Source organism: Devosia sp. BK (assembly GCF_032907385.1).
Classification (GTDB): domain Bacteria; phylum Pseudomonadota; class Alphaproteobacteria; order Rhizobiales; family Devosiaceae; genus Devosia.
In genome coordinates this window covers 1,084,832-1,311,136 of the sequence record NZ_JAIMBX010000001.1, presented here as the reverse complement: position 1 = coordinate 1,311,136, position 226,305 = coordinate 1,084,832, and the positions used below count along the sequence as shown (strand labels likewise).

221 protein-coding genes, 8 tRNA genes and 2 pseudogenes (2 of these 231 only partly in view) are annotated in these 226,305 nt (G+C 60.5%); 148 read left to right on the top strand and 83 right to left on the bottom strand.

Features of this window, described 5'->3' with window-relative positions; genetic code table 11:
- Positions 1–260: the 3' portion of a 50S ribosomal protein L17 gene (rplQ, locus tag DevBK_RS06420; RefSeq protein ID WP_061906817.1), read on the top strand. Its footprint begins 163 nt before the window's first position; 260 of the gene's 423 nt are visible here — the last part of the coding sequence; its start codon lies beyond the left edge, outside the window; its stop codon occupies positions 258–260.
- 173 nt (positions 261–433) lie between these two features.
- Here rplQ and DevBK_RS06415 read toward each other — a convergent pair whose 3' ends face one another.
- Positions 434–826: a YciI family protein gene (locus tag DevBK_RS06415; protein WP_317184858.1), complete on the bottom strand. Its 393-nt coding sequence runs from the start codon at positions 824–826 to the stop codon at positions 434–436.
- Positions 827–1,057: 231 nt separating this feature from the next.
- Here DevBK_RS06415 and DevBK_RS06410 point away from each other — a divergent pair, with 231 nt between their 5' ends.
- The gene (locus DevBK_RS06410; RefSeq protein ID WP_317184857.1) at positions 1,058–2,116 is read left to right on the top strand and encodes an NAD-dependent epimerase/dehydratase family protein; all 1,059 of its coding nucleotides are present in this window, start codon (positions 1,058–1,060) and stop codon (positions 2,114–2,116) included.
- Positions 2,117–2,314: 198 nt separating this feature from the next.
- Here DevBK_RS06410 and DevBK_RS06405 read toward each other — a convergent pair whose 3' ends face one another.
- Positions 2,315–3,499 carry a hypothetical protein gene (locus DevBK_RS06405; protein WP_317184856.1) on the bottom strand — a complete coding sequence of 395 codons (1,185 nt, stop codon included), beginning with the start codon at positions 3,497–3,499 and terminating at the stop codon, positions 2,315–2,317.
- A 243-nt stretch (positions 3,500–3,742) separates the two neighbouring features.
- Between DevBK_RS06405 and DevBK_RS06400 the strand changes: the two genes are divergently transcribed.
- Positions 3,743–5,242, top strand: a complete 1,500-nt coding sequence (locus DevBK_RS06400; protein ID WP_317184855.1) for a Do family serine endopeptidase — start codon at positions 3,743–3,745, stop codon at positions 5,240–5,242.
- 233 nt (positions 5,243–5,475) lie between these two features.
- On the opposite strand, the gene DevBK_RS06395 is transcribed toward DevBK_RS06400, so the two are convergent.
- Entirely contained in the window at positions 5,476–6,048 is a 573-nt protein-coding gene (locus tag DevBK_RS06395; RefSeq protein ID WP_317184854.1) for a hypothetical protein, read from the bottom strand.
- Positions 6,049–6,232: 184 nt separating this feature from the next.
- On the opposite strand from DevBK_RS06395, the gene DevBK_RS06390 reads away from it, so the two are divergent.
- The 5 genes from DevBK_RS06390 to DevBK_RS06370 are packed head-to-tail and all read left to right on the top strand — an operon-like array spanning position 6,233 to position 10,421.
- A complete protein-coding gene (locus tag DevBK_RS06390) occupies positions 6,233–7,561 on the top strand; it encodes a replication-associated recombination protein A (protein ID WP_317184853.1) in 1,329 nt (442 codons plus the stop codon).
- Between the two features lie 49 nt (positions 7,562–7,610).
- On the top strand, positions 7,611–7,994 hold the full coding sequence (gene crcB / locus DevBK_RS06385; RefSeq protein WP_062631254.1) for a fluoride efflux transporter CrcB: 384 nt from the start codon (positions 7,611–7,613) through the stop codon (positions 7,992–7,994).
- Positions 7,991–8,980 (top strand): RluA family pseudouridine synthase, encoded by a 990-nt coding sequence (locus DevBK_RS06380; protein ID WP_317184852.1) that lies wholly within the window; start codon positions 7,991–7,993, stop codon positions 8,978–8,980. Before crcB ends, DevBK_RS06380 begins: the two co-directional genes overlap by 4 nt.
- Positions 8,977–9,639, top strand: a complete 663-nt coding sequence (locus tag DevBK_RS06375; protein ID WP_317184851.1) for an HAD-IA family hydrolase — start codon at positions 8,977–8,979, stop codon at positions 9,637–9,639. Before DevBK_RS06380 ends, DevBK_RS06375 begins: the two co-directional genes overlap by 4 nt.
- Before the next feature lie 2 nt (positions 9,640–9,641).
- On the top strand, positions 9,642–10,421 hold the full coding sequence (locus DevBK_RS06370; RefSeq protein ID WP_317184850.1) for an ATP12 family chaperone protein: 780 nt from the start codon (positions 9,642–9,644) through the stop codon (positions 10,419–10,421).
- Here DevBK_RS06370 and folK read toward each other — a convergent pair.
- The 6 genes from folK to DevBK_RS06340 all read right to left on the bottom strand — a co-directional run bounded on the left by folK (position 10,410) and on the right by DevBK_RS06340 (position 14,934).
- The gene (gene folK, locus DevBK_RS06365) at positions 10,410–10,844 is read right to left on the bottom strand and encodes a 2-amino-4-hydroxy-6-hydroxymethyldihydropteridine diphosphokinase (RefSeq protein ID WP_317184849.1); all 435 of its coding nucleotides are present in this window, start codon (positions 10,842–10,844) and stop codon (positions 10,410–10,412) included. The two genes, DevBK_RS06370 and folK, sit on opposite strands and share 12 nt — an antisense overlap.
- A complete protein-coding gene (folB, locus tag DevBK_RS06360; RefSeq protein WP_317184848.1) occupies positions 10,844–11,224 on the bottom strand; it encodes a dihydroneopterin aldolase in 381 nt (126 codons plus the stop codon). The genes folK and folB overlap by 1 nt, the downstream gene beginning before the upstream one ends.
- Positions 11,225–11,236: 12 nt before the next feature.
- Positions 11,237–12,079 (bottom strand): dihydropteroate synthase, encoded by an 843-nt coding sequence (folP, locus tag DevBK_RS06355; protein ID WP_062631259.1) that lies wholly within the window; start codon positions 12,077–12,079, stop codon positions 11,237–11,239.
- A gap of 155 nt (positions 12,080–12,234) precedes the next feature.
- Entirely contained in the window at positions 12,235–13,047 is an 813-nt protein-coding gene (gene cysW / locus DevBK_RS06350; RefSeq protein ID WP_317184847.1) for a sulfate ABC transporter permease subunit CysW, read from the bottom strand.
- Positions 13,047–13,883, bottom strand: a complete 837-nt coding sequence (cysT, locus tag DevBK_RS06345) for a sulfate ABC transporter permease subunit CysT (protein WP_061906803.1) — start codon at positions 13,881–13,883, stop codon at positions 13,047–13,049. Before cysT ends, cysW begins: the two co-directional genes overlap by 1 nt.
- 67 nt (positions 13,884–13,950) lie before the next feature.
- Positions 13,951–14,934 carry a sulfate ABC transporter substrate-binding protein gene (locus tag DevBK_RS06340; protein ID WP_317184846.1) on the bottom strand — a complete coding sequence of 328 codons (984 nt, stop codon included), beginning with the start codon at positions 14,932–14,934 and terminating at the stop codon, positions 13,951–13,953.
- Positions 14,935–15,161: 227 nt separating this feature from the next.
- Here DevBK_RS06340 and DevBK_RS06335 point away from each other — a divergent pair, with 227 nt between their 5' ends.
- Positions 15,162–16,076 carry an esterase gene (locus tag DevBK_RS06335; protein ID WP_317184845.1) on the top strand — a complete coding sequence of 305 codons (915 nt, stop codon included), beginning with the start codon at positions 15,162–15,164 and terminating at the stop codon, positions 16,074–16,076.
- Between the two features lie 39 nt (positions 16,077–16,115).
- On the opposite strand, the gene rimO is transcribed toward DevBK_RS06335, so the two are convergent.
- Positions 16,116–17,441 (bottom strand): 30S ribosomal protein S12 methylthiotransferase RimO, encoded by a 1,326-nt coding sequence (gene rimO / locus DevBK_RS06330; protein WP_061906800.1) that lies wholly within the window; start codon positions 17,439–17,441, stop codon positions 16,116–16,118.
- 238 nt (positions 17,442–17,679) lie between these two features.
- Here rimO and DevBK_RS06325 point away from each other — a divergent pair, with 238 nt between their 5' ends.
- A complete protein-coding gene (locus DevBK_RS06325; RefSeq protein WP_061906799.1) occupies positions 17,680–18,057 on the top strand; it encodes a DoxX family protein in 378 nt (125 codons plus the stop codon).
- Between the two features lie 62 nt (positions 18,058–18,119).
- On the opposite strand, the gene DevBK_RS06320 is transcribed toward DevBK_RS06325, so the two are convergent.
- Both DevBK_RS06320 and lipB read right to left on the bottom strand, forming a co-directional pair.
- The gene (locus DevBK_RS06320; RefSeq protein WP_317184844.1) at positions 18,120–18,644 is read right to left on the bottom strand and encodes a DUF4282 domain-containing protein; all 525 of its coding nucleotides are present in this window, start codon (positions 18,642–18,644) and stop codon (positions 18,120–18,122) included.
- A gap of 79 nt (positions 18,645–18,723) precedes the next feature.
- Positions 18,724–19,467, bottom strand: coding sequence for a lipoyl(octanoyl) transferase LipB (lipB, locus tag DevBK_RS06315; protein WP_317184843.1), 744 nt, complete (start codon positions 19,465–19,467; stop codon positions 18,724–18,726).
- Between the two features lie 76 nt (positions 19,468–19,543).
- Between lipB and DevBK_RS06310 the strand changes: the two genes are divergently transcribed.
- A complete protein-coding gene (locus DevBK_RS06310) occupies positions 19,544–19,777 on the top strand; it encodes a FliM/FliN family flagellar motor switch protein (protein ID WP_061906796.1) in 234 nt (77 codons plus the stop codon).
- Positions 19,778–19,898: 121 nt separating this feature from the next.
- Positions 19,899–19,983 (top strand) — tRNA-Leu (locus DevBK_RS06305).
- A gap of 58 nt (positions 19,984–20,041) precedes the next feature.
- Here the strand turns inward: DevBK_RS06305 and DevBK_RS06300 are convergent.
- Positions 20,042–20,569 carry a hypothetical protein gene (locus DevBK_RS06300; RefSeq protein ID WP_317184842.1) on the bottom strand — a complete coding sequence of 176 codons (528 nt, stop codon included), beginning with the start codon at positions 20,567–20,569 and terminating at the stop codon, positions 20,042–20,044.
- A gap of 4 nt (positions 20,570–20,573) precedes the next feature.
- A complete protein-coding gene (locus tag DevBK_RS06295; protein WP_317184841.1) occupies positions 20,574–20,933 on the bottom strand; it encodes a hypothetical protein in 360 nt (119 codons plus the stop codon).
- A gap of 132 nt (positions 20,934–21,065) precedes the next feature.
- On the opposite strand from DevBK_RS06295, the gene mgtE reads away from it, so the two are divergent.
- The 4 genes from mgtE to DevBK_RS06275 all read left to right on the top strand — a co-directional run bounded on the left by mgtE (position 21,066) and on the right by DevBK_RS06275 (position 24,949).
- A complete protein-coding gene (gene mgtE / locus DevBK_RS06290; protein WP_062631268.1) occupies positions 21,066–22,481 on the top strand; it encodes a magnesium transporter in 1,416 nt (471 codons plus the stop codon).
- Between the two features lie 359 nt (positions 22,482–22,840).
- On the top strand, positions 22,841–23,518 hold the full coding sequence (locus DevBK_RS06285) for a glutathione S-transferase family protein (protein ID WP_317184840.1): 678 nt from the start codon (positions 22,841–22,843) through the stop codon (positions 23,516–23,518).
- Positions 23,515–23,940: a DUF1489 domain-containing protein gene (locus DevBK_RS06280; protein WP_317184839.1), complete on the top strand. Its 426-nt coding sequence runs from the start codon at positions 23,515–23,517 to the stop codon at positions 23,938–23,940. Before DevBK_RS06285 ends, DevBK_RS06280 begins: the two co-directional genes overlap by 4 nt.
- Positions 23,941–24,043: 103 nt before the next feature.
- On the top strand, positions 24,044–24,949 hold the full coding sequence (locus DevBK_RS06275) for a division plane positioning ATPase MipZ (RefSeq protein WP_061906791.1): 906 nt from the start codon (positions 24,044–24,046) through the stop codon (positions 24,947–24,949).
- Between the two features lie 16 nt (positions 24,950–24,965).
- On the opposite strand, the gene DevBK_RS06270 is transcribed toward DevBK_RS06275, so the two are convergent.
- On the bottom strand, positions 24,966–25,385 hold the full coding sequence (locus DevBK_RS06270) for a helix-turn-helix domain-containing protein (protein ID WP_317184838.1): 420 nt from the start codon (positions 25,383–25,385) through the stop codon (positions 24,966–24,968).
- Positions 25,386–25,453: 68 nt separating this feature from the next.
- On the bottom strand, positions 25,454–26,026 hold the full coding sequence (locus DevBK_RS06265) for a DJ-1/PfpI family protein (RefSeq protein WP_317184837.1): 573 nt from the start codon (positions 26,024–26,026) through the stop codon (positions 25,454–25,456).
- Between the two features lie 151 nt (positions 26,027–26,177).
- Between DevBK_RS06265 and DevBK_RS06260 the strand changes: the two genes are divergently transcribed.
- Complete coding sequence (locus tag DevBK_RS06260; protein WP_317184836.1) at positions 26,178–27,365, top strand: D-alanyl-D-alanine carboxypeptidase family protein; 1,188 nt, start codon at positions 26,178–26,180, stop codon at positions 27,363–27,365.
- On the opposite strand, the gene DevBK_RS06255 is transcribed toward DevBK_RS06260, so the two are convergent.
- A complete protein-coding gene (locus DevBK_RS06255) occupies positions 27,362–27,571 on the bottom strand; it encodes a sulfurtransferase TusA family protein (RefSeq protein ID WP_317184835.1) in 210 nt (69 codons plus the stop codon). The genes DevBK_RS06260 and DevBK_RS06255 overlap by 4 nt on opposite strands.
- A 7-nt stretch (positions 27,572–27,578) precedes the next feature.
- Positions 27,579–28,070, bottom strand: a complete 492-nt coding sequence (locus DevBK_RS06250; protein ID WP_062631273.1) for a CAP domain-containing protein — start codon at positions 28,068–28,070, stop codon at positions 27,579–27,581.
- A gap of 189 nt (positions 28,071–28,259) precedes the next feature.
- On the opposite strand from DevBK_RS06250, the gene DevBK_RS06245 reads away from it, so the two are divergent.
- The gene (locus DevBK_RS06245; RefSeq protein WP_317184834.1) at positions 28,260–29,168 is read left to right on the top strand and encodes an SMP-30/gluconolactonase/LRE family protein; all 909 of its coding nucleotides are present in this window, start codon (positions 28,260–28,262) and stop codon (positions 29,166–29,168) included.
- A gap of 60 nt (positions 29,169–29,228) precedes the next feature.
- Here the strand turns inward: DevBK_RS06245 and DevBK_RS06240 are convergent, their stop codons facing one another.
- Positions 29,229–29,717, bottom strand: coding sequence for a hypothetical protein (locus DevBK_RS06240; protein ID WP_317184833.1), 489 nt, complete (start codon positions 29,715–29,717; stop codon positions 29,229–29,231).
- Between the two features lie 180 nt (positions 29,718–29,897).
- Between DevBK_RS06240 and DevBK_RS06235 the strand changes: the two genes are divergently transcribed.
- The 4 genes from DevBK_RS06235 (at position 29,898) to DevBK_RS06220 (ending at position 32,100) form a co-directional block, all read left to right on the top strand.
- The gene (locus DevBK_RS06235) at positions 29,898–30,296 is read left to right on the top strand and encodes an NADH:ubiquinone oxidoreductase subunit NDUFA12 (protein WP_061906783.1); all 399 of its coding nucleotides are present in this window, start codon (positions 29,898–29,900) and stop codon (positions 30,294–30,296) included.
- A gap of 7 nt (positions 30,297–30,303) precedes the next feature.
- The gene (locus DevBK_RS06230; RefSeq protein WP_061906782.1) at positions 30,304–30,720 is read left to right on the top strand and encodes a DUF2155 domain-containing protein; all 417 of its coding nucleotides are present in this window, start codon (positions 30,304–30,306) and stop codon (positions 30,718–30,720) included.
- Positions 30,721–30,794: 74 nt separating this feature from the next.
- Entirely contained in the window at positions 30,795–31,580 is a 786-nt protein-coding gene (locus DevBK_RS06225; protein ID WP_317184832.1) for an SDR family NAD(P)-dependent oxidoreductase, read from the top strand.
- A gap of 22 nt (positions 31,581–31,602) precedes the next feature.
- Positions 31,603–32,100 (top strand): GyrI-like domain-containing protein, encoded by a 498-nt coding sequence (locus tag DevBK_RS06220; protein ID WP_062631278.1) that lies wholly within the window; start codon positions 31,603–31,605, stop codon positions 32,098–32,100.
- Positions 32,101–32,103: 3 nt separating this feature from the next.
- Here DevBK_RS06220 and DevBK_RS06215 read toward each other — a convergent pair whose 3' ends face one another.
- The 7 genes from DevBK_RS06215 to DevBK_RS06185 form a co-directional block, all read right to left on the bottom strand.
- Positions 32,104–32,877 (bottom strand): APH(3') family aminoglycoside O-phosphotransferase, encoded by a 774-nt coding sequence (locus DevBK_RS06215; protein ID WP_317184831.1) that lies wholly within the window; start codon positions 32,875–32,877, stop codon positions 32,104–32,106.
- Entirely contained in the window at positions 32,864–33,499 is a 636-nt protein-coding gene (aat, locus tag DevBK_RS06210) for a leucyl/phenylalanyl-tRNA--protein transferase (protein WP_317184830.1), read from the bottom strand. The genes DevBK_RS06215 and aat overlap by 14 nt, the downstream gene beginning before the upstream one ends.
- Positions 33,483–33,914, bottom strand: a complete 432-nt coding sequence (locus tag DevBK_RS06205; protein WP_061906778.1) for a hypothetical protein — start codon at positions 33,912–33,914, stop codon at positions 33,483–33,485. Before DevBK_RS06205 ends, aat begins: the two co-directional genes overlap by 17 nt.
- Positions 33,915–33,920: 6 nt before the next feature.
- The gene (accC, locus tag DevBK_RS06200; protein ID WP_317184829.1) at positions 33,921–35,267 is read right to left on the bottom strand and encodes an acetyl-CoA carboxylase biotin carboxylase subunit; all 1,347 of its coding nucleotides are present in this window, start codon (positions 35,265–35,267) and stop codon (positions 33,921–33,923) included.
- Positions 35,268–35,279: 12 nt separating this feature from the next.
- Positions 35,280–35,780 (bottom strand): acetyl-CoA carboxylase biotin carboxyl carrier protein, encoded by a 501-nt coding sequence (gene accB, locus DevBK_RS06195; RefSeq protein ID WP_317184828.1) that lies wholly within the window; start codon positions 35,778–35,780, stop codon positions 35,280–35,282.
- A gap of 32 nt (positions 35,781–35,812) precedes the next feature.
- Positions 35,813–36,250, bottom strand: a complete 438-nt coding sequence (gene aroQ, locus DevBK_RS06190; protein ID WP_317184827.1) for a type II 3-dehydroquinate dehydratase — start codon at positions 36,248–36,250, stop codon at positions 35,813–35,815.
- Between the two features lie 124 nt (positions 36,251–36,374).
- Positions 36,375–37,238, bottom strand: coding sequence for a DsbA family protein (locus tag DevBK_RS06185; protein ID WP_317184826.1), 864 nt, complete (start codon positions 37,236–37,238; stop codon positions 36,375–36,377).
- A 154-nt stretch (positions 37,239–37,392) separates the two neighbouring features.
- Here DevBK_RS06185 and DevBK_RS06180 point away from each other — a divergent pair, with 154 nt between their 5' ends.
- On the top strand, positions 37,393–38,547 hold the full coding sequence (locus DevBK_RS06180) for a pyridoxal phosphate-dependent aminotransferase (protein ID WP_317184825.1): 1,155 nt from the start codon (positions 37,393–37,395) through the stop codon (positions 38,545–38,547).
- A 41-nt stretch (positions 38,548–38,588) separates the two neighbouring features.
- A pseudogene (locus DevBK_RS06175) lies at positions 38,589–39,051 on the top strand (GNAT family N-acetyltransferase).
- On the opposite strand, the gene DevBK_RS06170 reads toward DevBK_RS06175, so the two are convergent.
- From DevBK_RS06170 to DevBK_RS06160, 3 genes are all read right to left on the bottom strand, one after another.
- Entirely contained in the window at positions 39,048–39,419 is a 372-nt protein-coding gene (locus tag DevBK_RS06170) for a VOC family protein (RefSeq protein ID WP_317184824.1), read from the bottom strand. The pseudogene DevBK_RS06175 and the gene DevBK_RS06170 overlap by 4 nt on opposite strands.
- Positions 39,420–39,489: 70 nt before the next feature.
- Positions 39,490–40,182, bottom strand: a complete 693-nt coding sequence (locus DevBK_RS06165; protein WP_317184823.1) for a YafY family protein — start codon at positions 40,180–40,182, stop codon at positions 39,490–39,492.
- Between the two features lie 40 nt (positions 40,183–40,222).
- Entirely contained in the window at positions 40,223–42,928 is a 2,706-nt protein-coding gene (locus DevBK_RS06160) for a ribonuclease E/G (RefSeq protein WP_317184822.1), read from the bottom strand.
- Here DevBK_RS06160 and DevBK_RS06155 point away from each other — a divergent pair.
- The 3 genes from DevBK_RS06155 to DevBK_RS06145 all read left to right on the top strand — a co-directional run bounded on the left by DevBK_RS06155 (position 42,897) and on the right by DevBK_RS06145 (position 47,340).
- Positions 42,897–43,358 (top strand): hypothetical protein, encoded by a 462-nt coding sequence (locus DevBK_RS06155; protein ID WP_317184821.1) that lies wholly within the window; start codon positions 42,897–42,899, stop codon positions 43,356–43,358. The two genes, DevBK_RS06160 and DevBK_RS06155, sit on opposite strands and share 32 nt — an antisense overlap.
- A gap of 140 nt (positions 43,359–43,498) precedes the next feature.
- Positions 43,499–44,770: an N-acetylmuramoyl-L-alanine amidase gene (locus DevBK_RS06150; protein ID WP_317184820.1), complete on the top strand. Its 1,272-nt coding sequence runs from the start codon at positions 43,499–43,501 to the stop codon at positions 44,768–44,770.
- 98 nt (positions 44,771–44,868) lie between these two features.
- Positions 44,869–47,340 carry a penicillin-binding protein 1A gene (locus tag DevBK_RS06145; protein WP_082461257.1) on the top strand — a complete coding sequence of 824 codons (2,472 nt, stop codon included), beginning with the start codon at positions 44,869–44,871 and terminating at the stop codon, positions 47,338–47,340.
- A 41-nt stretch (positions 47,341–47,381) separates the two neighbouring features.
- Here the strand turns inward: DevBK_RS06145 and DevBK_RS06140 are convergent, their stop codons facing one another.
- On the bottom strand, positions 47,382–47,582 hold the full coding sequence (locus tag DevBK_RS06140; RefSeq protein WP_156352177.1) for a hypothetical protein: 201 nt from the start codon (positions 47,580–47,582) through the stop codon (positions 47,382–47,384).
- A gap of 136 nt (positions 47,583–47,718) precedes the next feature.
- Between DevBK_RS06140 and DevBK_RS06135 the strand changes: the two genes are divergently transcribed.
- The gene (locus DevBK_RS06135) at positions 47,719–47,991 is read left to right on the top strand and encodes a hypothetical protein (protein WP_061906769.1); all 273 of its coding nucleotides are present in this window, start codon (positions 47,719–47,721) and stop codon (positions 47,989–47,991) included.
- 31 nt (positions 47,992–48,022) lie between these two features.
- On the opposite strand, the gene DevBK_RS06130 is transcribed toward DevBK_RS06135, so the two are convergent.
- Positions 48,023–48,106, bottom strand: a tRNA-Leu gene (locus DevBK_RS06130).
- 316 nt (positions 48,107–48,422) lie between these two features.
- Here DevBK_RS06130 and DevBK_RS06125 point away from each other — a divergent pair.
- Complete coding sequence (locus DevBK_RS06125) at positions 48,423–49,781, top strand: MATE family efflux transporter (protein ID WP_317184819.1); 1,359 nt, start codon at positions 48,423–48,425, stop codon at positions 49,779–49,781.
- 168 nt (positions 49,782–49,949) lie between these two features.
- On the opposite strand, the gene DevBK_RS06120 is transcribed toward DevBK_RS06125, so the two are convergent.
- Positions 49,950–50,222: a hypothetical protein gene (locus DevBK_RS06120; RefSeq protein WP_061906767.1), complete on the bottom strand. Its 273-nt coding sequence runs from the start codon at positions 50,220–50,222 to the stop codon at positions 49,950–49,952.
- Positions 50,223–50,306: 84 nt separating this feature from the next.
- Positions 50,307–51,875, bottom strand: a complete 1,569-nt coding sequence (locus DevBK_RS06115) for a serine hydrolase (RefSeq protein ID WP_317184818.1) — start codon at positions 51,873–51,875, stop codon at positions 50,307–50,309.
- A gap of 386 nt (positions 51,876–52,261) precedes the next feature.
- Here DevBK_RS06115 and clpS point away from each other — a divergent pair, with 386 nt between their 5' ends.
- Both clpS and clpA read left to right on the top strand, forming a co-directional pair.
- Positions 52,262–52,627, top strand: a complete 366-nt coding sequence (clpS, locus tag DevBK_RS06110) for an ATP-dependent Clp protease adapter ClpS (protein ID WP_061906765.1) — start codon at positions 52,262–52,264, stop codon at positions 52,625–52,627.
- Positions 52,628–52,636: 9 nt separating this feature from the next.
- Complete coding sequence (gene clpA, locus DevBK_RS06105) at positions 52,637–54,976, top strand: ATP-dependent Clp protease ATP-binding subunit ClpA (RefSeq protein WP_082461258.1); 2,340 nt, start codon at positions 52,637–52,639, stop codon at positions 54,974–54,976.
- Positions 54,977–55,198: 222 nt separating this feature from the next.
- On the opposite strand, the gene DevBK_RS06100 is transcribed toward clpA, so the two are convergent.
- The 8 genes from DevBK_RS06100 to DevBK_RS06065 form a co-directional block, all read right to left on the bottom strand.
- Entirely contained in the window at positions 55,199–56,020 is an 822-nt protein-coding gene (locus DevBK_RS06100; protein WP_317184817.1) for a DUF1295 domain-containing protein, read from the bottom strand.
- A 171-nt stretch (positions 56,021–56,191) separates the two neighbouring features.
- Positions 56,192–57,394 carry a gephyrin-like molybdotransferase Glp gene (gene glp, locus DevBK_RS06095; protein ID WP_317184816.1) on the bottom strand — a complete coding sequence of 401 codons (1,203 nt, stop codon included), beginning with the start codon at positions 57,392–57,394 and terminating at the stop codon, positions 56,192–56,194.
- Positions 57,391–57,873, bottom strand: coding sequence for a cyclic pyranopterin monophosphate synthase MoaC (gene moaC / locus DevBK_RS06090; RefSeq protein WP_317184815.1), 483 nt, complete (start codon positions 57,871–57,873; stop codon positions 57,391–57,393). Before moaC ends, glp begins: the two co-directional genes overlap by 4 nt.
- A complete protein-coding gene (trpC, locus tag DevBK_RS06085) occupies positions 57,873–58,685 on the bottom strand; it encodes an indole-3-glycerol phosphate synthase TrpC (protein ID WP_317184814.1) in 813 nt (270 codons plus the stop codon). The genes moaC and trpC overlap by 1 nt, the downstream gene beginning before the upstream one ends.
- Positions 58,682–59,704 (bottom strand): anthranilate phosphoribosyltransferase, encoded by a 1,023-nt coding sequence (trpD, locus tag DevBK_RS06080; protein WP_317184813.1) that lies wholly within the window; start codon positions 59,702–59,704, stop codon positions 58,682–58,684. The genes trpC and trpD overlap by 4 nt, the downstream gene beginning before the upstream one ends.
- Complete coding sequence (locus DevBK_RS06075; protein WP_061906759.1) at positions 59,701–60,300, bottom strand: anthranilate synthase component II; 600 nt, start codon at positions 60,298–60,300, stop codon at positions 59,701–59,703. The genes trpD and DevBK_RS06075 overlap by 4 nt, the downstream gene beginning before the upstream one ends.
- Before the next feature lie 78 nt (positions 60,301–60,378).
- The gene (gene trpE / locus DevBK_RS06070; protein WP_317184812.1) at positions 60,379–61,887 is read right to left on the bottom strand and encodes an anthranilate synthase component I; all 1,509 of its coding nucleotides are present in this window, start codon (positions 61,885–61,887) and stop codon (positions 60,379–60,381) included.
- A 41-nt stretch (positions 61,888–61,928) separates the two neighbouring features.
- Positions 61,929–63,800, bottom strand: a complete 1,872-nt coding sequence (locus DevBK_RS06065) for a SurA N-terminal domain-containing protein (RefSeq protein WP_317184811.1) — start codon at positions 63,798–63,800, stop codon at positions 61,929–61,931.
- Between the two features lie 122 nt (positions 63,801–63,922).
- On the opposite strand from DevBK_RS06065, the gene tpiA reads away from it, so the two are divergent.
- The 6 genes from tpiA (at position 63,923) to DevBK_RS06035 (ending at position 68,187) form a co-directional block, all read left to right on the top strand.
- The gene (gene tpiA / locus DevBK_RS06060) at positions 63,923–64,678 is read left to right on the top strand and encodes a triose-phosphate isomerase (RefSeq protein ID WP_317184810.1); all 756 of its coding nucleotides are present in this window, start codon (positions 63,923–63,925) and stop codon (positions 64,676–64,678) included.
- 110 nt (positions 64,679–64,788) lie between these two features.
- On the top strand, positions 64,789–65,409 hold the full coding sequence (secG, locus tag DevBK_RS06055) for a preprotein translocase subunit SecG (protein WP_317184809.1): 621 nt from the start codon (positions 64,789–64,791) through the stop codon (positions 65,407–65,409).
- Between the two features lie 113 nt (positions 65,410–65,522).
- Complete coding sequence (locus tag DevBK_RS06050) at positions 65,523–67,151, top strand: CTP synthase (RefSeq protein WP_317184808.1); 1,629 nt, start codon at positions 65,523–65,525, stop codon at positions 67,149–67,151.
- A gap of 26 nt (positions 67,152–67,177) precedes the next feature.
- The gene (locus tag DevBK_RS06045) at positions 67,178–67,489 is read left to right on the top strand and encodes a gamma-glutamylcyclotransferase family protein (protein WP_317184807.1); all 312 of its coding nucleotides are present in this window, start codon (positions 67,178–67,180) and stop codon (positions 67,487–67,489) included.
- Between the two features lie 25 nt (positions 67,490–67,514).
- Positions 67,515–67,994: a GNAT family N-acetyltransferase gene (locus DevBK_RS06040; protein WP_317184806.1), complete on the top strand. Its 480-nt coding sequence runs from the start codon at positions 67,515–67,517 to the stop codon at positions 67,992–67,994.
- Positions 67,995–68,010: 16 nt separating this feature from the next.
- The gene (locus DevBK_RS06035; RefSeq protein ID WP_317184805.1) at positions 68,011–68,187 is read left to right on the top strand and encodes a DUF4169 family protein; all 177 of its coding nucleotides are present in this window, start codon (positions 68,011–68,013) and stop codon (positions 68,185–68,187) included.
- 15 nt (positions 68,188–68,202) lie between these two features.
- Here the strand turns inward: DevBK_RS06035 and DevBK_RS06030 are convergent, their stop codons facing one another.
- Both DevBK_RS06030 and DevBK_RS06025 read right to left on the bottom strand, forming a co-directional pair.
- Positions 68,203–68,874 (bottom strand): hypothetical protein, encoded by a 672-nt coding sequence (locus tag DevBK_RS06030; protein ID WP_317184804.1) that lies wholly within the window; start codon positions 68,872–68,874, stop codon positions 68,203–68,205.
- A gap of 68 nt (positions 68,875–68,942) precedes the next feature.
- Positions 68,943–69,971, bottom strand: coding sequence for a serine hydrolase (locus tag DevBK_RS06025; protein ID WP_317184803.1), 1,029 nt, complete (start codon positions 69,969–69,971; stop codon positions 68,943–68,945).
- Positions 69,972–70,182: 211 nt separating this feature from the next.
- Here DevBK_RS06025 and DevBK_RS06020 point away from each other — a divergent pair, with 211 nt between their 5' ends.
- Positions 70,183–71,460 carry an MFS transporter gene (locus tag DevBK_RS06020; RefSeq protein WP_410494042.1) on the top strand — a complete coding sequence of 426 codons (1,278 nt, stop codon included), beginning with the start codon at positions 70,183–70,185 and terminating at the stop codon, positions 71,458–71,460.
- Positions 71,461–71,612: 152 nt separating this feature from the next.
- Here DevBK_RS06020 and ftrA read toward each other — a convergent pair whose 3' ends face one another.
- On the bottom strand, positions 71,613–72,581 hold the full coding sequence (ftrA, locus tag DevBK_RS06015) for a transcriptional regulator FtrA (RefSeq protein ID WP_317184802.1): 969 nt from the start codon (positions 72,579–72,581) through the stop codon (positions 71,613–71,615).
- Between the two features lie 79 nt (positions 72,582–72,660).
- On the opposite strand from ftrA, the gene DevBK_RS06010 reads away from it, so the two are divergent.
- Positions 72,661–73,068 (top strand): rhodanese-like domain-containing protein, encoded by a 408-nt coding sequence (locus tag DevBK_RS06010; RefSeq protein ID WP_317184801.1) that lies wholly within the window; start codon positions 72,661–72,663, stop codon positions 73,066–73,068.
- Positions 73,069–73,245: 177 nt separating this feature from the next.
- Here the strand turns inward: DevBK_RS06010 and DevBK_RS06005 are convergent, their stop codons facing one another.
- On the bottom strand, positions 73,246–73,677 hold the full coding sequence (locus DevBK_RS06005) for a VOC family protein (RefSeq protein WP_244484090.1): 432 nt from the start codon (positions 73,675–73,677) through the stop codon (positions 73,246–73,248).
- Between the two features lie 92 nt (positions 73,678–73,769).
- Here DevBK_RS06005 and DevBK_RS06000 point away from each other — a divergent pair, with 92 nt between their 5' ends.
- Both DevBK_RS06000 and eno read left to right on the top strand, forming a co-directional pair.
- Positions 73,770–74,723 carry an NAD-dependent epimerase/dehydratase family protein gene (locus DevBK_RS06000; RefSeq protein WP_317184800.1) on the top strand — a complete coding sequence of 318 codons (954 nt, stop codon included), beginning with the start codon at positions 73,770–73,772 and terminating at the stop codon, positions 74,721–74,723.
- A 93-nt stretch (positions 74,724–74,816) separates the two neighbouring features.
- Positions 74,817–76,094 (top strand): phosphopyruvate hydratase, encoded by a 1,278-nt coding sequence (eno, locus tag DevBK_RS05995; protein WP_062631304.1) that lies wholly within the window; start codon positions 74,817–74,819, stop codon positions 76,092–76,094.
- Between the two features lie 276 nt (positions 76,095–76,370).
- Here eno and DevBK_RS05990 read toward each other — a convergent pair whose 3' ends face one another.
- Together DevBK_RS05990 and DevBK_RS05985 are read right to left on the bottom strand one after the other, a co-directional pair.
- Positions 76,371–76,553: a CsbD family protein gene (locus DevBK_RS05990; protein ID WP_061906747.1), complete on the bottom strand. Its 183-nt coding sequence runs from the start codon at positions 76,551–76,553 to the stop codon at positions 76,371–76,373.
- A gap of 90 nt (positions 76,554–76,643) precedes the next feature.
- The gene (locus DevBK_RS05985) at positions 76,644–78,119 is read right to left on the bottom strand and encodes an AMP nucleosidase (protein WP_317184799.1); all 1,476 of its coding nucleotides are present in this window, start codon (positions 78,117–78,119) and stop codon (positions 76,644–76,646) included.
- A 438-nt stretch (positions 78,120–78,557) separates the two neighbouring features.
- Between DevBK_RS05985 and greA the strand changes: the two genes are divergently transcribed.
- The 11 genes from greA (at position 78,558) to DevBK_RS05930 (ending at position 89,083) form a co-directional block, all read left to right on the top strand.
- Entirely contained in the window at positions 78,558–79,043 is a 486-nt protein-coding gene (gene greA / locus DevBK_RS05980; RefSeq protein WP_062631306.1) for a transcription elongation factor GreA, read from the top strand.
- A 288-nt stretch (positions 79,044–79,331) separates the two neighbouring features.
- The gene (folD, locus tag DevBK_RS05975; protein WP_317184798.1) at positions 79,332–80,234 is read left to right on the top strand and encodes a bifunctional methylenetetrahydrofolate dehydrogenase/methenyltetrahydrofolate cyclohydrolase FolD; all 903 of its coding nucleotides are present in this window, start codon (positions 79,332–79,334) and stop codon (positions 80,232–80,234) included.
- Positions 80,231–80,803, top strand: a complete 573-nt coding sequence (locus DevBK_RS05970) for a DUF1643 domain-containing protein (RefSeq protein ID WP_062631308.1) — start codon at positions 80,231–80,233, stop codon at positions 80,801–80,803. Before folD ends, DevBK_RS05970 begins: the two co-directional genes overlap by 4 nt.
- Before the next feature lie 200 nt (positions 80,804–81,003).
- Positions 81,004–81,564 (top strand): GrpB family protein, encoded by a 561-nt coding sequence (locus DevBK_RS05965; RefSeq protein ID WP_317184797.1) that lies wholly within the window; start codon positions 81,004–81,006, stop codon positions 81,562–81,564.
- A gap of 184 nt (positions 81,565–81,748) precedes the next feature.
- Positions 81,749–82,792, top strand: coding sequence for a septal ring lytic transglycosylase RlpA family protein (locus DevBK_RS05960; RefSeq protein ID WP_317184796.1), 1,044 nt, complete (start codon positions 81,749–81,751; stop codon positions 82,790–82,792).
- A 58-nt stretch (positions 82,793–82,850) separates the two neighbouring features.
- Complete coding sequence (locus DevBK_RS05955) at positions 82,851–83,993, top strand: D-alanyl-D-alanine carboxypeptidase family protein (RefSeq protein WP_244484092.1); 1,143 nt, start codon at positions 82,851–82,853, stop codon at positions 83,991–83,993.
- Positions 83,994–84,209: 216 nt separating this feature from the next.
- Positions 84,210–84,896, top strand: coding sequence for a dTMP kinase (gene tmk / locus DevBK_RS05950; RefSeq protein ID WP_317184795.1), 687 nt, complete (start codon positions 84,210–84,212; stop codon positions 84,894–84,896).
- A complete protein-coding gene (locus DevBK_RS05945; protein ID WP_317184794.1) occupies positions 84,893–85,915 on the top strand; it encodes an AAA family ATPase in 1,023 nt (340 codons plus the stop codon). The genes tmk and DevBK_RS05945 overlap by 4 nt, the downstream gene beginning before the upstream one ends.
- Positions 85,915–87,465, top strand: a complete 1,551-nt coding sequence (metG, locus tag DevBK_RS05940) for a methionine--tRNA ligase (protein ID WP_317184793.1) — start codon at positions 85,915–85,917, stop codon at positions 87,463–87,465. The genes DevBK_RS05945 and metG overlap by 1 nt, the downstream gene beginning before the upstream one ends.
- A gap of 2 nt (positions 87,466–87,467) precedes the next feature.
- Complete coding sequence (locus DevBK_RS05935; protein WP_317184792.1) at positions 87,468–88,247, top strand: TatD family hydrolase; 780 nt, start codon at positions 87,468–87,470, stop codon at positions 88,245–88,247.
- Positions 88,247–89,083 carry an MBL fold metallo-hydrolase gene (locus DevBK_RS05930; RefSeq protein WP_317184791.1) on the top strand — a complete coding sequence of 279 codons (837 nt, stop codon included), beginning with the start codon at positions 88,247–88,249 and terminating at the stop codon, positions 89,081–89,083. Before DevBK_RS05935 ends, DevBK_RS05930 begins: the two co-directional genes overlap by 1 nt.
- 209 nt (positions 89,084–89,292) lie before the next feature.
- Here DevBK_RS05930 and parE read toward each other — a convergent pair whose 3' ends face one another.
- Complete coding sequence (gene parE, locus DevBK_RS05925; protein WP_317184790.1) at positions 89,293–91,320, bottom strand: DNA topoisomerase IV subunit B; 2,028 nt, start codon at positions 91,318–91,320, stop codon at positions 89,293–89,295.
- Between the two features lie 206 nt (positions 91,321–91,526).
- Between parE and DevBK_RS05920 the strand changes: the two genes are divergently transcribed.
- Entirely contained in the window at positions 91,527–91,835 is a 309-nt protein-coding gene (locus DevBK_RS05920) for a hypothetical protein (RefSeq protein WP_317184789.1), read from the top strand.
- Positions 91,836–92,447: 612 nt separating this feature from the next.
- On the top strand, positions 92,448–93,962 hold the full coding sequence (locus DevBK_RS05915; RefSeq protein ID WP_317184788.1) for an ABC-F family ATP-binding cassette domain-containing protein: 1,515 nt from the start codon (positions 92,448–92,450) through the stop codon (positions 93,960–93,962).
- A 56-nt stretch (positions 93,963–94,018) separates the two neighbouring features.
- Here the strand turns inward: DevBK_RS05915 and DevBK_RS05910 are convergent, their stop codons facing one another.
- The 4 genes from DevBK_RS05910 to DevBK_RS05895 form a co-directional block, all read right to left on the bottom strand.
- On the bottom strand, positions 94,019–95,206 hold the full coding sequence (locus DevBK_RS05910) for a GGDEF domain-containing protein (RefSeq protein WP_317184787.1): 1,188 nt from the start codon (positions 95,204–95,206) through the stop codon (positions 94,019–94,021).
- A 145-nt stretch (positions 95,207–95,351) separates the two neighbouring features.
- Complete coding sequence (gene tig, locus DevBK_RS05905; RefSeq protein WP_317184786.1) at positions 95,352–96,731, bottom strand: trigger factor; 1,380 nt, start codon at positions 96,729–96,731, stop codon at positions 95,352–95,354.
- Between the two features lie 46 nt (positions 96,732–96,777).
- Positions 96,778–96,862: transfer RNA gene (locus tag DevBK_RS05900), tRNA-Leu, on the bottom strand.
- Positions 96,863–97,063: 201 nt separating this feature from the next.
- Positions 97,064–98,773: a methyl-accepting chemotaxis protein gene (locus tag DevBK_RS05895; protein ID WP_317184785.1), complete on the bottom strand. Its 1,710-nt coding sequence runs from the start codon at positions 98,771–98,773 to the stop codon at positions 97,064–97,066.
- A gap of 363 nt (positions 98,774–99,136) precedes the next feature.
- On the opposite strand from DevBK_RS05895, the gene DevBK_RS05890 reads away from it, so the two are divergent.
- The 6 genes from DevBK_RS05890 (at position 99,137) to DevBK_RS05865 (ending at position 106,710) form a co-directional block, all read left to right on the top strand.
- A complete protein-coding gene (locus tag DevBK_RS05890; RefSeq protein ID WP_046136017.1) occupies positions 99,137–99,475 on the top strand; it encodes a P-II family nitrogen regulator in 339 nt (112 codons plus the stop codon).
- A 58-nt stretch (positions 99,476–99,533) separates the two neighbouring features.
- Positions 99,534–100,943 (top strand): type I glutamate--ammonia ligase, encoded by a 1,410-nt coding sequence (glnA, locus tag DevBK_RS05885; RefSeq protein ID WP_317184784.1) that lies wholly within the window; start codon positions 99,534–99,536, stop codon positions 100,941–100,943.
- A gap of 98 nt (positions 100,944–101,041) precedes the next feature.
- Positions 101,042–101,380 (top strand): DUF2322 family protein, encoded by a 339-nt coding sequence (locus DevBK_RS05880; RefSeq protein ID WP_317184783.1) that lies wholly within the window; start codon positions 101,042–101,044, stop codon positions 101,378–101,380.
- A gap of 67 nt (positions 101,381–101,447) precedes the next feature.
- Positions 101,448–101,753, top strand: coding sequence for a hypothetical protein (locus DevBK_RS05875; protein WP_317184782.1), 306 nt, complete (start codon positions 101,448–101,450; stop codon positions 101,751–101,753).
- Positions 101,754–102,008: 255 nt separating this feature from the next.
- Positions 102,009–105,053: a GAF domain-containing protein gene (locus DevBK_RS05870; protein WP_317184781.1), complete on the top strand. Its 3,045-nt coding sequence runs from the start codon at positions 102,009–102,011 to the stop codon at positions 105,051–105,053.
- 187 nt (positions 105,054–105,240) lie between these two features.
- Complete coding sequence (locus DevBK_RS05865; protein ID WP_317184780.1) at positions 105,241–106,710, top strand: NAD(P)H-hydrate dehydratase; 1,470 nt, start codon at positions 105,241–105,243, stop codon at positions 106,708–106,710.
- On the opposite strand, the gene DevBK_RS05860 is transcribed toward DevBK_RS05865, so the two are convergent.
- Positions 106,707–107,963 carry a cytochrome P450 gene (locus DevBK_RS05860; RefSeq protein ID WP_317184779.1) on the bottom strand — a complete coding sequence of 419 codons (1,257 nt, stop codon included), beginning with the start codon at positions 107,961–107,963 and terminating at the stop codon, positions 106,707–106,709. The genes DevBK_RS05865 and DevBK_RS05860 overlap by 4 nt on opposite strands.
- A gap of 148 nt (positions 107,964–108,111) precedes the next feature.
- Between DevBK_RS05860 and DevBK_RS05855 the strand changes: the two genes are divergently transcribed.
- The 5 genes from DevBK_RS05855 (at position 108,112) to DevBK_RS05835 (ending at position 112,527) form a co-directional block, all read left to right on the top strand.
- On the top strand, positions 108,112–108,510 hold the full coding sequence (locus DevBK_RS05855; RefSeq protein WP_317184778.1) for a YciI family protein: 399 nt from the start codon (positions 108,112–108,114) through the stop codon (positions 108,508–108,510).
- A 91-nt stretch (positions 108,511–108,601) separates the two neighbouring features.
- Positions 108,602–108,829 carry a hypothetical protein gene (locus tag DevBK_RS05850; protein ID WP_062631327.1) on the top strand — a complete coding sequence of 76 codons (228 nt, stop codon included), beginning with the start codon at positions 108,602–108,604 and terminating at the stop codon, positions 108,827–108,829.
- A 302-nt stretch (positions 108,830–109,131) separates the two neighbouring features.
- Positions 109,132–109,761, top strand: coding sequence for an ATP-dependent Clp protease proteolytic subunit (locus DevBK_RS05845; RefSeq protein WP_061907244.1), 630 nt, complete (start codon positions 109,132–109,134; stop codon positions 109,759–109,761).
- Between the two features lie 173 nt (positions 109,762–109,934).
- Complete coding sequence (gene clpX / locus DevBK_RS05840) at positions 109,935–111,212, top strand: ATP-dependent Clp protease ATP-binding subunit ClpX (RefSeq protein ID WP_061906722.1); 1,278 nt, start codon at positions 109,935–109,937, stop codon at positions 111,210–111,212.
- A 151-nt stretch (positions 111,213–111,363) separates the two neighbouring features.
- A complete protein-coding gene (locus DevBK_RS05835; RefSeq protein WP_162243197.1) occupies positions 111,364–112,527 on the top strand; it encodes a sensor domain-containing diguanylate cyclase in 1,164 nt (387 codons plus the stop codon).
- Between the two features lie 2 nt (positions 112,528–112,529).
- Here the strand turns inward: DevBK_RS05835 and rocF are convergent, their stop codons facing one another.
- Complete coding sequence (rocF, locus tag DevBK_RS05830; RefSeq protein WP_317184777.1) at positions 112,530–113,498, bottom strand: arginase; 969 nt, start codon at positions 113,496–113,498, stop codon at positions 112,530–112,532.
- A gap of 316 nt (positions 113,499–113,814) precedes the next feature.
- On the opposite strand from rocF, the gene lon reads away from it, so the two are divergent.
- Positions 113,815–116,238 carry an endopeptidase La gene (gene lon / locus DevBK_RS05825; protein ID WP_061906719.1) on the top strand — a complete coding sequence of 808 codons (2,424 nt, stop codon included), beginning with the start codon at positions 113,815–113,817 and terminating at the stop codon, positions 116,236–116,238.
- A gap of 200 nt (positions 116,239–116,438) precedes the next feature.
- On the opposite strand, the gene DevBK_RS05820 is transcribed toward lon, so the two are convergent.
- Positions 116,439–117,083 (bottom strand): TetR/AcrR family transcriptional regulator C-terminal domain-containing protein, encoded by a 645-nt coding sequence (locus tag DevBK_RS05820; RefSeq protein ID WP_061906718.1) that lies wholly within the window; start codon positions 117,081–117,083, stop codon positions 116,439–116,441.
- 85 nt (positions 117,084–117,168) lie between these two features.
- On the opposite strand from DevBK_RS05820, the gene tet(30) reads away from it, so the two are divergent.
- The 29 genes from tet(30) to DevBK_RS05675 all read left to right on the top strand — a co-directional run bounded on the left by tet(30) (position 117,169) and on the right by DevBK_RS05675 (position 144,490).
- Positions 117,169–118,353, top strand: a complete 1,185-nt coding sequence (gene tet(30) / locus DevBK_RS05815) for a tetracycline efflux MFS transporter Tet(30) (protein ID WP_317184776.1) — start codon at positions 117,169–117,171, stop codon at positions 118,351–118,353.
- A gap of 143 nt (positions 118,354–118,496) precedes the next feature.
- Complete coding sequence (gene tet, locus DevBK_RS05810) at positions 118,497–119,696, top strand: Tet(A)/Tet(B)/Tet(C) family tetracycline efflux MFS transporter (RefSeq protein ID WP_317184775.1); 1,200 nt, start codon at positions 118,497–118,499, stop codon at positions 119,694–119,696.
- A gap of 188 nt (positions 119,697–119,884) precedes the next feature.
- The gene (locus tag DevBK_RS05805; protein WP_035079006.1) at positions 119,885–120,157 is read left to right on the top strand and encodes an HU family DNA-binding protein; all 273 of its coding nucleotides are present in this window, start codon (positions 119,885–119,887) and stop codon (positions 120,155–120,157) included.
- A 126-nt stretch (positions 120,158–120,283) separates the two neighbouring features.
- A tRNA-Val gene (locus DevBK_RS05800) sits at positions 120,284–120,359 on the top strand.
- Between the two features lie 71 nt (positions 120,360–120,430).
- Complete coding sequence (locus DevBK_RS05795; RefSeq protein ID WP_317184774.1) at positions 120,431–120,940, top strand: hypothetical protein; 510 nt, start codon at positions 120,431–120,433, stop codon at positions 120,938–120,940.
- Between the two features lie 286 nt (positions 120,941–121,226).
- A tRNA-Asp gene (locus DevBK_RS05790) sits at positions 121,227–121,303 on the top strand.
- A gap of 170 nt (positions 121,304–121,473) precedes the next feature.
- Complete coding sequence (gene msrA, locus DevBK_RS05785; protein ID WP_317184773.1) at positions 121,474–122,205, top strand: peptide-methionine (S)-S-oxide reductase MsrA; 732 nt, start codon at positions 121,474–121,476, stop codon at positions 122,203–122,205.
- Positions 122,206–122,425: 220 nt separating this feature from the next.
- Positions 122,426–122,965, top strand: a complete 540-nt coding sequence (locus DevBK_RS05780; RefSeq protein WP_162236111.1) for an outer membrane protein — start codon at positions 122,426–122,428, stop codon at positions 122,963–122,965.
- 340 nt (positions 122,966–123,305) lie between these two features.
- The gene (locus tag DevBK_RS05775) at positions 123,306–123,896 is read left to right on the top strand and encodes a hypothetical protein (RefSeq protein ID WP_317184772.1); all 591 of its coding nucleotides are present in this window, start codon (positions 123,306–123,308) and stop codon (positions 123,894–123,896) included.
- Positions 123,897–124,143: 247 nt separating this feature from the next.
- Positions 124,144–124,734, top strand: coding sequence for a hypothetical protein (locus DevBK_RS05770; RefSeq protein ID WP_317184771.1), 591 nt, complete (start codon positions 124,144–124,146; stop codon positions 124,732–124,734).
- A gap of 244 nt (positions 124,735–124,978) precedes the next feature.
- Complete coding sequence (locus tag DevBK_RS05765; protein ID WP_317184770.1) at positions 124,979–125,569, top strand: hypothetical protein; 591 nt, start codon at positions 124,979–124,981, stop codon at positions 125,567–125,569.
- A gap of 325 nt (positions 125,570–125,894) precedes the next feature.
- The gene (locus DevBK_RS05760; protein WP_061907385.1) at positions 125,895–126,260 is read left to right on the top strand and encodes an NADH-quinone oxidoreductase subunit A; all 366 of its coding nucleotides are present in this window, start codon (positions 125,895–125,897) and stop codon (positions 126,258–126,260) included.
- On the top strand, positions 126,251–126,832 hold the full coding sequence (locus DevBK_RS05755) for an NADH-quinone oxidoreductase subunit B family protein (protein WP_317184769.1): 582 nt from the start codon (positions 126,251–126,253) through the stop codon (positions 126,830–126,832). The genes DevBK_RS05760 and DevBK_RS05755 overlap by 10 nt, the downstream gene beginning before the upstream one ends.
- 9 nt (positions 126,833–126,841) lie before the next feature.
- Positions 126,842–127,480, top strand: a complete 639-nt coding sequence (locus tag DevBK_RS05750) for an NADH-quinone oxidoreductase subunit C (RefSeq protein ID WP_317184768.1) — start codon at positions 126,842–126,844, stop codon at positions 127,478–127,480.
- On the top strand, positions 127,480–128,670 hold the full coding sequence (locus tag DevBK_RS05745) for an NADH-quinone oxidoreductase subunit D (protein ID WP_061907388.1): 1,191 nt from the start codon (positions 127,480–127,482) through the stop codon (positions 128,668–128,670). The genes DevBK_RS05750 and DevBK_RS05745 overlap by 1 nt, the downstream gene beginning before the upstream one ends.
- A complete protein-coding gene (nuoE, locus tag DevBK_RS05740) occupies positions 128,670–130,016 on the top strand; it encodes an NADH-quinone oxidoreductase subunit NuoE (RefSeq protein ID WP_317184767.1) in 1,347 nt (448 codons plus the stop codon). The genes DevBK_RS05745 and nuoE overlap by 1 nt, the downstream gene beginning before the upstream one ends.
- The gene (nuoF, locus tag DevBK_RS05735) at positions 130,016–131,323 is read left to right on the top strand and encodes an NADH-quinone oxidoreductase subunit NuoF (RefSeq protein ID WP_061907390.1); all 1,308 of its coding nucleotides are present in this window, start codon (positions 130,016–130,018) and stop codon (positions 131,321–131,323) included. Before nuoE ends, nuoF begins: the two co-directional genes overlap by 1 nt.
- Positions 131,324–131,327: 4 nt before the next feature.
- Positions 131,328–133,430, top strand: a complete 2,103-nt coding sequence (gene nuoG / locus DevBK_RS05730; RefSeq protein WP_317184766.1) for an NADH-quinone oxidoreductase subunit NuoG — start codon at positions 131,328–131,330, stop codon at positions 133,428–133,430.
- Between the two features lie 9 nt (positions 133,431–133,439).
- Positions 133,440–134,537, top strand: coding sequence for an NADH-quinone oxidoreductase subunit NuoH (nuoH, locus tag DevBK_RS05725; protein ID WP_061907392.1), 1,098 nt, complete (start codon positions 133,440–133,442; stop codon positions 134,535–134,537).
- Positions 134,537–135,025, top strand: a complete 489-nt coding sequence (nuoI, locus tag DevBK_RS05720) for an NADH-quinone oxidoreductase subunit NuoI (protein ID WP_317184765.1) — start codon at positions 134,537–134,539, stop codon at positions 135,023–135,025. Before nuoH ends, nuoI begins: the two co-directional genes overlap by 1 nt.
- 11 nt (positions 135,026–135,036) lie before the next feature.
- Positions 135,037–135,645: an NADH-quinone oxidoreductase subunit J gene (locus DevBK_RS05715; protein ID WP_062630165.1), complete on the top strand. Its 609-nt coding sequence runs from the start codon at positions 135,037–135,039 to the stop codon at positions 135,643–135,645.
- Positions 135,646–135,661: 16 nt separating this feature from the next.
- Positions 135,662–135,970 carry an NADH-quinone oxidoreductase subunit NuoK gene (gene nuoK, locus DevBK_RS05710; protein WP_061907447.1) on the top strand — a complete coding sequence of 103 codons (309 nt, stop codon included), beginning with the start codon at positions 135,662–135,664 and terminating at the stop codon, positions 135,968–135,970.
- Between the two features lie 11 nt (positions 135,971–135,981).
- Positions 135,982–138,108 (top strand): NADH-quinone oxidoreductase subunit L, encoded by a 2,127-nt coding sequence (gene nuoL, locus DevBK_RS05705; RefSeq protein WP_317184764.1) that lies wholly within the window; start codon positions 135,982–135,984, stop codon positions 138,106–138,108.
- Positions 138,108–139,691: an NADH-quinone oxidoreductase subunit M gene (locus tag DevBK_RS05700; RefSeq protein ID WP_317184763.1), complete on the top strand. Its 1,584-nt coding sequence runs from the start codon at positions 138,108–138,110 to the stop codon at positions 139,689–139,691. Before nuoL ends, DevBK_RS05700 begins: the two co-directional genes overlap by 1 nt.
- A 9-nt stretch (positions 139,692–139,700) precedes the next feature.
- Positions 139,701–141,146, top strand: coding sequence for an NADH-quinone oxidoreductase subunit NuoN (nuoN, locus tag DevBK_RS05695; protein ID WP_082461132.1), 1,446 nt, complete (start codon positions 139,701–139,703; stop codon positions 141,144–141,146).
- Positions 141,147–141,977 (top strand): biotin--[acetyl-CoA-carboxylase] ligase, encoded by an 831-nt coding sequence (locus DevBK_RS05690; RefSeq protein WP_317184762.1) that lies wholly within the window; start codon positions 141,147–141,149, stop codon positions 141,975–141,977.
- Between the two features lie 71 nt (positions 141,978–142,048).
- The gene (locus DevBK_RS05685) at positions 142,049–143,722 is read left to right on the top strand and encodes a ribonuclease J (protein WP_061907398.1); all 1,674 of its coding nucleotides are present in this window, start codon (positions 142,049–142,051) and stop codon (positions 143,720–143,722) included.
- A gap of 4 nt (positions 143,723–143,726) precedes the next feature.
- Entirely contained in the window at positions 143,727–143,978 is a 252-nt protein-coding gene (locus DevBK_RS05680; protein WP_061907399.1) for a DUF1467 family protein, read from the top strand.
- A 35-nt stretch (positions 143,979–144,013) separates the two neighbouring features.
- Positions 144,014–144,490 (top strand): hypothetical protein, encoded by a 477-nt coding sequence (locus DevBK_RS05675; protein WP_061907400.1) that lies wholly within the window; start codon positions 144,014–144,016, stop codon positions 144,488–144,490.
- Positions 144,491–144,508: 18 nt separating this feature from the next.
- Here DevBK_RS05675 and DevBK_RS05670 read toward each other — a convergent pair whose 3' ends face one another.
- Positions 144,509–144,832 (bottom strand): MmcQ/YjbR family DNA-binding protein, encoded by a 324-nt coding sequence (locus DevBK_RS05670; protein ID WP_317184761.1) that lies wholly within the window; start codon positions 144,830–144,832, stop codon positions 144,509–144,511.
- A 396-nt stretch (positions 144,833–145,228) separates the two neighbouring features.
- On the opposite strand from DevBK_RS05670, the gene proS reads away from it, so the two are divergent.
- The 3 genes from proS (at position 145,229) to DevBK_RS05655 (ending at position 148,630) form a co-directional block, all read left to right on the top strand.
- Entirely contained in the window at positions 145,229–146,578 is a 1,350-nt protein-coding gene (proS, locus tag DevBK_RS05665; RefSeq protein ID WP_317184760.1) for a proline--tRNA ligase, read from the top strand.
- Positions 146,579–146,640: 62 nt separating this feature from the next.
- Complete coding sequence (locus DevBK_RS05660; protein WP_317185597.1) at positions 146,641–147,951, top strand: ABC transporter permease; 1,311 nt, start codon at positions 146,641–146,643, stop codon at positions 147,949–147,951.
- Positions 147,944–148,630, top strand: a complete 687-nt coding sequence (locus tag DevBK_RS05655; protein WP_317184759.1) for an ABC transporter ATP-binding protein — start codon at positions 147,944–147,946, stop codon at positions 148,628–148,630. The genes DevBK_RS05660 and DevBK_RS05655 overlap by 8 nt, the downstream gene beginning before the upstream one ends.
- Positions 148,631–148,660: 30 nt before the next feature.
- On the opposite strand, the gene DevBK_RS05650 is transcribed toward DevBK_RS05655, so the two are convergent.
- Positions 148,661–149,641, bottom strand: a complete 981-nt coding sequence (locus tag DevBK_RS05650) for a hypothetical protein (RefSeq protein ID WP_317184758.1) — start codon at positions 149,639–149,641, stop codon at positions 148,661–148,663.
- Between the two features lie 159 nt (positions 149,642–149,800).
- Here DevBK_RS05650 and DevBK_RS05645 point away from each other — a divergent pair, with 159 nt between their 5' ends.
- The 3 genes from DevBK_RS05645 to DevBK_RS05635 all read left to right on the top strand — a co-directional run bounded on the left by DevBK_RS05645 (position 149,801) and on the right by DevBK_RS05635 (position 152,543).
- A complete protein-coding gene (locus tag DevBK_RS05645) occupies positions 149,801–150,376 on the top strand; it encodes a nitroreductase (RefSeq protein WP_061907405.1) in 576 nt (191 codons plus the stop codon).
- Between the two features lie 78 nt (positions 150,377–150,454).
- Positions 150,455–151,258, top strand: coding sequence for a transglycosylase SLT domain-containing protein (locus DevBK_RS05640; protein WP_317184757.1), 804 nt, complete (start codon positions 150,455–150,457; stop codon positions 151,256–151,258).
- Positions 151,259–151,337: 79 nt separating this feature from the next.
- Positions 151,338–152,543: a DUF2336 domain-containing protein gene (locus DevBK_RS05635; RefSeq protein WP_317184756.1), complete on the top strand. Its 1,206-nt coding sequence runs from the start codon at positions 151,338–151,340 to the stop codon at positions 152,541–152,543.
- A 1-nt stretch (position 152,544) separates the two neighbouring features.
- Here DevBK_RS05635 and DevBK_RS05630 read toward each other — a convergent pair whose 3' ends face one another.
- From DevBK_RS05630 to DevBK_RS05620, 3 genes are all read right to left on the bottom strand, one after another.
- Positions 152,545–153,321 carry an NAD kinase gene (locus DevBK_RS05630; protein ID WP_317184755.1) on the bottom strand — a complete coding sequence of 259 codons (777 nt, stop codon included), beginning with the start codon at positions 153,319–153,321 and terminating at the stop codon, positions 152,545–152,547.
- 64 nt (positions 153,322–153,385) lie between these two features.
- Positions 153,386–153,461 (bottom strand) — tRNA-Thr (locus DevBK_RS05625).
- 57 nt (positions 153,462–153,518) lie between these two features.
- Entirely contained in the window at positions 153,519–153,677 is a 159-nt protein-coding gene (locus DevBK_RS05620) for a hypothetical protein (protein WP_156463967.1), read from the bottom strand.
- Between the two features lie 288 nt (positions 153,678–153,965).
- Between DevBK_RS05620 and cysD the strand changes: the two are divergent.
- Positions 153,966–154,880, top strand: a pseudogene (gene cysD, locus DevBK_RS05615) (sulfate adenylyltransferase subunit CysD); the annotation flags it as partial.
- Between the two features lie 13 nt (positions 154,881–154,893).
- On the top strand, positions 154,894–156,768 hold the full coding sequence (gene cysN, locus DevBK_RS05610; protein WP_317184754.1) for a sulfate adenylyltransferase subunit CysN: 1,875 nt from the start codon (positions 154,894–154,896) through the stop codon (positions 156,766–156,768).
- Here the strand turns inward: cysN and DevBK_RS05605 are convergent.
- The gene (locus DevBK_RS05605) at positions 156,765–158,006 is read right to left on the bottom strand and encodes an ROK family transcriptional regulator (protein ID WP_317184753.1); all 1,242 of its coding nucleotides are present in this window, start codon (positions 158,004–158,006) and stop codon (positions 156,765–156,767) included. The two genes, cysN and DevBK_RS05605, sit on opposite strands and share 4 nt — an antisense overlap.
- 212 nt (positions 158,007–158,218) lie before the next feature.
- Here DevBK_RS05605 and xylF point away from each other — a divergent pair, with 212 nt between their 5' ends.
- The 11 genes from xylF to DevBK_RS05550 all read left to right on the top strand — a co-directional run bounded on the left by xylF (position 158,219) and on the right by DevBK_RS05550 (position 170,802).
- Complete coding sequence (gene xylF / locus DevBK_RS05600; protein ID WP_317184752.1) at positions 158,219–159,256, top strand: D-xylose ABC transporter substrate-binding protein; 1,038 nt, start codon at positions 158,219–158,221, stop codon at positions 159,254–159,256.
- A gap of 87 nt (positions 159,257–159,343) precedes the next feature.
- Positions 159,344–160,663 carry a sugar ABC transporter permease gene (locus DevBK_RS05595; RefSeq protein WP_317184751.1) on the top strand — a complete coding sequence of 440 codons (1,320 nt, stop codon included), beginning with the start codon at positions 159,344–159,346 and terminating at the stop codon, positions 160,661–160,663.
- An 11-nt stretch (positions 160,664–160,674) separates the two neighbouring features.
- Complete coding sequence (locus tag DevBK_RS05590) at positions 160,675–161,457, top strand: ATP-binding cassette domain-containing protein (RefSeq protein ID WP_317184750.1); 783 nt, start codon at positions 160,675–160,677, stop codon at positions 161,455–161,457.
- Positions 161,458–161,501: 44 nt separating this feature from the next.
- A complete protein-coding gene (locus DevBK_RS05585) occupies positions 161,502–162,179 on the top strand; it encodes a DUF1345 domain-containing protein (protein WP_317184749.1) in 678 nt (225 codons plus the stop codon).
- A 99-nt stretch (positions 162,180–162,278) separates the two neighbouring features.
- Positions 162,279–162,352, top strand: a tRNA-Cys gene (locus DevBK_RS05580).
- A gap of 140 nt (positions 162,353–162,492) precedes the next feature.
- Positions 162,493–163,116, top strand: coding sequence for a protein-L-isoaspartate O-methyltransferase (locus DevBK_RS05575; protein WP_317184748.1), 624 nt, complete (start codon positions 162,493–162,495; stop codon positions 163,114–163,116).
- Between the two features lie 133 nt (positions 163,117–163,249).
- Positions 163,250–164,602 (top strand): TolC family outer membrane protein, encoded by a 1,353-nt coding sequence (locus DevBK_RS05570; RefSeq protein ID WP_317184747.1) that lies wholly within the window; start codon positions 163,250–163,252, stop codon positions 164,600–164,602.
- Positions 164,603–164,785: 183 nt separating this feature from the next.
- On the top strand, positions 164,786–165,637 hold the full coding sequence (locus DevBK_RS05565; RefSeq protein ID WP_317184746.1) for a DUF2497 domain-containing protein: 852 nt from the start codon (positions 164,786–164,788) through the stop codon (positions 165,635–165,637).
- Positions 165,638–165,768: 131 nt separating this feature from the next.
- Positions 165,769–168,522 (top strand): valine--tRNA ligase, encoded by a 2,754-nt coding sequence (locus DevBK_RS05560; RefSeq protein WP_317184745.1) that lies wholly within the window; start codon positions 165,769–165,771, stop codon positions 168,520–168,522.
- Positions 168,523–168,529: 7 nt separating this feature from the next.
- A complete protein-coding gene (locus tag DevBK_RS05555) occupies positions 168,530–169,537 on the top strand; it encodes a CorA family divalent cation transporter (RefSeq protein WP_317184744.1) in 1,008 nt (335 codons plus the stop codon).
- A 455-nt stretch (positions 169,538–169,992) separates the two neighbouring features.
- Positions 169,993–170,802 carry a tetratricopeptide repeat protein gene (locus tag DevBK_RS05550; RefSeq protein ID WP_317184743.1) on the top strand — a complete coding sequence of 270 codons (810 nt, stop codon included), beginning with the start codon at positions 169,993–169,995 and terminating at the stop codon, positions 170,800–170,802.
- 36 nt (positions 170,803–170,838) lie between these two features.
- On the opposite strand, the gene DevBK_RS05545 is transcribed toward DevBK_RS05550, so the two are convergent.
- The 3 genes from DevBK_RS05545 to DevBK_RS05535 all read right to left on the bottom strand — a co-directional run bounded on the left by DevBK_RS05545 (position 170,839) and on the right by DevBK_RS05535 (position 176,027).
- Positions 170,839–172,983, bottom strand: a complete 2,145-nt coding sequence (locus tag DevBK_RS05545; protein WP_317184742.1) for an SPOR domain-containing protein — start codon at positions 172,981–172,983, stop codon at positions 170,839–170,841.
- Between the two features lie 74 nt (positions 172,984–173,057).
- Complete coding sequence (gene argS / locus DevBK_RS05540) at positions 173,058–174,803, bottom strand: arginine--tRNA ligase (RefSeq protein WP_317184741.1); 1,746 nt, start codon at positions 174,801–174,803, stop codon at positions 173,058–173,060.
- 30 nt (positions 174,804–174,833) lie between these two features.
- The gene (locus tag DevBK_RS05535; protein WP_317184740.1) at positions 174,834–176,027 is read right to left on the bottom strand and encodes a deoxyguanosinetriphosphate triphosphohydrolase; all 1,194 of its coding nucleotides are present in this window, start codon (positions 176,025–176,027) and stop codon (positions 174,834–174,836) included.
- A gap of 85 nt (positions 176,028–176,112) precedes the next feature.
- Here DevBK_RS05535 and DevBK_RS05530 point away from each other — a divergent pair, with 85 nt between their 5' ends.
- The 11 genes from DevBK_RS05530 (at position 176,113) to DevBK_RS05480 (ending at position 185,634) form a co-directional block, all read left to right on the top strand.
- The gene (locus DevBK_RS05530) at positions 176,113–176,466 is read left to right on the top strand and encodes an iron-sulfur cluster assembly accessory protein (protein ID WP_317184739.1); all 354 of its coding nucleotides are present in this window, start codon (positions 176,113–176,115) and stop codon (positions 176,464–176,466) included.
- A gap of 66 nt (positions 176,467–176,532) precedes the next feature.
- Entirely contained in the window at positions 176,533–177,627 is a 1,095-nt protein-coding gene (locus tag DevBK_RS05525) for a serine hydrolase domain-containing protein (protein WP_317184738.1), read from the top strand.
- A gap of 24 nt (positions 177,628–177,651) precedes the next feature.
- On the top strand, positions 177,652–178,431 hold the full coding sequence (xth, locus tag DevBK_RS05520) for an exodeoxyribonuclease III (protein WP_317184737.1): 780 nt from the start codon (positions 177,652–177,654) through the stop codon (positions 178,429–178,431).
- An 80-nt stretch (positions 178,432–178,511) separates the two neighbouring features.
- Positions 178,512–179,291: a ScpA family protein gene (locus DevBK_RS05515; protein WP_317184736.1), complete on the top strand. Its 780-nt coding sequence runs from the start codon at positions 178,512–178,514 to the stop codon at positions 179,289–179,291.
- Positions 179,291–179,938, top strand: a complete 648-nt coding sequence (scpB, locus tag DevBK_RS05510; protein ID WP_317184735.1) for an SMC-Scp complex subunit ScpB — start codon at positions 179,291–179,293, stop codon at positions 179,936–179,938. The genes DevBK_RS05515 and scpB overlap by 1 nt, the downstream gene beginning before the upstream one ends.
- 117 nt (positions 179,939–180,055) lie before the next feature.
- On the top strand, positions 180,056–180,268 hold the full coding sequence (locus DevBK_RS05505; protein ID WP_061907428.1) for a twin-arginine translocase TatA/TatE family subunit: 213 nt from the start codon (positions 180,056–180,058) through the stop codon (positions 180,266–180,268).
- 49 nt (positions 180,269–180,317) lie between these two features.
- Positions 180,318–181,100 (top strand): Sec-independent protein translocase protein TatB, encoded by a 783-nt coding sequence (gene tatB, locus DevBK_RS05500; RefSeq protein WP_317184734.1) that lies wholly within the window; start codon positions 180,318–180,320, stop codon positions 181,098–181,100.
- Between the two features lie 4 nt (positions 181,101–181,104).
- Entirely contained in the window at positions 181,105–181,947 is an 843-nt protein-coding gene (tatC, locus tag DevBK_RS05495) for a twin-arginine translocase subunit TatC (protein ID WP_317184733.1), read from the top strand.
- 117 nt (positions 181,948–182,064) lie between these two features.
- The gene (gene serS, locus DevBK_RS05490; protein ID WP_317184732.1) at positions 182,065–183,393 is read left to right on the top strand and encodes a serine--tRNA ligase; all 1,329 of its coding nucleotides are present in this window, start codon (positions 182,065–182,067) and stop codon (positions 183,391–183,393) included.
- Positions 183,394–183,397: 4 nt separating this feature from the next.
- Positions 183,398–184,174: a 5'/3'-nucleotidase SurE gene (gene surE / locus DevBK_RS05485; protein ID WP_317184731.1), complete on the top strand. Its 777-nt coding sequence runs from the start codon at positions 183,398–183,400 to the stop codon at positions 184,172–184,174.
- A 284-nt stretch (positions 184,175–184,458) separates the two neighbouring features.
- The gene (locus tag DevBK_RS05480) at positions 184,459–185,634 is read left to right on the top strand and encodes a M23 family metallopeptidase (RefSeq protein WP_062630202.1); all 1,176 of its coding nucleotides are present in this window, start codon (positions 184,459–184,461) and stop codon (positions 185,632–185,634) included.
- A gap of 58 nt (positions 185,635–185,692) precedes the next feature.
- Here the strand turns inward: DevBK_RS05480 and DevBK_RS05475 are convergent, their stop codons facing one another.
- A complete protein-coding gene (locus tag DevBK_RS05475) occupies positions 185,693–186,559 on the bottom strand; it encodes an ATP-binding protein (RefSeq protein WP_317184730.1) in 867 nt (288 codons plus the stop codon).
- Between the two features lie 194 nt (positions 186,560–186,753).
- Between DevBK_RS05475 and yajC the strand changes: the two genes are divergently transcribed.
- The 4 genes from yajC to DevBK_RS05455 all read left to right on the top strand — a co-directional run bounded on the left by yajC (position 186,754) and on the right by DevBK_RS05455 (position 191,016).
- Positions 186,754–187,104, top strand: a complete 351-nt coding sequence (yajC, locus tag DevBK_RS05470; protein ID WP_061907435.1) for a preprotein translocase subunit YajC — start codon at positions 186,754–186,756, stop codon at positions 187,102–187,104.
- 117 nt (positions 187,105–187,221) lie between these two features.
- Entirely contained in the window at positions 187,222–189,780 is a 2,559-nt protein-coding gene (secD, locus tag DevBK_RS05465; RefSeq protein WP_317184729.1) for a protein translocase subunit SecD, read from the top strand.
- A complete protein-coding gene (locus DevBK_RS05460) occupies positions 189,764–190,171 on the top strand; it encodes an Mth938-like domain-containing protein (protein WP_061907437.1) in 408 nt (135 codons plus the stop codon). Before secD ends, DevBK_RS05460 begins: the two co-directional genes overlap by 17 nt.
- Positions 190,171–191,016: a phytoene/squalene synthase family protein gene (locus tag DevBK_RS05455; RefSeq protein ID WP_317184728.1), complete on the top strand. Its 846-nt coding sequence runs from the start codon at positions 190,171–190,173 to the stop codon at positions 191,014–191,016. Before DevBK_RS05460 ends, DevBK_RS05455 begins: the two co-directional genes overlap by 1 nt.
- 15 nt (positions 191,017–191,031) lie before the next feature.
- Here DevBK_RS05455 and trmFO read toward each other — a convergent pair whose 3' ends face one another.
- From trmFO to DevBK_RS05420, 7 genes are all read right to left on the bottom strand, one after another.
- On the bottom strand, positions 191,032–192,414 hold the full coding sequence (trmFO, locus tag DevBK_RS05450) for a methylenetetrahydrofolate--tRNA-(uracil(54)-C(5))-methyltransferase (FADH(2)-oxidizing) TrmFO (RefSeq protein ID WP_317184727.1): 1,383 nt from the start codon (positions 192,412–192,414) through the stop codon (positions 191,032–191,034).
- 43 nt (positions 192,415–192,457) lie between these two features.
- Positions 192,458–193,018, bottom strand: a complete 561-nt coding sequence (locus tag DevBK_RS05445; protein ID WP_061907440.1) for a type 1 glutamine amidotransferase domain-containing protein — start codon at positions 193,016–193,018, stop codon at positions 192,458–192,460.
- Positions 193,019–193,169: 151 nt separating this feature from the next.
- On the bottom strand, positions 193,170–193,319 hold the full coding sequence (locus DevBK_RS05440; protein WP_082461137.1) for a DUF1127 domain-containing protein: 150 nt from the start codon (positions 193,317–193,319) through the stop codon (positions 193,170–193,172).
- Positions 193,320–193,515: 196 nt separating this feature from the next.
- On the bottom strand, positions 193,516–193,668 hold the full coding sequence (locus DevBK_RS05435) for a hypothetical protein (protein ID WP_156352093.1): 153 nt from the start codon (positions 193,666–193,668) through the stop codon (positions 193,516–193,518).
- Between the two features lie 271 nt (positions 193,669–193,939).
- Positions 193,940–196,834, bottom strand: a complete 2,895-nt coding sequence (gene uvrA / locus DevBK_RS05430; protein ID WP_317184726.1) for an excinuclease ABC subunit UvrA — start codon at positions 196,832–196,834, stop codon at positions 193,940–193,942.
- 210 nt (positions 196,835–197,044) lie between these two features.
- The gene (locus DevBK_RS05425; RefSeq protein WP_317184725.1) at positions 197,045–197,689 is read right to left on the bottom strand and encodes a LysE family translocator; all 645 of its coding nucleotides are present in this window, start codon (positions 197,687–197,689) and stop codon (positions 197,045–197,047) included.
- Positions 197,690–197,752: 63 nt separating this feature from the next.
- Positions 197,753–199,000 carry a hypothetical protein gene (locus tag DevBK_RS05420; protein WP_317184724.1) on the bottom strand — a complete coding sequence of 416 codons (1,248 nt, stop codon included), beginning with the start codon at positions 198,998–199,000 and terminating at the stop codon, positions 197,753–197,755.
- A 296-nt stretch (positions 199,001–199,296) separates the two neighbouring features.
- Between DevBK_RS05420 and ssb the strand changes: the two genes are divergently transcribed.
- A complete protein-coding gene (ssb, locus tag DevBK_RS05415; RefSeq protein WP_061907444.1) occupies positions 199,297–199,818 on the top strand; it encodes a single-stranded DNA-binding protein in 522 nt (173 codons plus the stop codon).
- 43 nt (positions 199,819–199,861) lie between these two features.
- On the opposite strand, the gene DevBK_RS05410 is transcribed toward ssb, so the two are convergent.
- Together DevBK_RS05410 and dtd are read right to left on the bottom strand one after the other, a co-directional pair.
- Positions 199,862–200,266 carry a YbaN family protein gene (locus tag DevBK_RS05410; protein WP_317184723.1) on the bottom strand — a complete coding sequence of 135 codons (405 nt, stop codon included), beginning with the start codon at positions 200,264–200,266 and terminating at the stop codon, positions 199,862–199,864.
- Positions 200,263–200,706, bottom strand: coding sequence for a D-aminoacyl-tRNA deacylase (dtd, locus tag DevBK_RS05405; RefSeq protein WP_317184722.1), 444 nt, complete (start codon positions 200,704–200,706; stop codon positions 200,263–200,265). Before dtd ends, DevBK_RS05410 begins: the two co-directional genes overlap by 4 nt.
- Before the next feature lie 390 nt (positions 200,707–201,096).
- Here dtd and DevBK_RS05400 point away from each other — a divergent pair, with 390 nt between their 5' ends.
- Positions 201,097–202,017, top strand: coding sequence for an IS110 family transposase (locus tag DevBK_RS05400; protein ID WP_317184721.1), 921 nt, complete (start codon positions 201,097–201,099; stop codon positions 202,015–202,017).
- Positions 202,018–202,284: 267 nt separating this feature from the next.
- Here the strand turns inward: DevBK_RS05400 and DevBK_RS05395 are convergent, their stop codons facing one another.
- From DevBK_RS05395 to DevBK_RS05385, 3 genes are all read right to left on the bottom strand, one after another.
- Positions 202,285–202,812: a hypothetical protein gene (locus DevBK_RS05395; protein WP_317184720.1), complete on the bottom strand. Its 528-nt coding sequence runs from the start codon at positions 202,810–202,812 to the stop codon at positions 202,285–202,287.
- Between the two features lie 120 nt (positions 202,813–202,932).
- Positions 202,933–205,326: an efflux RND transporter permease subunit gene (locus DevBK_RS05390; RefSeq protein WP_317184719.1), complete on the bottom strand. Its 2,394-nt coding sequence runs from the start codon at positions 205,324–205,326 to the stop codon at positions 202,933–202,935.
- A 120-nt stretch (positions 205,327–205,446) separates the two neighbouring features.
- Positions 205,447–206,328 carry an SDR family oxidoreductase gene (locus DevBK_RS05385; RefSeq protein ID WP_061907376.1) on the bottom strand — a complete coding sequence of 294 codons (882 nt, stop codon included), beginning with the start codon at positions 206,326–206,328 and terminating at the stop codon, positions 205,447–205,449.
- Positions 206,329–206,476: 148 nt separating this feature from the next.
- On the opposite strand from DevBK_RS05385, the gene DevBK_RS05380 reads away from it, so the two are divergent.
- Positions 206,477–206,878: a winged helix-turn-helix transcriptional regulator gene (locus DevBK_RS05380; RefSeq protein ID WP_061907375.1), complete on the top strand. Its 402-nt coding sequence runs from the start codon at positions 206,477–206,479 to the stop codon at positions 206,876–206,878.
- Here the strand turns inward: DevBK_RS05380 and DevBK_RS05375 are convergent.
- Positions 206,875–207,168 (bottom strand): hypothetical protein, encoded by a 294-nt coding sequence (locus DevBK_RS05375; RefSeq protein WP_061907374.1) that lies wholly within the window; start codon positions 207,166–207,168, stop codon positions 206,875–206,877. The genes DevBK_RS05380 and DevBK_RS05375 overlap by 4 nt on opposite strands.
- A 108-nt stretch (positions 207,169–207,276) precedes the next feature.
- Between DevBK_RS05375 and DevBK_RS05370 the strand changes: the two genes are divergently transcribed.
- The 10 genes from DevBK_RS05370 to DevBK_RS05325 all read left to right on the top strand — a co-directional run bounded on the left by DevBK_RS05370 (position 207,277) and on the right by DevBK_RS05325 (position 216,733).
- Entirely contained in the window at positions 207,277–207,636 is a 360-nt protein-coding gene (locus tag DevBK_RS05370; protein ID WP_061907373.1) for a bleomycin resistance protein, read from the top strand.
- Between the two features lie 151 nt (positions 207,637–207,787).
- Positions 207,788–210,463 (top strand): DNA gyrase subunit A, encoded by a 2,676-nt coding sequence (gene gyrA / locus DevBK_RS05365; RefSeq protein WP_410494063.1) that lies wholly within the window; start codon positions 207,788–207,790, stop codon positions 210,461–210,463.
- Between the two features lie 109 nt (positions 210,464–210,572).
- On the top strand, positions 210,573–211,787 hold the full coding sequence (locus tag DevBK_RS05360) for an MFS transporter (protein WP_317184717.1): 1,215 nt from the start codon (positions 210,573–210,575) through the stop codon (positions 211,785–211,787).
- Positions 211,788–211,877: 90 nt separating this feature from the next.
- Positions 211,878–212,498, top strand: coding sequence for a LysE family translocator (locus DevBK_RS05355; protein ID WP_317184716.1), 621 nt, complete (start codon positions 211,878–211,880; stop codon positions 212,496–212,498).
- A 106-nt stretch (positions 212,499–212,604) separates the two neighbouring features.
- On the top strand, positions 212,605–213,099 hold the full coding sequence (gene coaD / locus DevBK_RS05350; protein WP_317184715.1) for a pantetheine-phosphate adenylyltransferase: 495 nt from the start codon (positions 212,605–212,607) through the stop codon (positions 213,097–213,099).
- Positions 213,099–213,683, top strand: a complete 585-nt coding sequence (locus DevBK_RS05345; protein ID WP_410494062.1) for a peptidylprolyl isomerase — start codon at positions 213,099–213,101, stop codon at positions 213,681–213,683. Before coaD ends, DevBK_RS05345 begins: the two co-directional genes overlap by 1 nt.
- 221 nt (positions 213,684–213,904) lie before the next feature.
- Positions 213,905–214,420: a peptidylprolyl isomerase gene (locus DevBK_RS05340; protein WP_317184714.1), complete on the top strand. Its 516-nt coding sequence runs from the start codon at positions 213,905–213,907 to the stop codon at positions 214,418–214,420.
- A 71-nt stretch (positions 214,421–214,491) separates the two neighbouring features.
- Positions 214,492–214,941 carry a DMT family transporter gene (locus DevBK_RS05335; protein ID WP_317184713.1) on the top strand — a complete coding sequence of 150 codons (450 nt, stop codon included), beginning with the start codon at positions 214,492–214,494 and terminating at the stop codon, positions 214,939–214,941.
- 83 nt (positions 214,942–215,024) lie between these two features.
- Positions 215,025–216,110, top strand: coding sequence for a tRNA preQ1(34) S-adenosylmethionine ribosyltransferase-isomerase QueA (queA, locus tag DevBK_RS05330; protein ID WP_317184712.1), 1,086 nt, complete (start codon positions 215,025–215,027; stop codon positions 216,108–216,110).
- Positions 216,107–216,733, top strand: a complete 627-nt coding sequence (locus DevBK_RS05325) for an exopolysaccharide biosynthesis protein (protein ID WP_317184711.1) — start codon at positions 216,107–216,109, stop codon at positions 216,731–216,733. Before queA ends, DevBK_RS05325 begins: the two co-directional genes overlap by 4 nt.
- A 1-nt stretch (position 216,734) precedes the next feature.
- Here DevBK_RS05325 and DevBK_RS05320 read toward each other — a convergent pair whose 3' ends face one another.
- Complete coding sequence (locus DevBK_RS05320) at positions 216,735–217,175, bottom strand: hypothetical protein (RefSeq protein WP_317184710.1); 441 nt, start codon at positions 217,173–217,175, stop codon at positions 216,735–216,737.
- A 129-nt stretch (positions 217,176–217,304) separates the two neighbouring features.
- Between DevBK_RS05320 and DevBK_RS05315 the strand changes: the two genes are divergently transcribed.
- The 4 genes from DevBK_RS05315 to map all read left to right on the top strand — a co-directional run bounded on the left by DevBK_RS05315 (position 217,305) and on the right by map (position 221,725).
- Entirely contained in the window at positions 217,305–218,093 is a 789-nt protein-coding gene (locus DevBK_RS05315; protein ID WP_317184709.1) for a mechanosensitive ion channel family protein, read from the top strand.
- 68 nt (positions 218,094–218,161) lie between these two features.
- A complete protein-coding gene (gene tgt / locus DevBK_RS05310; protein ID WP_317184708.1) occupies positions 218,162–219,301 on the top strand; it encodes a tRNA guanosine(34) transglycosylase Tgt in 1,140 nt (379 codons plus the stop codon).
- A 24-nt stretch (positions 219,302–219,325) separates the two neighbouring features.
- Positions 219,326–220,966: a glucose-6-phosphate isomerase gene (pgi, locus tag DevBK_RS05305; protein WP_317184707.1), complete on the top strand. Its 1,641-nt coding sequence runs from the start codon at positions 219,326–219,328 to the stop codon at positions 220,964–220,966.
- A 3-nt stretch (positions 220,967–220,969) separates the two neighbouring features.
- A complete protein-coding gene (gene map, locus DevBK_RS05300) occupies positions 220,970–221,725 on the top strand; it encodes a type I methionyl aminopeptidase (protein WP_317184706.1) in 756 nt (251 codons plus the stop codon).
- A 151-nt stretch (positions 221,726–221,876) separates the two neighbouring features.
- Here map and DevBK_RS05295 read toward each other — a convergent pair whose 3' ends face one another.
- Positions 221,877–222,404 carry a hypothetical protein gene (locus tag DevBK_RS05295; RefSeq protein ID WP_156352094.1) on the bottom strand — a complete coding sequence of 176 codons (528 nt, stop codon included), beginning with the start codon at positions 222,402–222,404 and terminating at the stop codon, positions 221,877–221,879.
- A 28-nt stretch (positions 222,405–222,432) separates the two neighbouring features.
- Positions 222,433–222,612, bottom strand: coding sequence for a hypothetical protein (locus tag DevBK_RS05290; RefSeq protein ID WP_317184705.1), 180 nt, complete (start codon positions 222,610–222,612; stop codon positions 222,433–222,435).
- A gap of 146 nt (positions 222,613–222,758) precedes the next feature.
- Between DevBK_RS05290 and DevBK_RS05285 the strand changes: the two genes are divergently transcribed.
- Positions 222,759–224,483, top strand: a complete 1,725-nt coding sequence (locus tag DevBK_RS05285) for an ABC transporter ATP-binding protein (protein WP_317184704.1) — start codon at positions 222,759–222,761, stop codon at positions 224,481–224,483.
- A 16-nt stretch (positions 224,484–224,499) separates the two neighbouring features.
- Here the strand turns inward: DevBK_RS05285 and DevBK_RS05280 are convergent.
- A tRNA-Lys gene (locus tag DevBK_RS05280) sits at positions 224,500–224,574 on the bottom strand.
- Between the two features lie 105 nt (positions 224,575–224,679).
- Positions 224,680–225,471, bottom strand: coding sequence for a hypothetical protein (locus DevBK_RS05275; protein ID WP_317184703.1), 792 nt, complete (start codon positions 225,469–225,471; stop codon positions 224,680–224,682).
- A 103-nt stretch (positions 225,472–225,574) separates the two neighbouring features.
- Here DevBK_RS05275 and glmU point away from each other — a divergent pair, with 103 nt between their 5' ends.
- A protein-coding gene (gene glmU, locus DevBK_RS05270; protein WP_317184702.1) for a bifunctional UDP-N-acetylglucosamine diphosphorylase/glucosamine-1-phosphate N-acetyltransferase GlmU crosses the window boundary here: on the top strand, positions 225,575–226,305 show its 5' portion. It continues 619 nt past the right edge of the window; 731 of the gene's 1,350 nt are visible here — the first part of the coding sequence; the start codon lies at positions 225,575–225,577; its stop codon lies off the right edge, out of view.

Sequence of the window (226,305 nt, the reverse complement as noted above, 5' to 3'; positions counted from 1 at the left end):
GCAAGCGCGGCGACCTGCACGCTCGCCGTCAGGCGATCGCGCAGATCCGCGACGAAGCCATGGTTGCCAAGCTCTTCGCCGTGCTCGGCCCGCGCTATGCTGAACGTCAGGGCGGCTATATCCGCATCCTGAAGGCCGGCTTCCGCTATGGCGATAACGCCCCGATGGCCGTCATCGAATTCGTCGATCGCGACGTCGATGCCAAGGGCCAGGATTCGGGTCCGGTCCAGTACGACGAAAACGAAGCCGAAGCCGCATAAGCCTCGCTTCTTCGAAATTCAAAGGGCGGCCCCAGTGGCCGCCCTTTTTTCTTTCACCTCTCCCTTCGGGGGAGAGGTCGACGCAAAGCGTCGGGTGAGGGGGCCTTCAGAGTGTCGGTAGACCTCGTGGCGAGTTGCCTCGCAAACTTCGAACCATAAGGTCGTGCCTTCCCTCACGCCTGTTCCTTCGCCTCAGCCTCCGCCCTTGCCTTCAACCTCTCCGGCGGCGCGCCCAAAAACTGCCGCACCTCGACCGGTGCCCGGCAGGCCACCGTGGCCTTTCGTCCCCATTCGACAGCTTCCTCAACGCTGGCACAGTCCAGCACCCAAAAGCCGCCGACATGCTCCTTGGCTTCGACGAACGGCCCATCGGTGACCATGATCCCACCATTGCTGGCCGCACGAATCGTCCGCGCCCTTGTCGCCGGCTCGAGCCCGCCGACAAAGACGCGCACACCTTGAGCGATCATCTCTTCATTGAGATCGGAAATTTCCTGGCGCAGCGACGCGTCTTCCTTGGTTGGGTCGTAGTCGTCAGGCAGATGGATAGCGACGAGAAACTGCATTCTTGCCTCCTTTTGGCAGCGGCAGGTGTCTCCTGCCATGCATGCTAGACGATCGGCCGAAATGCTTTCAGACTAATGTCCCGCAGATTTCTCCACCATGGCCCCAAAACGACACGTGTATGACGGCTAAGCTATTGCCACGCAAAAATTTCATGCCCGCCAACTGATTTTGCCGCTTCCGGCTCCGAGCCGTCGCGTGTAGGGCAGGGGAGAGAAAATTGGGGGCAAATCATGGACCGCATCCTCGTCACCGGCGCCTCCGGTTTTGTGGCCAAGCACCTCATCGGGGAGCTTTTGCGGGCCGGATATCGCGTGCGCGGCACCGTCCGCAGCCGCACCAAGCTCCTCAGCATCAATGCCGCCCTCGACACCCTCGCGCCCGGCCTCTCCGATCGCCTCGAAATCGTCGAGGCCGATCTCCTCGACGATGCCGGTTGGGCCCGCGCCATGGAAGACGTTCAGGCCGTTATGCACGTGGCCACTGTTATAACCGCCGCCGAGCCCAAGGACCCGTCGACGGTCATCCGCCCCGCCGTCGAAGGCACCGAACGCGTCCTCCGCTTTGCGGCCCAGGAACACGTGCGACGCGTCATCATGACCTCCTCGATCGCAACCGTCGGCTATGGCCACGACCATCATTCCGGCCAACGCACCTATTCCGAGGCCGATTTCACCGACCTGACCAGGCTCCGCCGGCCTTGGGCCTATTGCATCGGCAAGACCCGCGCCGAGCAGGCTGCCTGGGCGTTCGCGAGCGGCAAGGGACTGGAATTGACCACCATCCACCCCGGCGCCATCCTCGGCCCTGCCACGGACAAGGAAACCAGCATCTCCCTCGGCCTCGTCAGCGGCCTCCTCGATGGCTCGACGCCCGCCATGCCGCGCATCGGCTTTGCCATCAGCGACGTCCGCGACGTCGCCGCGATGCACCTCGCCGCGCTTCGCTGCCGCGAATCCATCGGCCAGCGCTATCTCTGCACCGGCCCCTATCGAAGTTTTGAGCAAGTCGCCGCCATCCTCCGCGCCGCCTATCCCGATTATCCGGTGACCCTCAAAACCGTCCCCGATTGGATCATGCGGCTCCTCGCCAATTTCGGCGGCCCCGTCCGACAGATCATCAACGACATCGGCAACGAAAAACATTTCGATGGCAGCAAAGGCCAACGCCTCCTCGGCCACTCCTACCACACACCCGAAGACGCTATTCTCTCCGCCGCCGAGAGCCTCATTCGCCTCGGGCTGATCCAGCCCAAGAATGCGCGGAATCAATCCGCGAAGGTTACTGGCTAACCCACTGCGGAGACTCGGCGTTTCCTGATTCCAACCCCAGCTCGATTGTCACCCCAGCGAAGGCCGGGGCCCATCCCCAAATCTCAAGATGGATCCCGGCCTTCGCCGGGATGACAGCCGGTGGGTGATCAATCCCCCAGAAAGACAAAACCCGCCCGAGCAATGCCCGGGCGGGTCCGCATCTCACACCAAGCAAACTTACTCAGCCGGCGCCATATCCTTGCCCGTATACACGTCCTCGACCCAATACTGGTCGCGACGGTCAAAGCCGTTGAACGGGGTCAGCGAAGCCTGGGTATAAGCACCCATCAGGCCGAATTCGATCCAGTCGTCTTCATCGATATCGGCCGGCAGGGTGAACACCTGCGGCAGCACGTCATAGCTGTCGCAAGTCGGGCCCCAGATGGTGAATTCGGAAAATTCCTGATCGTTGTCGTGCACACGCGGCCCGCGCCACACGCGGAGCGGCGGGGTGAAGTGCATGAACTTCACTTCCATCAGCGAACCGTAGGCGCCATCGTTCACATAGACCGATTGTCCGCCGCGCTGATGCTTTACGCGCAACAGCAGTGACGTCGAGGAGGTCACGAGCGCACGGCCCGGCTCGATGATCAGTTCGGGCTTGTTCTTGTCGCCAAAATGGTCGGAAACGGCCTGCGAGATGGTCTCGAAATAATAGTCCATCGGCGGCGCTTCGCTGGTCGGGTAGGGGGCGGGATAGCCACCACCGATATTGAGGCGCTTGAGATCGATGCCGGCCTCTTCGACGATACGCGCTGCAGCCGCGATATGCCGCTCATAGGCATAGGCGTCTTCGCACTGCGAACCGACGTGGAAGCAAAGGCTGGGGGTGTAGCCCATCTTCTCGACGGCCTGCACGATTTCGGCCGCACCCTGTTCCATGACGCCGAACTTGATTCCGAAGTCGTAGCTCTTCAGTGCCTTGCCGGCCTTGAAGCGCGTAGTGACTTCCACGTCGCGCGATGGGGAAACGACAGCGGCAAGCTGGTCGAGCTGCTGCGGGTGGTCGATAGTGAAGGAGCGAACACCGAACTCTTCATAAGCGCGCTCGATTTCGCGCTTGTTCTTGATTGGGTTGTTGTAGTGCATCACAGCGCCCGGCGCATGGTCCCGCACCAGTTCCATTTCGGTGTTCGAGGCAACGTCAAACGCCTTGAGGCCTTCGCGGTGCAATTGCGCAATGATGTGCGGCGAAGGGTTGCACTTGACGGCATAGGTAAGAAGCCCGTCAAAACCCTTCCTGAAGACCTTAACAGCCCTATGGAATTCCTTTTCCGAGAAAAGGAAAGAAGGAAAGTCCGGCGCCTCGGCCGCGATCAGGGCGGACGTATTGGCGTAAACGGTCTTCGGCTCGTCAGTCATTGGACAACAGGCCTTTCGGGGCTGGAGAGGTCAGGGAAATTCGCGGTGCCTAAGTGTTTCCGTTTCGTAAACATCGCGAAATCGAGCGCTGCATATAGGGCCGTGTGACCCCTCGCGCAAACGTTTATTTGCCTTGCGAAACAACAATGTTGCCGCGTCATTTTGATGACAGAATCCGGGCGCTTTCGTCGCTCTGCAAGCGGAAGGCCAGCGGGCCAGAAATCCGCAGCTGAAGGTTTACCCATGTCTTTGCGATCGCTCGTCTTTTCGGGTCTCGCCGTGGCGGTCATCGCCATCGGCGGCACACTTGCCTTCTCCCCTTGGAACGCTCCGGGGCAGGCGCAGGTTCAACAGCTTCAGGCACAAGCCGCCACGCCGCCCCCCGCGACCGACGCCATCCCCGACACCGCGCCTCGCGCCGTGCCCACCAGCCAGCCTCAGGTGCAGCTCAGCTTCGCGCCCATCGTTCAGGCTGTTTCCCCCTCGGTCGTCAATGTTTACGCGACGCGCATCGAAGCCCAATCCGCGTCGCCCTTCGCCAATGACCCGTTCTTTTCCCGCTTCTTCGGCGATCAGTTCCAGTCCCGCCCGCGTGAATCCCGCGCTCTCGGCTCTGGCGTCATCGTCGATGGCGGCGGGGTGATCCTCACCAATTCCCATGTCATCAACGGCGCCACCGACGTCCGCATCTCCCTCAGCGATGGCCGCGAATTCGCAGTCGATGTGGTCGTCGAAGATCAGCAGACCGATCTCGCCGTCCTCCGCGTCCGCGATCCACGCGGCGTCACGTTCCCGGCCATCACCTTTGCCGATAGCGACAAGCTCCTTGTCGGCGATCTGGTTCTTGCCATCGGCAATCCCTTCGGCGTCGGCCAGACCGTGACCTCGGGCATCGTCTCGGCGCTCGCGCGTACCGGTGTCGAAAGTTCGAACTACGAGTTCTTCATCCAGACCGACGCAGCCATCAATCCGGGCAATTCCGGCGGCGCTCTCGTCGATATGCAGGGGCACTTGGTCGGCATCAACACGGCCATCTATTCCCAGTCCGGCGGCTCGGTGGGTATTGGCTTTGCCATCCCCGCCAATATGGCCAAGCTCGTCGCCGATGCCGGTGTCACCGGCGGCGCCATCGTCCGCCCCTGGTTCGGCGCCAAGATGCAGGCCGTCGATTCCGATATCGCCACCAGTCTCGGCATGGACGCGCCACACGGCGCCCTCATCACCGAAGTCGCCCCCGATGGCCCCGCCGCCCGCGCCGGCTTCAAGTCGGGCGACGTGATCCTCTCCGTCGATGGCCAGAAGGTCGATGACCCCAGCGCCTTCAACTTCCGCCTCGCCACCAAGCCGATCGGCCAGACGACCAAGCTCGAGCGCCTCCGCGGCACGGCCACCGACAGCGTCGATTTCCCCGTCGAAGCCGCCCCAGCGCCCGCAGACAACGCGACCGCCACCATCTCGGCCACCTCGCGCTTCTCGGGCGTGACCGTCCGCCAGCTCGACCCAGCCTTGGCCGAGTCCAAAAACCTCCCCTATGACGCCAAAGGCGTCATCGTCACCGCCGTCGCCTCCGGCTCACCCGCCGAAGCCATGGGCCTCAAGGTCGACGACATCATCCTCCAGCTCAACGACACCGTCATCACCGACGCCCAGTCGTTCAGCACCCTAGCCTCGCAGCGCGTGAGGACCTGGCAGATTATCCTCCAACGCGACGGAAGAGTGAGCAGGGCTATTGTCAGTGGATAGGTCAATATTAGGCTGAGCTAGCCCCCTCAGCCACGCCTATCGTCATTGCCCGGCTCGTCCGGGCAATCCATCTCTCCTCCGCATGGACCACCCGGACAAGCCGGGTGGTGACGACATTGAAAGCTATTCAACCGCCCTCGGGCATGCACCGCCACTTTCCCAAACTCGATCCCCACCTCCCCCTAGATGGGGGATGCCGGGAGGGGGTGGAGCCACACCCACCAGCCCTCCCCTCACTCCACCACAATCTCCGGCAGTTCCATCCCCGCCAATTCCTCAATCGCCCCCATGCGCCAATCCTTCAGCGCCATCAGCAAATCCGCCGCCCCGTCATCATATCCCCGCCGACTAATCCCAAACATCGCCACGCCATCGCCCACCGGCACATAGCGATAGGCATTCCATTCGACGATCAGCGTCCCGCCCTCGTCGCTGCTCAGCAAGAAGTCGAGCAAAACCTCGCCCGTCGCTTCATTCTTCATGACCTGGAAATTGACCACCGGATCAGTGCCCTTCCGCTCCCCGAGCGATTCAACGATCGACTGCGCCGCAGCATCCGGCGTCGACCCCTCGGTCAGCACATCCAACATGAACATTTCATCATAGCGTTCGACCGTCTGGCCCGCGGGCACATATTCCTGCTTGTAGAAGGTCTCGGTCGGGTGGCTCGTCCACCCCAGTTCAAAGCTCGTGCCATCATAGACCACCGGCCCCGGAACGCCGACCGCATCCTCCTGCGCCCACGCGGGCATGTAGCCTGCACCCACAATCACCATCAGAGCCAGCAATCCGCGAACCATGCTCATTTCCTCCTCATGAGCCTGAACTGTCGCTGAAATCAAACACCGGCACAACACCGCATCTCCCTCGCTCCCAGCGCCAGAAAGTCATGCCGCACAAGGAGCTGGCCAGCATTTGTGAATCATTTTGTCAGTCTGCGCCGCCCCTCGGACTGGTGCGCAGCACGAGACAATCTGCTAGATAAATTCCATGTCCGACCTCTTCGCCGCCGACCCCACCGAAACCGATAAGGCCCGTCCGCTCGCCGACCAGTTGCGCCCGCGCGCGCTTGATGAAGTTATCGGCCAAACGCACCTACTCGGGCCCGACGGCACGCTGACGCGCATGCTCGCTTCCGGCCGCCTCGGCTCCCTGATCCTCTGGGGCCCGCCCGGCACGGGCAAGACGACGGTTGCGCGTCTCCTCGCCGATCAGATCGGTTTCCGCTTCGAGCAAATCTCCGCCATCTTCTCCGGCGTCGCCGATCTCAAGAAGGTTTTCGAGAAGGCCCGCTTCGAGCGCCTCTCAGGCCATCGCACGCTGCTGTTCGTCGACGAGATTCATCGCTTCAATCGCGCCCAGCAGGATAGCTTCCTGCCGGTCATGGAAGACGGCACCGTCGTCCTTGTCGGCGCGACGACCGAGAACCCATCCTTCGAGCTTAACGCCGCGCTTTTGTCCCGCAGCCAGGTCCTCCGTTTCGAGTCGCTGGCTGCGTCCGATCTCGAGCTGCTCCTCCAGCGCGCCGAAACGCTCCTCGGCTCCACCCTGCCGCTGACCGACGAAGCGCGTCACACCCTCCTCGGTCTCGCCGATGGCGATGGTCGTGCCCTTCTGGGTCTCGTCGAAGAGATCTTGGCGTCATCTCGCGCCAATGAGACGCTCGATGTTAACGGAATGCTAACAGTAGTGCAGCGTCGCGCACCCATTTACGACAAAGCGCAGGACGGCCACTACAACCTCATTTCCGCGCTCCACAAGACCATTCGCGGCTCCGATCCCGATGCCGCGCTCTATTATTTCGCCCGCATGGTTGTTGCGGGCGAGGATCCGCTTTTCTTAGCTAGACGCTTGATTCGTATGGCTTCTGAGGACATCGGCAATGCCGATCCCCAGGCGCTGCCACTGGCCGTTGCCGCCCGCGATTCCTACCAGATGCTCGGGTCCCCCGAAGGCGAACTGGCGCTCGCGCAAGTCGTCGTCTATCTCGCCCTCGCGCCCAAATCCAACGCCGTCTATACCGCCTTCAAGGCAGCGATTTCCCTCGCAAAATCAAGCGGTTCGCCTATGCCGCCAATGGTCATTCTCAACGCCCCAACCAAGCTGATGAAGGGCGAAGGCTATGGCGAGGGCTACCAATACGATCACGACGTTCCCGACGCCTTTTCAGGCCAGGAATATTTCCCCGAAGCCCTTGGCCGACAACAGTTTTATCAGCCAGTCGAGCGCGGCTTCGAGCGCGATCTCAAAAAACGCATGGACTATTTCTCGCGCCTCCGCGCCGAAAAGTCCCGCAATCGCAACGCGCTAGACGAGTAATCCCCGTGCTCCAGTTCCAGTGCTACTCTTGCGCCAGATCGGACCAGCCATGAATGGCTTCCTCCTCGTCGGCGCTGGGGGCGCCATTGGCGCCATGGCCCGCTACGGCCTCGCCGGCTTCATTGGCCGCCTCTGGCCAATGGGCTTTCCGCTGGCGACGCTGCTGATCAACATCATCGGCTCGATCGCCATGGGCGTCTTCGTCGGCCTCATGGCCCGCTTCCTGCCGCCCAATCAGGAAGAAGCCAGGCTTTTCGTCGCCGTCGGCATTCTCGGTGGTTTCACCACCTTTTCTTCCTTTTCCCTCGACACCATAACCCTCTTCGAACGCGGCGCATGGCTGCAAGCTGGGCTCTATGTCGCCTTGTCGGTTGTAGTTTGCCTCGTGGGCCTATATCTCGGCCTTCTGATAACGAGAGGCGGCCCCGCATGAGTGGCGTTCAACATCGGGAAGTCACGGCAGACGAAGACGGCATGCGTCTCGACCGCTGGTTTGCCCGGCATTTCCCCCAGGTTGGTTTTGGCCGCCTGCAAAAGCTGATCCGCAATGGTGAGGTCAAGGTCGATAAGGCCAAGGCCGAGACGAGCACGCGTCTTGCCGAAGGCCAGGTCGTCCGCATCCCGCCGGTCGATGATCCCGGCACGGTTCGTCCGGTCAAGGTCAATCAGGAAGATGCGAGATATCTCAAGGACATAATCCTCTATGAGGATGATGATCTCTACGTCTTCAACAAGCCCCACGGCCTTGCCGTCCAGGGCGGCAGCGGCACCACGCGCCACCTCGACGGCCTCCTTAAAAGCCTGCCCAACAAGCTCGGCGAACCACCGCGCCTCGTTCATCGCCTCGACCGCGACACCTCCGGCTGCCTCGTCGTCGCCAAGACCGCCGCTGCGGCCACGCATTTCGGCAAGGTCTTCATGTCGCGTTCGGCCCGCAAGATTTATTGGGCCCTCGTCGCCGGCAACCCGACGCCGCGTCAGGGCGAAATTTCCTGCTTCATCGCCAAGCGCGTCACCGAAGACGGCGAACAGATGGTCGTGGTCAAGAATGGCACGCCCGGCGCCGTTCACTCCTCGAGCTATTATTCGACCACCGACACCGCCAGCCGCCGCTTTGCCTGGGTCACGCTCAAGCCCGTCACCGGCCGCACCCACCAGCTTCGCGTCCACATGGCCCAGCTCGGCACGCCGATTATCGGCGATCCGCGCTATTTCAACATCGAAAACTGGATGCCGGCGCCCGGCCTCGGCGAGGGTCTGCACCTTCACGCCCGCCGTATCGCTCTCCCGCTCCGCAATGGCAAAAGGCTCGATATTTCAGCGCCTTTGCCGCCACATATGCGCGAAAGCTGGGATGCCCTTGGCTTCGATGCCGAACGCTTCGACGTGCAGGACACCGATCCAGAGGACAATGCATGAAGCTGATTATGTTCGACATGGACGGGACGCTGATCGACACCGAAGCCCTGATCGTCGAACATATGGCGACCACCTTCGAGACAGCCGGGCTTCCCCCGCCAAGCCCGGCCCAGTCCCGCCGCGTCATCGGCCTATCGCTGCCGGTCGCCATTGCGCGTCTCCTCGGCACCGATGTGACGCCTCAAGCAGAGCAGATGGCCGAGGACTATCGCAAGCACTACCGCGCCTCGCTCGTCCAGGCCGAGGGCCGCGAAGGCCTCTTCCCCGGCGCCCGCGAAGCTCTTGATCTCCTTAGGGATTGGCCCGAGACTCTCCTCGGCATTGCCACCGGCAAGGGCCTCAATGGCGTTCACCGGCTGACCCAACTCCACGGCATCGCCGATCATTTCGTGACCTTGCAGACGCCCGATCACAACCCATCCAAGCCACATCCCGGAATGATGCTGCGCGCCATGGCCGAAACGGGCGCCGACAAAGCCGACACGGTCATCATCGGCGACACGACCTACGACATCGAAATGGGGAAAGCCGCGGGCACCAAGGCCATCGGTGTCACCTGGGGACACCACGACAACGATGAGTTGCTAGCCGCCGGCGCAGATATTCTCGTCGATAGCTACGCCGATCTGCCCGCGGCGATCAAACACGTATTGGACTGAACATGCGCGACCAGCTCGAAGATGCCCTGAAAAATCAGGAGTTTGGCTATGGCCAGGCGCAGCATATGAACCAGATCGAGCTGCCCAAGCGCTTCTATAAGGACGTCGATGTCGCCCGCACCGATGCCGGCTTCGTCGTCACGCTCGACGGCAAGCCGACCCGCACGCCTGGCCGCAAGCTCCCAGTCGTCGTCCCCGCCCAATCCATCGCGCAAGCCATGGCCACCGAATGGGCCGCGCAGGACAAATATGTCGACCCCACCACCATGCCCATGGTGCGCCTCATCAATTCCGCCGTCGAAAGCGGCGAGGAACAAGCGCCGGCCTTCCGCGCCGAGATCGGCAAGTTCGCCGGCAACGACCTGCTGCTCTACCGCGCCGGCGCGCCGGAAGAGCTGGTGGCCGATCAGGAACTCCATTGGGATGGCGCCTTGGTCAAGCTCGCGCGCCACTTCGATGTCGCCTTCCAGCCGACCATAGGCATCATCCACCAGCCGCAGCCCGCTTCGACGCTTCAGCGGCTCGATGCCGCTCTCGAAGGGCAGGGACTGCTCTCGCTGACGGCGCTGGTCTCCATCACCGGCATCACCGGCTCAGGCCTCCTCGCCATCGCGCTGCTGCATCAACTTCTGACGGCAGATCAGGTCTGGACCGCCGCCCATGTCGATGAAGACCACCAGATCCGCCTCTGGGGCGAAGACGACGAAGCCATGGTCCGCCGCGCCAAGCGCCGCGTGGAGTTCGATACCGCCGTCGCCGTCGTAGAGGCTTTACGCGCTTAGGCCGACGATCCAATCGGCGGTATCCGGCGCGATCTCGCGCAAGGGCACCAACACGAAATCGCGCGCGTGTGCATGCGGATGGGGCAGGGTGAGCCGCCCCGTCTGCATCTCGATCCGCTCATAGGCGATGATGTCAATATCGATCACGCGCGGCCCCCAGACCTCGTGGCGTACCCGACCCATCTCCCGCTCCGTATCGAGCGCGATATGCAGCAGATCGATGGGCTCAAGATCAGTCTCGATCTCCGCCGCCATATTGGCGAAATCCGGCTGATCGGTCTTGCCCCAAGGCTTGGTCGCGATCACCGAGGACTGTCTTGCCACCCGGATATGCGGATGCGCATCGAGCCGCCGGATCGCCTCTTCAAGTTGCGCCTGCGGATCGCCGATATTCGCCCCAAGGCTAAGCCAGGCCAGAGCCATCAGTTCGGCCTCACGCGGTGTAATTCGATCGCCGCCTCGCCGCGCACCATGGCAATCGGCGCTTCGGGCTTGCGAATGCGAATGATGATCCAGTCGATATCGGAAAACCGCTCGAACAGCGCCGAAACCACATTCTGCCCCAGCGCCTCGATCAGCTTGGTCCGCTTCTCGAACGTCGCTTTCACCAGATCATAGATATCGGCATAGGAGACGGTATGCCCGATCGCATCACTCTCGCCCGGCGCTGTCAAATCGACACCGCATTCAAGATCGATGATGAACCGCTGCCCCAACTTTTCTTCCTCGGCAAAGAGCCCGTGATAGCCATAAAAGCCAAGGTCGCGAAGAACGATACGGTCGCCGGTGAATGGATGAGTCATCAAAAGTCCTGTTCAGGGGCCATAAAGCGTCGCCTGCGCCACGCGAAGCGCATCCCGATTAGCGCCGACATCATGCACGCGAAAGATGTGGCCGCCGCGCTCATAGCCTTGCACCGTCGTCGCCACAGTACCCGCCAGCCGCTGGTTGGGAAGGTTGTCGAGCAAACGCCCGATCATCGATTTCCGAGATGTACCCACCAAAATGCCATGCTCTGGAAAAGCCTCGGCAAGCTTGGGAAGCTCTCGCAAAATCTGGTAGTTCTGCGACAGGGTCTTGGTAAAGCCAAAGCCGGGATCGAGGATCACTTGGGCGTCTTTGATGCCCTTGGCCTGCGCTGCGGCGAGCGTTTTCCTGAAATAGTCGAGCATTGCAGGCATTGGGTCGGTCTGCGCGTCCCAGAGCTTGTCCCAGTGCATGGCGACCACCGGCACGCCATAAAGCGCCGCGATCTCCGCCATTTCAGCCGGCCCCTGGAGGCCAAGCACGTCATTGATGATATCGGCACCGGCCTGGATGGCCTGATCGGCAACAAGCGGCTTGTTGGTATCGATCGAAATCGGCGTGGTGATCCCGGCGCTGCGGATGGAGTCGATCACCGGGATCACCCGGTCGAGTTCTTCCTGCACCGCGACGGTTTCAGAGCCGGGCCGGGTGCTTTCGCCGCCGACATCCAGAATATGCGCGCCTTGCTCAACCATGGCTCGCGCGTGCGCGACCGCGAGGTCAAGATTGTCGTGCAGCCCGCCGTCAGAAAAGCTGTCTGGCGTCACGTTGAGAATGCCCATGACCAGCGGCGTGGCGCCGAGGAGCAGTGGGTCGCGATTGCGCAGGTCGATGGTCTGAACGGTGTGCATGAAATGTTCCTGCCCAACGCTCTAGGGGCGGAAGAGCGCCAGCTCAAGCGACTTTTTCTCTTGCTGGATGGCGCCGCCTGCACATCCGCGTGCATCATTAACACAGATTATCTGCGGCTACATCGGGGCGAACATGCAAGCGGAGAAAAATCCAACTATCCCCGGACGTTGGCCTCTAGGGAAGATTTGATCAGCAGTGTCACCACGGCAATCAGCGCCAGCGTTGACGCCGCCGCAAACGACCCGGCAATGTTGAAGTCGTTGAACAGCAGATTGATTTGCAGCGGCAAGGTATTCGTCTGCCCGCGGATCGATCCGGACACAACCGACACAGCCCCGAATTCGCCCATCACGCGCGCATTGGTCAGCACCGCTCCATAGACCAGCCCCCAGCGGATATTGGGCAGGGTGACATGCCAGAACATCTGCCAGCCATTGGCCCCGAGCGACAGCGCGGCCTCCTCATCTTCGGTGCCCTGCTGCCGCATCAGCGGGATCAGCTCACGCGCAACGTAAGGCGCGGTGACGAAAAGGCTGACCAGCACGATGGCAAGCGGCTTAAACATGATCTGCAGGCCGAGCGGCTGGAGGATCGGTCCCAGCAGCCCCTGATTGCCATAGAGGAAGAGATACACCACGCCCGCAACGATCGGGCTGATAGCCGCCGGCAATTCGATAACGGCCACAAGCAGTTGTTGCCCGCGAAACGTGAAGCGCGTCACGAGCCAAGCCAGCGCAGCGCCAACAAACATGTTGATCGGAACGACAATGATGGCGGTGACCACCGTCAGGAAGATCGCGTGCAGCGTTCCCGGCTCGAAGATCGCCGCAAAGTAAGCACCGAGCCCCTCGCGCAGCGCGAAGCTGAAAATCAGCGCCAGGGGCGCCAGCAAAGCGATGCCGGCGAAGACAAAAGCCAGCAGGATCAGCAAAATGCTGCCTGCAGACCGTGGCGGGGCGCCGACCATCAGCTCTTCCTCCCGACATAGCGCACCTGCCAGGCGGCCAACATATTGGTGGCGATGAGCGTCGCCAGCGCGACGACAAGCAGCACGAATGCCAGTGCCGCCGCTGCCTCGTAGTTATATTCGTCGAGCCGGATGAAGATCAGCAGTGACACAATTTCAGTCAGGCCCGGCAGGTTGCCGGCAATGAACACCACGGCGCCGAACTCGCCCAGCGAGCGCGCAAACGACAGCACGCAGCCACCGATGAAAGCAGGCAAAATCGTCGGCCAGATGATGCGGCTGAAAACCTGCCAGCGCGATGCGCCCAAAGTCGTCGCGACACTTTCGAAATCGGCATCGACCTCTTCAAGCACCGGCTGCACCGCGCGCACGACGAAGGGGATCGAGGTAAAAGTCATCGCGAGGATAATGCCAAGCTGGGTGTAATTGACCTTGATGCCATTGGGCTCAAGCAACTGGCCATACCAGCCGGTGTCGGCGAAAAGCGTGACCAGCACGAGCCCCGCCACCGCCGTCGGCAGGGCAAAGGGCAGATCGATAAGAGCATCAAGAATGCGCCGGCCGGGAAAGCGATAGCGGGTGAGTACCCAGGCCAACAACAGCCCGACCACACCATTGATCACAGTCGCAATCAGCGCTGAGCTAAAGGTTATCCGATAGGCTGCCAGCGCCCGATTGGAGCTGACGATCCGCCAGAATTCGGGCAGCCCCATGCCCGCAACCTTGAGCAGCATGGCGAGGATCGGCAGCGCAATGATGAGGGTGATATAGAAAAGCGAAATACCCATGGTCAGCCCGAAACCGGGCAGCAGATGTTTGCTGCGTTGCTTGGCCATGTGCCCCTCTAAAAACGGAATAAGGCGCGGCCGGAGCCGCGCCGAAAGTCATGACGTAACGCTGGTGTTACTTATTGACGAAGACCTTGTCGAGGAGGCCGCCATCGGCGAAATGCTCGCTCGCCACCTTATCCCAACCGCCGAACGCGTCTTCGACAGTCACGAGCCGAACTTCAGGGAAAGTCGAGGCATGGGCTGCGGCCACAGTCTCGTCCTGCGGCCGATGAAAATTGGCCGCCGCGACTTCCTGGCCTTCAGGCGTGAAGAGGAAATCGAGATAGGCCTTGGCCAGATCACGGCTGCCGCGGGCATCGACGACCTTATCGACGATTGCGACGGGAAATTCCGAGAGGAAGCTGACCGAGGGCACCACGGCTTCATACTTGTCGGCGCCAAGCTGCTTCACCACACCAAGCGTTTCGGCTTCGAAGGTCACGAGCACATCGCCAAGCTGACGTTCGGTGAAAGCGGTGGTCGCCGCGCGGCCGCCTGTTTCAAAGACGGGGACATTGGCGAAAAGCTTGGTGAGAAATTCCTCGATCTTGGCTTCGTCGCCCGCATATTCCTCGGTCGCCCAAGCGCGGGCGGCAAGATAGGTGTAGCGGCCGTTACCCGAGGTTTTAGGGTTCGGGAAAATCACCTGCACGCCTTCGGCGGCGAGATCGCCCCAATCCTTGATGCCCTTGGGGTTTCCGGCCCGCACGAGGAAAGAGGGGAAGGAATAGAAGGGGGCAGCATTGTTGGGGAATTCGCTCGCCCAATCGTCGCTCACATAACCGCCTTCAACCAGCTTTTGAATGTCTGTCACCTGATTGAAGGTGGCGACATCAGCCTGCAGCCCTTCGAGAATAGCGCGGGCTTGGGCCGATGAACCAGCATGCGACTGGTTGACGGTAACGGTTGCACCGGTCGCGGCATAAGCAGCGTTCTCGGCTTCGAACAGTTCGCGCGCAATGTCGTAGGAGGCATTGAGAATATCGGTAGGCTGCGCCAGTACGGGCGAGCTGGCGAGCACTAGGGCCGCAACGGCAGAAGCGAGAAGCTTGTTCATTTGAGACGCTGTTCCATCAAGCAGATCAATTGACCCGTTAGATGCGGTGGCCGCTCATGCGTCGTAAAGCGCTAAATACCTGTATCGGATGAGTAATTTACCCCACCCTCCACCAGCGGAAAGCCGTTCTTTTCACGCCGCAGTGAACGCGAAATTGTTTCGATCGCCTTGAGGTTGTCCTTTGCGGCTTGAGAAGCCAAAGTAGGCCAAAAGTGGAGGAAATATCCTTGAAGCGATTGCACACGACCCTCGGCGCGCTTGAGCGCAGCCAGTTGGGGCTGATCCTGCCCCACGAGCATGTCTTCGTCGATCTTCGCACCCCGGACCAGCCGGGATATGCCGAGGCCGAAGCCGCAGACGTCATTGCCCTGATGGCGCCCCAGATCGAAGCGGCCAAGGCGCGCGGCGTCACCGCGATCGTCGAATGCACCACCGGCGGGGTAGGGCGACGCGCCGATATCGATCTGGCCGTCTCAAAAGCCACCGGCATGCCCATCGTCGTGCCCACCGGCAATTATCGTGAGCCGTGGATTCCTGCGTGGGTCGCTGCGGCCAGTCAGGATGAACTGGAAGCCTGGATGTATGCCGAACTGACAGACGGCATCGAGGACACTGGCGTCATCGCCGCCTGGATCAAGATCAGTGCTGGCGACGACGGCATCACGCCGCTCGAAGAGCGCATCCTCCGCGCCGCCGCTCGTGCCGCGAAACGAACGGGCGCCATCATCGGCTCGCACACGATCAAAGGTCGGGTAGTGATGGATCAGCTCGACATCATCGAAGCAGAAGGTGGCTCGCTCGAGCGCTTCATCTCCATCCACACCCAGGCCGAGCCCGATTTCGAGCTCCATAAGGCCGTGGCGGCCCGAGGCGCCTGGATCGAATATGACAATATTGGCCACGGTAATGATGACGAAATCCTGCCGCTAATCCTGAAGGCGCTGGAGGCTGGCCTCGGCCCGCAACTGCTCCTCAGCCACGACCTCGGCTGGTACGATCCCGCTCAGCCCGGCGGTGGCGTCCCGCGGCCCTATACGCATCTATCCGAATGGCTGCTGCCCGCGCTGCGCGATGCAGGTATCGACGAAGCGACGATCACTCAGCTCACCCACGACAACCCGTTCAACGCTTACGCGCGCTGAAACCCACAAACAAAAATCCCCGCCGAAGCGGGGATTTTCTTATTTTTCTACCGGTTCGGCGAAAAGATCGTATTCGTCATTATCGGTCACCGTGACCGAAACGATATCCCCGATCTTGATGCCGTCAGCCTTGCTGACGATCACTTGGCCGTCGATCTCCGGTGCATCCCACTTGGAACGAGCGATCACGCGGTTCTCTTCCGGGCGCACATCGTCGACGATCACGTCGATGGTCCGGCCGACCTTTTGGCTCAGGCGGTGGAAAGACACGTCCTGCGCCACTTCCATGAGCTGGGCAAAGCGCTCTTCCTTGACTTCGTCCGGCACGATGCCGTCGAGTTCGTTGGCCGGAGCGCCGGTAACGGGCTCATACTTGAAGCAGCCCGCGCGATCGATCTCGGCCTCTTCCAGCCAATCGAGCAGGAATTCGAAATCAGCATCTGTTTCGCCGGGATAGCCGACGATGAAATTGGAGCGGATGGCCAGGTCAGGGCAGATATCGCGCCACTTCTTGATCCGGTCGAGCGTCTTTTCCTGGTTCGCCGGGCGCCGCATGGATTTGAGCACATTCGGCGACGCATGCTGGAACGGAATATCGAGATAGGGCAGCACCAGACCCTCCGCCATCAGTTCGATGACCTGATCGACGTGGGGGTAGGGGTATACATAGTGAAGGCGCGTCCAGGCGCCCAACTGCCCGAGTTCCTTGGCGAGATCGTAGAACTTCGCCTTGACGTCGCGGCCGCGATATTTGGATTCGGCATATTTGATATCGACGCCGTAGGCGCTGGTATCCTGCGAGATCACCAGCAGTTCCTTGACGCCGGAACGGATCAGGCCCTCGGCCTCGCCCAGAATGCCGGCAGCCGGGCGCGAAACCAGATCGCCGCGGATCTGCGGAATGATGCAGAACGAGCAGCGATTGTTGCAGCCTTCGGAAATTTTTAAATAGGCATAGTGCCGCGGCGTCAGCTTCAGCCCGCTTTCCGGCACGAGATCGACGAACCGGTTCGGAACGGGCGGCAGGTGGTCGTGCACCGCCGAAACGACGCTCTCATATTGATGCGGTCCGGTAATCGCCAAGACGCTCGGATGCGTTTCGCGGATCAGGCCCTCTTCAACGCCAAGACAACCCGTAACGATCACGCGACCGTTTTCGTTGAGCGCTTCGCCGATCGCCTCGAGGCTTTCCTGCTTGGCGCTGTCGAGGAACCCGCAAGTGTTGACGAGCACGATGTCGGCGCCGGCATAGTCGCGGCTAAACGAATAGCCTTGCGCGCGCAGCGTCGTCATGATGCGCTCGCTATCCACGAGCGCCTTGGGGCAGCCGAGGCTGACTAAACCGATTTTGGGCGCCTGATTCATGCGCGTGCAGCAATCCGGTAAATGAAAGGATGGCGCGTAATACCGAAACTTGGACGGTTACGCAATGTTACTGCCCCCCAATATGGGGTCATCAGCCTTTCTCGCAGCGGTGGACACAGCATCTTGAAACTGTGGAGTGAACAGTGCGTTCGCGTCTGTTCGCCTTTCTGCAACCCTTAACGTGCGTTAGGCATCTCGTTCTCGCGCCAGCCCTGGCGCAGCTATCGGGAGTTTTTTAATGTTCGATCGTCTCTCCGCCTATGCGCCGCAGGCCCTCGCCGTGCTGCGCATCATTACGGCGCTGCTTTTCCTGGCTCACGGCACGCAGAAGCTCATCGGCTTTCCCGCCACCGACATGTCTCCGCCCGCATTCTCGATCTTCTGGTTCGCAGGCGTCATCGAGATCGTCACCGGCATTTTGATCGCCATTGGCTTCTTCACCCGCCCGGCCGCTTTCCTCGCCTCCGGCACGATGGCCGTCGCCTATTTCATGGTTCACGCACCGTCGAATTTCTTCCCCGCAAACAATGGCGGCGACGCTGCGATCCTGTTCTGCTTCGTCTTCCTCTATCTGGTCTTCGCCGGCCCAGGCGCCTGGAGCGTCAACAAGAAGTAATTGGTTCGATCCAATGAAGAAGGCTGCCGGGAGCGATCCACGGCGGCCTTTTTGTTTGGTCTTCAGGTAATCGGCGATTGCGGTGGTGTGCGCTTGGCGGTTCGCCTGGGCTTGAAGGGCTCGCCTGCAGTGGTCGACGGCTCGCGCCTGATCTCATCGACCACGCTTGGCGGCGCGTCCGTCGCCGGCGTGATGTAGTCGTCCGCATCGTTATAATCGGTTTCTTCACCGTGTTCGGCCAGGTCGCGAATGGCGTCGCGCACCTCATCAAGCAGCGATGCCGAATAACGCGGGCGCGTCACCGTGCCGCCAGTCGCCTCATGGCTCTTGAACCCAACCAGCAGCGCCTCGCAGCCGATCCGCAGCCCAACGAATGCTGCAAGGCCAAACACCACGATTTCGAGAATGCCCCAGAGGCCATTCCCAAAACCGGTGCCGAAGCGGAAGAAGAAGTGGTTGATGGCCCAAAGGAGGATCGAGGCCAGCCCGAGCGCATAGAGGATCGGCACAAGCTTGGGTGAAAGGATCGCGTCAAGCCGGAACAGCGTCTGGCGGGTAAAGAGGCGTTTCAGGTCGTCCGTGGTCATGCCGGGCTCCTCGATTCGGGATTTCTCCCAAGGTTAGTGCGTCTTGAAAGAAAATGGATCACCCGATTTTGGGCGGTGTTCAGGCCGAAAGGGCAGGGGCCAACACAGGCGCCCCATGCACGGTTCGCCCAAAGATGGTCTCGAACTTTGCGCGCAAAACCGAATCGACCTCGGCCAGCGACGCCAATTGCCCCAGATCTTCAAAGCTTGTCACGCCCTGGTCAGTGATTCCGCACGGCACGATGCCGCTATAGTGGCCAAGGTCCGGCGAGACGTTGAGCGAAATGCCGTGAAAGGTCACCCATTTACGAACCCGCACACCGATCGCCGCAATCTTATCTTCCCGGCCCAAACCGCGATCGGGCCTTTGCACCCACACCCCGATTCGACCCTCGCGCCGCTCGCCGTGAATGTTGTGCGCCTCGAGTGTATCGATCACCCACTGTTCCAGCCCCTTGACGAGGCAGCGCACATCGCGCCCGCGCCGCGTCAGATCGAGCATTACATAGGCCACGCGCTGTCCCGGTCCGTGGTAGGTATATTGCCCGCCGCGCCCGGCCGCAAAAACGGGGAATCGCGCATCGATTAGGTCCTCGGCCTGAGCCGATGTTCCGCCCGTGTAAAGCGGTGGATGTTCCAACAGCCAGATCGCCTCAGGCGCTTCGCCAGCAGCGATCGCCGCTGCCCGCGCTTCCATGGCCGCGAGGGTTTCTTCGTAGTCCATCAAGCCATCGAATTGCGTCCATTCGACCGCCTGATCGTCTTCCCGATGCAATTTCGAACGAATTTGGCACGCCTCATCGGCGCTCGTTAAGACTTCCATAACCAAGCCTGAGCAATCCTTAACGCATCAAGTCCGCCGGCATCCTGCGCAGCGGTCCTTCTTCAGAATGTTATCTATGAACACCCTGGACAATATTGAAGTCGATATCACCGTTGAGCTCGGCGCAACGCTTATGCCGATCCATCATTTGCTGCGCATGGGCCGCGGCGCGGTGATCGAGCTCGAACAGTCCGAAAACGACCCGCTCTCCATCTATGCCAACCATACGCTCATCGCCCGCGGTGAAGTCAATGTCGAGGACGGGCAGCTTCGCGTGCTCGTCACGGAGAAGGTCTACAAGCAGGGCTGATTGCCGATCTTCCACAGGCTTGAAAGAAATCTCCATTTAGGTGCTTGAGGTTCGCCAAGTCCTTTGCTACATCCCCACTCGCTCAAGGCGCTTCGGCACCGAGAGCTTCTACCACAGATGTGCGGTCGTGGCGGAATTGGTAGACGCGCAGCGTTGAGGTCGCTGTGCCGCAAGGCGTGGAAGTTCGAGTCTTCTCGACCGCACCATTCACCCCTCGGGGATGAAACAAAAAGCTGCCTGCGGGCGGCTTTTTTGTTTTTGGGTCTAGGTATCGTTGCCGATACGGATCTTTGGCGTCTTGAAGCCCATTGCGATCCAGGCGCCAAGCAGCTTTCTATAGAATCGCAGGGTTTGCGCCGTTCCCGCCGGGACATCGTCTGCCAAAGCAATGCCGTCGGTTTTGTCACTCGTCATTGTCCGCAGTTCAGGCTTGGGACGCGTTTCCGCAGGCCACAGGCTCGAATAAAGACTCAGCCAATGGCCGCTCTGAAATTCTAGAAAGATTGGGCTATTGCAACAGCGGCTGATCACGCGTCGCGTGGGCGCATCAGGCCCAAGCCGGAAAACCTCCAGCAAGTCCTGACCGCGGAGAAACGCGACCTTATCCTTGCGATAGAGCACGAACTGCGTTCCGCCATTGTCCTCGAGCATCGGTCGCGCCAGCGGCAGGGGCTGCAGCCGTCCCGCAGCCTCCCGGCAACTGTTGCAGTGGCATTCCGTCGAGATGAAGGGCGCGCCATCAAGTTCGAGGGCGACTTGTTCGCAACTGCACGTCACAACACTCTTGGCCAAACTTCTATCCCTTCAGATTATCTTTGGCATTTTCGTCTGCCCGGAACCGCCAGGCATCTTCCAGCCGCAGCCCCAATTCTTCATCCTCAATGGCGTCGAGCCGAATGAGGACGGTATCGTAGCCGACATAGTGATCGGTCTCGAAATAGATGTCAGGCGAGATTTCCATCAGCAGCACCTTCTGGTCGAGCGGACACTGCATAACCAGTGTCGTCGCGTCGAGTAGACGCACGAATGTTCGGTCCGAAACTTTCAGGGCAGGGGTGCCATAGCTGGTCGTCCGCTCGAACCCCTGCAGCCCGCGGGCCTTCGCCACGGTCTCGATTCGGTCGAAGTGTGGGTCGAGATCTATGCCGTCTGACATGCCTGCCTCCTCACATGCATGGGTCGGATGCGAAATTGTCACCAAACTTTGCGGCCCTAGTCTGGCGCCTTCTCGTTCGATTGGCTACTGCTTGCCTTGCCCTGAAACACCCATCCGACGAAGGGGCTCCCAATGAGCAGCGACTTCGAGACAGACCTCGGCCCCACGCCCGAGATGGACACCAGCGCGTTTCGCGACGCTGAAGATCGCATCACGCCGCATTGGCTTGAGCGTCTCCGCGCGTTTCTCGCTGCCAAGCGATCTGAAGACGTCGCCCTCGTCATGGCGCCGCTGCACACATCCGACGTCGGCGACGTCCTCGAAGCGCTCGATCACGATGAGCGCGTGGCGCTCGTCCAGCTGCTCGGCGATCAGTTCGACTATTCCGCGCTCACCGAAGTCGACGAGAGCATCCGCCTCGAAGTCATGGAGGCGATCCCCAACTCTGAAATCGCGAGGGGTGTCGCCAATCTCGACAGCGACGACGCGGTGGCGATTCTGGAGGACCTCGACGAGGCCGATCAGAACGAAATTCTCTCGGCCCTGCCGACGTTCGAGCGCCTGAGCCTCAAGCGCAGCCTCGATTTTCCCGAAGACTCCGCCGGCCGGCGGATGCAGACCGAGTTCATCGCCATCCCGCCCTTCTGGACGGTCGGTCAGATGATCGACTATCTCCGCGCCGATCGCGATCTGCCGGACGAATTCTACCAGATCTATGTGGTGGATGCGGCCTATAAGGTCCTCGGCACCCTGCCGCTCGATCGAGTCCTGCGCTCGAAACGCGCGACGCAGATCGAATCGATCATGAACACAACCCTGGTCCTCGTCGATGCCGCCGATGATCAGGAAGAAGCGGCGCGCACCTTCGAACGTTATGACTTGGTCGAAGTCGGCGTGGTCGACGAAAACCGCCGTCTCGTCGGCGTTCTCACCATCGACGACATGGTCGACGTCATCACCGAGGAGGCCGACGAAGACATCAAGCTTCTGGCCGGTGTCGGCGACGAAGACCTTTCCGATACGACGGTGGACACCGTCCGCAGCCGTGCCCCCTGGCTCGCAATCAATCTCGTCACCGCCGTTCTCGTCTCGCTGGTCATCGGCCTTTTTAACGGCACGATCGAGCACATGGTGGAATTGGCCATCCTCATGCCCATCGTCGCCTCCATGGGCGGCAATGCCGGCGCACAAACCATGACGGTCACCGTGCGCGCCCTCGCCATGCGCGAACTGGCAGGCGGCCGTCTGCGCCGACTCATCCGCCGCGAAATGGTCGTCGGATTTTTCAACGGCGTCATTTTCGCGATCATGATCGGGATCGTCACTTGGATCCGCTTTGGCAACGAGCAACTGGGTGCCGTCATCGCCGCCGCCATGGTCATCAACATGATCGTCGCGGGTACGGCAGGCATTTTAATTCCGCTGGCGCTCGAACGTCTCAAGGCCGATCCCGCTATCGCCTCCGCCGTTTTCGTCACGACAATCACCGATGTCGTTGGTTTTTTCGCCTTTTTGGGAATTGCCGGGCTCTGGTTTGGCCTCTTCTGAGCGTCTTACCGACCTGCGGACTGTTGCAGATAGATCACTTGCAAAGGTTTATGCTCACGGTTAACGCTCTATGACTGGTCGTTTGGTCGAGATCAAATGGCTGGATTTGGAGGTCTGACAAGGAGCGGCGCATGCGCAGTCAACCGAAGACCCTGGCTTGGAATTCCGTAAGCTGGGCTCTGGTATGCCTCCTGTCTATGGGGCTCATTATCTCTGTGGTGGCCGGCGTCTGACGTGGAGGAGGAACGCGTCCCCGATCTCGGATCGGTGACAGGTTCCAGCGCTGGAAATCACCACTGAAAAGCTTTAGGGAAGGGCGCCTTGCCAGAGGCGCCCTTTCTCTTTCCCAGAGGTCCGTCATGAAGCTGCTCGTCGGAAATCGCAATTACTCCACCTGGTCGCTCCGGCCATGGCTCGTGCTGCGCCATTTCGATTTGCCCTTCGAGGACGAGGTCCTGATGCTCTCGGGCCCCCGCTGGCGCGAAACGTTGGCCGAGCGCTCGCCGACCGGCAAGGTACCAGTGCTGATCGACGGCGATCTGGCCGTGCCGGAAACTCTCGCCATCATCGAATATCTGGCGGACGCTTTCCCCGAAAAGGCGATCTGGCCTGCCGATCGGCGCGACCGGGCTCTCGCCCGCGCCGCCGCGTCAGAAATGCATGCGGGATTCTCACAACTCCGCACCTATGCGCCGATGAACCTCCGCGCCTCGCACCCAGGCAAAGTCGATCTCGATTCGGTGCGCAAGGATCTCCATCGCGTCGAACAACTGTGGGGCGATCTCCTCGGCCGCTCCGGCGGCCCCTTCCTTTTCGGCGAGTTCACGGCGGCAGACGCCATGTTTGCGCCGCTCGCAACGCGCCTCCGCACTTACGATCTGCCGGCGTCCGACACAGCCGCAAAATATGTCGAAGCCATCTATGCCCTCCCGGCCTTCCAGGAATGGCGCGCACTGGCGCTCAAGGAGCCGTGGATTGTCGACGATGATGAGATCGACGTGATCCAGGGCCGCGTCGCGCCCGGAACGCTTGCATGATCCATATGGTCAAGCTCTGCGTGGGCATTTCCAGCTTCGAGGAGCTGGAAAGCTACCGCGACGAACGCGCCCATTGGTGGGGCGCCGATTACGGCGAGGATGTCCACGTCCACCGCACCCGCATGATGCCCAAGCGCGCCGCAGAATTGGAAGGCAAGGGCTCGATCTATTGGGTCATTGCCGGCGCCATCGTCTGTCGTCAGGTCATCGAGCGCCTCGCGCCCTATACCGATCCCGAGGGGAAGGACTACTGCGACATTATCATGTCGCCCAACCTCATCCGAACCATTCCCTACCCGAAGCGGCCGTTCCAAGGCTGGCGCTATCTCGAATCCAAGGATGCGCCACCCGACATGGCCGGCAATGACGATGAGAACTCGTCCGAGATTGCTGCAGAATTGGCACGCCTCGGGCTTTTGTGAACAGCTCCGGCCGCGCGTTAATCGTTTAAATATTGTTAATCTTACGCCCTCTTGTGCATAAGGCCCGAAGCGGTGAGACTCCGCGCAGTGATTTGGGGGCAAGATGGTTCGGCAAGCGGCGCATGTCATCGTCGTTGGCAATGAAAAGGGCGGGTCGGGTAAGTCCACCACTGCCTTTCATCTCGCCATCTATCTACTCTACCAGGGCTACAAAGTCGCCTCGATCGACGTCGATAGCCGCCAGCAGACGCTGACCCATTACGTCCGCAATCGCCGCGATTGGGCCCGCCAGCGCGGCCTCAGCCTGCCGCACACCACGCACTTCCATCTGCCTCTGGCCCGCGGCGATTCCCTCAAGGAAAACAACCGCGTCGAATTCGACCTCTTCCGTCAGGCTATTGCCGAGGTTGAGCAATCGACCGAATTCATCGTCATCGATACGCCGGGCTTTGATACCAATCTGACGCGTCTCGCGCATTCGCTAGCCGATACGCTGATCACCCCGGTCAACGATAGCCTGATCGATCTCAACGTCATGGCCCATGTTGACCCGGTCACTGGTGAGCCGCGCGAGTTGAGCCATTATGCCCGTCTCGTCCAGCGCGCCCGCTCCGAACGCCTCGCCATCGACGGACGCACCATCGATTGGGTCCTGGTCCGCAATCGCATTTCCATGCTGTCTTCGCGCAACATGCGCCAAGTTCAGACCATGCTTGATCGCATCGCCATGCGCTTGGGCTGCCGCGTGTCCGACGGCATCGCCGAGCGCGTAATCTTCCGCTCGCTCTTTCCGACTGGCATGACCGTGTTTGATCCGTTGGATGAGGAACTGCTGGGCGGCGTGCCATCCATGTCGCACACCAGCGCGCGTCAGGAATATCGCCAGCTCGTCACCGCGCTAAACCTGCCCTTCAGTCGCCGTGCCGAAGCGCGCCGCGAAGTGCTCGAAGCGGCTCCGCGCGAAGGCGAAGCCAACCGCTTCGCCCATATGGCGCCAAGCGATCCCTAAAAACAGTGAAGGGGGCTTACTGCCCCCGGGAGTAGGCGATCTTGCGCGGCTCGCTAGCAGCGACTGTCATCTGGCGCTGGTCATAGATATCCCGCGCCTCGACGATTGAGACATGATGCTCTGCCGACCAGTCCCACAGGGCATTGATCGGCCCCTGCAGCGTCTTGCCCATTTCCGTGAGCGTATATTCCACGCGTGGCGGCACCTCGGGATAGATCATGCGGCTCACAAGCCCATCGCGCTCAAGGTTTCGCAGGGTCAGCGTCAGCATGCGCTGCGAAACGCCATTGATCATGCGCTTGAGCTCATTGAACCGCAGGGTGCCGTTCCGGCTCAGCATACCAACGACCATGACGCTCCATTTGTCGCCGATCCGGCTCAGAACATCGGACATGGCCGAGCAATTGGCATGCTTGGATGTGTCTGTCAGGGACATGGTGCGCCTCGCGTCAATCTGGATACTCAGGCACAAATATAGTCACAGTTACTAGTTGTGACTAGCCCTCAAACCTTTGCGTGATGCTCGGCGCCGTACAGCCCGAGATAAAAGTCGAGATCATTGTTGCGAAGGCCAAGGCTCTCAAACACCGCTCCCATGAAACTGACGGGTGCCGTCCCGGGGGCCGTCACAATTTTCCCCGCGAGAACCGCTTGTGGCTGATCGCGATATCGAGCCACGCCCTTGTATCCCGTGTCGGGCAGGCTCTCCGGTCCATTGGCGGTGTGATCGATATCGTCCAGAAGGCCAGCTCGCGCCAAGGCGATGACACCATCGCAGATCCCGCCTACTGTTTTCCCCGCCGCCGCCGCGCTTTTCAGCACCACATTCACATCGGGCGCCGCCGGCGTGCTCCAGATCGACCCGCCATTGACCAGCACGGCATCCACCGTCGAAACGTCGATATCAGCCACTGCAAGCTGCGGCATAACGCGGAGCCCGCCCGACGACACGACTTCTTCGCCATCTGGTGAAGCAAAGAGTGTCTGGATGCCATAGTAGCTGCGCGCTGCAGCATTGAGCAGGGCGGTTTCCCAGTCGGCATAGTTGGGGGTCAGAATGGTCACGATAGTCGTCATGGCGAAAATCCTCAAAACTGTTGCCCAAAAGCTTTGCCCGGCGCGCGACAGATGGCGTCAGTAGCCAGTTCACATGGACGTCAAACTTTGCCCCATTTCTTGAGGCCAAGAGGCGTCGCTGATAAAGACGACCCAATTCCTGAAGATTGCCATGAGATTCCCCGTGCTGTTGTTGCGCCGTTTTGCCATTGCCCTCGCCCTGAGCTTGCTGAGCCTAGTGCCCGCATTGGCAAATCCGATGCTCCTTGTCGATCGTGACAATCTGAACGTGCTCTATGCCGAGCAAGCGGGTCAGCCATGGCATCCCGCTTCCCTCACCAAGCTGATGACAGCCTATGTGGCTTTCGAGGAGATCGCCAAGGGCACCGTCACGCTCGATACGCCGGTGACACTGTCAAAATACGCCCTGACCATGGCCCCGAGCCGTTCGGGTCTCAAGGTCGGCACCTCGGTGTCGCTCGAAGACGCGCTTTATATACTGATCGTCAAGTCGGCCAACGACATGGCTGTGGCCATCGCCGAAACTATCGGCGGAAACGAAGCCAATTTCGTCGCCAAGATGAACGACGTCGCGCGCCGCATGGGCCTGACAGCCACTCATTATGAAAACCCGCACGGTCTTCATGACCCGCTCCAGGTCACCAGCGCCCGCGATTTGGCGGTGCTCGCGCTCTACATCGAGCAGAGCTTTCCCCAATACATGCCCATGTTCCACACCAGCGTCGTGCGGATCGGCAATCTCAAGCTCGAATCCCAGAACAATCTGCTGACCACCTTCTCTGGCGCCATCGGCATGAAGACCGGCTTTGTCTGCGCATCCGGCCTCAACCTCGTGGCCGATGTCGATCGCAATGGTCGCCGCCTGCTCGCCGTCGTTCTCGGCGGCTCGTCGGGTCGCGATCGCAATGAGCGCGCCGCCGAACTCCTGCTCAAGGGCCTGTCCGGCTCTGCCACGCCAACCGGCCAGACCATTCTCAATGTGAGCAATGCCGTTGGCGCCGCGCCCGTCGATATGCGTGCCAATATTTGCGGCAAGGATGCTGCCACCTATGTCAAAGCGCAGGAAGCCGCATTCCCCATGGGCATGAAGGGCCAGCCGAGCTATCTCACCGACCAGATTGCCGCCGTCGAACACGTCGCGACCGATCTTGGCCGTATGCGCACCGACATTGCCCTGCCGCGCCCGCGTCCTGCGCACGTTCCGGCGTTCCCGAGCGCAGCTCTGGTCTCAGACACCACGACGTCAGCGTCGGCGCTCGACGCTAACCTGCGCCCAGGCCTCGAACTCGCCGGCAGCCCAGGCGTGCCCTATCCGCGCCCACGCCCCGCTTCGCGCTAGGCTTTAGTAATCTCGAACCGCAGCACGTCGCGATCCCTGTGCAATAGGCATGTATGGCCGCGCTGGCGGCAATAGAGCGGAATATCGATCTCCGCCATCGGGTCGGTCGCAAGTACCGTCAGAGCCGCGCCGCTCGCCAGGCTCTCGATACGCTTTTCGAGTTTCAAGACGGGCAGGGGGCATCTCAGCCCCCTGGCATCGATCAAGGCGTCTTCAGTTCGCAATCAGCAGAACCCAATGCACGCCATAACTTGAGGCGGCGCTGTAGGCGACGCCAATGCCCGCCTTGCTACCGCGCGCTGCAAGACCAGCGGCATCGGCGGGGCTATTGCGCCAGCCCGAGAACGTATTGGCAAAGGTCGAATAGCCGGCGCTGAGCTTCATCACCGACATGCCCTGCGGCGTGGCCGGAGCCGTATTGGTCTGAGCATATTGATTGGCAAGCGCCTGGGCGGTGCCATCGAGGCTGGCATCGGCCACGAGCGCCGGGGCTCCAACAGTCGCGCGATAGGAATTGATCAAGGCGATAGCCTGGGCCTTGTCGAGCCGCGCGCCGGGCTGGTCCATGCTGGCCGTCAGGCCTGCCGAGAGGCCAGCAGGCGAGCTGGCGCCGCCGCCCATGCCCATCATCGAACAACCGGCAATGGCCATCGTCGCGGCAACGGCGGATCCAAGGGCGAGGAGGCGGATAGGGGTGATCTTCATGAGTATCCTTTGAAAGGCTAGGGCGCCGTTTGCGGCCAAAGTCTCACGGCAAGCCTGATGCGAGGTTAACCGAAGGCTGCCGGGATTGCCGCAATTGAGCCTCCCCACTAAGGTCGCCTTGCCCTCATGGGGCAAGTTTGCGGCAGGGTCGGGGCAATGCCCTTCCTCCGCCGAAGGAGGAGGAAATAGGTGTCCGCACCAGTTCATGACATTATCGATCCGCGCTTCAGCGATCTCATCATCGGCAGCGCCCAGCTCGAGCGCCTCTATTCCGGCTGCCGTTGGGCCGAAGGCCCCGTTTGGTTCAGGGATGGCGACTATCTCATCTGGAGCGACATCCCCAATCGGCGAATGATGCGCTACCTGCCTGATGGCACTGTCGGGGTGTACCGCGCAGATTCCAATTATTCCAACGGCAATACTCGTGACCGCCAGGGCCGCCTTGTCTCCTGCGAGCATGGCCTCCGCCGCGTCACCTGCACCGAATACGATGGCACCATCACCGTCCTTGCCGATCGCTTCGAGGGCAAGCGCCTCAATTCTCCCAACGATGTCGTCGTCCATTCCGATGGCAGCGTCTGGTTCACCGACCCGACCTACGGCATTCTCACCGATTACGAAGGGTTTCGCGCCGAACCCGAACAGGCAACCCACAATGTATACCGCCTGGACCCATCAACCGGCGAGCTGACCGCAGTCGCGACCGACTTCCTGCAGCCCAACGGCCTCGCCTTTTCCCCCGACGAAAAGCGCCTCTACGTCGCCGATTCTGGTTCGAGCCATAAGCCCGGCGCCCCGCGCCATATCCGCGCCTTCGATGTCACAAACGGCACGCTCAGCAACGGACGCGAATTCTGCAATCTCGAATTCGGCGTCCCCGACGGCATGCGCGTGGATACCCAGGGCAATGTCTGGACCAGCGGTGGTCCTGCCGTCCATTGCTATGCACCCGATGGAACTCTACTCGGGCGCCTCAATATTCCAGAGGGCGTCGCCAATCTCACCTTTGGTGGACCAAGGGGCAATCGCCTCTTCATCACCGCCACGACGTCGCTCTACGCCATCTATCTCGGCATCAGCGGCATTCAACCCCACTGAAAAAGCTCGGGGAGCGGTGTTGCCACCACTCCCCGCTCATCCTGTCCCGGATAAGAATTCTTAGTGCAAGCCGTTCACCGGCGCCTCGCTCTCGTCAGCATCGTCGTCAAGGATTTCATCCTCTTCGTCGTCGTCGAGAGCTGCAGCTTCCAGATCCTCTTCCGATTCTCCAGACAGTTCGGTCAAAGCGTCAACATCGTCCGGCGAAAGCACGTGGGAGTGATCGGCGGGATCATCGAGCAGCACATTGTCCATGCTGGCATTGTCTTCAGCGGTTTCATTGTCGGCGCTCAATTCCTCGATGGCGCGATCGATTTCATCGAGCATCGCCGCCGGGTCCTGATCGCCCCAATCGCCGCTTTCCCGGATCGTCGCGTCGTCACGCAGATCGCGCAGGCGGGCCAATCGGTCCTCGACCGACAGATCGCCGCCATAAAGCAGGTCTTCGATTTCGCTCTGGCTATAGGGCTGCGCGATATTGGTCTGGTCGGGAATATCGTAATTGGTGTCGTTCGGGCTCAGAATGCCGCTATTGTGGTTCGGTGCCATTGCTCGTCTCCCGTGAAAGGTTCGATGCGATGCTAACGCCACCGAGCGCACCCGGTTCGACGGGCCCTGCAATTCGTGATCACCAGAGATGCCGGCAATTTGCGTCGCTTGGGTCTAGGCTCTCCGGTGCGAGCATGATAAACCGCTCGACAAATCGTTCCTGTTGAGCGGAATCGTCTCGTGGCCAAGTCTGATACCAAGAAGTTCCTCACTGAAATCTTCGCCTGGTGGAGCGGCCAGACGTGGGGAACCCGACTCTGGATCAAGCGCTTTGGCAATTTCGTCGGCACCGACGAATTCGGCAACCGCTATTATCAGGACAAGAAGGCAAACCGCCGCTACGTCACCTATGCCGGTTATGCCGATGCCTCCGCCATCCCGCCCGGCTGGCACGGCTGGATGCATCACCGCACCGACGTCGTGCCCGCAAGCGCCGACTACAAGCCGCGTGAATGGGAAAAGCCACATCAGGCCAATCTCACCGGCACGGCCGAAGCCTACCGCCCAGATGGTAGCTTGCTTAACAAGGGCGAACGACCGCGCGTCACTGGCGATTATCAAGCCTGGTCGCCCGAATAAGGCGCCCATGCGCCTGTCCCATCTTTTTCGTAGTCTGATTGCCGTGGCTCTTGCCGCGGCAATTGGTGTTACACCGGTTGTCGCCCAGCCGCTGGCCAATCCAGTCGCGACCTTGGCCGGTCTCGATAAAATCACTGGCCGCATTACGCGCTTCGACGTCTATATCGGCGAAACGGTGCTTTTCGGTGCGCTCGAAATCACTCCGCGCGCCTGCTATGACCGCCCGGCCAATGACACGCTGCAGCGCACCTCCGCTTTCCTCGAGGTCGACCAGCGCTCGCTCGACGGCACGGCCAAACGCATCTTTACCGGCTGGATGTTTGCCGATAGCCCCGCGCTCAATGCCGTGGACCATCCCGTCTACGACGTCTGGCTCATCGAGTGCAAAACCGGCACCAACGTCCCGCCGCCCGACCAGCGATAATTTTATTTCGCTAGCGTGTTTAAGCACGGCGATGCCATTCGTCGTCGTGCTGAAGCATGCTGCGGAGGGAAACGATGCTGCTCAGGGGAAAGACCGCCATTGTCTATGGCGGCAGCGGCGCGGTGGGTGGAGCCGTCGCCAAGGCATTTGTGCGCGAGGGCGCCACAGTCCATCTGGTCGCCCGCAATCGAGATCGGCTTGAAACAGCAGCCGAAGCACTGCGCGCCAGCGGCGGCCAAGTCTATATCGACACGGCCGATGCCTTCGATCGTTCTTCGGTAGAGGCCCAACTCAAAAATGCCGAGGCCATCAGCGGCCCGATCAATATCGTCTTCAGCGCCATCGATTGGGGCGACGCTCAAGGCACCAATCTGACCGACATCGATTTTGACCGCTTCATCATGCCGGTCGAGCGTGGCCTAAAATCCTGGCTCAATATCGGCGCCGTCGTGGCGCGTCACATGAGCGAAAATGGCGGTGGCGTCATTCTCGGGATCACCGCCAATGCAGGACGCGAGGCTTATAACCAGATGGGCGGCTTTGGCATAGCCTGCGCCGCGGTCGAACATTATCTCCGCCATCTTGCCGTCGAGAATGGTCCCAAGGGCGTGCGCTGTTGTTGGGTGCGGTCGCCCGGCTCGCCCGATACGCCCGGCATTCGCGAAGCCTGGACCATCCACGCCAATGAGCGCGGCATGACCTTCGACGAAATCCACGCCGAATTTGCGAAAGACACGCCGCTGCGCCGAATGGCGTCCCTTGCCCAAGTCGCCGATGCAGCCGTGCTGCTCGCCAGCGATCTGGCTTCCAGCATGATCGCCACGATGGCCAATGCCACGGGCGGCGGCCAGGTCGATTGATCACACCAGAGGAGGACGAACTATGCTGACCCTGCCCAAAAATGAAGTGCGCAAGCCGCAGGCCTATATCTATGTGCCGTTCACCGTAACCATGAGCCAGATGCAGAAACCGGCCCAAGAAGGCTTTCCGCAGCTCTTCAACTATATCGGTAAGCATGGCCTGACCCCGGTCAGCCCTGCTTTCTACAATTATCGCCGCATCGATATGGCGTCGACGCTCGATGTGGAAGCGGGCATTGCCGTCGAATCGGCTGGCCCTGACGAGGGCAATGTGCGCAACGGCACACTGCCCGGCGGCAATTTCCTCGGTCTGAGCTGGGTCGGCCATCCGGACAAGCTCGAAACGGTCACCGGCATGCTCATCGGCTGGGCGCGCCTCACCCAGCAGGATTTCGATATGGAAGAACGTCCCGACGGTGACCACTTCGCCTGCCGGCTCGAAATCTACGAGAGCGACCCGGAAGAAGTGCCTGACATGGAAGAATGGGTGACCAACCTGTCCTTCAAACTGAAGGACTGATCCTCAAAAAAGCTCGTCGAGCGCGCAGTAAAACCTGTAGCGCTCGGCGTCGAATTGCACCCCATAGGCGTCGAGAAAGGCATGGACCATATCCATGCCGCCATTGAATTCGAGGCTCCAGCAGGCCAGCGCCAGATCCTGCCAACGATCCGCCACCCCGAGCCGCGCACAATCGACGATGCCGCTGAACCGTCCTTCATGGGCGAGGAAATTCGGCAAGGACGCATCACCATGCGTCACGACCCGGTCGGTCTCCGCTGGCCGGTTCGCCTGCAGCCAGTCATAGACCTGCCGCGCCGTCCAACTTTCATGCCGATCATCGAAATCAGTCTCGTCCACCCGCCCCGCCAGCATGTTGGCCTCGCCATCACGGAGCCGCTGATCGATCGAATGTTCGAAGAGGCATTGCGCTGGATCAAGCGCATGCAGCCGCTTCAATCCGTCTGCAAGCACTTGAATCAAAACCTGAGGTTGATCCACCAGGTGCGTTAAATCCCTGCCTTTTACCTCGGTCATTAAGAGCCAGTTGAAGGCGTCCGCCGTTACCTCGTCGACGATGCGCGGCGCCGGAAAACCCATCTCAGCCAGATAGTCGAGCCGCAGCAGTTCCTGGCTGAGTTCGCTGAGTTCATGCGCCGGCTCCGCCTTGAGGAAAAGCGCCGTCTCGCCCATCGGAATTCGCCACACCGACGCGCCGGATTTGCCGATCGTCACCGTTTGCCAGTCTCGCCCAGCCAGCGAGTTAAATTGCAGCGGCAGCCTCTCACGCGGATCCATCAAGCGCTCCCCAGTTGCCTTCGGATGAGAGCGCCAGCGCTAGCCGGTCCTCATACTCCGCCCGCGAAATCTCGATTCCCCCCAGCGAGGCCAAATGCGGCGTGATGAACTGCGTATCGAGCAGTTCGAAGCCGCCCGCGTTCAGCCGCTCGACAAGATGCGTCATCGCCATCTTGCTCGCATCGGTCCGGCGGTGGAACATTGATTCGCCAAAGAATGCCGCGCCGATCGCGAGCCCATAAAGGCCGCCGACCAGTTCCTCGCCGTCCCAGACCTCGACCGTATGCGCCACTCCGCGCCGAAACAGTTCGCCATAAACCGCGCGGATTGTCCCGTTGATCCAGGTTGTCGAGCGATCCTCCCCCTCCGTCGCGCAGCCCTCGATAATGCCTTCCCAGTCGGTATCGACGCGAATATCCCACCTCGATTGCCGCATGGCCTTCCGCAGGCTCTTGGAGGCATGAAAGCCATCGAGCGGCATGATCCCGCGCCATTCCGGACTAACCCAGAAGACATCCTCGTCGGCCGCATCTTCCGACATCGGAAATATGCCGGCGCTGTAGGCGCGGACGATCAGCTCCGGCGTCACCTCGATATCGAATGGGTCAACCTTGCGCGCCAAATTCGCCTCCCCACACCAAGTGGTCGTCTTCTGGCTTCGCGCCCAATAGCCGCCACTGCTCGCCGGAATGATCCGCGCGAGGCCAAACCGTGAGCTTGAAAGCACCTATCTCGATCTCGATGACGCCATGGGTCATGACGACACTATCGACAACCATCCCCTCGACCGGCGCCAGAGCGCCCGGTACCAAGGCGCCTTCGAAGTCAGCAATCACTTGCCCGGCCTGCTCGACTTGCCAGCAACATTGTACATGCAGCGCATGCGAGCCGACAAAGATTGTCGCACCCTTGCGCGGCCCATAACCGATGATTTTGGAGTGCAGCGGCCCGAAATCGAACATGGCCATATCGGCGGCAAAAGCCACGCGATTGAAAGTGAGGCCCGCAAGCGCCTCGATGGCGGGTGCGGGCCCCATGTGTCGTCAGACCTTGTTTTCGGCCAGGAATTTCTCGAGCCAGTGGATGTCATAGTTGCCGGCGATGATGTCCGGTTGCTTGATCAGCCTCTGGAAGAGGGGCAGGGTGGTCTTGACCCCATCCACCACGAATTCGTCGATCGCCCGGCTCAGCCGCTTGAGGCATTCCTCGCGCGTCCGGCCATAAACGATCAGTTTGCCGATCAGCGAGTCGTAATAGGGCGGGATCTTGTAGCCCTGATAGACAGCCGAATCGACGCGTACACCGACGCCACCCGCTGGGTGATAGAAGGTGATCGTGCCCGGTGATGGCGCAAAGGTCTGCGGATCTTCCGCATTGATGCGCACTTCGATGGCATGGCCATAAAAGCTCACCTGATCCTGCGTCATCGACAGCGCTTCGCCCGATGCGACACGGATCTGCTCATAGACGATGTCGATGCCGGTGATGCGCTCCGTTACGGGATGCTCCACCTGCAGGCGCGTGTTCATTTCGATAAAATAGAACTCGCCGTTTTCGTAGAGGAACTCGATCGTGCCGGCGCCAGAATATTTGAGCTTCCGCATGGCAGCCGCACAGACTTCGCCGATCTGGTCGCGCTCTGCCGCAGCGATCGTCGGGCCGCCGGCTTCTTCCCAGACTTTCTGGTGACGACGCTGCAGCGAGCAGTCGCGCACACCAAGATGCACGGCGTTGCCCTGGCCGTCGCCAAGCACCTGTACTTCGATATGGCGCGGCTTGCCGAGATATTTTTCCATATAAACGGAATCGTTGCCGAAAGCCGCCTTGGCTTCCGAACGCGCGGTCGACCAGGCGACAAGCACATCCGCCTCGGTCTGCGCCACCTTCATGCCGCGACCACCGCCACCGGCAGTTGCCTTGATCAAGACGGGATAGCCGATTTCCTTGGCCGTGGAGAGCGCGTCGGCTTCGGTTTCAACTGCACCAGCCGAACCGGGAACCACGGGAATGCCAAGCTCCACAGCGGTTTTCTTCGCCGTGATCTTGTCGCCCATGATTTCGATATGGTGCGCCGATGGACCGATGAAGGTCACATTGTGCTCGCCGAGAATCTTGGCGAAGCGGGCGTTTTCCGAAAGAAAACCATAGCCGGGATGGACGGCATCCGCGCCCGTGATCTCGCATGCGGCGAGGATCGACGGGATATTGAGATAGCTGTCCTTGGCTGCGTTCGGGCCAATGCAGACGCTCTCGTCGGCGAGGCGCACATGCATGGCATTGGCGTCTGCCGTCGAGTGCACCGCAACGGTCTGGATGCCCAGTTCCTTGCAGGCACGCAGGATGCGCAGGGCGATTTCGCCGCGATTGGCGATCAGGACTTTCTGAAACATCGAAAGGCCTCCTTACTCGATGACGACGAGCGGCTCGCCATATTCAACCGGCTGGGCATCGTCCACGAGAATGCGGATGACAGTGCCCGAGCGATGCGCCGGAATCTGGTTCATGGTCTTCATCGCTTCGATGATGAGAACCGTCTGGCCTTCAGATACCTTGGTGCCGACATCGACGAACATCGGCTTGCCCGGCTCTGGCGAACGGTAGGCAGTGCCAACCATGGGCGACGTCAGCGTGCCCGGGTTGGACGTCAGGTCTTCCTTGGTCGCTGCGGCGGCCGGAACAGCCGAAGCGCCGGCAGCGGCCTGGGCGGCGGGAGCAGGCGCAGCCGGCGGCGCGAAATATTGCGGGGCAGGCGCATAGGCCGGAGCTTCGACCGGGTAAGAGCGTGTCACGCGGACCCTGAAACCCTCTTCGTGCTCGATTTCGATCTCGGCAAGGTTTTCCTTGTTGAGAAGTTCGGCGATGGCGCGGATCAGGTCCTGATCCACCTGCGATGACTTGGTCATTCTTGTCGGTCTCCCGGCTTCGCGGCGAAGCGTTATTTCAGTTTCTGAGCCATGGCTTCCAGGGCCAATCTATACCCTAGCGTGCCAAAGCCGCAAATGACGCCAAAGGCGACTGCCGACACATAAGAATGGTGTCGGAAGGCCTCGCGCTGATGAATATTGCTGATGTGAACTTCCGCAACCGGCAGCGCCACGGCCTTGAGGGCATCGTAGATTGCCACCGAAGTATGCGAATAGGCGCCGGGATTGATCAGGATGCCATCGGCCGTGCCGAGCGCTTCCTGGATCCAGGTGAGCAGTTCGCCTTCGTGATTGGATTGGCGGAAGTCGATGGCAAGGTCGAAATCGTTTCCGGCGGCCCGGCAAAGGGCCTCGACATCTGCCAGGGTCTGCGCGCCGTAAATTGCCGGTTCGCGCTTGCCGAGCATGTTGAGGTTCGGGCCGTTGAGGACGAGAACGTGCTTTGCCATGATCTCTAGCGTTGTGCACCGGCTGTTTCCGGTGGTGCAAGGCCGGTTACACGAAATGCACCGAAAAGGCGAGCCTTCCCGGTGCGTTGAGGCCAACTATCCAAAGAGTCGGGCGATATAAGGGCTAACTACAAGCCGTCTCGCCGCAAGCGCGCATATTGGCGATGCGGGTGCGCAGATCATCCACCCCGATCGCGCCAGGAATGATCTCATTGCCGATGATATAGGTCGGCGTCCCCGTAATCCCGAGCGATTGCGCGATCTGGTAAGACGTCTGGATGGTCTTGGCCACCCGATCCTCGCCCATCTGCAGTTCAAGATTGACCGGGCTCAGGCCCAGGTCAGCCGCTGCCGCGAGGGCCACTGACTTGTCCACCTTGCCCCGGCTCGAAAACAGCGCCTCGTGGAACGTCCAATAATCGACATCCGACTCGCCGACGAGCACGCCGATCCGCGCCGCATCGATCGACTCGTTGGAGAGGATCGGGAATTCCTTGAGAATGACCTTTAGGCCAGAATCTTCCGCCAGCAGCGTCGCGAGATCGGGCAGGGCAGCACGGCAATAGCCGCAATTGTAGTCGAAGAATTCAACCAGCGTCACGTCGCCATTGGGATTGCCCAGGACGACCTGACCGGCGCCATTGAAGATCGCATCATGCATCTCAGCGATCGCCGTGCGCGCCTTGGTTTCGCCCTCGGCCTTGAGCGTGTCGTCCAGCGCCACCGAAAGCCGCTGCAACAGCTTGGGGTCGCTCATCAAATAGCTCTCGATCATCGGGTTCAGCACGGCCGGATCGATCGCCGCCGTTTCCTGCGCGGGCGCCGTCACCTCTGGTGCTGCCGCCTGACGCTCGTCGAGAACCTTTTCAACGATGGCGCGAACCGCGACGGTATCTGTGGCCGGCGCCGGACGGTTGAGCTGCGAATAGCCCAGCGCACCTGCAAGAATGCCGGCCACAGCCGCCAAGACGATAGACAGACGGTTCATCTGATCCCCAACGCTTTGAATTCACTTGCGGCCTTCTAGCAGACCACGCGCCACACTGGCACGGAACAATTGCTGCCGTCTGAAGCGCGGTTTCAATTGTTGTTGAGTTGCACCACGCTTGTCGCTAGTCCCGTGTCAAACAAGGACACTGCCGATGACCGCCCACAGCACCGACGGCCTGATGCCATTTCTCGCCATGGACATCCTCAACCGCGCCAAGGTGCTGGAAGGGCAGGGCCGAACGATCTGCCATCTTGAACTGGGCGAGCCCGGCCAACCCCCCGCGCCAAAAGTCCTCGAAGCCGTCGCCCGCGCGCTCCCCAATCCGCAGGGTTATACCAGCGCCAAGGGCTTGCCCGCGTTACGCGAAGAACTCGCACACTATTATGAGCGCCAGCACAACGTCGCCGTCAGCCCGGATTTGATTCTGGCGACAATGGGTTCGTCGGCAGGCTTCATCCTCGCCTTTCACACCGCCTTCCGCCCCGGCGCCCGCATCGCCATCACGCGTCCAGGCTATCCCGCCTATATCAACACAATCATCGGCCTCGGCTTCCAGGTCGCCGAAATCCCGGTATCAGCTGCCAATAACTGGCACCTCACCGGCGCCCAGATCGAAGCCGCCTACAATAAGATGCCCTTCGACGGCCTACTCTTTGCCAGTCCGGCCAATCCCACAGGCTCCGCCGTCGATCGCGCCGGTCTCGCGGACATCATCGACACCTGCAAGCGGCTGGGCATCACCTTCATCTCCGACGAAATCTACCACGGCCTCGATTATCGCGGCCCCTCGATCTCGGCGCTCGAACTGACGCGCGATGCCATCGTCATCAACAGCTTCTCGAAATACTATTGCATGACCGGCTGGCGCATCGGCTGGATGGTGCTCCCAGAAAGCCTCGTCCGCCGCGCCGAAGTTTTGCAGCAAAACCTCTTCATCTCCGCGCCAACACTCAGCCAGATCGCCGCCACTGCCGCGCTCGGCGAACGCGACTATTCCGAAGAGCAAAAGGCCATCTACGCCGAAAACCGCCGCATCCTCACCAAGGGCCTTCAAGACCTCGGCTTCGACCTCCCCGCCGCCGCTGATGGCGCCTTCTATGCCTATGCGGGAATATCGAAGTTTTCCAACGACTCACTGGCCTTTTGTGAATCACTTCTCGAACAAGCCGGCATCGCCTCCACTCCCGGCGTCGACTTCGACCGCACCAGCGGCCAAGGCTACATCCGCTTCAGCTACGCCGGCACCAGCCAAACCATCGAACTTGCCCTAGAGCGCTTGGACAAATTCTTGAAGGCCGGCGCGTGACCATCCCGACCTTGCAAACTGAGCGTTTGATCCTCCGGCCGATGCGGCAGGATGACCTTCGGCCCTATTGCGAACTGATGTCCTCCCCGCGCGCAACTTACATGGGCGGACCGCACGATGAGGTCGCTGCCTGGCACATGTTCTGCCAGGATATCGCACTCTGGACCATCTATGGCCATGGCTGCCTCATGATCGACCTCAAGTTCGACGGCCTCTGCATCGGCCAGGTCGGCATCAATCACGGCCCGCTGTTCCCGGAAAAGGAATTGGGCTGGTTTCTCTATGATGGCTTTGAAGGCCACGGCTATGCCACAGAGGCCGCCATGGCGATGCGCGATTGGGCTTTTTGAAATCTTGGGTCTCGGCACGCTGGTCAGTTATGTCGACCAGAATAATCTCGCCTCCGCCAAAGTTGCCCGACGTCTTGGCGGGATCGAGGACCCCGCTGCCCAGCGGCAGGACCCAATCGATCTAGTCTTCCGCTATACCAAAACCGACGTTTAGCGTGGCCGCGCCGCTGGCGTAAACACACGCAACCGATGCCCGTCAGGATCGGCTACGACGAACGTATAGCCAAAATCCATCCGCGTCGGCCGCTGCAAGACCGAGGCCTTGCCGGACCAATCGGCAAATGTCGTATCGACTGCAGCGTCATTCTCTTCGCTGAATGTCACTTCGACCCCGCCCGCCGCACGCGGCGCCGGCTCGATTTCGCTCGCGATCCAAAGCCCGAGCTTGATCCCGTTAGGAAGCACATAAAGCAGAAAAGTCGAGGATGCCTCGACCGGCTCGATCCCGAGGAGAGGTGTATAAAAGGCGCGGCTGCCAGCGATATCGGCGACGGCCAGAAGAATGTAATTAAGAATACGCATCGGTAAGCTCCTTTTCGATGAGCTCACTCTAGCGCTGGGGACTGTCAGTTTCCGGCAGTGCCTCGCTCGCTCACCGTGGCGGAATCCCCTCGCGTTCCCGCCACGCCTTCAGCATCACGGCGCGCCGTCTGGGATAACGCACTTCAGTTGGCGTCAGCGCCGTGATCCGGTCGATGCGGAAACTACGAAAGTCCTCGCGCAATTCGCACCAGCCAACGACTACCCGCACCGCCTCGAAAAAGCCGATCATGAACGGCCAGATCGTCCGCTCCGATACAGCGCCATCCGCCCCGCGATAGCCGATCACAAGCTTCCGCTCGTTGCGAATGGCGAGCCGGATCACGCCGGCATCGATCTGATCCTCGGCCGTCTTTGCCGTCTGGGCGACCAGAAGATTTGTCGCCTCGGCGCTCTCGCGCAGTTCACTTGGCAATACGGCCAAAATCTTGCTCAGCGCCTGTTCGGCTGATCGACTCAGCCGCTCATCCGCCGATCGCCTCGCCACCCAGCGCGAGCCAAGCACGATCGCCTCGATCTCATCGGCCGAAAACATCAGCGGCGGTAGCGTAAAACCCGGCCGCAGAACATAGCCCAGCCCCGGCTCGCCCTGAATGTCAGCGCCCTGCGCCTGCAGCGTCGCGATATCCCGGTACAGCGTGCGAATGGAAATACCGAGTTCGCGCGCGAGGTCTGGGCCGGTCACGGGCACGCGCTTGTTGCGCAGCAATTGCAGGAGATCGAGCAGGCGTTCGGATCGCGACATGATGGAAAAAGGGCGGCCCGAAAGCCGCCCTCCTCAAATTCTAGCCGAGACCCAGCCGGCGCTGCCACCAGCCGACTTTTTTCTTCTTGTCCGGCTCGCCTTCACTTGCGGCCTCCGCCGCTTCCGGCGTATTGGCGCTCGATGAAACCACGACGCCTTCGGGCGGCAGTTCCTTCTTCTGGCGCTTCGGCCGGGTTTCAGTGGCTTCAGCAACCGTCTCGGTCACCGGTGCTTCGGCCTCAGCCACACCAGCGGCTGGCGCCTCGACTGCAGCAGGCGCCTCAGCGGCAACCGCTTCTTCTGCCACCGGCTCAGCCTTCTTGCGGGTCCGCGGCTTGCGCTTCGGCTTTTCCGCGGCTTCCTCGGCAACAGAGGCGGGTACTTCTGCAACCACTTCTACCGGTGCTTCGGCATCCGTCGCCTTGGCCTTGCGGGTGCGCGGTTTGCGCTTCGGCTTTTCGGCCGGTGCCTCTTCCGCGGCTGGAGCCACGGCTTCCACTGCAGCGATAGCCTCTTCTGCACTGGCTTCTGCCGGTATGTCCTGCGCCAGCACCGTTTCGGCGATTTCGGCCTGCTCGGCTTCGCTCGTCAGCACGGAAGCCAGAACTTCCCCGCTATCGGCGCCATCGGTCGTGCCTTCGCCATCGCGACGGTTGCGACGGCCACCACGGCGGCCGCGGCGACGGCGACGACGCGGTTCTCCATCAGCGTCGAGTGCATTGGCGTCATCGCCACCTTCGCCTTCGCCGGCGTCTTCTTCCGAAGTTTCGGCATCGGCTTCAACGGCTTCGACTTCGCGGGCCTGCTGCGGCGGGCGTTCTTCGCCACGCTCGCCATTGCCACCACGACGGCGGCGACGACGGCGGCGACGGCCGTTGCCTTCACCCTCGCCATTGTCCTGGCGGGCTTCGACGGCTTCTTCTTCGTCCTCGGTCTCTTCTTCCTCGACCTCGACGTCGTCGTCCGCCTCGTCGATGACAGCGCTATCGACACGCACATGGCTTGCAACGCGTTGATCGACATAAGAGGAAACGCGAGTTTCGCCCTTTTCGATCGAGAACTGGTGGCCGGTCAGCTTGCTGTCGGCCGTGATGGTGATCGACAGCGAATTGCGGGCTTCGAGCGCCGTCAGCGTGTCGCGCTTGAAGTTGAGGATATAGAGCGCCACGTCGGTCGGCACACGCACATTGATCGACTGGCCCTGCTTGCGCAGTACGTGGTCCTCGATGTGACGCATGATCATCAGCGCCAGGCTTTCCGTCGAGCGCACCAGACCGGTACCGTCGCAGATCGGGCACTTGTGCGTCGAGCTTTCGACGACGCCGAACCGGATGCGCTGACGGCTCATTTCCATCAGGCCGAAGTGCGAAATCCGGCCCACCTGAATGCGCGCGCGGTCGTCCTTCAATGCGTCCTTGAGCTTGCGCTCGACCGCACGGTTCGAGCGGTTCTCCATCATGTCGATGAAGTCGATGACGATCAGGCCGGCAAGGTCACGCAGGCGCAACTGGCGCGCCACTTCGTCCGCCGCTTCCAGATTGGTCTGGAGCGCGGTGTCCTCGATATTGTGCTCCTTGGTGGAGCGGCCCGAATTGACGTCGATCGAGACCAGCGCTTCGGTCGGGTTGATGACGATGTAGCCGCCCGAGGGCAGGGTGACCGTCGGCGAGAACATCGAATCGAGCTGCGCTTCGATGCCATATTTCGAGAACAGCGGCTGATCATCCTTGTAGAGCACGACATTCTTGGCGTGGCTCGGCATGATCATGCGCATGAAGTCTTTGGCTTCGCGGAAGGCGTCATCGCCAGCCACGAACACTTCGTCGATGTCCTTGTTATAGAGATCGCGAATGGTCCGCTTGATCAGCGAGCCTTCCTCGTAAACGAGGCAAGGCGCCTGGCTCTGCAGCGTCAGCGTGCGCACGCTTTCCCAGAGGCGCATCAGATATTCGAAATCCCGCTTCACTTCGGCCTTGGTGCGCGTCGCGCCTGCGGTGCGCAGGATGACGCCCATGCCCTGTGGCACTTCCAGGTCCGAGGTGATTTCCTTGAGGCGCTTGCGATCGGCCGCATTGGTGATCTTGCGCGAGATGCCACCACCGCGCGCAGTGTTCGGCATCAAAACGGAATAGCGACCGGCGAGCGAAAGGTAGGTCGTCAGAGCTGCGCCCTTATTGCCGCGCTCTTCCTTGACCACCTGCACCAGCATCACCTGGCGGCGCTTGATCACTTCCTGGATTTTATACTGGTGGCGGCGCTGCTGGCTGCGCTGACGACGCTCCGGCACTTCTTCGAGCGCATCTGCGCCACCAATCGATTCCACTGGCTCGCTATTGGCCGGTGCCTGTTCGATATGGCTTTCTTCTTCGCCGTCGTGGTGCTCGGCCTCAGCTTCGGCTTCCGGTGCAGCTTCTGCAACGGGCGCGGCCTCTTCAGCTTCCTCGTGGCTTTCGTCGTCGTGCTCTTCTTCAGCGAGCAGCGCTTCGCGATCGGCGACCGGGATCTGATAATAGTCCGGGTGGATTTCGCTGAAGGCGAGGAACCCGTGGCGATTGCCGCCATATTCGACAAAGGCCGCCTGCAGGGACGGTTCGACGCGCGTCACCTTGGCGAGGTAGATATTGCCCCGCAATTGGCGGCGGGTCGCCGATTCAAAGTCGAACTCTTCCAGCCGATTACCGGCTGTGACGACAATCCGTGTTTCTTCCGGGTGGATGGCATCCACCAGCATTCTCTTGGTTGCCATAAAAAACTCCGCGCACCCGCGCGCCAAAAGCAGGCAGCCGGCGAACCAGATAACCAGGCTCGGCGCGTTGCGGGGCGAATGTGTTGAAAACAATCGGGCGCGAACCTCTCACGTTCTGCGCACCGGCAAATTCGGTCATGGCCGGGAGAAAGGGCGAAGCAAAACGGCAATCGTCTTTTTCGATCGCGTCGCGCTTTGTCCGCCTGCGGGCCATATGACCTCTTCCTATTGGGCAGTGAACCTGAAAACGGTCCGCCACCGTCCGATCCCGAAGGAATCGAAATTCGTCATCGAAGGCGCTGAAAATCGCCGCTTTCAAACCGGTCATGTGCTTGTGTGGCACAAAGAGCCGGACGGGTTCCGCAGCGGCGCGACAAGACCTCCAAGGGTCGGTCGCTGGCGCTCGCGAAATACCTGCGCCTTCATCTAAGCGTGTAGGGGGCTTGCGCCAGATTAGCAACAGGAAACTCTAAAAGTGAGGATTATCGGGACTTTTGCGAGCACCAGTTCTTTGCCTCTACTGCCAAATCATCGCATAAGCCGAACTTGCCGTAGAATCGCCCGAAGCGCATGAGACACGGCTTATCGCTACGTGTGAGGCTCAGTCTGGTTTTGATTTTAAGCGTCATTCGTTCGCTGCTTTTCGGCTTTCTTGCTGTCCTCGGCGCCGCTTTGCCGGCTCTCGCCCAGGATGCTGCCGCCCCCATCGGCCTCCCCAATGTCATCGATGCCCGCATCACCGTGGGCGAAGACCGCGCGCGCCTTGTCATCGATCTTGCCGCCAAGACCGAATTCTCCTTCGTATCCCTCACCGAGCCCAACCGCCTCGCGATCGACGTGCGCGCCGGGACCTTCTCCGTCCCAGAGCCAACCGGTGAGCCCACCGATACGACGATCATCTCCTCCTATGCGGTCGAACAGGCCGCCCCCGACCGCGTCCGCACCACGCTCTTTCTCGCTGGCCCCGCCCAGGTGCAGCAGGCCTATGTTCTTGATCCCTTCGAAGACCAGCCCGCGCGCCTCGTCGTCGATATCATCCCCGCCGATGACGCAACCTTCGCCGCCAATGTCGAAAAAGACCGCGCCGCCTCGGCTGCCGTCGAGACCGCAGCGCAATCGACCCCCGCCGGTGGCTCCGAACTCCCCGTAGCGACAAAGCCCCTCGTCGTCATCGACCCCGGCCACGGCGGCATCGATAGCGGCGCGGAAGCCGCCAATGGCATCAAGGAAAAGGATATCGTTCTCGCCTTTTCCAAAAAGCTCCAGCAATTGCTGATCGCCTCCGGTCGCTTCGATGTCGCCCTGACGCGCGAGGACGATACCTATCTCCGCCTCGAAGAACGCGTCGAACTTGCGCGCACCAATAAGGCCGATATCTTTATCTCCATCCATGCCGACAGTTTCCAGCAGCCCGAAATCCGCGGCGCCAGCGTCTATACGCGCGACGAGAACGCGACCGACGTGCTCGATAAGGTTCTGGCCGACAACGAGAACAAGTCCGACGTCATCGCCGGCTTCGCCATGCCGCAAATGGCCCCCGAGGTCGTCGATATTCTCCTTGACCTCATGCGGCGCGAAATGCGCGTCCAGTCTTATGTGGCCGCTCAGGCCATCGTGCATCAGCTCGAGCCCAGCGTCGCCCTCCGCCGCTTTCCGGTGCGTCAGGCCGATTTCTTCGTTCTCCAGGCACCCGACGTTCCCTCGGTCCTTATCGAACTCGGTTTTCTCTCCAATCTCGATGACATCACCAATTTGACCCAGTCCGATTGGCAGGACCGCACGGCCGAGGCGATTGCCCGCGGCATCTCAACTTATTTTGACAGCGTCGGGCCGGAGCAATGAGCGACGGGATTCTTCGGCGCTACAGCTTCTGCTATTGTTTTTTGCCGATGTGAATCGGGGCAGGGCGCCCCGTATTCGCGTCGTGAGGTATTTGATGCATGTTTAGACTACTCGGCTGGCTCTTCGGCTTCGGCATGTTCCTGGCGCTCGGCGGCGTTGCCGCAGCCGCGGTCTATCTCGCCACCGTCTCCGCGCAGCTTCCTGATTATACCGTCCTCAAGGATTATCAGCCGCCGGTCACGACGCGCGTTCACGCCGCCGATGGCACCCTGCTTGCCGAATATGCCCGCGAACGCCGTCTGTTCCAGCCGATCGAGACTGTCCCGCCGCTGCTCGTCCACGCCTTCCTCTCGGCCGAAGACAAGGACTTCTATTCCCACAACGGTATCGCCATCGACGGCATCGTCCGCGCCATCCGAGACAACATCCTTGCGCGCGCCGAAGGCAACAACTCCATTCAGGGCGGCGGTTCGAGCATCACCCAGCAGGTGGCCAAGAACTTCCTGCTCACCTCCGAGCAGACCTGGGATCGAAAGATCCAGGAAGCCATCCTCGCCATTCGCATCGAGTCGACCTTCTCCAAGGACAAGATCCTCGAGCTCTACCTCAACGAAATCTTCCTCGGCCTCAATTCCTATGGCGTTGCCGCCGCCGCGCTCAACTATTTCGACAAGGCGCTCTATCAGCTCAATCTCAGCGAAGCCGCCTATATCGCCGCGCTCCCCAAGGGCCCGAACAATTACCATCCGTTCCGCCGCCCGCAGGCCGCCATCGAGCGCCGCAACTGGGTCATCGATCGTATGGTCGAAAATGGCTATGCGACGCCCGAAGAAGCCGAAGCTGCCAAGGCTGAACCCCTTAATGTCATTCCCCGCGCCGCTGGCAGCCAAGTCTACGCCGCTGAATATTTCACCGAAGACGTGCGCCGCGAACTCGCTAAGCTTTATGGCGAAGACCAGCTCTATGGCGGCGGCCTCTCTGTCCGCACCACGCTCGAACCGCGCCTCCAGGAATATGCCCGCCGGGCTTTGATGGATGGGCTGATCCAATATGACCACACCCGCGGTTTCCGTGGTCCTGTCGCCAGCATCGAGCTCGGCGAAGATTGGGGCCTCGATGTCGCTAAGGTGAAGCCGCTCAGCGACGTGCCCGAATGGCAGCTCGCCGTCGTCCTCGAAGTCGGCGGCAATCAGGCCCGCATCGGCCTCCGCCCCGAAAACGATGTCGACGGCGCAGTCACTCCGGCTCGTGTCGAAGGTACATTGGCCGGCCCCGATATCCGCTGGGTCTCCAAACCCGTGCAGGACATCCTCAAGGTCGGCGACGTCATCTATGTCTCGCAAGTCGCGGGCAAAGAGGGCGCCTATACACTCGAGCAGGTCCCCGAAGTTGAAGGCTCGCTCGTTGCCATGGACCCGCGCACCGGTCGCGTCCTTGCCATGGTCGGCGGCTTTTCCTTTGCCGAATCCCAGTTCAACCGCGCCACCCAGGCGCTCCGTCAGCCCGGCTCGTCGTTCAAGCCCATCGTCTACGCCGCCGCGCTCGACAATGGCTATACGCCCGCCTCTGTTATCCTCGACGCGCCCGTCGAAATCCGCAATGGCGACGGCTCCATCTGGCGCCCCGAAAACTATGCCCAGGAATTTTACGGTCCCCAGACCCTCCGCCGCGGTATCGAGCGCAGCCGAAACGTCATGACCGTGCGCCTCGCGCGCGACATCGGCATGCCGCTGATTGCCGATTACGCCCGCATGTTCGGCATCTATGACGATATGCAGCCCGTGCTTGCCATGTCGCTCGGCGCCGGCGAAACCACCAATATGCGCATGACTTCGGCCTATGCGACCATCGCCAATGGCGGCCGCAAGATCGTCCCGACGCTCATCGACCGCATCCAGGATCGCTACGGGCACACCGTCTACCGCCACGACGAACGCGTCTGCGAGGGCTGCACCGCCACCGATTGGCACAATCAGGGCGAGCCGCGCATCCTCGACAATCGCGATCAGGTCCTAGATCCGATGACGGCCTACCAGATCACCTCGATGATGGAAGGCGTCGTCCAGCGCGGCACCGGCACCGCCGCCCGCGCCCTCAATCGTCCCGTCGCCGGCAAGACTGGCACGACCAACGACTACAAGGACGCCTGGTTCGTCGGCTTCACCCCCGAACTCGCCGTCGGCATCTATATCGGCTACGACCAGCCACGCTCGATGGGCAATTCCTCGACCGGTGGCGGCATGGCCGTGCCGATCTTCACCAATTTCATGGCCAAGGCCATGCAGGGTAAGCCGCCCACGCCATTCAACGTCCCGGCTGGCATGACCACGGCATGGATCAATCCGAGCACCGGCGTACAAGCTTACGAGGGCCAATCTGCCATCGAAGAAGCCTTCAAGCCCGGCACTGGCCCCAATCTGATGACCTCTGTTATCGGCGTCGATGTGCAGGGCTATGATGCCGCCGCCCGCCAAATGCAGATGCAGCAGCAATATGGCGGCGGCTACACCACCCAGCCGAGCGGCAATGGCCAATATCTCGATCCGAGCCTAAGCGCGCCGGGATACTGACCACGCCTCGACCTCATTCCCGCGAAGGCGTGAATGCCAACCTAAAGCGCTGGCTCGTGGTCCGGAAACGGCGCTCGTTCCGGCGGTAAATCAGGGCCCGGCTCCGGATTGTCGAAAGGCTCATCGGGGTCCGGCGCGGGAATATCGCTATCGGGATCTGGCAGTTCTGTCGGGTTGGAAATGGGCGGTACCGGCCCGGGATCGGGCAGGGTAGGGCTTGGCTCGAGCGGCGGAAAAGACATCGCATCCTCCATTGACGAAGATGCAACCGCCCTGGACAGCCAAGAGTTCGCCCGCTCCCGCCTTATTGACCCAAGGCAAGGCCCAGAGAATACCTCCCGCCTTGCAACGGTCCCGATCTCTGCCCATTGTTATCGCATGACCATCAAGCACACCGTCGCCGCTGTCCTGTTGTTGAGCGCCTTTGCATCGCCCGCCTTCGCCGCATGCCCGGCGCCGACGGCGACTGAAGACACGCCTGAACATCTCGCGCAGCAGCGTGAGCGCCTTGTGTGCCTGCAGAATGAAATCGCCCGCACCTCTGAAGATCGCCAACGCGATTTCGAGATCGAGGCCATCGGGCGCAGCGTGGATCAGATCCAACTTCAGCGCAAATTCGACGCGCTCAACTTCGAGCCACCAGAGCTCTAAGCAGTCAGCACATCATCGATTTCGGAAAAAGTGGTGCCCCCCGCCGGACTCGAACCGGCACGCCTCGCGGCGGAGGATTTTGAGTCCTCTGCGTCTACCATTCCGCCAGAGGGGCACGGGATGGGTTCCTAGCCCAGCCCATCGAATCTGGCAACAGGCCGCAGGCGATATTCCGCATCGGAAAACCGATCAGTTCCCCGATTGACCGTCCTGGCCGATGCGCCTAGAAATCGCACGTGTCATCGCCAAGCCTCCAGTGCCCGTCCAGCCTGCACCCAGTTTTTTGGGTGTGAATTGGTCCCTCCGGCTTTCTGATTCAGTCAGTCCGCCGTCCGAAGGGGCCTTTGCTGTGATGCTCGCCTTTGCCGATCGGCCTTACCGGTTCGGCAAAATGCGATAGAGCTAACCACCAGTTCCTCTGGAGTGCATTCATGAACCCCGATTCCACGCGCCCCTTGTGGCAGCGTTTCGCCATCTTCCTCTTGCCGCTCATGGCCTCGAATATTCTTCAGGCTCTGTCCGGCACCTTTAATTCCATTTTCATCGGTCAGATGATCGGCGTCGATGCGTTAGCGTCCCTCGCCACCTTCTTCCCGATTCTGTTCTTTCTCATCAGCTTCATCATCGGCCTCTCCGCCGGCTCGACCATTTTGATCGGCCAGGCCTGGGGCGCGCGCAATCTCGAACGGGTCAAGCAAGTCACCGGTACGACCCTGACGACGGCGTTCGTCCTTGGTCTCATCGTCGCCATCATAGGCAGCGTCTTTATCGAGAGCATCATGTCGGTCCTCGGCGCGCCCGACAACATCAGGGAAACCTCCATCGGCTACGGCCGCATCATGTTCCTCGGCATGCCCGGCTTCTTCGTGTTCCTCATCATCACCTCGATCCTGCGTGGGGTGGGGGATACGATCACCCCACTTTTCTCGCTGGTCCTCTCGATGATCGTCGGCGTCATCCTCACTCCCGCGCTCATCGAGGGCTGGTGGGGCCTGCCGCAGCTCGGCGTCAATTCTGCCGCCTGGGCCTTCATCGCCGGCTTCGTCGTCGTGCTGACATTCCTCTTTTTCTATATGCGCGCCCGCAAGCTTCCCCTCGCGCCGGATGCCCAATTGCTCCTCGCGCTCAAGCCCGATTTCCAACTCTTGGGCCTTATCCTGAAGCTCGGCGTCCCTGCCGGCCTGCAGATGGTCGTCGCCTCGGTGTCAGGCATCGTCGTTGTGGGCCTCGTCAATCGCTTTGGCTCCAATGCCACGGCGGCCTATGGCGCACTCAACCAGGTGCTGAACTATGTCCAGTTCCCGGCGATGTCGATCGGCATCGCCACCTCGATCTTCGGTGCTCAAGCCATCGGCGCCAAGCGCAACGATCAGCTCGAAGCCATCACCCGCACGGCGTTACTGATGAACCTCATCATCACCGGCGGCCTCGTCCTCATCGCCTATCTCTTCAGTGAGCAACTGGTCGCGCTGTTCATCACCGATCCAAGCGTCATCGAACTGACCGAACATCTTCTCCGCATCGTCCTTTGGGCCATCATCCCCTTCGGCTTCGGCGTGGTGTTCTCCGGCATGATGCGCGCCAGCGGCATGGTCTATGCCCCCATGCTCCTCTCGCTCAGCGGTATCCTCTTCATCGAGCTTCCCGGCGCTATCTGGCTCAGCCAGACCAGCCTCGGCCTCTCCGGCATCTGGGTCGCCTACGCCACGAGCTTCACCGGCATGATGGTCCTCCAGGCCGCCTGGTACCATTTCGTGTGGAAGAAAAAGAAGATCGTGGCCCTGGTCTGAAGGGAGGAAACCCCCTCCCGGCCGCCTCATCAAGGGGGGATCGAGTTTGGGGCTAGATCACGTCACGACCACCGGCCAGACACCTCCCCATTGATGGGGGAGGCTGGGAGGGGGTGAAGAGAGCCACCAGCCCATCACAAACAAAAAGGGCGCCCAAGGCGCCCTTTCTCATTTCTCGCCGAACTTCATCGACACCGCCCGTTTGCCCCCTGGGGCAAACACGTCGATATCGATGCTGACCGGCTCCTGCACCATCCGGCGCGTCCGCGCCGATAGGGCCAGCACGACATTCATCAGTTCGCCCACCGAGCGCCGCTGCTTGGGCAGCAGCCGCTCCGTCATCCCCGATAGCGCCTTGTTCCGGGCTGTCATGTCCGGAGAGGCGAGGGGCGAGCGGCCAATAAAATTGGCAAGCTCGATCAAGGCATTGCGTTCGCTCATTGGGCTACTCCAAACACAGGCACCAAACTGCTTACACAAGGTGCGGCAGGCGACAGGCCCGCCACATCGAGATTTCGAGGGGCCTTAGCCCTGCATCGCCAGGCACGCCATGTCGGCGTCCTTGAGGCGGTTGCACATGGTCGTCGCGTCGTCGCGATCGCCGAAACCGACGAAGCGGGCGCGATAGAAAATCTGGCCGTTCTTTTCAAAACGCTCGACATAGGAGCGGAAGTCACCAAGACCGCCGACCTTCGTCGCTGCAGTCGAGAGCATGGCGCGGGCGCTGTCTTCCGATGGGCCGGCGCCGATCTGGACGATCCAGGCACCGGCTTCAAGGCCCGCTGTCTGCACGCTGCCGCTCGTCAGGAGATCGACTGGCTGTTCGGCCGGCGCAGACCCGCCGACATTGGCTGGCGGCTCGAGCGGAGCCGAAGCGCGGGTCGAGCCCAGAGCGGATGGCGGCGCACCGAGATTATACGTGTCGCTCAACCACGCGCCGATAATGTCCTGGCTCGGATAGGCCGGTGTCGGCGCCTGCGTCGGTGCAGCGAGCACGGCCGCGGCCTGCACGGCAGCCTGCTGGCTCACGTCGGCCGGCACAGGCGCGGGCATCGGCACGGCGCTGGCAACGACAACCTGCGGCTGGCCGCCCTGCTGGGCACGCGCCAGTTCTGCAAGGCGGAAGCCGGGCAGGGGCATGGGCATCACGTAAACCGGCTGGGCGGGCTGAGCCACGGCAACCTGCACATTGGAATTGCCCTGACGGCCGGGCTGCGGAACCATGGCCTGCGCCAGATAGTCGCCACGACGACCCTTGGGCAGGTAGGACGCGACGAGCTGGCGGACCTTTTCGTCGCGCGAACCGGCCGAATTAAAGCCGAAGGCGACGACGACGATGTGACGATTGTCCTTGCGGGCCGCGGTCAGAAGGTTCGAGCCAGCCGCATTGATATAGCCGGTCTTGATACCGTCGACCGCGCCCATGTACCCGAGCACCCGATTATGGTTGCCATAGGTCTTGCCGTTGTAGCTGAAGGACTTGGTCTGGAAGAATTCGTAATATTGCGGAAAATGCTGATAGATCGCGATGCCGAGGATGGCCTGGTCGCGCACCGTGGTCACCTGGCCGCCATCGGGCAGGCCCGAGGCATTGCGATAGGTCGTGCTGCGCATGCCCATAGCGCGGGCCGTGGCGGTCATGCGTTCGGCAAATTTGGATTCGCTGCCCGAAATATGTTCGGCGATCACGCGAGCCATGTCATTGGCCGAGAGCGTCACCAGCGACTTGATCGCGTCCTGCACGGCAATGGTGGAACCGGCGCGAAGGCCAAGCTTGGTCGGCACGGCCGAAGCGGCGAACTTCGACACCGTCATCTTGGTGGAAAGGCTGAGATTGCCCGCCTGCAATTCCTGGAAGAGAATGTAGAGCGTCATCACCTTGGTGACGGAGGCGGGATAGCGCCGGCTGTCACCCTGCTCTTCGTAAAGCACTTCGCCCGATTTCGCGTCGACCACGATGCCGGCATATTTGCGCAGGTTTTCGATAGCGTGCGCCGGAGCCGCCAGCTGCAAGCTGAGGCCCAGAACAAGGGCGAATGCGGCGAAGGCGCGACAAAGGGAAACGCGCCAAGGGGTCATGGCCTGAGAGGTCAACCCTGAACTCCAACTTTACTCACCGGGCACAACACGCCCGTACGCAACTGAAACATGGTTTGCAGATCAGCGGCCCCCACCCCGATCGTGCTTCTCATGGGACCATAGGGCCCCGACGTTACGAATCCGTAAAATGCCAACGATTTCCGTTTCAGAGTCTCAATCCCGCCACGCGCCGTTTCCGTTTGCAGCCATTGCGGAAGGGTTTGTCGGAGTTAGGATAATGGCGCTCAACTTTTCGGGAACGTGAGCCCCTTAACAGCGGCGAGATTTTGCTTACATAATGGGTCGACCAGCTGCTTCGCTTTCCTCTGCGGTTACCCCAATCCAATATGACCACTACCACCACTCATCACCTGTCGAACCGTCCCGCCAAAGGCTTCAAGATGCCCCTCGGAAAGCTTGTGGCCGGCCCCAAGGATGATGATGGAGGTCGCAAGGGGGACGGCGATGGTGGCTTCGAGACTGGGACGGTTACCAAAACCCGCCCCAAGACCAAGCGGCCGAACCTCTATCGGGTTCTGCTGCTCAACGACGATTACACGCCGATGGAATTCGTCGTTCTGGTCTTGCAGGACGTCTTCAACAAATCACGTGAAGACGCCATGCAGATCATGCTGCACGTTCACCAGAAGGGGGTCGGTGAGTGCGGCGTATATCCTTACGAGGTCGCCGAGACCAAGGTGACCCGCGTTATGGATACGGCACGCAAGAACCAGCATCCGCTGCAATGCGTGATGGAAAAGCAATAGGAACATCAGATGCCCTCATTCTCCCGCGGACTCGAAAAGGCTCTGCATCAGGCGATGAACCTGGCGCGCGAGCGGAACCATGAGTTCGCCACGCTTGAGCACCTCTTGCTGGCCCTGACCGACGACCGGGAAACGATCGCCGTGCTCAATGGCTGCGATGTCGATGTCGACGCGCTCAAGAGCGATTTGGAAGATTTCATCAACGAGGAATTGGACAGCCTCGTCGTGCAGAATGGCCAGGATGCCCGCCCCACGGCGGCTTTCCAGCGTGTCATTCAGCGCGCCGTTATTCACGTCCAGTCATCCGGCCGCGAAGAAGTGACCGGCGCCAACGTGCTCGTCGCCATCTTCGCCGAACGCGAAAGCCACGCCGCTTATTTCCTCGAACAGCAGGATATGAGCCGCCTCGATGCCGTCAATTTCATCTCCCACGGCATCACCAAGTCCGGTCCCGCCGAGGATCGCAAGGTCCGCGGCTCCGAAGAAGGTGAAGGCAATACCGAAGGCGGCGCCGAGGCCAAGAAGACATCCGCTCTCGCCGATTTCTGCGTCAACCTCAACGAGAAGGCCCGCCAGGGCAAGATCGACCCGCTGATCGGTCGCGACAGCGAGCTGCGTCGCACCATTCAGGTCCTCTGCCGCCGCTCCAAGAACAACCCACTTTATGTGGGCGACGCTGGCGTCGGTAAGACCGCCATTGCCGAAGGCCTTGCCCGCAAGATCATCGAAGGCGATGTGCCCGAAGTGCTCAAGGAAGCGGTCATCTATTCGCTCGATATGGGTTCGCTGCTTGCCGGCACCCGTTATCGCGGCGATTTCGAAGAACGCCTGAAATCGGTGATGAAGGAACTCGAGAAGATGCCGCATGCGGTGCTCTTCATCGACGAAATCCACACCATGATCGGCGCTGGCGCTACGTCCGGCGGCGCGCTCGATGCCTCGAACCTCCTGAAGCCCGCTTTGGCTTCCGGCGCGATCCGCTGCATCGGCTCGACCACCTATAAGGAATATCGTCAGTTCTTTGAAAAGGACCGTGCTCTCGTCCGTCGCTTCCAGAAGATCGACGTCAACGAACCGACCGTTCCCGATGCCATCGAGATCGTCAAAGGCCTGCGCCCTTATTTCGAAGAGTTCCACAAGATCAAGTACACGGACGATGCCCTCAAGGCCGCCGTGGAGTTGAGCGCGCGCTACATCAATGATCGCAAACTGCCCGACAAGGCCATCGACGTGATCGACGAAACCGGCGCCAGTCAAATGCTGGTCCCGGAAGATCAGCGCAAGAAGGTCATCGACGTCGAGGACATCGAAGCCACCATCGCCACGATCGCACGCATCCCGCCAAAATCGGTCTCGAAATCCGATGCCGAACTGCTCTCGGGTCTCGAACAGAGCCTCAAGACGGTCGTCTTCGGTCAGGATGCCGCCATCACGGCCCTGTCTTCCGCGATCAAGCTGGCGCGTGCCGGCCTCCGCGAACCGGAAAAGCCCATCGGCTCCTACCTCTTCACCGGCCCGACCGGCGTGGGTAAGACCGAAGTTGCCAAGCAGTTGGCCGATACCCTCGGCGTCGAACTGCTGCGCTTCGACATGTCCGAATATATGGAGCGTCACACCGTCAGCCGTCTGATCGGTGCTCCTCCAGGCTATGTCGGCTTCGACCAGGGCGGTCTCCTGACCGATGGCGTCGACCAGAACCCGCATTGCGTGGTGCTGCTCGACGAAATCGAAAAGGCCCACCCGGATCTCTACAACATCCTGTTGCAGGTGATGGACCACGGCAAGCTCACCGATCACACCGGCAAGTCGGTCGACTTCCGCAACGTGATCCTGATCATGACGTCCAATGTCGGCGCCGCCGATCTCGCCCGTTCGCCCATCGGCTTCGGCCGCAAGCGCGAGCAGGGGGACGACGAGGATGCGATCAACCGCACCTTCTCGCCCGAGTTCCGCAACCGTCTCGACGCCATCATCTCCTTCGCGCCGCTCCCGCGCGAAGTGGTCCGTCGCGTGGTCGAAAAGTTCGTGCTGCAGCTCGAAGGCCAATTGGCCGAACGCGGCGTCACGATCAACCTGACTCCGGAAGCTGCCGATTGGCTGGCCGAACACGGCTATGACGAACGCATGGGTGCGCGCCCCCTCGGTCGCGTCATCCAGGAACACGTCAAGAAGCCCCTGGCTGACCAGGTGCTCTTCGGCGAACTGGTCAATGGCGGCAACGTCACTGTCGCCGTCGTCGGCGAAGGCTCTGAAGCCAAGCTCGAACTCGTCGCGGTCCCCCCGCGCCCAGCCAAGCCCAAGGCTCTGCCCAAGCCCAAAAAGCCGAAGGCCACGGCCGAAAAGAACTAAGCAAAAAAGGCCGGGAGCAATCCCGGACTTTCTCTTTCTTCACCTCTCCCTTGGGGGGAGAGGTCGGCGCAAAGCGCCGGGTGAGGGGGCCTTACTTTGCTCATCGTCCTACCATCATGCGAAGCCTCTATTCTTCTCCCTCTGGGAGAAGAGCCTGCCCCGGGCTTGACCCGGGGTGGCGCGCAGCGCCGGATGAGGGGGATGCTCCGACGATCACCACACTCACCCCAAATAAATCTTCCAATCCCTCAACGAATAAACCGGCACCACGGGAAAGAGGATCGGCACTTCCCGCACATGCTCCTGAAACGCCGCATCCGCGCCATACCGCTCCGTCTGCTTCAATTCCAGCCGCCGCGCCGACCCCAGCATGATCAACTGGATGCAAACGAACCCCACAATCGCGAGCCCCCAATCAAGCCAACTCGCATAAGCCGAAATCCCCGACACAAAAATCCCGAGCCAGAAAACCATTTCGCCAAAATAATTCGGCGACCGCACCACGCGATAAAGCCCGACATCACAGAATCGGCTTGGATGCTCCGCCTTGAACCGCGACTTCTGCCAGTCCGCCAAACTTTCAATGGCGAGCCCGACCACCGCCACAGCCAGCCCCCAACCAAGCGAGGGCAGGGCCACACCTTCGCCAGCCCGCGAGAGACTGATCAGCGCCGGCGCATACATCGCGACATAAAGCGCCGCCACGCTCACCCAGATGACGATTTTGAGCCAACCGACGATATGCCGGCTGCGCTCCTTCGACGCCTCCAACTCCCGCGCAAAACTCGGCTGCCGCTCCCGCGCGATCAGATGGCTGCTGAGCCGCAGGCCATATGCCAGCAACAGGATCGACTGCGCCCCAAGCCAGAAATCCAGTGTGGCGAGATAAGCCAGCGGAAACAGCAGCGCCTGCGCGGCAATCGAAAACCCATACCCAAGGCTGACGAAATAATCCGTCCGCCGAAACCCCAGCGCCGAAACCGTTAGCGTCAGCGCCAAAGCCAAGATGAGTGCATGAAAAGGATAAGCAGCAAAGGCGCCCATGATCGCAACCTCCAGTCGTAGACGACTGTTACGCTATGCAATCACCGCTGGATTGCTCGAACGCAAGATTCAGCGCATCGCAGCTCTCTATTCTTCTCCCCCTCGGGGAGAAGGTGGCGCGTAGCGCCGGATGAGGGGGATGCCGCCTACCGCTCAAGAACCCCGTAGCCCTTAAACCGCGCCAATCGGCAGCGCCGATACCACTGTGCCCGCCATCTGCCCCGGATCAAACTCCGGCTGCACAATCAGCGCATTGGCCGCCGCCAACGAAGACGTATGCCCGCTATCCGTCTCATTGATTGGCAACAGCCCCGTCACGCCATCCCGTGTCGTCACACGCGCGCGCATAAAATGGCGCCGCGCCGTGTTCTTCGGCGTAGTCCTTAAGAGCGGCAGGTGCAGCGCCTCGACCTCCGGCAATCCCAGCCAATGCCGCAGCGCTGGCTTGATGAAAATCTCGGCCGTCACCATCGCCGAAACAGGATTGCCCGGCAGTCCAAACACCAGTGTTTTGCCGCGCGTCCCAAACATCAGCGGCTTCCCCGGCCGCATGTTGATGCGCCAGAAATCGAGCGTCACCCCATGGTCAACCAGTGCCGCCTGCACCAGATCATGCTCGCCGACGCTCGCCCCACCAGTCGTCACCACCACATCCGGCTCACTGGCAAAAATCCTATCCAGCACCGCATCGAGATTTTCGCGGCTGTCTCGTGCAATCCCGAAATCCGTCACCGTCTCGGCAAAGGGCGACAACGATGCCGCCAGCCCCACACTGTTGGACGCCACAATCTGGTCCGGCCCCAAGACAGTCCCCGGTAACACCAGCTCATCGCCCGTGGCCAACAGCGCAATCTTCGGCCGCCGTGCAACACTGACAGTCCCGGCATTGGCAGCCGCAGCCACAGCCACCTGAAACGCCCCAAGCCGCGTTCCACGCTCCAAAATCGTCCGCCCAACGGCAAAATCATAACCGCGCGGCCTTACACTATGGCCCAGCCGGGCAGGGGCTGTGAACCGAACAAGATCCCCGTTCCGCTCCGCCTCTTCCTGCATAATGACTGTATCGGCACCCTCCGGCACCGGTGCGCCGGTAAAAATCCGCACCGCCTCGCCAGCACCAACACTACCCGCAAAACCGGCCCCGGCCTGCGACATGCCAATCACCTTCAGCCACACGCCCTCAGCGACATCCGCCGCCCGCATGGCATAGCCATCCATGGCGCTGGCATTGAACGGCGGCTGGTCATGGGTCGCAATCACAGGCGCCGCGAGCACACGGCCCGCCGCATCGCCCAGGGCTATAGTCTCTTCAACCACATCCGGCACCCGCGCCAGAATGCGATTCAACGCGTCATCAACCGGAAGCAAGCTCATGAATCTCTTCGATAATCGCCCGACTTGCCGCCGGATTTTTCCACAAGGCAAATGTCTGAAATCACCATGGCCCGGTCGAGCGCCTTGGCCATGTCGTAAAGCGTCAATGCTGTCGTGGTCGCCGCCGTCAGCGCTTCCATCTCGACGCCCGTCTGTCCCGTCGTCTCGGCAACCGTCCGAATGAGAATTGTCGTCTCGGTCTCACCCTCAATCTCAACGCTCACCTTGGTCAGCGGGATCGGATGGCAAAGCGGAATGATATCCGAAGTCTTCTTGGCGCCCATGATCCCGGCAACGCGCGCCACGGCCAGCGCATCGCCCTTCTTGAGCCCACCACCCAAAATAGTCGCAATCGTTTCGGCCTCGCCGCTCAGCCGCGCCTGCGCCACCGCCCGTCGCCGTGTGATCGCCTTCTCGCCGATATCGACGATATGCGCCTCGCCCTTAGCATCGAGATGGGTCAGACGCCGCTCGGCCATCAGCGCACCGTTTCCGGCACACCCTGCAATAGAGCCCGCGTCGCCGCGACCACATCGTCCTGACGCATCAGGCTTTCGCCGACAAGGAAATGGCCAATCCCGGCCCGCTCGTCCAGCATGCGCACATGCTCATGATTGACGATGCCGCTCTCACTGACGAGCGTCACATTGCCTGGCACGCCGGCCGCTAGCGTCACCGACGTTTCGAGTGTCGTCTCAAACGTCCGCAAGTTCCGGTTATTGATGCCGATGAACTTCGCATCGAGCGCCAGCGCCCGATCAAGCTCCAGCTGGTCATGTACTTCCACCAGTGCATCCATGCCCCATTCCGCCGCCGAATCGAGCAGATACCGCGCCACGTCATCATCGACGGCCGCAAGAATGATGAGAATGCAATCTGCCCCCCAGGAGCGCGCTTCCGCCACCTGATAGGTCTCAAACAAAAAGTCTTTTCGCAGCACCGGCAGCCGCGTCGCCGCACGCGCTTCGATCAGATAGCTCGGCGAACCCTGAAAGCTCGGCCTATCCGTCAACACCGAGAGGCACGCCGCCCCAGCCGTCTCATAATCCCGCGCAATCTGCGCCGGATTGAAGTCTGCGCGGATTAGCCCCTTGGACGGGCTCGCCTTTTTCACCTCGGCAATCAGGCCATATTGCCCCTGCGCCCGCTTATCCCTAAGCGCGCGCAAAAACCCGCGCGGCGCCGGCTGGTCATGGGCCTGCGCCACAACCTCGGCCCATGGCCGCATCGACTTCGCCGCCGCGATTTCCTCGCGCTTATAGGCTTCGATCTGCTTGAGAATATCGGTCATGCAACCTGTCCGTTGGAAACGGCCACCAGCTTGGCCAAGGTCTGTTTTGCGGCGCCAGAATCAATCGCCTCGCGGGCAATGGCAACGCCTTGCTTGAGATCATCCGCCTTGTCGGCAACGATCAACGCCGCCGCGGCATTGAGCAGCACGATATCGCGATAAGCGCCCGACGCGCCATCAAAGAGCGCGTGGATCGCCGCAGCGTTTTCGTCCGGCGTGCCACCCAAAATATCCTTGAGCTCATAGCGCCGAAGCCCCGCCTGTTCCGGCGTGATCTCGAAGCTGCGCAGGTCGCCATTGGCAATCTGTGCTACAAAGCTCGGCCCCGTCACCGTGAGCTCATCAAGCCCATCGCTGCCATGCATAACCCAGGCCTTGATCGCCCGGTTGGCCAAAAGCGCAGCCGCCACCGGCTCTACCCATTGCTCGGAATAAACCCCGAGCACATAGCGTCGAACGCTCGCCGGGTTGGATTGCGGCCCCAAAAGATTGAACATCGTCCGCACGCCAAGCTCGGCGCGGGCAGGGCCCACATGCTTCATCGCCGGATGATGCGATGGCGCAAACATGAAACCAATGTTGGCCTGCCGCACGCATTCGCCGATCTGCGCCGGCGTCAGATCCAACTTCACCCCCAGCGCCTCAAGCGCCTGCGATGACCCTGACTTGGACGATAGCGCCCGATTGCCGTGCTTGGCCACCGGCACACCAGCCGCCGCGACCACAAAGGATGCCGCCGTCGAAATATTGAGCGTCCCGATGCCATCGCCACCGGTCCCGACGATATCGATCGCCTCTTCAGGTGCATCGACCGGAACCATCTTCTCGCGCATGATCGAAACCGCTGCGGCAATCTCGCCCACGCTTTCGCCCTTGATGCGCATGCCCATCAGGAACGCGCCGGTCTGCGCCGGCGTCGCCTGACCATCCATGATCAGCCGCATCACCGCGCGCATCTCTTCGCCCGTCAGGTCGCGCCCTTCGGAAATCTTGTGGAGGGCCTGCTTGATATCCATCACGCCGCCCTCTGGCCGTTAAAGTCGCGGGCGATTTTTAGAAAATTCTGCAGCAGCGCATGGCCATTTTCCGATGCGATGCTCTCGGGATGAAACTGGACCCCATGCAGCGGCAGCGTCTTGTGCTGCATCCCCATGATCAGCCCATCATCCGTCGTCGCCGTCACTTCCAGCACATCCGGCAGCGTTTCCGCTTTTACGATCAGCGAATGATAGCGCGTTGCCTCAAAGCCCGCATTCAACCCGCGAAAGATACCCTTGCCTGTGTGGTTGATCTTGCTGGTCTTGCCATGCACCAGATGCGGCGCGCGAATGACATCGCCGCCCAGCGCCTGACCCATGGCCTGATGCCCAAGGCACACGCCCAGCATCGGAATCTGCCCCTTGAACCGGTCGATCACGGCAAGGCAAATGCCCGCCTCGGTCGGCGTGCACGGCCCCGGCGAAAGCACGATCGCCTCCGGCGCCATTGCGGCGATTTCTTCAAGGGTGATCTTGTCATTGCGGCGCACGGTCATTGTGGCGCCGAGCTCGCCCAGGAAGTGGACGAGATTATAGGTAAAGCTGTCGTAGTTATCGATGACGAGGGTTTTGGTCATTTGGGCCTGTCCTCAAGAGTGGTTCTGGTGAAATCGTTCAGAACCAGCCCCGCCATCGCAGAAACTTCACACGCACGTTCACTGTCCCACTCCCGCTTCGCCGGCATAGCGTAGCGCTTCTTCTGCCGCGCTGAAAAGGGCACGCGCCTTGTTCTCGCATTCGAGCTGTTCCAACTCACGCACGCTGTCGGCAACGATCCCGGCTCCCGACTGCACATAGAGCTTGCCGTCTTTCACAATGCCGGTGCGCAAGACGATGCAGGTATCCATGGTGCCATCGGCCCCAAAATACCCCACGCAACCGCCATAAATCCCGCGCCGCGATTTTTCGAGTTCGTCGATGATTTCCATCGCGCGCACCTTTGGCGCACCCGAAACCGTCCCCGCCGGGAACCCGGCAGAAAGCGCATCCACAAAATCATACTGCGGATCGAGCTTGCCCACTACGTTCGAGACGATGTGCATAACGTGGCTATAATATTCGAGGAAGAACTTGTCGGTGACCTTCACCGAACCCGTCTCCGCGACGCGGCCCACATCATTGCGCCCAAGATCGAGCAGCATCAGGTGCTCGGCCAATTCCTTGGGATCGCTCAGCAGCTCCGCCGCCAGTTCCTGATCCCGCGTCGGCGTCGCCCCGCGCTTCCGTGTCCCGGCGATCGGCCGAATGGTCACTTCGCCATTCTGCACCCGCACCAGAATTTCCGGGCTCGACCCCGCCACGGCAAAGTCGCCGAAGTCGAGGAAATACATATAGGGGCTGGGATTGGTCCTGCGCAGCGCCCGATAGAGCGCCGTCGGCGGTAGCGTAAAATCAGCAGAAAACCGCTGGCTCAGCACGACCTGGAAAATATCGCCGGCCGAGATGTAGTCCTTGGCTTGGCGGACCATCTCAAAATACTCGTCGCGCGAGGTGTTGCTGGTGACTTCAATCGCTGCAAGATCGGGCAGGGCGGGGGTCGCGGGCAGCGCCCGGCCAAGCCGGCCAATGGCGTCGTCAATCCGCGCCTCAGCCGCCTCCAGCGCCTGCCGCGCCGAAACCCCGGCTTTCACATAGACCGGCGCCGTCAGATAAAGCTCATCCTTGACCGTGTCGAAAATCGCTAACAGCGACGGCCGCATCAGCACCGCTTCCGGCGTCTTGAGGTCGTCGGGATTAGCGTTCGGCAACACCTCCATGTACCGAACCATCTCATAGCCGAGATAGCCATAAATCCCCGCCGATTGCGGCGGCAGCCCTTCAGGCACAACGATCTGGCTTTCCGCCACCAGCCCGCGCAGCGCATCGAGCGGTTTTTCCGTCATCACCTCAAAAGCACCGGGGTCAAGCTGCGCCTGCCGATTGACCCGCGCCGTGCCGTCTTCCACGCGGACGATGAGGTCCGGCAGCAGCCCGATGATCGAATAGCGCCCGCGCGTCGTCCCGTCCTGCACGCTTTCGAGCAGGAACGAGTGCGTCCGCTCCTGCGCCAGTTTCAGATAGGTCCCGATGGGCGTTTCGAGATCGGCCACGATGCGACGCCAGACGATCTGCGATTTGCCGGCTTCATATTGCTCTGCAAAACGCGTGGAAAAATCGTCGCCCATCGTGGTCCGATCCGTTGGTGTGGTGGTCTCCGGCCGTTGGACTACTGGCCGAAGTTGAGAGTGATCAGCTGCTGCAGCGCCTGCTGGTTGATCTTCAGGCCCGCATCGTCGCGCAGCGCTGCGACGAAATCGCCATAGACCCCGTTCTGCGCTTCCGTCTGCAGGTTGTCGGCCGCAGCGGTTTCAAGCGGTTCGGTCGGCGTCGTGTTGTCGACCACCTCGAAGATCATGAAATCGCCGGAGCTCGAAACCACCGAACCCTTATAGTCCGGCCCACCATTGAATGCGGCTTGCGCTACGACATTGTCGATCGAGCCGTCATCCGAGCCAAAGCGCGAGAAGGGCGGCGAAATCTGCGGGAAGAGGTTGAGACCAGTCGCAACATCGGCAAGCGTCGCGCCGCCGCGCAATTGCGCCACGATTTCTTCGCTCTTGGCCAGCAGCGCATTATTGATGCGCTCGGTGGTCAGCGCCGTCGTCACGGCGTCGCGCACTTCGTCCAGTGTCTGGTCGCGTGCAGCCTGCACTTCGACGAGATCGAAAAACACATGGGCATTGCCGGTGATCGGGATCGATGGCGTCAACTGGCCAGCGGTCGCTTTGAAGATCGCCTGGCTCACCTTGGTCCGGTCTTCCGGCGATACATTGGTCAAAACGTCGAGCTGGTTGCCGCCGCTCGTCACGTCAGCTTCGTAGAGCGGCAGCTTGAACCGTTCGGCGATTTCGCTCAGCGGCCGGAAGGCGGCGCGCAGTTCTTCGACTTGGTCGAGCACGTCGTTGACCTCGGTGCGGGCTTCCGCCGTTGCTAGAGTATTGACGATATCGGCGCGCGCTTCTTCGAGCGTTGGCTGGCGTTCCGCCTCGATCGCCGAAACGTGGATGGCGCGCTTGCCCGCCACACCATCGATAACGGTCACGCCACCCTGCTGCAGCCCAAAGGCCGCATTGGCAAGCGCCGTATCCATCACCTGGGCCTTGGTCAGCGTGCCAAGGCTGGTTGGCGTCACGCCGGCTTCGGTTGTGAGCGTCGCAAAATCCTTGCCCGCCGCGAGCCCGGCTTCAAAGGCGGTCGCCTGATCGGCGGTCAATACGGCCTGCTCGATCGTCCGCTTTTCCGGCGTCGTCAGGCTGGCCTTGATCCGCTCATATTCCGCGGCCACGGCATCGTCGGCGATGGTTTTCGTCGCCGCAAGCGAGGCGATCGAGAGATCGATCATCTGCACCTTGCGCGTTTCGACAGTGCGGAATTCGCTCTGGTGCTCGGTGAGATAGGCGGCCAGTTCCTCTTCGGTCGGCGCTGCCGGCGTTTCGATATTGGCTTCGTTGAGCGTCACATAGTCGATCGTGCGCTGCGTACCGGCATAGTCGTTGATCAGAGTTGCCGCGACATCGGGAAGCGTCTTTGCCGGGAACAGCGTCGAAACGAGCTGTTCGCGCTTGGCTTCGTCGCCCCGCGTCTGGAAATATTCCGATTCCGTCCAGCCGCTGGCCTGCAGCACCTGGTTGAACACGGCTGGATCAAAGTTCCCCAGCGTTCCCTGGAAGGACGGATCCTGGCGCAACATCTGCCCCAGCTTGTCGTCGGAAACACCGAGACCCATCTTATTTGCAAGGCCGGTGAGAGCCTCGCCTTGCGCTAGGTTAAGAATAACGAAGCTCGGCAGCCCCATGGCTTCGGCTTCCGCGCCGGTCGGCACGCGGCCAAGCTGCTGAGCCAAACGGTTCGCCTGGCTCTGGTAGGCGCGGAGAAATTCGCGGGAGGTGATCTCCTGATCCCCAACATGCGCAACGGTATTGCTGCCGAGATCGGTGATGACATTATTGATGCCGAACCCTGCCACGCCGACGAGCAGAAACGCTCCCATGATCTTTCCCGGCCAGGATTTTGCAAAGCCACGCAAACCATCGAGCATTTCGAACGTTCCAGTTTGGGGTCTGAGGCTTTACCGCATGGGTTGCCTGAGACTAGTAAGACATTCCGACTGCCGGGGTTAGGGCAAAGCCCACCTTGGCGCAAGAGGCAGGAGTAGCAAGATTGACGACCATCTCACCGCTAATCGCCGGGAACTGGAAGATGAACGGGCTGTCACAGTCGCTCGATGAGCTGACTGAACTGGCCCAATTGCTCACAACGGGGGAGGCCCCGCGCGCCGTCGTCGTCGTTTGCCCACCCGCAACCATCCTTGCCGCCGTTGCGGCACAGGGCGCTTCGAGCGGCATTATGGCCGGTGGCCAGGATTGTCACGTGGAAGCCTCCGGCGCCCACACGGGCGACATTTCCGCCTATATGCTGGCCGATGCCGGAGCGCAGTTCGTCATCGTTGGCCATTCCGAGCGCCGCGCCAGTCACGCTGAAAACGACGACATCGTCCGCGCCAAGGCGGAAGCTGCGATCGGCGCCGGCCTCAAGCCGATCATCTGCGTCGGTGAGACCGAATCCGAACGCGATGGTGGCTCAGCCGAATCCATCGTCAATCAACAGCTTTCGCGATCGATCCCCGACGCCGCGGAACATCATGAGATCGTCGTTGCCTATGAGCCAGTCTGGGCCATCGGCACTGGCCGTACCCCGACGCTCGAAGAAATCGCCCAGATGCACGCCAATATCCGCGCTCGTCTTGTTGAACGCTTCGGCGAAGAGCGCGGCAACACGCTTCGCATTCTCTATGGCGGCTCGATGAAGCCGCTCAATGCGCGCGAAATCCTCAATGTCGACAACGTCAATGGCGGGCTCATCGGCGGCGCCAGCCTCTTGGCAAAAGACTTTTACACCATTATCTCGTCGGTCTGACCGAACGGCTTAGGTCGTTGCCATGAAAAACATGGCAACGCTCTGGCCTTTGCCGTTTTAGGCGTGTATGACGCCGCATCTTTTATGACTGACGCGAAGACCAAGACCTCATGGCGAACGTCCTTATTGTTGTCTATCTGCTGATCGTTTTGGCCCTTATCGGTGTCATCCTGATCCAGCGCTCCGAAGGTGGTGCGCTCGGTATTGGTGGTGGCGGCGGTGGCGGCCTGATGACGGCGCGTGGCTCGGCCAATCTCTTGACCCGCACCACGGCAATCCTGGCAACGCTTTTCTTCGCCACGGCCATTGGCCTGACCATTCTCAGCGAACTCGATCGCGGCACGTCGAGCATTCTCGATCGGGCGACGACCACCCAAGATGGCACTCAGCCCTCCAACGTTCTCGATGCGCTGAACGCCCTCCAGGGCGACACGACATCGGATCTTCCGGTTCCGGCCGACGCTTCGGCACCTGCGACCTCGACTCCGGCGCCGTCCACCACGACGACGACTCCCGCAGCTCCTGCCGCTACCACGGCACCAGCGGCGACCACTCCGGAATCGACCAGCGATCTGCCTGTTCCGTCCGCTCCGGCAACGACCGAGACGACCGCCCCGGCCGCTTCTTCGGAAACGGCTCCGGCCGCTGCACCAGACGCAGCGCCCGCAGCTTCTCCGGAAGCCGCTCCGGCGACAGAAAATCAACAGCCGGCTCCAACGACCGGCAACTAAGACGCCGCAAGGCAAAGCCGAAAAAGGGGATGGAAACATCCCCTTCTTCTTTTTGTGTGGACCGTTTTGTTCGGCTCCACGAATCGCTCCTTATAGGCTTATGGTGATTGCCCATGGCACGGTACGTATTCATCACCGGAGGCGTGGTTTCCTCCCTTGGCAAAGGTTTGGCTTCAGCGGCGCTCGGCGCAGTGCTGCAGGCGCGCGGCTATAAGGTCCGCCTGAGAAAGCTCGATCCCTATCTCAATGTGGACCCCGGCACGATGTCGCCCACTCAGCACGGCGAGGTCTTCGTGACCGACGACGGCGCCGAGACCGACCTCGACCTTGGCCACTACGAGCGCTTCACGGGCCGCGCGGCCAATAAGCGCGACAATATCACCTCGGGCCGCATCTATTCGGATCTGCTTTCGAAAGAGCGCAAGGGCGAATTCCTCGGCGCTACCGTGCAGGTCATCCCGCACGTTACCGACTCGATCAAAAATTTCGTCCTCGATGGCAATGAGGACTACGATTTCGTCCTCGTCGAAATCGGCGGCACCGTCGGCGATATCGAAGGCCTCCCATTCTTCGAAGCCATCCGCCAGCTCGGCAACGACCTGCCGCGCAACCACACCTGCTACCTTCACCTCACCCTGATGCCCTACATTCCCTCGGCCGGTGAGCTGAAGACCAAGCCGACCCAGCACTCCGTCAAGGAGCTCCGCTCCATCGGCATCGCCCCAGACGTCCTGCTCGTCCGCTGCGATCGTCCGATTCCCGAAGGAGAAAAGAAAAAGCTCTCGCTCTTCTGCAACGTGCGCGAATCCGCCGTCATCCAGGGCCTCGACGTCGCTTCGATCTACGATGTGCCCGTCGCCTATCACCATGAAGGCCTCGACCGCGAAATCCTCGCCGCCCTCGGCATCACCGACGCGCCGGAGCCTGATATGTCGGCATGGGACGAAGTCTCCCGTCGCTATCACAACCCCGAAGGCGAAGTGAACATCGCCATCGTCGGCAAATATACCGGCCTCAAGGACGCCTATAAGTCGCTCTCGGAAGCCCTGACCCATGGCGGCATTGCCAACAAGGTCAAGGTCAACCTCCAATGGATCGATTCTGAAGTCTTCGAGCGCGACGACCCGGCGCCATACCTCGAACACGTCCACGGCATTCTCGTGCCCGGCGGCTTCGGCGAGCGCGGCTCTGCCGGCAAGATCGAGGCGGCCCGCTTCGCCCGCGTCAAGGACGTGCCCTATTTCGGCATTTGCTTCGGCATGCAGATGGCCTGCATCGAGGCCGCCCGCAACACCGCCGGCATCAAGAACGCTTCCTCCACCGAGTTCGGCGCCACGAAGGAGCCGATCGTCGGCATGATGACCGAATGGGTCAAGGGCAACGACACCGAAACCCGCGACAGCTCCGGCAATCTCGGCGGCACCCTGCGCCTCGGCGCCTATCCCGCCCAGCTCACCCGCGGCTCCCGCGTCGCTGACATCTACGGCTCCACCCGGATCTCCGAGCGCCATCGTCACCGCTACGAGGTGAACATGGACTACCGGAAACTCCTCGAAAAGAACGGCCTCCTGTTCTCCGGCGTCTCGCCCGATGGCAAGCTACCCGAAATCGTCGAACGCACCGATCACCCATGGTTCATCGGCGTGCAGTTCCACCCCGAACTGAAATCCAAACCCTTCGAACCGCATCCGCTGTTCACGAGCTTCATCTCGGCAGCGATGGAACAGAGTCGCTTGGTCTGATGACCGGGCAGGGGCCAGAGCACCGCTTGGCCACCTACGGCACCTTGAGCCCGGGCGAATCCAACTTCGCCCAGCTCGCCGACCTTCAAGGCACCTGGACCCGCGGCACCGTCCGCGGCCACCGCCTCCCCTCAGGCACCGGTCCTGCCGAAGGCTACCCCGTCTTCCGCGCCGATCCTTCCGGCCCCGAAGTCCCGGTCCACCTCCTCTATAGCCCCGATCTCCCCACCCACTGGTCCCGCCTCGACGCCTTCGAAGGCGAAGGCTATCGTCGCGCTGTCATTGAGGTCCAAACGCCAGACGGCCTCGTCCTCGCCAACATCTACCTCGCCGCTTGAGCGGTTAAAGCGTGGGGCCGCGCGGATGATTTTAACTACATCGCGACCAGATCTAACTCTCCGGCAGCTGACGCCTGTCGACGCAGCAATGCTGTACGATCTTATCCATTCGAACCACACGCATCTCACCGCCCATGGCGACTACAGTGCCCAAGTGGCTTCGAGCATAGAAGCAATCGCGGCGGAACTATCCACTGGTGATCAGAGCACTCGCTTCGGCATATTTCACGACGCCGCGCTGATCGGCCGCGTCGACCTCGTCGCAGTCGAACTGCCGCGATACTGCCTCGGCTATTGGCTTTCGGCGTCACACACTGGCCAAGGCTTCGCGACTGCTGCCGTCCAAGCGGCGATAGAATACGCCTTCAACCAATCCGCCGCGAAGGATATATTTGCTGGCGTTACCCACGGCAACGACCGCAGCGTCGCCCTCCTGCGCCGCCTCGGGTTCGACGCCATTAAGCAGTTCGAAACCTACACACGGTTTCATCTTGCCAAGCAGTGAATGGAGATTTGTCGCCATGGCCGAAATCATCAATCTCCGCAGTGCCCGCAAGGCGAAGGCCCGCACCGAAAAAGAAGCGGCGGCCGAAGCCAACCGCATCAAATTCGGCCGCACCAAAGCCGAAAAGCAAAAGTTAGCCGCCGAAAAGTCCTTGGCTGATAAAAAACTCGATAGCCACAAGCGCGACGACTGATTTCCTTCGCCCCGCTCACACCGGCAGCAAGCTCCCTGTCGTTATCACCCGCAAATCCACCGCCGGCATAAATTCCTCCTCTGCCGTCACTTCGCGCCCAAACCCTAGTCGCGTCGCGATCTCGCGCCAGCTCCGATTGTCCATCGCCTTGCTGTCCCCATAGGTCTGTCCCGGGGCGGGGACGCCGTTGGCATAGCCATAAGCATAATCTGCGACGATCTCGCCGCCGACCGTCACCCCGATATCCGCGCCGATAAAAAGCGGTGTCTTAAAATCGCCGCCGATCAGCAGCGCTGAATCCTCCCGCGCTGCAAACACCCAATCCTCGACGATCAGGTCGCCCGTCACGATGATGATGCTCGCCCAGTCATTGATCAGCGTCTTGCAGCGCAGATCGCCAAAGACGATCAGCGTCGCATTGCCATCGGCATCCTCGCCGCCCTGCGTCGATACCAGCCCCTCGACCACGAGATCGCCATCCACCGCCGTGATCAGGCTTTCGGGTCGAAACTCGCCATCGATCCGCAAATCACCAGCGTGAAATCCCGCGGCGATATCATCGAGCGGCATGCCAGCAGGCGTCAGTTCAAACCGGCCGACATAGTCGCCGAGCCCTGCCGGCAAAGTCGCGATCCCCCGCTTTATCCGCTCCAGCCACTCTCCCGCCGAGACTGCTACCAATGCCATGATGACGCTCCTCCGAAACTGGCGAACCGTCCCCAGTAAAAGCGACTTTTTAGCGACTGATCAGAGGCTTAGGCCTGTGGCTGCGAGGCCTCCACTTCATCCTCGTCCCGCACCGCCCCAATAATCTCCGCCAAGAGCGTATGCAGCGCATCTCGGTGCCCGTTCCCGGCGGATGGCGAATTTTCGTCCGAGGTCATCACCACGGTGAGGTCCAGGCTCGGCACGATATAGAGCATCTGCCCACCATAGCCCCAAGCATAGCGCACATCCTCGCCGCCGATCTCGCGCAGAAACCATCCATAGCCATAGCCGTCCCCGGTAAACCGCGAATTTGTCCGCTCCGTCCAAGATTGCTCCACCCACTCGGCGCTCAAAACCCGGCTGCCGTCGGGTGCCAGCCCACCCGTCCGATAGACCTCGCCAAAGGCGAGCAGGCTCCGCGGGCTCATCGCCATCTGATTGCCGCCGAGATAAATCCCCTGCGGATCCCGCTCCCAGCCGCCAATCCCAAAATCATCCACCGCGCCAAACCACTCGCGCGCCAGCGCCAAGCTCGATTCGCCGCTTGCCTTGGTCAGGATGGCGGAAAGCAGATGCGTCGATCCCGTCGAATAGAGCATTCGCCCGCCCGGATCGGTCTCGAAGGGCTGGTCCAGCGCCTCGCGCACCCAGTTCCGGCTCGCCACCCAGCGCCCGTAATTCGGCCCCGACGTCGGCGCCAAGCCCGCCTGCATCGACAGCAAATTACCCACCGTCACGTCATTGAGCCGCGGATCGGCATCCTCGGGAAAATCATCGCTGAGAAAATCCGATATTTTCTGATCGACGCCGTCGATCAAACCCTTGTCGATCGCGATTCCCACAAGCGCCGACACCACGGTTTTCGACGCCGATTTGATATTGGTCGGCTCGTCCACCGTATGCCCGGCATAGCCGCGCTCGGCGATGATCTTGCCATCCACCGCCACCATCACCGTTTCCAACGGCTCCAGCGTTTCGGCATTCTCAAGGATGGGAGCGAGGTCCACCTCCTGCGGTAAGGCAGAGAGTGGCAGAAGGAAAACGGCGGCGAGAAGGGCAGGGCGAATAAGCGTCATGCAGCACTGATCACCGCCACATGAGGCAAAATTTGGGGAAGGCGCCGGGAATTACCCCACGTCCCCGTGATGGAGCAGGCAAAATCCCTTGCGCCCAACCGTACCCTACGGTACTCCGCCGTCAACGAGCGAAGGCGCGGCCGTTGCGGGATGGAGGCGCGCTGGCTTAAAACCAGATCAAAGAACACTCCGGATTGCCATGACCATAGATATGCAAACATCCCCGGCCGCCCAGCCGCGGAACTCCGCCCGCCGCGTCCTCGCCGCGAGCATGATCGGCACCACGATCGAATTTTTCGACTTTTATATCTATGCGACTGCCGCGGTGATCGTGTTCCCGCAGCTCTTCTTCCCCTCGGGCGACGCCAATTCGGCGCTCCTCTCCTCGCTCGCGACCTTCGCCATCGCCTTCCTCGCCCGACCGATCGGTGCCGCTTTCTTCGGCCATTTCGGGGATAAGGTCGGCCGCAAGGCAACGCTCGTCGCCGCGCTCCTGACCATGGGTATTTCGACGGTCCTGATCGGCGTTCTGCCCACTTATGGCCAGATCGGCATTTTGGCGCCGCTGCTGCTCGCGCTTTGCCGCTTGGGGCAGGGGCTTGGTCTCGGCGGCGAATGGGGCGGCGCAGTTCTCCTTGCCACTGAAAACGCCCCCGAAGGCAAGCGTGCCTGGTATGGCATGTTCCCGCAATTGGGCGCGCCGGTGGGCTTCTTCTTCGCCACCACCATTTTCCTCGTCCTCGCCCACTTCCTTGGCGATGATGCCTTCATGGCCTGGGGCTGGCGCGTGCCGTTCCTCGCCAGCGCCGTGCTGGTCATTTTCGGCCTCTTCATTCGCCTGAAAATCACCGAGACGCCCGAATTCGCCAAAGCCGTCGAAAAGTCCGAGCGCGTCGAAGTTCCGTTCTTCGATGTCATCAGCTCGCATAAGGTCAGCCTCGCCCTCGGCACCATGGCGGCCCTCGCCACCTTCGTGCTGTTTTATATCATGACGGTGTTTTCGCTGAGCTACGGCACAGGCACGCTCAAATATAGCCGCGAAGAATTCCTCATCCTGCAGATGGTGGGCGTGCTCTTTTTTGGCGCGTTCATCCCTCTGTCCGCGGTGCTTGCCGATCGCTTCGGCATGCGCCCGGTCATGATCGGCGTTTCCATCGGCATCGCCGTATTCGGCCTCATCCTCGCCCCGCTCCTCGGCTCGGGCAATGTCTATGGCGTCCTCGGCTTCCTCTGCATCGGCTTTGCGCTGATGGGCATGACCTACGGCCCCCTCGGCACTGCGCTCGCCGCGCCATTCCCCACCGCCGTCCGCTATACCGGCGCTTCGCTCACCTTCAACCTCGGCGGCATTTTCGGCGCCAGCTTTGCGCCCTACATCGCCTCCTACCTCGCCACCACCTACGGCCTCCACACCGTCGGCTACTACATGATCCTCGCCGCCGTGATCACCCTCGTCGCCTTCGGCTTCATCCGCCAGACCTCGGAGTAAGCGGTACTCGGGGCTCTCCCACCCACAGGATGTCACCCCGGCGCAGGCCGGGGCCCATCTCCCGCAGTGCGAGAGCCCCGACAGTTTGATTGCTTGAAATATCTCAAGATGGCCCCAGGCCTGCGCCGGGGTGACATCGAAACAGATCGCACTTAACCCGCCACCTCCAAAAATCGCGCCCGATACTCACTCGGACTAACCCCCACCTTCCGCCTGAAATGATGCCGCAATGCGTGGGCGCTCCCAAAGCCCACCGCCAGCGCCACATCCTCCATTTTCGGCTCGCCCCGCGTCAGCAGGCGCTTCGCCTCGCTCACCCGTTCGTCGGCAATCCAATCCCCCGGCGATTGCCCCGTCGCCTCGCCAAACCGACGCAAAAATGTCCTGACGCTCATCCCCATGGCATCCGCCATCCTCGCTACGGTCCAGTCGGCCGCAAGGCTCTTCCGGACCTCCTCCAGCAGCGGCCCTATCTCCGTCCCCTCGCGGACGCCAACCGGCCGCTCCAAAAATTGCGCCTGTCCACCCGCCCGATGCGCCGGCATCACCAGTCGGCGCGCCACCGAATTGGCGGCCGCCGCCCCAAAATCCTGCCGCACCATTTCAATCAGCAGATCGATCCCCGCTGCGCTCCCAGCCGAGGTGTGGATGCGATCATGGATGCGATACAGTGAGGCATCGTCGACGCTAACCGCCGGATGCCGCTCCCTGAGCTTGTCGGCATAGCGCCAATGCGTCGTCGCAGTGCCGCCATCCAGCGACCCCGTCGCCGCCAGCACAAAGGCCCCGGAACAAATCGACGCCAGCCGCGCTCCGCGCCCATGCGCTGCTCGCAATTGCGCGACCAGCGCCTCCGGCACCGGCGCATCCGCACTCCGCCACCCCGGCACGACGATCACGTCAGCCTCGGCCAAAATCTCCGGCCCATGGTCGGCAACGACGGTCATCCCGCCATGCGCCCGCATCGGTCCTACATCGACCGCCGCCGACGCAAACCGATACCATCCTGTCCCCATTTCCGGCCGGGACAGCCCGAAAACCTCGGCGACAATGCCGAATTCAAAAGTGCAAAGCCCATCGTAAAGGAGGGCAACAACGAGAGGGCCGGTCAAGTTTGGCATGATATCGACGCATATTGTCATTCGCGCCAATATTCAGCCGGGCAGGGCGCTCCTATCAAGAGGGCATAGGAGAAAAACCATGCCCACTTCCGTCGCCGCCATCCCCGCCGCGCCCAGCATCCTCGCTCGCGAACACTTTGCTGCCCAGTTTGCCTTCGAAACCGATTGCTGGGACGTCCATGACGCCCTAACCAACGGTCCCGACTTCGTCCTCCTCGACGTCCGCAGCCCCACGATGTTCGCCGCCGGCCACATCCCCGGAGCCATCAATCTGCCCCACGGCAAGATCACCCGCACAAAGATGGAAGCCTATCCCGCCGAAACCCTCTTCATCACCTACTGCGCCGGCCCCCACTGCAACGGCGCCGCCCGCGGCGCCCTCCGCCTCGCGAACCTCGACCGCCCCGTAAAAATCATGGCCGGCGGCATCACCGGCTGGCTCGACGAGGGTTTTGAGCTTGAACAGGGCGAGGCGCTGGGCAGTTGAACACCCCCAGTAGCCCTCATGGTGAGGTGCGAAGCGTAGCGCAGCCTCGAACCACGAGGGCGTGGCACAATGCCTCCACTCTCTCGCCCTCGTGGTTCGAGGCTTTGCTCCGCAAAGCACCTCACCATGAGGTCTTCACGCCGACGTCGCATCGATGTTGAAGCCGTAACCCTCGCCTTACCAATCCACCTGGCAAACCACCCCATCCGCCCCAAACTGCATGCTCTCCGGCGTATATTCAAAAATCTCGAGTTTCACCCCGCTCGGATCCGCCAGCCAGCTCTGCCAGGTGTGATCCACCCCAAGCTTCTTGTCCGTAATCGCCACCCCATGCGCCTTGGCATTGGCGATGAAGCCGTCGAGATCGTCCGTTTCGAAGCAGATGTGGTTGATCTGGTTGCTCTCCTCGAACCGCGACTCGCCTTTGAGGAAAACCTCGACAAATGTCCGATTGCCGAAATCGAGATAGAACCCGATCCGCTCCTCGCCCCGTTTGAAATCGAACTTCGGCGCAATGCCGATCACGTCGCGATAAAACGTCTCGACGGCGTCGAGGTCGCGCGCAAAAATGCAGGTATGCGCCATTTGCTTGACGAGTGGTTTGGTCAATTCTCTCTCCCGGAATCGGTGGGCTGTATAGCCCTTCCATACATGCTAGGACGAAGCCGCGGTTCAAACCAGCCGCGGGAGGATTTTCAATCATGGCACGCGTCGTCGTCATCGGGGCCACTGGCCATATCGGAACCTATCTCGTCCCGCGCCTCGTGCGTTTGGGCCATGAAGTCGTCGCCGTCACGCGCGGCACCTCAAAGCCCTATCTGCCCGACGCTGCCTGGTCCCAGGTCGAAAGCATCACGCTCGATCGCGACGCCCTCGAGCGCCAGGGCAGTTTTGGCTCGACCATCGCCAATCTTCAGGGCGATGTGGTCATCGACAATATCTGCTTTACCCTCGATAGCTCCCGCCAGCTCGTCGAGGCCCTCAAGGGCACGGTCCAGCATTTCCTCCACATCGGCACCATCTGGACCCATGGCCTGTCCGAGGTCGTCCCAACCCCCGAGGACGTCACCAAGCGTCCCTTCGGCGATTACGGCATCCAAAAAGCTGCCATCGAAGCCTATCTGCTCGACCTCGCCCGGCGCGAAAATTTCCCCGCCACCATCATCCATCCCGGCCATATCGTGGGGCAGGGCTGGGCGCCGCTCAATCCCGCCGGCAATGGCGATATCGCCGTTTTCGAGACCATCGCGCGCGGCGACACGCTCGAACTGCCGAACTTCGGCATGGAAACCGTCCATCACATTCACGCCGACGACATCGCCGCGCTGCTGATCCTCGCCATGACCAATTGGGGCGCCTCAGTCGGCGAAGCCTTCCACGCCGTTTCCCCCGGCGCCGTCACCCTCCGCCACTACGCGAGCGCCATCTACCGCTATTTCGGCCACGAACCGAACCTCGCCTTCGTTCCTTGGGACGATTGGAAATCCCGCCAGTCCGAACAAAACGCCGCCGCCACCTGGGAACACATCGCCCGCAGCCCCAATTGCTCGATCGAAAAGGGCAAGCACCTCCTCGGCTACGCCCCGCGCTCCTCCCTCGCCGGCGTCGAAGATGCGCTTGGCTGGCTGGTCGCCAATGGCAAGATCAAAGCCTAACCCGCCAGTATTTTTGCGCGCCCCTCTTTTCTCTGTCACAAGGCGCGTCTAGACAGGCTCCATACCGAGAAAACTGCCCCGAAGGGAATTTCCATGTCATCCATCATCCATGTCCAGGGTCGCCAGGTTTACGATAGCCGCGGCAATCCCACCGTTGAAGTCGATGTGGTTCTGGATGACGGCAGCTTCGGCCGCGCCGCCGTGCCATCGGGCGCTTCGACCGGCGCGCACGAAGCCGTTGAGCTCCGCGATGGCGGCAAGCTCTACAATGGTAAGGGCGTCACCCAGGCCGTAGAAAACGTCAACGACATCATCTTCAGCGAAATCCAGGGCATGGATGCGCTCGATCAGCTGGCCATCGACCAGGCCATGATCGATCTCGACGGTACAGCCAACAAGGGCAAGCTCGGCGCCAACGCCATTCTCGGCGTCTCGCTCGCCGTCGCCAAGGCCGCTGCTGAATCGAGCGAACTGCCGCTGTACCGTTACATCGGCGGCCCGAACGCCCATGTTCTCCCCGTGCCCATGATGAACATCATCAATGGTGGCGAGCATGCCGACAACCCGATCGACATGCAGGAATTCATGATCCTGCCCGCCGGCGCGACCTCGATCGCCGACGCCGTCCGCATCGGTTCGGAAATCTTCCACACGCTGAAGAAGAACCTCTCCGCCGACGGCCACAACACCAATGTCGGCGACGAAGGTGGCTTCGCGCCAAACCTCGGCTCGGCCGATGAAGCCCTCGGCTTCATCATGCGCTCGATCGAGAAGGCCGGGTACAAGCCCGGCGAGGACGTCTTCCTCGGCCTCGATTGCGCCGCCACCGAATACTACAAGAACGGCAAGTACGAGATGAAGGGCGAAGGCAAGTCGCTTTCCTCCGAAGAAAACGTCGCTTTCCTCGCCGATCTCGCTGCTCGCTATCCGATCATCACCATCGAAGACGGCATGGCCGAAGACGATTGGGATGGCTGGAAGGCCCTGACCGATGCCATCGGCAAGAAGGTTCAGCTCGTCGGCGACGATCTCTTCGTCACCAACACCCAGCGCCTCGTGTCGGGCATCAAGATGGGCGTCGCCAATTCGATCCTCGTCAAGGTCAACCAGATCGGCTCGCTGTCCGAAACCCTCGACGCCGTCGAAACCGCCCACCGCGCCAGCTACACCTCGGTCATGTCGCACCGCTCGGGCGAAACCGAAGACTCGACCATCGCCGACCTCGCCGTCGCGCTCAACTGCGGACAGATCAAGACCGGCTCCCTCAGCCGCTCCGATCGCATGGCCAAGTACAACCAACTCATCCGCATCGAAGAACAGCTCGGCACCTCCGCCAAATACGCCGGCTACTCCGTCGTCAAAGGCCGCTGATCAGCCCTCACCTACTGGAAGGCCAGGTGGAAACACCGGGCCTTTTTGCATTCGAACCTCCCCACCCACTGTGCTTCCCTCGGGCTTGACCCGAGGGCCAGTTCGAGAGCCGTAAGCATCTGGTCCTTGACGAGCGACCCTCGGGTCACGCCCGAGGGAACCCCGGCGAGTTGGCTGGAGACCTGGGTGCGCAGGAGGAGGCTAGGAGGGGGTAATCCCCAAACCCAAAAAGGGCCGCGTTACCGCGACCCCTTTTTCAAAAAAGTCCTGTGGACCTTAGTGCTTCAGCGCATCGCGCGCCTTATCCTTGAACTCGCCGGACTTCTGCTGAACCTTGCCAGCAGCCTTGTCGGCCTTGCCTTCGGCTTCAAGGCGCTCGTTACCAGTGACGCGGCCTGCCGCTTCCTTCACTGCGCCCTTGATCTGATTGCCAACGCCTTTAGCTTCGTCCTTGTGCATCTTTCGCTCCTATCGAAAGTGTTATGCATCATCAACGGACTAACCCACGCTATGTTCCGGATCCGAACAAAAACGTGATCGAGACGATCTCTACTGAAACGCCGTCTCCGCGAAGCTTCTCAGCTTCCGCGAATGCAACCGCTCCGCTGGCTGATCCCGCAGGATCTCCATAGCCCTGAGCCCGATCTGCAGATGCTTGTTCACCTGCGTCCGATAAAAGTCCGAGGCCATGCCAGGCAACTTCAATTCGCCATGGAGTGGCTTGTCGGAGACGCAAAGTAGCGTCCCATAGGGCACCCTGAACCGGAACCCGTTCGCCGCGATCGTCGCGCTTTCCATATCGAGCGCCACCGCCCGTGACTGGCTCAATTGCCGCACGATCTCGGCCTGATCCCGCAATTCCCAATTGCGATTGTCGAAGGTCGCGACGGTCCCCGTCCGCATGATCTTCTTGGTCTCGATCCCCTCGGTTTGGGTAATCTCCTCCACCGCCTGCTCGAGTGCCACCTGCACTTCCGCCAGCGCCGGCACCGGCACGGTTAGCGGCAGATCCGCGTCGAGCACATGGTCTTCGCGCACATAGGCATGGGCCAGAACATAGTCGCCAAGCTCCTGGCTATTCCGCAGCCCCGCGCAGTGCCCGAGCATGATCCACGCATGCGGCCGCAACACCGCGATATGGTCAGTGATCGTCTTGGCGTTGCTCGGCCCGACACCGATATTGACCATGGTAATCCCACGCCCACGATCGCCCACAAGATGATAGGCCGGCATTTGCGGCATGCGCGGCGGCGCATTGCCCGTCACCTCGCCACCGGTCAGCATATTGTCGGTCGACACATTCCCCGGCTCGATGAACCGTTGATAGTGCTCATGGCCTTCCGCCATCCACGCCTTCGCCACCCGGCAGAATTCGTCGATGTAGAACTGGTAATTGGTGAAAATCACGAAGTTCTGGAAATGCTCGGCCGCCGTGCCGGTATAATGCGCCAGCCGAAACAGCGAATAGTCGACGCGCGGCGCCGTAAAGGCCGAGAGCGGGTAAGGCCCGCCCCGCGGCGGCACATAAGTGCCATTGGCGATTTCATCGTCCGTATTGGTCAGGTCAGGCGCGTCGAACACATCGCGCAGGGGAATCCCCAACGCATTGAGCGCTGCGCCATCCACATGTTCATGCGGCGGCAGCGCAAAATGCAGCGGGATCGGCGTCTCGCTCTCGCCCACGTCGATAGTGCCGCCATGATTGCGGAGAAGCACCGTGAACTGCTCTTGGAAATAGGTCCGGAACAAGTCCGGCGCCGTCACCGTCGTGCGATAGATGCCCGGCGTATGGAGATATCCATAGGGCAGGGTGCTTTCGTGCTTGGAATAACTCGTCGAGCGCACTTCCACCTGCGGATAACAGGCGCGCACCCGCCCCGCCGGTACCTCGCCCTTGGCCAGCCCATTGAGATGGTCGCGGATGAAATCGCAGTTACGATGATAGATTTCGGCAATGCGCGCCCATGCCGCTTCCGGATCGGTGAAACTTTGCGTCTCAAGTCGGGGCGGGGTGAGTGTCGTCATTGCACATCCTCATCTCGGCGCTTCGGAATCGCGCCTGTTTGACCGGTCAATATAAGCACCGCATGACACCTTCTCAACGGAACCGCCGGGAGTAAACCAGTCTTTCACACTTCGGTGAGCTGCACTTTTCTTGCCGCATTTGGCCACCATCTTTGCAGTCAGTTCACTGGCAAGGCAAACGACCCATGCACCAGTGAGCAGGATATGGTCAGCCGCTTGTCCCCCAAGCCCTCAACAGCGCGGCGGACTATGTCCCCCAAGGCCGTCCGGCACTCGTGCCGGGCGGTCTTTTCATTTGCAGACGAGCCGTTTAGACCACCACTCGATTATGGCACCCGCGCGCGCCGCGCTTCGCAGTAGCCCTCATGGTGATGTGCGCAGCGAAGCGAAACCTCGAACCACGAGGGCGTGCCCCAACAAACCAACCCGGAGTTCGCCGTGAGCGTCGCCTTCACCAAGGAAGAAAGTGCCGAAACCGCCGCCGAATCCGTCCTCCCGGATCGCCCGATTCCATCCGGCCTCAATCTCGTGACCGACACCGGGCTCGAAGCCCTCCATACTCAGCTCGAATCCGCCCGCGCTGCCCTCGAAACGGCCAACACGATCGAAGACATCAACGAGCGCCGCCGCCAATCCGCCGTGCCGCTCCGCGATTTCCGCTATTTCACCGAACGCGTCCGCTCAGCGCAATTGGTCGCCGCCCCAACGACCACCGATGCCGTCACCTTCGGCAGCCAGGTCACCTTCACCCGCGACGACGGCCGCGAAGAAACCTACCGCATCGTCGGCGAAGATGAAGCCGATCCAAAATCGGGCACCATCTCCCACGCCTCCCCAATTGCCCAGGTCCTCCTCGGCAAATCCGTCGGCGACATAGCAACGCTCGCAAACCACGACCTCGAAATCATCGACATCAAGCTCTGAGGGCAGGGCGCCACCACTCCAGATTCCTCCCAGTCCTCGGCGTCATTCCCGCGAAAGCGGGAATCCCATTGCACCAAAAGAGGGATTCCCGCTTTCGCGGGAATGACGCGGCCCTATATCCGCTCTCTTAATCTCCCCGATGTGTCCCTCCCCCTACCAGGGGGAGGTTAGGTGGGGGTACCCAACCCGCGCAAAACCATGGACGGATGCCCCACCATCCCTTATGTCCAAGCGCAAACGCGGGAGCGTCTTCCCGCGCCTCCAAATCCCCAAGAAAACGAGGCCAGCATGACCGCAAAAATCATCGACGGAAAACTCTTTGCCGAGAATCTGCGCGGTCGTATCGCGGGCCACGTCCAGCGCCTCAAATCCGACCACGGAATCACGCCCGGCCTCGCGGTGGTCATCGTCGGCCACGATCCGGCGAGCCAGGTCTATGTGTCCAATAAGGCCAAACAGACCGCAGAAGTCGGGATGAATTCCTATAAGCACGAATTGCCCGAAGACGTCTCCGAAGCGGACCTTCTTGCGCTCGTCCATCAGCTCAACGCAGACCCGGCCGTCCACGGCATCCTCGTCCAGCTCCCCGTGCCAAAGCACATCGACCCCAACAAAGTCATCGAAGCCATCGACCCCATGAAGGACGTTGATAGCTTCACCCCTGCCAATGTCGGCAAGGTGCAGATCGGCCTGCCGGGCCCGGTCTCGTGCACGCCGCTCGGCTCGCTGATGCTGCTGCGCGATCATCTCGGCAAGCTCGAGGGTAAGAACGCCGTCATCATCGGCCGCTCCAATCTCGTCGGCAAACCGATGATGCAGCTGCTCCTCCGCGACAACTGCACCGTCACCGTCGCCCATTCGAAGACGCAGAACCTCGCCGATGTCGTCCGCCAGGCCGATATCGTCGTCGCAGCCGTCGGCCGCCCCGAAATGATCAAAGGCGATTGGTTGAAACCCGGCGCCGTGGTCATCGATGTCGGCATCAATCGGGTTCCCGCCCCCGAAAAGGGCGAGGGCAAGACCAAGCTCGTCGGCGACGTCCATTTCGCCTCTGCTGTCGAAGTCGCTGGTGCCATCACGCCCGTTCCTGGCGGCGTCGGCCCCATGACCATCGCCTGCCTCCTCGCCAACACCATCACGACCGCTTCGCTCATCAACGGCCTCGTCCCCCCGAGCGACCTGACCGCATGAGCCAGACGAGCCTAGACCTCGGCGGGAAAGCTGCCCATGATCCCGGCGGCAAGGTCCGCCTGCGCCTCGGCGCCGGGGTTTCTGGCGATGCGGTCTTGAGCCCCGACGGCCGCTACCGCCAGCTCATGCGCCGCTGGCTCGGCAAAACGTTTCCGGAAAACTACATCCTCTTCATCGGCATGAATCCCTCCACCGCCGATGCCACGGTGGACGACCCCACCTGCGCGAGAGAATGGACCTTCGCCCGCCGCGAAGGTTTTTCTGCCATGGTCAAATGCAATGTCGGCGATTACCGCGCCACCGATCCCAAATCGCTCCTGGCGCCCGACACCGTCGCCGTCTCGCCCGCCAATCTCCCTGCCATCCGCAAGGCCGCCAACGGGGCAGGGCGCGTCGTCCTCTGCCACGGCAAACTCAACAAAGCCCTCGCCCCCGCCGGCCGAGAATTGGTGGAAACCCTCCGCGCCGACGGCATCACCCTCTGGTGCTTCGGCACCAACGCCGACGGCTCCCCCAAACACCCCCTCTACCTCCGCGCCGACACCCCCCTTGTGCCGTTCCCGGCCTAATCACAGCTGAACCCCAATCCCCGATCGTCACCCCGGCGCAGGCCGGGGCCCATCCTGAGATCTAGAGATGGCTCCCGGCCTGCGCCGGGATGACAGCCAGTGAATGCTTAGGCATCCGGGTGCCAAGTCGCCCCTTTCAGCCCCTTGCACTCCCCCAAGCCCTCCCTCAAACTTCCTCAAAAAGCGAGGAGGCCACCCCCATGAAAATCATCATCGAACCCGCCAATCCCTCCTGGCCCGATGACTTCCAGCGCCTCAAACCCCATCTCCTCGCCCTAAGCCCGCCCGGCGCCTACGCCCACCATATCGGCTCCACCGCCGTCCCCGGCCTCGCCGCCAAGGACATCATCGATATCCAGATCACCGTCGACGATCTCACCCAAGTCGACCCCGCCGGCTTCCTCGCCACCGGCCACCGTCAAAGCGAACACACGTCCGATCATTGCCCTCCCGGCATGGACCTCGCCCCCCACGATCTGGCCAAACTTCTCTTCGTCGCCACCACGCCGCGGCGCGCCCATATCCATATCCGCCAGCGGGGCGCCTTCAATCAGCAGTTCCCGCTCCTTATGCGCGACTACCTTCGCGCCCACCCGGTCACGACCGGCGCCTATGAACTGATCAAGCAGCGCCTCGCCGGCTTCTTCCCCGAAGATCAGGACGCCTATTACGACATCAAGGACCCCGTCTTCGACATCATCCACGATGGTGCGCGCGAGTGGGCCGGGCGCACGAATTGGAAAGAGCCCAAACCAGATTGAGCGCGTCGTGCCGCAAACCCAAAATTATCATTTGAGTAACCAAGTCCGACATTAGCCGCGCTCAAAGCTAACGAATTGTCACCCTTAACCTCTCCTCAACCAGCCGAATGACAAATTAGGGAAAATTGTCCGTACGCTGTTTATCGCGTGCGCCCTGATCCAAGCGTGTTGAGTAAAGAGTACCGTGACGACCACTTGGCGCCACCTTATCCGCGGCCTCGCCCTTTGTGCTTTGCTCGCCCCTTCGCTCGCTGCCTGTATGGGTGGCATGGGCCTCGGTGCGACAGTCAAGCGCGGCGCCTTCACCTCCAGCGAATATGGCGTCGCCGTTTCGCCCCGCGTGACCAACAATCCAAATCCGCCCCGTGGCGGTGGCCGCTATCAGGTCGGCAAACCCTATACCGTCCGCGGAAAAACCTATGTGCCGCAGGAAGATCCGTCCTATCAGGCCACTGGCACCGCCTCGTGGTATGGCTCCGATTTCCACGGTCGCCGCACGGCCAATGGCGAAATTTTCTCCGCCAATGCCATCACCGGCGCGCATCCCACGCTGCCACTGCCGTCCTATGTCCGTGTGACCAACAAGGACAATGGCCGCTCGCTGGTCGTCCGCATTAACGATCGCGGCCCCTACATGCCGGGCCGCATCGTCGATCTATCCCACAGAGCCGCCGCCATGCTCGGCTATGTCAATAATGGTTCGACCAATGTCGACGTCCAATATGTCGGGCCAGCACCGCTCGAAGGTGACGACACCCGCATGCTGGTCGCCTCCTATACCGGCCCGGCCAATTACGACACCGGTAATGTCCGTGTTGCCAGTGCCGGCAGCGACCGCAGCCTTGTCGGGATAACATCCAATTTCTTCAATGGCTTGTTCTCCTATGCGGATTCAACGCCGCAAGCGGTAGACGGCAATATCAGCTCCGCTTTCGCCGCCGTGAACGCCATGGCGACTGAACCATCAGCGCTCCAGGAATGGGCCAACAGCGTCGACGCCAACCAGCGGCACTTCCGTATGGGTCTCGGCGTTTTCAGCAATCAGAACAATGCCATAGCGCTCTCCGAACGCTTCGCCGTCATCGGTGCGGTCGATGAAGAGCAGGTGCTGGTCAATGGTCATCCGGCCACGCGCCTCACCCTGAGCTATCTCAAGCCCGGCGCCACCAAGGAAGATGCGCTCAACTTGGCGCGAGAACTTGGACTCGGCGATATAATTCTCTATTAAATCAAAGTCGGTCCAACGCCTCTGTCCGGCGATACGGCCGCAACGCAAGGTATCGCCCGTGAGACTGCTTCTTGCCCTGCTGATCGCTGTAATTGGCGTCTTCCCGGCGCTCGGTCAAACAAGCTTTGAGACAAATGCCCGCTTTGCCGTGCTGATGGATTACGAGTCCGGCACCGTGATCTTCCAAAAGGATGCGGACGCCCGGCTCGAGCCGGCCAGCATGACCAAGCTCATGACCCTTGCCGTGGTCTTCAACGAGCTTCGCTCCGGCCGCATCAAGCTCAGCGATCCCTTCTTCATCTCCGAAAATGCCTGGCGCACGGGTGGCGCATCCTCCGGCGGCTCCACCATGTTCGCCGATCTCAATTCCCAGATTCCGGTCGAAGATCTCATTCGCTCGGTGATCATCCAGTCGGGTAATGACGCCGCGATCGCCCTCGCCGAAGGCATTGCTGGCACCGAGGGCACCTTTGCCGGCATGATGAATGAACTGGCCCGCCAGATCGGCCTCGAAGGCTCACATTTCACCAATGCTACCGGCTTGCCAGACCCGGAGGAATATTCGACGGCCCGCGATCTCGCCAATCTCGGGCGCTATCTCATTCGCGAATTCCCTGAATTCTACCACTACTTCTCCGAACCCGAGATGGAGTGGAATGGCATCAAGCAGGCCAACCGCAATTCGCTGATCGAAGTCGGCATCGGCGTTGATGGTCTCAAGACCGGCCACACCCAAGCCGCCGGTTATGGCGCCGTCATCTCTACAGCCCAGGGCGATCGCCGCCTTGTCGCCGTCGTGCACGGACTTGGCTCCATGCGCGAACGCGCCGAAGAAGGCCGCAAGCTTCTTACCTGGGGCACCCGCGCATTCGAGCGCTTCGCCGCCTATCCCGATGGCAGCGTCGTCGCCTATGCCGATGTCTATGGTGGCGAAATCGGCAGCGTCGGCCTCGTCGGCAAGGGCGAAATCGCTCTCTATCTGCCCCGCGGCTCCCGCGATTGCCTCTCCGCCGAGGTCAAATATACCGGTCCCCTCATGCCCCCCGTCGCCGCCGGCCAGCAGGTCGCCGAACTCCAAGTGTTCTGCAACAAGGAACTCGTTCAAAGCGCCCCGCTCTTCGCGGCCGAAGACGTCCCCCAGGGCGACTTGGTTCGCCGCGCCACCGATGCGCTCAAGCAGTTGGCGCTGGGTTGGCTTTGAGCCGGCCGCAGGCAGGTAGCCGTTCGCCCCCACCTAACCTCCCCCTGATAGGGGGAGGGACTTACCGAGTTTGTCTCGCTGTCCGTAAGCCACCGACCGATTCCTCCCCCTCCCAGGGGGAGGCTAGGTGGGGTCGGGATTTCAACCAAGTCCCAAAACCTTTCCCCCCATCCCGCATTGACCTAAAAGATATCCGACCAAGGAATCACCCAGCCCATGCTCGAAGCGCCAAATTGCAGGCCGGCACGCTTCATCACCTTTGAAGGTGGGGAAGGGGTTGGCAAATCGACCCAGGTCAAGCGGCTGGTCAGCAATCTGGCAGCGGCTTCGGTCGAAGCAGTGCGAACCCGCGAGCCCGGCGGCACGCCCAAGGCCGAAGCGATCCGCTCGTATATCCTCCAGGGCCGCAGCGAGAGCTGGGGCGCAGGTGGCGAAGCCGTGCTTTTCGCTGCCGCTCGTCTCGACCATGTCCATCAGTTAATCGCGCCCAATCTCTCCAAGGGCACGTGGGTCATTTCCGATCGCTTCGCCGATTCCACCCGCGCCTATCAGGGCCTCACCGGCGGCGTTGATCCCAAGCTGATCGACGCGCTTGAAAGCCTGGCCCTCGATGGTCACACGCCCGATCTCACGCTTGTCCTCGACATGGATCCCGAACTAGCTTTCAAGCGCGTCGCCCAACGCGCCATCGAAGACGGCCTCGCCCTGACCGGCGACCGCTTCGAAAAGGAAGAGCTCGATTGGCACCGTCGCCTCCGCGATGGCTTCCTCGATATCGCCCGCAACAACACCGATCGCTGCGTGGTTCTCTCCGCCGATCAGGGCGAGGAAAATCTCGAAAAGGAAATCTGGAAAGTCGTGCAGTCGCGCTTTCCGGAATTGCATGCCGGGATCGAGGCTTGACCGATCCTGCCGCTCTTGCCGGCCTGCCGCTCCCCGAAGAGCGCCATCAGGCAATCGGCCACGACGCCGCCCGCGCCGCGATCCTGCAGCAGGTCGCTGAGCGCCGCTTACCCGGAGCGATCATGCTCCATGGCCCGCAAGGCATTGGCAAGGCCACCTTCGCCTTCGAACTCGCCGCGGCCATCCTGACGGCGACCGGCGATGAGGGTGCCGCGCGCGTGACTGAACAGGTCACGGCGCTGTCCCATCCAAACCTCTTCGTCCTCCGTCGTCGTCCCAAGGACGCCAAGGGCTTTTACACAATCATTCGCGTCGAAGACGTCCGCGAACTTCGCGATGCCCTCCATCATACGCGCGGTCGCCTCGGTCATCGCATCGCCATTCTCGACTCCATCGACGATTGCAATCCGTCCGCAGCCAACGCGCTCCTCAAAACCCTCGAAGAACCGCCCGCCGATACGACCTTCCTCCTCGTGTCGCACCGCCCGGGCCAGCTTCTCCCGACCATCAAATCCCGCTGCCACAATATCGCACTGCGCCCGCTGCCCGATGAACAGGTGGCCACCGTCGTCACCGGCAGCCTGCCCGATATCGATGGCGAAACCCTCGACCGCGCCCTGCGCCTCGCCGGCGGTAGACCCCGGCGCGCCTTCGAAACCCTGGCGCTTTCGCCGGACTCTTCCGTCGGCGTTCTCATCGCCTGGCTCCAATCGCCTCAAAGCCTTCCTGCCGGTGCCGCGATAGCGCTCGCCGATGCGCTCGGTGCCGATCCGCAGGGGCCGGACATGTCCTTTGCTCGCGAGATCCTTCTCGATTGGCTGGCTGACGAAGCCCGCAACGCCGCTTTCGGCCCCGGTTCGCGGTTGCGGCTTGCCTCCGCCACGGACCTATGGGACAAGGCAAACGCGCTCCTGAGCGAAGCCGACAGCGTCAATCTCGACATGAAGCAGACATTGTCCGTGCTCTTCGATGCCATCAGGAAGCACCTCAACACGACTGCCATTCCCGCCGAGCCATAATGACCGCCAAGCCCTTTTACGTCACGACCGCGATCTCCTATCCCAATGGTGCGCCGCATATCGGGCACGCCTACGAGATGATCGCCACCGACGCCATCGCCCGCTGGAAGCGGCTCGAGGGCCGAGAAGTGTACTTCCTCACCGGGACGGACGAGCACGGCATCAAGATGGTGCAGACCGCGGCCAAGGAAGGCATTCCTGTCCGTGAATTGGCCGATCGCAATTCGGCCGAGTTCCGCAAACTCGCCGCCGAACTGAATCTCTCCAACGACGATTTTATCCGCACCACCGAACAGCGCCACTATGACGCCTCGCAAGCCATCTGGAAGAAGATGGAAGCGAGCCAGAACGGCGACATTTTCCAATCCACCTATAAGGGCTGGTATTCGGTACGCGACGAGGCCTATTTCGACGAAGCCGAGCTGACGGAAAAGGACGGCAAGCGCTTTGCCCCCTCCGGCGCCGAAGTCGAATGGGTCGAAGAGCCGACCTATTTCTTCCGCCTTTCCGCCTATCAGGAAAAGCTTCTCGCGCTCTACGAAGCCAACCCCGATTTCATCGCGCCCAAAGAGCGTCGCAATGAGATCATCTCCTTCGTCAAAGGCGGCCTCCAAGACCTCTCGGTCTCCCGCACCACCTTCGATTGGGGCGTGCCCGTTCCAGGCGGCGAAGGCCACGTCATGTATGTCTGGGTCGATGCCCTGACCAATTACATTACCGGCGTCGGCTACCCCGACGAGCAGAGCGAACTCTTCAAGAAATTCTGGCCCGCCGATCTCCATGTCGTGGGTAAGGACATCATCCGCTTCCACACCGTCTATTGGCCCGCTTTCCTGATGAGCGCTGGCCTGCCGGTTCAGCACCGCGTCTTCGCCCATGGCTTCTTGACCGTCGATGGCCAGAAAATGAGCAAGTCGCTCGGCAACGTCATCGATCCGTTCCAGCTCGTAGAAACCTTCGGCCCCGATGCCGTCCGCTACTTCTTCCTGCGCGAAGTTTCCTTCGGCAACGATGGCGACTATTCCAACGAAAAGCTGGTCAATCGCGTCAATGCCGATCTTGCCAATAATCTCGGCAATCTCGCGCAGCGCTCGCTCTCGATGATCAACAAGAACTGCGACGCCAAGGTGCCCACACTCGGCACATTGACCGACGCGGACAATGCCATCATTGCCGAGGTCACCGAAGCGCTCGACGCTGCCCAAAAGGCCATGGACGCACAACTCGTCCACGAAGCCACCGGCGCACTCGTCGCAGCCCTGTCGTCGGCCAACAATTATTTCGCCGGCCAGGAACCCTGGGCGCTGAAAAAGACCGATCCGGCTCGCATGGCGACTGTGCTCTACGTCACCGTCGACACCGTTCGACGCATCGCCATTCCGATGCTCGCTTTCGTTCCGGCCTCAGCCGCGCGCCTTTTGGACCAGTTGGCGGTGCCCGAAGACCAGAGAATACTCTCGGCCGCGCTCAATGTTAACGGAATGGTACCAAATACTGACCTGCCAGTACCGCAAGGCGTCTTCGCGCGCCTCGAAAAACCGGCCGAATAAGCATGCTCATCGACAGCCATTGCCATCTCGACTTCGAGGCGCTCTCTGCTGACATCGACGGCGTAATGGCGCGTGCAGCGGCCGTCGGCGTTACCGGAATGGTGACGATATCCACACTGGTGGATAACTTTTCCACCTATGCCGCCATCGCGGAACGTTTCCCGAACGTCTGGTTCTCGGTCGGCACGCATCCGCACAATGCCGACAAGGAGCCCCATATACAAACGGATGATCTTGTCCGGCTAAGTACCCATCCCCGTTGCATTGCTATCGGTGAAGCGGGCCTCGACTACTTCTACGACAACGCCCCGCGCGAGGCTCAGGCCACCGGCCTCCGCCGCCATATCGCAGCCGCTCGCATCACCGGTCTTCCACTGGTTATCCACAGCCGCGCCGCGGACGAGGACATGGCGAACATCCTCGAAGAAGAGAGCCGGGCAGGGGCCTTCCCCTTCGTCCTCCACTGCTTCACCGCCGGCCGCGATCTCGCAGAGCGGTCTCTCGCACTTGGTGGTTACATTTCCTTCTCCGGCATCGTTACCTTTAAGAATGCCCAGGAAATTCAGGATGTTGCGAAACTTGTCCCCGGGGACCGCTACATCGTCGAAACTGACTCACCTTACCTAGCCCCGATTCCCCATCGTGGCCAATCGAATGAGCCGAGTTTCGTCCGACATACGGCCGAAAAAGTTGCCGAACTCCGCGGCATCTCACTCGAACAGCTCGGCGCCGAAACGACAGCCAATTTCGGCCGTCTCTTCTCGAAATCCGGCATAAAGTAATGCCCGCGCCCGACCGGATCATCGCGACCATTTTAGGCTGCGGTTCCTCCGGGGGCGTGCCGCGCATCGCCAATGACTGGGGCGTTTGCGATCCGTCGGAACCTCGCAACCGCCGTCGCCGCTGCTCTCTTCTCATCGAAGGGTGGACGCAAGACATTGAAAAACCTACACGAATCCTGATCGACACCGGCGTAGACCTCCGCGAACAGCTTCTCGACGCCAAGGTCGATCGCGTCGACGCCGTGCTCTACACCCATGAGCACGCCGACCACACCCACGGCATCGACGACCTCCGCGTGCTCGCTCTTCACAACCGTCGCCGCGTCGACGTCTACTTCAGCGCCGAATGCCGCGAGCGCCTTTTCGAGGCCTTCGGGTATTGCTTCATCACGCCGCCAGGCAGCAACTATCCGCCGATCCTCAACGCGCACACCGTTGAGCCCAGCCAAGCACTTAGCGTCACTGGCCCAGGCGGCACCATCGACGTCACGGTCTTCCTCCAGAACCACGGCGACATCGATTCCCTCGGCTTCCGCATCGCCAATGTCGCCTATAGCTGCGATCTCTCAGGCATCCCCGCACAGTCCGACGCCGCCGTCTCCAACCTCGATCTCTGGATCGTCGACGCCCTGCGCCCAACGCCCCATCCGAGTCACCTGAGCCTGCCGGAGACTCTTAATTTAATTAAGAAATTTCAGCCGCACCAAGCAGTCCTGACCGACATGCATATCGATCTTGACTACGCCGAGACCGATGCCACCACCCCGGCGCATATCACCCCGGCGTTCGATGGCATGCGGATCGATGTGCTAAGTGGGAAAATATTGAATCGGTAAGCTGATGGCAGGGGCGCTATCACCGTGCTCCGCCCCTTACCGTGTCCAAATTTTCAAGTAGCCCTCATGGTGGGGTGCGAAGCGCAGCGTAGCCTCGAACCACGAGGGTCTGCCCGAATGCCTTCACTCGCTCGCCCCCGTGGTTCGAGGCTTTGTCAGAGCAAAGCACCTCACCATGAGGGCTCCAAGAGCAGGCTGGCTAAGCGGCCCTAAACGTCCAGATCCGTCACAAAGGCCGCGTTTTCCTGGATAAACTCAAACCGGGCTTCCGGTTTGGTCCCCATCAAACGATCCACCGTTGTCTTGGTAGCAACATGGTCGTCCAACACCTTCACCTGAAGCAGTGTCCGGGTCTTCGGCGACATGGTCGTCTCGCGAAGATGGGCAAACGGCATCTCGCCTAGGCCTTTGAAGCGGGTCGTTTCAACCTTGCTCTTGCCTGTGAACTCGGTTGCCATCAACTCAGCCCGATGCGCATCGTCGCGCGCATAGAGCGTCTTGCCGCCCTGGCTGATCCGATAGAGTGGGGGCAGGGCGAGATAGAGGTGCCCGTTCTCGATCAGCCGCGGCATTTCCTGGAAGAAGAAGGTAATGAGCAGCGAAGCAATGTGAGCGCCATCGACGTCGGCGTCGGTCATGATGATGATCTTGTCGTAACGCAGATCATCCTCGGTGTAGCGATCGCGCGTACCGCAGCCGAGCGCCTGGATCAGGTCCGAGATCAACTGGCTCGCGGCCATCTTTTCCCGGCTCGCGCCAGCCACGTTGAGAATCTTGCCGCGAAGCGGCAACACAGCCTGATTGGCGCGGCTACGTGCTTGCTTGGCCGAGCCACCAGCCGAGTCGCCTTCGACGATGAACAGTTCCGCGCCTTGCGCCGCGTTCTGCGTACAGTCGGCAAGCTTGCCAGGAAGCCGAAGCTTGCGCGTCGCACTCGCCCGGTCGATCTCTTTTTCCTTGCGCCGACGCAGACGCTCCTCGGCGCGCTCGATAGCCCAATCAAGCAGCTTGCCGGCCTGCTGCGGTGACGAACCAAGCCAGTGGTCGAACGCATCGCGCAGCGCATTTTCGACAATACGCGTCGCTTCCTGAGAGGCCAGCTTATCCTTGGTCTGCCCAACGAATTCGGGCTCGCGCACGAAGACCGAGAGCATCGCATTGCAATGCCCGAGCACGTCTTCCGCCGTGAGCGCCGCCGCCGCCTTGTTCTTGGTCAGCTCGGCATAGTTCTTGAGCCCACGCAGCAGGACGAGCCGCAGCCCGGCCTCGTGCGTGCCCCCATCAGGCGTCGGCACCGTGTTGCAATAGGACGAGGTGCTGCCATCCTCGATTGTCCAGGCAATGGCCCATTCCACCGAACCATGGCTGCCAGGGCGACCGGTCTTGCCGGCGAAAATGTCGTCGACGATGCGCGTTTCGCCCTCGATCCGCGCGGTCATGAAATCCTTCAGGCCGTCGGGATAGTGGAACACCGCCTTGGCCGGAACTTCATCGCTCGCTAGGCTCTCGTCACAACTCCAGCGCAGTTCGACGCCACCAAAAAGATAGGCCTTGGCCCGGGTCATCCGGAAAATTCGACCCGGCGAGAAATGCGCCGCAGCTCCAAAGATCTCGGGATCGGGATGGAAACGCGTTACCGTACCGCGACGGTTTTGTACCCGGCCGACATTGACGACGTCTTCGACGACCTTGCCGCGCGAAAAGATGATGCGATGAAGCTGCTGGTCACGGGCCACCTCGACAATCATGTCGTCCGAGAGCGCATTGACGACCGAAACGCCAACGCCGTGCAACCCGCCCGAAGTCTCATAGGCCTTCGAGTCGAACTTGCCGCCGGCGTGCAAAATCGTGTGCACGATCTCCAGCGTCGAGCGCCCCGGAAATTTCGGATGCTTTTCGACCGGAATGCCGCGGCCATTGTCGCCGACGGTCAGATACCCGTCGGCGCCCAGATGCACTTCGATCCGCGTCGCGTGGCCCGCAATGGCCTCGTCCATCGAGTTGTCAATCACCTCGGCAAAGAGGTGGTGATAAGCATTGGCGTCGGTGCCGCCGATATACATGCCAGGACGGCGCCGCACCGGCTCCAACCCTTCGAGCACCTCGATATCGGACGCGCCATAACTGTCCCCACCCACAGGCGACGCCTTGGGCGTGCTCGCTTTGCTCGGAGCAGGGGTCGGGACGGTGTTCTCAGGGGCTGCGGAACCGCCAAAGAGATCGATAGGCTCTGACATACACATTCCATCGCTGAGCCCGAATCGGGCGTCGAAAATCTATCTTAACCCAAGGATTCGTGCGGGTCTGGCGCGCGCGTTTAATTCCACAGCCAAGGGCGTTCAGTGTATACGTCAACATGAACGAAAAATGAACACGGAACTTCTCTCGGGTTCATCATCGTTCTGGCATAATGCGATCCCGCACGAGATGAGGAGTGACTGCCATGGCCAAGCGCTTGATACTTTCTGCAGCTCTCATGGGCGTATTGCTTGCTGCCCCCGTCTCGGCGCAGAGCTTTGGCTTCGGGATTCATTTCGGCGATCAGGCCGAGGATTTCAAGCCGCGGATGGCCATGTGCTATACGGACCGCCAGATCCGCGAAGCCATCGCCGCCCGTGGATATTCGAGGATCTACCTCAACGTCCCCGACAGCGGCGTTGTTCAGGTCAAAGCAAGCCGCGATGGCGTAACCTATCTGATCAAGTTCGATTATTGCCGCGATCGGATCAAGGATATCCAGCAACTTCGCTGATTGTTCGCCACGTGAGAAAGCCCGGACTTCCTGGCTTTCTCCTGTGATGCGTTCAAATTCGGGCCAAGTTTAGTGTCTGAGTTTACCCCTCGTTTGCATCTTGAAAGCACTTTCTTAAGCGCGCCCTGCTAACTCTGGGCGCATGCGGTTTTTTGTATGGAGTTGCCGTATGCGAACCCGAAATGGGACCAGTACTGCGTATCCAGCGCCCCATTTCGGTTCTTCTGCTGGCGTTTTGCCGAGAGCCGGATCCTTCAGTATTGCGTACCGGCTGGCACAGTTTCGCGTCCCGCGCTTTGGCGCAATGCTTCTCGCGAGCTTGGTTTTCTATCTGACTTGATGCCTTGCCTTTGTAAGGACCTTGGATTAGGTCTCTATCTGTCCAATCGAACCGGGGAGAGATGCATGACTGCTTTTTATCATCATCGCCAGCGTGGCCCCGTTCATGCCCTGTGGCTCAAGCTGCAGGGCTGACCAGCACGGTTCGGACGCTCTCTAAAAGTCATTGATCCTTCTGGTTTGCCCGTCACGGCATGCTGACTTCGGTCGGGATGCCTTATCGATGGAATTCGCGCGCGCCTTGTCGCTGCGCTCCCCAGAAAGACCTCTCCAATGGCAAATCTCAGCCTCCGCAATGCCAGTCTCCGCTCGAACCAGGTCCTCTTTTCCGATCTGACCTTGTCGCTCAGCGATGGCGATCGGGTTGGTCTCGTCGCCGCCAATGGGCGCGGCAAATCCACACTCCTCAAAGCCATCATCGGTCAGGCCGAACTCAGTGAGGGCGAACTTTCCCGCTCCCGTGGCCTCACCATCGGCTATGTGGCGCAAGACGTTCCCGAGGCCGCGCTCGACACGCCGCTGCGCGATTTCGTCGAGGCTGCGCTGCCACCGGCAGATCGTGAATCCGAAGGCTGGCGCGCCGATGTCGCCCTTGATTCCCTTGGCTTTCCACTCGATCTGGTCAGCAAGCCGTTACGCGAATTCAGCGGCGGCTGGCAGCGTCTGGGGCTGATCGCGCGGGGCTGGGTCACCGAGCCGGACCTCTTGCTTCTCGACGAACCCACCAACCATCTCGATCTCGGCCGCATCGCTGCGCTCGAAACCTGGCTTGCGGCCTTGCCGCGCCAGACGATTGTCATCATGGCGAGCCACGACCGGCAGTTTCTCGACGCAGCGACCAATCGAACGCTTTTCCTTCGTCCGGAGCAGTCTCACTTCTTTCCGCTGCCGTATAGTCATGCGCGCCTTGCCCTTGATGAGGCGGACCAATCTGCCGAGCACCAGCGCCAACGCGATCTTAAGGAAGTTGCGCAACTGCGCAAGCAGGCGGCCAAGCTCACCAATATCGGCATCAACTCCGGCAGCGATCTGCTGACGGTCAAATCCAAGCAGCTTCGCGAGCGTGCGGAAAAGATCGAGACCCAGGCCGTTTCGGTTCACCGCGAGAAGACTGGCAAGGTTATGCTGGGCAATAGCGGTGCAGAGGCCCGTGTCATGCTGGCTTTTGAAAACATGGCGATAGAGACGCCAGACGGTCGGCCGTTATTCTCCATCGATAAGCTGCATATCTTCCAGGGGGATCGCGTCGTCCTTTTGGGCCGCAACGGCGCCGGCAAGTCGCAGTTGGTCAACCGTGTCGCTGCCGCCCTCCAGAACACATCCGTCGACGGTATGAGGCTCAGTCCGCAGATCGTCCCTGGCTATCTTGATCAGGCCCTCGATTGGCTGCCCCTCAATATGACGCCGCTGGATTTCATCCTTACGCGCTACAATGAAGGCGACCGACGCAGCATCAGCCTCCTCGCCGGCGCAGGCTTTGAGCCGGAGCGGCAGAGCAAGTCCATTCGCACGCTTTCACTTGGACAGCGGTCGCGTCTCGCCCTATTGGCGTTGCGCCTGCAGCAGCCAAACTTCTATCTGCTGGACGAGCCGACCAACCATCTCGACATTCCGGGGCAAGAACAGCTCGAGGCAGACATCGCCGAGCATGGTGCCACCTGTCTGCTGGTCTCCCACGACCGCGCCTTTATCCGCGGCGTCGGCACCCGCTTCGTCCAGATCGTAGGCAAGCGTCTCAAAGAAGTCGAAGGCCCAGAAGACTTCTTCGCCGAAATGGCTTCGGGCTAGACAGTAGGACAAAACGAAGGGTGCCCGGCTTTGCGGCGGGCAGTTCTGCGGCCAGCTTAGCCGGTCACGCCGTTCCGCACGGCGAGGTGCAACTGAACAGCCGTGATGACGGCCTTGTCCTTGCCCTCGCGCTTGGCGCGATAGAGCGCCTGGTCGGCCCGGGCAATCATATCGGTGAGCGCTTCCTGGCTATAGCTCATATGCAGCCCGATGCTCATCGTAATGGGGTAGTCGTCCGGCAGGCCCGGCACGCTGACTTCGGTCAGCGCTGCCTTGATCACCCGCGCCGCTTCCTGCAATTGCGCGCGGTCGACGTCATTATAGTAGAGTGCGAATTCTTCGCCGCCGACACGCCCCGCGAGCAGTGCGCCGCCATAGCGTGCCATGACCCGCGCGACGGCTATGATCACCGCATCGCCCACCTTGTGGCCGAAACTATCATTGACCTTCTTGAAGTCGTCGATGTCGCCAAGGAGGATTGCCGGCTGCCGGGAATTGGCGAAATCGCGCTTGAGCGCTTCGCTGGCCTTGGTTTCGAAGCCGCGGCGGTTGAGGAGGTTTGTGAGGAAATCGCGGTCGGCCTGGCTCTTGAGATGGCTGATCGTATCGAGGCCAATGCCGACGATAAACAGCAGCGCCACGACGAAGGACAGGATCGGGCTGAAGGCGCGGATCGAGGTCCAGTATTCCGATCCCGCAAACCCGGTGGGGCTCTGGATATCGAGGATGCCGAGAATGACGAGGCTCGGCCGGATCAGCGCGATGAAGAAGGCCAGCGCCACGCCGGCTTCGAAGAGCTTGTCCGCCAAGGTGCGGTCGGATTGCCGAACGAGGTTGATGAAGGTCGTTGCAGTAATGGCCATGAACATCGCCGACGTCGTGAAGATGCGCGCCGGTGTGGAGGGATCGATAAAGAGATACCAGGAAAAGGGAATTGCACCTGCAACGATGATGGCGGTGAGAAACGGGGCAGGGACCTCGACATTCCGCCGCTGCAAGGCGCTCGAACAGGCCAGGGTAACCGTCGCAACATAGAACGCATTGGCGGGAATGTTGACTTCGCCCGGGCCGATGAACAGCCTGAACTCGTAGACGACGAAACCAAAGCCCATGAAGAGGAAGGCGAGCGCCAGCGTCACGAGATGCAAATAGCGCCGTTGGTAAAACCAGATGATTCCGAATGTCGCGGAAAACAGAAAGCTGACAATCGGATTGACCAGCGAAAACAAGATCTGATCCTGCACGTGAACGACACCCCACTTCGTTCCCTGTCCCGCTGCGACCCTACCGTGCCGGTCCCAACAACGCATTAACCTCGCATGACGTCTTCGTTAAAAACAAGAAGGCCGCCCCGAGGGACGGCCTTCCAGAATACGTACGGAGCAAACCTTAGTGGTGATGCTCTTCCGGAACGTCGTTCTCATCGGCCTGGATCAACTTGGCCAGGTCGTCGCGCGACATCTTGGCTTCGGTCTGGTCGGCAAGGCTGGCGATGTAGTCGACGACCTTGTTTTCGAAAACCGGCGCGCGGAGGCTCGCGAGAGCCTGGGCGTTCTTGCGGTAGTAGTCGTAAACCTGCTGTTCCTGGCCCGGGAAGCGACGGATTTCAGCAAGCAGAGCCTGCTGGTGTTCGTCGTCCGTCACCTGAACTTCGTTCTGGTTGCCGATTTCGGCAACGACGAGGCCGAGGCGAACGCGGCGCTCGGCAATACGCTTGTACTGTTCGCGGGCTTCTTCTTCGGTCGTGCCTTCGTCTTCGAAAGAACGGCCGTGGCCTTCGACTTCGTGCTGAACGCGCTGCCAGATGGTGGCGAATTCAGCGTCGACGAGCTGTTCCGGAACGTCAAACTTGTGGCCTTCGTCGAGCGCGTCGAGAATTTGGCGCTTGACGTGCTGACGGCTCATGCTGTCGAGCGCGGAGTCCATCTGTTCCTTGATGGTGTTGCGGAGGGCCGCAACGTCATCGAGGCCAAGGCGCTTGGCGAATTCATCGTCGAGCTCGCCCTGGTTCGGGCCGTCAACGTGCAGCACGGTGACGTCGAACGTGGCTTCCTTGCCGGCAAGTTCGGTATTGTTATAGTCGGCCGGGAAGGTGACCGTGATCGTCCGGGTCTCGTCCTTCTTCTGGCCAACGAGCTGTTCTTCGAAGCCAGGAATGAATTCGTTCGAGCCGACGGTCAGGTGAGCGTGGTCGGACTTGCCGCCTGGGAATTCGACGCCATCGATCTTGCCGACGAAGGAGAGACCGAGACGGTCGCCCTGTTCGACAACTGCGCCATCACCCTTGTCGGTGTAGCCACGATTCTGGGCGAACACACGGTTCACTTCAGCGTCGATTTCTTCTTCGGTGACTTCTACCACAGGCTTGTTCAGCTTGAGGCCCTTGAGGTCCATCAGCGAAACCGGCGGCAGCACTTCGTATTCGACTTCGAATGAGAGGTCCGACTTGCCATCGAGCACGTCGTTGATGACGTTCTGGTCCTGCGGCAGGTCAACCTTGGGCTGCGCTGCGGCGCGTTCCTTACGCTCGTCGAGCGTATCGGACACGGTCGAGTTGATCGCGTCGGTCATCACTTCGGACATGGCCGAGCGGCCATAGACTTTCTTCAGGTGCGCGGTCGGCACCTTGCCGGGACGGAAGCCCTTGATGTTGGCCTGGCCCTTGAGTTCGTCCAGCTTCGCGTCGAGGCGAGAATTGAGATCCGCCGCCGGGATCGTGACGCTGAGCTTGCGCTTCAGGCCTTCATTGAGGGTTTCAGTAACCTGCATGGGGGTTATTCCCGTATTGTTTGATCTCGTTAGGCCAGGACCGAGATGGTGCGGGTGAGAGGACTCGAACCTCCACGCCTTGCGGCGCTGGAACCTAAATCCAGTGCGTCTACCAATTCCGCCACACCCGCATGGGTACCCCGTCGGCCGGGTTGGGATGCATCTATATGAAGTGTGTGGGCCAGTCAAAGCCTCGATTGGGCATTCGAGCCGAATGCTGGGGCCTTTAGCCAAGATTTCACGCCTTGACGCGCTAACACACCCAAAAAAGCTCTGCCGGCAACCAGGATTGCACCCGGTCACCGGCAATAGAGGCACTATTGGCTCAGCGCTTAAGCAACACGACGCTGCGTCGACCGGCCCGTTTCTTCGCCACTCCCGCCCACGAGGAAGATCTCGGCGATGTCCTCGAGTTCGCGGGCCTGGCCTTCTGTCTGCTCGATGGCGGCATTGGTTTCTTCGACCAGAGCCGCATTGTGCTGCGTCATCTCGTCCATCTGCCGCACCGATGCTGCCGCTTCGGCAATGGCGCTCGATTGCGCCTTGCTGCCGCTGGCGATGGCATCCATCAGATCGCTGTTCTCACGCACATCGCCAAGCATGCTGGCAATGCGTTCTGCCGCATCGGACAGGAGCCGTGACCCCGTTGCGATTTCGGTGGATGAGCGCTCGATCAGCGATTTGACCTCAGCCGAGGCTTCTGCCGCCGATTGTGCCAGGCGCCGCACTTCCACGGCCACCACGGCAAAGCCCTTGCCAGCTTCGCCCGCCCGCGCCGCTTCCACAGAAGCGTTGAGCGCCAAGAGATTGGTTTGGAAGGCGATGTCGTCGATCATGCCGGCAATGTTGGAGATCTGCGACGATGACGTCAGGATACGCCCCATCGCGTCCTTCGCTTCGCTCATGACTGCACCGCTGGCTTCGGCCGTTTTGGAGACTGCACGGGCCTTGCCGCTTGCGGCATTGGCTCGGGTCGCATTCTCTTCCACGGTTTCCGAAAGATGGTCCATGGCCGTGCTGGTTTCCTGGATCGCCGAGGCCTGACGAGAGGTGCGCTCGGCAAGATCATTGGCACCAGCGAGAATGTCGCCCGTTGCCGAATGCAGCATGCTCGAAGACCGGCGGAGCCGCGAGATGATCTCGGCAAAACGGTCGACCGTGTCATTATAGGCAATGCGCACGACGTCGAGTTCGCCTTTGAACGTCTGATTGATCCGGCCGCGCAGATCGCCCTCCGCAAGTTTGCCCAGGCCTTCGCCTAGAAGATTGACCGCACGCTTCCGGTCCGTCACGTCGGTCGCGTATTTGACGATTTTAAAGACTTTGCCGTGCAAATCGAAGATCGGATTATAGGTGGCCTGGATCCAGACCTCCTTGCCACCCTTGCCGATGCGCAGATATTCGGCTGCCTGGTATTCGCCGCGGCCGAGTGCGTCCCAGAATTGCTTGTAAGAGGCAGAGCTGGCTTCTTTTTCCTGCACGAAGAGCCGGTGATGCCGGCCCTTGATCTCGTCGAGACGATAGCCGAGCGCGGAACAGAAATTGGCATTGGCGTCGAGTACTTCGCCTTGCGGCGAGAATTCGATGATGGCCTGCGAACGTGAGATGGCAGCGATCTGTCCCGCGAAGTCAGCCGAACTCAGCTTGGCGCTGGTGATGTCTGTGGCAAACTTGACGATCTTGACCGGCTTGCCTTCGGCATCCATCACCGGGTTGTAGCTCGCCTGGATCCACACATCCCGCCCGCCTTTGGCGAGGCGGCGATATTCGGCGGCCTGAAATTCGCCTTGGGCTAGGCGCTTCCAGAAAGCCTTGTAATCAGCGCCTTCGGATTCGGTCGGTTCGACAAAGATGCGATGGTGCTTGCCGCGGATCTCGTCCAGCGCATAGCCCATGACGTCCAGGAAATTCTGGTTAGCGTATAAAATATTGCCATTAAGATCGAATTCGATAACGGCCAGCGCGCGCGAAATGGCATCGAGCATAGCGCTATTGTTTTGCGCCAGTTGGCGGTCTGCGCGATTGAAAAGGCGGATTTTCAACGTATCCCCCCAGGGGTAACGCACGGAATAGTACGTAGGCTATTTGGTAACTGGGTTAGGTAAATTTTCTCCTGACATATTCATAATTCATGCGAAAACCGAACTTAATCTAAAATACGCATGCGTGGTCATGCTTGCTTTTTGATCAGTCGCTGCCTCGCCTCGACCCTCACTGCCCGAAAACCGCCAAAACAATCGGCAGTCTGGCTAAAAAATAATCAACGCCGGGTTTCGTGCGTAAGGACACGACATGGTCCCGCCAGCTAAATCCTTAAATACGCTAACTTTTCTTCTTTGGCATAGGCTGGCACAGGCCGTGCATACAATCTGGCGAAACGGGCCAAAACGGTCAGGAGGCACCAGTTGAAAAAAATCGAGGCGATCGTAAAGCCGTTCAAGCTCGACGAAGTCAAAGAGGCGCTGCAGGAAGTTGGCTTGCAGGGTATCACCGTGACCGAAGCCAAGGGTTTTGGCCGTCAAAAGGGCCATACCGAGCTCTATCGTGGTGCAGAATATGTGGTCGACTTCCTGCCCAAGGTGAAGGTTGAGGTAGTTTGCCCCGATGATCTCGCCGAAAAGGCGATCGAGGCGATCCGCAATGCAGCCCAGACCGGCCGTATCGGCGATGGCAAGATTTTCGTCTATTCCATCGAGCAGGCCATCCGTATCCGTACGGGCGAATTCGGCGACGACGCGCTCTAAGAAGCGCGCGCCTGCCAACCATCAAACAAAAATTTCCGTCTAAGACAGGGGAAGACCTATGACGACCGGTGCAGACATTATCCAGCGCATGAAGGACGAGAACATCAAGTATCTCGACGTGCGTTTCACCGACCTGCGCGGCAAGCTGCAGCACGTTACCATGGACGTTTCGGTCGTCGACGAAGACATGTTCGAAGACGGCGTGATGTTCGACGGTTCCTCGATCGCTGGCTGGAAGGCCATCAACGAGTCCGACATGGTGCTGATGCCCGATCCGAACTCGGCCTATATCGACCCCTTCTTCGCTGCCTCGACCCTCGCCATCAACTGCGACATTCTCGAGCCAGCAACCTATCAGCCTTATAACCGCGACCCACGCTCGATCGCGAAGAAGGCCGAAGGCCTCGTCAAGTCGTCCGGTATCGGCGACACCGTCGTATTCGGTCCAGAGCCCGAATTCTTCATCTTCGACGACGTCCGCTACTCGGCAACCACCTACAATGTTGGTTTCGCCCTCGACGCCGCCGAACTGCCGACTAACAACAACACCGAATATGAAGCCGGCAATAACGGCCACCACATCGGCCTCAAGAAGGGCTATTTCCCGGTTCCGCCGCTCGACAGCGCCCAGGACATGCGCGGCGAAATGCTCGAAGCCATGGGCCAGATGGGCGTCATCATCGAGAAGCACCACCACGAAGTGGCTTCCGCCCAGCACGAACTCGGCCTCAAGTACAAGCAGATGATCGCGTCGGCTGACGACGTCCTCATCTACAAGTATGCCGTACAGCAGGTTGCCAATGCCTATGGCAAGACCGCAACCTTCCTGCCGAAGCCTGTCTATGGCGATAACGGTTCGGGCATGCACTGCCACATGTCGATCTGGAAGGACGGCAAGCCGCTCTTCGCCGGCGACCAGTATGCCGGCCTCTCGATGGACTGCCTCTACTACATCGGCGGCGTCATCAAGCATGCCAAGTCGATCAACGCCTTCACCAACCCGACCACCAACTCCTACAAGCGTCTGGTGCCCGGCTTCGAAGCTCCGGTTCTCTTGGCATACTCGGCCCGTAACCGTTCGGCTTCGTGCCGTATTCCTTTCGGCCAGTCACCGAAGGCCAAGCGCGTCGAAGTTCGCTTCCCCGATCCGCTGGCAAACCCGTACCTGGCCTACACTGCGCTGCTGATGGCCGGCCTTGATGGCATCAAGAACAAGATCCACCCCGGCGAGCCGATGGACAAGGATCTCTATGAGCTGCCGAAGGACGAACTCAAGGAAATCCCGACCGTTTCCGGTTCGCTCCGCGAAGCGCTGGAAAACCTCGACAAGAACCGTGACTTCCTCAAGGTCGGCGGCGTCATGGACGACGACTTCATTGATGCCTACATCGAGCTGAAGATGCAGGAAGTCCTCCGCGTCGAAATGACCCCGCACCCGGTCGAATACGAAATGTACTTCTCGGCCTAATTGCTGGAACCAAGAATGAGAGAAGGGCCCTTCGGGGCCCTTTTTGTTTTACGGGTGTTTCGCGCTCATCAACTGCCGACGATCAGGAACCCAAGTCCATGATAACCCCTAGTCCGTCTTTCAAAGACAACCTGCAGCAGCTTCCAGCCATCGACGCCATCGCCCGTATCGACCTGATCGACGGGACTGACACAGTCGTCGCCACCATCGAGAATCAACCCGGAAAGCAGGGCTCAGTCGCGGTCTATCAATACCTTCGAGAGAGCTTTGGTGCGCTCGATGCCAATGCCGCCCGTCACGGTCTCGACATGTTCGGCGAACACACCGCCGATGCGCGCAATCGTCCCGGTGCCCATCCCAATATCGACCGTCTTATTGCCATCGCTGATGGCGCCGAACCGCTCGCGATCCGGATCATTGCCAAGGACCACGCCTGACCCTTGCCTTCAAACAACCGCATCTCGTTGCAAACTTTCCCAACGACATCATCGGGATAACCAAGACATGCTGAAGAGACTAACCCTGGCGGCGCTGCTTCTTTCCGCCGCGTCACCATCCGCCTTCGCATCCTCCGACGATGCCTGGGCAGAGTTCGCAACCAAGGTCGAGGAAGCCTGCCTCGGAGCCACCAGCGAAATCCTCACCGATGCCCGAACGACTGTCGATCCCTTCGGCAGTGAGAACTATGGACTGGCTGTCGTCACCGGCAAGGCCGACGCCACCACGACCAAGAGCGTCATCTGCGTCTACGACAAAAAGACCGAAGCGGTGGAAATCGGCGGCGAGCTGGACCTTCCTGCCGCAAGCTGAGCTGAATTTTGTGGTCGGGCTTGTGATCATGCCCGGCCGCAAAAGCTCCAGATGCCTCAGAAGCTAAGCCAATGGCGGATGCGTGAATTCGACGCGCGCCGCCGATCAAAACAATCGGATGCGGAATGAATGTCGTAGCCAGACCGCGTGCTCGTGTCTTAAGCATCTGATTTAAGCACTACCAGTGCATGCCGTCGTCTGGAGCGTCACGTGTATTCCAATCCATCAGAGGCTGATCAGCCTCCACGCGATGACATGAAGACGACCATCTTCGGTCGCGATTGGTCGCTGTCGCCGCTCGGAGATCGTGCGACATGGCCAAGCCAACTCAAGACGCTGGTCGGCATTATCCTCGCCTCTAATCAGCCCATGTTCGTCGCCTGGGGACCCAAGCGCACGCTGATCTACAACAACGCCTATAGCGAAATTCTTGCGTCCAAGCACCCAGCCGCTTTGGGCGAGGACTTGATGGACGTCTGGAGCGACATCGGGGCCGATCTTCTGCCCATCGTCGAGCGGACATATTCCGGCCAGCCCGTCGAGATGGACGACATTCGGTTCATCATGAACCGACGCGGCTATCCCGAGGAGACACACTTCTCCTTTTTCTACGCGCCGATCGCCGACGACAATGGCACTGTTATGGGCATCTACTGCGCCTGTAACGAAATTACAGCCCAGGTGCTTGGTGCCCGCCGCGGCGAAGAGACGGAAAAAGCCCTTCTAGCCGAACGCGACCGCACCCGCGCCAGCCAGGCCCAACAGGCTTTTCTTCTCGATCTCACCGATAATCTCCGTGCCCAACCGACGACATCAGCGATCATGCAACTAGCCAGCGACAGCCTGGGGAATTGGCTCGGCGCTGATCGCGTGTTCTATGCCGAAATCGCCGGCAGTCTCATGACCGTCGAATGCGAATATGCTGAGGGCGTCATCTCGCTGATCGGCCAGCATTCTCTCGGAGCTTTTGGCCCAGATCTGCTCTCCGCCTATCGATCGCAGACCGCGATCAGGGTGGATGACGTGGTCAACGACGAGCGCCTGAACGACGCGGCGCGCGAAGGTCTTGGTTCGCGGCAGGTTGGCTCTTTTGTCGACGTCGTCCTTTTCAAGGAAACTACGTTCGTCGGTCTTCTGGCCGTCCAGGCCAAGGCAGCGCGCGTCTGGACCTCCGAGGAAGAGGCTCTGATCCGCGAAGTCGCCGACCGCATGAAGTTCGCGGTGGAGCGCTCGCGCGCCGACGAAGACGCTTTCCGTGCAGCGACGCGGCACCGGCTTCGCGCCGAATTGGGTCAGGTGCTGCAAAGTCTATCGGATCCGATGGAAATCAAGTCCGCCGTCGCACGCCGACTGGGGCCGCATCTGGGTGTCGATCAGGCAAATTACTACCGTATCGAAGACGGCAAGTTCGTCGTGACGAACGAATGGCACGCTGATGGGCTGGCTGGCATGTTGGGTGTGCATCAGCTTGGCAGCTTCGCAAAATCGACTGTTCGCCTGCTAGAGGCTGGGTCTGTGCTGCGCGTCGATGACACGCGAACGCAACCCGATGCCGAAGCCTATTCCACCTTCGGCATGGGCGCTGCGCTCTCGGTACCACTCCATCGCAATGGGGCTTGGGTCGCCGGCCTTCATTTGCATCAGAGCACTCCTCGTTCCTGGACCGACGATGAGGAAGATCTCGTCAGGGAAGTTGCCGCCTATATCTGGGCAGCCTTGGAACGCGCGCGTGCGCAGCAGGAGTTGCGCGCGCTCAATGAAACCCTGGAACAGCAGGTCGCAGAGCGTTCGGCTGAACGCGATCGTCTCTGGAGCCTCTCTCAGGACATGTTCGCCCGAGCCGACTATAGCGGGATGATGTCTGCGGTCAGCCCCGCCTGGGAGCGCGTACTGGGTTGGTCCGAGGCGGAATTGCTCAGCCGCGGCTATGCCAGCTTTATGCACCCTGATGATACTACCCCGACGCTTGCAGCCATCAGCCGGATGGCTGAAACGCGGCGACCGACTCGTTTCGAAAATCGCATCGCAACCAGCGATGGTGGCTGGAAGTCGATCGAATGGACGGTCGCGCCCGAGGCTGATGGTCAGAATTTCGTCGCCGTCGGCCGCGATATGAGCCTCGTAAAAGCCAAGGAACATGCTTTGGTCGAGGCACAGGAGCAATTGCGCCAGAGCCAGAAGCTAGAGGCCATGGGCCAGTTGACCGGCGGCGTCGCGCACGACTTCAACAACCTGCTGACCCCGATCATCGGTTCGCTCGATATGTTGACGCGCACGGAGCTGACAAGCGACCGGCAGCGCCGTCTCATCGATCGTGCACTACAATCTGCCGAGCGCGCTAAGTTGTTGGTCCAGCGCCTTCTTGCCTTTGCTCGCCGTCAGCCGCTCCAGGCGACTGCCGTCGATGTCGGGGCTTTGATTGATAGCATGAAGGGTCTGATTGGCTCGACGCTTGGGCCCTCGATCAACATTACCCTCAACGTCGAGCCCGACTTGCCCCCCGCCAAGGCCGACGAGAATCAGCTTGAGATGGCGCTGCTCAATCTCGCGGTCAACGCCCGCGACGCTATGGCGGATGGCGGCAACCTGACCATAGCAGCCACGCTCGAGCAGTCGTCGGGCGTCACTAAGCTCGGCCTTTCTGCCGGTTGCTATCTACGCCTACGTGTCGTCGATACCGGCACGGGCATGGATGAAGCGACAATCGCCAGGGCAATCGAACCCTTCTTTTCCACCAAGGGAATCGGCAAGGGAACTGGCCTTGGCTTGTCGATGGTCCACGGCCTCACCGCCCAGCTCGGCGGCGCGCTCGATATCGTCAGCGCACCTGGCCAAGGCACATCGGTCGAGCTTTGGTTACCGGTGAGCGAGGGCTATGTCGATCTGAAGCCCGACGCGGAGCCAAGCTTCGCGCCGTCCGCCAAGCGAGGCACTGCTCTCTTGGTCGACGATGAACCACTGGTTCGCATGAACACGAGCGACATGCTGGTCGACCTGGGCTACATCGTCATCGAAGCCGCATCAGCCGAAGAGGCACTGCTGCTCGTCCAAAATGGCGCTATCCCCGACGTTTTGATTACGGACCATTTGATGCCCGGCATGACAGGCGCCGAGCTAGCGCGTGACATACGCCGCACCAAGCCGGATCTGCCAGTCGTCATTGTTTCGGGATATTCGGAGGTGGAAGGACTAGCGCCCGATCTCCCGCGCCTCACCAAACCCTTCCGCCATGCGGAGCTCGCCGAAATCTTGGCAGGTTTGATGCCTACGGTGGCGGTAGAAGGCGTTGGCTCCGCCTAGGCAGCAGATCATCTCGGCTCGCGCGTAGAATCGAAGCGCAGTTGCGACAGTCGCGGTCGCCCCAACGTTGCCACGCAGCCGAACCCACTCATTTTCTGGCCGGCCCAATTTCTCATGCCATGACCCTGTTCATTTTCACGCCTAAGCCGTTATGAGAGTCAGACGACGTTCGTGAAGCGAGACAGCCATGCCCTATACCGATGCTCTACTGACGCCACAGGAAATGGGGCAGGCGGATCGTCTGGCGATAGAGAGCGGCGTCCGATCCTTCCGCCTGATGGAAGCCGCCGGCAAAGCCGTCACCGAAGCCATCATCGAGCGCTATTACCAGCGCTCCGTCCTCGTCCTCTGCGGCACCGGCAATAATGGCGGCGACGGATTCATTGTGGCTCGGTTGCTGCAGCAACGCGGCTGGCCGGTGCAGGTTCGTATTCTCGGGGATCGCGACACGCTTCGCGGCGATGCCCAGGTCGCTGCCGAACAATGGACTGGTCGCATTGATCGCCCGACCGAGAAGGACATCGAAGACGCCGACCTCGTCATTGACGCCATTCTCGGTGCCGGGCTCGACCGCGACGTGGATGGCGAAATCGCCGACATCATCGGCCTCGTAAACGCATCGACGTTGCCCGTGGTCTCCATCGATGTCCCGAGCGGTATCGATGGCGCCAGTGGCGCCGTACGCGGCGTTGCCATGATCGCCGATATGACGGTCACCTTCTTCCGCCTCAAGCCAGGGCACCTGCTGCTTCCGGGCCGCCAGCATTGCGGTGAAGTCGTCCTGGCCGAAATCGGCATCCCCGAAAATGTTCTCGAACGCATCCTGCCGCGCGCCTGGCAGAACACGCGCAGCCTCTGGGGCCTGCCGCAAGCCATGGCTGATGGTCACAAATTCGACCGCGGCCATGTCATCGTTGTCTCTGGCAGTGAACTGGAAACCGGCGGCGCACGCTTGGCGGCCTATGGGGCTTTCCGGGTCGGCGCGGGCCTTGTGTCTATCACAGGCGCAACCGATGCGTTACGCATCCACGCTGCCCATATGACGGCCGTCATGCTCAAGCCAGCGAGCGATGCAGCGGAACTCTCCAAACTTCTCGAGGACAAGCGGATGAATGCCGTCGTTCTCGGCCCAGCCACCGGCATAGGCGCCGAAACCCGCGACAAAACGCTCTCGGTCCTCAACTCCGGCGCCAGCCTCGTCCTCGACGCCGATGGGATCAGCAGCTTTGCGAGCGAAAGCGAAACCCTTTTTGCCGCCATCAAGGCCAATCCGGATCGCGCCGTCGTTCTTACCCCGCATGAGGGGGAGTTTCAGCGTCTCTTCGGCAACGTGCCGGGCGGCAAGCTCGAACGCGCCCGCGCTGCTGCGCTGCATTCGGGAGCCGTTATCCTTCTCAAAGGCAGCGACACCGTCATCGCTGCGCCGGATGGGCGTGCTGCGATCAATGCCAACGCACCCACATGGCTGGGCACGGCCGGGGCAGGGGATGTGCTCGCCGGCATCATTGGTGGTCTTCTCGGTCAAGGCATGAACGGCTTTGAGGCTGCCTGTGCCGGCGCCTGGCTTCACGCGGAAGCCGCCAATCGTTTCGGCGGCCCCGGCATGATGAGCGAAGATCTCCCGCTCCTGCTGCCTGGAATACTGGCGACGCTTTAGTCCCAGCGCACCATCAGCCTTTCGAGCCCGTGGAAATGGTAGACGTCCGCGTATCGTGGCGTCTCGGCCAGCCTCAGCTTTGGCAAGCGCTCGAACAGCACCGACATGGCCTCTTGCAACTCGATCCGCGCAAGCGGCGCACCGATGCAGAAGTGTATGCCCGCGCCAAAGCTGACATTGGCCCCATCGGTGCGGAACGGATCGAAACGGTCGGCATTGGCGAAGCGAGAGGGATCGCGATTAGCCGCGCCGAGCATCAGCCCGATCACGTCACCTTTGCGTAACGGGATGCCCTCCACTTCGGTGTCCATCAAGGCGTAACGGGTAAAGAGATGCAGCGGGGCGTCGAACCTCAAGCATTCTTCCACAGTCGCTTCGGTCTGCTCTGGCGTCGCGAACAGCGTCTTGGGATCGAGCCCGCTTTCAAGGATCGACTTCACCCCATTGCCCGTCGTGTGCACCGTCGCCTCATGCCCGGCATTGAGCAGCAGGATCGCGGTGGACATCACCTCCTCATCACTCAACCGCTCGCCGCCCTGTTCGGCAGTCAGCATATGGGTAAGTAGGTCCTCGCGCGGAGTTTTGCGCCGTTCGCCAATGATCTCGCGCAGATAGGCCATGAAATCTGCCGACGCCTGATTGGCATCGAGCTCGGTCTCATGGGTCACGCCGAACATATACATGGTCACCATGCGGTTGGACCAATTGAGCAATTGCGGCGCCGATTCCGCCGGTAGCCCGATCATTTCGGCAATGATGATCGCGGGCAGGGGCGCGGCAAATGCCTTGATCAGGTCAACGCTCTCTTCGCCTTCAAACCCGTCGGTGATCTGGTTTGCCAATTGCCTGATACGCGGCCGCAACTGCTCGACCTGCCGCGAAACGAAGGCCCTGTTGACCAGTGTCCGCAGCCGGGTGTGGGCCGGCGGCTCAAGGTTCAGCAGCGAAAATTTCTCGGTGAGATCAAAATCCGCCACATGCGGCTTTGGCTGCGGCAGCCCTATTTCCTCGCGCGTCGCCACATGGAGAATTTCGCGCCCAAATCGTTTGTCGCGCAGCAGCGCTGACACCGATTTGAACCCACCAAAACACCAGTGCCCATATTCTTCCCAGAAAAATGCCGGGTTCGTCGCATGCCGCTCGGCATAGAAGGCATAAGGGTTCTGGAAAAACGCGGGATCGCGCGGTGCGGCGCTGGCGCTGAGGCCGGCCGGGATATCGGTGATGGGTTTGACTTGAATAATGGCGGCCATGGTCGTCCGAGAAGCTTGTTCGCCTCCACATTAGGCCCGGTCACGCCCCATGCAATTTATTTGTCCGTCTTCACAAAAAAAGCGACACAAATAGTCGGACATAGGTTGAGCCGCTCGTCCTCTGGCTGTCCAACCAAGGAGACCAGCCATGAAATTCCTTTGCCTTTTCAATTTTGCGCCAAATGCCTTTGACGGCGTAACGCCCGAAGAGATGCGCCGCCTCGATGATGCGACCATCGAACACGACCAAAAGTTGCGCAGGAGTGGCCACCTACTTCTCGCGTCCCCGCTCGAAGATGTCGCGACCGAGCGCGTTATCGATCGCCGCCGCCATCTCAAGGTCGCGCAGACCGACGGCCCGTTCGCCGAGACCAAGGAAGTCATCGGCGGCGTGGTGTTGATCGAGGCAAAGGACATGGACGAAGCGCTCGCGCTTTTTGCCGACGACCCAATCGCCGCCTACTGCCGCATCCAGATCAGGCCGCTCAAAGAAGACCACCGCCACAGCGAAACCGGCGAATCGCGACCCGAATTTCGCGCGCCATAAAATCTCCGCCGACCAAATCATGCCGAAAAGGCTTGGCAAGACGGCACCAATCATGTCTTGAGAGCGCCAAAAGCGACGAAGGATTTACCCCGTGAGCGACATCACCGTTTCCGAGGCGACCGATGCGGTTTACGCCTCGATCAAGAACAATAACGAAGACCTCGACCTGCACATTGCCGCTTTGAAGGCGGCAATGGCGCGTGAGGGTGCCAAGGAAGCCGTGTTCGAAACGGCAAAGCTTGCCCAGGGCAATCGCCAGGGCCGCAAGCTCATGCAGGCCTATTTCAAGAAAAAAGGCGTTGCCGTCTCGTTCGCTTGATCTTGGCAAGAGTGGCGCGGAAACGGGCAGGGGACATAGCCTTGCATCTCGCAACGTCCCAAACGCGGCATTCACCTTAGTGTCATTGTGTGGGGCTGGGTCTATTGAAGCCAGCCCCATTGCCGCCTATTTCTCCCTTTACCGCCCGTTAAGGCGGCATCGTCTGCAATCGGCCAGTCGCGCCGATTCGATTTTCATCCCAGAAACTGCCTTGCCTTGTGCGCGTTCGGGGCAGTCTCTCGGGACAAACCAACCAAGCCTGCCATTCGCTTGCGACGCTGATGGGGGCCAAGGGGCACAATATGCGGGATCCGCACGATCTTTACATGAACACGCTCGTACCCATGGTGGTCGAGCAGTCGAACCGTGGCGAACGCGCCTTCGACATTTACTCGCGCCTTCTGCGCGAGCGCATCATTTTCGTGACCGGTGTGGTCGAGGACAATATGGCCTCACTCATCGTCGCCCAGCTTCTGTTTCTCGAATCAGAGAACCCGAAGAAGGAAATCGCCATGTACATCAACTCGCCAGGCGGCGTGGTGACGGCTGGTCTTTCCATTTACGACACCATGCAGTTCATTCGTCCGGCCGTTGCCACCATGGTCATGGGCCAGGCTGCATCCATGGGTTCGTTGCTGCTCGCGGCAGGCGAAGCCGGCATGCGCACCTCGCTGCCGAACTCGCGCATCATGGTCCACCAGCCTTCCGGCGGCTTCCAGGGTCAGGTCACCGATATCCTGATTCATGCCAAGGAAGTCGAGGGCTTGAAGCGCCGTCTTAATCAGATTTATGAGAAGCACACGGGCCGTACCTACGAAGAAATCGAGAACGCTCTCGAGCGCGATCGCTTCCTATCGCCGGAAGAAGCCAAGACCTTCGGTCTGATTGATTCCATCCACGAAAAGCGCGCTGTTCCGGAGGCCTCTGCCTGATTTGGGGCGCGTTAATCACAATGCCGATGCGCTCTGGACTGTGATCCCGACGCAATTGCACGCAGCCGGAACGGCCTTTAAGGTCGTTTCGGCTTAGACTTTGTTTATGTCTTGCGCGTTACGGTTTCCGATAACGCTGATTTTGGGGGCCTCAAGCTCCCGGGAGTGACTAGATGTCCAAAGAGACAACGAACGGCGAAACCTCCAAGAACACGCTGTACTGCTCGTTCTGCGGTAAGTCGCAGCATGAGGTTCGCAAGCTGATCGCCGGGCCGACCGTATTCATCTGCGATGAATGCGTTGAGCTCTGCATGGACATCATCCGCGAAGAGAACAAGACCTCCATGGTCAAGTCCTCCGATGGCGTTCCAACCCCTGCAGAGATCTGCAAGGTGCTGGACGACTACGTCATCGGCCAGTTCCGCGCCAAGCGCGTGCTCTCCGTGGCTGTCCACAACCACTACAAGCGCCTTCACCACGCGACCAAGAATCAGGACGTTGAGCTTTCCAAGTCCAACATTCTGCTTATCGGTCCGACGGGTTCGGGTAAGACCCTGCTCGCCCAGACCCTGGCGCGCATTCTCGATGTGCCCTTCACCATGGCTGACGCCACGACCCTGACCGAAGCCGGTTATGTCGGTGAGGACGTCGAAAACATCATTCTCAAGCTGCTTCAGGCTGCCGACTACAATGTCGAAAAGGCCCAGCGCGGCATCGTCTATATCGACGAAGTCGACAAGATTTCCCGCAAGTCGGACAATCCGTCGATAACCCGCGACGTGTCGGGCGAAGGTGTGCAGCAGGCTCTCCTCAAGATCATGGAAGGCACCGTTGCCTCCGTGCCTCCGCAGGGCGGCCGCAAGCATCCGCAGCAGGAATTCCTGCAGGTCGACACGACGAATATTCTTTTCATCTGCGGTGGCGCTTTCGCCGGCCTCGAGAAGATCATTTCGGCGCGTGGCGAAGGCTCGGGTATCGGCTTTGCGGCCACCGTCAAGGATCCGCAGGACCGTCGCGTCGGCGATCTCCTTAAGGATGTTGCACCCGAAGATCTCGTCCGTTTCGGCCTGATCCCGGAATTCATTGGTCGTCTCCCGGTCCTCGCGACCCTCGAAGACCTCGATATTCCAGCCCTGATCGAAATCCTGACCGCTCCAAAGAACGCCCTCGTGCGTCAGTACCAGCGCCTCTTCCAGATGGAAGAAGTCGAACTGACCTTCCACGAAGACGCTCTCAAGGCGATCGCCGAGAAGGCGATCGAGCGCAAGACTGGTGCCCGCGGCCTCCGCTCGATCATGGAAGCTATCCTCCTCGACACCATGTACGACCTTCCCTCGCTCGAAGGCGTCGAGGAAGTCGTCATCTCGGAAGAAGTTGTGAAGGGCAAGGACGTCCGTCCGCTTTACATCTATTCCGAACGCCAGAAGGACGAAGAGCCCGCATCGGCCTAACCGCCTGTCACGGGTTACCTTTGGTTTACGGCCTTCAGCTTAAGTGCTGGAGGCCGTTTCGCTTTTTGCCTAAGAGACAGTCGGCCAGAACGTTTGCTTCGTTAGTTTTCTGCCATCTTGGCAGTGCGTAGTCCGTGGCATGGAGTTGTTGATGGGCGAAACTTTCGTTCTCGATATGGGAACGCTCATCATCGCGCGGATCATCACCTTTGTGATGTTTGCTGCTGGCATCACCATCATGACGCTGCGCCGCAGCCGCCCCGAAACGGTCCTCTTTTGCTGGGGTCTTCTCTGCGGCATCTGCGCTTGGGTCACCGCGATGTTCTCGCGTGCGACGGGCAATGATTGGGTGATCATCGCTTATGCCGGTTTTGTCAGCGCCAATGTCTCGTTCCAGTGGGCAGCCCTCTCGACGTTGACCGAGCGCCGGGTAAAGCGCGTCTGGTTTTTCATACCGCCCGCCGTATCGATGGTCCTTGTCGCCATCATCGGTCGCGATATCAGCACCGCCGCTTTCGTGACGTCCGCTGTCCTCTGCGTCCAATATGCGGTGCTTGCCTGGTTCATCGTCACGCTCGGACCGACCGCGGTACAAACGCGCACATCGATCCTCATGGCACTGGCTTATGCCGTGGCCTTTGTCGCCGCAGCCGGGCGCTTCGCTGGTGAGTTCCTCTGGCCCGACCTGATCGCCAATCCGATGGCGCCGGTGCCCGCTGTCACCCTGCCATTCCTCGGCGCCTATATCGGCACCATTCTGATCACGCTTTCCTGGGTTGCGGCGCTCAAGGACCGTGCCGAAGATGCGTTGGCCAATCTCGCCTTCCGGGACGAGCTGACTGGTCTCGCCAATCGCCGCCGCTTCTACGCCATGGGCGAAAGACTATTCGCCTCGGCCCAGCGCGATGGTCGAAATTTCTCGCTGATCTTGCTCGATATCGACCACTTTAAATCGGTCAATGATCGGTTTGGCCACGAAGAAGGCGACCGCGTTCTCGCGGCCGTAGCGCGCAATGTCCAAAAGCTCGCTCCCGAAGCCGAACTGTCGGCCCGTGTTGGTGGCGAAGAGTTCTGCTTGGTCTTCCCCGGTACGGATGCCGTCGACGCTCAGCGCCACGGTGAGCGCCTGCGCGATCTCGTGGCTTCGAGCGTAACCTTGCCCAACGGTGAGGCCGTCCGCTTTAGCGCCGGCATCGCCCAGGCATCGGATGAGGATGCTGTCCTCGCAGACGTCTATCGCCGCGCCGATAAGGCGCTCTATGCAGCCAAAGCAGGTGGCCGCGACCGTGCCGTCATCAGTCGGGTCGCCGCCTGATCTCAGGCATCGGTGACGAATTCCACCGGTCCCGGCTCTTCGCCCATGATCGAGCGGCCGAAGAGGCTCGCGACCAGATCGACCAGCAGCGTCGCGCTTTTGCCGCCGTGGTCCAAAAACGGGTTGAGCTCGACCACATCGAGGGAACCCACGACACCACTATCGTGCAGCATCTCCATGATCAGGTGCGCCTCGCGATAGGTGAGGCCACCCGGCACCAGCGTGCCGCCGCCGGGCGCGATAGCTGGATCGATCGCATCGACATCGAGGCTCACATGCAGATGCCCGCCCTCTGCCGCCACGCGCTTGAGGATCGGCTGCATCAGCGCCACAACACCTGATTGATCGATCTTGCGCATATCGACGACCTCGACCCCGCGCGCCTGCAGCAAGCGCCGCTCCTCCCGGTCGATCGACCGCGCCCCAAAGATCGTAACATTGCGCGGATCGACCCGCCCGAGCCAGTTAGCCTTGAAGCTGTCGTCAAAACCCGGCTCACCGCAGAGCAGCGCCAGCGGCATGCCGTGCAGATTTCCAGAAGGGGAGGTGTCTGGCGTATTGTAGTCAGCATGTGCATCTATCCAGATCACATGCACCGGCTTGCTCTTCTCAGCGCAATGCCGCGACACCGCTGAAAGCGTGCCCATGGCGATCGAGTGGTCACCACCGATAAACAGCGGAAAACCGCCTTCAGCCAGAATGTCGTAGCCGGCGTCGCTCGTCCGCGCGGCGAGATCTAGCACGTCGGCCTTTCGTTCATCTGGTAGCCGCCAGCTCGATGGATTGGTCGTCACCGCGGCCACCGGACGCCGCAGATCGCCATGGTCGGCGATCTCATGCTCCAGCTCGACCAGTGCCTCCAAGAGACCTGCCACCCGCAGCGCTTCCGGCCCCATGCCGCAGCCCCGCACCGAGGCTCCAGCCGCCGTCGCGATACCGAGAATATCGATGCGTTTGGTCTTGCTGGCCATGCGAGTGCTCCGGTCGGGTCAAATCAGGGTCATCAATGGCCCCCACCATTGCATGGCTCCACCCCCGACCCAATCTCTGGACTGCACCAAAATCCAGATTCTCCTTTGCAGCCAAGGCACATGGCTGTTCCTGTCCTATCGCGCATGTCTCCTGTGCAGAGACCATCGCAAGGTCACAAAACCGCAATGATTGACTTGCGGGGAGCCCACTCCACCCTATTTATTAACCTGAATCGCCCAGCCTTAACGGATTGGGCAGTCGCAATACGGGCGCGCTACCCCAATTCCTCCCGGCGCGCCCCGGAAAGGAAATGTGATGTCGGACGTCAATCCCACCGGCGAAACGAGCCGGGACCGGGTTTACCCGGTTCTCCCCCTGCGCGACATCGTTGTCTTCCCTGGTATGATCGTGCCGCTTTTTGTCGGCCGCGAAAAATCCGTCAAGGCACTTGAAGAGGTCATGCGCGACGACAAGCATATTCTTGTCGTGACCCAGAAGAATGCGCAGGACGATGATCCAGCCCCGGACCAGATATATGGCACCGGCACGATCGCGACTGTGCTCCAGCTTCTGAAACTCCCCGACGGCACCGTAAAGGTCCTCGTGGAAGGCCTCAGCCGCGCGACCATCGATCAGTACCTTCAGACCGAAGAATATTTCGAAGCCGAAGCCAGCCCGCTTCCTGAGCCCGAGGAAGACGCGACTGAACTCGAAGCTTTGGCGCGCTCGGCCCAGAGCGAGTTTGAAAACTACGTCAAGCTGAACAAGAAGATCTCGGCAGAGGTCGTGGCTGCGGTCGGTCAGATCGAAAGCCCGAGTAAGCTCGCCGATACCATTGCCAGCCACCTCGTCATCAAGATCCCGGAAAAGGAAGACTTGCTGTCGACCGTTTCCGTCATCGAACGCTTCCAGAAGGTCATTGGCCTCATGGAAGGCGAGATCGGCGTCTTGCAGGTCGAAAAGCGCATCCGCTCGCGCGTCAAGCGCCAGATGGAGAAGACGCAGCGCGAGTACTATCTCAACGAGCAGATGAAGGCGATCCAGAAGGAACTCGGCGACGGCGAAGACGGCGCCAACGAGATCACCGAACTGGAAGACCGCATCGCCAAGACCAAGCTGTCCAAGGAAGCGCGGGCCAAGGCTGATGGCGAAGTCAAAAAGCTCAAGGCCATGAGCCCGATGTCGGCTGAAGCCACCGTCGTGCGTAACTATCTTGATACGCTTCTTGGCCTTCCATGGGGCAAGAAGTCCAAGGTCAAGCGCGACCTGAACCTTGCCGAAAAGGTGCTGGACGAAGACCACTACGGTCTCGAAAAGGTCAAGGAACGTATCCTTGAATATCTGGCCGTGCAGGCACGCACCGGCACGCTCAAGGGCCCGATCCTCTGCCTCGTCGGCCCTCCGGGCGTCGGCAAGACCTCGCTCGGCAAGTCGATCGCCAAGGCGACCGGCCGCGAATTCGTGCGCATGGCGCTCGGTGGCGTCCGTGACGAAGCCGAAATCCGCGGTCACCGTCGCACCTATATCGGCTCCATGCCCGGCAAGATCATCCAGTCGCTCAAGAAGGTCGGCAAGTCCAACCCGCTCTTCCTGCTCGACGAGATCGACAAGATGGGCCAGGATTTCCGTGGTGATCCGTCTTCGGCTCTGCTCGAAGTGCTTGATCCCGAACAGAACAACACGTTCGCCGATCACTACCTCGAGGTCGACTATGACCTTTCGGACGTGATGTTCGTGACGACTTCGAACACGCTGAACATCCCCGGCCCGCTGATGGACCGCATGGAGATCATTCGCCTCTCGGGTTACACCGAAGAGGAGAAGCACGCGATCGCCAAGCAGCACCTGATACCGGAAGCCGCCAAGGAGAACGGCGTCGCTCATGGCGAGTTCGTGCTCAGCGACGAGATGCTGATGAAGGTCATTCGCGGCTATACCCGCGAAGCCGGCGTCCGCAATCTCAAGCGCGAGATTTCGAAGCTGATGCGCAAGGCCGTGACGGATATCGTCCGCACCAAGGTCAAGTCGATTGAGATCACTGAAGAAAAGCTCGCCGAATATCTCGGCCCTCTGATCTTCAAGCATGGTGAGATCGAAGCTGAATCCCAGGTTGGTCTCGTGACGGGTCTCGCCTGGACTTCGGTTGGCGGCGAAATCCTGACCATCGAAGGCGTGATGACGCCGGGCAAGGGCCGCATGACGGTCACCGGCAACATCAAGGAAGTGATGAAGGAATCGCTGACCGCGGCCACGGCCTATGTCCGGTCCCGCTCGATCGACTTCGGCATCAAGCCGCCGATGTTCGATACGCGCGACATCCACGTCCACCTTCCCGAAGGCGCAACGCCCAAGGACGGCCCGTCGGCTGGTATCGGTCTTGCAACCGCGATCGTCTCGGTAATGACCGGCATTCCGGTTCGCAACGATGTTGCCATGACCGGCGAAATCACGCTGCGGGGCAGGGTGCTTCCCATCGGTGGTCTCAAGGAAAAGCTCCTTGCAGCCCTCCGCGGCGGCATCAAGACCGTGCTGATCCCTGAAGAAAACGTCCGTGACCTCATCGAGATTCCGGACATCGTCAAGGAAGGCATGGAGATCGTCCCGGTCAGCCGTATGGACCAGGTCATCGAACGTGCCCTCGTGCGCAAGCCGGAAGCCATCGAATGGAATTTCGAAGAGGCTCCAGCCGTCGCCAAGACCGATCCGGTCGAAGACAATGCGGCAAGCCTGACGCACTGATTTGTGCAACGAATATGAAAACGGCGGCCTCCAAGGCCGCCGTTTTTCTTTGTGCCGTCAGTGGCCCTGTTTCCAAGAGCCCTCATGGTGAGGTGCTCTGCAGAGCAAAGCCTCGAACCACGAGAGCGAGCGATTGGAGGCTCAAGCGCCACGCCCTCGTGGTTCGAGGCTCCGCTGCGCTCCGCACCTCATCATGAGGACTACTTGGAACCCTGCGCTGCCTTACTTCCCCTCATCCCCTCAACCATATATCCCAGCCCGCGCTCAAACGCCGCCTCAGTATTGATGCTCCCCTCCTTCTCCAGCGACCGAAACGCCTCCGCCAAAATCGGAAACGGCTTCAACTCGCCATCGATATCCCCATCCTGACCCTCTTCCTCCGCCCGCCGCTCGCGCTCGCCCTGTTCTTCGAGCACATATCCGACAACGTAGCGCGCGATCGAAATTGAGATATGTAGCGCTTCTTCCGCTGTAAATCCCGCATCGACATAGAGCTTGAGCTGCAGCTCTGCGTCCGCAAAATCCGTTGTCGAGGGCCGCGTGCCCGCTGCGATCCGCGCTCCATCCCGCACCGCCAGCAGCGTCGTGCGCATGCTCCGCGCTGTCGCATAGGTGAACTCCACCCAGTCCTCGCCGGGCGAGGGCAGGCGGTGCGTGTGATAGCGCGCCAGCATTTCGCTGTTGATGGCGTCGAGCAGCGCAGACTTGTTCCTGAAATGCCAATAGAGCGCCGGTTGCTGCACCCCTAGCCGCTCCGCCAGTTTTCGCGTCGTCAGTTTGTCGATGCCCACTTCATTCAGCAAGGCGAGCGCCTCATCGACAATACGTCCGCGATCGATAGCCATACGTAATCCTCTTGACTTATCAGCGATAAAGGAGCTTATCACGGATAAATAACTTATCGATGATAAATTACCTTTGGAGGTCCTGATGAACAAGGCCCTGATTGTCATTCTCGCGACCGTCGCCATCGATGCGATCGGCGCCGGTCTTATTTTCCCCATCCTGCCTGAACTGCTGACGCAGCTTACTCAGGGTGGCGATATTGGCTTTCTCTATGGAGCCATGCTCGCTGTCTATGCCACGATGCAATTTGTGGCGTCGCCCGTCCTTGGCGCGTTGAGCGATCGCTTTGGCCGGCGTCCGGTGCTCTTGCTTTCCTTGGCAGGCACTTTGCTCGATTATCTCGTCATGGCGCTGACGCCTCTCGGCTGGGTCTTGGTCGTCGGCCGCGCCATGGCCGGAATCACCAGCGCCAATATGGCTGTCGCCACGGCTTACATCACCGACATCACCCCGCCCGAACAACGCGCCCAACGCTTTGGTTTGGTTGGCGCGGTGATGAGTTCAGGGTTTATCATCGGCCCAGTCATCGGCGGCGTTCTCGGCGCGTGGTGGCCCCGTTCGCCCTTCCTCGCCGCAGCGCTTTTCAACGGCATCAATCTGATCGTTGCTCTCTTCGTGCTTCCCGAAAGCCGCAAGGCAACGGAGGGAAAATTCGATATCAAGCAACTTAATCCTTTGGCGCCGCTGCTCTGGCTGTGGAATTTCAAGCCGCTGCTGCCCATGGTCGTCGTCTCGGTCGTCTTCGGCCTGATAGCCGCGGTCCCCGGCACGATCTGGGTCTTCTATGGTGCGGAGCGGTTCGGTTGGGACTCGGTGCATATAGGCATGTCCCTTTCGGTCTTCGGCGTCACCGGCGCTCTGGCTCAAGCCTTCCTTGTCGGTCCGTTGACCAGGCGCTTCGGCGATTTAGGTACGCTTATGATTGGCGTCGCCTTTGATACGCTGGCTTACACCTTGATGGCCTTCGCCTATCAAAGCTGGATGGGTTATGCGCTCACCCCGCTCTTCGCCCTCGGTGGCGTTGCCATGCCTGCGCTCCAGTCGTTGCTGACGAGCAAGGTCAGTGATGAGCAGCAAGGTCAGTTACAAGGCGTTCTAACCAGTCTGATGAGCCTTGCTGGTATTGTCGGCCCCGTCCTCACCACAGTGATCTTCTTTGCCACACGGGATATCTGGATCGGCACAATCTGGCTGGTCGGTGCTGCGCTTTATCTCCTGGCAACACCGCTCTTTGCGACTGTCAGATCCCCAAAGCCAGTCCCGGCATAAGAAAGGGATCGCTGCTGCCGAAGTCTGTCAGCACCATTCGTCGATACATCTAGAGCAAATGGCTTGCCTCGCGCTGTTCTCAGGCGCAGACAAGCCATCCTCATTCTGCAGCCGGCGGTTTGAACCGCGGCCTGGAGCTCTCGATGAACAAGGCGCTCGTCGTAATTCTGTCCGCCGTCATGCTCGACGCGATTGGCATCGGCCTGATCTTTCCGATTCTCCCCGCGCTCCTTCGCGATGTCGGGCACACTACCGATGTTTCGCTGCTGCTCGGCCTTATGCTGGCGCTTTACTCCGCCTGCCAGTTTCTGTTTTCGCCCATCCTCGGCGTGCTTAGTGATCGCTTCGGTCGTCGCCCGGTTCTGCTCGTTTCGCTAGCCGGCGCTGCGATCGATTATCTGATCATGGCGCTGGCGCCCCACCTCTGGATGCTGGTCATTGGCAGAGCCATTGCTGGCGTCACCAGCGCGAATATGGCCGTGGCGACCGCCTACATTACTGACATAACTGCCGAACATGAGCGCGCCCAACGCTTCGGTCTCTTCCACGCCATGTTCGGCGTAGGCTTCATCATCGGCCCCGTCCTTGGCGGCGTTCTTGGCGATTGGTGGCTTCACGCGCCCTTTCTTGCGGCTGCCGCGCTCAACGGCATCAATTTCGCCCTAGCGCTCTTCGTGCTGCCGGAATCGCGGCATGGTCAGCCAGAGGCGCAGTTCACCTGGTCGACCCTCAATCCCTTCAAGCCGCTCGCCTGGGCGTTCAATTTCAAGGCGCTGGTGCCGCTGATGGCGATTTTCCTCATCATGAACTTCGTCGGCACCGTCTACGGCACGGCCTGGGCGCAGTTCAGCGAGGATCGCTTTGCTTTTAACGGTATGATGATCGGTCTGTCGCTTGGCGCCTTCGGCGTTTTTCATGCCCTCGCGCAAGCATTCCTCACCGGACCTGCCGTCGCGCGCCTCGGCGAGCGCTGGGCCTTGATCGTCGGGATGACCTTTGAGATCGGCGCTATGCTGACGCTGGTTTTCGCAGGTCACGGTTGGGTACTCTTTGCCATGGCGCCCATCTTCGCCTTGGGCGGCATAGGCATGCCCGCATTGCAATCTCTCGCCACGCGACAGGTCGATGCGGATCGTCAGGGTCAGCTCCAGGGCGTCATGGCCAGCATCGTCAGCATCGCTTCCGTCTTTGGTCCGCTACTCTTCAGTTACATCTACGCGGGAGTGCGCCAAGATTGGCCAGGACTCATCTGGATGGTGGCTATCGTTATTTACCTTCTGGCGCTTCCGTTGATGGCTGGTATCCGAACCATGCCCGCCACAGCAGAAAAACCGGCGGAATGATGGTGAAAAGCCCGGTTTTCGGGCGAGTTCGGCCTTGTCGGGTGCAAAATTCCGCGCCATTAACATTTCCGTACCGTTCGGCCTCGCCAAAACGGCGGAAACACTTGCGTGCGAGCTAGAATCGACCAAGGGTTGCCGCCACCTAAAGCTACGCCAGCGAGGGCGGGCATTCACCGTGAGGATACGCAATGAACAAGAACGATCTGGTTGGCGTCGTTGCCGACAAGGCAACGATCACTAAGGCTCAGGCCGCTGAAGCGGTTGACGCAGTGTTCGAAGCCATCACCGCCGCCCTTAAGTCGGGTGATGAAGTTCGTCTCGTTGGCTTCGGCACCTTTGCCGTTTCCCAGCGCAAGGCCTCGACCGGCCGCAATCCTGCCACCGGCGCAGAAATTCAGATTCCGGCCTCGAACCAGGCCAAGTTCAAGCCCGGCAAGGGCCTCAAGGACGCGATCAACTAAGAGCTTAGCTTTTAGCGCATTCTGCCAGGCGGCCCCGCGGAAAACGTGGGGCCGTTTTGTTTTGCAGTTGACGGGGCAGGGCAAGCCCCCTAATCAGAGCCTCGTTCCAGACACGCTGTGTCGGACGGGCGATTAGCTCAGTTGGTAGAGCGTCTCGTTTACACCGAGAATGTCGGCGGTTCGAGTCCGTCATCGCCCACCAGTCTCCCTTGGTGAAGCTTCAAGATATCGCAGCCCGTTGCGGCGCGGTGTTCCCTGCGCAACAATGCGGCAATGTTCCTTTCCAAGTTCGTCCCAATCCTCGCTGCAATGACCTTGACGCCTGGTGCTGTCGCCAATGATAGCCGCAGCGATTGGACGGGCTACGATTGGCGTATGGTGAAACTCGCCGAATGCCAGGATCTCGGATCGAGCGCGCCATGCCATATCTTCCATGGCAAATGGGACTGGAAGCGGAATCAGTGGGTTGATCTCATCCTCGCCCACGGCAGTGGTGCTCTGCAGGTCGAAGTCATCCTCACAAATTACGATCTTAAGGACGATGACTACGTTTGCGTCGTCGTGCTTTTCCAGAATCAAGCCAAAGCCAATGTCGCCGCTATCCACTTCAACGAACACAGCGACCACCAAACCGCGTCGACCGCCGCCAAATCCTTCCCGATAAGCGAGAGCAGGGCGGCTGATATCGCCCAGATCGCCGTCGGCACCAAGCAATGCCGCGATGGCAAGGATCAGGACAAATCCACCTACGCCCAGGTCTTTCGCGCCATAACGGCAGACTGAGCCCCGCTATCTGAAATAGCACTGGCTTTGTGATCCGTCTTGAGGCTAGAAGCCGACTGTGGCCCGCATCCCGTGCCGCGCCTCAATCCAAAACCCGCAAATCAGCCAGCCTCGTCCTCATCTCCCAGGTGAGCGAACCCGGCTTATCATTTGAACCTCCAGAGTTTTCCACAGGCCAAACGTGCACTTTGAAGTTTTTATGCCCGATGCCGTTTGCAGCGCTTGACTTAGGAATAGGGGCTGGGTACATCAGCGTCACGTTCAGCGGGCCACACGGTTCGCCGATGCGGGAGTAGCTCAGTTGGTTAGAGCGCCGGCCTGTCACGCCGGAGGTCGCGGGTTCGAGCCCCGTCTCTCGCGCCACCCTTTCCTTCAGTTTTGAAGATGTGGGTGGTGAAGAAACGAAGATCTTATAAAATCCTGAACGAGCAATTTGATCACTTAGTCGTTTGCTGATCTGTCTCTCCAACTTGTGTCTACGCAAGTTAGGGCAGGGGGACTATGACTGAGACGCCTCGCAACTCAGGTGTCTTATGCAGTCCTCGTCTCCGCGCTTTCAGCTTTCGCGCCGCTTCTTGCTCGGCGGCCTCGCTGCATTCCCGATTCTTTCCCTGCCCTTCATGTCTCGCCCATCGATGGCCCAGGAGGAGCCGGTCGAAATTCCCCCACCATCCAAAGACCTCAAGGAAACCGGCTCGAGCGCCAAAGCTGTGCTCGCCGGCGGCTGCTTCTGGGGTGTTCAGGGTGTCTTCCAACACGTCAAAGGCGTGACCCGGGCCGTTTCGGGCTATGCCGGCGGCAGCGCCGAGACAGCTACCTATGATCAGTCCTCGCGCGGGGACACCGGTCACGCCGAAACGGTCGAGGTGACCTACGACCCCACCGTCATCAGCTTCGGCAAGATTCTCCAGATCTATTTCTCCGTCGCGCACAATCCGACCCAGCTCAATTTCCAGGGACCGGACCGCGGCACGCAATACCGCTCGACCATTTTCGCGCTCGATGCCGCCCAGGCCGACACGGCCAAGGCCTACATTGCCGAGCTCGATGCGCTTAAAAAGTTCGATGGTCCGATCGTAACCACCATTGAGCAGTTCAAGGGCTTCTATCCCGCCGAGCAGTATCATCAGGATTTCCTGACGCTGAACCCGACCTGGCCGTATATCGTGCGCAACGACCTGCCCAAGATCGACGCGCTCGCTTCGCTCTTTCCGTCTGACTACCGCGCCGATCCCGTCCTCGTTGGCGAACTCGCCGCCTCCTGACACTGTGACCTCTGGGCAACGATTGGCGGGCGCCTTCTTTTAGCCCGCTCATCGTCCGCTTGAAGCCCGATTGCCCAATGAAGTTCGCCTTGGCCGCGCGAGACCTGTTGCACATGTGCATCGCTCGTGGGCCGCAAAGGACCATCAGGGGAACGAGCAGTTTGATCTGCCGTTTGCAACTTACCTGATGGTCGCAATGCTAAGGAGAACCGCGATGCGCATGTCTCAGAAGATCGCCCTGGCAACGCTTGCCACTGCCCTCATGTCGGGCTCCGCTTTTGCGGCCGATCTGATCACCGTGCCCACGAGCACCCCAGCCGAACTTCCAGTCTATGAAGACGCCGGTTTTGACTGGAGCGGCTTTTACGGTGGGCTCTACGGTGGCATCCAAAATAGCGACGCCGGCGGGATGCAATATGGTCTCGGCGCCATGGCCGGCGTAAACGCCCAATTCGATTTCTATCTGCTTGGCGCTGAAGTCGCGGTGCAGGGCGTCACCGGGGGAAATCTCGACACCAGCTATGGCCAGCTCCTCGGTCGCGCCGGTCTGGTCGTTTCCGATAATGTCGTCGTCTATGCCGCCGGCGGCTACGGCATCGATCTGGGCGTGCCCGAGGAGAGTGACGTGTTGCTAGGTGGCGGCGTCGAAGTCGCGGTCACCGACAATATGTCTGTTCGCGCCCAATATCTGCACGGCTTTCCTGTCGAAGGAAACAATCCCAAGGACCAGTTCACGGTCGGCGCCGCCTTCCATTTCTGATCAGACTTGACCGAACAAACCTGATTCTTACAGAATCATGAAAAATGGCCTCGCAATCCTTGCGAGGCCATTTGCATTTCCGGCAACAATGTGGCAAGACAAGCCGTCGCTGCCTTATTTTAGACGCTGTACGATAACGCATTTTGGGGTTCCGTCCCTGGGAAATGCGTCAATTTGTATCAAACTGACCCAAAGTAGCGACCTTATGGCAACACATGGCCGATTTTGGTCATCAAAACTTATCCTCATCGCCTAATATGTGTCGGGGCGGGCTTGCCTCCTCTCACCCCTTGAGTCATTAGTCCGGCGACTACGGTTAACTCTATTGGGAGTGCAAGATATGTTTGTACGTTCTCTCTCGCTCGGCGTTGCTGCCGCTGCTCTGATGGTTGGTGGCGCTCAGGCTGCTGACCTCATCATCCCGACCACCCCGCAGCCGATCTATGAATCTGCTGGTTTCTCGTGGGATGGCCTCTATGCTGGTGTTCGCGCCGGTGGTCAGTTCGTCGGTACCAACCAGTACGGTAACCTCGGTGCCGGCGCTTCGATCACCCAGGGTGTTGTCGGTGGCGCTGTTGGCGTCAACTTCCTCCCCGTCGACCCGTTCCTGATCGGTGCTGAAGTCACCGGTGACTACGTCTGGGGCAACAACCTCTCGACCGGCGAATTCTTCGCTAACCTCCGCGCTGGCGCAGTCGTGACCGACTCGGTCCTCGTCTACGCAATCGGCGGTGTTGGCGTTCAGACCGGCCCGAACAATGCTGGTTCGGTTGGCCTCTATCAGCTCGGCGGCGGCGTCGAAGTTGCTGTGACCGATGCCATCACCGTTCGCGGTGAAGTCGTTGGCCAGGGTGACTTCAACGATGCCGGTGGTGCTGATTCGTTCTTCGAAACGACCAAGGCCACCGTCGGCGTTTTCTACCACTTCTAAGAACGCATAGTTTCTGGCGCTAAGCGCCAGAGACGTTGATGCTTGCACCCATGCGGCGAACCGGCTCCTGTCGGTTCGCCGTTTGGTTTTTTAAGGCTGATTTACAGACTATGAATGGAAGTGTGGTCGTTCGGATACACTGATCGAAAACATCATCTCGCGCGTTAGATGTGAATGCCGCAGCCATTGCGATCAGCCGACGTGCCTGCCATTTAGGATTATCAACGCACTTTTTTGAGGGCTACTTATGTCTATTCGTACTCTTTTCGTCGGCGTGTCGCTCGCCGTTCTCGGCACTGCCGGTGCTTCCGCTGCTGACCTCATCATCCCAACCGCGCCGCAGCCGATCTATGAATCTGCTGGTTTCTCGTGGGAAGGCCTCTACGCTGGTGTTCGCGCCGGTGGTCAGTTCGTTGGCACCAACCAGTACGGCAACCTCGGTGCCGGCGCTTCGATCACCCAAGGTGTCATCGGTGGCGCTGTTGGCGTCAACTTCCTGCCCATGGATCCATTCCTCCTCGGTGCTGAAGTCACCGGTGACTACGTCTGGGGCAACAACCTCTCGACTGGCGAATTCTTCGCTAATCTCCGCGCTGGCGCAGTCGTGACCGACTCGGTTCTCGTCTATGCAATCGGCGGTGTTGGCGTTCAGACCGGCCCGAACAATGCTGGTTCGGTTGGCCTTTATCAGCTCGGCGGCGGCGTCGAAGTTGCTGTGACCGATGCCATCACTGTCCGCGGTGAAGTCGTCGGCCAGGGTGACTTCAGCGATGCCGGTGGTGCCGACTCGTTCTTCGAAACGACCAAGGCCACCGTCGGCGTTTTCTACCACTTCTAAGAACGCATAGTTTCTGGCGCTAAGCGCAAGAGACATTGATTCCTGCGCTCATGCGGCGAACCGGCTCCTGTCGGTTCGCCGTTTTGTTTTGTTCGCGGTTCGCTCCACGAGCACCAGGTGTGTTCCTTTGGTTACACCCACCGAAAACACATCTTGGAATGGTCAAACAAAGTGCTCCGACCATTGCGAGCGGTCGGCCGCTCTGTCAATTTATAGCCATCAACGGATTCTTTGAGGGCTCCACATGTCTATTCGTACTCTTTTCGTCGGCGTCTCGCTCGCCGTCCTCGGCACTGCGGCAGCTTCGGCTGCTGACCTGATCATCCCGACCAGCCCAGAGCCGATCTATGAATCTGCTGGTTTCTCGTGGGATGGCCTCTACGCTGGTGTTCGCGCCGGTGGTCAGTTCGTCGGTACCAACCAGTATGGCAACATTCTTGCTGGCCCGTCGATCACCCAGGGTGTTGTCGGTGCCGCTGTTGGCGTCAACTTCCTCCCCGTCGACCCGTTCCTGCTCGGCGCCGAAGTTACCGGTGACTACGTTTGGGGCAATGGCGTCTCGACCGGCGAATTCTTCGCTAACCTCCGCGCTGGCGCAGTCGTGACCGACTCTGTCCTCGTCTACGCAATCGGCGGTGTCGGCGTTCAGACTGGCCCGAACAATGCTGGTTCGGTTGGCCTCTACCAGCTCGGCGGCGGCGTCGAAGTTGCTGTGACCGATGCCATCACCGTTCGCGGTGAAGTCGTTGGCCAGGGCGATTTCAACAATGCTGGTGCCAATGACTCGTTCTTCGAAACGACCAAGGCCACCGTCGGCGTTTTCTACCACTTCTAAGAATCGGTCTGGCTCAAGCCAGATGATTTTTGACGGCGAGCTGGTTTCCAGCTCGCCGTTTTTGTTTTGGGCATGGGAACTGTTCTATTTGCTTTCATTCTCGCGCTAAATTTACCCCAAACTCACCTCCTTTGAGCGATAAGCAATCTCAGCCATGTGGCTAAGATATATGATCTTTCAGCTCATATTTTCTTTCCCTTGAAACCGTTTTGGGGAAGGTCTAAGCCCTAGCCATCAATCAGACGCGGTGGTCGGCTCGCCCAAATTGCTTGCTCGCCCCGTGCATTGCCGGCGGCTCCCGTCGGCCCGAACCTTAGGCTGCCGCATGACTGACTTGCTCAGCAATTACCTGCCAATCATCCTCTTTATCGGCCTTGCCGCGGTCATTGGTGGCGCGCTTCTCGTTGCCCCTTGGCTCGTTGCGCATCGCCGTCCTGATCCAGAAAAGCTGTCTGCCTTCGAAGCCGGTTTCGATGCCTTCGACGACGCGCGCATGAAGGTCGACGTCCGATTCTACCTCGTGTCGATTCTTTTCATTATTTTCGATCTCGAAGTGGCTTTCCTCTTCCCCTGGGCAGTGGCGTTCCATGACGTGGGCTGGTTTGGCTTCTGGTCGGTCATGGCTTTCCTTGGCGTGCTGACCGTCGGCTTTATTTATGAATGGCGCAAAGGAGCTCTGGAATGGGATTGAGCCCCTCCAACGCGACACTGGTGACACCTCGTCCCACTGGCGTGATCGACCCAAATACCGGCAAGGCCGTGGGCGCAGACGATCCGTTCTTCATGGGCGTAAACAACGAGCTGGCCGACAAGGGCTTTTTCGTCACGACCGCGGCGCAGCTCATCACCTGGGCGCGTACCGGCTCGCTGATGTGGATGCAGACGGGTCTTGCCTGCTGCGCCGTTGAGATGATGCAGATGTCCATGCCGCGCTACGACATTGAGCGCTTTGGTACGGCGCCGCGCGCTTCGCCGCGTCAGTCCGACGTTCTGATCGTTGCTGGCACGCTGACCAACAAGATGGCGCCCGCTCTGCGTAAGGTCTACGACCAGATGCCCGAGCCGCGTTATGTCATCTCCATGGGCTCATGCGCCAATGGCGGCGGCTATTACCACTATTCATATTCGGTGGTGCGTGGCTGCGATCGCATCCTGCCCGTAGACGTCTATGTCCCTGGCTGCCCTCCCACGGCGGAAGCGCTTCTTTACGGCATCTTGCTGCTGCAAAAGAAGATCCGCCGCGATGGCACGATCGAGCGATAGGCCTAGGCGATGACCGATACTGTTGAAACTGTTGAGCCCGTCGTTCAGGTCCATCCACTGGTTGCTTTGGGTGAGCACATTACGGCGTCGCTGGGTGAGGCCGTGCTGGGCTTTGAAGTCGGTTACGGCGATCTCTCGATCAGCGCCAAGCGCGAGTCGATCGTCGAGGTCGTGACGTTCTTGCGCAATGATCCGAAGTGCCGCTTTATCTCGTTCGTGGATGTGTGCGGTACGGATTATCCGGCCCGAGAATTCCGCTTCGACGTCATCTATCACTTCCTGAGCCCGCACCTGAACCAGCGTGTTCGGGTCAAGGTCGAGACCAATGATTCGACGGCGGTTCCTTCGATCTCCGGCGTGTTCCCAGGCGCTGATTGGTTCGAGCGCGAAACCTATGACCTTTATGGCGTGCTGTTCTCGGGTCACCCCGATCTGCGTCGTATCCTGACCGACTATGGTTTTGATGGTCACCCGCTGCGTAAGGACTTCCCACTGACTGGCTTTGTGGAAGTGCGCTACGATGAAGAGCGCCGCCGCGTCGTCTATGAGCCGGTGTCTCTGCCACAGGAATTCCGCTCGTTCGATTATCTGTCGCCTTGGGAAGGTACGGATTACGTCCTGCCCGGTGACGAGAAGGCTAAGAACTGATGTCCGAAGTCGACGTTCGCAATTTCACGATCAATTTCGGCCCGGTCCACCCCTCGGCCCACGGCGTGCTGCGCATGATTCTCGAACTCGACGGTGAACTCGTCGAGCGCGTTGATCCGCATATCGGCCTTCTGCACCGCGGCACCGAAAAGCTGATCGAATACAAGACCTACCTCCAGGCGCTGCCCTATTTCGATCGCCTCGACTATGTCGCGCCGATGAATCAGGAGCATGCCTTTGCCCTCGCCGTCGAGCGTATGCTCGGTGTCGAAGTGCCACGCCGCGGGCAGTTGATCCGCGTGCTCTACGCCGAAATCGGCCGCCTGCTTGCGCACCTGATGAACGTGACCACCCAGGCCATGGACATCGGCGCGCTCACCCCGCCACTCTGGGGCTTCGAGCAGCGCGAAAAGCTCATGGTCTTCTATGAGCGCGCGTCTGGTGCCCGTATGCACGCTGCCTATTTCCGTCCCGGTGGGGTCCATCAGGATCTGCCGCAGGCGCTGGTCGACGACATCGAGAGCTTCTGCGAAGAGTTCCCGAAAGCCCTCGACGACATCGATACGCTTCTGACCGAAAACCGCATCTTCAAGCAGCGCGGCGTCGATATCGGCATCGTCCCGCTCGAAGAAGCGTGGGGCAGGGGCTTCTCGGGCGTCATGGTTCGCGCTTCCGGTGCTGCGTGGGATCTGCGCAAGGCGCAGCCTTATGACGCCTATGCTGAAATGGATTTCGATATCCCGACCGGCGCCAATGGCGACTGCTACGATCGTTACCTCGTCCGCATGGAAGAAATGCGGCAGGCCAACAAGATCATGAAGCAATGCGTTCAGAAGCTGAACGCGCCGGAAGGCAAGGGCCCTGTGTCCTCCGTTGACGGCAAGGTTGTCCCGCCCAAGCGTGGCGAGATGAAGCAGTCGATGGAAGCGCTGATCCATCATTTCAAGCTCTACACCGAAGGCTACAAGGTCCCGGCCGGCGAAATCTATGCCGCCGTCGAAGCCCCCAAGGGTGAGTTCGGCGTCTATCTCGTCGCCGATGGCACTAATAAACCCTATCGCTGCCACATCCGCGCGCCGGGCTTTGCCCATCTGAGCGCCATGGATTGGCTTTGCCGCGGGCACATGCTCGCAGACGTGACCGCAATTCTGGGGTCGATTGATATTGTGTTCGGAGAGGTTGACCGCTGATGAGCGTGAGACGCCTTGCAGACGAGTCGGTTCAGCCGGCAAGTTTCGCCTTTAGTGATGCCAACGCCGCCTGGGCCGAAAAGCGCATTGCGCTTTATCCCGCCGGCCGTCAGCAGTCTGCCGTTATTCCGCTGCTCATGCGTGCGCAGGATCAGGATGGCTGGGTCACGCGCGCGACCATCGAAAAGGTCGCCGAGATGCTCGGCATGGCCTATATTCGTGTGCTCGAAGTCGCGACCTTTTATACCCAGTTCCAGCTTCAGCCCGTCGGCACCCGTGCCCACGTTCAGGTCTGCGGCACCACCCCGTGCATGTTGCGCGGGGCAGGGGAGTTGATCGAGGTCTGCAAAAGCAAGATCCACCACGATCCGCATCATCTCAACGATGATGGCACGCTCTCGTGGGAGGAGGTCGAATGCGCGGGCGCTTGCGTCAACGCACCAATGGTCACGATCTACCATGACACCTATGAAGACCTGACGGCCAACCGGCTCGAAGAAATCATCGATGCCTTCCACGCCGGCAACGGCGCGAGCATCAAGCCGGGTACGCAGATCGATCGTTTGAACGCTGCCGCCGAAGGTGGTCAGTCGACTCTCCTCGAAACGCCTACGGCTACCCGCGAAAAGTTCATTCCGCCCGCTCCGCCTGAGGCACCAGCGCCTGCAGCAGCTCCTGCTGCGGCCCCTGCGCCTGCGGCTGCTGCAGCACCAGCCGTTGCAAAGACAGCAGAGCCTGACAATGCTGCCCGTCCAAAGGACGTGAGTGAAGAAAATGCGCCGGCCCTGAAGGGCACGCCGAGCGAAGCCAAGGTCTCCGAGGCCAAGGCCGAAGGCGAGCGCAAAGCCGCCGGTACAGCCTCCAAGGCCGATGGTACGCCAAACGCTGAAATGCGCCCCGGTGCCACTGGCGCCGAATCCGATGCTGGCAAGATCGATGGCGGCAAGGCTCCGGGCAAGGCGACTGTCGAAGCCGCCGAAAACGGCGCCGCGGCGACTGGCGTCAAGAAATCCGCCAAGAAGGTCGTCGCCGCTCCTGCCGAAGGCCTGAGCCCCAGCGCTGATGGCGGCAACCCGCAGCCGATCTTCACGGCTCCCGAAGGCCCCGCCGATGATCTCAAGCTGATTACGGGCGTCGGTCCGGTTCTTGAGCGCAAGCTCAACGCCGTCGGCATCACCAAGTGGAGCCAGGTGGCTGCCATGACGCCCGAAGAGATCGCCAAGCTCGAATCGAGCCTCAATTTCAAGGGCCGCGTGGCCCGCGATAACTGGCTGCAGCAGGCCGAGGTGCTCGCTCGTGGCGGCATCGAAGAATATCGCAAGGTGTTCGGGAAGGACCCGCGCTAATGCTCGCTGATAAAGACCGTATCTTCACCAATCTTTATGGCCAGCATGACTGGCGGCTCGAAGGTGCGCGGTCGCGCGGCGCCTGGGTCGGCACCAAGGAATTCATCGATTCCGGCCGTGATTGGATCACCAACGAAGTCAAGTCGTCGGGCCTGCGCGGTCGCGGCGGCGCTGGTTTCCCGACTGGCCTCAAGTGGAGCTTCATGCCCAAGGTCAGCGATGGCCGCCCGCATTATCTCCTCGTCAATGCTGACGAATCCGAGCCCGGCACCTGCAAGGATCGCGAGATCCTGCGTCATGATCCGCATCATCTGATCGAGGGTTGCCTTCTGGCGTCTCGCGCCATGGATGCGCATCTGGCCTTCATCTATGTCCGCGGCGAGTTCATCCGCGAACGTCAGCGTCTCGAGGAAGCCGTCCAGGAAGCCTACGACGCCAAGCTGATCGGCAAGGATAACGTCCACGGCTGGGATCTGGATATCATCGTCCATCACGGCGCCGGCGCTTACATCTGCGGTGAAGAAACCGCGCTGATGGAATCGCTCGAAGGCAAGAAGGGCCAGCCGCGCCTCAAGCCGCCATTCCCGGCCGGCATGGGTGTCTATGGCAACCCGACGACTGTCAACAATGTCGAATCGATCGCCGTCGTTCCCGAAATCCTGCGCCGTTCCGGCGCCTGGTTCTCCTCGATCGGCCGTCCGAACAATGTCGGCACCAAGCTGTTCATGGTCTCGGGCCACGTGAACAAGCCCGCGACCTTCGAGGAAGCCCTGGGCGAAAGCTTCAAGGAAATCATCGAAAAGCATTGCGGCGGTATCCGCGGCGGCTGGGATAATTTCCTCGCGGTCATTCCCGGCGGCGCCTCGTGCCCTGTGGTCCGTGCCGAAGACATGATGGATACCATCATGGATTTCGATGGCCTGCGCGAAAAGAAGTCGTCTTTCGGCACTGGCGGCATGATCATCATGGATAAGTCCACTGATATCGTGAAGGCCATCTGGCGCATCTCGGCTTTCTTCAAGCATGAGAGCTGCGGTCAGTGCACGCCGTGCCGCGAAGGCACCGGCTGGATGATGCGCGTTCTCGGCCGCATGGTCGAAGGCCGCGCCCAGAAGCGCGAAATCGATATGCTCTTCTCGGTCACCAAGCAGATCGAAGGGCACACCATCTGTGCTCTCGGCGATGCTGCTGCGTGGCCGGTTCAGGGCCTGATCCGCAATTTCCGCGACGTCATCGAAGCGCGTATCGACCAATATACATATTCTTCCACCAGCGACGGCGCGGTTCCGTCCATCGCTGCGGAGTAGGGCAATGGCTTCCATTAAGGTCGACGGCACGCTCGTCGAAGTTCCAGACTACTACACCCTGATGCAGGCGGCAGAAGCCGCAGGCGCAGAAATCCCGCGCTTCTGCTATCATGATCGCCTGTCGGTGGCTGGCAATTGCCGCATGTGCCTAGTCGAAGTAAAGGGTGGCCCGCCAAAGCCCCAGGCCTCTTGCGCCATGTCGGTCAAGGACCTCCGTCCCGGCCCGAACGGCGAACCGCCTGAAATGTTCACCAATACGCCCATGGTCAAAAAGGCCCGCGAAGGCGTGATGGAATTCCTGCTGGTCAACCACCCGCTCGATTGCCCGATTTGCGATCAGGGTGGCGAGTGCGACCTTCAGGACCAGGCCATGGCCTATGGCGTAGATAAGTCGCGCTTCTTCGAAAACAAGCGCGCCGTCGAAGACAAATATCTTGGCCCATTGGTCAAGACCTCTATGAACCGCTGCATTCACTGCACGCGCTGCGTCCGCTTCACCACGGAAGTCGCGGGCATTTCCGAAATGGGTCTGCTCGGTCGCGGCGAAGACGCCGAAATCACGTCATATCTCGAACGCGCGCTGTCGAGCGAGTTGCAGGGCAATGTGATCGATCTGTGCCCGGTCGGCGCACTGACCTCCAAGCCCTATGCGTTCCACGCTCGTCCGTGGGAATTGAACAAAACCGAATCCATCGACGTGATGGACGCCGTCGGCTCCAATATCCGCGTCGATAGCCGTGGCCGCGAAGTTATGCGCGTCCTGCCGCGCGTCAATGAATCGATCAATGAAGAGTGGATCTCGGACAAGACCCGCTTCATCTGGGATGGTCTCAAGAACCAGCGTCTTGATCGCCCTTATGTGCGCAAGAACGGCAAGCTGCAGGCGACAACCTGGGATGAAGCCCTCGGCGCCGTTGCCACCCGCCTTAAGAAGGCTGGCAGCAAGGTGGGCGCCATTGCCGGCGATCTGTCTGCCGTCGAAGAAATGTATGCCCTTAAGGGTCTGCTCGCCTCCATCGGCTCGGGCATGACTGACGTTCGTCCGGCCATGTCGGGTATCGATCCCTCGATGCCCCGCGCGGCTTACCTCTTCAACCCCACCATCGCGGGTATTGAGGAAGCCGACGCCGTCCTGATCATTGGCGCCAATCCGCGCCGTGAAGCCGCTGTGCTCAATGCCCGCATTCGCAAGCTTTGGCGTGCAAAGAACGTCCCGATCGCCGTCATCGGCGAACGCAACGATCTGACTTACTCCTATGACTACCTCGGCGAAGGCTTCGAAACCCTCGCAGATCTCGCCGCCGGCAATGGTGCGTTCGCCAATACGCTCGCCAATGCGCAGCGCCCGCTGATCATCGTTGGTGAAGCTGCCGTCTCGCATGCCAATCTTGGCAAGCAGGTCGGTCGCGACGTCATCGCGACGGCTGCCAAGCTTGCGACTGGTGCCAATGTTGCTGAAGGCTGGAACGGCTTCGCGCTGCTCCACAATGCTGCCAGCCGCGTCGGCGGTCTCGACATCGGCTTCGTCCCCCATAATGGCGGCGTTTGCTCAGCGGACCAGATCGCTCTGGCCGGCAAGGGCGAACTCGACGTGCTCTTCATGCTCGGCGCCGACGAATACGACTTCTCGGCCATGGGCAAAGCCTTCGTCGTCTATATCGGCTCGCATGGCGACCAGGGTGCACACCGCGCCGACGTCATCCTGCCTGGCGCAACCTACACGGAAAAGTCCGGCACCTATGTGAACACCGAGGGGCGCGTCCAGCAGACTGCGCGCGCCGTGTTCCCGCCAGGCGAAGCCAAGGAAGATTGGGCGATCATTCGCGCGCTTTCCGGCTCGATCGGCAAGCCATTGCCATACAATTCGCTGGCCCAGTTGCGTTCGGCGCTTTATGCCGAGTTTCCACATCTGGCGCGAGTCGATGAGATCACGCCGGCTAAGGTTGCCGATCTCGGCAAGCTCGCCAAGGCTTCGATCAAGACCAAGTCGGCTCCGTTCGGTTCGGCCGTGTCCGATTTCTATCTGACCAATCCCATTGCACGCGCTTCGGCCGTCATGGGCGAATGCGCCGCGCTTGCTGCCGGTTTGCGGCAGGCCGCGGAGTAGGGGACCCCAATGGATTTCGTCACTTCGGCCCTCGACTATCTGCTCGGCATCCCCTTCCTCGGTTGGGGCGTGCAGATCGGTTTTATCTATAAGGCCCTGCTGCTCCTCGTGGTGCTGCTGGTCTTCACCGCTTTCATCCTTCTTGCCGACCGTAAGGTCTGGGCTGCAGTCCAGATGCGTCGCGGTCCAAACGTCGTCGGTCCCTTCGGCCTGCTGCAGTCCTTCGCGGATTTGCTCAAGTTCGTCTTCAAGGAGCCGATCATCCCGGCAGGTGCTGATAAGGCGCTTTTCCTCCTCGCGCCGCTGCTGACCGCCACTCTAGCGCTCGGCGGTTGGGCCGTTGTCCCGATCGACAATGGTTGGGCGATGGCGAACATCAATATCGGCATTCTCTATCTGCTCGGTATTTCCTCGCTCGGCGTTTATGGCGTCATCATCGGCGGTTGGGCGTCCAACTCGAAGTACCCCTTCTTCGGCTCGCTTCGTGCGGCTGCGCAGATGGTGTCGTACGAAGTCTCGATCGGCCTCGTCATTATCACCGTGCTGCTCTGTGTCGGCTCGCTGAACCTTAATGACATCGTCGTCGCCCAGACCCAGATGGGACTTGCGCATACGCTTGGCGTGCCGTGGCTGTCGTTCCTCAATTGGTTCTGGCTGCCGCTCTTCCCGATGTTCGTGGTGTTCTACATTTCGGCCCTCGCCGAAACCAACCGCCCGCCTTTCGATCTTGCCGAAGGCGAATCCGAACTCGTCGCCGGTTTCATGACCGAATATTCGGCCACCCCCTACATGCTCTTCATGCTGGGCGAGTATATCTCGATCCTGCTGATGTGCGGCATGACGGTGATCCTCTTCATGGGTGGCTGGGCCTCGCCGATCGATTTGCCGCCATTCACATGGATCCCCGGCGCGATCTGGTTCTTCATCAAGCTCACGCTTGTGTTCTTTATGTTCGCGATGGCCAAGTCCATCGTGCCCCGTTACCGCTATGACCAGCTCATGCGGATCGGTTGGAAGCTCTTCCTGCCGCTCTCGCTCGTGATGGTCGTAATTGTTGCCTTCGTTCTCAAGCTCACGGGCTGGGGTTGGCACGGAGGGATCGCCTGATGCGCGCCAGCCAGTTCGTCAATACGCTGATCATGAAGGAGTTCGTCACGGCCTTCTTCCTGGCCATGCGCTACTTCTTCTCGCCCAAGCCGACAATCAACTATCCATTCGAAAAGGGTGCCGTGTCGCCGCGTTTCCGCGGTGAGCATGCCCTTCGGCGCTATCCCAATGGCGAGGAGCGTTGCATTGCCTGTAAGCTCTGCGAAGCTATTTGCCCGGCCCAGGCCATCACCATCGAAGCCGGCCCGCGTCAGAACGACGGCACGCGCCGCACCGTGCGCTACGACATCGATATGGTGAAGTGCATCTATTGCGGCTTCTGCCAGGAAGCCTGCCCGGTCGATGCCATCGTCGAAGGCCCGAACTTCGAATTTGCAACCGAAACGCGCGAAGAGCTGTACTTCTCCAAGGAAAAGCTCCTCAGCAATGGCGATCGTTGGGAGCGTGAAATCGCATCCAACCTTGCAGCCGACGCGCCGTATCGCTGAGGGGGAAGAAGATGACGCTTCCACTATTCTTCTTTTACCTCTTCTCCATCGTGGCGATCGCTTCCGCCTTCATGGTGATTTCCTCGCGCAACCCGGTTCACGCCGTGCTGTTCCTGATCCTCGCCTTCGTCAACGCCGCAGGCCTCTTCATGTTGGCTGGCGCCGAGTTTCTGGCGCTGATCCTGATCGTCGTTTATGTCGGCGCCGTGGCGGTGCTCTTCCTCTTCGTCGTCATGATGCTTGACGTCGATTTTGCCGAATTGAAGTCGGGCATGCTGCAATATGCGCCCATCGGCATTTTGGTCGGCGTCGTCCTGCTGCTCGAGCTGCTGCTCGTTGCCGGCAGCTTCGTGATTTCGCCTGAGGTCAGTGGGTCGACTGGTCTCCCGATCAATGTCGACATGGACAATACGCGGCAGCTCGGGCTCGTGCTCTATACTCGCTACGTCTTCCTGTTCCAGGGTGCGGGTGCGGTGCTGCTGGTCGCCATGATCGGCGCCATCGTGCTGACCCTGCGTCATCGGTCGACGGCCAAGCGCCAGAACCCGGTGGATCAGGTGGCCCGTCAGGCCAGTGAGACGCTGAAGATTGTCAAAGTGAAGAGCGGTCAGGGACTTTAGGGGTTTAATCATGGGCTTGGAAATCGGGCTCGGTCATTACCTGACCGTGGCAGCCATTCTGCTCACGCTTGGCGTGTTCGGAATCTTTCTCAACCGCAAGAACGTGATCGTCATCCTGATGTCGGTCGAACTGATCCTGCTTGCGGTCAATCTCAACATGGTCGCGTTCAGCGCCGAACGCGGTGACTTGCAGGGGCAGATTTTTGCGCTCCTCATCCTCACCGTGGCTGCTGCGGAGGCCGCGATCGGCCTCGCGATTCTCGTTATCTTCTATCGCAACCGTGGGTCCATCGCGGTTGAAGACGCCAATATGATGAAGGGCTGAGGCTGGGCGCTATGATCATACAGGCGATTGTCTTTCTGCCCCTCATCGGGGCGCTTATAGCCGGCTTCCTCGGCCGCTCGATCGGCCACAGGCCGAGCGAATTCATCACCACGGGCCTGCTGCTCATCGCAGCGGTTCTAAGCTGGGTCGTCTTCATACCCGTCGCCTTTGGCGATGGTCTCGTCGGCGCCGTGGGTGATGGTCATGCCGCGGTCCTCAAGGTCGAGGTCATGCGCTGGATCCAGGTCGGTGACATGGATCTGCGCTGGACGCTGCGCGTCGATACGCTCACCGCCATCATGCTGGTGGTCGTGAACACCGTTTCGGCCCTCGTTCACCTTTATTCCATCGGCTACATGAACGAAGATCCGCACCGCTCGCGCTTCTTCGCCTATCTCTCGCTCTTCACCTTCGCCATGCTCATGCTGGTGACGGCCGACAACTTCCTCCAGATGTTCTTCGGCTGGGAAGGCGTGGGCCTCGCGTCCTACCTCCTCATCGGCTTCTGGTACACGCGCCCATCGGCAACCGCTGCCGCCATGAAGGCCTTCATCGTCAACCGCGTCGGTGACTTCGGCTTCGCGCTCGGCATCTTTGGCGCCTTCATGGTGCTCGGCCACATCGATTTCGATGGCGCCTTCTCCGCCGCCGATCAGTTCGCCACCACCGGTCTCCCCGTCATCCGCTTCCTCAATTGGAACGTTGATGCGATGACCGTCATCTGCCTGCTGCTCTTCATGGGCGCCATGGGCAAGTCGGCGCAGTTCCTGCTGCACACCTGGCTCCCGGACGCCATGGAAGGCCCGACACCGGTTTCGGCGCTCATTCACGCCGCAACCATGGTCACCGCCGGCGTCTTCATGGTCGCGCGCCTGTCGCCGCTGTTCGAACTCTCGCAGTTCGCCCTGACCGTCGTCATCGTCATCGGCGCCATCACGGCCTTCTTTGCGGCAACGGTTGGCCTCGTCCAGAACGACATCAAGCGCGTCATCGCCTATTCGACCTGTTCGCAGCTCGGTTACATGTTCGTCGCCCTCGGCACCGGTGCCTATTCGGCAGGCGTCTTCCACCTCTTCACCCACGCCTTCTTCAAAGCTCTCCTGTTCTTAGGCGCCGGCTCGGTTATTCATGCCATGCATCATGAGCAGGATATGCGGACCATGGGTGGCCTGCGGAAGAAGATCCCGATCACCTATGCTATGATGATGATCGGCACGCTGGCACTGACCGGCGTCGGCATCCCGGGCACCAGCCTCGGCTTTGCCGGCTTCTTCTCCAAGGATTCGATCATCGAAAGCGCCTACGCTTACGGCGGCAATGTCGGCAGCATGGCCTTCTGGCTCCTCGTCATCGCAGCTCTTTTCACGAGCTTCTATTCCTGGCGCCTCGTCCATCTGACCTTCCACGGCTCGCCGCGCGATGCGCAGCACAGCCACACCGCCCATCCGGACCCGGCGCATGCCGATGCCGAAACACACCATGAGCCGATCGACGACAGCAATCTCGACGATCATGCCCATGCTGCGGTGTCGCATGACGACGCGCACCATCATGGTTCGGCCTATGACCACGCCCATGAATCGCCCAACGTCATGCTGGTGCCGCTTTACGTGCTTGCTGCGGGTGCGGTCTTGGCCGGTGTTGTCTTCTACGGCATGTTCTTCCACGAGGTCGAACACATCGAGCACTTCTTCGCTGGGTCGATCTTTGTCGATCACGAAATCATCGAAGCTGCACACCATGTGCCGCTTTGGGTGAAGTGGAGCGCCACGATTTCCATGATCATCGGCTTCGTCGCCGCCTGGTACATGTATATCAAGCGCCCCGACGTGCCCGGGAAGCTGGCGGCCACCAATCCCGGCCTCTACCAGTTCCTCTTGAACAAGTGGTACTTCGACGAGCTCTACAACACGATCTTCGTGCGCCCCGCGCTCTGGATCGGCCGCGCCATCTGGCATGGTTTTGATGATTGGCTGGTCGATGGCAAGATTGCCGAAGGCCTCGGCCGTCGCGTTCAGGATGTCACCTCCTGGGTCGTCAAGCTCCAGTCCGGCTACCTCTATCACTATGCCTTCGCCATGCTGATCGGCATCGCGGCGCTTCTGACCTGGGCCATTACGGCCGGGGGACTGATCTGATGACCTTCGAGAACACTATCCTCACGATCCTGACTTATCTGCCGCTCGTCGGAGCGGCACTGATCCTGGTCACCCCCAAGACGGCGCTCAACGCCATCCGCTGGACAGCGCTAGTGACGACTGTCGTCACCCTCGCGCTGTCACTCTGGATGTGGTCCGCCTTCGATCCGTCCAATCCGGGTTTCCAGTTCGTCGTCAATTATGACTGGCTGGGCGAAAGCATTGGCTACCGCGTCGGCGTCGACGGCATTTCCGTGCTCTTCGTCGTGCTTTCGGCTCTCCTCTTGCCCTTCTGCGTGCTGGCGAGTTGGGAAGCGATCGACAAGCGCGTCAAGGAATACATGGTGGTCTTCCTGATCCTGGAAGTCCTGATGATCGGCGTTTTCACCACGCTCGATCTGGCCATGTTCTACGTCTTCTTCGAAGGCACGCTGCTGCCGATGTTCCTCATCATCGGTATCTGGGGCGGCAAGCGCCGCATCCAGGCGAGCTACAAGTTCTTCTTCTACACCTTCACCGGTTCGGTCCTGATGCTTCTTGCCATCATGGCCATGTATTGGAATGCCGGCACCACCGACATTTCGCGTCTCCTGACGCACCAGTTCCCGGAAAGCATGCAGATCTGGCTCTGGCTGGCCTTCTTCGCCTCGCTCGCGGTCAAGATGCCGATGTGGCCGTTCCACCGCTGGCTGCCGGAAGCGCACGTCGAAGCACCGACCGCTGGCTCGGTGATCCTTGCCGCGATCCTTCTCAAGCTTGGCGGCTACGGCTTCCTGCGCTTCAGCCTGCCCATGTTCCCCGATGCGTCTGCACAGCTCTCGAACTTCGTGTTCATTCTGTCCGTCGCCGCCATCATCATCACCTCGCTGGTGGCGCTGGTGCAGACCGATATCAAGAAGCTCATCGCTTACTCGTCGGTCGCACATATGGGCTTCGTGACCATGGGCATCTTTGCGGGCAATGCGCTGGGTATCCAGGGCGCCATGTTCCAGATGATCTCGCATGGTCTCGTCTCCGGCGCGCTCTTCCTGGCCGTCGGCGTCATCTATGATCGCATGCACACCCGCGATATCGAGGCCTATGGCGGTCTCGTCGAGCGTATGCCGCGCTATGCCTTTGCCTTCATGGTCTTCACCATGGCCAATGTCGGTCTCCCGGGCACCTCCGGCTTCGTCGGTGAATTCCTGACGATGATGGGTGTCTTCCAGGTCAATACCTGGGTCGCCTTCGGTGCTGCCTTCGGCGTCATCTTCTCGGCGGGTTATGCCCTCTGGCTCTATCGCCGCGTCGTTTTCGGTGCGCTCACCAAGGAATCGCTCAAGGGCATTCTCGATCTGAGCCTGCGCGAAAAGATCGTGCTCTATCCCCTGATCGTCCTGATCATCGTGTTCGGTTTCTATCCCTCGCCGATCCTCGATACGACGGCCGCCTCGGTCAACAATCTGGTGTCGCATTACGCAACTTCGGTTGGTCTCGACCCCGCCGTTTCTCTTGCCGATGCAAGGGCACCCCTCGAATATGCCGCGCCCACGGGCGAGGCCGCTCCAGCCGCAGAGCACGCGGCTGAGCCTGCTGCGCACTAGGAGAGCACCGTGAACTCTGACGTTACTGATTTCGCGAGCATTGCGCCTGCCTATCCCGAATTGCTGATGGCAGTCGGCGCCCTTGTCCTTTTGGTCATTGGCGTCGTCATCAACAAGGAAAAGTCGGCTCTCATCTCCTGGCTCGCCGTGCTGCTCATTGCTGCCGCTGGCCTCACCGCCGTGCTCAATCCGGCCGATGGTGTGCTGTTCAACGGCGTCTTCATCGCCGATGCCTTCGCGCGCTATATGAAGCTGCTCGTTCTTGGCGGCGCCGCGCTCTCGCTCATTCTGGCCATGCCGAATGATTTCGAGAACGGCCTCCACAAGTTCGAATATTCGATCCTCGCGGTTCTCGCGACGCTCGGCATGATGGTCATGGTCTCGGCCAATGACCTGATGAGCCTCTATGTCGGCCTCGAACTGCAGTCCCTTGCGCTGTACGTGATGGCCGCCATCAAGCGCGATGATCCGCGTGCCACCGAAGCGGGCCTGAAATATTTCGTACTTGGCGCGCTGTCCTCGGGCTTGCTGCTTTATGGCGCCTCCATGGTCTATGGCTTCACCGGCCATACCAACCTGCAGGAAATCGTCTCGGCTATCGCCATGGAAGGCCGTTCCGTTGGCCTGATCTTCGGCATGGTCTTCCTTCTCACGGGCGTTGCCTTCAAGATCTCGGCCGTGCCGTTCCACATGTGGACGCCCGACGTTTACGAAGGCGCACCAACCCCGGTTACCGCCTTCTTCGCCATGGCGCCCAAGGTTGCCGCCATGTCGTTGATGATCCGCCTCGTCATGGATACGTTCCAGCCGATTACAGGTGATTGGCAGCAGGTCGTGATCTTCCTCTCGATCGCTTCCATGGTCCTGGCGGCCTTCGCCGCGATCGGCCAGAAGTCGATCAAGCGCCTGATCGCCTATTCCTCGATCGGTCACGTTGGCTTCGCCCTCGTCGGTCTTTCGTCGGGCACGCAGGTGGGTGTCGAAGGCGTCGCCATCTATATGGCGATCTATGTCACCATGACGGCAGGCCTCTTCGCCTGCATTCTCTCGCTGCGCACTGAAAACGGCTACGTCGAAACCATTGACGATCTGGCTGGCGCCGCACAGACGCGTCCCTTCGTGGCCGCGATCATGGCGATCATTATGTTCTCGCTGATCGGCCTGCCGCCGCTCGCCGGGTTCTTCGCCAAGTGGCAAGTTTTCCTTGCCGCCATCGAAGCGCGCCTATTTGTGCTTGCCGTCATCGGCATGCTCGCTTCGGCAGTCAGCGCCTTCTATTATCTGCGCGTCGTCAAGACGATGTACTTCGATGAGCCCAAGTCGACCTTCGCCGCGGTGCCCAACGAACTCAACATCATCATCGCCGTCAGCGCCTTCCTGATCGTGACCTATTATTTCACGGTCGGCAGTGCCCTCACCAATTGGGCTCATATCGCCGCCGGAAGCCTGTTCTAGGTGGCAGATTTCGCACTTGGCCCGGTAGCCCGTTTAGTGGGCTACCGCCTGGCCGGATACGACGAAATCGGATCGACCAATGTCGAAGCACTCGCGGCTGCCGCCGCGGGTGACCCAGGCGGCATCTGGTTTGCCGCCTTGCACCAGACCGCCGGACGCGGCCGTCGTGGTCGTGCCTGGGAAAGTACGCCGGGCAATCTGGCCGCCAGCCTCCTCATTATTCCCGACGCCGAACCCAACGCTCTCGCCACCCTTGGCTTTGTTGCCGGCGTCGCCATGCAAACCGCGTTTGCCCGCATTCTGCCGCAGGGTGCCGTACGCATCGGCATCGATGGCGCGGATGCGCTCGATGGCCGGGGCAGGGTGGCGCTCAAGTGGCCCAATGACGTCCTGGCGGATGGTGCCAAGGTTTCCGGCATCCTTCTTGAGATGGCCAAGACGCCGGATGGCCGCCACGCCATCGTCATCGGCATCGGCGTCAATGTGGTTGCCGCACCCACCGGTTTGCCTTATCCCGCTACCAGCCTTCGCGAACTCGGCTACGAGCGGAGCGCCGAAGAAGTCTTTGCGGCGCTTGCCGATGCCTGGGTAGAGGCTTTCTCGCTCTGGCAGGACGGACGTGGCGTCAGCGACATTCTCGAGCGCTGGCGCGGTTCTGCCGCCGGCATCGGCGCTCCGGTCGCCGTCCAGCAGGACGGTGTCGTCAGGCGCGGCATTTTCGAAACAGTCGACTCCTCCGGTCGTCTGGTCATGCGCGACGATGATGGCGCGCGGATCGTGATCACGGCGGGCGATGTACATTTTGGGGCAACGGCCAGCGCCCGAAGCTGACCACAACATCTGCGCGACGACCAGCGACCAAAGATCGCCAGGCGCCGCGCGCAAAAAGAAAGAAAAGACCCATGGCAAAGAACCAAAGGGATGAACTCGTCTTTGTGCCGCTAGGCGGCGTCGGCGAGATCGGCATGAATATGGGGGCCTATGGTTTCGGCCCCGAACATTCGCGCAAGTGGATCGTCGTCGATTGCGGCGTCAGCTTCGGTGGACCGGATCTGCCCGGCATCGAACTCATCATGGCCAATCCCGAATTTCTCGAGGAACACGCCGATGACGTTTTGGCCCTGATCCTCACGCACAGCCACGAAGACCATTACGGCGCCGTACTCGACCTCTGGCCGGTTTTCGAGCGCCCGGTCTACGCGACGCCGTTCACGGCGGCTATGCTGGCCGCCAAGCGGGCAGGGGACGGTATCGTCGAAAACGTCGATGTCCGCATCATGCGTCCCGGCAAGCCGTTCGAGATTGGTCCCTTCACCATCGAGGCGATCAACGTCGCGCATTCGATCCCCGAATCCAACAGCCTCCTCATTTCCACCCCCGTCGGCCGCGTCCTACACACGGGTGACTGGAAGCTTGATCCCACGCCCGTCGTCAACGCGCCGACAGATATTGCCCGCTTCGAGGCCATCGGCGCCGATACCAGTACGCCCCTCGCGCTCGTCTGCGATTCGACCAATGCGATGAAGGAGGGTGAAAGCCCGAGCGAAGCCGAGATCGGTGCCAACCTCGCCAAGCTGATCGCCGATGCGCCCCATCGCGTCGCCGTCACGACCTTTGCCTCCAATGTTGGCCGCGTCGTCTCCATCGTCCGCGCGGCCCATCAGGCCGGCCGCCAGGTCGTGCTCTCCGGCCGCTCGCTCCACCGCATCATGGGCATCGCCCGCGAAATCGGCATGCTCGAAGGCCTGCCGGTTCTCCATGATCAGGATGCCTACAAGACCATCGCGCGCGACAAGTGTGTCTTGATCTGTACCGGTAGCCAGGGCGAAGCCCGCGCGGCCATCGCCCGCATCGCGCGTGGCGAGCACCCGGTAATCGATCTCAACGCCGGCGACCGCATGATTTTCTCGTCCTGGGCCATTCCTGGCAACGAGCGCGAAGTCATCGATATCCAGAACCTCCTGATCGACAAAGGCGTCGAGGTCATCACCGCCAATGATGGCCTGGTCCACGTCACCGGCCACCCCCGCCGCGGCGAACTGCAGCGCCTCTATTCCTGGCTCAAGCCGCAGGTGCTCGTGCCCGTCCACGGCGAAGCCATGCACCTCCAGGCCCATGCCAAGCTTGGTCGCGAATCCGGCATTCCCAATGTCTGCGAAGCGCGCAATGGCGACATGGTCCGGCTCTTCCCCGAGCCCATGGCTTATCCCGCGGAAGTGCGCACCGGCGAACTCTATCTCGATGGCCTCGTCCTCTGCACGCCCGAGGAATCGGGCGTAAAGGGCCGCCGCCGCCTGTCCTTCGGCGGCATGGTCATCGTCAGCCTCGCGGTCAATTCATCGGGTCATGTCGTCTCCGGCCCCGATTATGTGGTCGAAGGCCTGCCGGAAACCGAAGATGAATCGCTCGTCGAGCTCATCGAGGAAGCCGTCGCCGGCACCATCAAGAGCCTGCCGCCCAAGCGCCGCTCTGACCCCGATGTGTTCAGCTCCGCCCTGTTCAAATCCATCCGCAACGAGGTAAACGCGTTCTGGGGCCGCAAGCCCAACGTCAACGTCTTCGTTCATAAGGTCTAGCGCCATGCAGTGGGGATCGATCGCCGCCGTTTTCTTCGTCGTCTGGTGGCTCTGCTTCGTCGCCGTGCTGCCGATTGGTTCCCACAGCCATCACGAAACCGGCGAGGCCCTGGTGCCAGGCGCCGATCCCGGCTCGCCAGTCGCTCCGCGCCTCATGCGCAAGGCCCTGATGGCAACGGGTCTCGCCGTGGTCTTCACCGCCCTCCTGCTCTGGGCGCTGACTAACGAAACGCTGATGGCCTATTGGAACCGCTAGCCCAGTCTGCGACACCCCAAAAGGGAGCTCCCGCCATGCGCAAGACCGTCATGGCCATGTCCGCCACTCTGGCCATGGTCAGCCCCGCCTTCGCAGTCTGGCAGGTCGACGACGAAAGCGACGATCAGGGCTTTCTCTTCATCGCCTCGCAAGTCGATGAAACCGACACGATCGAAGTGCAGCTGATCTGCGACGAATTCCGCGAAGGCGCGCTGCTCTTTTCCGTCTTCACCGGCATTCCGCTCGAAAAGCAAAAACACTCCATGCCGGATGCGCCGATCGCCGTCCGCTTCGGCAACGTCGCCTTCGATGATCTGATGGCAGAAGTCGTCGACCTCGACACCGAACGCGTGCTCGACGTCTCGAAAAGCGACCACCCGGAAGTCCGCCAGATCGCCCATGCCATCGCCAAGGGCAAGGAAATGGTCGTCACCTACCGGGATGAGCAGTGGGTCCTTGCCAGCGACAATGCATCCCCATCCGTCGGCCCCATGCTTGAAAACTGCCCCTGAAGCGTAGGTCCGAAACCCTCACCGCTTCTTCGCCGGCCCTACAGCATGCGCATAGGCCATTTCCAGCGCCGCCTGCACATCCGCCTCAGTCGCCGCCGCCAAATCCATAGCCGTCCAGCCCTGCCGCCCCCAGCCATTGTCGATGGGCCGAAACACGTCCGGCGCGAGCTGACATTTGAACGCCTGCTCATCCGGCGTCAGCTTCAAATTGACGCTTCTGCCATCGGCCGCCAGTGTCGCAAAAATCCGCTTTACCTTGAAAGCCGTGCGATCGAAATGCGGCACGCTTGTGACCTCGGCCAGGGCAAGCACCATTCGCGTAAAATGTGCAGCATCGACCATAAGCCTATGATCCAAAATAAAAAAGCAGGGCACAAGGCCCCGCTCTTATGAGTTAAATCGACAATACCTTGGTCTTAGGCTCGCTGTTCAGCGTGCGGCCAAGGCTCCTCCCTTGACGTTGTCGATCGTTAGCGGTTGAACCGCCTTGGCTTTATTGTGACGGGAACCTAACAACAGATTTTCTGTCTGTCACGTAGATTCTGCATAGCAAGCATGCTTGAATCGTATGGACGGTTACGATCTGAGTGGGCATCAACAAAAGCCTTGAGTCCTAGGCATGTCTCCTGAAAGTGGTTACCGGTTTCAGGACGAAGACATGCGTAAAACAAGAAGCTAAAGCGGAGGAGCGAGCCCGATAGGGCGTGACGCGCTTTAGCCACCAATTTCGGAGTTCCCATGCGCCTTTCCCGCTATTTTCTGCCGGTGCTGCGCGATGTGCCCAAGGAAGCCGAGATCGTCTCGCACCGGCTGATGCTGCGTGCCGGCATGATCCGCCAGCAGGCCTCCGGCCTCTATTCCTGGCTGCCGCTCGGCTACAAGGTGCTGATGAAGGTCCAGAAGATCATCGAGGAGGAGCAGAACCGCTCCGGCGCGATCGAACTTTTGATGCCTACGATTCAGTCTGCCGATCTTTGGCGCGAATCGGGCCGGTACGATGCCTACGGCAAGGAAATGCTGCGCATCGAAGATCGCCACGAGCGCGAATTCCTCTATGGCCCGACCAATGAGGAAATGGTCACCGACATTTTCCGCACTTATGTGAAGTCCTATAAGGACTTGCCGCTGAACCTCTACCACATCCAGTGGAAGTTCCGCGACGAGGTGCGTCCCCGTTTCGGCACCATGCGTAGCCGCGAGTTCCTGATGAAGGACGCCTATTCTTTCGATCTCGACAAGGACCGCGCCGTCGCTGCCTACGAGCGCATGTTCGTGGCTTACCTGCGCACTTATGCCCGCATGGGCCTTACCGCCATTCCGATGCGCGCCGACACCGGCCCGATCGGCGGCGATTTAAGCCACGAATGGATCATTCTTGCCGAAACCGGCGAAAGCCAGGTCTTCTGCCATCGCGATCTCCTCGATAAGCCGATCCCAGGCCAGGATGTCGATTTCCGCGGCGATTTGAAGCCGATCTTCAATGATTGGACCTCGCTCTACGCCGCGACCGAAGAAATGGTCGATCACGCCGAATACGAAGCCGCCGTGCCGGAAGACAAGCGCGTCTCGGCCCGCGGCATCGAAGTCGGCCACATCTTCTATTTCGGCACGAAATATTCCGAGCCGATGAAGGCCTCGGTCACCGGCAATGACGGCAAGGAAACCATCGTCCACATGGGCTCCTATGGCATCGGCCTGACCCGTGTCGTGCCCGCCATTATCGAGGCCAGCCACGATGAAAATGGCATCGTCTGGCCGGTTTCCGTCGCGCCCTTCGAGGCCGTCTTGATCAATCTCAAGGCCGGCGATGCCGAAACCGATGCCGCCTGCGATAAGCTTTATGGCGAGCTGACCGCGGCCGGCCTCGACATGCTCTATGATGATCGCGATCAGCCCGCCGGCTCCAAGTTTGCCACAGCCGATCTCGTCGGCATTCCTTATCAGCTCATCCTCGGGCCCCGCGGCCTTAAATCGGGCGAAGTTGAAATCAAACATCGCAAGACTGGCGAGCGCGAGACGCTGCCGCTCGCCAATGCGGTCGAGCGTCTCAAGGGCCTGATCGAACCCCAGCGGATGAACGACATTTGACCACCTCAGCGCAGCAAGCCCCGGCCGGCCGGTCCACCCGGCCGTTCTCCCTGTTTGAATGGATGATTGCTGCGCGCTATTTGCGCGCCCGGCGCAAGGAAGCCTTCATTTCGGTCATCGCCAGCCTCACCATGGTTGGCGTGGCCATTGGTGTGGCGACCCTCATCTTCGTCATGTCGGTGATGAACGGCTTTCGCGGCGAGCTTCTCGATAAGATCCTCGGGCTGAATGGGCATTTTACGGCCTATCCCATCGAGAGCCAGTTCACCGATTACAAGGAAACCGTCGACGCTCTCCAGACCGTCAACGGCGTAAAATTCGCTGTCTATTACGCCGAGGGCCAGGTGCTTGCCTCCGGCCGCGGCGGCTCGACCGGCGTGTCCGTCCGCGGCATGGATGAGGAAAATCTCAAGAAGCTGACGCTGCTTTATAATTCGGCAGAGCAGGGTGGTTTTGACTCTTGGGACCAGAACGATGGTGTCGCAATCGGCTACCGCTTGGCCCAGACGCTCGGCGTCGGCCTTGGCGATCAGGTCCAGATCATCAACCCCGATAGCGGCGCCATGACGCCCTTTGGCTCGACCCCGCAGATCAAATCCTATCCGGTTCGCACCATTTTCAATCTCGGCATGGTCGAATTTGATAGTCTCTTCATGTTCATGCCGCTGCAAACGGCGCAGGACTATTTCAAGCTTTACGACGATGTCCTCAAGCCCGGCCAGGGCCCGCTCGACCCTATGGCGTCGGACGAGGAAATCGACGCCGCCTATGAGCGCATTTATCGCGCGAGCGGCGCGGAGATTTTCATCGACGATCCCGACAATGTCGCCGTCATGCGCGAACGCATCGCCGCGACGCCCGGCCTCCGGCCTTTGCTGCTTAACGATTGGCAGCAACGCAACGAAACCTTCTTCTCGGCCCTCCAGGTCGAACGCGTCGTGATGTTCACCATCCTCTCGATGATCGTGCTCGTGGCCGCCTTCAACATCATTTCGAGCCTCGTCATGCTGGTAAAGGACAAGAGCAAGGACATCGCCGTGCTGCGCACCATGGGCGCCACACGCGGCGCCATCATGCGCATCTTCTCGATCACCGGCACCACCATCGGCGTCGTCGGCACGCTTTCTGGCCTTGTGCTGGGCCTGATCGTCGCCGCCAATGCAGAAGCGCTACGCTCCTCGATCTCCAATCTGCTCGGGGTTACGCTTTTCCCGCCGGAAGTCTTCTTCCTCTCCTCGCTCCCCAGCAAGACCGACCCGACCGAAGTCACTGTCGTCGTCGTCATGGCCCTCGGCCTCAGCTTCCTCGCCACGCTCTATCCCGCCTGGCGAGCCGCCCAATACGATCCTGTCGAGGCGCTGCGTTATGAGTAATTCGTTCCTGCGCCTCTCGGGTGTGCACCATCACTACGGTGAGGGCGCCACCCAGATCCGCGTCCTCGATGCGGCCGATCTTGTCGTCGAAAGCGGCGAACTTGTCGCCCTCGTCGCGCCGTCTGGCGCTGGCAAGTCGACATTGCTGCACCTCTGCGGACTGCTCGAAAGCCCGCAGTCGGGCGAAGTCGAGATCGTCGGCAACAAGACAAGCCAGCTCAACGATCGCGGCCGCACGCAGCTCCGCCGCAACACCGTGGGCTATGTTTACCAATTTCACCATCTGCTGCCCGAATTCAGCGCGCTCGAAAACGTCTCGATGCCGCAACTGATTGCCGGCAAGACCCCCGCCGAGGCCAGCGTGCGTTCAATGGAACTGCTCGAACTTCTCGGCGTCGGCCCACGCGCCACCCATCGCCCAGCCGAACTCTCCGGCGGCGAACAACAGCGCGTTGCCATAGCCCGCGCCGCCGCCAATCATCCACGCGTCATCCTCGCCGATGAGCCCACGGGCAATCTCGATCCCACCACCAGCGATGTCGTGTTCGAAGCACTCAAGGGCCTTATCCGCACCGAAGGTGCTGCCGCGCTGATCGCCACGCACAACTACGATCTGGCGCGCCGCGCCGATCGCATCGTGACCATCAAGGATGGCAAGGTCATCCCGCACACGCTGTAATAGCGTCGCGAACGCATCGGTCTATCGGGGCTAACCGCCCTGATAGACGCTCGTCAAAACTTCGATCTCGCGCGAACCGCCTGAAACCACCTGCACATCGCGATTGTAGACCTTCTCGCCCTGCTTGGCCAAAACGACATAGTCGCCTTCCGCCAGCACCGTGCTCGGAAATGCGCCGCGGTCGGTAAACACCGTCGCGCCATCGGCCGTGTTCACAGTCCACTCGACGTCGGCAATGGCCTCGCCGCCTTCTTCAGAGACGAGCTTGAACGAGACTTCGCTGGCGTGATGATAGAGCGTTGCGTCGGTCAACTCGCCGGCTTCGACGCGCAAGTCAGCGCGCACCACGGCGTTGATGTCCCCGAAATGGGAGACGATGTGATAGGTCCCAGCGTTGAGCGTGACGATATCGTTGGGCGGCAAGCCTTCGGCAATCAACACGCGGCTCGCTTCGTCGCCAGCGGTAAAGATGTCGAATTTCAATTCGGTCGGCGGAATAGGAATGTCGCCCGTCACGGCGGAGTTGAGCCTCAGCGCTCCGGCCTCGAGATCGATCACCTTCTCATTGTTGCCAGGCACGACCGACAGCGATTCGCTAAGCTGCGCGCGGCCATAGGCGGCATGCACCACATATTCCCCCGGCGGCAGATCGAGTTTGGCCGTCGCCTGCTCCGATTTTGCCACCAACGTCATATTGCCCTGCGCGTCAGGCACACTGTCATAGACCCGCCAGATCACGCCCTCGGGCACGGCTGCGCCTTCCTGCGTGATGCGCGCCGTCAGGGTCACCGATTGCGGCGCATCCGTGATTGCTGAAATGGCATCGGCAGCGCTATTGGCGCCATCCGCCGCAGGAGCAGGCGCACTGGGCAGGGAGTCCGGATCAGGCCGCGGCCGGGGCAGGGGCGGGATCTCGACACTGTCTTGCGCGATGACTGTAGGCGCCGCGCTCAGTGACAGGCTGGTAAAGCCGAGAAAGGCGCAGGCGATCAGGCGAAAAGCAGGCAGCATGTGGTTCGGGCCATGGATGCGGTCGGGCGCTGACCGACTCTCATAAATATGGTGCGCGATTGGGGTTAAGCTGTGTCACAGACGGCGCGGCTTGAAAACCGCCACGGGAAAGGCTCAAAGCAATTTTACAGGCCCGTCACCCGATCCCCAAGGTTCATCATGCCCGCCAATCCTGCCCTCCGCGATTATCTCCTCACCCGCCGCTCCGTCGGCCAGGCCTTCCTCGCCGAACCCGCGCCGACCGGCGACGAGCTCAATACGCTCCTCACCATCGCGACCCGCGTCCCGGATCATGGCAAGCTTGCCCCGTGGCGTCTCGTCCTGATCTCGGGTGACGCTCGTGCTGCTGCTGGCGAGAAGCTCGCCGAGATCGCCAAGCGCAAGCGCCCGGAACTCGACGAAGCCAGCCTTGATGCAGAGCGCCGCCAGTTCCTGCCGGCCCCGCTTGTCGTCGGCGTCATCTCGACGGCCAAGCCGCACGTAAAGGTGCCCGAATTTGAGCAATTGCTCTCGGCCGCCAATGTCGCGTTCAACCTTATTCACGGTGCCTACGCGCTTGGCTATGCCGCGACCTGGATCACCCGCTGGTACACCTTCGACAAGGACGCTGCCGCGATGTTGGGCGCGAAGGATGGGGAGCAGTTTGTCGGCTTCGTCCATATCGGCACCCCGACGACGGCCATCGAAGACCGCCCGCGTCCCGATTTGTCGCAAGTCGTCACCGAATGGCGTTAACTCGCCGTCAATGTTAACGGACTGTTAGCCATAGTAAGGCATTCCTTAACGGAATATCGGCTCGCACTCAGGCAGTTCATGGGCGTCCAGTCCGTCTCCGTACCGCAAAATGTTGCCTCCGCACTTACTGCGGCCGGCAATCGTACGGGCGTGGATTTCTCCTATTTGCTGCAGACCGCGATTCGAGAAAGCAGCCTCAATCCGAGCGCCAAGGCATCGACCTCTTCGGCCACGGGCCTCTTCCAGTTCCTTGAAAGCACATGGCTTCAAACCATGAAGGAACAGGGCCCGGCGCTCGGCTATGGCCAATATGCCGACCAGATCCAGCGCAGGAGCGACGGCACCTACACCATCGCCGATCCCCAGACCAAAGCCGCAATCCTTAAACTGCGCGAGGATCCGCAAATCTCCGCTGATCTCGCCGCCGCCTTTACGCGACGGAACGGCGAATATTTGAAGAACCAGTTCGGCCGCAATCCAAGCGCCGGGGAGCTCTACATCGCCCACTTTCTGGGGGCTGAAGGCGCCGAGCGCATGTTCCGCGCCGGCCTGCAGGACCCCGACCAGTTGGCGGTCAATCTCTTCCCCCGCCAGGCTGATGCCAACCAGACAATCTTCTATAGCAACGGCCAGCCACGCACGATTCGGGAAGTCTATCGCGTCCTCGTTGCCAAGCACGAAAACGGCACGAATGCCGCGTTTTCCGCCCAGCAGATGGCCGGCCAATCAACCGCAGCTCCACCTCCGCTCCCAGTCGTCCCGTCTCGATTCTCGACCGACAACATGTCCTTCACCGGACTCTTCAAGACCGTCCCCGATGTGCCCGTAGCCCCATCAGAAGCCGGCGGCTCGGCGTTTTTCACCCAGCTTTACGCCCGCTAAGCTCCGTGGATAAGTTATGGTGAACGCTTCCTTAAATACTCCGCGATAGTCTTTTCTCCGCTGCGGTGCGGAGAGAGTAATGATCGAGTATAGCGAGTTTGTCCGGCTGTCCCGGTCCCACGATAGCGACGAGCGCGGACACGCTGCACACCTGGCGGCGCTTGCGTTTCTCGACCACGACGGCCCTGCGGACGAGCATGCTGCGCTCTATGCGTCTCTCATCAATTTCCTCGATGACCCATCGGTAAAAGTCCGCGCCGCCTTGGCCTATGGGCTGCTGCATTCAGAGCAGGCGCCACGCCCGATCATGATGGCGCTGCTGCAGGACAGTCCCATCATCTCACGCGCGATTCTTCAGTACTCGCCGATACTTATCGACGCAGATCTGTTCAATGCCATCCGCAAGGGGGACGCTGCAATCTGGCTGTCGGTGGCCCAGCGCGCCCAACTTTCGAGCCGCGTCGCGACACTCCTCATAGAGCGCGACGAGCCAGGTCTTGTCCTCCACATGCTCCGACGGACCGATATTTCACTAGACGCATCTCTGCTGGTGCGGCTTGCCGCGGCTCATGGGATGGATGCAAAGGTGCGGGGCGCGCTTCTTGCCCGCCCGGACCTTCCCGGTCCTGCTCGGCTTATTCTTGTGCAGCGCGTTACGGAAGCACTCCGCGAGACCCGACTTGTCGCTGGCGCATTGGCGCCTGAGCGGCTCGAACGCTTACTGCGCAACGGCTCGGACACGGCACTTTCAGCCATTGGCGAAGCGGAAGCCTATCTTCGTAAACGCGAGTTTGTTCAAACACTTGTGGGCTCAAGCCAACTGAATGCCCGCATTCTTCTGCACGCTTTGGTCACGGGCCACGTGATGTTCTTCGCGTCCTGTATTGCCGAACTGTCCGGGGCAACACGCGAAAAGGTCTTCACATTGCTCGAAGGTGGCAGCCGATCTGCCCTGTCCGCTCTACTGCTGCGCGCTGATGTTTCGACGGCTCTCCGCAAGGTGCTGGTTCAACTCGTCCTCCATGCCCGTACTGCCGATCTTGCAGACGATACAGCAGCGCGGCACTTTGTTGTTACCGCGCTCATCGAAGAGCTCATTGCAGAGTATGACGGCGTCATTCCCGAAGAGCTTGAAGAGACCTTTGCTTATCTGAGCGAGCAGAACATCGCTCTGGCGCGCAAGGCTGCTCGTGGCGTAATGCGCGTGTTCGCAGCCACGACGCATTTGCCGATGCTTGTCCCACCAAGCGACAATAGCCTGCCTTTGCAGCTACCTGCCGCCTGACCTAAAACTTGAATTGTTCGCTTAGAACGCGCTCTTCCAGGCTCTTTCCTGGATCGAAAAGCAGCGTGACAGCATGTGAGCGGTCTTCGTGCACGGTGACCTCGCGCACGTTCTTGATCTCAATGTTGTCCGCGACAGCGCTCACCGGACGCTTGTCGGCCTCCCGCAGCACAAAGCGCACGCGGGCCGCGTTACTCAGGATTGCCCCACGCCAACGACGCGGACGGAAAGGAGAAATCGGCGTCAGAGCCAACAATGGCGCCTCGATCGGCAGGATTGGGCCATGAGCGGAAAGATTGTAGGCCGTTGAGCCCGCCGGCGTAGACAAAAGTATGCCGTCGCAAATCAGCTCATCCAGCCGGATTTCGTCATCCACCGAGATCTGGATCTTTGCCGCCTGGTGGGTCGACCGAAACAGCGACACCTCGTTCAGCGCCAATGCCGTGCGACTTTGCCCAGAGGCATCGAGCACGTCCATCGAGAGGGGATAGATTTTGGTGCGCTGAGCAGATTCGAGCCGCTCGATGATATCGGCTGACGAAAAATCATTCATCATGAAGCCAACAGAACCGAAGTTCATGCCATAAACTGGCGTGCCTTGCTTCATGGCCAAGTGAAGAGTTTGAAGCATCAAACCATCGCCGCCTAGGGCGACGACATAATCTGCTTCCTCAATGCTCACATCGCCTAAAATCTTACGCAGACCAGCAGCCGCGGCATCGGCTCCGGCCGTTTCGTTGGTCACGACTGATACGCGAGGCTTGGCCAAACCGCTCACATTGACACCTTAAACGGGCCGAGCGTTTAGCTCTGCCAGGTTACCGCCAATGTCGCGGTTGAACTGGTGCCGGCAGCAGGGTTCGAACCCGCGACCCCCTGATTACAAATCAGGTGCTCTACCAACTGAGCTATACCGGCACGCTGCTGGCCGTTTAGCATTGGGGCAGGGGGCTCGCAAGGGATTCCAAGCGCAATTCAGGTCTTCGTTTTGCCGCCGGACGTCTTTCCGTTTTTGTCCACCGGCTGTTCAAGCTTTTTGTCCCCCGACTTTTGGCCAACATCGTTGACGTTGTCGTCCATCTGTTCGCCGTCTTCGGTCTCAAGCGGAGCGGGAGTAGATTTGTCTTTGCTCATGAAAAGATCCTCCATGAGAAACGCAATCCATCCCACCAACCATGGTTCCTCCTACTAACGGGAAGAAAAGCCGAGAGAATTATTTTTCCGCGTCTTATCGGTGGTGCGCCAAAGGTTGGGCGTCAGTCCGGCAGAATTGAAGTGGTTTGTCTGACTTTCGGCTCAACGTGCACAAAATTGCCCGAGGTGCCTGAAACCACTGGTTTTGCGGGACTTTTGGCCTTGATGCAGCCTATGTTTCAAACGTAATTACGAAGCTAAAGCCCGGCAAAATCTGTCCAGTCTGGAACGAACGTGACCCACAGCCGCCTGACCCATCTGCAATCGCTGGAAGCGGAAAGCATCGAAATCCTGCGCGAGGTCGCGGCGAGTTTTGAACGTCCGGTGATGATGTATTCGATCGGCAAGGACTCGAGCGTTCTGCTGCATCTGGCGCGCAAGGCTTTCTATCCGAGCAAGATTCCGTTTCCGCTGCTCCATGTCGATACGACGTTCAAGTTCAAAGAAATGATCGCGTTTCGCGAGCAGACCGCGAAAGAGTACGGCTTCGATCTGATCCGTCACACAAACCAAGAGGGCGTGCGCGACGGCATCAATCCGTTTGACCATGGCTCATCTCGCTACACCGACATTATGAAGACGGTGGCGCTGCGTCAGGCGCTGAATGCTGGCAAATATGACGCGGCGATTGGTGGCGCACGGCGCGACGAGGAAAAGTCCCGCGCCAAGGAGCGTGTCTTTTCGCATCGCAATGCCAACCATGCCTGGGACCCAAAGAACCAGCGACCAGAGCTCTGGCGCACGTTCAATACTCGTCTAAACCCCGGCGAAAGTATGCGCGTGTTCCCGATCTCGAATTGGACCGAGCTCGACGTCTGGACCTATATCTACGCCGAGCAGATCCCCATCGTGCCGCTCTATTTCGCCAAGCCCCGGCCAGTAGTCGAGCGCTCCGGGACGCTGATCATGGTGGACGACGAGCGGCTGCCGCTCGAGCCCGGCGAGAGGCCGCGCATGGAGACCGTCCGGTTCCGGACGCTTGGTTGCTACCCATTGACCGGAGCGATCCGCTCCGATGCCGCCGACCTTCCCTCCATCATCATGGAAATGCAGGCCAGCCGGACCTCCGAGCGCGAGGGCCGTTTGATCGACAGCGATTCCGTCGGCTCGATGGAAAAGAAAAAGCAGGAAGGCTATTTCTGAGATGAGTTTGGCCATGCCCGCACCCACCAACGCACTCGATATCTGGCTTGCCGAGCAGACCGACAAATCGCTGCTACGCTTTCTCACCTGCGGAAGCGTCGACGACGGTAAATCAACGCTCATCGGCCGTTTGCTCTATGACAGCCAGCTGATCCTGGATGACCAATTGGCGAGCCTCAAGAAGGAGAGCCATAATCGCACGGTGGGCGACGAGGGCATCGACTTTTCGCTGCTGGTCGACGGGCTGGCGGCTGAGCGGGAGCAGGGCATTACCATCGACGTTGCCTATCGGTTTTTCTCAACCGACAAGCGCAAGTTCATCGTTGCCGATACGCCGGGCCATGAGCAGTACACGCGAAACATGGCGACGGGCGCTTCCAATGCCGACCTCGCGCTCCTACTCGTCGATGCTCGCAAGGGCCTACTGACCCAGACCCGGCGCCACAGCTTCATCCTTTCGCTCGTCGGCGTAAAGCATGTGGTCTTGGTCGTGAATAAGATCGACTTGGTCGGGTACGACCAGGCCGTTTTTGATAAAATCGAGGCCGACTACCGGGAGTTTGCCCGGGATCTAGGTTTTCAGACGCTTGCGGCGGTGCCGGTTTCCGCGCTGCGTGGCGACAATATCCTATCGAAAAGCGAGCGGACGCCTTGGTTCGCCGGCGAACCGCTTGTGCCTCATCTCGAAACCATCGAAGTGGCGCAGGACAAAGCGGATCAGCCGTTCCGCTTCTCGGTGCAGTGGGTGAACCGTCCGAACCTCGACTTCCGGGGGTTCTCGGGGACAGTCGCTGCTGGGACGGTCAAGATTGGCGACGATGTGCTTGTCGCCGCATCGCGCAAGCCGGCCAAGATCGCCGACATTGTCACCATGGACGGTTCGCTGGCGAGCGCTGCAGCGGGGCAAGCCGTGACTTTGGTGCTGGATCGCGAGATCGACGTGTCGCGCGGGGATGTATTGTCGCATCCCGGGACGACGCCGGAATTCTCTAATCAGTTTCAGGCCAAGCTCGTTTGGATGAATGACGAACCAGCCTACCAGGGACGGTCTTATCTCCTCAAGATCGGTGCCCAAACGGTACCCGCGACCATAACGGACATCAAGTTCCGCACTAACGTGAACACGCTGGAGCATGTTGCGGCGAACAAGCTTGAGCTTAACGAAGTCGGCACCGTGACCATCGCGACCGACCGGGCGATCGCGTTTGATGCCTACGCCGACAATCCGTTGACCGGTGGCTTCATCCTCATTGATCGGCTGTCCAATGCCACGCTTTCGGCGGGAACGATCGAGTTTGGTCTGAGGCGGGCGCAGAACCTCACTTATCAAGCCTTTGACGTCAACCGAGCCGTGCGCGGCACGATGAAGGGGCAGGAGCCGCAGATCGTCTGGTTCACCGGGCTATCCGGGTCGGGAAAATCGACGATTGCGAATCTCCTTGAAAAGCGCCTGACGGCAGAGGGACGGCATTGCTACATTCTTGATGGCGATAATGTCCGCCATGGGCTCAACAAGGACCTTGGCTTCACGGAAGCTGCCCGCGTTGAAAACATTCGCCGCGTGGCCGAGGTCGCCAAGCTCATGGCCGATGCCGGGCTGATCGTCCTCGTGTCGTTCATCTCGCCGTTTGAGAAGGAACGCCAACTCGCCCGCGAGATCGCTGGCGATATTCGGTTCACCGAGGTTTTTGTCAGTACGCCGCTCGAAGTGGCCGAGGCGCGCGATCCCAAGGGGCTCTACGCCAAGGCAAGGCGCGGCGAGATCAAGAATTTCACCGGCATCGACAGTCCGTTCGAAGCACCGCGCAATCCTGACCTGACCTTGGATGCCGGATCCGAAGAGCCGGTAGTCTTGGCCGACCGGCTGCATGACTGGCTGAAAATCTAGGCTGCCGGACCGATCCTTTCGGAATTCGGCAGCGGGGCGAAATCGAGCTGATCGATGTCATTGAGGGTCTTCATAAGAAGGCCCCGGAAGACCGGCTCGGTTTCGTCGCGGTGGGCGATGATCTTGGGCAGGCCATTGATCTTGCCGACTAGGGAATTGCCGATCGCTTGGTCGAATTCTGCGCGCATCAGTTCCAGCGCCCTGGCGCCGGGTCCGACGATCAGGATATGCGAGGGATCGTAGATCGCCATCATACGGCTGATGCCGTAGCCGACAGCGCGGCCAGCGACGTTGAAGGCGTGCTTGGCCGCGCGATCTCCGGCTTCGGCCCGCTGCATCAGCATTTCATATTGCTGTACCGGGACAGCGGCGGCAGGCGGCGCGGTTTCGGGCACCGAGAAAGCTGTGCGCAGCACGGCATAGTCGGCGGCATAAGCCTCGATGCAGCCGCGCATGCCGCAGCGGCAGAGCGCGCCGTTCGGCAGGTGATTCATGTGCCCGAATTCGGTTGCCCCTTCATCGCCGCGCCCCATGATCTGGCCGCGAAAGGTGACGCCCATAGCGACGGTCGAGCCAATGAACACGGTGGCGACGCTGGCATCATACAAAGTTGGATCGAGCCAACGAGCGCCCTCGGCGAGCAAAACGCCGCGCTTATGAAGTGTAACCGGTAGGTTGCGTTTTTCGGACAGCTCGGACACGAATGAGGTGCCGGCAAGCCGCGGGATTGGTGACCAGCGGAGGCCCTGTCCATCGCGCTGCAGGATACCCTGGACGGAGATGGCGACTCGGCGCAACGAGAGGGCGGCCTGAGGCGTGCGGATCAGGAGCGCGGTGAGGCGCTCCGAGAGAAAGTCGGTCGGTTTTTGATACGCAAAAGTGTCTGGAGTCAGCGCGGTTTCGATGCGGTCGACGAGGACGCCGCCATAATCGATAAGCGACAGCCGCGCGCGATTGACGTCGATTTCGAAAAGCGCGAGATGCGCGGCATCGCGGGCGAAGTGCACGAGTGTCGCTGGACGTCCGCGGCTGCGGCCATCCACACGATCAGCGGCGACCTCGCTGACGAGACCCTGCACCAGAAGATCGGACATGATCGCGGTCATACTTGCGTGGCTGAGACCGGTGAGGCTTGCGAGGGCCGTGCGCGATTGCGCACCCTGCATGCGCAGCGCGCTTAAAACCAGTCCACGGTTTTGCCGACGGACGCTGTCACTATCGCTGACGGTTCTCGTCAAGCAGTTGTCTCCCTCACTCCGTCTTTAGACACCAAAGCCCAGCGATAGACGCAACCTCGATTTTTTTCACGGCCCGAATTTGACGTTGACACGCCAAGTTTTGCCATGCGACGTCGTTTTTCGGGCAACAAAAGAGCCTTGCCGCACCGTCGGCCCGAGGGATTCAGCAGGTCGAGATGCGCTACTGGCCTGATGCCCAAGGGAGGACCTGGATGAACAAGCAGCTCGCGGTGGTCTTGCTGACTTCTGCTGCACTTTCAAGCCCTGCTTGGGCTGAGGACGGCGTGGTTATCGGCGTTTCTTGGAATAATTTTCAGGAAGAGCGGTGGAAGACTGACGAGGCTGCGATCAAGACGGCACTCGAAGAGGCTGGCGCCACCTATATCGCGGCAGACGCTCAGTCCTCAGCGTCCAAGCAATTGACCGACATCGAGAGCCTGATTAGCCAGGGAGTCGATGCGATCATAGTGTTGGCCCAAGATAGCGAAGCGATCGGGCCTGCGGTTGCCGCCGCTGTCGCAGAAGGCATTCCGGTCGTCGGCTATGACCGGCTGATCGAAAACCCTGACGCGTTTTATCTGACTTTCGACAACAAGGAAGTCGGCCGCATGCAGGCTCGCGGCGTGTTCGAGCTAAAGCCTGAGGGCAATTACGTCTTCATCAAAGGCAATCCGACCGACCCCAACGCTGACTTTCTGTTTCAAGGTCAAATGGAAGTCCTGCAACCGGCGATCGATGCCGGGGCGATCCGAAATGTCGGTGAGGCCTATACCGACAACTGGAACCCCGAATATGCCCAGTCGAACATGGAGCAATTTCTGACCGCCAATAATAACGAGGTCGACGCCGTCGTCGCATCTAACGATGGCACTGCGGGCGGGGCAATTGCGGCGCTGGCAGCCCAAGGTCTTGCGGGATCAGTGCCGGTTTCAGGTCAGGATGGCGATCATGCCGCGCTCAATCGCATCGCGCTGGGGACGCAAACGGTTTCGGTGTGGAAAGATTCTCGCGAACTGGGCAAGAAAGCTGCGGAGATCGCGATCGAACTCGGCTCGGGGACGCCGCTTGATGCCGTACCGGGCGCGATAAAGTTTTCCGATGGCCCCAAGGGCGTCGAGATGAATGCGGTGTTGCTGACGCCGGTGCCGATCACGCGGGACAACCTCGGGCTTGCCATCGACGCAGGCTGGGTCACCAAGACGCTGGTTTGTCAGGGTGTCACGCCCGGCGCTGTTGCCGCATGTAACTGAGGCGAGAACCAGTTAGAATGATCGCCTTGATAGTTTTTCGCGCGCGCCGGCGACATGGGTTTGACGCGCAGCGATCCGGAGACCTGAATGGCTGACCAAGACGCCATTTTCACGCCTGCTCATCCCAGCAGCTTTGCGCAAAAACCACTGCAGCGATTCCTGATCGCCACCGAGGTCGATACGCGTCTGCTCGGTATGATCGGGGCGCTGGCGATCATCTGGATCGGGTTCAATGTCTTTTCGGGCGGCCTGTTTCTGACGCCCCGGAACCTGTGGAATTTGTCGGTCCAAACGGCCTCCGTCGCGGTGATCGTCACCGGCATGGTGCTGGTCATAGTCACCCGCAATATCGATCTTTCCGTGGGCTCCATTCTTGGCGTCGTCGGGATGGTCATGGGCGTGATGCAGACGCAGTTCCTGCCGGTTCAGCTTGGCTTGGGCCTTGGCCATCCACTGATCTGGATTCTTTCGCTGCTCGGCGGTTTGGTCGTCGGCGTAGGGATTGGTGCGCTGCAGGGTGCCATCATTGCGTATCTGCGTGTGCCGGCTTTCATCGTCACCCTTGGCGGCTACATGGTTTGGCGTGGCGCGGCCTGGTGGGTCACCATGGGCCGCACTGTTGCGCCACTTGACCCAACTTTCCAATTGATGGGCGGTGGCCCCGCTGGCTCGATCGGTGCGACCTGGAGCTGGGTCATTGGCGTCGTCGCCTGTCTAGCCATCCTCACGGCGATCTATTTCGACAGGAAGCAGCGGCAGAGGTTCAACTTTCCGCAGCGGCCGCTTTGGGCCGAAGCGACCATCGCCATCTTTGGATGCGGCACGACAATCGCGGCTGTTTGGATCGCCAATGCCTATCCCTGGCCGGTGCGGATTGCCGAGAATTATGCCGCCGCCAACGGCCTGGCGGTGCCGGAGGGTGGTCTCTTCATTTCCCATGGCATTGCCGTGCCAGTGCTGATCGCGGTGGGCGTCGGTGTGGCGATGACGTTCCTCAGCCGGCGCACGCGTTTTGGCCGCTACGTCTATGCCATGGGCGGTAACCCGGAAGCTGCGGAACTGGCTGGCATCAATACGCGCTGGGTCACGGTCAAGATTTTCATGCTGATGGGCGGACTTTGCGCCATCGCCGCAGCAATTTCGAGCGCGCGTCTCAATGCTGCGACCAATGCCCTAGGCACGCTCGACGAACTTTACGTCATCGCCGCAGCCGTCATCGGCGGCTCATCGCTAGCTGGCGGCGTGGGTACCATCGCTGGCGCCATGCTTGGTGCGGTGGTGATGCAATCTCTTCAATCCGGCATGGTGCTGATGGGGCTCGATAGCCCGCTGCAATCCATCGTGGTCGGCGTCGTCCTGGTCTTCGCGGTCTGGCTCGACACGCTCTACCGCCGGAATAAGCGCTAGGAGCGCAGACTATGCTGGATAAAAGCGCACCCCTGGTCGAAATGACGGATATTTCGATCGCCTTCGGCGGCATCAAGGCCGTTGACCATGCGTCTATCACACTTCACCGCGGAGAGGTCGTTAGCCTCTTGGGCCACAATGGCGCGGGCAAATCGACACTGATCAAGATCCTTGCAGGCGCCTATAAGCGTGACGGCGGCGAGATCCGGATCAATGGCGAACCGGCAAGCATCAACAATCCCCGCGATGCCAAAGGCTACGGAATCGAGACGGTCTACCAGCAGTTGGCGGTGGCCGATAATGTCGATGCTGCAGCCAATCTGTTTTTGGGCCGCGAGATGGTCACGTCGCTCGGGACGCTCGACGACGCCGCAATGGAATCGCGCGCTCGGGAAGTCATGGGCCGGCTTAACCCCAACTTTCAGCGGTTCAAGGAGCCGGTCCGGGCGCTTTCTGGTGGGCAACGCCAATCGGTAGCCATCGCTCGCGCCATCCTTTTCAATGCGCGCATTCTCGTCATGGACGAACCCACGGCCTCGCTCGGCCCGCAGGAAACGGCTCAGGTTGGCGATCTCATCAAGCAACTCAAGGCTGATGGCATCGGGATCTTTCTCATCAGCCACGATATCCATGACGTCTTCGATCTGGCGGACCGGGTCGTTGTCATGAAAAACGGTCAGGTGGTTGGCGAGGCGCGCACCAGTGATGTCACCAAGGACGAAGTGCTGGGGATGATTATCATGGGTACTGTACCGCCTGGTGCGCGGCTAGGGCCCGGAGCCATCCGCGGCTGATCGCGTTGCCTCGCGAGGATCGGCATTGAGGGCAGGGGGACGGGATGGAATATAAGGGCTTGCGCGGCGCCGCCTTGGCGCGGGTTATGCCGCGCCATGCGCCATTCTATTTTGGCCTCGCGATTGGCGCCATCGGCTTGGCGATATCGCTGCTGTTCTTTCCAAAATACGCGGTAAGCGTTGGCGCCAATTGCTTCTTCGCGGCCTATCTGGTGCTGACGCTGATCAAGTTACCGCATTTGACTGCAACTTACCTGCAGAAGCACGCGCGAGACGAGGATACGCCTGGATTTGGCCTCCTTCTTATTGTCCTCATCGTTATCATCGCCTCAGTCGTTTCGCTCTTCCTTGCGTTGAATCAGGACGGCGGCCCTGAGGCGGCCGAGATCGTCGCCAGCGTGGGATCAGTGGTTCTTGGCTGGTTCACCGTGCAGGTGATGGGGGCCCTCCACTACGCCTATGAATATTATCAGGCGCCAGATACCGAGAATGGCTCAGACATCGAGGGCGGGCTTCAGTTTCCCGGTGACGAAAAGCCTGATGGCATCGCCTTTCTCTATTTCTCTTTTACGGTCGGGACTTCGGTCGCAACGTCGGACACCAAGGTCACGACCAATGAAATGCGCAAACGGGTGATGACTCATCTGGTGTTCGCGCACTTCTATAACACCGTGCTGCTGGCGGCTGCCGTCAACGTCATGCTGGGCTCGGGCGGGGGCTGAACCCATGAAGAGTCCGTTTGCCAATTCCATGAGAAAAAAAGTCGGATAGCGACAATACTGTTGCATCGACCCGACAGGTCAAATAGGTACTGCGACGAAGGCCGCGTGGCGGAGTGGTTACGCAGCGGATTGCAAATCCGTGCACTCCGGTTCGATTCCGGACGCGGCCTCCATTATCCAAACATGTTCAGAACTGCTCCGAAACGCTTGACCGCGTTCGGCTTCAGCTTGCTAGTTCGCTGGCGGGTGGATATTCACGTCCGGCATATGACACTATGGGCAAGTGCCAATGGACGACTACCGAAGCGCCAGGATGGCAATGATCGACAGCCAGCTCCGCGCGAGTGGCGTGATGGATCGTGGTATCCTTTCGGCTATGGCCGAACTGCCGCGCGAGTTGTTCGTCGCCGAACATCGTCGGCCAGTCGCTTATGTCGATGACGTCCAGCCACTGGCGCATGGCCGCTTCCTGTTGTCCCCCTCGCAATTCGCGCGCATCGCGCAGCTTGCCAAGATCGCTCCGACCGACCGCGTGCTCGATGTCGGCACGGCGAGCGGATATTCCGCAGCCATCCTGGCGCGTCAGGCGCGCGAAGTGGTTGCAGCCGAGCATGTCGAGCAATTGGGCGAGTTGGCACGAAAAAATCTTGAGACGCTTGGCGTCAGCAATGTCTCTTTGGTGTCTACCGACGATGCACTCGCCACGTCCGGCCAGTTTGACGCCATCATTGTCGAAGGCGCCCTTGACGGCGAGCGCGGCGACCTGCTCAAACTCCTTGCCCCGAATGGTCGCCTTGTCGCTCCAATCTTGAAGCGCGGCGTTGCTGTCGTTGGCACATATTCGAGAGGCGACAGAGGCGTAATGTTTACGTCAGCCTTCGATGCGACAATGCCGCGCCTGCGGAATGACGTCGTCGACGACGAATTCAGGTTCTAGCGCGCCCGATGTTGCGAATCCGCCACGTCGGCAAAAGAAGCATGCGTTAATAAATGGTTTGCATGGCAATGGTTGGTTGTAGACCCGAAATGCCGCGCGTATGGGTAATTGGGTCGAAGGCGGGGTACCTGAAGTGAAAAAGTTCGTAACAGCGGGCGCGGTCGCTATTCTGCTGACCTTGGGTGCGAGTGGCGCTGCTCGCGCGCAGTCGATAACCGATGCGCTGACAGCAGCTTACAATCACGCGCCAGACCTGCAGTCAGCCTTGCTCGCTGCCAAGGCCTCGGCAGAAGACATTGTGCGTGCCAAATCGGGCAAGCTGCCAACGATTGGGGCGTCTGTTGCCGGGTCCAATAGCTGGAGCCTCGTGGGCGGTCAGTTTACGACGGGCAACCAGATTACGACTGGTGTTTCCTACAACCAGACGATCTTTGACAATTTCCAGACCGAAGCCGAGATCGAAGCGGCACGCGCAGCGGCCGAACTTTCGGAATATCAGATCCGCAATTCCGAGCAGACCGTGCTTCTTGCAGTGGTCCAGGCCTATATGGACGTGCTGAGCGGCCGACAGCTCGTCGCCTTGCGCCAGGACAATATCAACTTCTTCCAGGCGCAGTCGCAGTCGTCGCAAGACCGCCTCGATGTGGGTGAAGGCACCCGTATCGACGTGGCTCAGGCTCAGGCGCGCCTTGCCCAGGGGCAGGCTGCATACCGCGCCGCCCAGAGTAGTCTTGAGGTCAGCCAGGCGACATTCCAGCGTCTCGTCGGCGTACGTCCCCAGCAGCTCAACTCGTCGCACAATTTTGCCCGTTTGATCCCTTCGAGCCTCGACGCTGCTCTTGCAGAAGCTGAGGTTGGGCATCCGGCCATCATGATGTCCAAGGCGGCCATCCGCGCAGCGCAGGCTGGCAGCGATGCCGCCGAAGCTGCCTTCGGGCCGACGGCATCGATCAATGGCCAGGTAGGCAGCCGCTGGACCAATGGCGGACCGACCGATGGCTTCAGTGGCTCGCTCGGCTTCCAGGTGACCGTGCCGATCTATGCTGGCGGCGCAATCGGCGCAGGTGTTCGCAAGGCTAATCTCAACCAGATCAAATCTGAAGTCGACGCGATGTCGACCTATGATCAGGTTCGCGAGGCCGTTATTTCGGCTTGGGCCGGCATCCAGGCCGCCGATGCGCAAATCCAGGCAGCGCAAGCTGCTTCGCAGGCCGGCAACACTGTGCTCGAAGGCACGATCCAGGAGCGCGACCTCGGCACCAGCACAACGCTCGATGTGCTCAATTCCCAGGCCGAGCTGACGACCGCCAAGGAAAGCCTGATCAACGCGCAGACCCAGAAGGTTATTGCGACTTTCTCGCTGCTCTCGGCCATGGGCCGTCTGACGGCGCAAGATCTGGGCCTGCCGGTCGAAGTGAAGTCTGCCGTCAACTATACCCAGTCCGTCGAGGACGTTTGGCAGGAACTCCGCACCGTCGCAGAGTGACTGCTGAAAAATCCAGTTCTTGTGGCCGGGCAGGTCCCGGCCACAACTTTTTGTGGATCACCGCGGAACTGGCAGCCTAGTGATTCCTTCCTCTTCTATAACGCGTTAAGGTATGCGTAACGAATCGGAGGGGCGGCTTGCGGAAGTCTCTCTTGAGGGTCGAGCGTAAGTTGAGAGGCACTTATGAATAAGCCGGCTGCCAAAGAACCATCCATGGATGAAATCCTGTCTTCCATCCGGCAGATCATTGCCGACGATGATGACAGTGCGGCTCCGCGTCGTCCTTCGCTGCAGATCGCGCCCGATCCGATGGAAGCCATGTCCTTCTCCGGCGTGCCGAGCGATGACGATGGCGAACCTCTCGAGCTTTCATCGGCACAGATCGTCGCGGAAAATGATGATGCTGGCGCCGACATGGGCTTCGAAGCCCTTTTGGCTGACGCTCAAGCACAGACTGCTGAAAGCGCGCCAGCACTGGTCGTGCCCGATGACATTAGCTTTTCCCCGGCCGATAGCGCTTCAAGCGTGAATGAGCCTGACTCAAACGTCGCCGAACTGCCGAGCTTTGATCCGATCTCGTTCGGCGTCGAAGAAGAGCGCGCACCAGAGCCAGAATTCGCGCCCGAACCAGAATTTGTACCTGAACCAGAAGTTGAGGCCACCTCCGTGCTTTCTGCTGTCAGCAATGAAGAAGACCACTCGATCATCGATACGCCGGCTGAGGCTCCTGCCTATACCCGTCCGTCGATCGCTTCCATTTCGCCAATGCCGGATCGCCAGTTGAGCGCCGATATCGCCGAAGGCCTTCTTGAAACCACGACCAAGGCCGCCGTTCGCAGTTCGATCGGCAAGCTTGGCGCGGCAGGCCTGGGCACGATCGCTTCGCCAGCATTGGGCAATGGTGGATTGACCATCGAGGCTATGGTGCGCGAATTGCTGCGCCCCATGCTCAAGGAATGGCTGGATGAAAATCTACCGGCGGTTGTCGAGCGCATGGTCGAAAAGGAAATCGCCCGCGTTGCACGCGGCGATTGATCGAACCGGACCTCACCTGCGCTTTTAATCAATCGCGCAGTTGACCCTGGGACGCGCTTTTGCTTGAAGTTTCCAACCCTTTTGGGGCCCGCCATGTTCAGCTTGGCGGGTCTATCTGTTGTGAGTGACCTATGCTTGAAAAGACCTACGAGCCCGCCGCAGTGGAAAGCCGCATTTACGATGCCTGGCTGGACGCAAAGGCATTTGCGGCAGGAGCAGGGGCCAAGCCAGGCGCGGAAACGTTCACGATCGTTATTCCGCCGCCCAATGTCACCGGCTCGCTCCATATCGGACACGCGCTCAACAACACGATCCAGGATATTCTGGTTCGCTTCAATCGCATGCTGAAAAAGGACGTGCTCTGGCAGCCAGGCACGGACCATGCCGGCATCGCCACCCAGATGATCGTCGAGCGCCAGCTCGCTGAAAAGCAGATGAGCCGTCGCGACATGGGACGCGAGAAGTTCATCGAGCGCGTTTGGGAGTGGAAGGGCGAGAGCGGCGGCACGATCATGAACCAGCTCAAGCGCCTTGGCGCTTCGGCTGATTTTTCGCGTGAACGCTTCACCATGGGTGAAAATGGTGCGGCAGATGACCAGATGGTTCGCGCCGTCACCAAAGTATTCGTTGAGCTACATAAGCGCGGTCTGATCTACCGGGCCAAACGGCTGGTGAACTGGCATCCGGGCCTCGAGACTGCAATCTCGGATCTTGAAGTCGAAAATATCGAAATCAAGGGCCATATGTGGCACCTGCGCTATCCGCTGGCCGATGGGGTAACCTACCAGTTCCCGATCAAGGACGAAGAGGGCAACGTCACTGGCGAAGAAACGCGCGACTATATTATCGTTGCGACGACCCGGCCGGAAACCATGCTCGGCGACGTTGCCGTAGCAGTGCATCCGGAAGACGAGCGCTATCAGGGATTGATCGGCAAGTTCATCGAACTGCCACTAGTTGGCCGCCGAATTCCTGTCGTTGCCGATGAATATGCCGATCCCACGCTCGGCACGGGTGCTGTAAAAATCACGCCGGCGCATGACTTCAACGACTTCGAAGTTGGTGTGCGCGCCGGAGTCGAGCCGATCAACGTCTTTACGACGCGTGGCGCTATTGTCGAAGATGACATCGTGCCGGCAAAATATCGCGGCATGGACCGTTTCGATGCGCGTAAAGCCATTGTGGCCGATCTTGCGGCTTTGGCTGAAGACAACCCGATCCGCGGGCTCGACCATATCGAAGACAAGAAGATAATGGTGCCGCATGACGAGAAGAGCAAACTCGTCGTCATCGAGCCGTTCCTGACGGACCAGTGGTGGGTCAAGGCTGATGTGCTGGCCCAGCCGGCACTTGCGTCGGTGCGCGAAGGCCGCACCAAATTTGTGCCGCAGCAATACGAAAACACCTATTTTGCCTGGCTCGAAAACATCAAGCCTTGGTGCATTTCGCGCCAGCTTTGGTGGGGTCACCAGATCCCAGCCTGGTATGGCCCTGACAATGAAGCCTTCGTCGCTTCTAGCGAAGAGGAAGCCAAAGCGGCTGCCGAAAAGCACTATGGCAAGCCGGTCGAACTGACCCGCGATCCAGACGTGCTCGACACCTGGTTCTCCTCCGCGCTCTGGCCGTTTTCGACGCTCGGCTGGCCGGACGAAACGGCCGAGCTCAAGCGCTATTATCCGACGGATGTGCTCGTCACCGGCTTTGACATCATCTTCTTCTGGGTGGCCCGCATGATGATGATGGGCCTTGAATTCCTCGACGAAGAGCCGTTCCACACCGTCTACATGCATGCCTTGGTCCGCGACGAGAAGGGCCAGAAGATGAGCAAGACCAAGGGGAACGTCATCGATCCTCTCAAGCTCGTTGACGAATATGGTGCTGACGCCACGCGCTTCACGCTCGCTGCCATGGCCGCGCAGGGGCGTGACCTCAAGCTTGCTATCAGCCGGGTTGAGGGTTACCGCAATTTCGTGACCAAGCTCTGGAATGCGGCGCGCTTCCTTGAGATGAATGAGTGCCGCCGCGTCGAGGGCTATGATCCCAAGGCAAACACGCTTCCGCTCAATCGCTGGATAGTCGGCGCTACGGTTCGTGCTCTTGCGACAGTTCGCGCTGGCATCGAGGACTACAAGTTCAACGAAGCAGCGAACTCGGCTTATGATTTTGTCTGGGGCACGTTTTGCGATTGGTATGTCGAATTCGCCAAGCCCGTGTTCAACGGCGAGGACGAGGCGGCCAAGGCAGAAACACGCGCGTCCGCCGCTTGGGCGCTTGATCAGATCCTGATCATGCTTCACCCGATGATGCCCTTCGTCACCGAGGAGCTCTGGGCAGAAACGGGCAAGTTTGGCACGCCGCGGGAGAATCTGCTTATCCTGACCGAATGGCCAGCTTATGAGGGTCTCGAAGATGCTGCGGCCGATGAAGATCTCGCCTGGCTTATTGAGGTCATTTCAAATGTCCGTTCGGTACGCGCAGAAATGAACGTGCCGGCGAGCGCCAAGCTGCAGCTTGTCGTCAGCGGCGCCAAGGAAGCAACGCTGGGCCGGCTCGTGGCTAGCACGTCGCTGATCACGCGACTGGCCCGTCTCGAAGAGATTTCGCCACAGAACGATGTTCCGGGCGAGTCAGCGCAGTTCGTAGTGGGCGAGGCGACCTTCGCGCTGCCGCTTGCTGGCGTTATCGACATCGGGGCTGAAAAAACGCGCCTTGAGAAGGAAGTCACCAAACTCGACGGCGAAATCACCGGCGTCGACAAAAAGCTCGGGAACGAGCAGTTCGTCGCCAAGGCGCCCGAAGAGGTGATCGAAGAGCAGAAGGCCCGTCGCGAGGCAGCGGTCGACCGCCGTACTCGCATCCTCGAAGCGCTGAAGCGTCTGAGCTGAGGCCATCATGACAGATGAAGCGCCGTCCCCGGCTCCCATGGCCACAACAGCCGGATTGTTGGGCGCAGGGACGGTGCTGATTTTCGATGGCAAGGGCGGCGTCAGGCGTCACACGTCGGAAGAAGATCTGCCGAAAGCGCCACTGCGCGGCTTCGTGCTGATCGCGGGTAATTCACGGGCGCCCGAATTCCGTGTGTGGATGAAGGGCGAACTCGGCGACTTTCATGCCGATCTGCTGTCGGCGCCAAGCACACGGGCTCGCTGCACGGTTGTGGGCGATAAGGCACTCGTGGTGATCCGCGTCGCACGCCCAGGCGCCGAGCCAGATGATATGGGGCGACAATTGATGTCGCTGCTGATCGAAAAGGGCCGCGTGACGATCGCGTCCGAATTGAATGTCGCGGACTTCCTTGGCCTGCCGAAATGGGAGAGCTCGCACCATGCGCCTGTGTCGCCTGCCGATCTCGTCGCCCGGCTCGGGCTGAGGGCCGCGGACCGGTTAGAGCCCCTGGTCGAGATGCTCGGCGATAGGCTGGATAGTATCGAGGAATCGCTGATCATCGAGAACACCTCGACGGCGCAATCGCGGTTGAGCCACCTGCGGCGCACGATGATCAGCTTCCGTCGCATGGTCTGGCCCCTCCGCGATACGTTGAACACGCTTGAAATCGAAGACCTGAGCTTCTTCTCAGCAAGAGACCGGCTGCGCCTCCGCGAGGCTTCTGCACGTTCAGCCCGTCTGGGCGATGAGTTGCAGGCTATGTCTGAGCGCGCCGTGCTGGTCCATGAGCAGATCATCGATGCGCGGGCAGAGCAGATGAACCGTACCATGCTAATTCTTGCAGCGGTCACCGTCGTCTTCATGCCACTGACGCTCGTCACCGGTGTGCTGGGCATGAATGTCAGCGGCATTCCGATGGCTAATGATCCGGAAGCGTTCTGGTATGTGTGCGGCGGACTGATCTGCTTCTCGATCGCGATCGTCGTCTGGATGCGCAAACGCCGCTGGCTCTGATCTCTGTGTGACGAAATCGCAACAACGGTTTTGATTCACGCCATCACGCCACGCCATCAATAAATTGGCGATATTTCCTGCCACATTGTCAGCTTAAACGGGGTGCTCAAGCATTCGGGGGCGGGTGTGGCAGATTTTGGTGGAGGTGCTTTTTCGCGCCTTCAAGTCTGCCTGATCGTTCCCGAAGCGCTGCTAGTGGCGTGATCCGCCTAGATGGTGAAGACGTGCGTGCATTGACGAATGACAAGCGTGCTGGAGAACAAGAAGCCGAACTATTCGGTGGCATGTTCGACTCCGTGAACACGTTCGCTCAAATGCTGCCGCAATGCGGATTTACCAATCCTTCATACATTGCTTTTCACCGTCGGGCTTGCGGTTCAAGCTCTTTGCCAGGCGCGGCATTGCCGCTGCCTGAAATAGCAGACGCGCGCCTACTGGCGCGCAAAAGGAGTAAAATGCGGAAATCGCCGGCGTTCCATCTGGCATCCGCGGTCACCGGTCTTGCGCTCTCCGTTCTGGCGCTGGCCATTCCCGCTCAGGCTCAAACTGCTGCCGACGCGGCGCTCGACCTCGCCAATATGCTGGACGGGGCAGGGGGCGGTGTGTCTGGCGATGCCTATCTCTCGGCGCTTGAAGATGCCGCCGAAGCCGGTCAGCCCATGGCCATGTGGCAGCTTGGGACCATGTATGAAAATGGCGAAGGCGTCGCCAAGGATCCGGTCAAGGCTTTTGGCTATTTTGCCCAGATCGCCAATCAGCATGCGGATGCCGCTCCACGTGGCGTCGAGTCCGATATTGTGGCGCAGTCCTTCGTGAAAATGGGCGACTATTATCGTCAGGGTCTGCCCGATGCCGGCATTCCCGCCGACATCGAACGTTCACATGCGCTGCTTTTGCATGCTGCGACTTATTTCGGTGACGCCGATGCGCAGTACCGCGTCGGCCTGCTTTACCTTCAGGACGAGGGCTTTGGCGTCAATCCGCTCCAGAGTGCTCGTTGGTTTTCCCTAGCGGCCCGCAAGGGTCACTGCCTCGCCCAGGCGCGACTGGGTGACATGCTCTTCAACGGCATGGACGGGATCGAAGCCCAACCCATCGAAGGGCTGATGTGGCTCAATATCTCGCACGAGCGCTGCCTGGGCACTGTCGATCAGGCCCAGGTCGATGAACTGTTGAACCGGGCGGCCTCGATCGCACGGCCGGAAGACCGCGACAGTGCAGCGGCATTGGCGCAGTCGATTGCGCCCCAATTCGCTAATTTCTGAATTTGCTGCTGAGCAGAGCGGCGGCGCTAAACTCTCTTAGAGAGTGTAGCAGTCGCCGCCGCTGGCTTTGACGTTCGAGCAGATCGCGTTGGCACTCTGCAACGAATTTGCCGGCACGCGCACGCGATAGAAGATGCCGCGCTCGCCGAGATCAACTCGCTGAACCTCGAGGCTGGCACCGTTGAACATCGCGCCAAAGCGGGACGCGATGTTTTGGGCGCTTTGGCGTGCAGCTTCTTCGCTGCGCTGCGATGACAACTGAACATAGGCTGGCGCCGCAGCGCCCGTTGCCGTGGTGATCGCTGGCGTTGACGCTGTGGCCGTTGCCGGGGCCGGCGTTTGCGCAGGCGCAACGGTCGGAAAGGTTGCCGTCTGCGTCTGCTGAACGGGTGTTGCCGCAAGAGGCGCAGCAGCGGACGCAGCGTTCTGCGTCGGCAAGTTGCTCGGTCGCGCCAGAGGCACCGGCGCGGTCTTGCCAGCTATTGGGTTGCCAGCGAGATCAACGGCCTGAACAGTCGAACCAGGTTGCACAGGCGTCACTGCCGGTATTTCTGGTACGGCAGGCGTTTGAGCCGCAGCCGGGGTGCTTGCTGCAGCATCGGCGTTTGCGATCATGTCGGGCGTCGAGAAATCTGCCCCAGGAACATCAGGAACCGTCGGCCGATCGACTGGCAACATGGCTGAACCGGCGAGGCTGTCGCCACCGCTGACGATCGTGCCGTCCGGCCGTACGGTAACGGTGCGCACCTTTCGGTTCACGAGACCTTCGGCGTTGACATCATCAGCTGCAACTTGCGTTACGGCATCGACATCAGACTGATCGCGGGAAACGATCTGCTCACTGGCTGCGGTATTGGCGCCGGAAATTTCATTGAAGACCACGGACTGATTGGCATCTGCCGTATCTGTCGCCGGTGCCGGCACTTCCTTGATGGGCGTCGTATCCGCAGCCACGATTGGCGCAGGACCATCCGGCGTGCTCGTGCCCAAGCCGAGCACGGTGTAGAGACCAACCGCCGCAACTGCGAGCAGAAGCGTTGCCACCAACGGACCGGCCAGCGACCGAGTCATGCCCAGAATGCGGCGGCGTGGTGCCTTCGTAATGGGCTCGGCATCTTCGTCGTCAGGGAGGCGCGCTGAAATAACAGGTTCAACCCATTCCACACGTGCACCGCTGGTTGCAGCGGCGGCAAGAATGGCTTCTTCGATAGACGACACCTTGGTCGGCTGCACCGGAACGGCGGCAGCGGCAGGTTCGGCCTTCGGAATTGTCGGCGTTGCAAGGCTACGCAGGGCAGGGCTCGGCGCAGCGGGCCGCTGGTGGGCACGCGCTGCAGGGCCAATCAGCCGTTCGATTTCCTCGAGCGGATCGGGCAGCGGTTGTGCTTTGTGATGGGGTGGCGGCACGAACATTTCGTGGCTGAGGTCGAACTGAGCCAGCTTCACATCCGGCACTACCGGCTCGGCAGCCTCGACATGCGCTTCGGTTTTACCGGCAGGCGTGGAGCCAAGACCGAAAACGGGAGGAATGCCGAAGGAATCAACTTCACTCGGAAAATTCTCGCGCGGCACTTCGTCTGTCACGTCGAGCTCGACCAGTGGCTCTTCAAAGGTCGGTTCGGCGATGGCTTCAGGCTCTTCCGGAACGGAGAGCTCGGCAGCGATAAGATCGGCGAGGCTATCCTGATCGAGCGCCGGCATAGGCTCGGCGATAGCAGGCGCACTATCGGTCTCTGCCTCTGGCGTATGGGCCTCGGCTGGTTCCGGACGTGTCACGACAGGTTCAACAAAGGCGGATGCCTGCGGCATCACAGGTACGACCGGTTCATTGCGAACGGGCTCTGCCTGGCGGGGCTCAAAAGAGAAAGCGGGTGGCTCTTTGCGCTCAAGCGTTCCCGCAGGAGCGACCGGGCGCTGGGAGCGATCTTCCTGCATTGCCCGTGGCTCAGGCGTCGTCGCACTAGGGCCGGGAATGCGGATGCCGCGATTGTCGGCCTGCGTCTCAACCGAAAGCGCTGGCTTGACCGGAGCTTCGGCACCAGGGATACGAATGGGCTTGGCCGGAGGCGCAACTGGCTTGTCCGACTGTGCATCCTCGGCCATCAACCGAGCCAGCTCAGCGATCAGGTCGTCCGCGCTATCTGTCTGTCCTGCCATGAGTTTCGGCTTCGCTGTCGTCATTTGCCAGCGTCCCTAATAGCTGCAAATCCTTCTGTTGAGGATTTGCGGCGAGTTTCCACACCAATGCGCCCGAATTATGAAAGTTCTTCGGGGGCTGAGACGCCTAGAATTCCTAGGCCATTGCGCACAACCTGGCGTACGGCATCCACAAGTGCGAGTCGAGCCAATGTCAGCTTTGGATCGGCTGAGTTAACAAACCGCAAAGATGGGTCATCATTGCCCTTGGCCCAGAAGCCATGGAAGGCCGCGGCAAGGTCATGGACATAGAACGCAATCCGGTGCGGCTCGTGCGCAACAGCGGCAGCGGCGACGGTTCTCGGCCATGCAGCGAGAAGACGGATCAATTCGAGGTCAGCCGCCGAGGTCAGGACGTCGACGTCGGCAGAAGCGAGCGCTTCGGCGTCGGTCTTGAGATCAGGCATTTCGCTCTGGATCTTCCGGAAAATCGAGCAGGCGCGAGCATGCGCATACTGCACGTAGAAGACCGGATTGTCGCGCGTCTGTTCTTTGACCAGAGCAAAGTCAAAATCCATCGACGCGTCGTTGCGGCGGAAAAGCAGCATGAAGCGCGTCGCATCGGCCCCGACTTCATCGACGACGTCTGCAAGGGTGACGAGGTCGCCCGAGCGCTTCGACATCTTGAACGGCTCGCCGTTCTTGAGGAGACGGACGAGTTGGCAGATGCGCACGTCGATATCGGCTTCGCCATGGGATACGGCCTTAACCGCAGCCGAAAGACGCTTCACATAGCCCGAATGGTCGGCACCGAGCACGTTGACCATGTGCTTGAAGCCGCGAAGATATTTATTGCGGTGATAGGCGATATCGGCGGCAAAGTAGGTGAAGCTGCCGTCTGATTTGATCAGGGCGCGATCGGTGTCGTCGCCATAGTCCTTGGCCCGGAACAGAGTTTGCTCGCGATCTTCCCACTCTTCCGGCGCCTTGCCCTTTGGCGGGTCGAGCCGACCCTGATAGACCATTCCCTGTTCGCGCAGCCATTCGAGCGTGGTGTCGATATCGCCGCCCTGGCCGTGAAGCGTGCGTTCAGAGAAGAAGACGTCGTGATGGATGTTGAGCTGGGCCAGATCGGCCTTGATCAAATCCATCATCGCGGCCAGCGCTGCCTCGCGCGCGATAAGAACGGCTTCCTGCTCGGGCTTTTCGAGAAGCTTATTGCCATACTCGGCAGCCAGCGCTTGGCCCACTGGAATGAGATAATCGCCCGGATAGAAGCCGGATGGAATCTCGATGGTTTCACCCAGGCATTCGCGATAGCGCAGCAGTGCGGATTGACCGAGAATGATTGTCTGGCCGCCGGTGTCGTTGATGTAATATTCGCGCGTTACGTCGTAGCCAGAATAGGCCATGAGTGATGCCAGCGCGTCGCCAAAGACGGCGCCACGCGTGTGGCCCACATGCATGGGGCCCGTCGGGTTGGCCGAGACATACTCGACATTTACACGTTCGCCCTTGCCGAGATCGGTGCGACCATAGTTTTCGCGTTCAGCGCCGATCGACTTTAGCACCTTGTGCAGGATCGGCGTTGCGAGACGGAAATTGATGAAGCCAGGACCAGCGACCTCTACCGAGGTTACGTCCGCATCAGACTTGAAACGCTCGACAAGCGCAGCAGCCACTTCGCGTGGATTCTTCCCAAGCGGCTTGGCAACAACCATGGCGGCATTGGTCGAAAGATCGCCATGGGCTGGGTCTCGCGGGGGCTCCACCACAACGCGCGTCAGCAGATCGGTCCCGAGCTCGGGATGATCGGCAAGCAGGGCCTCAGTGACCCGGGTGGTGAAGAGTGCAAAAATATCCATGACAAACCCGCTGGAAATGCTGCGTGGCGGTTAGCGGAATTCCGGACGAGCGTCAAACAAGCGCTGGTACTCGTCAAGAGCATAGGGGTCGGTCATCCCGGCTATAAAGTCGGCGACGATCCGCGCGCGGTCGGTTGTGGAACTGGCCGAAGCTGACGCGATACCCCATCTGCCGGGCATGACGTCACTTTCCATATAGGCCGCAAACAGGCGCTCGACCACGCTTTCACTCTCGCGAACCGGGCGCATGACGGCTTCGTCGCGATAGACGCGGTTAAAGAGAACCTCTTTCAGTCCACGCTCTGCGGCCGCAGTCTCCTCAGAAAACGTAACGAGAGTTTTACCGGCCATGCGCACATCCTCGGCCGATTCCACGCCTGCCGACTCGAGGTTGAGCGCACTTTGGCGGATCACGTCTTCGATGGCGCGGGTGATCATCCTGCGCTGAACCTCGTGCGTCTGGCGCTTGGGGCCGACCTTTGGATAGAGGCTTTCCACCTCTAAAACGATCGGACCGGCCATCGGGGCGTCTTCGAAATCAGTCAGTTTGACGAGACCAGCGCGCAACGCGTCGTCAATGTCATGGGCATTGTAAGCGATATCATCCGAAATGGCCGCGACCTGCGCTTCGAGCGAGGCATGGCTCGACAGGCGAAGTTCGGTAATAGCGGGGATGTCATTGATGCCAGCGGGCAAGCCCTCTGCGATATATCGACCAACCGGTTGCCCGGCAGAATCCACCATCGGCCCATTGTGCTTGAGGATGCCCTCTAGCGTTTCCCAAGTGAGATTAAGACCATCGTGCTCGGCATAGCGATTTTCGAGCTGCGTCACGACGCGGAGCGCCTGGACGTTGTGGTCGAATCCGCCATAGGGCGCCATGGCCCGATGCAGGGCACGTTCCCCCGCGTGACCGAACGGGGTATGGCCGAGGTCGTGGCTGAGCGCGAGCGCTTCCGCCAAGTCCTCGTTAAGCCGCAGGGCGCGGGCGATGGAGCGGGCGATTTGGCTGACTTCGAGCGTATGAGTCAGCCGGTTGCGAAAGTGACGGCCTTCGTGATGGAGAAAGACCTGGGTCTTGTGCTGCAAGCGCCGGAAGGCCGTCGAGTGGATGATGCGATCGCGATCGCGCTGGAATTCGGAGCGCGTCGGGCTAGGCCCAGCGCCATAAAGGCGGCCGAGAGAATCTTCCGGTTTGCTGGCATAGGGAGCCGTTTCGCTCATCTTTTCGTTCTGCTCTTTGCATCGACGCTTGCTGCGCCTATCTTATGCGTTGCGTTATGACATTACGATCGTATCGGAAACTTCCATGACTGCCGTTGCCACCGCCCAAACTGCCTCCGTGACATTGTCTGATCGCGCTGCCAAGCGCGTTTCGCGAATTCTGTCCAAGGAGCCCGCCGGAACCGTTTTGCGCGTCTCCGTCGCCGGCGGCGGCTGTTCTGGCTTTCAGTACGAATATAATCTGGTTCAGGAAACAGCAGGCGAGGACGATTTGGTTCTGAGCAAGGGCGACGCAACCGTGCTGATCGATTCCATGAGCCTTGAATTCATGGGCGGCTCGGAAATCGACTTCGTCGATGATCTGGTTGGCCAGTCATTCCAGATCAAAAACCCCAATGCCGTCGCATCTTGCGGCTGCGGAACCAGCTTTGCCGTTTGACGTCCCTGCAGCCTCGTTTATCCTTATCCGTCCGAAACATAAGAAGACGGAAGAGGGTAGGGCGGAATGGACAGGACAGAAGTCGATAGGGTGATCGATGCAGCAGTGACCGGCAAGAAGCTGGTTGGCACCGTAGTTATGGCAGCGATCGATGGGGAGATCGTTTACTCTCGCGCCGCTGGTCTTGCAGACCGCGAAGAATCAGAGCCGATGCGCGAAGACACGATCTTCCGCGCGGCCTCGCTGACCAAGCCGCTAGTCGCCGCAACAATTCTCGCCATGACCGATCGAGGCCTGCTCAAGGTTACGGACCCGGTTTCGGACTATCTTCCCTATTTCACGCCGGCGCTGCCGGACGGCACACGGCCTGTTATCACGCTCAAGCATTTGCTGACGCACACCGCCGGTCTCACTTACGACTATTCCAAGGACCCGCGGATCAGTCCCGGCCTGACGGACACGACGACAAGCCTTGATGGCGTGCTGCGCCTGATCGCGGAGCAACCGCTGAATTACGCGCCGGGTACATCCTGGCTTTACTCAATGGCGATCGACGTTCTCGGCGGGGTCGCTGCGGCGGTTCACGGGACCGATTTGGCTACCGCAGTAGCGCATTATGTGACCGGGCCGCTTGGCATGAAGGATACCGCGTTCCATCTTGATAGCGGCGAGCGCCTGGCCGTGCCCTATGCCGATGGCGAGACCGAGCCGGTGCGGATGAGCGATCCGCACGCTGCCAAGAACCCATGGAATGCTGTCACGACTTTTTCGCCCAAGCGGATTTTCAACGCGCAGGCATTTCAGTCTGGCGGTGGCGGCATGGCGACGACCGCGCCGGATTATATACGCTTCCTGATGGCCGTGACGCAGGGTGGTGCGCCCATTCTAGAGGCCGAGACGACCCGGGCGGCGCTGCAAGATCAGATGGGTTACGAGCGTGACCCTGGCCAAGCATTCAGCTTCTTTGGCAGCTATACCGTCGATCCGGCGCGCGCCAATTTGCCTTGGACAGCGGGCACCAACAATTGGGGCGGTATCTACGGCCATGTTTGGTTGATAGAGCCGAGCCGCAAAATATGTTCGGTGTCGCTAACCAATACGGCTTTCTATGGCGGCGAGCTTGAGTATCCGCTGCGGCTGCGCCAAGCTATCCACGCCTGAGACCCGAGCGGAAAGACTGCCCTGATGCGTATGGCCACCTGGAATATCAACGGCATCAAAGCCCGCCTTGAGCTGCTGCTGAAGTGGCTCGATGAGGAACAGCCCGACATCGTCGGTCTGCAGGAAATCAAGACAGTCGACGAGGGCTTTCCCTCGGCCGAAATCGAGGCCCTGGGCTACAATGTCGTGACCCATGGCCAGAAGAGCTGGAACGGGGTGGCGTTGCTCTCGAAACTGCCGTTCGACGAGGTGACGCGCGGTCTGCCCGGAGACGACGCGGATGAACAATCGCGCTTGATCGAGGCAGTCTTCTCGGTCGAAGGCGGCGTCGTGCGGGTCTGCAACATCTATCTCCCCAACGGGAATTCGGTCGATACCGAGAAGTTTCCTTACAAACTGCGGTGGATGGATCGGCTCAATGCCTATGTCGCTGATCGCCTGACGCTCGAAGAGCCGTTCGTGCTGATGGGGGATTTCAACCTGATTCCGGCGCCGATCGACGCGCATGACCCACAGGCCTGGTGGGGCGATGCGCTCTACCGGCCGGAAAGTCTCGAACGATTCCGCGTGTTGAAGAACATGGGCATGACGGACGCGTTGCGGGCGATGACTGCCGAGCAGACCTTCACGTTCTGGGATTTCCAGGCGGGCGCCTGGCGCCGCAATGCTGGCATCCGCATCGACCACCTGATGCTTTCGCCGCAGGCGACGGATCGGCTCGATGGCGTCACGGTCCACAAGGACGTGCGCGGCTGGGACAAGCCGAGCGATCACGTGCCTGTGGAAGGCCAGTTCAGCTTCTGATTCCGTCGGTCGTGCTGTCTTGACGCCCTGCGGGCTCGGGGACATGGATTGAGCATGATCGTCGCGCGGCAGATATCGCCATGAGTGAACTAGAGGCCCACTGGCTCGAAACCGAGCCGGCAGACGCCGAGGTTCTGCATGTCGATGTGCGAGGCTACGAGGGCCCGCTCGATCTGCTGCTCGACTTGGCGCGGCGGCAGAAGGTTGATCTCGCCTCGATCTCGATCCTGTCGCTCGCAGAGCAATATCTCGACTTCATCGAGACCGCGCGGGAAGGGCGGCTGGAAGTGGCTGCCGATTACCTCGTCATGGCCGCGTGGCTCGCTTATCTCAAAAGCCGGCTCATGGTGCCGCAGGCGCCGGACGATGACGAGCCCTCCGGCGAAATGCTGGCGGCCATGCTGCAATTCAGGCTCAAGCGCCTTGAGGCAATGCGCCTCGCGGCAAGTCGCCTCCTCGGGCGAGCGCGTCTCGGGCGCGAAGTTTTTGCGCGAGGCGCTGGGGAACCGCTGGTCGTGACGCGCAAAGCAAAATGGGAGGCCAGCTACTACGAGCTTCTCAAAGCCTATTCGGCGCAGCGCGAACGGGGATCCATCACCGAATATAAGCCCATCATCAGAACCGTCTGGTCGCTTCAGGATGCGCGAGACATTCTGCAGCGGTTGATCGGCGACAGCGCCGAATGGATCGCCATGGACCACTATCTAGCGGAATATCTCGCCATTCCAAAAGACCGCACAACCATTCGGGCGTCCACGTTTGCATCAAGTCTCGAACTCGTTCGCCAGGGCCAAATCGAGATCCGGCAGCATGAGACTTTCGGCCCGATCCTCATGCGCAGGCGGCAGGTGCAGCAGTGATGCACGATGATGGACTGCCGATGAGCGTTCGGCAGCGGCAGCTTAGAATTGTCGAGGCAGTTCTGTTCTCTTCGCCTGAACCGCTCTCGCTCTCCGAAATTCTGCCCTATGTCGGTGAGGGTGCAGACCTGCCTTCTCTGATCGAGGACTTGCGAAACCAATATGCTCCCCGAGGCATCAACCTCGTGCGGCGCGGCGACAGATGGGCGTTTCGCACTGCCGAGGACCTCGGCTTCCTCTTGCGTCGCCAGGAAGAAGAGACCCGTCCGCTTTCCCGCGCTGCACTCGAGACATTAGCGATCATTGCCTATCACCAGCCGACGACGCGCTCTGAAATCGAGGAAGTGCGCGGGGTGGCGGTCGGCAAGGGGACGCTGGATTTGTTGATGGAAGCGGGCTGGGTGCGGATGCGCGGGCGGCGCCGCACACCGGGGCGCCCTGTAACCTATGGCACGACCCACGAGTTTCTCGACCATTTCAGCCTTGAAAGCCTGACCGATCTTCCCGGGCTCGACGAACTCAAGGGGGCAGGGCTCCTGTCATCGCGACTTCCTGCCTCGTTGCAGATCCCTTTGCCATTCGATGGCGACTTGCGTGAAGACGAGGATCCGCTTGATCCGGATGATGCCGGTGTGGATACAGAATAGTACTGGCGCTTTCGTGAGGTGCAAAAACCAACACGTTCTTGTGTTTGCCCGCGATTGAACCTATTTCTGGCGCTATGTATCGCGTGTTACGCGTTCTAGAAGTCTAGGGAGATCAACATGCACGCGCCTTCCATTTGGGGCATCCTCGTCGTCGCCGTCGTCGTGGTTCTTTTGTTCGGCCGCGGGAAGATCTCCGGCATGATGGGCGAAGTCGCATCCGGCATCAAAGCCTTCCAGAAGGGCATGAAGGATGACGATGACAAGCCGGTTGACCGGGTCACCACCACTGCCGACCTGAACGCCCGCGAAGCCGAGCGCAAGGACGTCTGATCCTTCTCGGCCCGACTAGCGACCCTGCGTCGCGCCCGGAGACTATTCTATGCTCGGTCTAGGCTGGACAGAGATGCTTGTGATCGGCGTCGTTGCGCTGATCGTCATCGGTCCAAAAGATTTGCCCGTCGTTATGGGTCGCCTCGGAAAATTCATGGGGCAGATCCGCCGCATGGGCAACGAGTTCCAGCGTGAAATCAATCGGACCACCGGGCTCGATGAGGTGCGCAATCTGCGTAACTCGATCACTTCGCCGCTGAAGAAAACCGCCGAAGAAATTCGGCGCGATTTCAACACGATGACGCCGACCGGCCAAAAGCCGAGCGGCATAATCAAGCCGGCCGATCCCAAAGTCGAAAGCGTCGTCGATGAGCTTCGTGCCGCAGCCGGCATGCCGGTTGAAGCGAAGTCGAATGATGAACTCGCCGCAGACTATGGTTTCAAGCCGGGCGAAACGTCGACTGGTCCGGTAAAGGCCGCTCAAGTAAGCCAGCCCCAGCCGCTGTCTCCTGTGCCAACGGCACCGGTGGTTACGAGCGATCTAGCACCTATTGAAACGGTCGTTGCTCCCAAGCCAAACACAGTGCGGGCGGCCCCCGCGAAGAAGCCTGCTCCCAAGAAGGCCGTCGCAGCGAAAACTTCGGAAGTCGAAGTGCTCGCCAATACGCCCCCTGCGGTGGGTGCAGAGCTCGCGCCTGTCGAAGTGCCTAAGAAGCCGCGCAAGCCTCGCGTGAAAGCTGCCGTGACCGTTGCGGAAGCTGAGCCGATCGCCCCGGTTAAAAAGCCGCGCGCTCCCCGGAAGAAGCCGGAAACTCCGGAAGAAACGAAGTAGTTAAATGGCCGACGTGAAGCAGCCGCAGCTCAAAAATCAGAACAAGCCAGAGATAGAAGACGAGCTCACCGGCAGCGAAGCGCCGCTTCTTGAGCATCTGATCGAGCTGCGAAAGCGTCTGATCAACTGCGCGATTGCCATCGTCGTTTTGATGGTCGGGTGTTTTCTGGTCTCGAAGAATATCTTCGACATTCTGCTCGGGCCCTATCGAGGGGTTTATGCCAACGACCCCACGCACAAGATCGAGCTGATCTATACGGCGCCGCAGGAACTCTTCTTCACCGAAGTGAACCTCGCCTTTTTCGGCGCGATCTTCCTCGGCTTCCCGTTCATGGCCTCGCAAATTTATATGTTTGTGGCGCCCGGGCTCTATAAGCATGAGCGCAAAGCGCTGGTGCCTTATCTGATCGCGACGCCCGTGTTCTTCATCTTGGGCGCTGCGATGGTCTACTTCACCGTTCTGCCCATGGCGCTGCATTTCTTTGCCAGCATGCAGACCGAAGAAATCACGCTGGTGCCGCGCGTCTCCGAATATCTCGGCTTCGCCATGACGCTGATTCTGGCATTCGGTGTGTGCTTCCAGCTTCCCGTCGTCTTGACGCTGCTGGCGCAGATCGATCTCGTCAATGTCGACATGCTTAAGAAGGGGCGGCGTTACGCCATCGTCGGCATCTTGATCGTTGCAGCGCTGATTACGCCGCCGGATCCGATTTCCCAGATCGGGCTTGCCCTGCCGATGTACGGGCTTTACGAACTGGCAATCCTGTCCGTTCGCATGGTCCAGAAGCGTCGTGAAGCGGCCCTGGCGGCACAGGAAGCCGAGCTTTCCAGCTCATCTACCGAATAAGCGCATCGCGTTATCCCGCGGTGCAGCACGTTCTGTCCCGCGGCACTGGCAGGCACGCCCGGGACGGATTGATCCAGGCCTGCAGCAACCAGAGGCGGGCTGGGCCCGTGGTGACCGATGTTCGATATCAAGTGGATTAGAGCCAACGCCGAAACTTTCGACGCTGCCGTTTCCCGGCGCAAGAATGTTTCCGTGCGCTCTTCCGATCTTCTTGCGATCGACGACCGTCGGCGCGAGATCATCGGTCGCCTCAACGAAGCACAGGAAAAGCGCAATACGCTGTCCAAACAGATCGGCCAGGCCAAGGCCCAAAAGGATGAGGCCAAAGCTCAGGAGCTGATGGCCGAAGTCGCGCGCCTCAAGGAGTTCATCCCGACGGGTGAAGCAGAAGAGCGCGCGGTTGAAGCCGAACTGCGCTCGGCCATGGCCGTCATTCCAAACATGATGCTCGACGAAGTGCCGACCGGTGAAGACGAGAGCGACAACGTCGAGTACTTTGGTCCTAACGGCTCGGCCGAAACGGCTGCTCGTGTTCGTCCTGCCAAGCCAAGCTTCTCGTTCGCTCCCAAGGAGCATTACGAAATCGGCGTCGCCACGAAGGACATGGATTTCGAAACCGCAGCCAAACTATCCGGCAGCCGTTTCGTCATCTTGAAGGGGCAAGTCGCGCGTCTGGAACGTGCCATCGGACAATTCATGCTCGATCTTCACACCACGGAGCACGGCTATCTCGAAGTGCAGCCGCCGCTGCTCGTGCGCGACGAAGCCCTGTTCGGCACCAACCAATTGCCGAAGTTCGAAGAAGACCTGTTTTTCACGCCGCATGGCGACAGCCGTCTTGCTCTAATTCCAACGGCGGAAGTGTCGCTGACCAACATGGTCCGCGAATCGATCCTTTCGGAAGAAGAATTGCCGCTGCGCTTCTCTGCGCTGACGCCTTGTTTCCGGTCCGAGGCTGGCTCTGCTGGCCGCGATACGCGCGGTATGCTTCGCCAACATCAGTTCGATAAGGTGGAGATGGTGTCGGTGACGACGCCCGAAGCCTCGATCGAAGAACACGAGCGCATGCTCGCCTGCGCCGAGACGGTGCTGCAACGACTTGGTCTCCACTACCGGGTTATGACCCTTTGCACCGGTGACGTAGGCTTCGGCGCGCAAAAGACCTATGACATCGAGGTCTGGCTGCCTGGGCAGGATACCTATCGCGAGATTTCGTCTGTTTCTGTCTGCGGTGATTTTCAGGCGCGCCGTATGGAAGCCCGCTATCGGCCATCGGGCGAAAAGCAGGCGCCACGCTACGTTCACACGCTCAATGGCTCCGGAACGGCCGTGGGTCGCTGCCTGATTGCGGTGCTTGAAAACTACCAGCAAGAAGACGGCTCCGTGCTGATTCCCGAAGCGTTGCAGCCCTATATGGGCGGGCTCACCTCCATCGGAGGCAAGTAAAGCCATGCGCATCCTCATCACCAATGACGATGGTGTGGATGCGCCCGGCATCGCCATCATGGCGGAAATCGCGGCGGCTTTGTCCGACGACGTTTGGATCGTCGCGCCCGACGGCAATCAATCGGGCGCAGGCCACAGGTTCACCTTGGGCCGCGAACTGGCTCTCGAGCAACTAGGGCCCAAAAGATTTGCAGTTATCGGCGGCTCTCCGGCCGACTGCGTCGTCGCTGGGATGACGCATCTGCTCGGCGATCGGCCTGCGGATCTCGTTCTCTCGGGCGTGAATGCCGGCCAGAACCTCGGCGATATCGTCAACTGTTCTGGCACTGCGGCCGGCGCGCGCGAGGGCGCTTTGCAGGGTGCCATCGGCATCGCGATGAGTCAGGCAATCGATTACGAGAAGAGCCATACGATCGATTGGTCGAACGCGACCCGATTTGGCGCCGCAACTGTAGAAGCGATCCTGCGCTCCAAGGGCGATGAAGACGTCTTTTACAACGTCAATTTTCCCGCCTGTGAGCCGGGTGAAGTCAATGGAATCGCTGCGGTGCCGCATCAGCGCTTTTCTCGATCGGCTTTCCGGTATCACCCAAGCGATAGTCACAGCGCGTTCTATGTCTCGATTCCCGAAACCCCACAGCCGCTCGATCCCGGCGCGGATTTTGAGATTTTAAGACGTCAAAACACCATCACCGTGACGCCATTTGCCCTGCAGCAAAGCGAAGCCCGCGCTCTCGCGACGCTCGCCGGAATGCGCTTATCCCCAGATCGGCAATCTTAACCTTACCTATTCGACAATGTAGCCATGTCGAATTCACTCAATTCGCATCGACTTTAAATTCGTCTTTACCTTACCGGCCTAGTCTCGATTCCAGTGTTAAGTACCTGCGTGCGAGTTAGCCGATGCGTAAAAACCTGTTAGCCAGGGTGCCTAAAGGTACAGTAGCCGTCGCTGGTTTGATTGTTGCTGCAGTCGGTTTGTCCGGTTGCTCCAGCCTCGGTGCTAGAACTTTTGGTGACCCGACAACTACCGGCTCGGTCGCGCAGTCGCCGGCGCCGCAATCAATGAATCAGCAGATGCCATCGTCGCTCGGTCCGCAGGGATCGATGCAGGTCGCTGATGCCCGTTTCCTGCCACCAGCGCCGATTGGCTCCTCGTTCGGAGCACCCAGTCAGCCTATTTCGCCCGTTCAGTCGGGCTTCATGCAGCCGGCCGGCGCGACGTCGCCGATCGGAATGGGGGCGGGTTCGCCCTCGGTTCAATCCCAGGATCTTCCTGTACTGAGTCAATCCGCTTCCATGGGAACCTCGCAAGCCATGCCCGCCATGCAGTCCTTGCCCACCGCGCCGGCAATGCCGCCCGCCGTGGCTCTCAATTCCGCTCCTTCCGGTGTCGCTCTTGGCGCGCCTCCATCCAATCTGGCTCTGCCGACCAATAGCAATGTGCCCGTCGCCGCTGCGCAGGGTGCACAGGCTGGGACGTTCACCCACACCATTGCCGGTGGCGAGTCGCTCTACACCATCGCCCGCCGCTACGAGGTCACGACCCAGTCACTCGTGCAGGCCAATGGTCTTTCCTCGCCCGACAAGATCGTCGTTGGCCAGGCGCTGATCATCCCGGGCCGTCCGGACCTCGTCCGCACGCCCACTGCGGCTCCGGCCGCGCAGCCGGTCACCCAGGTTGCAAGCGTCGGCGGCAATCTCGGCGCGCCGCCGGCCCCACTTGGTAGCCGCCCACAGGCAATGCCTCAGGCCGTGCCGCAGCAAGCTGCCGTCGCTCCCGCCGCCACGCCGGCACCGGTTGCTCAGCCAACCGCTGCTCCAGCGCCGACCCAGGTTGCCAACGTTCCGGCCGCCGAACCTGTCGCTTCGGGTAATGACAAGTTCCGTTGGCCAGTCAGCGGCCGCGTCATCACCGATTTCGCCGCATCGCGCGGCACCGGTATCAATATCGACGTGCCGGAAGGCTCTTCGGTCAAGGCCGCCGAAAACGGTACAGTCATCTATGTCGGCTCGGGCGTCGAAGGTTACGGCAACCTGATCCTGATCCGCCATCCCAATGGTTACGTCTCCGCCTATGCCCATCTCGATGGCATGTCGGTCGCCAAGGGTGCTGCGGTTTCCCGCGGCGACGCGATCGGTACGGTCGGCATGACGGGCTCGGTGTCCAAGCCCCAGCTGCACTTCGAACTGCGTAAGGGTGCGACCCCGGTCGATCCAATGCCGCTGCTCGCCAGCTAAGCGACATACGTTCAAATTCGAGAGGCCGGAGCCAACGCTCCGGCCTTTTTGTTTGTGATTAGGCCGTCTTGCCCATCTCACCCGCGAGCGTGCGGATCAGCTGAATGGCCACACGGCCGGATCGTGCGCCTCGAGTTGCGGCCCATTCGATGGCGCGGGCGCGCAGTGTTTCTTCGTCGAGGCCCAGATCATAATGGGTCGCATAGCCGCGGACCATGGCGAGATAGGTGTCCTGATCGCAATTGTGGAAGCCGAGCCACAGGCCGAAGCGGTCCGAAAGAGAGACCTTTTCTTCGACAGCTTCGCCGGGATTGATTGCCGTAGAGCGCTCGTTCTCGATCATGTCGCGCGGCATCAAATGGCGGCGGTTCGAGGTGGCATAGAAAAGGACATTGTCTGGCCGTCCCTCAAGCCCACCATCAAGAATGGTCTTCAGCGATTTGTAGCTGGTCTCGCCACTGTCAAAGCTGAGATCATCGCAAAATACGATGAACCGGGCAGGGGCGCCGGCAATGGTCCGCATCAGTTGCGGCAGGGTCTCGAGATCCTCTCGCGCAATTTCAATAAGGACCAGACGCTCAAAGTCCTCACGCGACGTGATGTCGCCGTGGATGGCCTTGACCAGCGAGCTCTTGCCCATCCCCCGCGCGCCCCAAAGTAGCGCGTTGTTTGCGCCATGGCCGCGGGCGAACTGTTCGGTATTGGTCAAAAGCAGATCGCGCACATGGTCGATGCCGCGGAGCATCGACAGCGGGACGCGGCTAACCCGCTGCACAGGGAGCAGCGTTCCGGCTTCTCCCTGCCAATGAAAGGCGTCGGCGATGTCGAGATCGAGGCCAGAAGTGCTCGACGTCTCTGGGACCAACGCAACGGCAATGGCTTCGAGAGCAGTGGCGATACGGCCAAGATAGTCTTTGGTTTTCACCAGTCTATTCCTTCAAAAGACGCGCGGCATTGTGTTCCGTGAATAGCTTTGCAATCACAGGGGCCCAAATGTATAGTCCGCGCGATTTTGGCCGGGGTGCAAGTGCACAAGACCCCATACGCGTCCAGTCTTTTCAAGCGAGACTGTTTGGCGCCCTTCTCCCCACACAAGAAGAATCGTAAGGAGTTCGCCTGATGTTTGTAACGCCCGCTTTTGCGCAGGATGCAGCTGCACCCGCCACGGGAGGTTTCCAGGACATTCTGATCCAGCTTATGCCGATCGTGCTGCTGGTCATCATTTTCTGGCTGCTGATCTTCCGCCCGCAGCAGAAGCGGTTGAAAGCACAGCAGGCTATGCTCTCGGCTATCCGTCGCGGCGACACGGTCGTCACCACCGGCGGCATCGTCGGCAAGGTGACCAAGGCCGTTGACGGCGAAGATCTGGAAGTCGAAATCTCCCAGGGCGTTAAGGTCAAGCTCGTGCGCGGCATGATTGCCGACGTGCGCTCCAAGGCCGAGCCGGTGAACGACAACAAGCCGGCCTAAGCCGGAAACCAATCGGCCGGAGCCCGCGCGGCTCCGGCTTTCTGACTCTTTGAAGCCGCATGTTTTCGTCCCGAACCCGATATCTGCTTCGGGAAACATGCTCTAGGACGCCGTTTCATGAACCAGTCGCCGTTCCGCGTTGCCATCATTCTGATCGTCGCGATTGCGGGCATTCTGTTTGCCGCTCCCAATTTTCTGCCAAAAGACGTGCAGGATTCCTTGCCGGGGTGGCTGCCCAAGCCTGGGCTGGTTCTAGGTCTCGATCTCCAGGGCGGTTCGCACCTGCTGCTCGGCGTTGACGAAAATAGCATCGTTTCCCAGCGCCTTTCCGACGTGCGCCGCGACGCACGAAACGTGCTCGCCAATCAAAATGGTATCGGCAACATCATCACGACCGATGATGCCAAGCGCGCCATCTATATCGAGCTGACCGATCCTGCTCAAAAAGAGCAGGCGATGACGGCGCTTCAGGGCATTCAGAACACGGTCAATAACTCGCTGTTCTCGACCGGCGTCGGCGTCAACGAACTCGCATTCAGCGACATGCCCGATGGGCGTATCCAGATTGCTCTGACGCCCGAAGGCGTCACCCAGCGCATGAGCTCGCTGGTGTCGCAGTCGGTCGAAGTCATCCGCAATCGTATCGACGAGCTTGGCACGACCGAGCCAACGATCCAGCGCCAGGGCGACACCCGCGTTCTCGTCCAGGTTCCGGGCTTCGGCGATTCGACACGCCTCAAGAACATCGTTTCGCAGACCGCGCGCCTGACATTCCACATGGTCTATCCGGGACTGACGGCTGATCAGGCAGAGGCGCAGGGCCTCCCCGCTGGCACCATGATCCTGCCGAGCCAGGATGGTACCCGCGAACTGCTCTACGAAGACGTTGCCCTCGGCGGTGAATCGCTCGTCGATGCCCAGCCATCCTATGATTCTCAGCGCGGTATTCCGGTCGTCAGCTTCAAGTTTGACACGCGCGGCGCCATCACCTTTGGCGAAATCACCTCCGCCAATGTCGGCAAGCGCTTTGCCATAGTCCTCGACAACACCGTCATCACGGCGCCGGTCATCCAACAGCCGATCACCGGAGGTACGGGCCAGATCAGCGGTAACTTCACGACCGCCTCAGCCAACGACCTCGCGGTTCTGCTGCGCGCCGGTGCGTTGCCGGCCAGCCTCAACGTCATTGAAGAACGCACGGTGGACGCCAGCCTCGGCGCCGATTCGATCCGTGCCGGTGTGACTGCCGGTGTCGTCGCCTCCGTGCTGGTCGTCAGCTTCATGATCATCGCCTATGGCGTGTGGGGCGTCTTCGCAAACGTCTCCTTGATCCTCAATGTCATCCTGATCTTCGGCGCTCTGTCCGTCCTCGGCTCGACGCTAACACTGCCCGGTATTGCCGGTATCGTTCTGACGATCGGTATGGCTGTGGACGCCAACGTTCTCATCTACGAACGAATGCGCGAAGAACAGCGGGCAGGGCGCACTCCATTACAGGCTATCAATGCCGGCTTCGAACGCGCCTGGGGCACGATCGTCGACTCGCATTTGACCCAGCTCGTGGCCGCCGTCGTCCTCTATTTCATGGGCTCCGGCCCGGTTCAGGGCTTTGCCGTGACCCTTGGTCTCGGCATTCTGACCTCGCTCTTCACCTCCTATACGGTCACTTCCTACCAGGTGAACCTCTGGTACAAGCGCGTTCGTCCCAAGACCCTCAAAATCCAGCATTTCCGGTTCATTCCGGATGGCACCACCATCCCCTTCATGAAGATCTCGCGCTACGTCATCGCGCTCTCGATCATCATGTCCGTGGTCTCGATCGGGGCGGCCTATTTCAAGGGCTTCAATCTCGGCATCGACTTTGTCGGCGGTACGGCTATCGAACTGCAGCACACGGGCGGGCCGGCTGACGTAGGCCAAGTCCGCACCTTGCTCGATGGGCTCGAACTCGGCGAAATTCAGGTACAGGGCTTTGGTACGCCGGAAGACGTTCTGGTCCGCGTTCAGGCGCAGCAAGGCGGCGAGGGGGCCGACCAGATTGCCGTCCAGAAGGTCAAGGATGCGCTAGCGAGCGCAGACTATGTCGAACGCCGCACAGAAGCAGTCAGCGGTACGGTTTCGGGCGAATTGGCTTGGACCGGTACGCTCGCCGTCATCATCGCGCTCGGATGTATTCTCCTCTACATCTGGTTCCGCTTCGAGTGGCAGTTCGCGCTCGCGGCCGTCACGACGACGTCGCACGACATCATCATGACTATCGGCCTCTTCTCGCTCACCGGGCTGGAGTTCAATCTCAGCTCGATTGCGGCGGTGCTGACGTTGGTGGGTCTATCGCTCAACGAAACCGTCGTTGTTTCCGACCGTATCCGTGAAAACCTCCGGAAACACCGCAAGATGCCGCTGCCTGAATTGATCGACTTGTCGATCAACCAAACCATCGTGCGTACCTCCTTGACCCAGTTCACCGTGCTGCTGGCCTTGGTGCCGCTGGTGCTGTTTGGCGGTGAAGTGCTCCGCAGCTTCACGATCGCCATGACCTTCGGCTCGCTCGTCGGCATGTATTCTTCGGTGATCATCAACGGCCCGATCCTCATCAATTTCGGCCTCAAGCAGAAGACCGAGGAAGAAGAGGCTGCGGCCAAGAAGGAAAAGGCGACGGATGGCGCATCCGTCTGATCCAAGCGCAGCCGGCGCGGGGCATTTCCCGCGCCAGGTCGGCATCGACGCCTATGGCAATGGCGGCTTCCGTTTTGCGGATATGTCCCATCGAGGGTCATTGCTGTGCCTGCCTACAGGCATGCATAGCTGGGCGGTCGAGACGCCTTCGCAATTGACCCTCGAAGCGCTGCAGCCCGTCCTTGCATTGGCCAGTCAGCTTGACGTCTTGCTCATCGGGCTCGGGTCCGACATCAGCTTCATCGCCCCTTCGATCCGCGACGCGTTTCGCGAGCATCGCGTGATCGTCGAGGCGATCCAAACCGGTGGCGCCGTACGAACCTACAACGTCCTGCTGGCCGAAGAGCGCGCGGTCGCAGGCGCCTTCATTGCCGTCGAGAACGCACGCTGATGGCTTCCGAGAGTTTTGCTCACGCTGCCAATGTGCTGCGCGAGACTGACCGTGATCGCTACATTTCGACTTTGGCTTTGCCGGCCCAACATCGCGACGGGGTTGTCGCTTTGCTGGCGTTCAACGCCGAAGTAGCGGGGATTCGCGAGCGCGTGAGCGGCCCGGCCCCGGGCGAAATTCGGCTCCAATGGTGGAACGATGCGTTGACCGGCGAAGGGCATGGTTCGGTGCGGCAGAACCCAGTGGCGGATGCGCTGCTCGATACGCTGGACCGATACGCCCTGCCGCCCGGGACGCTGCAGCGACTGATCGGCGCGCGGCGGTTTGACCTCTATGACGACCCGATGCCCGATCTCGAAACGTTCGAGGGCTATGCCGGAGAGACGGCGTCGACGCTGCTGCAGCTTAGCGCCATGATTCTGAATGAAGGGCTGCCAGTGGAGCCGGGCGATGCGGCCGGGCACCTCGGTGTGGCGCAGGCCATGGTTGGGCACCTTCGGGCTTTTGGCCATGTTTCGTCGCAAGGTCGAATCGTCTTGCCTTGGGCGGTACTCGAGGCCAACGGTGTTCGCGAGGGCGAGGTGTTCTCGGGCACTGAGAGCGACGGCCTGCACGAGGCGCTGAGTCAGATTGCCGAGCTGGCTTCAGGTCATCTCGAAAAGGCCCGGATCGCCATCGAGGCGGCGCCGGCCGCAATCAGGCCGGCCTTTGCGATCTGTCCGATTGTCGCGTCGCAGCTCAAACAGTGGGAAAGCCAAAAGAATGGGGCATTCGCCGCGAGCAACAACGAGCCCGATTGGCGCAAGATAGCGCGGGTCGCCTGGTGGACGCTGCGCAACCGGTAGCTGCGCAGCTTTCGTTTATTGCCAGACCTTTAGGTCGTCGAGGGCGCGGCTGGTGATGGCACGGCGTTTGGCCATGGTCTTTTCAGGACCGCGCCATCTCTTGACGCCTTCGGGCTTGGTGATCGTCACTTCCGGGAAGAGACCAAAATTGACGTTCATGGGCTGGAAGCTGCGGGCGCCACTATAGCTCTCGGCTTCGATGTGACCGCCGGTGACGTGGCCGATCAGCGCACCCAGCGCAGTCGTGATGGGTGGCAAGGTCAGCGTTTCGCCGCGGGCGTCGGCCGCAGTCAGGCGGCCAGTGATAAGACCAACAGCAGCGCTTTCAACATAGCCTTCGACGCCAGTGACTTGGCCGGCAAAACGGATGCGCGGATCCGCCTTGAGGCGCATATCTGGCCCTAAGACCTTGGGCGAATTGATAAATGTGTTGCGATGGAGGCCGCCGAGACGCGCGAATTGAGCGTTTTCGAGGCCCGGGATCATGCGGAAGACTTCGGCTTGAATGCCATAGCGCATCTTGGTCTGGAAGCCGACCATGTTCCAGAGCGTGCCCAACGCATTGTCCTGGCGAAGCTGGACAATGGCATAGGGTTTGACGGTCGGGTTACGCGGATTGGTCAGCCCAACCGGCTTCATCGGTCCGTGACGGAGCGTTTCGTCACCACGTTCGGCCATCACTTCGATAGGCAGGCAGCCGTCGAAATAGGGGACTTTTTCCCAATCCTTGAATTCATGGAGCGGCGCGGTTTTGAGAGCCTCGACAAAAGCATAGTACTGGTCGCGGTCCATCGGCAGGTTGAGATAGTCCGCGCCGGTGCCGCCGGGGCCGGCCTTGTCGTAGCGCGATTGCTTCCAGGCGATGTCGTGGTCGATGCTGTCATAGTGGACGATCGGCGCGATGGCATCGAAGAAGGCGAGGGAGTCTTCGCCGGTCTTGGCGAGGATCGCTTCGGCCAATGCAGGCGAGGTGAGGGGGCCGCTGGCGATGATGACGTGACGCCAATCTTCCGGCGGCCAGCCGGCGACTTCCTCGCGCTCGATGGAAATTCGCGGATGATTTTCAATGGCTTGCGTGACCGCGGCCGAAAACGCATGGCGATCGACGGCCAGGGCGCCACCAGCGGGCAGTTTGTGCTCGTCGGCCGCGCGCATGATCAGCGAATTGCAGCGCCGCATCTCTTCGTGGAGGAGTCCGACGGCGTTCTGCTCGTGGTCGTCGGAGCGGAAACTGTTGGAGCAGACGAGCTCGGCAAAGTCCGTCGTCGAATGAGCGTCGGTGGCTTTGACGCCGCGCATTTCGTGGACGATGACAGTGGCGCCGGCTTCAGCGGCTTGCCAAGCGGCTTCAGAACCAGCGAGGCCGCCGCCGATGATGTGAATGGGTTCGTTTGACATGGCGAGCCAATAGCAAGCCCGCCATGTCGCGGCAATGGTTGAGTTAGGCGGCGCGGCGTTCGTGGCGGCCTTCGTTGATTTCTTCGGCGATCTTTTCGCAGAAGGCATCGAGGTCGCCCGGATTGCGGCTGGTGATCAGGCCCTGATCGGTAACGACCTGGCTATCTTCCCAGAGGCCGCCGGCGTTGATCACATCGGTCTTGATCGAATTGTAAGAGGTCACCTTGCGGCCCTTCACGATACCAGCTTCAACGAGCAGCCAAGGCGCGTGACAAACGGCTGCGACGACCTTTTTGTTGTCCCAGAAGGACTTGATGAATGCGATGGCATCGGGCTCTACACGCAGCAAGTCGGGATTGATCTGGCCGCCAGGAAGCACGATGGCGTCATAGTCGTCCTGCTTCGCGTCCTTGAGAGTCTTGTCGACGGGGACAGCATTGCCCCAATCCTTCTTGTCCCATCCCTTGATCTCGCCCGCTTCGAGCGAAATGACATGCACCGTGGCGCCGGCCTCCCGCAGCTTGTGCAGGGGAACTTCCAGTTCCGACTGCTCGAAGCCATTGGTTGCGACGATGGCGATCATTTTACCGGATAGATTTTGCACGGGGATAACTCCTCTGTTGCCAGGTTGGGCTAGGGCAACGAAGGGGAGTGAAGCGAGTTCCGGCGCGACTGATCACAAGGCGCCGAATACGAAAACACCCGCGTCTCAGAAAGATGCGGGTGTTCGGTTTATAGTATGTAGGCAGTAAGACTTAGAGCGAATTTGCATGATCGCGAGCAACGCGATTGATATCGGTGCGCGAAATGCCCAGATCGTTGAGCTGACGATTGTCGAGAGCGCCGAGTTCACGAACGGTCTGCTGATAAGCGGCCCACTTCTTGAAGGTTTTACGAATGTCCATTTGAATTCTCCTGTCGTTTGCAAGGAGAGATATAGTCTAACACAACCCGAGCGAGCAGATGGAGATTGCTCAGACAAGCCATGCATTCCGTGCAGGCCAAATGGGGTCTTCGTTAAGCCTCGGTTAAGGCGCGCGGCAAAAGCATGGCCGCCGGTGGGCAAACCGGCGGCCATGCTGTCTTTTGGGGGAGGCGTGACTAGCGGTCAAAGAGCGACTTGGTCATCTTCGAGAAGTCGGGGCCCGAAAGGCCCAGTAAATCGGCATCTCTCGTCGAGGGAACGTCCATTTCCCGCAACGTCTGCTTGATGTCGACGAGGCGCTTTATGCGCCAGACGGCACGTACAAACATGGGTCTATTCCCATCCGGCTGGTGGCGGCAATGTGAGGATCGGCGCATTTTCGCTGCTTCGCCATCGGGCAAACAGCAGGCGCGGCATGCGTGGCGCGCATGCCAATTTAACCATTTTTCAGCATGACGCTTCGGCGACTGTCTAACTATCCGTCACCAAACGGGTATCTTCGGGTAACAACACGTTACCATCGAGCGCGTCCTAAGCCAGAATGCGACAAAGGGACGCTCGCTTGTGGCGAACGCCCCTTCTTGTGATCGCTTGCCCGGCCTATTCGGCGGCGCGGGTCGCATATTGCGGACGGCGGTCCATGACTTCCTTGAGGAAGTGACCGGTATGCGAACGCGTGTTCGTGGCCACCTCTTCTGGCGTGCCGATGGCAACAACCTCGCCGCCGCCGTCGCCGCCCTCGGGACCCATATCGATGATCCAATCGGCCGTCTTGATGACTTCGAGATTGTGCTCGATGACGATCACAGTATTGCCGCCATCGACCAGCTCGTGGAGAACTTCGAGAAGTTTGGCAACGTCGTGGAAATGGAGGCCGGTGGTCGGCTCATCGAGCATATAGAGCGTACGGCCGGTGGCGCGCTTGGACAGCTCCTTGGAGAGTTTTACGCGCTGTGCTTCGCCGCCCGAGAGGGTCGTGGCCGGCTGGCCGACCTTGACGTAGCCCAGTCCGACGCGCTGCAGGGTGGCGAACTTGTCGCGGATGACCGGGACGGCCGAAAAGAACTCGACGCCTTCATCGATCGTCATATCGAGGACATCGGAGATCGACTTGCCCTTGAACTGGACTTCGAGCGTTTCGCGATTGTAGCGCTTGCCCTTGCAGACGTCGCAGGTGACGTAAACGTCGGGCAGGAAGTGCATTTCGATCTTGAGGACACCATCGCCCTCGCACTTCTCGCACCGGCCGCCCTTGACGTTGAAGGAGAAACGGCCCGGCCCGTAACCGCGCGCTTTCGCTTCCGGCAGGCCGGAGAACCATTCGCGCAGCGGCGTGAAGGCGCCGGTATAGGTCGCAGGATTGGACCGCGGGGTGCGGCCGATCGGCGACTGATCGATATCGATGACCTTGTCGAGGAATTCGAGGCCAGTCAGCGAGTCATGCGGGGCAGGGACGACGCGGGCGCCATTCAGGCGACGCGCGATGGCCTGGTACATGGTGTCGATCATCAGAGTCGATTTGCCGCCGCCGCTGACGCCCGTAATGGCGACGAACAGACCGAGTGGGACATCGACCGAAACGTTCTTGAGATTGTTGCCGGTCGCGCCCTTGATCGAGAGCGCCTTGCCCTTCTTGCCCTCGCGACGTTCGGGCGGGATCTGAATGCCCATGCGGCCCGAGAGATATTTGCCCGTCAGGGAATCAGGATGATTAAGAATGTCCTGCGGCGTGCCTTCAGCGACGATATGGCCGCCATTGACGCCGGCGCCGGGACCGATGTCGAGCACATAGTCGGCCGTCAGGATCGCATCTTCATCGTGTTCGACGACGATGACGGTGTTGCCCAGATCGCGGAGGCGCTGCAGGGTTTCGAGGAGGCGGGCATTGTCGCGCTGGTGGAGACCGATGGAGGGCTCGTCGAGCACGTAAAGCACCCCGGTCAGGCCCGAGCCGATCTGGCTGGCCAAACGAATACGCTGGCTTTCGCCACCGGATAGCGTGCCCGAGTTGCGCGACATGGACAGGTATTCAAGGCCCACATCGTTGAGGAAGTTGAGGCGCTCGCGGATTTCCTTGAGAATGCGTTCGCCGATCTGACTTTGCGTTGCCGAGAGCTTGTCGGACAGATCGACGAACCACTTCGATGCCACCTTGATCGACATATTGCTGACCTGGCCGATATGGAGGCCATCGATCTTGACCGCCAGCGTTTCGGGCTTGAGGCGATAACCGCCGCAGGCAACGCACGGCTTGGCCGACATGTAGCGCTCGATTTCTTCGCGCATGCCGGCGCTTTCGGTTTCCTTGTAGCGACGCTCAAGATTGCCGATGACGCCTTCGAAGGGCTTGCTGGTCTTGTATTGGCGGAGGCCATCGTCATAGACGAAATCTATGGCCGTCTTGCCGGTGCCGAACAGCACGGCGTGCTGAACCTCGAACGGCAACTCGTTCCATGCCGTGCCGGTCGACGCGCCGTAATGCTTTACGACCGCCTGCAGGGTCTGCTGGTAATATGGCGCAGAGGTCTTCGACCATGGCAGGATGGCGCCATCGCGTAGCGACAGGCTTGCATCCGGTACAATCTGATCGGGATCGATCTTCTGCTCGGTGCCGAGACCGTCGCAAACCGGGCAGGCGCCAAAGGGGTTGTTGAAGGAGAAAAGGCGCGGCTCGATTTCGGCAATGGTGAAGCCGGAGACCGGGCAGGCGAACTTTTCCGAAAAGGTGATCTGGCGAGCCGAGCCGTCTTCGTTTTTCTCATCGGCATATTCGACCAGCGCGATGCCTTCGGCGAGCTTCAGCGCGGTTTCAAAACTTTCGGCAAGGCGGCCGGAAATATCGGGCGAGACGACGACGCGATCGACCACGACCTCGATGTCATGCTTGAATTTCTTGTCGAGCGTCGGAGCGTCTTCGATTTCATGGTATTCGCCATCGATCTTGACGCGCTGGAAGCCCTTGCGCATCAAATCGGCCAATTCCTTCTTGTACTCGCCCTTGCGGCCGCGGGCGATCGGCGCAAGCAGATAAAGGCGCGTGCCTTCGGGCAGCTCAATGGTGCGATCTACCATCTGGGAGACGGTCTGGCTTTCGATGGGCAGGCCCGTGGCGGGGGAATAGGGAATGCCGACGCGGGCGAACAGCAGGCGCAGGTAATCGTAGATTTCCGTGACCGTGCCAACGGTCGAGCGCGGGTTACGCGATGTTGTCTTCTGCTCGATGGAAATGGCGGGCGAAAGGCCTTCGATGTGCTCGACATCGGGCTTTTGCATCATCTCGAGGAACTGGCGGGCGTAGGCCGAGAGCGATTCCACATAGCGACGCTGGCCTTCGGCATAGATCGTATCAAAGGCGAGGGACGATTTTCCGGAGCCGGAAAGGCCCGTCATGACGATCAGGCTATCGCGCGGCAGCTTGACGTCGATGCCCTTCAAATTGTGTTCGCGGGCACCACGGACGATGATTTCGCGGTTCTGGCTGGGCGTAGGCTTCATGGTTCGCGTCCGTGGCTTGTCGCGCCGCAAGGCGCAGCAGCAGTGGGGTCAAAAAGGGCCGGGGAGCCCATGAGATAAGCGTCTTGTGGCGCGGCTGCAAGGCATGACCGCATAGGTGTCCTGACCGCAGCGATAACATTAGCGCGCGGCCCGGGACTTCCCAAAACAGTGTCGTTCGTCATGAACATTTGCAGAACAGGCTAGAGTCCGTCAAGAGGTCGAGGTCATGGTCAGTCCATGCCAGGCGGTGAAAACAGCAACGGCGAGGAAGAGCGCGCCGGCACCTCTTCCAATCCAGATAGTGGCCGCCGGGTTGCCAACAAGCGCATCACGTCCGCGGCCGGCAGCCAAAGCCAGTGAGCCATAGACCGCGCCTTGCATGGCAACCGTGATAATGCCGAGGGCGAGGGCCTGGGACCAGACGGGGCCGAATTCAGCCCGCACGAACTGCGGGAAGACGGCCAGCACGAAGAGATAGGCTTTTGGATTGATGAGACAGGTGATGAGGCCCTGACGAAAAGCGGCGCCTTCCGAACGGGTCGTCGCGCGGCCAATGCCATCGACCGTGATGGCGCTGCGCAGAAGCGTGTATCCGATCCATGCCATATAGGCTGCGCCAGCGAGGATCATCGCCTGGAAAAGGATGGTGGGGAGGTGCGTCAGGACCCCGACGGCAAGTGTACCGAATAGGGCGTGGACCGCGCCGCCGAGCATGACGCCGGCAAGGGCGGCAAAGCCCATGGAGCGGCCGCCCGTCAGCGCATTGGCGAGGATGAAAAACATATCCATGCCCGGCACAACGATGATGCCGAAGACAAGGATCGTATAAAGCCACAGCGCCTGCGCGTAATCCATGATGCTCCCCGGTGCTGAAAGGGGAATGGATGAGGCGTGCTGACAGGGTTTGTCAGGAGGGGCTCAATCGTCCTTCAGATAATTGCCGCCATCGATGACGAGAAGATCCGTCGAGTCCCGGTCAGGCGCGAAAATCGAGAGCGTTTCGGTCTTGCCGTCGTCACCCTTAAGGGTGAGTTCGTAGCCGGCGACTTCGTAAGTGCCCGAACTTGCCGGGCGATCGCTGGAGACGGTGACGCCACCCATATCCGAACTGGACGATCCGCCGCTCCAGCCATCGCGGGTGAATTTGCCATCGGGGGTGAATTTGACAGTACGCTGGACCGCAACGCTGCCGGAGCTGGTCGCCGTCATGCCGCTCGAGGCCCAGGTGTAGGTCCAGGAGCCGTCGAAGCGCGTGCCGGTGTCGAACTCGGGCAGGCGGAAATAATCGCCCTTGTCGATCTTGAGATCGTCGCCGGATTTTTCGAGCGGCATGGTTTCGGTTTTGACGACGCCGAAATCGTTGAGCATGGAGCGCATTTCGATTTTGCGCTCGCCGCCGAACCAGCCGCCGCCGGTGACTTTATAGGTCCCGCAATCGGTGGGATTCTCTGCGCACCAGGCGGACAGATCCGTGCCGGCGGGCAGTTCGGTGCTAAACAAGCCTGCCTTGTCGAAGACCATGATCTCACTATCCGAGGTGAAATCGAGGCCGCCAAAGGCGTTGGGCATGAGACCGGTGCTGAGGTGGGTAAAAACCCCTTCGAGGCCGCCATCGCCGGACTGAGGCTCAAGACCCTTGTCTTCATCGCCGGCAAAACGCACGGAGCGGACGAGGGCTTCGAAGGCGTCCTCGGCCTCATCTTCATGATCGCTGCGGGTGTTCATGAAGATGAGGCCGGCCAGAAGCTGTTCGTCCTCACTCGCAATACCAGCAATGGTCTGGCCGAGCGAAATGTCATCCTGATACCCACAGCAGCGATATTCGACCTTGATCGCGTGGCCATTGAGCGTGGTGCCGGCGCTGTCGGTCATCGGGTCTTCTTCGGTCATTCCGTCGACCCAACTGACCATCTCCGCGACATTCGCATCAAGCTGGGCGGGGCCGGCCTTGGCACCGACGAGCTGGATCATCGCCGCGGCGAAATCATCGTCCTCGGTCTTGGGAAATTTCTTGGTGAGCAGGATGCCTTCGGTGTTTTTCTGCAGCTCCCAGCCGTCGGGCGATTCGAAGGTGATCGAGCCGAGTTTCATCTCCTCGGCATGCGCTGGCAGCGCGGCTAGGAGACCAAAGGCGAGAATGACAGACGGCAGGAGGGGCTGTTTCATGGCGCGAAATCCGCTCTTTTCGACACGGCGCCAGACGAACCGGTGGCTTTGGCGAGAATGAGGCGAAGGGTAAGGCAGCCAACCGCAATGGGCGATTGACTCGCAACGAACAAGAACATAAAGTGAACAAAATGCAAAGGTGTGAGCATCCGGCAGATTTGCGCCTGCTCTGACGCGAGACGGGCTAAAGTGCGCGGACGAGCGGGAGGCTGCGCAAGAGGCGGCTCACTCCGCGCTCGATCACAGAAGCGTCCCGCGACCTTGCAGACCGGGACTGAATTGGAAGGAAATGCGCCATGGCTGGCAGCGTGAATAAAGTCATTCTGGTGGGCAATCTCGGCAATGAGCCCGAGGTGCGGACCCTGCCGAGCGGCGGCAAGGTGGTGAACCTGTCGATCGCGACATCCGAACGCTGGCGCGACCGCAATAGCGGTGAGCAGCGCGAAAAGACCGAATGGCACCGCGTGGTGATCTTCTCGGAAGGTCTTGCCAAGGTCGCCGAGCAATATCTGCGCAAGGGTAGCAAGGTCTATCTCGAAGGCCAGCTCCAGACGCGCAAATGGCAGGACCAATCCGGCCAGGACAAGTATTCGACCGAGATCGTGCTTCAGGGATTTAACGCCTCCATGGTACTGCTCGATGGCCGCGGCGATGGCGCCGGCGCCGGTGCAAATGAAGGTGGCGGCGGTGGCTATGGCGGCAATGATGGCGGCTTCCGCGGCGTCAGCAATTCCGGCGGTGGTGGTGGCGCACGTCGTCCCTCGTCCAACGCGCCGGCTTTTGAATCCGGCGGTCTTGACGACGACATCCCATTCTGAGGATTTTGATCAAAAGGGTCGCTTCGGCGGCCCTTTTTGTTGGTTAGGCTGACGGGGCAGAGGGGCGCGACAGCACATAGGCAGCGCAGGCGCCAAGGACGACCGCGACGAGCAGCGCGAGCCATGGGCCGGGATGGGCACTGACCCAGAAGAGCAAATAGCCGAGCGCCATGCCGGAGCAGGCCAAGGCTTTTGCGCGCGGAGCGATGACGCCATGAGTGCGCCAATTGGTGATGGTGGGGCCGAGGATGGGGTGGCAGAGGAGCCAGGTTTCCAGCCGGCGCGAGGATTTGGAGAAACACCAGGCGGCAAGGATCAGAAAGATCGTGGTTGGCATAAGCGGCAGGAAGGCGCCGATGATGCCTAGAGCGGTCATGAGGAGGCCGAGGGCGAGATAGACCGCCCGCATGGTGCGCGTCTTGGCCAGGGCCGATTGCGGTTCGCTCATGAGTTATCGGTATCCAGCCAGATCGTCACCGGACCATCATTGACCAGCGCGACCTTCATGTCGGCGCCGAAGATGCCATTGGCAATAGGGACGCCGGTTGCAGCGAGCGCCTCGGAGAAATGCGTGTAAAGCGTTTGGCCGCGCTCGGGTGGAGCGGCGCGCGAAAAGCCGGGTCGATTGCCCTTGGTATCGGCGGCGAGGGTGAACTGGCTGACGACGAGAGCGCTGCCGCCGATGTCAAGCAGCGAGCGGTTCATGCGGCCGTCATCGTCCTGGAAGATGCGGAGTTTTGCGATCTTTTGCGCCAGCCAGGAGGACTTTTGCTCGGTGTCCTCCTGCATGGCGCAGATCAGGACGAGCACGCCCGGGCCGATCTCGCCGGTGATGGCACCATCGACGGTAACGGAGGCGGACAGGACGCGTTGAATGAGGGCTCGCATGGGTGTGGTTTAGCGCCGGATTTGCCGGGTGCCCAGCGGAGATGTGTAGGGGGGAACTTTGGTGAAGGCGGACTGCAACTTGCTGGATGCCGCACAACCTAGCAGTATAGGCGCCGTTTCCCTTCAATGCCTTGGGAATTTCTGGGCCTCCCCAATCTTCGTCCTTCCCTCGGGCTCGACCCGAGGGACACTGCGCGAGGCAGATGCTTTTGTGGGTGGGCGAGTGGCCCTTGTCTGTTGAAAGTGTGCGAGATTGGTTCCGGGAGGGCGATCGATTGGCCCTTGGTCATCAGACCGTACCCGAGTGTGATCCCCTCCCGGTTTTGTCACCATCCTGAACAGTTGATCGAGGCCGCTGGCGGCGGACCTCGCAGTACAAGGACAGGCACGATGATCATAGCATCGGACTTTATCGGAATCGACGTGGGCAAATACACGCTGGAGATATTTGCCGGTCGGGAGTTCTCCATCGCCAATACCGAGGCAGCTCTTGCGGACTGGTTGGCCGGGCTGAGCCGGCCCGAGCTGGTGCTGTTCGAAGCGACGGGCCGCTACGACGGCAAGCTGCGCCGCGCTCTGGAGCAAGCCGAAATAGCATTCTGTCGGGTTAATCCGGCACAGGCGCGGGCCTTTGCCCGGGCCACCGGGCAGTTGGCCAAGACCGATAAGGTCGATGCGCAGATGTTGGCCCGGATGGCGCAGGCTTTACGGCCACATCCCCAGGCCGCCGCCGACGAGAGGCGCCGACTTTTAGGCGAGTTGGCGCGACGCCGGGATCAATTGGTTGACATGCGCCGGGGCGAATTGACCCGCCAACAGGAGATGGCGGAACCCGAAATCCTGACCGACATCTCCGCCCATATCGAGCTGCTCACCAGCCGCATCGCTGTCTTCGACAGCCGGATCGCCGCGCTGATCGCGGCGACCGACGAGCTTGCACAGGCCCAGCGCCTCCTGTGGTCCATCCCTGGCATCGGCCTGGTCACCGCCACCACGCTGCTGTCCTTCCTGCCGGAGGCCGGCCATCGCTCGCCCAAGACCATCGCTGCGCTGGCAGGTCTGGCCCCCTTCAACAATGACAGCGGCCTGTTCCGCGGCAAGCGCAGCATCCGTGGCGGACGTCCTCGTGTGCGGGTTGCTCTCTACATGGCGGCCCTCACCGCGTGCCGCAGCACTGGCCTGCTTGGTCAGTTCTTCCGAACCCTCACCGCCGCCGGCAAACCCAAAAAGCTCGCCCTCATCGCTATTGCGCGAAAAATCCTTGTCATCGCCAATGCCGTTCTGAGAGACCAAACGCCCTTCAAAACCTGAACCAACAACACAGTTGCTCGGGTCAAGCCCGAGGGAAGAGCGGTGGGTGGGGTGAATACACTGGAGGTGGCTAACCTCTTGTGCTTGCTTGGCTTTGAACCTCAACTGCTCGCATCCGCCGCATCATTTTGACCGTTGGCGGCACCCTGCGGCAAGAACTAGCAACTATTGCAACGTCAGTTCCGCGGAAGCGAAATCTCTTGTCTCGAGCGACAGCATTGCCGTTTTCATGTCCATACCCCGCGCAAGCTCCCGCAGTGCCAACCCTTACCGCGTGAACGGCACTTGCGCTGTCAGGCTGTCGCCGGATTCGACGTAGACGACTTCGAAGGACACGCTCATGGAGTCGTCGTTGAGGGCGATTTGAGAGGAGATGTTCATCTCCTTGCCCTCTTCGTCGGGGGTGCGTTCGCGGAGGTTGAAGACGAGGCCACCGCCGCGTTTTTGGCCGACGGCGATGCCGGAGAAGGTGGCGTTGGAGGTCATGGCCGCTTCGTAGCGGCGCGAAGCGTCTACATAGGCGATGGTGCCGGCGACGGAGAGATTGGTGCCGGCGAGAGTGCAGCGGCCGCTATAGTTGATTTTGTCCTGATTGCCCTGGGTCAGTGAGAGGCGGCAGACGACGGATTCGGTGGCGGCGCCGACCAGCGTGCCGCGGCCGCGCCATTCACCGATATAGGATTTGAGTAGCGCCACTTCCGCCGGGCCTGCATAGGCGGGCGCCGCGGCAAAGCCAGTCGAAAACACGGCGGCAGCAAAAGCGAGGGCGCGCGGAACGGGTCCAAAACGGGTCATGGTGCAAGGCCTCCAGATGTCACAACGAGCGCCCGGGCTGGTTATCGACGGATCAAAGAACAGAGCCAGAATCGGCGTGGTTATGGTTATGCCACGGCTTTTCGAGAGCGAGAACGGGCCTCAAGCGGGACGAGGGGCTTCCCCTTCAGTTCCGCCTTCACCTGTGACCGTATCGCCAGTCGGATCGTCTGGAGTGGCGTCGTGATCGGCCGTGCGAACGCGGATCTTGCCGAGGGGGTGGAAGAACTTGCCACCGGCCATCAGCAGGGCGGGAAGGATGAAGAGATCGCCGAGGATGGCAAGGGCCAGCGTGACGACAAAGAGCGAGCCGAACAGGGCAACCTGTGGCAGCTCGGAGAACATGATGATCGCCGTGCCGGCGCAGAGAATGATGGTGGTCGCGACAATAGCGCCGCCGATGCGGAGGAGGGTGTGCTGCACCGCGTCCTCATGGGTGCGGCCTTCCTCGCGGCGCCCGTGGAGATAGTGGGACAGGAAATGCACCGTGTCGTCGACCGCGATGCCGAAAGCGATGGTAAGGGCAATGACGGTGGTAAGTTGAAGACCAGAGCCAGACCACCAGAGCCAAGCCTCTGTTCCTAGAATGGGAAAGAGATTGGGGATCGCAGAAGCCAATGCGACCCGAAAAGATTGGAAGGCAAAGCCGATCAGCGCGAGATTGACGAGGACGCTGAGCGTCAGGTCAAGCTGTAGACCGCGGACGATATTGTCGGTCGCAAAGGTCGTGAGCACACGGAAGCCGCCGACTTCGGCATCGGTAATACCAGCCGAGACGAGTTCGCTTTCGACGCGGGCCACGAGATCCTTGAGCTTGTCGCTTTCGATGATGGTGGGCATGAAACCGGTAACGAGGGCCTGCGAGCCGTCATCGGTAACGAAGCGCCGCCGCATAAAGGGACCGACGGCCTCGAGCACCTCGCCGCGGGTGAAGCCGGCGTCCGTGTAATTGGACATGCTCGCAGCGGAAATAACCTTGTTCTCGCCGAGCTCCTTTTCGAGGATGTCGTGCACAACCTGGATACGCGCGAAATCGACCTCGCCGACATCCGGGTTGTGCTCGATCAGGGGCACGCGAATGTAGAGCGGGGCGACGCCGCCGACGCCCTCATCGATGTTTTCGGCCGCGGTGAGGGCGGTCGATTCGTTGGCAACGAAATCCTCGAAGGAAAATCCCGGCTGGATGAGGAAATAGGGGATCAGCAACAGGCCGGTGGCGACGATGCCGGCAATGGCGATCGGCCGGCCAAATCGGCTGGCGAGGAACCAGGACAGGGGCAGGGGAGCCGTGAGCACCACGCTCGACTTCGGCGGCGCCTTGAAACCCATGCGGATGGCGAGCTTGAGCAGCAGCGGTTGGAAGGTCATCGAGCAGGCAAAGAGCAGGAAGGAGCCCATGGCGCCAGCCATGGAGAATTCACGCACGCCTTGGCCCGGCGTTAGGGAGAGCGAGGCGAAGCTGACCATGGAAATGAGCATGGTCAGGGCCGTGGCGGGACCAACGAGCTTGATGGTCGCATCGACCGCCTTGTTGGGCTCCATGCCGTCGCGCCAATAGGCGAGCCAATTGAAGGTGAAGAACATCGACTCGGCAAAGGAGATCACCAGCACCAGCGTCGTGACGATGATGGTGAGGAAGGAGAAGGAGCCGAAGAAGAGAAGGATCATGCCCATAGACCACATAACCGCGAGGAACGGCGTGGCGGCGACGATCAGCGCGCCAGCAATGGAGCGGAGGGCGAGAAGGGCAATGATGGAGCCAAGGGCGAAGCCGTAGACGGTAAACTTGACCTGATCGTCCACGGCGGCATTGAGCATTTCCGTGGTCCAGACCGGTGGGCCGGTGATCTCGATCGAGAGGTCAGCGTTCTGGAACGGCGCGATCGTGGCGCGCAGGTTCTCGATCATCGCCTTGGCGCCGCGCTCTTTGACCAGATCCTGATTGGGGAACATGATCATCACCACGCCATCGAGATCGGGCGTGATGAGATTGCGCATCATCGGATCGTTTTGCTGCAGATCCATGAGGGCGAAGGCAACCTCGTCGGCCGTCTGCAGACCTTCGGGCACGGCCGGGACGGAGCCGCCGCCGGGCGATGGCTTGCGCAGCGTGAAGGGTGACATGGTGCCGACGGCATATTCATTGAGCTCGAGCTCAAAGGCGAGGTTTCGGACCTGCTCGATCACCTCGGGCTCGGCGAGCTTGGGCGAATTGACGAGAATATAGAGGTCGTTCTCGAAGGTGCCGAATGTTTCCGAGAGGTGTTCGTAGGCGTCGTAATAGTGGCCCGAATGGGCATAGACGCGCAGAAGATCGCCATCGACATTGGCGCGCGGGATCTGAGTGAAGCAGAGGACGGAAAAGATCAGCACCGCGAGCGCCATGAGGCGCGGATAGCGGACCGTCGTCAGCCCGATCTGTTCAAGACCAAAGCCGATGGAACGATCATAAGTCAGGCGGGCCAGAAAACGTTTGAACCAGGAAGGGGAAGACACGACGGGCCCGACTCCGCACGCTGACGATCTGACAGAATCTCTATGTGGTTCTGAAAGGTGCGTCCAGCGGTCGCGGGGCGGGCAGGGTGGCGCGGCCAGAGTGGGGCCGCGCCAGAGGGCTTATGCGCCGAGGGCGGCTTTGTTTGCCGTGATGAAATCGGCAAAGGTCGTCGGCTTCTTGCCGGTATAGCGTTCCACCGTGTCGGTAACGACGCCATGGTGGCCGGTGACGGCGTCGCGCTGGAAGGCGACGAGAGCGCCGGCAAAGCCTTCGGGGAGGCCGGCGGCGACGAGACCCTGCTGAAGCTGCGGTGGCGTGATAGCCACAACCTGGACGGGCTTGCCGGTCAGCTTGGCGAAGAGTTCCGCACGTTCGACATTGGTGATTGGCGCTGCGCCCGTGACGTCTTCGACCGTCTTGCCTTCGGCATCGAGCAGCGCACCTGCGGCAGTCTTGGCGGCATCGGAGCGGGTGACGTAGGACGTGCCACGGTCCCCGATGAGGCCGAAGAGCTGGCCCGAGGAAATGACGTGACCGGCATCGGCCAGCGTGTTCTCAGCATACATGTGATTGCGCAGGATCGTGAAATCGAGGCCGCTGGCGGCGATTTCCACTTCGGTCCAGAAATGCTCGGGGTTGAGACCGGCATCGGCATCGGGGCGCGCGGCTGGCGCAGAGGTGTAGACGATGTGTTTTACACCGGCGGTTTTGGCGGCGGTAATGATTGCCTTCTGCTGCTCGGCGCGGCGACCGACGGCATCGGTGCTGACGATGAGAAGGCGTTCGACGCCCGCAAGCGCGGTGGACAGCGTCGATGCATCGTCAAAGTCGAGCTTGCGGATTTCCGCGCCCTTGGCGGCCAAATCTTCAAGTTTCGACGGGTCGCGCGTGCCGGCGATGACGCGGGTGGCGCCACGGGCCAGCAGTTCTTCGACCGCGAGGCGGCCCAGATTGCCAGAGGCGCCGGTGACGAGAAGGGTCGCGTTGCTGAACTTGCTCATGTCATTCTCCATAAATTTCTCTGCTTCGACCCGCTTGCTCCCATGCATGGAGGAGAGTAAGTATCGAAAGGAGAGTGCTATCTAGGTCTTTTAGGAAAGACTGAAAAGGAGGCACTTTTTCGGGTGAAGATTACCTTGAGGTAAGTGCATGCAAAATGCGACGGGATTGGCCGAGACCTATATCGAACGCTGGAGCGCAGCGGCAGACCTCAGCGGGCCGTGCCCGGTGCGCGATGTGCTCGACAAGATCGGCGACAAGTGGAGCATGCTGCTGGTGATGACGCTGGCCTGCGGCCCCAAGCGTTTCAACGAACTGCATCGCGAAGTGCCCGATATCTCGCAAAAAATGCTGACGCAGACGCTGCGCGATCTGCAACGCGATGGGCTCGTGTCGCGCCATGTCTTCGACACCAAGCCGCCATCGGTGGAATATCGGCTGACTGATCTGGGGCACTCGCTCATCGTGCCATTCGGCCAGTTGATCGAGTGGGCGAACCAGAGCATGCCCTCAATCGCGAAATCGCGCGTGTCGTTCGATAAGGTCGCTTAGCTCGGAAAAGTCCGGAGTTTTCGCAGGCGGGCTGGCGCGGCAGCATGTTTGCGCTGGCGTTCGGCAGCCTTGCAGTCGCGGATAATCCGTCGCACGCGGCGGAGCACGCCGATACCGATGCCGTCCCGCGCGAGAAGCTCGGGGCCCTCCATCTTGTCGATTTCGCCGAGGGTCGAGAGCCCGGCTGCCTGCAAGCGTTTGCCGATGCCGTCGGTGTCGCGCAGGTCGATGACCGCAATCGTCTGCCAGGTTTGTGCGCCGCGAAGCCAGGCGCGATAGGTGTCTGCCATACTATTCCAATTTCGACTTACCGATGCCGGGCCAACGTTTTAGTCTCGACGCGGGTTCACAGCCTCTACACTTTGCACAGCGCATAGATCCATTCGCTTCCGGAGGTCATCATGGATTTCGCCACGCCCAACCTGCCATCCCGCAGCTTCGACGCGACCGAGGACTTTTACCGTCCGCTGGGATTTTTGCGCAGCTATCGCGATGACGGTTGGATGATCCTCCAACGTGGCACAATCCAGCTGGAGTTCTTCGCGCACCCCGACCTCGATCCGGCAACGAGCTGGTTTAGCTGTTGTCTGAGGCTCGATGACCTCGACCAATTTTATGATGCGTGCAGAGCGGCGAACCTGCCTGACACGCGCACCGGCTGGCCGCGCATTCATCCGCCGCGGCGCGAGCCATGGGGCGGAACGGTCGCGGCTTTGATCGATCTCGACGGCACGCTGCTGCGCCTGATCCAGAACTGAAGCGATCTCCACAGCCGAATGCCCATAAATTGGCATTTTTCGCCGAGATCGCCTATGATTTGAGGAACAAGAATCAACGTAGAATCACCCCGTGACAGATACGCCTCAAGGTGCGAGCGGCGACATCGCTCCGATCTACATCACCGACGAAATGCGCAAGAGCTATCTCGACTACGCGATGAGCGTGATCGTGAGCCGCGCCCTGCCGGATGTGCGCGACGGGTTGAAGCCGGTGCACCGCCGCATTCTCTTCTCGATGAGCGAAAACGGCTACGAATATAACAAGCCGTTCCGCAAATCGGCCCGTGTCGTCGGCGACGTTATCGGTAAATACCACCCGCATGGCGACAGCGCGGTCTATATGGCTCTCGTGCGTATGGCGCAGGAATTTTCGATGGGCGAAATGCTCGTCGAGGGCCAAGGCAATTTCGGCTCGGTCGACGGCGATATGCCGGCGGCCATGCGTTACACCGAAGTCCGTATGCGCAAGATCACGGGCTTCATGCTCGACGATCTCGATAAGGACACTGTCGATTATCGCGATAACTATGACGGGTCCGAGCGCGAGCCGACCGTCCTGCCGGCGCGGTTCCCCAATATGCTGGTCAATGGCGGCGGCGGCATCGCCGTGGGCATGGCGACCAATATCCCGACGCACAATCTCGCAGAGACGATCAACGCGGCCCTGGCTGTGCTCGACAATCCGTTCATCACCACGGAAGAACTGATCGAGGTTTTGCCGGGTCCGGATTTCCCGACGGGCGGCATCATTCTGGGTCGCGCAGGCATCCGCCAGGCTTACGAGACCGGGCGCGGCTCGATCATCGTGCGTGGACGCTCGACGGTCGAGGAAGTGCGCAAGGAACGCGAAGCAATCGTCATCACCGAGATTCCCTATCAGGTGAACAAGGCGACGATGGTCGAACGCATTGCCGAACTGGTGCGCGAGAAGCGCATCGAAGGCATTGCCGATCTTCGCGACGAATCGAGCCGCGAAGGCATGCGCGTTGTCATCGAGGTTAAGCGCGATGCGCTGCCCGATGTGGTGCTGAACCAGCTCTATCGCTTCACGGCGCTGCAATCCTCGTTCGGTTGCAACTTCGTGGCGCTCAATGGCGGCAAGCCGGAGCTGATGAATCTCAAGCAGATTCTCGATTGCTTCATCGCCTTCCGTGAGGAAGTGGTGACGCGTCGTGCGCGGTTCTTGCTCAACAAGGCTCGCGATCGCGCCCATATCCTCGTCGGTCTCGCCGTTGCCGTGGCCAATATCGACGAAGTCATTGCGCTCATTCGCACCGCGCCCGATCCGGCCACGGCGCGCGAGCAGTTGATGACCCGCCGCTGGCCTTCTGCCGACGTCGAGCCGCTGATCAAGCTGATCGACGATCCGCGCCACCGCATCAATGAAGACGGCACGTTCAACCTTTCGGAAGAACAGGCCCGCGCCATTCTCGAACTGCGTCTTGCGCGTTTGACCGCTCTCGGTCGCGACGAAATCGGCGAAGAGCTCAATGGCCTTGGTGCCGAGATCGAAGACTATCTCGATATTCTTCGTTCGCGTGAGCGCGTGCGCTCGATCATCCGCGAAGAACTCGAAGCCGTGCGAGAAGAATTCGGCCGTCCGCGCCGCACCGAAATCAGCGACCATGCCGCCGATTTCGACGACGAAGACCTGATCGCGCGCGAAGACATGGTCGTGACCGTCAGCCATGCCGGTTACATCAAGCGCGTGCCGCTCTCGACCTATCGGGCGCAGAACCGCGGCGGCAAGGGCCGCTCGGGTATGTCGACGCGTGAAGAAGATTTCGTGGCGCGGCTGTTCGTTGCCAATACGCATACGCCGGTGCTGTTCTTCACCAGCCGCGGCATTGCTTACAAGCTCAAGGTCTGGCGCCTGCCGCTTTCGGCGGCCAATGCCAAGGGTAAGGCGCTGATCAATATCCTGCCGCTTGAGCAGGGCGAGCGCATCACATCCATCATGCCGCTGCCCGAGGATGAAACCTCGTGGGGCAATCTCGACATCATGTTCGCGACGACGCGCGGCACCGTGCGCCGTAACTCGCTCGCCGATTTTGTCGAAGTGCGCCAGAACGGTAAGATCGCGATGAAGCTCGACGATGGCGATGAGATCGTCGGCGTCGACACCTGCACGATCAACAATGACCTGCTGCTGACGACGGCGCTTGGCCAAGCCATCCGCTTCCGCGTCGACGATGTGCGTCTTTTCAAGGGCCGCGATTCCATGGGCGTGCGCGGCATTCAGCTTGCCGATGGCGACAAGGTCATTTCGATGGCCGTGATCAACCATTCGGACGCCGATGCCGAGCAGCGTGCGGCCTATCTCAAGATGAGCCGCGCCGTGCGTGGCGAAGCAGAGGCCGAAGAGCCGAGCACCGACGAAGCCGATGTCGTGGCCGGTGCGCTTGAGCCGGAACTCTATGCGTCGATGAGTGCCAGCGAGCAGTTCATCCTCGCCATTTCCGAGAATGGCTATGGCAAGCGCACCTCGAGCCACGAATACCGGATCACCGGGCGTGGCGGTAAGGGCATCGTCGCCATGGCGGTCAACAAGCGCAACGGCAATCTGGTCGCTAGCTTCCCTGTGGAAGACGAAGACCAGATCATGCTGATCAGCGATGGCGGCCAGACCATTCGTCTGCCGGTGGGCGGCGACAAGCCGATCCGCATCGTCAGCCGCGGCAGCCAGGGCGTCATCGTCTTTGATACCGCCGATGGCGAAAAGGTCGTGTCGGTCGAGCGCATTAGCGAGCCCGAAGGGGACGAGGAAGACGGTGGCGAGGCGCCACCACCGCCCGAGACCACGTAGAACTAGGATCGGGGGCGCCAAGGCGCCCCTTGTCTTTTCGGGCGGCTGATCGACCGCAAAGCCAATCCGAAGATGTCGATTTCTTCCGCGCCAAGCTGGAGCGTGCGTTATGAGTGATGGTCAAAAAGCCACTTACGGCGCGCTTCTGAAACTGCCGGTGGCACGGCGCCTGGCGCTGGCCAGCGTGCCGGCTGACTTTGCTGACTGGCTCGATTATGCGGCCGTGATTGCGCTGGTGGTCTATGCTTGGGGCGAGGGGCCGTTGGCGCTGGCTCTTTTCGCTCTCGCTCTGAGCCTGCCTTACGTGCTGGTAGGGCCATTTGTGGCGGTGTTTGTCGATCGCGCGCCGATCCGCACCGTGCTGATCCTCAGCAATCTCGGGCGCGCATTGGCAACTTTGAGCCTGGCATTCACGGGCGACACGCTGGTTCTGCTGGCGCTGGTTTTTGTCCGTGGATGCGTTGATTCCGCTTTTACCCCGGCGCGGCAGGCGGCCATCCAGACCAGCACGCCAGAGCATTTGCGCGGCGTCGCCAATGGCTTGCACCAGGCGATCAATCAGACATCAAAAATCGCTGGCCCGGCGATTGGCGGCCTGCTGCTTGTCGTCTGGCCAGCGCAGAATATTTTCATGCTCAATGCGGCGCTGTCGCTGGTGGCGACGCTGATTGCCGTCTCCCTCGTTTTGCCGCCGCGGCCATCGTCAACCGAGGAGCGCGGGCGGTTCGTCACCGAGTCACTCAAGGGGATCAGCGAATATCGACGCAGCCGGCGATTGATGGTAGCGCTGATCTTTGCCTCCTGCGCCTATTTCGCCTTCTTCCTTTATGACGCGCTGATCGCGCTTCTGGCCAAAGGCTTTGGCTTCGACGAAACCGCCTTTGGCCTCGCGATTTCCGCCGCGGGATTGGGTGGGCTGCTGGGGGCACTCGTTGCGGGTCAAATGGCCGGTAAACGGCCGATGCCCACCATGGCATTGGCAGCCGTCATTTCAGGGGCGACGACCGCGGCAGTGGCTGCCTCGGCAATGATGGGCTGGACCGTGCAATTGCCGGCGTTTCTCCTGGTGCTGTGCTTCATGGGTGGAGCGACGGCGTTCATGCTTGTGCCCTATCGGACCATCGTTCAGACCGACGCACCGCCGGACCGGATTGCGCGCGTCTTTGCGGCGGGTGAAGCGGTGATCACCATGACCATGCTGTCCGCGCCACTGATCGGCAGCGCGATCGCGAGCCATTGGGGAACGCCGGCGGCGTTTCTTGTCGGGGGTGTGCTGCTGCTGGCTCTGGGCGCCATTACCCTCGTCGCGCACCGCGGCGATTGACCAAGGGATCGGACCGGCGCCTAGTGCGCTGCGGAGGACTTGCAAGCTCTCACGATATTTGCTTGCTGATCATGCTGCTTGAGAGCCGTCATGATCGACCCTGCGATTATTGTTCCTTATATCGGCGCCTGCTTTCTGCTCGCGATCGTTCCTGGACCGACGGTGACAGTCATCGTCGCCAATTCGCTGTCGCGCGGCACGTCGGCGGGGCTCGCGATTATCGCGGGGACGCAGGCAGGCTTTTTGGTGATGACCATCATCGTCGCACTCGGCATGCAGGCAATGGTCGCCTTCATGGGGGCAGCTTTCGATTGGCTTAAATTGATTGGCGCGGCTTACCTGATCTGGCTTGGGATCAAGATGCTTTTGAGCGATGGGCATCTCGGCGTGGCGGAGACTGACCGCCGGAAATCGATTGGCCGGATCGCATTAGAAGGGTTTCTGGTCCTGATTTCAAATCCTAAGGTCCTGATTTTCCTCGGGGCCTTCTTGCCGCAGTTCGTCGATACCTCGCGCCCGGCTTTTCCGCAGGTGATGATACTGGGGCTGATCTTCATGATTGTCGCCGCCTCGACAGACAGCGTCTATGCCCTGCTCGCCGGTCGGGCACGGGGTGTCTTGAGTGCTGCGCGGGTGCGTATCGTTGCGCGTGGCGCCGGCATCCTGCTGATGCTCGGCGGCGTCTGGCTCGCGCTGCAGAAGCGGGCCTAATTGTTTGCTCCAACGCTTTGCACGGTGGCAACGCTTCGTGGTCCGCGCGCTTGCCACGCATCGCGCCTCGTGACAAAAACCATTTGAAAACAAGAGGGAGGGGCAGATGAACGCTCTCGTTGGATTCTATCCGGGCTCGTTCGATCCACTGACCAATGGGCATCTCGATGTCATCGAGCGCGCCTGCAAGCTGGTCGATACGCTGGTGGTCGGCGTGGGCGTCAGCGCCACCAAGAAGAACCCGCTTTTTACCCATGAGGCCCGGTTCGCGATTCTGGAGCAGGCGCTGCCGCCGGTTGGACTGCGGACCAATACGGTTTTCAAGATCGTCGATTTTTCGGGCCTGATGGTCAATGCGGCCCGCGAACATGGCGCCAAGCTCATTATTCGCGGCCTGCGCGACACCACAGACTACAATTACGAAATGCAGATGGTGGGTATGAACGCGCAGATGGCGCCTGACCTGCAGACCGTTTTCCTGCCCTCGAGCCCGCCCGTGCGGCATATCTCGGCCACATTGGTGCGTCAGATCGCCGAGATGGGCGGGGATATTTCCGCCTTCGTTCCGCCAATCGTCTTCAAGGCCCTGAAAGCATCATGATGACCATTTCCCGCCGCCTCTTCTCCGGCCTCGCTCTGGCTGCCCTCGTTGCGACCGCCGCGCCTGTCATGGCGCAGGAAGGCAAGCCGCACCTGATCCTGACGCTCGAAGACGGTACGGTCGATATCGAACTGCTGCCCGAACTCGCCCCGAAGCATGTCGAGCGCGTCATCGAGCTGACCAAGGAAGGCGCCTATGACGGCGTGGTGTTTCACCGCGTGATCGACGGCTTCATGGCTCAGACCGGCGACGTGCAATATGGCAAGACCGGCGCGCCGGGCTTCAACCTGTCGCAGGCCGGCATGGGCGGTTCGGACAAGCCGGACGTCGAAGCCGAATTCAATTCCGAGAGCTTCCAGCGTGGCGTTGTCGGCGCCGCCCGCTCGCAGGACCCGAACTCGTTCAATTCGCAGTTCTTCATCACCTATGCCGATGCGAGCTTCCTCGATGGCCAATATACGGTTTTCGGCAAGGTCGTCTCCGGCATGGAAGCGGTCGACGCGCTGGAAAAGGGCCCACAGGAAGCCAATGGCGCCGTGGCCAATCCGGACAAGATCGAGAAGGCTGTTATCGAGTATAAGTGAGGCTACTAGCGGCGATTGCCGACACCCCCTCCCAGCCTCCCCCATCTAGGGGGAGGTGTTGGGCTGGTGGTGGGGCGAGATCGAGTCAAATACTCGATATAGCACCTCCCCTTGATGGGGGAGGCCGGGAGGGGGGGACCCCAATACCCGCCTCAAAACCTTGCGCTCTCCAACCATTCGGCCTAAATCCGGGCCACCTCTTTTGAACGAAAGCGAAAATCATGGCAGATTACGCCGATCCAGAAAACACCCTCGTCATCGAAACGACCAAGGGCAATGTGGTTATCGCGATGCGTCCAGACCTGGCTCCCGGCCATGTCGATCACATCAAGAAGCTGGCCCGCGAAGGCGCCTATGACGGCGTGGTTTTTCACCGCGTGATCGACGGCTTCATGGCCCAGACCGGCGACGTGAAGTTCGGCAATTCTGAAAAGCCCGATTTCAGCCCCTCGCGTGCCGGCACGGGTGGCTCGCAGTATCCGAACCTCAAGCAGGAATTCTCGGCTGAGCCGCACGTTCGTGGCGTCGCCTCCATGGCCCGCGCTCAGGATCCGAACAGCGCCAATTCGCAGTTCTTCATCTGCTTCCAGGACGCTCGCTTCCTCGACCGCCAGTATACGGTCTGGGGCCAGGTGATCGAAGGCATGGAAAATGTCGACCAGATCAAGCGCGGTGAGCCGGTGATCAATCCGGACAAGATGGTCTCGGTCAAGGTCGCGGCCGACATCGCAGAATAAGCCAAGCTGGCGGTCTTTCGGGGCCGCCAGTTTTTTATCGTCCAGCGCCACCGGAACGTTCGAAGTTGAAGATGGATACTCTCCTCTGGGCGCTGATGGGCGTCTTTGCGGGTGCCTGCATTGCCGTGCAGGCACCGATCAATGCAAGCCTCGGGCGAGCCCTCGAAGTGCCGATCGCGGCGGCAGCGGTGTCGTTTCTCGCCGGCGGCGTGGTGCTCTGGGCACTGGCGTTTGGCTATAGCCATCTGACGGCGACGCCGATCAATTTCGCCGCTCCCGCGCAGTGGACATTGGTGGCCGGCGGTCTGCTCGGCGCGTTTTACGTATTCTCCAATATCACCCTGACGCCGATGATTGGCGCCGCGGCGGTCATGGCGCTCTCGGTAGCAGGCCAGCTGATGGCCGGGCTCATGCTCGACAAGGTTGGGTTTATGGGCATGGCCGTGCGCGAGATTACCATGGGCCGAGTAGCGGGTGCCGCTCTTTTGATCATCGGCGCGGTGATGATCCGCGTGCTCTAGGCATGGCTGCTGTTCGCGGCGTTCGGCAACTTCGGCGTTAGTGACCCGTTCCCGCCCGCAAGAAGGCATGCTAACGAGCCATCATGCGTGTATCCGAATTCGACTTCGACCTGCCCGAAACCTTGATCGCTCTCCATCCGGCCGAGCCGCGCGATTCTGCACGGCTCTTGCTGGTGCGGCCGGGCGAAAAGCTGGAAGACCGGCATATCCCGGATTTGCTGGACATCCTGCAGCCGGGCGACGTGCTGGTGGTCAACGACACGCGCGTTCTGCCGGCCGAACTCAAGGGCAGCCGCATCCGGGGCGAATTGCGGGCCAATGTTTCGTTCAACCTCCACAAGCGCGTTGACGCGCATACATGGCGCGCTTTTGCGCGGCCGGCGAAAAAGCTGGCGTTGCTCGATGAGCTGGAACTGGGCAATGGTCAGGCTGATGCGCTGAAGGCCCGCGTCGCCGGCAAGGGCGATACGGGAGAAGTGACGCTCGAATTCGAACTCGGCGGCGCAGCGCTCGATGAAGCCATCAAGTCCCATGGCGCCATGCCGCTGCCGCCCTATATCGGCGCCAAGCGGGGTGTCGAGGAGCGCGACAAGATCGACTATCAGACCGTCTATGCGGCCGAAGATGGCGCCGTGGCTGCGCCGACAGCAGGACTGCATTTTACCGAGCGGCTGCTGCAGCAATTGACCGAGCGCGGCGTGACCATGGAACGGGTGACGCTGCATGTCGGGGCAGGGACCTTCCTGCCGATGAAGGCGGAAGACACCGACGACCACGTGATGCATTCGGAATGGGGCGAGATCGATCAGGCAACGGTCGAGCGTATCAATGCCAGGCGTGCGGCAGGTGGCCGGGTCATTGCCGTCGGGACGACAAGTCTGCGGCTGCTCGAAACGGCCTCGCGGGCCACAGGGACCTTGCAGCCCTTCATGGGCGACACGGATATCTTCATCACGCCCGGCTTCCGGTTTCGGACGGTCGACGTGTTGATGACCAATTTCCATCTGCCGAAATCGACGCTCTTCATGCTCGTCAGCGCCTTCGCCGGTTTCGACACGATGAAGGCGGCCTATGCGCATGCGATCGCAGACGGTTACCGGTTCTATTCCTATGGCGACTCCTCGCTGCTGTTCCGCGATCGGTCGCGCGACAGGGATGACGATATTTGACGGGCAAACGCCGCCCAATCGTCCGCTATACCAAGCGCATCGTTTCCGTCCTTGAGACCATCTTCGCCACAGGCGACGAGAAGCTGACCTTCGATCGGTTGATCGAGGCGATGGGGCCGGGCGCGCATCGACTGCTCATCCTCATGCTGACGCTGCTCAACATGATTCCCGGTCCGCCTGGTTTCGGCGGCACATTGGCATGGACGACTTTTGCCGTCGCGCTGTTCATGGTGCTCGGGAAGCCGATCCGACTGCCGAACATTATCGGCAAGCGGAAGCTGCCAATCGCTCCCCTGCTTAGGGGTAGCCAGCAGGTCATGAAGGTGACGGGGATCATCGCCCGCTTTTCCAAGCCACGCATGCGCTGGCTCACGGGCGCCGCAGCGACTGTGCCTTATGGCATCTTCGCCATGGTGATCAGCGTCGCGATGACTGTGCCGATTCCATTCGCCAATGCCGTGCCCAATGTCGGGCTCTGCGTCCTGGCGTTTTCGATGCTCAATCGTGATGGGGCCGGCGTCGTCGTCGGCACCCTGATCTGTCTGATCGGTCTAGGCGTGGAAGTCGCCCTGGTCCTGGCGGCGCTCAACCTCGGCGGCAGCGCCTGGAACGCGGTGTTCTAGCTCAGCCGGCGGCGTTTTCGTGGACGAGGTTGCCGGAGAAGCCGCATGAGGCGCCGTGATATTCAAGGCACCCGTCGCGCTCTTCCATCACCACTGTGCCGTCTTCGTTGAAGGTGAGGCCGACCTCGCAATAGCGCTCGGAAAACATGGGCGAGTCGCTTTCAGGGTCGTACATCTCGTTTTCGACGAAGAAATTGCCGCCGCCTTCCGAGAGCAGCACTTCGCCCTCGATACCACCGGCGCAGCCCGGCATGTCGTTTTCCATAGGCACGACGGTTTCGATCGAAATGCCATAAGCGTCGTCTTCGATGTGGTTCAGCTCAAGCGTCAGATCGCCTTCACCGCTCCCGAGATAGGTGCCGCTATAGTCGGTAGCGTCCTGGGCAAAGACGGGCATGGAGGTGCCGAGCAGGGCGGCAGCGAGAAGCGCGGTGCGGAACATTGAAACCTCAACAGTAATCACAGGTTTGCGATTTGCGCAGGGGAGCATGGCGAAAATCCGGCATGATGGATCTGCAACCATCTCAAGGCTGGAGATTTTCGACAACGGAGCCGCAAACAGGAGCGCGTCGTGCAGGAAGCCGAAATCTTTGGAATCTCAACCGCCTGGATCATAGCCAATGTCTGGTCCATGGTCATCGCCATCGTCGTCCTGGTGGCTGGTTGGATCATTGCCAACCTCGTCTCCCGCTACGTCACTGGGCTCATGAGTTCGCGGCTGCGCAATAATGCGACGGTCGCGCCGCTGGCAGGGCAGGCGGTGCGCTATGGCATCCTGTTCGTCACCATCATCATCGTGCTTGGACAGTTCGGCGTCGAGACGGCGTCGATTCTTGCAGTGCTTGGTGCGGCCGGCTTGGCGATTGCTTTGGCCTTGCAAGGCACGTTGTCCAATATCGCGGCCGGGATCATGCTGGTCTTTCTGCGGCCCTTCAACACCGGCGACTATATCGATGCTGACGGGATAGTCGGGACGGTGGTCGAAGTTGGGCTCTTTGCGACGCAATTGCGGACCATTGACGGGCTCTATCTTTTTGCGCCGAACTCGAAACTTTCGAATGCCAAAATCATCAATTACAGCCGCGAAAAGTCGCGCGTAGTCGAGGTGAAGTTTAACGTGCCGCGCGCCGCCAATCTCGATGCGGTGCGCGCTGCCATCAGCACGGCGCTCGCGACGGAGTTTTCGGATGAGGGCATGAAGCCGGAAATCTGGCTCGATACCTTGGCCGATACCAATATGACGCTGGCCGCCCGCGTGCCTGTGCGCAGCCGGGATTGGTGGAAAGCGCGCTCGATCATCCAGGAGCGGATCAAGACCGTGCTGGAAGAGAACAACAATTTCGCGCCGGCGGCCGCCTGAGCTTTTGATCGCATTGCACATGGGGCAGGGCCTTTCTTCCTGCGGGCCAACCCGCTAGAACCCGCCCCATGAGCACGACGAGCAAACTTGTTACCTTCTCCCTCACGGCGAGCGACGGCATGGCCCGGCGCGGCCGCATCGACACGCCGCGCGGCGAAATCAACACGCCGGCTTTCATGCCCGTGGGCACGGCCGGCACCGTAAAGGCCATGTATCCCGAGCAGGTCCGCGAGACCGGCGCGGATATTCTCCTCGGCAATACCTATCACCTGATGCTGCGCCCGGGCGCGGAGCGCGTCGCTTCGCTCGGTGGCCTCCATGATTTCATGGATTGGCAGCGGCCGATCCTGACCGATAGCGGCGGCTTTCAGGTCATGTCGTTGGCGAAGCTCAGGAAGCTGACCGAGAAGGGCGTGACCTTCAAATCGCATATCGATGGCTCGTCCTACGAGCTGACGCCGGAGCGCTCGATCGAAATTCAGACGCTGCTCGACAGCGACATCATCATGCAGCTTGACGAGTGCATCGCCTTGCCGGCGGAGCGCAAGGAAATCGAGCGGGCGATGGAATTGTCGCTGCGCTGGGCGGATCGCTCGAAGACCGCCTTCGACAACCAGCAGAACCGCATGCTCTTCGGCATCGTGCAGGGTGGCGACGACGCAGAACTGCGCGCCAAATCGGCTGCCGGTTTGAAGTCGATCGGCTTTGATGGCTATTCGATCGGCGGGCTCGCTGTTGGCGAGCCGCAGGAGGTCATGTTCCGCGTGCTCTCCGACATTACGCCGGAACTGCCGTGGGACCGGCCGCGCTATCTGATGGGCGTCGGCAAGCCGGACGATATTCTGGGCGGCATCGAGCGCGGGGTCGATATGTTCGACTGCGTGCATCCGACGCGCGCCGGGCGTCATGGCCATGCCTATACGCGCTTTGGCGTCATCAACCTGAAGAATGCGCGGCATAAGGATGACCACCGGCCGCTCGACGAGGCATCGCCCAACCCGAACTGCCGGCGCTGGAGCCGCGCTTATCTCCACCATCTGGTAAGGACGGAAGAGATTTTGGGCGCGATGGTGCTTTCGCAGATCAACCTTGCCTATTATCAAGAGCTGACTGCGGGCGCGCGGGCGGCGATCGAGGCCGGCCGCATGTCCGATTTTGCGGCCGAAACGCGCGCCGCCTGGGCTGCCGGCGATCTGCCGGTCCTATAAAAATTCCACTTGGAGAAGACTGTCATGGCAAAGTCGGGACGCAAGGCCGGGTTCGAAACGCTGGGCAAGCTCAAGAAGGCGATCGAGAGCCAGCCGATGCGGCTGCTGTTCGCTGAGGACCCGAACCGCTTCCAGCGGTTCTCCGCCAGCGGCGCTGAAATCCTCCTCGACTATTCCAAGAACCGCGTCGATGAAGAGGTGATGACCGCCCTGTTCGACCTGGCGCGCGCTGCAGGTGTCGAAGAACGCCGCGCCCAGATGTGCGAAGGCGAGCATATCAACATCACCGAAGACCGCGCCGTGATGCACATGGCGCTGCGCTATCAGGGCGACAAGCCGGTCGAAGTCGACGGCAAAGACGTCATGCCCGATGTGCGGGCTGTGCTCAAAGCCATCGAGAGTTACACCAACGCGGTGCGTTCGGGCGAAATCCGCGGCCATGGCGGCGAGCAGATCACTGACGTCGTCAATATCGGCATCGGCGGCTCAGACCTTGGCCCCGTCATGGTCACGCTGGCGCTCGCGCCCTATACGCGGCCAGACCTGCGCGCCCATTACGTGTCCAATGTCGATGGCGCCCATATCCACGACACGCTGAAGGGGCTCGACCCCAAGAAGACACTGTTCATCGTGGCGTCGAAGACCTTCACCACCGACGAAACCATGACCAACGCCCATTCGGCGCGGAAGTGGCTGGCCGACGCGCTGGGCGAAGAGGCGGTGCCGAGCCACTTTGCGGCTGTTTCCACCAATATCGAAGGCTGCGCCAAGTTCGGTATTCAGGAAGACCGCATCTTCGGGTTCTGGGACTGGGTCGGCGGCCGCTATTCGGTGTGGTCGGCGATCGGCCTGCCGGTGGCACTGGCCGTCGGCTACGACAATTTTGCAAAGTTCCTGGCCGGCGCCGATGCCATGGACCGTCATTTCCTCGAAACGCCGCTCGAGAGCAATCTGCCTGTTATCATGGGCCTGCTCGGCGTCTGGTATCGCAATGCCTGGGGGTTCTCGACCCATGCCGTGCTGCCTTACGACCAGCGCCTCAGCCGCTTCCCGGCCTATCTGCAGCAGCAGGATATGGAATCGAACGGCAAGTCAGTGACGCTGAATGGCAAGGACGTCGGCTGGTCGACAGGCCCCATCGTCTGGGGCGAGCCAGGCACCAATGGCCAACACGCGTTCTACCAGTTGATCCACCAGGGCACCGACGTCATCCCCTGCGATTTCCTGATCGCTGCGCAGCCGCATGAGAGCCTGCCGCCGCATCACGACAAGCTCGTGGCCAATGTTCTGGCGCAGTCCGAAGCCCTGATGCTGGGCAAGACCTCGGAAGAGGTTGTCGACGAGCTCAAGGCTCAGGGCCTCGACAAGGACAAGATCAAGGAACTGACGCCGCACAAGGTGTTCCCCGGCAATCGTCCGTCCAACACGCTGTTTTACAAGCAGCTTACCCCAGAAATCCTTGGTTCGCTCGTCGCGCTTTATGAGCACAAGGTCTTCGTGCAGGGGGTGATCTGGAACGTCAATTCCTACGATCAGTGGGGCGTCGAGCTTGGCAAGCAACTTGCAAAGGCGCTGCTGCCCAAGGTGCAGGGACAGGCGAGCGGGGAAGGGCACGACAGCTCGACCCAGGGCCTTCTCAAATACTACCTCGCCAACAAGGCCTGATCAGTGACCATTACGACTGACGAGCAGCTCGAAAAGCTGAAAGCCATTGGTCGGATCTGCGCCGTGGCCCGCGAGGCCATGGCGGCGGCGATGCGGCCGGGCATGACGACGCTCGAACTCGACGAAATCGGTGCGAAAATCTTGGCCGAGCACGGCGCGATTTCCGCGCCGATCCTGACCTATGATTTTCCCGGTCACACCTGCATCTCGGTCAATGAGGAAATCGCCCATGGCATTCCGGGCGACCGGGTGCTGCACGAGGGCGATCTCGTCAATATCGACGTGTCGGCCGAATTGAATGGCGTCTTCGCCGATTGCGGCGCGAGCTATGTGCTCGGCAAAGGCGACAAACGGCTCGATACGCTCTGCCGCGATGGCAAAAAGGCGATGTGGGCCGGGATCAATGCGGTCAAGGCCGGCGCGCCGCTTGGCGATATCGGCACAGCCATCGGCAAATTCGCTAAGAAGGGCGGCTATACGCTGATCACCAATCTCGCGAGCCACGGCGTGGGCGATAGCCTCCATGACGAACCGGGCGAAATCCCGACCTGGCCGGATCGCTCGGAGCGCCGGAAGATCGGGAATGGACTGGTGTTCACCATCGAGCCGTTCCTGTCGCTCGGTGGTCGCTATGCGGCGCAGAAGTCGGAAGACGACGAATGGACGCTGGTCACCGATCCGATGGCGCCGTGTGTGCAATATGAGCACACGGTCGTGGCAACGCCGCGTGGGGCGCTGGTGGTGACGCTGGCGGCTTAGATTGCCCTTCGACGGAAGGCCCCCTCACCCGACCCAAGAGGGTCGACCTCTCCCCCTAAGGGAGAGGTGGGGGATGCCTCAGTCGCGGAGCGACACCTCTCCCTCTGGGGGAGAGGTCGGACTGCAAGGCAGTCCGGGTGAGGGGGCCTATTTACAGCCAAACCAGCAACAGCGGCCCCAGCAGCACCAGACCTACCGCCACTGCAAATCTCAGATTACCCAATTGCCGCAGTGATGGCACGCTCAGCGCCGTCGAGAGTACGAAATAGCCTGCCAACGCGATCAGCGCGGGGGCAATGCCGCTGGCCGAAAGCGGCGTATTCTCGTTGAGCTGCAGATAGATCATATGCCCGCCGGCAAAGCCGATCAGCGAGGTGATCACCACGGTTACCGCCTTGGCGGTGATGAGGAGCGCGGTGTCGAGCGTATTGCTGGCCAATGCGAGGGCAATGCCAGTGGCCGTGACATGGACGGCTGCCAGCGTCGCAAATACCTGGTTCTGCGCGAGGAGCGGGATCAGTTCAGGTGGCGCGGTCAGCGGCACGGCGCCGACCATGGGCAGGTTCGCGCCATATTGGGCCATCAGATAGATGATATAGAGCATCACCACCGTGGACGCGGCAAACACGAGCAGGACCGCTGCCAGAACCTTGATCAGGTCCATAGTATCTTGAGACACGCCGCCTCCTGGGCTGAATGGGGCAATATTAGTCGAGGCGGACGATTCTGAAAGCGCTGCGCCGTGGCGTGGGAAAATCGGCCTGGCTGGCGCCGCGCAGTGTCCGCTTGATGGTCATGGGCTTCCTGAAACCATCCGATAGCTCCGCCGCATCGGCTCGATAATCGAGCTCGGCATAGGGATCGGGGGTGCTGGGAGAAGCGGTCATGACACTCAAGGCGGAAGCGGTTGATCCGGGTCATGCCTGCGTCATGGGGCGGCGTCAAGACAGGGACCGCGCATTGCCAGTCCAATCAAATATGACTAAGCCGGTATAAATTTCTAGCCTTTGTCTTTTCGATGAGCCTGAGCCCGATGTTGAAGCGTTTCTATTCCTACTATCGTCCCTATACCGGGCTCTTCGTCCTCGACTTTGGTTGTGCTGTTCTGGCGGGTCTGCTCGAACTCGCCTTTCCGCTTTCGGTCGCCTACGTCATCGACAAGCTGCTGCCGCAGTCCAATTATTCGCTGATTATCGCGGCCTGCGCGGGCCTTCTCGCCATTTATCTGGTCAGCGCCGCGCTCAAAGCCGTGGTCAATTATTTCGGCCATGTGCTCGGCGTGTCGATGGAAACCGACATGCGGCGCCAGGCTTTCGACCATATGCAGAAGCTCAGCTTCCGGTTCTTCGACAATCACAAGACCGGGCACCTCATTACCCATGTGACCAAGGATCTTGAGGATGTCGGCGAAGTCGCACATCACGGTCCCGAGGACGTGTTCATCGCGATCATGACCTTCATCGGCGCCTTCGCACTGATGTTCTTCACCAACTGGAAGCTGGCGATGATCGCCATCGCGCTCGTGCCGATCATGAGCTGGCTCGTCGGCCGCTATGGTTCGAAGATGACGACGAATTGGCAAGAACTGTTCCGCCGTGTCGGCGACTTCAATGTGCGGGTCGAAGATGCCATTGGCGGCATTCGCGTCGTCAAGGCCTTCGCCAACGAGAGCCACGAATCCGGACTCTTCCAGAGCAATAATCTGGCCTATCGCAAAACCAAGCTCGAAGCCTATGCGATGATGACGGCGAGCCTCCTCATCACCTTTCTCTCCACCCGGCTCGTGCAGCTCGTGATCATGCTCTCGGGCGCCTGGCTCGTGGTGATCGGCGAATTGACCTATGGCGGCTTTGTGAGCTTCCTGCTTCTGGTTGACGTCTTCCTCCGCCCGATCGACAAGATCACCGGCGTGCTGGAAAGCTATCCCAAGGGCATTGCCGGCTTTAAGCGGTTCACCACTCTCATCGATACCGAACCCGACATCGCCGATCGCCCGGACGCGGTCGAGGTCGATCGCCTGACCGGCCACATTCGCTATGAGGGCGTTTCCTTTGCCTATGATTCCGGCCGCTCGATCCTGCGCGACGTCAATCTCGATATCCCCGCCGGGGAGACGGTGGCGATCGTCGGGCCATCGGGCGCCGGCAAGACGACGCTATGCTCTCTGCTGCCGCGCTTTTATGAACCGACCGCTGGACGCATCACCGTTGATGGAATCGACATCGCCGATATGACGCAGGCCTCGCTTCGCAAGCAGATCGGCGTCGTGCAGCAGGATGTGTTCCTGTTTGGCGGCACGCTACGCGACAACATCGCCTATGGGGATCTGACGGCGACGGACGCCGATATCATCGCAGCGGCAAAACGCGCGCGGCTCGAGGAAATGATCGCCGGCCTGCCGGCTGGGCTTGATACCGTGGTCGGTGAGCGCGGTGTGAAACTGTCCGGTGGGCAAAAGCAACGTGTCGCCATCGCCCGCATCTTCCTCAAGAACCCGCCGATTCTCATTCTCGACGAGGCGACCTCGGCGCTCGATACCGCGACAGAAGCGGCAATCCAGCAGGCGCTGAATGAACTTTCGGCCGGCCGCACGACGCTGATCATCGCACACCGCCTGGCGACAGTCCGCCATGCTCACCGCATCGTTGTGCTGACGGAGAACGGCATCGCCGAACAGGGCGCACACGACGATCTGCTCAGCCGCCGCGGTATCTATTCGCAGCTGCATTCGGCCCAACAGTTGGGACTTGTCGGCTGATGTGGTTGGGGGAGAGTGGTACGCCGGGAGGGGTTCGAACCCTCGACCATTCGATTAAAAGTCGAATGCTCTACCACTGAGCTACCGGCGCATTTGTCGTCACGAACGCACTGCGGCGTTGGCGCGGAAAATAGCTAGGATGATCCCGGAGTCAACCTCTATTGCGCCGGGTCGTTCCAAGCCTGGGGATGGCGGCTCAGCGCGCCATGCTGACGCCAGCATAGCTGGCCGGCGAACAGGCGATTTCGCGCTGTTCGAGCTTGGCGCAAAGATCACGGGCATTCGAGAGCTTGGCGATGGGCCCAAGAACGATGCGCTGCTGGTTGCTGTCGGTCGCATTGGAGAGGAGCGGCGTCAGGTCCACGGTGAGCGAGCCGAGCTGCACTTCAAGATTGCGCCACTGCATCTCTGCCTGGCCGGGTGAGAAGCTGGAGCCGACAGCCACGGCGTAGCCAACCTGCGCGCCACTGGCGCTGGCAAGCTGGATGGGCGCCGGAATCGGCTGCTCGAGCGGGGATTGACGCACGACAACGGTGCCGCCATCGGCCTCGAACTGCTGGGATGGAGTGCCAGTGATCGACGCGGTCGTCACAGTCCGGTCTATCGGCGCGATGCTCGGACGCGATTCCATGATGACGGGCAGGGCGACTTCCAGTGCACCGAGGCGACGCGCGGCTTCCCCGCCAGACTGTTCCTGCAGCGAGAAGCGCGTGGTCAGGGTATCATTCTGGCGGCGCAACTCTGCCGTGGCCGCGCGCAATTCGGCAACTTGCTGGCGGATCTGTACAATCGAAACCGCGTCATTGCGCGGCGAATGCAACGCCAGAAGTGCGCTGCTGGGCAAAAGTGTCGTCAGATTGGCACCCAGAACGGCAAGCCCGGTGCACACAAGCGCAGCGACGCCCCATGCGGTAACATCGGATTGCGTGATATCTTCTGGAATAGTGGCCAATCGTCCGTCCTCGACAGCCCAGCGAATCATGGGCATTACACGGCCTATTAAAGAGAGATTTCGTTATCTAATCGCCAATGACCGCAGCCTTACAATCGTGGCAATTGGTAAACAGAAGACGACGAGGCGGAGTGCCCCGATGACTGACTTGCTTTCCATCATTCTCGCAGCGGGCGAAGGCACGCGCATGAAATCGGCCTTGCCCAAGGTTTTGCATCCTGTGGGCGGCCTCCCGGTGGTGAGCCACGTGTTGCGCACGGCAAAAGCCGCGGGCTCGACCATCGCCGTTGTCGTGGGCCCAAACCACGAGGCTGTGGAAGCAGCGGTGACCCGGTTTGAAGCCAGCGCGCATATTTCCAAGCAAGTTGACCGTCTAGGGACGGGCCATGCCGTGCAGCAGGCAAGAGCGGCTTATGAAGCGGCGCAGGGCCATGTACTCGTGCTTTATGCCGACAATCCGCTGATCACGGGCGAAACGATTGCCAGAATTGTCGAGAAGCTCGATGGCGGCGCCGACATGGTTGTCGTCGGCTTCCGTCCGGAAAACCCGACGGGCTATGGCCGGCTCCTCACCAAGGACGGACAGATCTTCGCCATTCGCGAGCACAAGGATGCGACCGAAGAAGAACGGCAGATTGGCCTCTGCAATTCCGGCATCATGGGATTCCGGGGCGAGGTTCTGCGCTCGGTCATCGACCGGATCGAAAACAAGAATGCCAAAGGCGAATATTACCTGACCGACGCCGTAGAGCTTGCAGCGCGCGATGCGCGGCGCGTCGATTTCATCGAGGCCGATGCCGCGGAATTGGTGGGCGTCGATAACCGCTTGAAACTGGCCGAAGCCGAGGCGACGTTCCAGGAGTTCAAGCG

Excerpts from the sequence above, each read along its gene's own strand:
- gyrA (WP_410494063.1), top strand. The coding sequence starts at position 207,788 with ATGCGCAAGAGCTATCTCGACTACGCGATGAGCGTGATCGTGAGCCGC.
- DevBK_RS05455 (WP_317184728.1), top strand. The coding sequence starts at position 190,171 with ATGGCTTCCGAGAGTTTTGCTCACGCTGCCAATGTGCTGCGCGAGACT.
- crcB (WP_062631254.1), top strand. The coding sequence starts at position 7,611 with ATGAATGGCTTCCTCCTCGTCGGCGCTGGGGGCGCCATTGGCGCCATG.
- clpX (WP_061906722.1), top strand. The coding sequence starts at position 109,935 with ATGTCCAAAGAGACAACGAACGGCGAAACCTCCAAGAACACGCTGTAC.
- DevBK_RS05290 (WP_317184705.1), bottom strand. The coding sequence starts at position 222,612 with ATGACCGCTTCTCCCAGCACCCCCGATCCCTATGCCGAGCTCGATTAT.
- DevBK_RS06260 (WP_317184836.1), top strand. The coding sequence starts at position 26,178 with ATGAGATTCCCCGTGCTGTTGTTGCGCCGTTTTGCCATTGCCCTCGCC.
- DevBK_RS05395 (WP_317184720.1), bottom strand. The coding sequence starts at position 202,812 with ATGACCCGTTTTGGACCCGTTCCGCGCGCCCTCGCTTTTGCTGCCGCC.
- trmFO (WP_317184727.1), bottom strand. The coding sequence starts at position 192,414 with ATGTCAAACGAACCCATTCACATCATCGGCGGCGGCCTCGCTGGTTCT.
- DevBK_RS05930 (WP_317184791.1), top strand. The coding sequence starts at position 88,247 with ATGCCCGCGCCCGACCGGATCATCGCGACCATTTTAGGCTGCGGTTCC.
- cysW (WP_317184847.1), bottom strand. The coding sequence starts at position 13,047 with ATGGTCGGCGCCCCGCCACGGTCTGCAGGCAGCATTTTGCTGATCCTG.
- DevBK_RS05860 (WP_317184779.1), bottom strand. The coding sequence starts at position 107,963 with ATGGCCGCCATTATTCAAGTCAAACCCATCACCGATATCCCGGCCGGC.
- DevBK_RS06280 (WP_317184839.1), top strand. The coding sequence starts at position 23,515 with ATGATCCATATGGTCAAGCTCTGCGTGGGCATTTCCAGCTTCGAGGAG.
- DevBK_RS05775 (WP_317184772.1), top strand. The coding sequence starts at position 123,306 with ATGTTTGTACGTTCTCTCTCGCTCGGCGTTGCTGCCGCTGCTCTGATG.
- DevBK_RS05965 (WP_317184797.1), top strand. The coding sequence starts at position 81,004 with ATGAAAATCATCATCGAACCCGCCAATCCCTCCTGGCCCGATGACTTC.
- DevBK_RS05700 (WP_317184763.1), top strand. The coding sequence starts at position 138,108 with ATGACCTTCGAGAACACTATCCTCACGATCCTGACTTATCTGCCGCTC.
- DevBK_RS05805 (WP_035079006.1), top strand. The coding sequence starts at position 119,885 with ATGAACAAGAACGATCTGGTTGGCGTCGTTGCCGACAAGGCAACGATC.
- DevBK_RS06150 (WP_317184820.1), top strand. The coding sequence starts at position 43,499 with ATGAGACACGGCTTATCGCTACGTGTGAGGCTCAGTCTGGTTTTGATT.
- tatB (WP_317184734.1), top strand. The coding sequence starts at position 180,318 with ATGCTCGGTCTAGGCTGGACAGAGATGCTTGTGATCGGCGTCGTTGCG.
- nuoH (WP_061907392.1), top strand. The coding sequence starts at position 133,440 with ATGGATTTCGTCACTTCGGCCCTCGACTATCTGCTCGGCATCCCCTTC.
- DevBK_RS05355 (WP_317184716.1), top strand. The coding sequence starts at position 211,878 with ATGATCGACCCTGCGATTATTGTTCCTTATATCGGCGCCTGCTTTCTG.
- DevBK_RS05845 (WP_061907244.1), top strand. The coding sequence starts at position 109,132 with ATGCGGGATCCGCACGATCTTTACATGAACACGCTCGTACCCATGGTG.
- DevBK_RS05855 (WP_317184778.1), top strand. The coding sequence starts at position 108,112 with ATGAAATTCCTTTGCCTTTTCAATTTTGCGCCAAATGCCTTTGACGGC.
- proS (WP_317184760.1), top strand. The coding sequence starts at position 145,229 with ATGCGCCTTTCCCGCTATTTTCTGCCGGTGCTGCGCGATGTGCCCAAG.
- DevBK_RS06240 (WP_317184833.1), bottom strand. The coding sequence starts at position 29,717 with ATGGCACCGAACCACAATAGCGGCATTCTGAGCCCGAACGACACCAAT.
- DevBK_RS05345 (WP_410494062.1), top strand. The coding sequence starts at position 213,099 with ATGACCATTTCCCGCCGCCTCTTCTCCGGCCTCGCTCTGGCTGCCCTC.
- DevBK_RS05460 (WP_061907437.1), top strand. The coding sequence starts at position 189,764 with ATGGCGCATCCGTCTGATCCAAGCGCAGCCGGCGCGGGGCATTTCCCG.
- folK (WP_317184849.1), bottom strand. The coding sequence starts at position 10,844 with ATGGCTCTGGCCTGGCTTAGCCTTGGGGCGAATATCGGCGATCCGCAG.
- secD (WP_317184729.1), top strand. The coding sequence starts at position 187,222 with ATGAACCAGTCGCCGTTCCGCGTTGCCATCATTCTGATCGTCGCGATT.
- DevBK_RS06065 (WP_317184811.1), bottom strand. The coding sequence starts at position 63,800 with ATGCTCGATGGTTTGCGTGGCTTTGCAAAATCCTGGCCGGGAAAGATC.
- DevBK_RS06160 (WP_317184822.1), bottom strand. The coding sequence starts at position 42,928 with ATGGCAACCAAGAGAATGCTGGTGGATGCCATCCACCCGGAAGAAACA.
- DevBK_RS06380 (WP_317184852.1), top strand. The coding sequence starts at position 7,991 with ATGAGTGGCGTTCAACATCGGGAAGTCACGGCAGACGAAGACGGCATG.
- pgi (WP_317184707.1), top strand. The coding sequence starts at position 219,326 with ATGGCAAAGTCGGGACGCAAGGCCGGGTTCGAAACGCTGGGCAAGCTC.
- DevBK_RS05410 (WP_317184723.1), bottom strand. The coding sequence starts at position 200,266 with ATGAGCGAACCGCAATCGGCCCTGGCCAAGACGCGCACCATGCGGGCG.
- DevBK_RS05375 (WP_061907374.1), bottom strand. The coding sequence starts at position 207,168 with ATGGCAGACACCTATCGCGCCTGGCTTCGCGGCGCACAAACCTGGCAG.
- DevBK_RS05685 (WP_061907398.1), top strand. The coding sequence starts at position 142,049 with ATGGCAAAGAACCAAAGGGATGAACTCGTCTTTGTGCCGCTAGGCGGC.
- glp (WP_317184816.1), bottom strand. The coding sequence starts at position 57,394 with ATGAGCTTGCTTCCGGTTGATGACGCGTTGAATCGCATTCTGGCGCGG.
- DevBK_RS05970 (WP_062631308.1), top strand. The coding sequence starts at position 80,231 with ATGAGCCAGACGAGCCTAGACCTCGGCGGGAAAGCTGCCCATGATCCC.
- DevBK_RS05585 (WP_317184749.1), top strand. The coding sequence starts at position 161,502 with ATGGAATATAAGGGCTTGCGCGGCGCCGCCTTGGCGCGGGTTATGCCG.
- DevBK_RS06040 (WP_317184806.1), top strand. The coding sequence starts at position 67,515 with ATGATTTTAACTACATCGCGACCAGATCTAACTCTCCGGCAGCTGACG.
- DevBK_RS05400 (WP_317184721.1), top strand. The coding sequence starts at position 201,097 with ATGATCATAGCATCGGACTTTATCGGAATCGACGTGGGCAAATACACG.
- tig (WP_317184786.1), bottom strand. The coding sequence starts at position 96,731 with ATGCAGGTTACTGAAACCCTCAATGAAGGCCTGAAGCGCAAGCTCAGC.
- trpE (WP_317184812.1), bottom strand. The coding sequence starts at position 61,887 with ATGGGCGACGATTTTTCCACGCGTTTTGCAGAGCAATATGAAGCCGGC.
- DevBK_RS05565 (WP_317184746.1), top strand. The coding sequence starts at position 164,786 with ATGAATAAGCCGGCTGCCAAAGAACCATCCATGGATGAAATCCTGTCT.
- DevBK_RS05360 (WP_317184717.1), top strand. The coding sequence starts at position 210,573 with ATGAGTGATGGTCAAAAAGCCACTTACGGCGCGCTTCTGAAACTGCCG.
- DevBK_RS06340 (WP_317184846.1), bottom strand. The coding sequence starts at position 14,934 with ATGAACAAGCTTCTCGCTTCTGCCGTTGCGGCCCTAGTGCTCGCCAGC.
- DevBK_RS05420 (WP_317184724.1), bottom strand. The coding sequence starts at position 199,000 with ATGAAACAGCCCCTCCTGCCGTCTGTCATTCTCGCCTTTGGTCTCCTA.
- DevBK_RS06010 (WP_317184801.1), top strand. The coding sequence starts at position 72,661 with ATGCCCACTTCCGTCGCCGCCATCCCCGCCGCGCCCAGCATCCTCGCT.
- DevBK_RS06390 (WP_317184853.1), top strand. The coding sequence starts at position 6,233 with ATGTCCGACCTCTTCGCCGCCGACCCCACCGAAACCGATAAGGCCCGT.
- DevBK_RS05880 (WP_317184783.1), top strand. The coding sequence starts at position 101,042 with ATGATAACCCCTAGTCCGTCTTTCAAAGACAACCTGCAGCAGCTTCCA.
- queA (WP_317184712.1), top strand. The coding sequence starts at position 215,025 with ATGCGTGTATCCGAATTCGACTTCGACCTGCCCGAAACCTTGATCGCT.
- DevBK_RS06170 (WP_317184824.1), bottom strand. The coding sequence starts at position 39,419 with ATGCGTATTCTTAATTACATTCTTCTGGCCGTCGCCGATATCGCTGGC.
- DevBK_RS05870 (WP_317184781.1), top strand. The coding sequence starts at position 102,009 with ATGAAGACGACCATCTTCGGTCGCGATTGGTCGCTGTCGCCGCTCGGA.
- DevBK_RS05640 (WP_317184757.1), top strand. The coding sequence starts at position 150,455 with ATGGGCGTCCAGTCCGTCTCCGTACCGCAAAATGTTGCCTCCGCACTT.
- DevBK_RS06410 (WP_317184857.1), top strand. The coding sequence starts at position 1,058 with ATGGACCGCATCCTCGTCACCGGCGCCTCCGGTTTTGTGGCCAAGCAC.
- folB (WP_317184848.1), bottom strand. The coding sequence starts at position 11,224 with ATGACTCATCCATTCACCGGCGACCGTATCGTTCTTCGCGACCTTGGC.
- yajC (WP_061907435.1), top strand. The coding sequence starts at position 186,754 with ATGTTTGTAACGCCCGCTTTTGCGCAGGATGCAGCTGCACCCGCCACG.
- tatC (WP_317184733.1), top strand. The coding sequence starts at position 181,105 with ATGGCCGACGTGAAGCAGCCGCAGCTCAAAAATCAGAACAAGCCAGAG.
- DevBK_RS06325 (WP_061906799.1), top strand. The coding sequence starts at position 17,680 with ATGTTCGATCGTCTCTCCGCCTATGCGCCGCAGGCCCTCGCCGTGCTG.
- DevBK_RS05760 (WP_061907385.1), top strand. The coding sequence starts at position 125,895 with ATGACTGACTTGCTCAGCAATTACCTGCCAATCATCCTCTTTATCGGC.
- DevBK_RS05480 (WP_062630202.1), top strand. The coding sequence starts at position 184,459 with ATGAATCAGCAGATGCCATCGTCGCTCGGTCCGCAGGGATCGATGCAG.
- DevBK_RS05505 (WP_061907428.1), top strand. The coding sequence starts at position 180,056 with ATGCACGCGCCTTCCATTTGGGGCATCCTCGTCGTCGCCGTCGTCGTG.
- DevBK_RS05750 (WP_317184768.1), top strand. The coding sequence starts at position 126,842 with ATGACCGATACTGTTGAAACTGTTGAGCCCGTCGTTCAGGTCCATCCA.
- secG (WP_317184809.1), top strand. The coding sequence starts at position 64,789 with ATGGCGAACGTCCTTATTGTTGTCTATCTGCTGATCGTTTTGGCCCTT.
- metG (WP_317184793.1), top strand. The coding sequence starts at position 85,915 with ATGACCGCCAAGCCCTTTTACGTCACGACCGCGATCTCCTATCCCAAT.
- DevBK_RS05770 (WP_317184771.1), top strand. The coding sequence starts at position 124,144 with ATGTCTATTCGTACTCTTTTCGTCGGCGTGTCGCTCGCCGTTCTCGGC.
- DevBK_RS05275 (WP_317184703.1), bottom strand. The coding sequence starts at position 225,471 with ATGCCCATGATTCGCTGGGCTGTCGAGGACGGACGATTGGCCACTATT.
- eno (WP_062631304.1), top strand. The coding sequence starts at position 74,817 with ATGTCATCCATCATCCATGTCCAGGGTCGCCAGGTTTACGATAGCCGC.
- DevBK_RS05285 (WP_317184704.1), top strand. The coding sequence starts at position 222,759 with ATGTTGAAGCGTTTCTATTCCTACTATCGTCCCTATACCGGGCTCTTC.
- DevBK_RS06275 (WP_061906791.1), top strand. The coding sequence starts at position 24,044 with ATGGTTCGGCAAGCGGCGCATGTCATCGTCGTTGGCAATGAAAAGGGC.
- DevBK_RS06225 (WP_317184832.1), top strand. The coding sequence starts at position 30,795 with ATGCTGCTCAGGGGAAAGACCGCCATTGTCTATGGCGGCAGCGGCGCG.
- DevBK_RS06295 (WP_317184841.1), bottom strand. The coding sequence starts at position 20,933 with ATGTCAGACGGCATAGATCTCGACCCACACTTCGACCGAATCGAGACC.
- folP (WP_062631259.1), bottom strand. The coding sequence starts at position 12,079 with ATGCACACCGTTCAGACCATCGACCTGCGCAATCGCGACCCACTGCTC.
- DevBK_RS06270 (WP_317184838.1), bottom strand. The coding sequence starts at position 25,385 with ATGTCCCTGACAGACACATCCAAGCATGCCAATTGCTCGGCCATGTCC.
- DevBK_RS05435 (WP_156352093.1), bottom strand. The coding sequence starts at position 193,668 with ATGTTTGTACGTGCCGTCTGGCGCATAAAGCGCCTCGTCGACATCAAG.
- lipB (WP_317184843.1), bottom strand. The coding sequence starts at position 19,467 with ATGGAAGTCTTAACGAGCGCCGATGAGGCGTGCCAAATTCGTTCGAAA.
- DevBK_RS05680 (WP_061907399.1), top strand. The coding sequence starts at position 143,727 with ATGCAGTGGGGATCGATCGCCGCCGTTTTCTTCGTCGTCTGGTGGCTC.
- DevBK_RS05530 (WP_317184739.1), top strand. The coding sequence starts at position 176,113 with ATGACTGCCGTTGCCACCGCCCAAACTGCCTCCGTGACATTGTCTGAT.
- cysN (WP_317184754.1), top strand. The coding sequence starts at position 154,894 with ATGCCCGCACCCACCAACGCACTCGATATCTGGCTTGCCGAGCAGACC.
- DevBK_RS05335 (WP_317184713.1), top strand. The coding sequence starts at position 214,492 with ATGGATACTCTCCTCTGGGCGCTGATGGGCGTCTTTGCGGGTGCCTGC.
- accC (WP_317184829.1), bottom strand. The coding sequence starts at position 35,267 with ATGTTTCAGAAAGTCCTGATCGCCAATCGCGGCGAAATCGCCCTGCGC.
- DevBK_RS06205 (WP_061906778.1), bottom strand. The coding sequence starts at position 33,914 with ATGGGGCCCGCACCCGCCATCGAGGCGCTTGCGGGCCTCACTTTCAAT.
- DevBK_RS05550 (WP_317184743.1), top strand. The coding sequence starts at position 169,993 with ATGCGGAAATCGCCGGCGTTCCATCTGGCATCCGCGGTCACCGGTCTT.
- clpS (WP_061906765.1), top strand. The coding sequence starts at position 52,262 with ATGCCCCTCGGAAAGCTTGTGGCCGGCCCCAAGGATGATGATGGAGGT.
- aroQ (WP_317184827.1), bottom strand. The coding sequence starts at position 36,250 with ATGGCAAAGCACGTTCTCGTCCTCAACGGCCCGAACCTCAACATGCTC.
- trpC (WP_317184814.1), bottom strand. The coding sequence starts at position 58,685 with ATGACCGATATTCTCAAGCAGATCGAAGCCTATAAGCGCGAGGAAATC.
- DevBK_RS06375 (WP_317184851.1), top strand. The coding sequence starts at position 8,977 with ATGAAGCTGATTATGTTCGACATGGACGGGACGCTGATCGACACCGAA.
- DevBK_RS05620 (WP_156463967.1), bottom strand. The coding sequence starts at position 153,677 with ATGAGCAAAGACAAATCTACTCCCGCTCCGCTTGAGACCGAAGACGGC.
- DevBK_RS05875 (WP_317184782.1), top strand. The coding sequence starts at position 101,448 with ATGCTGAAGAGACTAACCCTGGCGGCGCTGCTTCTTTCCGCCGCGTCA.
- DevBK_RS05755 (WP_317184769.1), top strand. The coding sequence starts at position 126,251 with ATGGGATTGAGCCCCTCCAACGCGACACTGGTGACACCTCGTCCCACT.
- DevBK_RS05935 (WP_317184792.1), top strand. The coding sequence starts at position 87,468 with ATGCTCATCGACAGCCATTGCCATCTCGACTTCGAGGCGCTCTCTGCT.
- DevBK_RS06320 (WP_317184844.1), bottom strand. The coding sequence starts at position 18,644 with ATGACCACGGACGACCTGAAACGCCTCTTTACCCGCCAGACGCTGTTC.
- DevBK_RS05380 (WP_061907375.1), top strand. The coding sequence starts at position 206,477 with ATGCAAAATGCGACGGGATTGGCCGAGACCTATATCGAACGCTGGAGC.
- DevBK_RS05515 (WP_317184736.1), top strand. The coding sequence starts at position 178,512 with ATGAGTGAACTAGAGGCCCACTGGCTCGAAACCGAGCCGGCAGACGCC.
- surE (WP_317184731.1), top strand. The coding sequence starts at position 183,398 with ATGCGCATCCTCATCACCAATGACGATGGTGTGGATGCGCCCGGCATC.
- ssb (WP_061907444.1), top strand. The coding sequence starts at position 199,297 with ATGGCTGGCAGCGTGAATAAAGTCATTCTGGTGGGCAATCTCGGCAAT.
- DevBK_RS06165 (WP_317184823.1), bottom strand. The coding sequence starts at position 40,182 with ATGTCGCGATCCGAACGCCTGCTCGATCTCCTGCAATTGCTGCGCAAC.
- DevBK_RS06220 (WP_062631278.1), top strand. The coding sequence starts at position 31,603 with ATGCTGACCCTGCCCAAAAATGAAGTGCGCAAGCCGCAGGCCTATATC.
- dtd (WP_317184722.1), bottom strand. The coding sequence starts at position 200,706 with ATGCGAGCCCTCATTCAACGCGTCCTGTCCGCCTCCGTTACCGTCGAT.
- nuoL (WP_317184764.1), top strand. The coding sequence starts at position 135,982 with ATGATCATACAGGCGATTGTCTTTCTGCCCCTCATCGGGGCGCTTATA.
- tgt (WP_317184708.1), top strand. The coding sequence starts at position 218,162 with ATGAGCACGACGAGCAAACTTGTTACCTTCTCCCTCACGGCGAGCGAC.
- DevBK_RS06145 (WP_082461257.1), top strand. The coding sequence starts at position 44,869 with ATGTTTAGACTACTCGGCTGGCTCTTCGGCTTCGGCATGTTCCTGGCG.
- DevBK_RS05545 (WP_317184742.1), bottom strand. The coding sequence starts at position 172,983 with ATGACGACAGCGAAGCCGAAACTCATGGCAGGACAGACAGATAGCGCG.
- DevBK_RS06155 (WP_317184821.1), top strand. The coding sequence starts at position 42,897 with ATGGCATCCACCAGCATTCTCTTGGTTGCCATAAAAAACTCCGCGCAC.
- DevBK_RS05835 (WP_162243197.1), top strand. The coding sequence starts at position 111,364 with ATGGGCGAAACTTTCGTTCTCGATATGGGAACGCTCATCATCGCGCGG.
- DevBK_RS05795 (WP_317184774.1), top strand. The coding sequence starts at position 120,431 with ATGTTCCTTTCCAAGTTCGTCCCAATCCTCGCTGCAATGACCTTGACG.
- scpB (WP_317184735.1), top strand. The coding sequence starts at position 179,291 with ATGCACGATGATGGACTGCCGATGAGCGTTCGGCAGCGGCAGCTTAGA.
- DevBK_RS06400 (WP_317184855.1), top strand. The coding sequence starts at position 3,743 with ATGTCTTTGCGATCGCTCGTCTTTTCGGGTCTCGCCGTGGCGGTCATC.
- nuoG (WP_317184766.1), top strand. The coding sequence starts at position 131,328 with ATGGCTTCCATTAAGGTCGACGGCACGCTCGTCGAAGTTCCAGACTAC.
- tmk (WP_317184795.1), top strand. The coding sequence starts at position 84,210 with ATGCTCGAAGCGCCAAATTGCAGGCCGGCACGCTTCATCACCTTTGAA.
- DevBK_RS06035 (WP_317184805.1), top strand. The coding sequence starts at position 68,011 with ATGGCCGAAATCATCAATCTCCGCAGTGCCCGCAAGGCGAAGGCCCGC.
- parE (WP_317184790.1), bottom strand. The coding sequence starts at position 91,320 with ATGTCAGAGCCTATCGATCTCTTTGGCGGTTCCGCAGCCCCTGAGAAC.
- DevBK_RS05820 (WP_061906718.1), bottom strand. The coding sequence starts at position 117,083 with ATGGCTATCGATCGCGGACGTATTGTCGATGAGGCGCTCGCCTTGCTG.
- DevBK_RS05425 (WP_317184725.1), bottom strand. The coding sequence starts at position 197,689 with ATGGATTACGCGCAGGCGCTGTGGCTTTATACGATCCTTGTCTTCGGC.
- lon (WP_061906719.1), top strand. The coding sequence starts at position 113,815 with ATGTCGGACGTCAATCCCACCGGCGAAACGAGCCGGGACCGGGTTTAC.
- DevBK_RS05525 (WP_317184738.1), top strand. The coding sequence starts at position 176,533 with ATGGACAGGACAGAAGTCGATAGGGTGATCGATGCAGCAGTGACCGGC.
- DevBK_RS06140 (WP_156352177.1), bottom strand. The coding sequence starts at position 47,582 with ATGTCTTTTCCGCCGCTCGAGCCAAGCCCTACCCTGCCCGATCCCGGG.
- coaD (WP_317184715.1), top strand. The coding sequence starts at position 212,605 with ATGAACGCTCTCGTTGGATTCTATCCGGGCTCGTTCGATCCACTGACC.
- DevBK_RS05715 (WP_062630165.1), top strand. The coding sequence starts at position 135,037 with ATGACGCTTCCACTATTCTTCTTTTACCTCTTCTCCATCGTGGCGATC.
- DevBK_RS05650 (WP_317184758.1), bottom strand. The coding sequence starts at position 149,641 with ATGCTGCCTGCTTTTCGCCTGATCGCCTGCGCCTTTCTCGGCTTTACC.
- cysT (WP_061906803.1), bottom strand. The coding sequence starts at position 13,883 with ATGGCCAAGCAACGCAGCAAACATCTGCTGCCCGGTTTCGGGCTGACC.
- DevBK_RS05635 (WP_317184756.1), top strand. The coding sequence starts at position 151,338 with ATGATCGAGTATAGCGAGTTTGTCCGGCTGTCCCGGTCCCACGATAGC.
- DevBK_RS05575 (WP_317184748.1), top strand. The coding sequence starts at position 162,493 with ATGGCAATGATCGACAGCCAGCTCCGCGCGAGTGGCGTGATGGATCGT.
- argS (WP_317184741.1), bottom strand. The coding sequence starts at position 174,803 with ATGGATATTTTTGCACTCTTCACCACCCGGGTCACTGAGGCCCTGCTT.
- mgtE (WP_062631268.1), top strand. The coding sequence starts at position 21,066 with ATGAGCAGCGACTTCGAGACAGACCTCGGCCCCACGCCCGAGATGGAC.
- DevBK_RS06135 (WP_061906769.1), top strand. The coding sequence starts at position 47,719 with ATGACCATCAAGCACACCGTCGCCGCTGTCCTGTTGTTGAGCGCCTTT.
- DevBK_RS06025 (WP_317184803.1), bottom strand. The coding sequence starts at position 69,971 with ATGACGCTTATTCGCCCTGCCCTTCTCGCCGCCGTTTTCCTTCTGCCA.
- xth (WP_317184737.1), top strand. The coding sequence starts at position 177,652 with ATGCGTATGGCCACCTGGAATATCAACGGCATCAAAGCCCGCCTTGAG.
- rimO (WP_061906800.1), bottom strand. The coding sequence starts at position 17,441 with ATGAATCAGGCGCCCAAAATCGGTTTAGTCAGCCTCGGCTGCCCCAAG.
- DevBK_RS06050 (WP_317184808.1), top strand. The coding sequence starts at position 65,523 with ATGGCACGGTACGTATTCATCACCGGAGGCGTGGTTTCCTCCCTTGGC.
- nuoI (WP_317184765.1), top strand. The coding sequence starts at position 134,537 with ATGCGCGCCAGCCAGTTCGTCAATACGCTGATCATGAAGGAGTTCGTC.
- DevBK_RS06215 (WP_317184831.1), bottom strand. The coding sequence starts at position 32,877 with ATGGATCCGCGTGAGAGGCTGCCGCTGCAATTTAACTCGCTGGCTGGG.
- DevBK_RS05535 (WP_317184740.1), bottom strand. The coding sequence starts at position 176,027 with ATGAGCGAAACGGCTCCCTATGCCAGCAAACCGGAAGATTCTCTCGGC.
- DevBK_RS06020 (WP_410494042.1), top strand. The coding sequence starts at position 70,183 with ATGCAAACATCCCCGGCCGCCCAGCCGCGGAACTCCGCCCGCCGCGTC.
- DevBK_RS06000 (WP_317184800.1), top strand. The coding sequence starts at position 73,770 with ATGGCACGCGTCGTCGTCATCGGGGCCACTGGCCATATCGGAACCTAT.
- moaC (WP_317184815.1), bottom strand. The coding sequence starts at position 57,873 with ATGGCCGAGCGGCGTCTGACCCATCTCGATGCTAAGGGCGAGGCGCAT.
- DevBK_RS06250 (WP_062631273.1), bottom strand. The coding sequence starts at position 28,070 with ATGAAGATCACCCCTATCCGCCTCCTCGCCCTTGGATCCGCCGTTGCC.
- DevBK_RS06405 (WP_317184856.1), bottom strand. The coding sequence starts at position 3,499 with ATGACTGACGAGCCGAAGACCGTTTACGCCAATACGTCCGCCCTGATC.
- DevBK_RS05780 (WP_162236111.1), top strand. The coding sequence starts at position 122,426 with ATGTCTCAGAAGATCGCCCTGGCAACGCTTGCCACTGCCCTCATGTCG.
- DevBK_RS06415 (WP_317184858.1), bottom strand. The coding sequence starts at position 826 with ATGCAGTTTCTCGTCGCTATCCATCTGCCTGACGACTACGACCCAACC.
- DevBK_RS06100 (WP_317184817.1), bottom strand. The coding sequence starts at position 56,020 with ATGGGCGCCTTTGCTGCTTATCCTTTTCATGCACTCATCTTGGCTTTG.
- DevBK_RS06125 (WP_317184819.1), top strand. The coding sequence starts at position 48,423 with ATGAACCCCGATTCCACGCGCCCCTTGTGGCAGCGTTTCGCCATCTTC.
- msrA (WP_317184773.1), top strand. The coding sequence starts at position 121,474 with ATGCAGTCCTCGTCTCCGCGCTTTCAGCTTTCGCGCCGCTTCTTGCTC.
- DevBK_RS05745 (WP_061907388.1), top strand. The coding sequence starts at position 127,480 with ATGTCCGAAGTCGACGTTCGCAATTTCACGATCAATTTCGGCCCGGTC.
- DevBK_RS05670 (WP_317184761.1), bottom strand. The coding sequence starts at position 144,832 with ATGGTCGATGCTGCACATTTTACGCGAATGGTGCTTGCCCTGGCCGAG.
- DevBK_RS06230 (WP_061906782.1), top strand. The coding sequence starts at position 30,304 with ATGCGCCTGTCCCATCTTTTTCGTAGTCTGATTGCCGTGGCTCTTGCC.
- clpA (WP_082461258.1), top strand. The coding sequence starts at position 52,637 with ATGCCCTCATTCTCCCGCGGACTCGAAAAGGCTCTGCATCAGGCGATG.
- nuoE (WP_317184767.1), top strand. The coding sequence starts at position 128,670 with ATGAGCGTGAGACGCCTTGCAGACGAGTCGGTTCAGCCGGCAAGTTTC.
- rocF (WP_317184777.1), bottom strand. The coding sequence starts at position 113,498 with ATGGCCAGCAAGACCAAACGCATCGATATTCTCGGTATCGCGACGGCG.
- DevBK_RS05560 (WP_317184745.1), top strand. The coding sequence starts at position 165,769 with ATGCTTGAAAAGACCTACGAGCCCGCCGCAGTGGAAAGCCGCATTTAC.
- DevBK_RS05915 (WP_317184788.1), top strand. The coding sequence starts at position 92,448 with ATGGCAAATCTCAGCCTCCGCAATGCCAGTCTCCGCTCGAACCAGGTC.
- DevBK_RS06265 (WP_317184837.1), bottom strand. The coding sequence starts at position 26,026 with ATGACGACTATCGTGACCATTCTGACCCCCAACTATGCCGACTGGGAA.
- DevBK_RS06075 (WP_061906759.1), bottom strand. The coding sequence starts at position 60,300 with ATGACCAAAACCCTCGTCATCGATAACTACGACAGCTTTACCTATAAT.
- DevBK_RS05555 (WP_317184744.1), top strand. The coding sequence starts at position 168,530 with ATGACAGATGAAGCGCCGTCCCCGGCTCCCATGGCCACAACAGCCGGA.
- DevBK_RS05340 (WP_317184714.1), top strand. The coding sequence starts at position 213,905 with ATGGCAGATTACGCCGATCCAGAAAACACCCTCGTCATCGAAACGACC.
- DevBK_RS05440 (WP_082461137.1), bottom strand. The coding sequence starts at position 193,319 with ATGGACATTCGTAAAACCTTCAAGAAGTGGGCCGCTTATCAGCAGACC.
- DevBK_RS05320 (WP_317184710.1), bottom strand. The coding sequence starts at position 217,175 with ATGTTCCGCACCGCGCTTCTCGCTGCCGCCCTGCTCGGCACCTCCATG.
- DevBK_RS06180 (WP_317184825.1), top strand. The coding sequence starts at position 37,393 with ATGACCGCCCACAGCACCGACGGCCTGATGCCATTTCTCGCCATGGAC.
- DevBK_RS06370 (WP_317184850.1), top strand. The coding sequence starts at position 9,642 with ATGCGCGACCAGCTCGAAGATGCCCTGAAAAATCAGGAGTTTGGCTAT.
- DevBK_RS05865 (WP_317184780.1), top strand. The coding sequence starts at position 105,241 with ATGCCCTATACCGATGCTCTACTGACGCCACAGGAAATGGGGCAGGCG.
- nuoF (WP_061907390.1), top strand. The coding sequence starts at position 130,016 with ATGCTCGCTGATAAAGACCGTATCTTCACCAATCTTTATGGCCAGCAT.
- DevBK_RS05385 (WP_061907376.1), bottom strand. The coding sequence starts at position 206,328 with ATGAGCAAGTTCAGCAACGCGACCCTTCTCGTCACCGGCGCCTCTGGC.
- accB (WP_317184828.1), bottom strand. The coding sequence starts at position 35,780 with ATGACCAAGTCATCGCAGGTGGATCAGGACCTGATCCGCGCCATCGCC.
- DevBK_RS05655 (WP_317184759.1), top strand. The coding sequence starts at position 147,944 with ATGAGTAATTCGTTCCTGCGCCTCTCGGGTGTGCACCATCACTACGGT.
- DevBK_RS06030 (WP_317184804.1), bottom strand. The coding sequence starts at position 68,874 with ATGGCATTGGTAGCAGTCTCGGCGGGAGAGTGGCTGGAGCGGATAAAG.
- DevBK_RS06120 (WP_061906767.1), bottom strand. The coding sequence starts at position 50,222 with ATGAGCGAACGCAATGCCTTGATCGAGCTTGCCAATTTTATTGGCCGC.
- folD (WP_317184798.1), top strand. The coding sequence starts at position 79,332 with ATGACCGCAAAAATCATCGACGGAAAACTCTTTGCCGAGAATCTGCGC.
- tet (WP_317184775.1), top strand. The coding sequence starts at position 118,497 with ATGAACAAGGCGCTCGTCGTAATTCTGTCCGCCGTCATGCTCGACGCG.
- DevBK_RS05645 (WP_061907405.1), top strand. The coding sequence starts at position 149,801 with ATGCCCGCCAATCCTGCCCTCCGCGATTATCTCCTCACCCGCCGCTCC.
- DevBK_RS05765 (WP_317184770.1), top strand. The coding sequence starts at position 124,979 with ATGTCTATTCGTACTCTTTTCGTCGGCGTCTCGCTCGCCGTCCTCGGC.
- serS (WP_317184732.1), top strand. The coding sequence starts at position 182,065 with ATGTTCGATATCAAGTGGATTAGAGCCAACGCCGAAACTTTCGACGCT.
- DevBK_RS05590 (WP_317184750.1), top strand. The coding sequence starts at position 160,675 with ATGCTGGATAAAAGCGCACCCCTGGTCGAAATGACGGATATTTCGATC.
- glnA (WP_317184784.1), top strand. The coding sequence starts at position 99,534 with ATGACGACCGGTGCAGACATTATCCAGCGCATGAAGGACGAGAACATC.
- DevBK_RS05920 (WP_317184789.1), top strand. The coding sequence starts at position 91,527 with ATGGCCAAGCGCTTGATACTTTCTGCAGCTCTCATGGGCGTATTGCTT.
- ftrA (WP_317184802.1), bottom strand. The coding sequence starts at position 72,581 with ATGCCAAACTTGACCGGCCCTCTCGTTGTTGCCCTCCTTTACGATGGG.
- DevBK_RS05675 (WP_061907400.1), top strand. The coding sequence starts at position 144,014 with ATGCGCAAGACCGTCATGGCCATGTCCGCCACTCTGGCCATGGTCAGC.
- DevBK_RS06285 (WP_317184840.1), top strand. The coding sequence starts at position 22,841 with ATGAAGCTGCTCGTCGGAAATCGCAATTACTCCACCTGGTCGCTCCGG.
- DevBK_RS05990 (WP_061906747.1), bottom strand. The coding sequence starts at position 76,553 with ATGCACAAGGACGAAGCTAAAGGCGTTGGCAATCAGATCAAGGGCGCA.
- DevBK_RS05660 (WP_317185597.1), top strand. The coding sequence starts at position 146,641 with ATGATTGCTGCGCGCTATTTGCGCGCCCGGCGCAAGGAAGCCTTCATT.
- DevBK_RS05985 (WP_317184799.1), bottom strand. The coding sequence starts at position 78,119 with ATGACGACACTCACCCCGCCCCGACTTGAGACGCAAAGTTTCACCGAT.
- DevBK_RS06185 (WP_317184826.1), bottom strand. The coding sequence starts at position 37,238 with ATGAACCGTCTGTCTATCGTCTTGGCGGCTGTGGCCGGCATTCTTGCA.
- DevBK_RS06395 (WP_317184854.1), bottom strand. The coding sequence starts at position 6,048 with ATGAGCATGGTTCGCGGATTGCTGGCTCTGATGGTGATTGTGGGTGCA.
- DevBK_RS06310 (WP_061906796.1), top strand. The coding sequence starts at position 19,544 with ATGAACACCCTGGACAATATTGAAGTCGATATCACCGTTGAGCTCGGC.
- xylF (WP_317184752.1), top strand. The coding sequence starts at position 158,219 with ATGAACAAGCAGCTCGCGGTGGTCTTGCTGACTTCTGCTGCACTTTCA.
- DevBK_RS05595 (WP_317184751.1), top strand. The coding sequence starts at position 159,344 with ATGGCTGACCAAGACGCCATTTTCACGCCTGCTCATCCCAGCAGCTTT.
- uvrA (WP_317184726.1), bottom strand. The coding sequence starts at position 196,834 with ATGAAGCCTACGCCCAGCCAGAACCGCGAAATCATCGTCCGTGGTGCC.